The organism is Yersinia sp. 2540 StPb PI, from assembly GCF_052217165.1.
GTDB classification, from domain to species: domain Bacteria; phylum Pseudomonadota; class Gammaproteobacteria; order Enterobacterales; family Enterobacteriaceae; genus Yersinia; species Yersinia enterocolitica_E.
The window spans coordinates 3228970-3459655 of the sequence record NZ_JAZGQC010000001.1; the positions used below are offsets into that span (position 1 = coordinate 3228970).

A 230686-nucleotide genomic window follows, 5' to 3' on the forward strand; every position below is an offset into this window, starting at 1 on the left:
TGCCTCAAAATTCAAATCAGTTGCTTGCAGATGCAAGCGCCCGATATGCCGGAACCCAGTAAACTTTTAGTACAGCAAATGCGCGATGAACTTAACATCGCCTACCGCCAGCTACGTGAATTACTGACGACCTTCCGCCTGAAGCTAAATGAGGCAACATTACAAGCGGCACTCCAGACTTTGGTAAATGAATTCAGCGAGCGAGCCAGTTTACCCATTACCCTCGAGTTTAACTTGCCGTCAGGCTGTGTCCCCGACCATCAGGCCATTCATATGGTTAACATTGCCCGTGAAGCACTGAACAACATTTATAAGCATGCTCACGCCAGTATGGCCACTGTCAGGGTTACTGTTGAGCAAGGTGATGTCATCATGTCCATCCGTGATAACGGCTGTGGGATTGGACAGGCCAGCGAGCGGCCTAATCATTACGGTTTGATCATTATGCAGGATCGGGCAAATAGTCTGAACGGCCATTGCACTATCTGCCAGCGGGAAGATGGCGGAACAGAAGTTCAGGTACGATTTACGCCTGACAATGACTCTCTTGACTGATGCTTTCTGTCCAGATGGACTACCTATACCGCTTCGTGGCTAGATCTGGTAATCAATCACCACCTCATCCGCCGCCTCTGCCAACACTTTCTCTTTAATATCATGCAAAGAAAGTGTTGGATTACAGAGCTGTATAAAGAACCAAATAAAGTTACGTTGTAACTGACCTCGTTTTAGCCCTAGCCAAACAGTATTAGCATCAAACAAGTGTTCGGCATTTAGTCGTACTAACCCTTTATCACGATGTGCCTCGTAGGACATATCCGCCAGAATGCCGACCCCCATGCCGAGTTCAACATAGGTCTTAATTACATCAGAATCTTGTGCACTGAGTGCAATATCGGGTGTCAGTCCAGCATTTTTGAACGCATTGTCCAAACGTGAACGGCCAGTAATCCCCTGACGATAGGTAATCAATGGCAACGTACTCAGCGTTTCAAGGGTGATATTAGGATCTTGTGTTAGCGGGTGATTATCCGGCACGACGATAGCGTGGTGCCAGCGATAATAAGGAAACGTGACGACAGACTCGTCACTCATCAATAGCTCAGTAGCAATACCAATATCCGCTTCACCGGAATGCAGCATGGCTGCAATCTCTTGTGGGTTCCCCTGGCTAATAACTAACTTAACTTGCGGGTATAACAGGCGGAATTCTTTAATCACCCGAGGCAAACTGTAGCGGGCTTGAGTGTGTGTGGTAGCAATATGCAACTGTCCACTATCATTATTGCTGAATACATCAGCCAGACGGCGGATTTGATTAGCATCATTCAGCATGCGTTCGGCTACTGTCAGCAACTCCTTGCCCGGTTCAGTCATCCCGAGCAACCGCTTTCCTCGTCGAACGAAGATCTCAATACCCAATTCTTCTTCTAGTTCGCGAATATGCCGGCTAACACCCGATTGTGAGGTAAATAAAGTATTAGCCACTTCAGTCAGGTTATAGTTGCAACGGGCTGATTCCCGAATAATTTTAAGCTGCTGGAAATTCACATTTAGCCCCTTTTGATTTCACTCTATTTGGTAGATAGATTTACGGGGGAAAATGGCCAGCAACAAATACAAAAAAACCGTTGCTTATGTTTTTTTGTGCTAAGTAAAGCTTATGGCATACATAAATTACTATACTATGGTGGTAAAAATTGAAATAACCCAATTTATCAAAAAGATAGAGGGAATAGAGGGTCTTCTCATTTTGGGACAGAAATTAAAATCAGCTATATTTAATTACTTTTTAATATACCCAGAGCTATTGGTATTGCCGGCAGAGCGCCGACTCCCCTACTGATGCGTCAGTTACCCAGAGGATCGCACTTTGCCGTTAGACGCCCTTTTGGCTCGGTGCTAAAATCGCTTAATAAAATTCATCTGCCAAGACTTTATCTCCTTCATATTCATGCCAGGGAGTGAGTTGACATTGATGTTATTCAGCCTTTTTAATATATGTAAGGCTGTTCAGGAGTTACTCATGCCATTGGCTATTATCGCACTCACCATTGCTACCTTTGGCATTGGTACCAGCGAGTTTGTAATTATGGGGTTATTGCCGGAAGTTGCCCATGACTTGGGGGTCAGTATCCCTAAAACCGGGATGTTGGTTTCTGTTTATGCCATGGGTGTGGTAATCGGCGCACCTTTATTGGCTATGGCAACGGCGCGAATCCCGCGTAAATCCACACTTTTGGGTTTAATTGTCCTGTTTATTATTGGCAATGTCCTGTGTGCATTGGCACAAACCTATAACTTATTAATGGCTGCCCGTATTATTGCAGCGCTCTGCCATGGCACTTTCTTTGGTTTGGCATCGGTGGTCGCAACTGATTTGGTCCAACCCAACCGCCGGGCGCGGGCAATAGCATTAGTCTTTATGGGTGTCACATTGGCAAATGTACTTGGTGTGCCATTAGGTACAGCAGTTGGACAAGCTTTTGGTTGGCGAGCCGCTTTCTGGGGTGTCAGTGCTATTGGTATTGTAGCTATCATCGCGGTGATCGCCTGGTTACCGAATAATATTCCGATGAAGAGAATCAGTCCTAAGCTGGAATTCAAAACCCTGATGCAGAAAAAAGTGCAAACCGCCTTACTGCTATCAGTATTAACCAATGCCAGCCTGTTTACTGTTTTCACTTATATTGCACCATTATTGCGCGAGGTGACGCGAGTTTCTGAACATGGCGTTACTGTGGTGTTATTGATTCTTGGGATTGGATTGTCCATCGGCAGCGTGATGGGGGGTCGTTTAGGCGACAAAAACCTGGTGGGATCCATGACCCGGCTAATCGCCATACTGATAGCTATCCTGTTGGCACTGCATTACACCATTGGTTTCTATTTACCGGCACTACTGACATTGTTTATCTGGAGCATTGTGGCTTTTGCCTTGTGCCCAATGTTACAACTATTAGTGGTGGATCAGGCCCGTGACGCCCCTAATCTGGCATCAACCTTTAACCAAAGCGCGTTCAATTTAGGTAATGCATTGGGCGCCTGGTTCGGTGGCACCTTGCTAGCCTTTGGCCTGCAATTACAGCAACTTCCGCTGGCTGCAATGGTCGTGATGGCTATCGCACTGGTCACTATGTTGCGTTTAAGATTGCATTTCCGTCGAACGGCAATTGTAAACCCCATCAATTAAGCAATCAATTCATCTTGCCCTACATATCTGTGGGGCAAATGCGCCGTTGCAGCCTATCGCACTCTTTTTATGCAAATAATTATCATTAACATTGGTTGATGTTATAGTTTATCCCTTTATAAGCCACAACCTCTGCTGGCTGATGACCAAGAATAAAACATCATAGGATAAGAAGGATAAACTGTGACCACAGGATCAACCGCAGCAAAACCCGCATATCGCCCAGTTCCACCCCGTCTGGTTCAGGTGAAAAAGGTGGTGGATACCTCACCGCATTTACGTCGAATCACCTTCCATAGCCCGACATTGCAGAATTACCCGTCTGATTGCGCGGGCGCTCATTTGAAAATCTTCCTACCTTTGGCGAGCCAAACTCAGCCGCAACTGCCAGTACTTGGTGAAAAAGGTCCAATCTGGCCTGCCGCCGAGGTCCGTCCGATTGTTCGAACCTATTCTGTTCGTGCTTCTCGCCCAGAACTGGGTGAGCTGGATATTGAGTTTGCTATCCATGATCACCGTGGTCCGGCGGTCGATTTTGCCCGCAATGCCAAAGTCGGTGATTGGTTAGGGATTACTAATCCTGGTGGACCGGAAACTATGTTGCCAGCAGCGGCATACAGCTATCTGGTGGGTGACCCCTCCTCACTGCCCGCTATTGCCGCCTTACTGGAAACCCTGCCTGCAAATGCCGAAGGCCATGCCATCATCCGTGTAAATAGCCCGCAAGATGTATTGAATCTGATTAAACCTGCCGGGTTGGAACTAAGTTGGGTCATTGGGGGTACGGAAAAAACAGGTGATGTGATAACCCAATTCTGTGCGCTGAATCTGCTGATGGAAGAGTCAACATTCTGGCTGGCGGGAGAAGATAGCATGGTGGTGCAATTGCGCCGTTATCTGCGCCGAGAAAAAGGGTGTGAGCGGCAGCAACTTTATGCTGTACCCTACTGGCGCGAAGGGCTGAATGAAGAAGATTATCACCATAAGCGCCATGAAGTTATGGACAATATTGACGAGTAAGATTAATTAATATCTGTAAAATCAATGGACATTACCCTGTAGTGTCCGTTTTCATCGCTATTTTTTTCACCCTTTCCAGTTAAAACCTTGTAAATTTTCTGCGACAATTCCCTGTTATTTGTTAGTCTTAAAGCTACTTAGCCTACAATATGGCACTTAATTATCGTTAAATGGCTCTAATGCCCGTTTAATGCAGTAAAGTTATTAGGAGCGCTCTCGAAATGAAGTCGCAAAATGATCCTGGCCGATCTAAATCTCGCCATCACGAATACTCCCTCATCCTGCCGATCATTGCATTGGTCATTCTTAATATCTGGGGTGATACCAGCAATTTTGCTGCTGTTATTGTTATCAACCTGATCGCACTTGTGGGTATCCTAAGCAGTGCTTTTAGCGTAGTGCGCCATGCTGACGTATTAGCACACCGCCTGGGAGAACCCTATGGCTCGTTAATCCTCAGTCTGTCGGTTGTTGTGCTTGAGGTCAGTTTGATCTCAGCCATGATGGCAACAGGTGATGCCGCACCGGCCCTGATGCGCGATACGCTCTATTCAATCATCATGATTGTGATTGGTGGATTGGTCGGTGTTTCCTTGCTGCTCGGCGGTCGCAAATTTGCTACCCAGCATGTCAATCTGGTGGGTATTAAACAGTATCTGATGGCTATATTCCCGCTGGCTATCATTGTGTTGGTGCTACCGAGTACCCTGCCCGGCGGCAACTTTAGCGTGGCACAATCACTGGTTGTCGCAGCAATTTCAGCCGCGATGTACGGTGTTTTTCTGCTGATTCAAACCAAAACGCACCAAAGTCTGTTTGTGTATGAACATGAGGATGAAGGTGACGACCCGAGTGACCCTCACCATGGTAAGCCATCCTCACACAGCAGTTTGTGGCACACATTTTGGTTGTTAATTCATTTAATAGCAGTAATAGCCGTTACCAAATTTGATGCCAACCCATTAGAAGCGCTGCTTACTGAGTTAAATGCACCGGCTAAATTTACCGGTTTCCTGATTGCGCTGCTAATCCTCTCCCCTGAAGGATTAGGGGCGTTAAAAGCGGTGCTGGCTAATCAGGTACAGCGTGCGATGAACCTGTTCTTCGGCTCAGTGCTGGCAACCATTTCACTGACCGTTCCTGCGGTTACCTTGATTGCGGTAATCACCGGGCAAGAGTTGAACTTTGGTCTGGAAGCACCACATATCGTGGTGATGGTCAGCGTGTTGATTTTGTCGCAAATATCATTTTCCACCGGCAGAACCAACGTACTTAATGGTACCGCCCATCTGGCGCTATTTGCCGCTTATATGATGACTATCATGCTGTAACTTCATGCCCGCAAGGGGATAAGCAAAGGGCAAGCGTTTATCGCGCTTGCCCTTTTTTATCGGGTCATCCATTCATAACACTGAGTTATGAATAGGCATTTAGAGTGTGTTGGCAGAGTGCAGAGCGGACACAGTCCTGTTTATCAAAGCGGATGATACCAATCATTTCATCCTCAGCAAAACGCTCCAGCGCGTCACTGAGACCTGATTTCACACCACGCGGAAGGTCGCATTGGGTGATATCGCCATTAACGATGACCGTAACATTTTCACCGAGACGGGTTAGGAACATCTTCATTTGGCTGGCGGTTACATTTTGTGCCTCATCGAGGATCACTACCGCATTCTCAAAGGTACGCCCGCGCATATAGGCGAAAGGCGCAATTTCCACTTTGCCGATTTCTGGGCGCAGACAGTATTGCATGAAAGATGAGCCGAGCCGGCGCAGCAGAATGTCATACACCGGGCGGAAGTAAGGCGCGAATTTCTCAGAGATATCACCAGGTAAGAACCCCAGATCCTCATCAGCCTGTAGTACAGGTCGCGTCACAATTATCCGATCAACTTCTTTGTGAATCAGTGCTTCTGCGGCCTTGGCCGCGCTGATAAAGGTTTTACCACACCCAGCTTCGCCGGTCGCAAAGATGAGCAGTTTATTGTCTATGGCTGATAAGTAATGACCTTGAGCTTCCGTACGCGCCTGAATAACGGAGGTATCACGGCTATCCCGTGCCATACCTATTGATTCAACACCGCCCATTTGCACTAACGATGTCACGTTTTCTTCCTCACGTTGACGATGACTACGTGAATCACGTCTAATTACGCGTTTCGCTTCACGACGAGCTTTGATCACTGCTTTCTGTCTTCCCATAGTGGCACCTTACAGTTTGTTTCACCTACCGCAGCAGCGGTTGCCTGCGCGATTATATCCGTCATACTTCAAGCTGCATGTGTGTTGACTTCCTGCAACTCGAATTACTTTGGGTATATGTTTCACATACGGATGAGGTTTTTGGCTTCCTTCGCAGCCAATAATAGCCAATGAAAAATGCAAGTAGCGTCAACACCCAGGCCCCAAAATGACGTGGGTAAAAACAGGTCTGGGGTGAGAACGATATCGCAAGGGAGTTATTACGTGACATGAATACTTGAAACAATAACGCTGGAGACAAAAATATATCAGGGATAGATAATGACAGTACTGCTGGAAAATGAGAGTCGGAGGGGGAGCCCTCGTAACAACGAGTTGCTTGGGTAAAACAGTGGTCTTGTCTTAACAGCCCAATCATGGACTCTAGCATTAGCGATCCCCGCAGTGATAAACAACAGCCTAAGCTATGCACCGTGTGAAAAATACCGCCAGATGATTACAGTATAATGACACTCTTAAGTTTCGCGATCTCAAAATGTAAAAAAATATAATTTTTTTATTTGCTCATCTTTTGCTCTGATTATTTTTTGCATCGCGCTATACTATTAAGCCCTGTTTTACTCCGTGCATCAAACGAGCTTCGTAATTTCGCCTTTACCCTTTTTATTTGGGTTATAAGTAAAGACGAAAATAAAAAAAACATCATTAATACAATAGAATAAACTCAAATGTAATTAACCAGATCCTCTCTAACGGCTGATTCTTAAATCCTGTAAACGTGCTATTTGTCGGCCTTCACTATCAAAGTTCTCCAGAGCCAGCCAATCATTAAATGCCCGCTTAATTAATGGCCATTCACGATCAGTTATGGAATACCAATTGGTGTCTCTATTGCGCCCTTTAGTCACAATCGCCTGACGAAATTGGCCTTCATACTGAAAACCAAAACGAGACGCAGCAGAGTTTGAGGGTTCATTCAATGAATCGCATTTCCACTCACAGCGCCGATAGCCTAATTTATCGAAGACATAATGTAATAGTAAATATATTGCCTCCGTCCCTGCTGAGTTACGTTTTAAACGTGGCGACCAATTCACTGAACCTATCTCGATAACACCATTATTCTCATCAATTCGCTGTAAGCCAACCGTCCCCAATGCAAGGCCCGTTTGTGCATCAATAACCGTATAGTGGACAGCCCCCGGTGCATTGATCAGGGTTTGCAGATAGTGATGAAAATCAGCTTCATTTTCAGGTCGTTCACAATAAAAATAAGTCCAGTCATCTGCCTCTTTCGCCATGTGATACGCCTGATATAACGACGTTTCATGCTTGTCTGCATTCACTGGCGCGAGATAGCAAAAATGGCCGGGTAAAATCTCACGCTGAGGTTGCTGCGCTGATTGCCAATGCGGTAATTCAGTGCCGATAGTTTGCCCAAAATGGTTTTGCTTCACTGTATGCTCCTTTTAAACACAACTGGCAGAGGAATATCAATTATTACGATACTCAATGATTTCATACGCGGTAATCCCTGCCAAATCATAGCAATATATAAGGCAAGAATGGCAAAACAAAGTGACGTTTTTTGGCAGGGAATAGCTGAAATAATAGCAGGCAGGGTCTGAATACCCGATATAAGTACAGAATGACTTACTATCAGGTATTCAGAGATGATGGCCCATCACCCCCGGCGTAAATTAACTACCGGTGCAACGGTGGGAAGCTGTAGCCCTTCTTTGACGTCCAGCAATTGCCCATGTTCATCATTATATAACGTAAGGCAGGAACCCGCTTGAAGCTGAGCCACCATCTCCGCTGAAAGCTCCATACTGCTAGCCAACTCATCATCATTCAGATGGGGTCGATGCCCACGACGTTCTACCTGAAAACGCACCTGATTGTATTTAGCCCAGATGATGATTACCACGGCATTGAATGCCGCAATCGCCGCATACAATGCCAAGGTTGTCAGGCCACTAATAATATACATTCTGAACGGAATCGGCCCCATATTCGGCGCTCTGCCAATCATGTCGAGAAAACCTTTCACGAACAGAAAGATAAAACCTATCCAGGCCAATGCCGTGATAATAATGTCGATCCAGCGGGGTATCAGCCGCTGTTCAGTGTGAATAAGAGGTGCACTCATGGTTTAACCCTCCCGATCCCACGGTCAGGGCTAACCCAACGCGCACGTTTACGCTTGGTATTGAGCATGACTTTGGGGAACGAAACCACTGTGGTGAACAAGCTCAGCATCCAGTAGACCATGGGATACCAGATAATCCAAAACAGTGAACTACCCAGTTTAGGCTCATAGCGCCGTTCAATGACCAAGCTTATCGCAAACTGCATCAAGCAAGTCAACGCCAGTACCATCCCGGTAAAGGCCGGTGGGAAGACTGTTTGTACATGGATACCTGGCGGTAAAGTAATAACCAATCCCAGTAGGAACAGGATAATACTGAACAGGTAAGTGAACGCCCAGGTTATCGACAGTGAATATTCAAGAAACAGCAACCACATGCGGCGATTACGCCAGCGCCACAGCTTAAACATATTTTTCAGGAAAACTTCAGCCCCGCCCTGCGCCCAACGCAAACGTTGCTTCCACAGACCACGTAAGGTTTCCGGCATCAAAATCCAGCACAAACCACGAGGCTCAAAGAATACTGACCAGTGCCTGATTTGTAATTTCCAACTGATATCGATGTCTTCCGTGATCATGTCCGGGCTCCAGTAGCCCACATCCGCCAGTGCTCGGCGACGGAACGCAGCAACCACACCAGAGACGGTGAAAACTTGACCATAGACACGTTGTGTCCGTTTAATCAGACCGATGATAGAAGAGAACTCACCAACCTGCACACGGCCAACCAACGTTGAGCGCGTACGGATTCGCGGGTTACCGGTAACCGCACCCGTGCGTGGATTCGCAATCAGCGGCGCGACCAAATAAGGCACCGCTTTGCTGTCCAGTAAGGCATCACCATCGATACATACCAGATATTCACTACGTGCCGCTGCTGCTCCCATACGCAGAGCAATAGCTTTACCCTGATTATGAGCCAGATGAATAACACGTAATCGCGAGTCCTCAGCCAACAGGCCATCCAGCACTTGTGCAGTATCATCACTGGAGCCATCGTTAATGGCGATCACTTCAATATTGGTGTAAGTCTGTGCCAATGCCGCGTGAATGGTTTCCCGCGCATTCTCTCCCTCATTAAAACAAGGGATTAAAATAGACACTAACGGATTACCTTTTAGCTCCGGTGCGGGCACATCATCGCCCCACGGCCAGTGTCTTTCTCGGCGTAGCCAAAAATAGACACCACCGGTTATCCAAATACCGGACATAAAGAGCGGATAGAAGAAAACAAAATTCAGCAACACATCACCGGTAAAGAGCAGGATCATACCCGCAGGTATACTCAGTACCAGGCATAGGATGAGTAACGCAATAATTCTATCGATCATATAAAGGGTACCAGGCAGAAGATAGCACAGGGCGGACATCTTTTAGCGGTGGTTCGCCAGTGATAAAGTTATCCGGATAGTAACCAAAATTTTGCGCGCCATTTAACTGCAACTGGCGCATCCATCCCGCCAGTATCGGGCCGCTGATGGCATTGCTGCCCTCAGGCTTGGTCCAGTCCTTCGATTGCAGTTCAAATACGGTTTTATTCAGGGCCCCAGGGCGCTGTGCAACTTTATTAACTAATTGCGATAGCCACTCATTAGACTCTGATAACGGCACCTTCTCCATTAGCGGCATTGCCATCGGGGCAACCCAATCATAGTTAGCCAGGAAATCATCAAGATTCTGCGCAAACCATGCTTCACTTTCCGGTTCTAAGATCGGCATAGCAAATATATTACGGGCGGATTTTACTTGTGGACCACGGATATCACGCACCTGGCGTGTTAACTCATTAGTAAAATCAACCAGATATTTACTCTTATATCGCGTCCAGCGGGCCATGGTTTCCGGGTCTTGACGTATGGTAGCAATCGAACCTGGGAAACCGGCTTTCTCATACGCACGGATAGCATCCGGCGATGCATCTTCAAAATCAGACATTACCGCGTCGTCATGATAGAGAATCCCGTCAATCGGTGCGCTATAGGCCATATCGCGATAAATATCAATGATGCGCTGTCTGACTTCCGGGTTAAATGGCGATAGGCGACGATATTGATCCGGATCGATACTGGTTTTACCTGTTTTTGGGTCAATACGCTTAATCCGCGGTAACGACGGGTCCATCTCAAATGCCAACACCGGCATCCAGGCATAAACATCCACATCAGGGCGTGATGCTAGTTGCCAGGCAACGCGGTTAAACAGGTCCTGGCGCATCGGTATCCAACGGTTAGGGAAGTATACCTGACGAATATTGCCATCCCCTTTCGGATCAGAAAATGCTTGCAGGAACACCGTGGTAACGCGTAAATCAGAAATCCGTTGTACCAGTTTGTCGAGATTTTCCTTTTCCTGTACCGGGTCTGGATCGTAGAGATAATCCAGGTCAACATGCGCCACCCGCATGATGTCTTTTTCCTGCACAGAGGTAACCAACTGGGCAAAGTCTTTCAACGACGGATTATTACTGATCAAGATACGCGGTATATTCATCAGATCATTGACGTTACCAATACCGGGTTCCAGTGTCATAGCCATCTGGTAACCGTGTTGGCGTAAGATATTTAACACGGTTCCATTGGCTGCACCGTATGGCCAAACCCAGACTCTCGGTTGCTTGCCCGTTGCCTGAATAAGACGCTGAGTTATCAAGGTAACGTCTTTTTCCATCCGCTGCTTGAAAGCCGCTTCAGTTTCATATTTTTTCGTTTTAGGGTCATAAATCAAGTTGGCTGCTGCCGGTTCGGTATTCCCTTGCGGGTTTGCTATCACGCCGTAATGGGAAGCGTAAGTATGTGCACCTATTTCAATCAGTTTTGATTTAGCCATTTCACTGATCTGTTTCCAGGTAAGAAAACGATCGCGATCAGTACTTAAACCACCGAAATCCACCTTCTTATTCGGTGGCGTATCGATCCAAGTCCCCACTGGAGCCAGTACTGCACTCAATTTATTGGCTTCTAACAATGGGTAAACACGGTTATAAAAACTACTGTACCCATCGTCAAAGGTCAGTAAAATGGCTTTATTAGGCAGCGGTGCGCCACCATTACGGGCCGCTAAAATCTGATCAACAGACACCACGTTGTAACGATTGTCCTTTAGCCAGGCCAATTGTTCACTTAATGCGCTGCTTCTTACTGACAGATAGCGTTGGTCTGCGGATTCATCTTCAACGTCGTGATAAGCAATAACCACAAAGGTATTTTTTTGCCACGGCCTTTCACTTAGCGGCAATGCCCGCTCAGCGGGTGGAACGAATACCGGTTTCTCTGCATAACACACCGAGGCCAGCACCGTTATCATTCCTACTACAAGTATTCGTATAAAAAATAGTATCTTCGCCATGGCGCTGATCCCTTAGAAACGGTAATTCAAATCGAAAGCGAGCGAGAGATCGTGCTCACGGACACCATCATAGGGGCGCTTATCGTAGGTCACTGCTATCCCAGTATCCACGACATCATTCCATTGAATGCGTTGCCCATAACCTGCCGTGGTTACCAGACCATTACCGAAGTTTTTCTCCCAATAACCGCCAACACCGAGCTGAATTTGTTGGCTCCAGACGGTTTTATAGTGGCGATACATAATGTGGTTTAAGGTAATGGCAGGGACGTAAGTGAAATCACTTTTCGGGTTATAGTAAATCACGTCTTCTTTGGTGTTATGGCTCGACGCTAACCCTAAGCTAAGATCTGCCGTCAGGTAAGGGCCCGTCCAGACACGTTGGCGTCCGTTGAACTCATATTCCCAACGGTTGTTGCCGTCAGAGAAACGTGACGGTGTCACGCTAATTTCAGCGTCACGCCGATCATCGGCTTTCCAGAACACATACGCTGACGCACTGTTAGCGGATATATTATTTTTTAATGCGCGCAATGGGGTATCTTTGGCCAGTCTCTCAACCTGCCCACCAACTCGCCAGTGATCATTAAAATCGTACCAAGTCGATAACCGAGCACCGGTTTTGTTACCAAAACCGTAATTCTGATTATTCACTTCAGCCTCAACCCAATGGTCACGGGATGTCCACTCGCCCCCTAACCGCGTAGCACGATTAATGCCTTTTCCTTCTTCAAATTGCGCATTGTCGTAGCTGCCACCACCGAATACCCGCCAGTTTTCAGCTATCGGGGGGCTATACAGCAACGTTTCAATGCCAAAATCCTTGTTACCACTGATTGGGCTGTTGGAAGAAATAGTTCGATTCCCGGTTACACGCAATTCATACATGTTATGCACTTTGCGCTGACGATCGAGCTCCTGCGAGGGAACATCTTCAGGAGAACGGGTAATCACATCATCAGTGAGTAACTCCATCTGATGCCATTCCTGCAAATCCATCGCAGTTTCAGCTTGTGCACGTTCCAGAATAAGACTGCGTGGTGCCAATGACTCTACTGCTTTCAATTCTTGTTCAGATTTACGTGGTAAATCTTTTGCCAAATAGATACCGGCCAGAGCAATACGTAAATTCTGGTTAGCAGGAGCAGTACTGGATAGCGTTTCCAGTTTTTTCTGCGCCGCAGGCAGATCATTGAGTGCTACCAGGGATTGAACCAGCAGAGTCTGCCCTTCCATCCAGTCATCATTCGGCTCTTTACCTGGCAGACCATAAACGCCAACCTGATACGGCGTTTGTTCGCTATAGTTTTTAGCGAATTGATGTGCCTTATCCAATTGTTCACTTTCATTCAACGAATAATAGAGATCATCTGCATCAAGCAAATCATCGCTATTGCGGAATGTTTTGCCATCGGCGTAATACAAACTGGTCAAGATCGGTGCTGCTTTTTCTGGCATCCGGCGATCGATATAAGCAGATGCCGCCCAGCGACGTGCATAATCCGGCATTTTGTAGCCTTCGGCTTCCATGCTTTCATATTCTTTAATGAGTTGTTCGGTATTACGGCGAACCAATAACGCGCCTAATCTATCGATACGAGCACGTTGATAATCGGCCTGCGCTTCGGGATCTTTGCTCCAGCGGGCTAACAAATCCTGATAATCAGCCAACGCTTGATCAGCAATATAAAATCGCTCCGTCTCGCTGCGTGTTGGTAGTACCGCCATACGGACTTGTTCCGCTGCAGCATCTCGCTCAAGTTGCCGATATTGCTCTGCGGTCACTAATTTTGGATTCTCTTTGGCAAGCTGCAACGCAGGATCGGCAATACGGTTTCTTTGCAGAATCTCGAGGTGATTTTTTAATACTTCCTCAGATTCCGGTGCCAGTCGTACCGCCTCACTCGAGGCCTGCAAAGCATCGTAATTGCGGTTGGTTGCCCGATTAAGATAAGAGAGGGTCATATAGTTTTTTGCAGAAGGGTCACGCGCAGCCAGGTCTTTCGCCTGCTGTAAAGCTTCACCACCGCGCCCGGAATCCGCCTGAGTCATTATCATGCCAGTGATAAGATCTGGGTTGGTTGGGTCTTTCTTTAAACTGCTTTGCCACAATGCCAACGCCTGATCCCAACGTTTTTCATTGCGATATGCACGCGCTGCGGACGCTAAGCCCCGCGAAGAGAGATTCATTGAAGAGTGGTATCTTTCGTAAACGTCAATAACCTCTTGATCACGCCCTGCCCAACCGGCTATTTGTAGCCAGTCGTCTACCTGCCCACTATTGAGAGGGCCAGATTTGGATTCTTTTTGTAAGTAGTCAAGGACCGGCGCGGTATCTCCTGATCTGGCTTGGATGATTAACGAATCATACTGTGTATCTGCCAAAACTGGATTAACTGAAAGGCCGGAAATTAATAGCGCTAATAAAGTTATTCTGTGCCGGTGCAACGGGCGCAGTAGTGTTGTAAATGCGTTATACATTATATAACCCTTAAGCCAGCAACTTGTTTGATGATCAAGGAAAGCTACTTCACGAACATCCATTTTTCATTATGGAATTATGATGAAATGAAGTCCTTAGAATGTATTACAGCATGTTACATAGGATAGTTGAAAGAAAATACTGTTGTCGAATTATTATAGAATATTGTTATTCCAGCGATTAATAGAGGTGAAAATGTGTTATAGCGGTTAGTTTTAATGAAACTAAGATTAATCTTAGGATAAAATCCTTTAAAAAGGTAAAATTTAGCGACTAAATATTTTCACTAAGGGAATCCTGCGATACAGTCGTCTGCAAAAGGGTAGCACGATTTGATTTTCGGGCTGTTTTAGCCTGTTTTTTTTACTACTTTTAATTTTAATATCTAAAATATTATTTATCTTATAACTAGAAAATAAGTCCGCTATTATTAGCAATAGTAGATTATCACTTCCGTTATCATTAAAAATGAACTGATTGAAAACCAGATCTTACTGCCAGAATGCCAGTAACCAAACTATTAAAACACTTCTACAATTTAACTCATTATTTTATATGCATTATTTTTATAACTATTTGAATGTTTGTCATATACGATTTTGACCTAAGAAAAATAGGCTCAGCTAAAATGGCTAGAGTCTATTTTCCAAGATGAATTTAATTCACATAAAGTGAGATGTTCAGCGCAGATTAGTCACAACGTTGTAAGCCGCGATCAAGTTTAGTTAAAAACTCATAACCATTATCAGTAATGAGAATCATATCCTCTAACATAATCGAACCGACCCCAATACCGTAATAGGGTGTTTCAAGGCTTAACACCATCCCAGGCTGGAACGTTTCAGTCGCTAATGTACTGATGAAAGGTGCTTCTTCTAATCCCAAAAATACACCATCACCGTGCCCTAGATGACCACGATTATAATGTGGCAAGCCCGATTTTTTAATGACGTCCATGGTGGAATCAAAAACATCTTTTAATTTAACCCCCGGTGCCACCCTTGAGAGCATATGTTCATGACCGATTCTAATGGTGTCATATATTTGCTTTGCTAGTGGGTCCGGCTCCCCCAGAACAAAAGTTCGCGCCAGATCGGCCCCATAACCTGCAACATCAACACCGCAGTCAAACTTAATTAAGTCTCGCGGCTTAGCTGGGGTGTCATCCGCCAGCATTTTAGGCGAGAAGTTATCACCAACCGAAATAAGATTGAAACGGGAGAAGTTCGTTTCCGGAAACGTCATTACTGCGGCTTTGAATGCCGCCGTCAATTGTGCCGCAGTACAACCGACGCGAATTTCTTTCGCTGCACGGGCAATACCAAACTCGGTTATCTCAGCACTTTTACGCAGATGTTCAATCTCCCACGGGCTTTTGATCATCCTGATTTCATTAAATAATGGCGTTGAATCAACCAATTTCAGCCCTGGCGCTACTTTGTCCAGAACACCTTTTCCCCCGTTAGACATGGCATGTAATTCAATGGCAATGGTCTTACCCAGCACCCCGGCGTCCTCAAGCGCTGCTTTGACTAAACTAAAAACAGCTTCAACTGGCGGGCCAATCGGCCGCTCACGCTTGGTCTGATGATTAAGGGGATTGCGTGGGTCATCGACATCGACCCACACCGGAAAGGTTTTTAGCACCATATTCGGCATATCAAAGTGGGCACTGGCTGCCTCAAACTCATTCATGATGATTTGCGAAGGAATTGCTGCATCACGGAACATAATCGCCACCGCCGCACCGGTATGGCGGAAGGTATACATAAAGAAGCTGGCGAACCCAGTGAGATAGTAGAAATTATCACAAACGGTGACCACCAGAGCATCAAGCCCTTCTCGCTCCATTACCGTACGGGCTTTGCGACTTACCGCGTCTAAATGCGCAATCTTTTCTTTATTCACCAAACTTTCCTTCAAGGCTTATTTTATCTGTAATCTGAATAATATACCTAAAGTCATTGAAGTTGCAGGTGCAGAGCTAAGACAATTTGTTACCGACTAATCAATCGTGTAATTCACCGACATCACTCCTTTTTTCTCCGAAATGGACTGAACAATAACCTTTCCCACATCGCGCAGCGAACTAACATGGGTACCGCCACAGGCATACGCGGGCAATTCACCAAATCCGATTTCGCGAAAATCACCCTGGATCAACGTCTGTCGGGCTAAATCCTGATGAATAAACTGCTCTAAAGCTATCTGAACAATATTAATATCAATTGGATGCGGATTTTCAGTCGGTTTAAATGAGACTCGGCCCTCACCCGGCCAGTGATGTGCCTTTATTGGCAACCAGCCATAACTTTCGCCAATATTGCCAATGATATGCCCAGCGGAATGCATGCGTGCATTCAGAAAACGCCGGTCACTGTCGATACACGCAGGTTGTATCCCTAATGCAACGGGCAGCGCCACATAATGAACTAATTGATGTTGCACCACCACCACATATAATACCGGGCTGCCGCCAATCGTACCGGTATCGCAAGGTTGCCCACCACCTTGCGGATGGAAAATAGTAGCCTGCAATATTAAAGCAAATCGCTCACCATCAGGAGTACAACTCAGGACATTTACATCCGTAGCCAGCGTATCGTTATCAAAAAATAGACGAGTAGTCACAATCATTATCCTTTTATCATTTCCATTATGATTATATTAATGCCAGTCTATTGTGATAATCCGTCATAACCTCAAAGGACTGTTGCGCTGTGAGCACAAATACGCCTCTGACTCTGCTAAGCGAAATGGCTATTTTCGTTAAAGTGGTAGAAACCGGTAGTTTCTCGGCAGTTGCACGCCAGTTAGGCGTTTCACCTTCAGCGATCAGCCGTAGCGTCAGCCGACTCGAAAAAGCGCTGGCTACGCGCTTATTGCAACGAACTACGCGTAAATTGCGATTGAGCGAAAGTGGCGAAGAGGTTTTTAAACGCTGTCATGCGATGCTTAGTGCAGCCAATTCAGTGATGGAAGTCAGTGGCCAGTACAATCTGGAACCGGAAGGGCTTATTCGTATCAGTGTACCAAAAGCAGTTGGCCGTTTTGTCGTTCACCCGCATATCCCTGAATTCTTGCGCCGCCACAGTAAAATAGATGTACAACTGATCTTAGATGACCGCTACGTTGATTTAATTGATGAAAATATAGATTTGGCAATTCGTATTACTGACCAACCCCCTGCTGGAATGATTGGCCGGCAATTGATGGCTATCGAACATTTGTTGTGCGCCACACCCGAATATCTCGCCACCCATGAGGTTCCCCTGCATCCGCATGATTTAGTGCACCATAGCTGTATTTATCTCGGAGAGACGCCGGGAGACGCCCGCTGGAAATTCCGTCAAGGTAGCAAAGCGGTAACTGTCGCGGTACGGGGCCGCTACGCAGCTAACCATACCGGTGTCAGGCTAGATGCTGTCTTGCAGCATATAGGTATCGGCAGCCTACCTTATTTTACGGCCAGAACAGCATTGCAACAGGGACTGATAGTACCGGTATTACCAGAATGGCGCTTTATCAGTTCGTACAGCGGTGGCTTATGGTTACTCTACCCGCCAACCCGCTATTTACCCCCCAAGCTGCGCGTATTTATTGATTATATTGTCAGTTGTTTGCGTAAAGAATCCAACTTACCCCCCGCGGCGGTTAAATTACCCGCGATTTAATATGCTGTATTAAACCCAACTAAGTCGCAGGTTGGGTACCTGGGGTGCAATTACCGTTTTTTCGCCAATAATGTCGCAAAGCGCAGTTTTATCCGATTACCTTCGGCGTCGGTCTTATGTAATTGCCCAACATCTTCGTTGTACTTAATAATATCCCAATCTTTATAGTAATGGCTTAACTCACCCGACTTTAATGTAAAGGAGAACGGCACAGTACAAGGGAAGTCATCCGTAGACATGGCAGAGATAATCAAATTATAACCACCGGACAAGGTACACTCCTGCATATTATTAATAATAGAGGGAATTCTTTCCGGTTGTAGGAACATCAGGACCACAGTCGATAGAATAAAATCATAGCGGTTGTCCACACTGGCTTCATTAATATTGTAAGTGCTGGCGGTAATATTTTGCAGATTTTCCTGTACTATAATCTGCTGTAAATTATGGATACTATCGCTATTTTTGTCTACCGCCGTGACATCAAAACCCAATAAATTCAAATACAAAGAATTACGACCAGAACCACAGCCTAAATCTAATGCTTTACCCGGTTTAACCATTTTCACGGCTTCAATGACTTCAGAGTGCGTCGGGGTTAAATTGTATTTTTTATGATAAAAATCTTCTGCCGTGCAATAGAAACTGAGTTGGCATTGCAGGTCATCTGAACAAGCGGCAATACGGTGCCAGACTTGGGGTTCTATAAAGGGCGGCTGCTGCTCACAAGAGAAGCTATGCCTCGCCAAAGTATTCCCCGCTTCATCGAGGATCAGAAAATCCATCTCCCCGTTTAGAATGGTCAGTTTGGCCCAAGTGCCTGCCTTGGTATTGTGTTTTTCCCGGAACATCGCCGGTACAGCGGTACTATTCCAGACAGGTAACTCTTTATAACACAGCAGTGCTGATGTATTTTCCATACTGACATTCCTCAGATAACTTAAAGATGCATTTAATATGCAACATATAATACAGCATTAACATTATCAAATGAAGCCGTCGGAACAAACAAATTCGGCACGAGATTTGGTTTATTTAAATCAGTCAACAAATTGAAATAAAAGATAATATTGCATCAAGGCATTGTGCGTTTAATCGTTTTTAAGTTTTCGATATGGTCGGCCAGTTTTTGAATGTCGTCATCCGTCAGATGTGCTTTGGCCTTATTGCCCCGGCCAACAATCTTGCCATCGCGGCGAGCAGTTAGACCATCAACAATTTCATCACGCGATAACGATATCAGTGGCGGTGCTTTATCCAAGCCTTTGCGATCAGCCGAACGCCCATGGCAACTTGAACAGGTTTGTTTATAAATATGCTCACCGTCAGTGGCTGCCTGAGCCGTGACACTGAGCAGCAGGACACCCACGGTTAACAACAGCACTGCTTTCATTATGCACCCGCCGCCCATTGTTGGAACAACGTAACCAGCGCCTGCTCATTACGCGCGCCCTGATGCAATTGCGTCACTTTACCACTGCGGTCAATCAGAAAAGAAGTCGGGGTGCCAATAACCTGGTAGCGTTCTTGTGTGATACCTAATTGATCACGAATAACCGGATAACTAATATTCCGCTGTGCCAACACCGGATTGATATCCACCTGTTCAGGATCGGTGTTAATCGCCACAACCACGATATCATCCCGATATTCCTGACTCAGTTTATCCAGTGCCGCCATTTCAGCCAGACAACCGCCACAGCTAGCTGACCAGAAATTGAGGTACACCTGCTTACCTTTCCATTGATCAAGTGCCACCGGCTTGCCTTTTAGGTCATAAGCTGCCAATTGCGGGGCCGCTTCACCCACCACCAACTCTTCTTGTTTACACGCGCTAAGTAGCAATAACACACCACACATGCCGATAACTTTTAACCGATTACGCCACATGATGACGGCTCTCTTCATTAAGATATTTACCGTGCTGGAGCCGGATTATCCGATCAGCAACACACCCTAAATCTGGATTGTGGGTAACCATGACAATGGTTCTACCCTGACGATGAATATGGTTTAGCAGATCCAGCACCCGCTGTTCATTCTCTTCATCAAGATTACCGGTCGGTTCATCAGCAAAAATGATAGGAGGCTGATTAACAAGCGCACGTGCAATACACACTCGCTGTTGCTCACCACCAGAGAGTTGGCTAGGCAGATGCCCCATACGTGGTGTCATCCCGACCTGTTCTAAAACCTGCCGCGCGGCGTCTTCATCAACCACACTGTGATAATGCTGCGCTAACATAATGTTCTCTAACGCAGTCAGATAAGGAATCAGGTGAAATTGTTGAAAAACCAGCCCTATCTTGTCAGCCCGAAACTGCCGGCGGCCTTCTTCGTCTAAGCCTGCGGCATCAATACCGTCAAGTAACACCTGCCCTTCGCTAACGGTATCCAGACAGGTCAGGATATTCATTAATGTTGTTTTACCTGAGCCGGACGCCCCCATAATCGCGACAAACTCACCACGATTAATGCGAATATTAATGTCTTCCAGCGCTGTAACTTGACCAAAACGCTTATATAAATGTCGGGTTTCAATGACGGCATCCGCGGTGTATTCAGGTTTCACCCGTGTTAATGGCGATGTCATTTGCTACTCTCCTTTCAGGACTTTAGCGGGTTCGATATGAATAGCCCGACGGGTGGGAACAATGGCCGCCACGGCGGCGACTAACAATGACAATATCAGGGTCAATGGCAGTACTGGTGCTCGCAAAGCGATTGCCGCACTGAACACCGTCTGGCCCAATACTTGCGCCAACACATACCCAAGCAAAGCACCGCAGACTGCGGCAGCCAGCGATATGATCAGTGTTTCAGTCAGCATCTGACGAATAATATCGGCACCACTGGCACCCAATGCTTTTTGCAAGGCGAACTCTTTTGAACGCTCACCCACTATCGCCATTAAGGTGGTGTTAACGCACAGTGATGACAAAATGAGGATCACCACCGAGACCAGCCCCATCAGCCCTTTTATTTTATCAAGCACCTGCCCTTCAGAAGCCGAGACCTTACGGATTGGCCGAATTTCAAGATCGGGATATTGCTCACGCAGGCGGCTGGCAAATGTTTCAACCTGCCCCACATCATTACTGACGCTAAGGAGCGCATTGCTGATATGCCCCGGTTGATTGAGCCATTTTTGCGCCAGTTCAAGATTGACGATTAACATGTTATCCGTGGCGTCACCCGCTTCAACAATACCTTTGACCTGAAGACGCTGGCGAGTCGCTCCATTCACCAATGTAATGGTATCGCCTACTTTGACGTGCAAGCGTTCGGCAAGTTTGACACCAATCATGGCATTGCGATCATCAAAACTGACGCCGATCCAGTTGCCGGTGACTTGCCAGTAGGGAACGAGCTGTTGTAGGGATTCAAACCATACCCCCATCAGCACCACTTTTTCCAATTCGGTGCGGGCCATACCATAAATATAGGGGCTGGAAGCATTGATAAGCCCTTTTGGTGCCGCATCTATAATTGGCTGAAATCGCTGTTGTTCAAAAGAGTTACCATGCCCTGGGCCGATATAGAAATTGGCACCAAAGGTTCGTAACTCCTGACTCATCTTGGCATTAATATCGAAATAAACTGCTGACATTGCGGTGACAATCGCTGCACCAACAGTGAGTGCGGCAAATACCACACTGACCCGTTGCATCCGCAGGCGCAGTGCACGTAATACCAATCGCCAGAACATACTATTACTGCCTTTATGCTGAATTGCCCGATGATTAACGGCCATAAAGCACCTCCACCGGATAGAGACTGGCAATACGCCGGGCAGGGAACCAGGTACCTATGACGGCAATCAACACGGATATCACCAGCACACAGGGCACCACCATCCAGGCAAAACTGAGCGGAGCGCCAAACAACATCAGGCCAATGGTTTTTGCCAAGCCCCAGCCAGCCAAACAGCCTGCCAGACCACCAATCAAGCCACTGATTGCTGCTTCAAGATAAAACAGCATCAAAATTTGCCACTGACGCGCCCCCAATGCTTTCATCAAACCAATCTCTTTAGCGCGTTCCATAATCGTGCTGGTCATCAGCGATGCAATCCCCATTGCCGCAGCAATCAACGCCGCCAGTGTAACCACCGCCAACAGCAGTTGTATCTTTTCAATCACCACCCCTTCAGATGCAGCAACTTGCCAAATTGGCCGCACCACGGAGCCAGAAATAGCCTCTTCCAATTGGTGTGCAATTGAAGAAACATAGGCGGTGCAATACCACAGGTCATATTCTTCGGCATTGAGGGCTTCAAGGTTTTCGCGCGCTTTACGCGACAACTCATTTTCTGGCACAGTCAATGCTGAGACCCGCACTGCCTGGATTTTTCCTGGCAAGCCGAGGAGTGATTGCACTGCGCTTAGGGGTAACACCAGGCGGCTCTCTTCTTCACCACCACTACTCAGCACCCCACTTATCTTCACCGTTAGTGGGCCAGAAGCACCGTTGAGGTGCAACTCATCACCGACTTTCCAACCAGTTTGCTGTGCCAGTTGTTTACCTAACAATGCCTCAGCCGTTGTCGCATCGGCTTTAACTGGCTCCTGCGGCCAGTTACCACTAACCTGCCAATACGGGCTGATAATTTGCTGACCGGTGTGATAGTCCTCTTCATCGGGTACATCAACCGGCTGATTAAAATAGGTCCCCAGCAGCGGAATAATTTGACCCTTAACATCAGTTTCGCCGCTCAGTAATGGCGCAAAACCGACAATATTGTTACGCCAAAAAATATCTTTGATATTGGGTAACTCAGCTTGATCGAGGAAATCCTGCCCGGTAAGTGGGTTACTCTGCTCGCCGAACAATGAAGGCAGTGCCACCTGCCCAGCAGGTTCAATCAAAATATTGGCACCATAAGACTTCAACTCACGTGACATTTTATCGCCAATATCTATCGATACCGCCAACAATGACGAGATGAGTCCGGCAGCAAGGAAGACCGTAAATACCGCCAGGGATTTACGCCGGACATTCCTGAACCAAGACTGCTTGAGCATGCGCCATAACATAATTATGGATTCTCCTGCGTGTCACTGTCTTCACCACTGGCAACCGGCGTCACAAACTGCTCCGGGTGTTCACGGAAACGGTTGTAATTCGCCTCAGATGAGAAGAAATAGGTCTTCTCGCCATAACTGTACTTATATTCGGCCTTTTGATTGGTGAGGTGAGTTTTATCAACCGGATCAATTACATCAAGCGTTACTACCGTGGTGAAGTAATTGACACCCGCCTCCAAAGAGGCTTTGGGAATGACTAACTCTTTATCGTCACTTTTCCACCCCTCCAACGGTATCGGGTTACAGCCCCCTGCTTTACCGATCGACGGAATGAAAATATGCACGGCGCAGGCAACACAAATGACCTGATTGCCTTCCATGACATACCCTTGATCACCACACAACAAGCAGGCATCGAAAACCACACTCAGGCGCAGACGATCGGGATAACGGTTAATAATAAAGAAACGTACTGCTTTACCATCATCGGCGACCCAGACAAAACGATGCAACTTACCATCGCGTACCTGCTCTACTGGGATACGGACTAAACCATCAGCCGAGAGTGTCACGGGTAAGGCCTCGGACAACTGGGGCGGTTGAGAAGCGACTTTATCCCAGTAGAGTTGAGCACCTGCGACTATTACCCATGCCAGCAAGGAAAAAATAAAGATTCGGCGTACATTACGGTAATCAGCTAATGCTTTACGGTGAGCGATCGGGTCTGAATTTTCACCGACGATCCGGCGGGAATTACATAACGGTATCAAGTAACACAGCGTCGTAAATGCCAGAAGCAGCGCACAAATGTAACTCAACCAGGCATGCCCATTGGTAACTAAAGCGACATAACTGAGTAGTGATTTGGTCAGTGGCACAACCTGTAACTTCATCAATAACAGAATGCCGTCGCCACTGAGTGGCAAAATCAGTAATACCGTTATCAGTATCAATAGTGGCCAACGGCAACGAGGCAATTGCCTGACCATCATCAGCAATAATACGGCACTGAAAATCACCCAGCCAAATGCCACGACAATAGCCGCCAAATTGAGCAGTAAATCAGTGTTGATGACATGGGTATTGGTAAAGGCACCGAGATTCGGATTATTACCCCAATTGAATGCTGCGCCCAATACCAACAGGGCTTGCCAGACATAACCTAACGACTGGCGGAGCGTAAATTGACTTAACAAGAATAACAGCAGTGCGAGAAGTTGAACCCCCGCCAGAACTAACTGCAATTGCTGCGATTTTGGGTAATGGGTACCGGCCCAAATACCCACGATAGCCATGAGTATCGTTATCCATACCACCCGGTTCAATGCAGGAGCTGGCCTGAATGCCCAACTTAACCCCAATAACAACGCTACCGGTAAAAAGGCTTGTAGCACGGAAACAAAAAAATAACTCATTAGCACACACCTTGGGCAAGATAATCACAACACCTGCCAGTTATCACTGATCAGCTTTTACATCGCGCGGATAAAAACGCGCTGACCATCCAGCATTAAGAAAAAGCCGCGATAACTGTTTTAGTCATCGCGGCCATTGTTATCAATTCAAACCGGTATATTTAAAGTCATAACTCACATCAAACGGTTTCCACCAGCGGCCGACACCCGTTTCGCTATCAGTATGGCGATGTAACCCGGCTTTAGATGGCTCACTGATATGGTAAGTAACTTTATAGTTACCTACGCCCATCATTTTAATATTGGCACCGTAGTGTGGACCGTCACTGGCAACCATCGGCATGAATGTGCCTTCTTGTTTGGTACCAGTATCCGTATTCACCAAGGTATAAGCGATAGTCAGGTACGGCATCCATTCACCGGCACCAAATCCATTCTTATTGCCTTCGGTGGCATGGATATCCGCCTCCAGATGAATGTCAGCTTTCGCGGCAGGCAAACCCATGCCACGCGGTTCCATATCGATTGGCTGCAAGTAAACTGCAGCAATTTCCATATCGTTGATCTTGATAGGCTCGCCAGCCGGATACTCTTTAAAGGCGAAAGCAGCAGGCGCTGCAAAAATGCTGGCGATAATGCTGCTGGCAATAATCGTTTTCTTCATGGTCATGTAGCACACCCTCTGGTATCAAATGATAATTACATTGTCGTTATTCACACCGGCATCATGCCGGACCATTACGCTGAGACAGTACGACCACGCCGTTGCATTACCCAAAGAGCAACCAGCGCAGCAATCAGTAATATCCCTTGAGGAATCAATGTTTCCAGATATGGATAGATCCCCAACCAACTGATTTCAGGTACGCCCGGTAGCAATGTCGGCTCAAACAATTTACCTTCAATTAGTTCAAGAACACTCTTACCGGCAAATACAAACGCCATTAGGTACATAAAGCCACCGGTAAACATAAAGAAGGGTTTGAGTGGCAATTTGACTACGGTAAAGCGCATAACCAGATAAGCTGCCAGCAAGAATACACAGCCAACGCCAAAACCTGCCAGAATCGACAAGTGGCCGCTAGTGGTACTGGCATCGCCCATCAGGGCCAGATAGAACAGTACAGTTTCAGCACCTTCGCGATACACCGCCAGGAAGCTTGTCAGCCATAACCCGACCATCGATCCACTACTGAGTGACTTAGAAAATTTCCCTTCGAGATAAGCTTTCCATTGCCGTGCTTCAGTCTTCGACAATAACCAGTAACTCATTGAGAACAGCATCACCACGGCAATCATCATGGTGAAACCTTCTAATAACTCACGACTTTGCCCTGAATTAGCAAATAACCACTGGAAGACGAAAGCGGTTAGCACGCTGGCGATTAAGGCCACTACGACGGATTGGCGAATGAGCGGTAATTTATCCTGATGGTTGTTTTTCACCAGATAAGCCACTATCGCGGCAACAATCAGTAAAGCTTCCAGCCCTTCACGCACAATAATCAGCAGGCTGTAGATGAACAGACTCCAGTTGGTTTCATCCCCCCCACCCAGCATCTCTACAGCACTGGCCAAATCCTTTTGCAACGCAACTGCTTCGGCTTGTAGCTGTTCGACTGGCTGACCGGCTTTCATCAGACTGACTAAACGAGTGAAATGCCCCTCTAACGTCGATTTAAATGCAGCATCACGTGAACCAACTTTATTCTCCATGCCACTGGCTTCGAACAAATCAAAGTAGGTATCCTGTACAGCCATCATTGCCGGTGTAGTCTGCCCCTTTTGGTACTGACTGATAGCATCGCTGATGGCCTGATTTATCTTACTGGAAACCGCCGCCCAATCGGCATTAGCTTGTCCGTCAGAATTAGCAGCCGATGCCGAAGATTGCCCAACGTTGGCTTGATCTGCGGTGACTGGTTGCTGTTCACGCGTTGTGGGTAAGCCTGGCAGGGTGTCTTCGATAGTTTGCAGTAAACCGGTGACACGATAGGCAACTTCCGTTATTTGGTCTGGCTTGCGGGTGAGATCGATTAATGCGGTAAATTGTTGGTTAATTGCCGCCGCTGCTTGTGCGGAACGATTGCCCCGCACTGACATTTCCATTTCAGAGTTTTTAAAACCCTGATAATGAGCCTGTTGCACGCTTTCACTGGCCGCGGCGAACTTCCCTTCTTGATATTCGCTTATGGCTTGTGCCAGTAAGTCATCAATGATTTTGAAACTCTGCTGCCAGTACAGTGCAATTTCACTGTTTTCATAGGCTGCATGTTGCTGTTCTGCATTAAGTTTATGCCCATCGGTCAGTATAGGCAGTACCGCAGTGAGTTCACTTTTAAGCCAATTAATTTTATTATCAACTTCCGCTTGCGGTTTGCCCTCCCCAATCATGCGCCGGATTTCGCCAAAAGCGGCTTCCATCTGGTAACTCTTCTGGGCAGAGATATTGATACGAATCGGGCCTTCGAGGTTTTCGAAAACTTCAAAGTACGCCATCTGCACCGTAGTACGGGCTTCATCATTGTTCTGTTGTTGGTACAACTGAGACGTTTTATCGAGACGGGATTGGATATCATTAACCAACTGCGGGTAATCCGTCGCAGCCCAGGCTAATGAGGCTGATAGCCACCAACAGCAGCAAAGCAGAAAGAGTTTGTGCCAAGTTCGCATAATATGAGTAACGCACATGAAGTTGATAATGAGATTTATTAACATTAACACTAAACAAAGGAAATGTGTCTTGATCCGCATCAAAAAATATTTAGTTTATTGAATTTTTGTTTAAAAATGCGGCGCACTACGCAATTTCTTCTTAGGAAAGCGCAAAAAAATTCAAATAGCAGGTTTTTTATTCGCTGGTTCTGAGGGGACAAGAGTAGAAAACAACCTCGCCTGCTGCGGAAATACCACAGGCGTGCATAACCTAATTCCGCAGACAGGCATTTATTTAAGTGAAATTTAATCTGAGTAAAATATTAAATAACCAATTTAATTCATGTGGTCGCCAGTAATCTATTAGAAGAAATATTTAAATCTGGCACGGACACCATAGCGGTCATCGTTTTCAGCATTAACCACTTTATTATCAGGTGACACTTCCAATTTAGACCAGTAAGCACCAAGGTATAAATTAAAGTTATTCATATCCATGATATTGGCAATTTTATAGGAGGTGTGGATCGTGTGAACATCATATTTATCAGGCGAGGTTAATATCCCAGAGGTAACTACCCCTGCATTTGCACTGTTGAAATATTCGATATCATTGTGTGCGTAAATATAACCAATTTCAAAATTTCGCCATAAGATATTAGCCCCGGCACTGAAGTTCTTCTCATTGGTTGCATCCATATAAGCTGAGCTCAGATTAGCGACAATACCATTCTCAGGATCTTTATCCTGATTATTCCAAGTGAATGTTGCCCCATAGCCATTACGTTTCGATTGGTCCTGAAACTGGCCCTGATCATCACGATAACCATAGGCATTACTGATAACGTTACTTTCCATTGCTATAGCCGCAGAAAGGCTATCTTGTTTCCACGAAATCACCGGACGAACATATGCCACATTTTTTTCATTTTCCAGCGTATTACCATGATAAGTATTATTGGCAAATAACGTGGTTCCGTCTTTTAGAATGGTGTTAACTTCAAAATACCAGTTACCCAGAGTTTTACTGACCAGGAAGTTACCCCCATTGTTGCTGCGCCCACGGCCTTCTTTCATCATATAGATGTAACCATAGCCATCACTGTAAAGATCATTCGCGGTATTACCTGAGTGTTGGACAAACGTATCCTGATTCAGTGGGAACATATCATAGGCTTCAAAGCGACCGACTTTCACCTTCCAATCTTTCTCATGACCAAAGAAGAAGGCTGCATCATCGAGGTTCATATGACCACCAATATCAGCCAGTGGCTGTACAGTGAAACCCGCGAAATTGCCATTACTCATACGTCGATAACCATCCAGACCGATCAGTATTCTGCCATTAATATCCCATTGCTCTCTGCTCCCCGCTTTCCAGTCTTTATTTGCACTGGTGCGTAGAGAAGTGAGCTGCCCACTTTTACTGGCAGCATCCATATTAATCTCAACATCACCGTATAATTTCAGATTCCCTTGCGGGGTCTCCCAGGACACTTCAGCGAATACAGGCAATGATAAAAGACTGGTAAGTCCAACCAGTATAAACTTATTCATAATAACCATCTCTATTTAGGATAATGTGAAGTAAAGTATTAGGCTCTAAAAATAAAGGCGACACTCAGCCAACCCATTTTTAAAGAGTTAATGATTTATTTATTTTTATACCCAGAAGTATCTTTTTGGCAAATAACCAGCCATGGCTAAATATTCATATTTGACCTCAGTGCAATAGTTAATTTAAATATTTCTTTGAGTTACACAATGAATTTCATTTACCCAAGGCGACTTATCCTCGCTGATATAATAATACTAATTCATTGGTTAATTCACGGGCTAATAACGATGTCATTAAATGATCTTGAGCATGGACCATAATCAGTGTCATCGGTGTTTTGGCTTCCCCGGCATCTTGTTCGATAAGCTTGGTTTGCATCCGATGTGCGGCCTTGGTAAAGCCATCCGATTCCGATAACAGTGCATGCGCTTGAACAAAATCACCTTCACGGGCGGCTCGCAATGCCTCAAAACAAAGACTTCTGGCCTGACCGGCATTGACGATAATCTCCATTACGGCCTCTTCCAAATCAATCATTTCGCTCTACCTCATCAAAACCTTGATTATTTGCCGTTGCCGCAAACCATTCGCCACTTTTTTTCACGATACGTTGCTGCGTTTTCAAATCTAACTGAACAAAGCCATAACGATTTTTATAGGCATTACACCATGACCAGTTATCAATAAACGTCCACATATGATAGCCAAGGCAATGGCTCCCTTGCGCCAAAGCACGGTGAACCCATTTTAAATGCTCGGAAACAAACTCAATACGATAACTATCATCTATCTGACCGTTGTGGCTGAATCGCTGTTCATTTTCGACACCCATACCATTTTCTGAAATAAAACAGCGCGGGTTGCCGTAGTTTTTTCGCAAGTTGGTTAGGATATCGTAAATACCGGGTTCATAAATTTCCCAACCCCGGTGCGGGTTCATTTTGCAGCCCGGAATCTGATAATAATCGAACAACCATTCTGGCATAAAGGGGGCTTCTGGGTTAACCCGGCTATCGCGGCATTTAATTCTACGTGGCTGATAATAATTGATACCGAGTAAATCTACTTTACCCTCAACAATTAATTCACTGTCTCCAGGTTGGCAGGCAGGCAGTTGATCGTAATCTTTCAGTAATGCCGTCAGCTCAGCCGGATACTCGCCGCGTAATACTGGATCGAGGAAACTGCGATTAAAAAGTAAGTCGGCGATATTGGCCGCTTTTACATCCGCAGGATTTTCAGAACGCGGATACGACGGCGTGAGATTTAAAATAATGCCAATCTCACCACCTAACTCACGTTGGCGATATTTTTTCACCGCCAAAGCATGAGCCAGCACGGTGTGATAAGCCACTGTGGCCGCCCGTTTGAAATCCACTATATTCGGATAATGGAAATCGTAGAGATAGCCACCTTCGACTGGCACGATGGGTTCGTTGAAGGTAAACCAATGTTGTACCCGGTCACCAAATAAACGAAAACAGGTATCGGCATATTCAGCATAGGCGTCCACCACATAGCGGCTTTCCCACCCCCCCAGCTCTTGCATGACTGTTGGCATATCAAAATGAAACAGATTGATAAATGGGGTTATCCCCTGTGCCAGCAGTTCGTCAATGACACCATTGTAAAAATCCACTGCCTGCGGATTCACTTCACCTCGTCCGTTGGGGATCAGTCGCGCCCATGAGATGGAGGTACGGAAACTGTTGTGATTTAACTGTTTCAACAAAGCAATATCTTGCTGCCAATGTTGATAAAACGTTGATGTCTGTTGCGGCCCAATCTGCTGATGAAAACGCCCCGGTTGCTTGTCAAACCAAGTGTCCCAAACAGTGGCACTTTTACCACCACTCAAGCTTTCACCTTCGGTTTGCGGGGCTGAACTGGCACTGCCCCACCAAAAATCATGTGGAAATTGATACTTCATCATACTCTCCGTAAAGATTAATCTAATCACGACTTAGCGGGTTTCGGCTGACTCAGCAAAACTCAGTTGTTGCTCTTTTTCCTGGTCGGCTTTCAGCAAGCTGCGCTCATAAGCTTTGAGGAATGGGTAGTACATCACCGCCGAGAACACCATACATAACAGACACATAACTACCGGACTAAACGCCCAGTTGGCAGCCCAGGACGCACCAATTGGCGCAGGCGTCGTCCACGGGGTTAATGACACAACTTGCGCTATCCACCCTAATTTGGTCGCGATATAGGCCAATGTGGCGTTGATCATCGGAACGAATATAAAAGGCAGGAAGAAAACCGGGTTCATGATGATGGGGGCACCAAATAGAATCGGTTCATTAATATTAAAGAAGCTTGGAACTATCCCCATTTTGCCAATAGTGCGCAGATGAATGGCTTTACTGCGTAATAGCAGGAAGGCCAGCGGTAAAGTCGACCCCACACCACCGATCAATAGATAGTGATCCCAGAAACCTTGCAGATAGATATGAGGTAACGGCGCTCCGGCAGCTAAAGCCGCTTGATTCAGCGCTAAATTGGTCATCCAGAACGGGTTCATGATGCCGGTGACAATCAATGCGCCATGGATACCGGCGAACCACAAAATTTGGCATAACAGAACCGACAACAAAATGGCAGGCAGCGAATCTGAGGCAGAAACTAAAGGTGCCAACAGGTGCATAATCGCTTCTGGAATAATCATTCCTGTGGAGGATGCGATAAATAAATTCAGTGGATGCAATGTCGCAACCACTGCCACTACGGGGATCAGAATTTCAAAAGATCGTGCAACCCCGGTCGGCACTTCTTTCGGCAGGCGGATAGTAATATTGTGGCGTTTGAGGAATGCATACAACTCAGTGGAATACACCGCGGTAACGATGGCGGTGAAAATCCCTTGCCCTGAGAAATATTGGGTTGAAATGTGCCCATCAGCATAAGGTGCTGCTACCAGCAAAAAGGACATCAATGCCAGCAGACCGGTCATGATTGGGTCCAACTTATATTGCCGCCCAAGGCTGGCACCAATCCCCACCGAGATAAAGAAGGTCATCACCCCCATGCTGAGATTGAAAGGCAACATCAATTGCTCGCGATAGGTACTCGAGAAGTTTAACCAACCACGGGCAAAACCCCATGTGGTGTCCGCAGAAAACGGCGGGAAAATGAACACCAGCATAAATGAGCCAATAATCATAAACGGCAGTGCCGAAGTAAACCCGTCACGAATGGCGATTATGTATTTCTGTTGCCCCAGCCGCCCAGCCAGTGGCGTAATGGTTTGCTCTATCATTCCAACCATTGCTTGGTAAAGAGAACTCATTGCAGATACCTTTTATTTCACTGCATTAATAAGAGATAAGGCGAAGTCGAGCACCTTATCACCGCGTTGCATACCGTAATCCATCATGTCGATAGTCATCACCGGGATCCCTAACGGCTCAGCGATTGCCGCCAAATCACGTTGCATATATTTCACCTGTGGCCCCAATAGCACAACCTGATAGCGGCTGAACTGTTCATTGAATTCACTGGCACCGAAAGCATCAATCTGAACCTCAAGTCCGCGCGTTGCTGCCTCAGCCAACATTTTTTTCACTAACATGCTGGTAGACATCCCGGCGGAGCAGCACAACATTATCTTTTTCATTACGTATCGCCTCAGAGTGATTTGGTCATATTGAGCCTCATTGGAAACAAAATGGAAACCGGTTTCCATGCAAACGGAATGGATATGAGAGCGCGCTCAAATATTTAACCACTGAAAGATATGCAGTTGTGAAAGACGTCACAAAAAGCTAAGCACTGGGAACTGTTTTATTGGATACTCCTTGGTAACAACGGTTTCCGTTATGATGATCGCGGTATAGAATAGATGCAGTAAGACTGGAACCAAGGAAATAGGGAACTGACCAGGCCCTCTGGCCATTGATCAGATAAAGTGGAGTGAAGTTATGTCGACTATTAATGATGTATCGCGGTTAGCCAACGTATCTAAAGCTACAGTGTCCCGGGTGTTAAGCGGTTCACGCGGCGTCAAGGAAGAGAGCCGTCTGGCGGTGATGAAGGCCGTTGAGACTCTGAATTATAAACCGAATGTCATCGCCCAGTTTCTGACTGCACAGTCAACCGGGTGTGTCGGTGTGATTTGCGCTACTGAACACATTCAACAAACAACCAGTTATCTGTTTGCCTTGGAAAAACAGTTCAGCCAGCATCAAAAGCATTTATTACTGCGTTTTGCCGACAATAGCATCGGGGTAGCAAATGCCGTCGCTGAGCTCGCCAATGGTTTGTGCGATGCCATTATCATCATCGGGGCGCGCTTTGCGCTGCCATCTCATGATGAAAATATCATCATGATTGATTGTCTTGAGTCCTCTACCCCTAACAGTATTTTATTCGATCACTCATTCGCAGCAGAAACTGCCTGTCACTATTTGGTCAGTCAGGGCCGCCGACATATTGCGCTGTTAAATCATGCCTCTGGCACGGTGGCGGAACAGACGCTACTGGGTTATCAACGGGCGTTGGAGAATTACCTGATTCCCTATAACCGCAGTTTAGTGATGGGTAACGTTCACTCCTCTTCAGAGGCGTTGCAGACACTATTGAATAACGGTGCACAATTTAATGCGCTGTTGGTAATGGATGAAATCGAAGCGCAAAAGGCCATCTCGCTATTGCATGTCTTCAAGCGTACCGTTCCTGATAAAGTGATGGTTTTCAGCCTGGATGGTTCAGTGCAATTACCCGGTATCCCGGCAGTGCCAGCAATCGAGTATTCATTAGAAACATTGGCGAGAAAAGTGGTCGACTTAATTGATGCCCGCGCGGGTAAACATGTAAATCCGCAGGTTTTCCGGGGTAATTTGGTTGTTCCACATGGATTAATTGAGTAACGCTAGCCCTTTAGGTGGTAGATAATGCATAGCATTCAGACCGAATATGAAACTATCCGCGCATCTCTCAGTAATAGCGCGCAGGTCATCACCCTGCTGCATATTGGTCGTGATGCAAGCACGGTAATTACTGACCCGACGGGTGCTCAATGGCCACTTACCGTGGGTGATACCCATACAGCTCAGCGCTATTTTCGCCACAATCCGCCAACGGCTGATGAGATGGAAACCGCCATTATGGTGGTTGAAGATGAAGTTATCCGTATTAGCCCCGCGCTGAATAAAACCTCGCAATTAGTCACCACCGATAGCGAGATAGCCGAGATAGCCGAGATAGCTCAGCTCGCGGGTTTGCCTTTACAGAGCGAAATGCACTTATCGCTTGAGGCGGTAGAGCGGGTGTTTGACAGGCTGGCGGCGGTAATGATGGGTAGACCCGCAGCCTCTGAAGGGATACCGGCAGATAATGTGTTTGCCGCACGCTTGCTTATCCTGCGTGAGTTTATGCATCACTTGCAGTTCCCGGCGATTACGATATTAAAGTTGTAAAACGAGAGTCAGTCATCAGCGCCGCCACAAGGCGCACTGCCGATGAGATTATAGCTGATGGGGTTAAAGCGGGTTGAACACTGACAGTGGCTGTTTTCGCAGCACACTGCCAGGCTCGTTTTAGCGTTTTTCTTCTATCAATACAGCATGTTATTTGCGGGCTTTAGGATCCAGATTATCCGCAGGCAATTCTCCCGGTAAGTAATCAGGCAAGCGGCCTGCTGGGAAGATAGCCAGCAGTGATAGCAACGCCATAATCAGTAAGCCAAATTTCAGCGCTCGTAAACGTGCCTCTTCATTGACTCGCACCGCTTCGGCAACCTGTTCAGGTGTCGCCGTCGTCTGAGCTAACACACCTTGCAGGCGGTCATTGCTGACGAAGTTGATGCTGTCCATATTGATCTGAGCCTGAATTTCTGGCGTCAGAATTGGCGTTTCAGCCACACCACGCAGCACGTTAGCACTGAGCAAACCGACCAACAAAGCACCGGCAACCGCAGTACCGATGGCATTTGCCAGGTTGTTAGTCGTACCACGCAACGAACCAACATCGCCTGCCAACTCTTTCGGTGATGCACTGACTAATACGTTAAACAGCAAGGTCACCAATGCGCCCTGTGCCAGACCGAATACCACCAGGCCGAACAGTACCGCGAACTCACTCCAGTTATTGCGCACCACGAATGCCAACCACAACAGGGCGATGGTACAGGTGATAAAACCATAACGGCCGATTTTGCGTGGTGTCAATTTCTTGTAGAAACGGACTATCAGCATCGCGGAGAAGAACACTGACAAGTTAAATGGCATCATGGCAATCGCTGTTGCCATCGGGGTACTGCCCTGCACTATCTGGATATACAACGGAACTGAGAAGTTCAACATCGCTTCCAGTGCGACCACGGCAAACATAGCGAATACTGCCGCTTTTTCCGTAGATGAGGTAATCACTTCCAGTGCCAGTAACGGTGTTTTACCTTGTTCCTGACGGCGACGGGTCCAAACCACAAACGCCTGACCCAACACAATACCCAATACAATCATGAAGGGCGCGGGTGAGAAGCCTAACAAATCAAAGGGCGCACCATCACGCACCAGACCGAAGCCCCAGCGGTTCAGGTTATTAAAACCAAACGACAGCAGAATAATCGCCGATGCCGCCAGTACCACCCCAAACACATCGATGCCCACTTCAGGACGACCGTTATCAGATTTCAATCGGAAGCTCAGCACAAAGATCACGGCTGATAACACAATCAAAATACCGAACGCTGGACGCCAGCCGATATAGGTACCCAGGACACCACCGATCAGAAACGCCGCGACACCCGCACCGGCTCGAGCTGAGCCTAAAGCGCCGAGCGCCGTCGCCTGTTGTGTACCACGGTAGTTTTCAGCGATCAAAGCGACCAGTGCTGGCACCAAAGCCGCCCCCGCCAAGCCACTTAATGCTTGCGCACTGATCATTACAGTAACATTCGGGCTGAATGTCATCATGACCTGCGCGATACCAAACAGCAGTACTGTGCTGCGAAATACCACCAGCGGCCCAAAACGTTGGTTGAGTTTGGCACCCAACATCACGAAGCCCGCAACAGATAATGAGTACATAACAATCGCGGTGGCGATGGTGGTGGGTGGCACATTAAAACTTTTTACCATCCCACCCAACGCGACCGGTAGGGAGGCAACGTTGAATGACATCAGAATCTGGGCTAATGCGATGGTTATCATCGGCACCCAGGATTCTTTAACTTCCGCACCAGCGCGGTGAGTTGATTGATTCGCCATAAATTCTCTATCCTTTTGACATGTATTCTTGTTTTCGAGCCCTTTGGCTTGCGAGATAATTTCGTCTACCAAGTGCTCTCGTTCTTAAATCAACCTTGCACACGAAACAATATGACTGTCAGCGCAATGCTCAGATCGTGTAACTCAACTCTTTTCGGTGTAAGGCTCAGAAACAAACATGTCCATCCCAAGACTACGTGATAAGAACCGGGCAGCCAGTTGCCCTTTAACGCTGTTACCCGCACTGTCAAGTAGCGGTGCAAACGTCCCTAACCCCCCCTTTCCAGGTGACACTGTCACAATTCCACCACCAATACCGCTTTTGCCCGGCAGACCAATGTCATAAAGCCAGTCACCAGACGTTTCGTACAACCCTGCTGTTACCATTACCGCTAATGCGTAATGACATACATCGTTGTCCACCACCCGCTCGCGAGTCAGTGGGTTAACCCCACCATCAGCCAGTGTCGCGCCCATCACCGCAAGATCTTTGGCGCTGACATTCAGCGAACATTGGCGGGTATATAAGTCGGTAGCAATAAGAGGATCGCACCCCAAACGGCCATAACCATGCAGCACATTAGCGATACCACGGTTACGGAAGTTGGTTTCACAGGCAGATTGATACACTTCTTCGTTTAGTGTCAGCTTGCGTCCGGCAAAACGGCACAATCCGTCATAGATGAATTTCCACTGCTCATCACTGGTTGATCCAGGTACCAGACTGGTGGTGGCAATCGCACCGGAGTTCACCATCGGGTTAGTGCGGCCATCTGGCGTGCGTTCAATCGCAGTAACGGAGTTAAATGCCATACCGGTGCTGTTCACGCCCAGTTTTTCACGTGCGACTTTGGCTCCGATAGCCTGACAAACCAGTGCAAACACAAAGGGTTTGGAGACACTCATGATGGTAAACTCAACATCTACATCACCGGCAGAATGCACTTTACCGTTGGTGCCAACCATGCAGACGCCAAACAGATTCGGCGCAACGCGTTCCAATGCAGGATAAACGCTAGAAACTACACCTTCGGTATCTGCACCAAAACGTTTATGAGCTTCTTGCACCAATTTAACCACAGTGTCTGGGTCAGGTAGATGCCCGGTGGATACGTAGTCGATAATTCCATTCTTGCTATCATCTGTAGGCATATTCGCTATCTCCCGTTTACCTTTTGTTTATTTTTCTGTCTTTTTTTTTGCCTCTATCGCTTATTTTAGGCGACAGTAATACTTTCACATTTTAATTTATATAAAATGGTAATAATGAATCCTGACTTCTTTCACCTTTGGTTTTATCAATTAATCATGAAATTCTTAAGCTAAGATAGCTTAGGTTTAGAAAGCTGTATATCAGTTGTTTTCAATATATTGATTATTTTTGGTCAGACGAGAGAACAACGATACTATTGCAGTATCATGACATTAGCGATATGTGATAGGCGTAATGACGTAGGAATGATTTAATTAGCGGTAGTAGATTAGTAGGTAAGCTGACATTAAATTAGCATAATAGTGAGTGATTACTGGCAAAGTGTTGGGGAATAATCGCCACAGGGAAAGTGAATGTAATAAGAATCCGCCTGGCCTGCGGACTCTTATTATTAGTTTATTCCTATCGACTGCTGTTCTTTATACCAAGACCCATGCCAACCATACCAAAGCAAATCCGGTTAGCCCCATCAGCGTCGTCAATACTGTCCAGGTTTTTAATCCATCAGCGACGGAAAGCCCCAGATAACGTGTTACCACCCAAAATCCAGCATCATTAACATGGGATAACCCCAAGCCACCAAAACACGCCGAAAGGGTCACCAATACTAACTGCATGCTATCAAGCCCGGTAACCGCTTGGGTCAGCAAACCACTGGTAGTCAGGATTGCTACGGTAGCCGAGCCTTGAGAAGCACGTAACGCCAGCGAGAGCAGAAAAGCCGCGGGAATTAAAGGCAAGTGGATAGCTTCCAGTGAAACCGCCAATGCTTTGCCAACACCAGACTCAACCAGAACCTTACCAAAAGCGCCACCAGCGCCAGCAACCATAATGACCGCCGCCGACGTTGGAATAGCATCCCCCATAATCTGTTCTATTTTGTCCTTGCCCCAGCCACGGCGAATACCCAACAGATAGGTTGCTAACCCCAGAGCAATTAACAATGCAATGGCGGGCGTACCGATAAGCACGATAACTTCTCGCAGCAAGCTCTCTTCAGGCAACTCGGTGGCAGCCAACGAACCTAGCATGATCAAGGCGATGGGAATAATGATAAGTGAAGCAATTAACCCCGCCCCCGGGATTCGGTCGCGAATATCCTTTGCCGGTTCAGCAGCAATCCCGGTTTCAGGTTTTGCCAACTGCAACTGCTCCAATACGTCAATTGAAAGCGCATAGTTACGGCGATTCATACTCTTCGCGACCCAATACCCTATCAGCCCGACCGGAATAGAGATAAGGATGCCAATCATCATTAGCCGCCCCATATCCGCACCCAATAGCCCAGCCGCCGCAGCTGCTCCCGGATGAGTTGGCAAGGCCACATGTACTGTTAGCATGACCCCGGCCATAGGCAGGCCAAATTTAATGGGTGATACTTTAGCAACTTTAGCGAAACCATAAATAAGCGGGATAACAATGATAAAGCCAACTTCAAAAAATACCGGGATCCCCAAAATAAAGGCAGTCAGGGTTAATGCCATGACCGTGCGCTTGATCCCCAATGAGCCAGTAAATCGTTGAGCCAGAGATTCCGCACCACCGGAGGCTTCAATCAGCCCTCCCAGCATTGACCCAAGCACAATAATTATGGTTATCGAACCAAGCAATCCGCCCATACCGGACATAATCACTTTCATGATATTACTGACCGGAATACCTGTTGCTATTGCAACCAACAAACTGACAACCAATAGCGCAACAAAGGGATGGACCTTGGCTTTAATGACCAATATTAATAAAAGTAAAACGCTGGCAACAGCAATAGTCAGCAGTAGGGAGGTAGACATTATTTAAACCTCGATAACAAAAAATATTACATGGGTTGTTTGTTATGTGCTTATTGGCACTTTTCTATTAATTTTATTCTGAGCCACACCCGCCTAATGCGAGTAGCGAAGAAATAGCGCGCGGCCGCCAAACGACGTCACGATGTTTTCTCGACTCTGTAATTATTATTTCTGTGATTCAAACAACCCGGTGAAGTGTTCGATACCAGCAGCTATGATTGGTAAGGTTTTATCCAGCCTAAGCCTGCCATCGTATTAGCCCGTGGTTGATACTCGCAACCAACCCAGCCGCTATAGTTAATACTATCGAGTAGATCGAATAAGTACGGGTAGTTAATCTCCCCTTCATCTGGTTCATGACGATTCGGCACCGAGGCAATTTGAATATGGCCATAGCGCCCAGCTAAAGAGGTAATTAACTGACTGAGGTTGCCATCCACTATTTGCGCATGGAAGAGATCCAATTGGGTAAATACATTAGGGCGGTCGATAACATTAGCCAGTTCCAAGGTTTGATACTGGCTGGAAAAAAGATAATTAGGTTTTATTTTCGGGTTTAACGCCTCAATCATTACCTTAATATTATGTTCGGCAAAGCGGTCAGCCGCATAGCGAATATTTTCAACAAATGTCTGCTGATAAGCTGCACGATCGGCCCCCACCGGCACCACACCGGCCATCACATGGACTGACGGGCACCCCAGCACTAATGCATACTCCAACGCCAAATCAATATCGCGGCGCGCCTCTTGCTCCCGGCCGGGTAGTGCCGTCAGCCCCCATTCACCGCTACTGGTATTTCCAGGTGCGGTATTAAACAGCACTTGCTGCAAGCTGTTTTCTGCCAGTATCTGTGCAAGGAGTGCCGCCGGATAGTCGTAAGGGAATAGAAACTCCACCGCACTGAAACCGGCATCTTTGGCCGCCTTAAAGCGATCCAGGAAAGGAACCTCGGTAAACATCATTGATAAATTAGCCGCAAACTTAGGCATCTTTAACTCCTTAACTCTGCAATTTCGTCATCAGTCAAATAGCGAATAGGTCGGTCACCCAGCGTAAATATCAGACGAGCGGTTTCCTCTAGCTCCTCCATATTATCAGCGGCTTCCCGTAGGCTTTTACCCACCACAACCGGGCCATGATTTGCCAGCAGGAAAGCACGATAATGGGGTGCCAGCTTTGCCAACGCCTCACCCAACCGCGCATCACCTGGACGATAATATGGCACCACCGGGACATCGCCGACCCGCATCACCACATAAGGTGTAAAGGGCTTGATGGCATTACGGCTATCCAACCCTTGTAAGCAGGAAAGCGCTGTCAGATAGAGGCAATGGAGGTGAACAACTGCTTCACAAGCAGGGTTATTAAGATAGATTGCGCGATGAAAACTGACCTCTTTTGACGGTTTATCACCTGAGATCCATTCACCTTCCAAACTGACTTTTGATAACCGTTCCGCATGCAGTTCACCCAGACAGGAACCTGTTGGTGTGGCCAATAATGTGCCATCAGCCAGTTTCATTGACAGATTTCCCGCTGAGCCGGTGGCGTAGCCCCGTTGGAAAAAGGACGCGCCTAACTTAACCATCTCTTCCCGCGCTTGCTGCTCATTCATACTGCGAACTCCGTTTGTGCTCTGGCAAAAAAGTTTTCGTCACCAAAATTACCTGACTTCAACGCCAGTGAAACCGGATGATCTGTGGATTTTACCCAAGGTACTCCCGGTGAGATTGCCGGGCCGATATGGAAAGCTTGAATACCCAGTGACTGCGCAACAATCCCTGAGGTTTCGCCACCCGCCACGATAAAACGCTGGAAGCCAAGTTGTTGTAAACGGTGTGCAATGGTACCGAACAGCCGCTCTACCGCCTCACTACTGGCAGCCGCCCCCCACTGCTGCTGAATTTTTTGTAACACCTCGGGTTCAGCGGTGGCATACAGTAACGGTGCCAACGGACCGCCCGCATTTTCCATTACCCATGCGCATAACTCTTCAGCATAAGATTCAGGTTCATTTAGGCAACGGGCGATATCTATCGATTGGCTAGGCGCTTGTGGTGCATAACGAGCCACTTGACGGTTGGTCATCGCCGAGCATGACCCCGACAGCACTACACACAGTTTGCCTTGTGGTGCACCAGCAGATGTGGCTTGCGGCTGATGGGACTCATCACAAGCCCATTGCCGTGCCAGACCGATGGCCAAGCCGGATCCCCCGGTCACCAGTACCATGTCGCGTACTGCTTCACCCTGCGTGAGCAAGTGACTCTCGTTTAAGCTATCCAGCACCACATAACGTATGCCCTCTTCCTTCAGGCGAGTGAGCTGTGATCTCACGGCCTGAACCCCTTGGTCCATCACTGTACTGTTGATTAATCCACTGCGACCGCGCGCTTGTGCGTCCATCAGCCGCAAGAGATTGCTGTCTGTCATCGGCGTCACTGGGTGATTGCGCATCCCCGACTCCGCCAGCAGTTGCCCCATCACAAACAGGTAGCCCTGATATACCGTCCTTCCATTCACTGGTAGCGCCGGAGAGATGATGGTTTGTTGTTGACCCAGTGCATCCAGTAATGCATCAGTGACCGGGCCAATATTGCCTTGCGCGGTGCTGTCGAAGGTTGAGCAGTATTTGAAGTAGAATTGTTGGCAGCCCTGCGCTTGTAACCATGCCAGGGCCGCCAGTGAGTCCGCCACCGCAGTTGCCGTTGGGCAAGATCGTGATTTCAGGCTGACCACTGCCGCATCGGCATTCACATGATAATCGGCATCAGGCACACCATTGATTTGCACCGTCGACATGCCATTTTCCACCAGAAAACTGGCAATATCGGTCGCACCGGTAAAATCATCCGCAATTACACCGAGTCGCATTAGATATTCTCCTGTTTTTCCGGCAAGGTAATACCACTGAAAATCTTGATTACCGCGCTGTCATCCTGCTGACCAAAACCGGCATTACTGGCTGAAGTAAACATGTTGAAGGCGGTTGATGCCAATGGCAGAGGAAAGTGCAGCGCTTTGGCGGTATCGGTCACCAGCCCTAAATCTTTTACAAAAATATCTACCGCCGATTTGGGCGAATAATCACCATCCACGACATGGCGCATACGGTTTTCAAACATCCACGAGTTACCCGCGGCATGGGTGACAACTTCATACATCGTATCCAACGGGATCCCCGCGCGCGCGGCCAGTGCCATCGCTTCGGCACCGGCAGCAATATGGACCCCGGCTAACAACTGGTGGATAATTTTCACGGTTGCGCCCAGGCCAATTTCATCACCGATGCGATAAACCTGCCCGGCTACCGCGTCTAATACTGGCTGTAACTTTTCGAAGGCAGCACTGCTACCGGAGGCCATTACCGTCATTTCACCCGCAGCAGCTTTCACTGCGCCGCCCGATACTGGCGCATCCAACATAATGAGGTTATGTGCCAACAGCCCTTGCTCGATCAATTTGGCATCCTGGGCTGAGATAGTTGACGACACCATAACGGCAGTGCCGGGCCTTAATTTGGCCGCCAACCCCTGCTCGCCCAATAGAATCTGTTTTACTTGAGCAGCATTCACCACCAGCACCACAACGGCATCCAATTTATTGGCAAAATCATCCGCGCTGACTTGGGCGCTTATCGCGCCATTTTTTCGTAAGGTTTCCAGTGCCAGCGGATTAAGATCAACGCCGTAGGTCTGTAGCCCGGCTTTAATACAAGACTGTGCGGACCCCATTCCCATAGAGCCTAGCCCGATAACGCATACTGATAGTGTTTCTGCGTGAGTCATATTCTCTCCGTGTTAATTTTGGTGATAATTTGATTTCTTATGTTAAGCATAGCCGGAGGTAAAGGCTGTTATCGTGAGTTAAATCACAATAATTAACACAAAAAATCATTAAATCACATCATTTCACATTTGCCCATTCAGTAGCTCAACCCTGCATTCAGCAGCAAAATTAATCAATTAGCTATTTTTACCGCCTTTTTTTACCCGCAACATCACCCATCTCACCGCGGTGCGTAACATTTACGTTAAAAAATGAGAAAGAAATTTTCACTCTTGACGTATAATCACATTAATTACCATCCTATAGCCCGCAAGTGGGTGAATTTGGCGAGGAGTTAACGTGATACCGGTTGAACGTCACCAACAGATTCTGGCACTGGTTGCCGAACGTGGAGTGGTTAGCATTGCTGAACTGACTGATCGTTTAGGCGTATCACACATGACTATTCGCCGTGACGTGCAGAAGCTGGAAGAGCAAGGCGCGGTGTTATCAGTGTCAGGTGGGGTGCGCTCCACTGAGCGGCTGGCCGCAGAACCCTCGCATCTGGATAAGACACTGATGTATAGCAGCCAGAAAAATGCCATTGGCATGTCAGCCGCACTGCATATCCCACGTAATAGCTGTATTTATCTTGATGCGGGAACAACGACACTGGCACTGGCGCGCCAATTGGAAGCCAGGGATGATTTATTGGTGGTAACTAATGACTTCGTCATCGCCAACTTTCTGATTGAATCCTGCCAATGCAGAATGATTCACTCCGGCGGCACACTGTGTCGTGAAAACCGCTCATGTGTCGGTGAGGCAGCAGCCCGCGCCCTACGAAACTTGTCCATCGATATCGCTTTTATTTCCGCATCCTGCTGGGGATTGCGGGGTATCTCTACGCCAGACGAAGATAAGGTGGTGGTCAAACGAGCAGTCTGTGAAGTCAGCAGTAAGCGCGTGCTACTGGCTGATGCGTCAAAATACGGCAAAATAGCCACCTATCTGGCATTACCGTTAGCTGATTTTGATGTGGTTATCACTGATAGCAGTTTATCGGCAGCGGCCCATGACGAGTTGGCCGATAAAGAGATTGAATTGATCATCGCCTCCGCCCCCCGCCTGGCAAATTGATGATAAAACCGCTTGTAGCGGTTCCTTGCGCGGCAAATGGGACAACCGCCTGACAGCATTCAGTTTGAATAATTATATAAATCGTTATGTAGTTAAAGTAATTCTAAGTCTTAGCATCCTAATAAATAAACGGCGTAAACTATAGGGTAATTGAGTTTACCCGTTTATTTAGCTTACCGCTGATTCACCCACCCCCATTACCTCAATCTAGCGGTCGATGCATCACACTGGTCAGTGTCTCTGGAGCATGACATGAACAACGCAACAACGGCAGCAAAGCAAAAAGTGCCGTTACGGCTCAGCACCACGATTACCTTGATGGTTTCTGGGGTCATTGTCTCGGTGCTGTTGGTGGTTCACACCCTGTTCTTTATTCAGCTCAGTCAAATGGCACAGGATAGTTTGCAAGACAAGGCCGTTGCCGTAGCACGCACATTATCGTTCTCGCCCACGATTATTAACGGATTGAGTGACCCGGCTGCCGGACGGCAGATTCAGGCTTATGCCAGTGAAGTTCAGAAAGCCAATGGTCTGTTGTTCATCGTGGTTACCGATATGAAAGGCATCCGTTATTCACACCCTAATCCTGAAATGATCGGGCAACACTTTATCGGTAATGATCTGCAACCCGCGCTTGAGGGGAAAGAGAACAGTGCGATAAACCGTGGCGTCCTTGAGCGAGCATTACGTATTTTTATTCCGGTCTATGAGCCGCACGGCAAACAGCTAGGGGTGGTCGCTATTGGTATCTCACTGACCAGTATCGATTCGGTAGTGAGCGAAACTCGCTGGACCATTCCCTGGACCATATTATTCGGAGCTCTGATTGGCTCCTTGGGCACCTGGTTTTTAGTCAAAGCGCTTAAACGAATTATGCTAGGTTTCGAGCCGTATGAAATATCTAATTTATTCGAACAGCGTAACGCCATGTTGCAATCCATTAAGGAAGGCGTCATTGCGGTTGATGCCAACTCACGCATTACCGTCGTTAACCATGAAGCAAAGCGCTTATTTAAACAAAGTGGGCCGATGGAGAACTTATTATTAAGTAATGCCAGCAAATATTGGCCGGTGCGCTTGTACTTACAGCAAGTATTGGAAACGGGCATCGCTCGCCGTGATGAAGAGATAAACTTTAATGGCAGCATATTACTGACCAACACCGTTCCGGTAATAGTAAAAGGCGATATTATCGGTGCCATCGCCACCTTCCGAGATAAAACTGAAGTGAGCCAACTGATGCAACGCTTGACCGGTATGGTGCACTATGCCGACGCGTTGCGGGCGCAGTCACATGAATTTATGAATAAACTTCATGTCATTTTGGGTCTGTTGCATATGAAGTATTATCAGCAACTTGAAGATTACATCGTTAAAACCTCCAATAATTATCAGGCAGAAATTGGATCGCTGCTGCGTAAAGTAAAATCGCCGGTGATAGCCGGTTTCCTGTTGGGGAAAATTAACCGTGCGCGCGATTTGGGGATAACCTTATCCATCAGTGACGAGAGCCTGCTCCCCGATACCGATAATGAGCAAGTGACCACCACTTTGATTACGGTGTTGGGTAATCTAATCGAGAATGCCATGGACGCCATTGGTAGCCTGAGTCAACGGGAGATCAATGTCAGCTTCCACTATCAAAATGGCCGGATACATTGTGTTGTCAGCGATGATGGGCCGGGTATCGCATCAGAATTGCAAAGCCGTATTTTTGATAATGGATTTTCCACTAAAGGAAATGAGCACGGTATCGGTTTGAGCCTGGTGCGTCAGAGTTTAGAGAGTATTGGTGGCAATATAGAATTTGATTCTGAAGCGGGCGTTTTTACCCAGTTCTTTATCAGCCTTCCTTACGACATCACACCGAATGACATTCCTTCAAACAACATCAGCGCGGTAAATCATGATTAATGTATTGATAGTAGATGATGATGCAATGGTAGCTGAGCTGAACAAGTGCTATCTGAGCCAAGTGGCGGGCTTTAACTGCTGCGGTACGGTGTCCAGTTTACAGCAAGCCAGAGAGCATTTGATGACAACAGAACACCCCATTGACCTGGTGTTATTGGATGTTTTTATGCGCCAAGACAATGGCTTGGATTTGCTGCCAGTGTTGCGTGAATTCAGCGAACATACTGACGTGATTGTTATTTCATCTGCTACCGATGTGAATACCATCAAGAAAGCGCTGCAATACGGCGTAGTGGACTATTTAATTAAACCCTTCCAGTTTTCGCGTTTCGAAGAGGCACTCTCCACTTACCGGGAAAAACAGAGTTTGCTGGGACAACGTGAATATTGTGCTCAGGAAGATGTCGACTCATTACTGCGGCGTAGCAATGCGACGCCAGCTGAGCGCAAGAAACTACCCAAGGGGCTGACAGCACAAACACTGCGCACGGTGTGTGAATGGATTCAGGAAATGCAGGATGGGGAATTTTCAACCGAACAGATGGCCAACGCCATTGGTATTTCACGGGTTTCTTGTCGCAAATATTTGATTTACCTTTCTGATACCGAAGTTTTAAGCACTAAGGTACTTTACGGTGCGACCGGTCGGCCAGTTTATCTCTACAAGTTGCTACCCAGTCAGCAAGAAGTATTAAAGCAGTATTGCCAGTAATGAGCCGCACTGCCTCGAAGCTGTTTTTATCAATCAGCACGCACCAAAACTGTCCTGATAAAAAACCAGCGGCATCCGCTCAGGGATGCCGCTGATGACCTCAGTCTTATCGGGCTGTTATTTACATAATCCAACCCAACAGTAACGTAGCCCCAATGACGGTGGACGCACCGCCGATACGGGTTGCTATCTGGGCAAATGGCATCAGTGACATCCGGTTCGAGGCAGAGAGAATAGCAACATCACCGGTGCCACCTAGCCCGCTGTGGCAACTGGTGACGATCGACGCTTCAACCGGATACATATTCAGATAGGGCGCGATAATAAAACTGACCGCGGCCATCGACAACACCACCGCACCACACACCACCACATAACCGACAGAGAATACGGCGACGACACTTTCCAGTGGAACATACAGCATCCCCAATCCTATCATCAGCGGCCATACCAGTGTGGTGGAGACGAATTTATACCAACTGTGCGCACCTTGTTCCATTTTCGACGGAATAACCTGCGCATATTTACACATCACCGCAATCAAAATCATCAGCACCGGGCCGGGAATGTGGACAATCTTTTCAAATAAGCCCCCGACAATAAAGAAAGCACAGGTCATTAATAACCCACCGCCCATCAGTTGGAAATCGGCTTGCTTTGGCCCTTCCTGGGCGGTGAATACCGCATTATCTTGTGCCGAGCGAATTAACATCCCCTCGCCATTGAGATCCTTGCGACGCAGACCAATACGCGCCAGCACCCCGGCACAAATAATAGCGAAAATATTCCCCACCACCGCAGCCGGTGCCAGTTGAGCCACATACACATCAGGAGCCTGACCAAGGATAGCCGAGTAAGCCAACGATAATGGCAAGATGCCCTCGCCAATACCGCCACCGATGATAGGTACAATAATAAAGAAGAAGGTGTGATAGAGAGTAAAACCAAATAATTTACCCACCAGCAAACCCGTAACCACCGCCGTAATGGTTCCCACCACTAGCGGGACAAACATCCGGGTCATTCCCTGAATAAGCACCACGCGGTTCATCCCAAGAATACTGCCGACCACCAGACTGGCGATAACAAAATAGAGTAAGTTCGCCTCTTTCATCAGCAAATGGACAGTATCCAAGGTGTTGGTTTGGAAAATACCAAAATAAACCAAAACCGAGGGCACCATTAAACACAAAATTGCTGGCCCACCGATATCTTTCAACAGCGGTATGTGGCGGCCGATATGTGATAAAACAAAACCCATCGTCATGATTACAGCCAGCCCGCCAATCATATTTTTGGGTAAGTAACTGGCATAAGCCGAAATGAATACAATGGCTGAAATAGTCATAAATAATGCCATGGGCATAGTATTTATGTTCATCTGATTTATGTGTGCAATAACTCTCTTGATTGCAGATTTCCCCGACATGTCAATCTGTTCGACGGGGGTAAGCACGACATCCTGATTTATTTTTTTCATTTTAGACCTACTATTGGGTAGCACCTAAGGAACGGGAGGTAACGGATCTAATGCTTTAGCCGGTTATAGTGATTTGATATTTGTTTTGACAGATGTTTCTCAATGAGGCATCGACCAACCTGGCACTTAAAAATCATTATTGATGTTAAAAACAACACAAAAAAAATTCAAATGTGAATATAGAATGGCAAACTACCACTCTATTTAAAATAAAAAAACAGTTAAGGTGAGACGATGTATTGTATTTGCGAGGATATCGTCAAGTTTATTTTAATTAACTTAACTTGGTGTTTTGTAATTAAATAATCTGAAGGATGTGAGATTTGTCTGTTATACTTTTTTGTCGCTGACAGACAAACCCATACTGAAATACCACCGGTTGTTATTTGGTGCTACTCTTCATCTATTGACGAGCCTGCAATACGAACTAAATGAATGATTAAATACAACATTTCATCATTTGAGAGAGTAATACTGAGCAGATTTTTGATGTATTCACCGATTAACATACTGCAACGGTACTCACCAGGGTACTCGCGGATCATTTGTTCAAAAATAAAGTCATCTTTGGTTTCTATCTGGTTACTTTCAATCATACGCTGGATAAAAAATTGCATATGTGTCAAAAAGCGTTGGTAATTTAGCGAATCTTGATCAATTACAACATTAAAATGGTATTTAATAATATTAAATATGTCTTTCAACATCTTAACTGAGAGCAGTGTACTTTCCATACTCTGAATATCAGTTTGACCATTAACCAAGTGGAAAGCTATATTTCCCGCTTCCTCTTCAGGTAACTGAATATTGAGTTTCTCATTTAAGTATTTAACTGCTTGTTGCGCAATAGAAAATTCATGCGGATAAAATCTTTTTACTTCGTATAACAATCTATTTTGGATTGAAATCCCTTTGTGAAAACGTTCGATGGCAAAGGTAATATGGTCCGTTAGAGTAAAAAATAGCTGTTCACTAAGTTTTCCCTTCAGGCTGGCATTAGCGTCACTCATAATATTCTGCACCAAAGATATATACTCTTCTGGCGTATTTTCGATCAACCTAACATATTCTCTACTGGTTTGATTTTTTTGTACCACATAGACTTTTTCTATTTTCCCAGCATCAATCGCATCACCAATTTTGCTATTAAATCCAATACCTTTCCCCATAACAATAACTTCATTATTGTTGGCATCGACAGATAAGACCAGGCTGTTATTCAATACTTTAATGACATCCATTTTTCTAGCCACCTCTGTCTTTGCGCCGCAATGACTTTATATCATGATTAGCCCGGTCTACCGGGCTGTCTAGTATGCCAACTGTTCATCTGCCGTGGGCGGTTCTCTGCCGCCCAGAATATCAAACTACGGTCAAAGATACTGACCATTTGAGGCAATGACTTGTTGATACCAGGTAAAACTGGCTTTTTTTATACGCCTTAGGTCGAGTAAATCATGTTCATTCCGATTGACATAAATAAAGCCATAGCGCTTACCATAGCCCTGATGCGTGCTGACAACATCAATAACAGACCACGGGCAGTAGCCCATTAGCTCTACACCATCGCTGATAGCCAACTGCATTTGTTCTATATGTTTACGCAGAAAATCAATACGATAGTCATCGTTAATCTGATCGTCGCTTTGCAGCGAATCCGGTGCGCCAATACCATTTTCGCTAATCAGGATGGGCAGATGGTAGCGCTCATACGTCTTACGTAACGTGAGACGTAACCCAATGGGGTCGACCACCCAGCCATAGCGGGTTTTATCCACAAACGGATTTTCTGCTGCGCGATACACGCCCGGTTCACCCAACATGATCTGCTGATCTCCGGCACGGGCCGTGATATCTGAAGCATCGCCCCGACTGGCAGCAATAGTCGCCGTCGAATAATAGTTAATTGCGACAAAATCCGGCCGCCCTTGTGACAAGATTTCACTGTCACCACTTTCCACCGTGGGCACTAATCCACGATCCTGCAAATAACGCCACGCCAACGCATTGTAACGACCATACACCGCCACATCGAGAAAACTCCAGCAGCGTAATGTTTCCCAGTTATGGGCTGCGATAGCATCTTGTGGTGCACAGGTTTCCTGATACATCGATGTGGTATTTATCGCCGGACCAATTTTACCTTCCGGGCACATTTGATGACACAACGCCATCACCTGCGCCTGTGCCAACATCATATGGTGACTCTGCTGATATAAGGATTTTTTATCCGGTAATTGACCATCGGGCGGAGTACCAATTGCCCCAGGATGGAGGATCATGGTGTTCTGCTCATTAATCGTCAGCCAATATTTTACTTTGCTACCAAAATGGCTAAACAGCACTTTGGCGTATTCAACAAAGGCGTCAATCGTGGCGCGATGCCCCCACCCACCCTGCTGCTCCAGACAATAGGGCAAATCAAAATGGTAAAGTGTGACAACTGGCTCTATGCCGTAATGATTAAGTTCATCAATCAAATTCTGATAAAACGCGATCCCCGCAGGATTAACCGCCCCCGAACCATCAGGGATAATGCGGGTCCAGGCGACAGAAAATCGGTATGCCTTTAAGCCTAATTCGGCAAATAACTTAACGTCTTCTTTATAGTGATGGTAGTGGTCACTGGCGATTTTAAAATCTGCCGTCCCTGTTGGGTGCTGGCACATATCAATGATCGATGGACTTTTACCGTCTTCATCCCAGGCACCTTCAACCTGATAGGCAGAGGTGGAACCGCCCCAGAGGAATCCTGCTGGGAAGTTCTGTAATTGTTGATAAATCATAACCGCCCCCTAACCACGTGCACCCAGAGTAATAATCGGCTCACCAAACTGAGTTGGCCCGCTAGCTGCACTGCTAACCTGCGAATACGCATCACTGTTTACAATCAATACCGGTGTGACGATATCGTAGCCTGCCTGAGTAATGGCGCTGATATCAAAACTCACCAGCAGGTCGCCCACCATGACACGATCCCCCACTTGCAGCGTCGAACTGAAGTACTGACCATTTAAGTTGACGGTATCAATACCGATATGAATCAAAACCTCAGCCCCGTCGTCTGATTTAATTCCGACAGCATGTTTACTGGGTAAGAACGTCATAATTTCACCTGTTACTGGGGCGCGCATTTCCCCCACATCAGGGATAATAGCCACCCCCTGCCCCAACAATCCCAGAGAAAACACATCATCGTTAACCTGACCTAATGGGATTAATTTTCCGCTTAATGGGCTACTTATGACTGCCGCCTGAGCCGCTGTCCCCGGAGTTCTCGCCACGGAGGCAGGCAAGGGAACGTTATCACTTTCATCAACTTGCGCTTGTTCATCTACCGGGTCTTCAAAGCCCAATACCCAGGTCAGGGCGAAAGTGACCACAATAGCAATCACGCAGGTTATTAATGCGTGCACAATGTTCATTGGGTTTTCGCCAATAAACGCCGGTAATGCAGCCAGCCCTGGTGATACAAAGGCGTAACGCACCACACCACTTAACCCCGCATAAACACCGGCGCAGCCCCCACCGATCATTGCCGCCACCAGCGGGCGTTTCAGCTTCAGGGTCACGCCATATAATGACGGCTCGGTTATTCCCAAAAGTGCAGTGAAGCCTGCTGAAGATGCCAGTTGTTTCAAGTTCTTATTCTTCGTTTTGAAGGCGACACAGAGTGTCGCCGCCCCCTGAGCAATATTGGATGCCAACATACCGGGGCCATTGATCATCTCATAGCCTTGCTTAGTCAATTGCATGGTTGCAATCGGGGTCATGGCCCAAGCCGTGCCCGTAATAACCAAGAAGGGTTGCAGCGCCCCCATTAGCATGGGAATAAGCCAACTGGCTTTCGTGTTTATAATGGCAGCACCACTGCCCACCATATCATTAAGAAAGATACCAAATGGCCCGATCACGACTAATGCCAAAGGAGCAGTAATCAATAATATAATCATTGGCTTGGTAAAAAATTTAATCATCGAGGGCGAAATTCGCTCGGCAAAGCGCTCGACATAAGACATCAACCAAACGGTAAAGATAATCGGTAATACCGAACCGGCATAATCAGCCAATCTAACCTGAATACCGATAAAGCTAACTGCGTCACCTTTTACCAACATTTGTGCCACATTCGGGTGTAACAGTGCCCCGGCAATCGTCATTGCCAAAATAGGATTACATTCAAACTTAATCGCGGCACCATATGCCAGCAGAACCGGCAGGAAAAAGAATGCCGCATCCGCAATGGTATCGAGCAGCTGATAAGTGGTACTGCTAGCTGTAATCACACCGGTGAGTTTCAAAATTGCCAGCAACGCCTTAATCATCCCGGCTCCGGTAATAGCCGGAATGACAGGGGTAAAGGTGGTAGAAATCACACTGATTATCTGGCTGAAAATACCATTTTTGGTTTTATTTTTATTGCCCTGCTTCTCTGGTGTTGGCGCACTGCCAATTTCTTTCAATATCGTCCGATAGGTTTGCTGCACGTTGTTGCCGACAACTATTTGAAACTGGCCTCCTCGCTCGACCACACTGATCACACTGATCACACCCTCCAGTTTTTCAATCTGTTTAGCATCAACTTTAGTGTCATCGTTAAACTCAAAACGCAAGCGGGTGGCGCAATGTGTTAACTTACTGACATTATGCTTCCCCCCGATCAATGCTAAGATCTTCAATCCTAACTGCTGGTAATCCATCGCTATTCCCCTGAATTTATCACTTAAAAAAAAAACAAAAAAAAAGACCAAAACAAAAATGCACCCGCGGACGGGGGACACTTTTATTTTGGTCTTGCCTGCTTTACCAGTAACACGCCTCAATAAAATTATGGCAATAAATATAACTATTGCGCTATCAGTATCATCATTGAAGGTGAGAGAATGCAATATCATTCTCGGAAAACTGTGTGTTAGATCTCATATGGCATCTTACGCAGTACGCTTTATGCACAGCACTAAGTCGAGGCGATTCGAATAAGAGTTTCTGCAACTTACCTATTAGATTGAGTCACGTTAATACAACGATCTAATTGCTTAATAAATATCATCGTAAATATTAACTGCGCTACACAAAAATAAATTATAAATTTTAAAATTAACACTTAGAAAAACAATATATTATTTTTATCTATAATAAGATAAATTGCAATTTTATGTGAAGCAATAATCTTAATAAATACACTCAATATAAGAAGGGTTTATTTGTGAATAATATACAGCCAATCTATAACTCCGATCCGAAACAATTCTACTTTCATAAATGTAACAATGAGTTAAGAAATACTGATATTTCGCACCATAAGAATAAGTAATGCATTACCATCAAAACATTTCTCCTGTATATAATTTAACCTTTCATTTGCAATTACTGATTCCGGTAATAGAACAAAAAAAATAATTTATAAGTGAATATTTTTTTGCCACATCACGATAGAAACGATAGCATGCCCTCCCAGAATCCAGTGGCAGCAATAGAAACCATAATAATCGAAGGCGCTAAGACGCTATTTATGCATTAACCTTTAGCAATCAGTTGCTGTAATACATTCACGATGATTGCACGACAGACAGGAAAATAGGGAAAGCTATGATGTCAGGAAAACACACTGCAAAGACCCATCAGGCCGCCAAAAAACGCTGGCTAGACTCTCATGATACTGGCTACCACAAAAGTATGGGCCGACGTCATATACAGATGATCGCTATCGGTGGCTCTATTGGTACGGGGTTATTTTTAGGCACCGGTGCCCGCTTGCAAATGGCTGGCCCCGCACTGGCCTTAGTGTATCTGGTGTGTGGGATTTTCTCGTTTTTTATTCTCAGAGCACTTGGTGAATTAGTCATGCACCGCCCAACCAGTGGCAGCTTTGTTTCTTACGCCCGCGAATTCCTCGGTGAGAAAGCATCCTATGTTGCCGGATGGATGTATTTCCTTAATTGGGCCATGACCGGGATTGTCGATATCACTGCGGTGGCCCTTTATATGCACTATTGGGGGACATTCTCTGATGTTCCGCAGTGGCTATTTGCACTGGGTGCGCTCTCAATTGTTGCCACCATGAATATGATTGGCGTTAAATGGTTTGCTGAAATGGAATTTTGGTTTGCACTGATCAAAGTCGCAGCCATTGCTATCTTTCTGGTCGTGGGTGCTATCTTCCTCGGCACAGGGCAAAGTGTTGCCGGGCATCCCACCGGTATACACCTGATAACCGATAATGGCGGATTGTTCCCCCACGGGTTGTTACCCGCGTTGATATTGGTTCAAGGGGTGATATTCGCCTTTGCCGGTATTGAATTGATTGGTACGGCAGCCGGGGAATGTAAAGACCCGGAAAAGATGCTGCCAAAGGCAATTAATAGTGTGATTTGGCGGATTGCCCTATTTTACGTCGGTTCGGTGGTGCTACTGGTGTGTCTGCTGCCATGGAATGCCTATCAGGCCGGCCAAAGCCCTTTTGTCACCTTCTTTAGTAACTTAGGCGTCCCCTATATTGGGACCATCATGAATATCGTGGTACTTTCTGCCGCACTTTCCAGTTTGAACTCTGGCCTTTACTCGACAGGTCGCATTCTGCGCTCATTATCCATGGGTGGCTCAGCACCTAAATTCATGTCCAAAATGAGCCCACAATCTGTTCCCTACGCCGGCATATTGGTTACCGTGGGTATCTATGTCTTCGGCGTGCTACTTAACTATCTGGTACCATCACAGGTATTTGAAATCGTTCTTAATATTGCCTCTTTGGGTATTATCAGCTCATGGGCATTCATCATTATCTGTCAGATGAAATTACGTCAGGCAATAAAGCAGGGAACAGCAAAACCCGTATCCTTTAAAATGCCCGGCGCGCCGGTTACATCCTGGCTGACGCTGTTTTTCCTGGCAGGTGTTTTAGTGATGATGGCTTTCGACTATCCGAATGGGACCTGGACTATCGCCACATTGCCGGTGGTGGCCGTGTTATTGGTTGCCGGTTGGTTTAGTTTACGTAAGCGCGCCACTGAGGTCGCTGCCGCACCGGTAGATACAATGCCCAAACAGCGCCCGCGGGAAGATATAAACGCTTCAGAAGTGGCTCTGGCTAAGTTACACGAACAAAACTCCACCGTTTAAGCCCATCGTTAGCCCGTAGGTTGATAGAGAGACCTACGGGCTGAATCGACACGCTTAGTGGCGGTTACGCACCAGTTGATAACGGCGCGTTAAATATTCGATGGGTACGCTCCAGATATGTACCAAGCGTGAGAATGGGAATAAAACAAAAAGGGTCAATCCCAAGACAATATGCAACTTGAAAATCAAGGCTACATCTGTCAGATAGGCCGATGCTCCGGTGCGGAAAGTCGCAATTGACTGCGCCCAACCGACCAATTTCATCATCTCGCTACCATCCATATGTTGAGCAGAAAACGGAATACTCAGTAGCCCCAAGCTAACTTGTACCACCAGCAATATCAGAATCAGGATATCTACCCGGGTACTGGTTGCTCTGATCCTCGAGTTAGTCAAGCGGCGGTGTAGCAGCATGACACCACCGACTAACATCATCAGACCGCAGGCACCGCCAGCAATCATCGCCATTTTTTGTTTTATCTCTATCGGTAAGAACGATTCATACATCCAATGTGGCGTCAGCATACCCAACACATGGCCGAAGAATATCCCCAGAATACCGATGTGGAATAAGTTAGATGCCAGCCATACACCTTTCTTATCTAACATCTGACTGGAGCCTGCTCGCCAGCTATATTGCCCATAGTCGTAACGCAACCAACTACCCACAAAGAAAATCACCATTGCCATGTAAGGATAAATATCAAAAAAGAATTTATTCAAAAAGCTCATAAGATGGCTCCTTTACGGTCCGTCGCCACATGGGACTGAACGACTTTTTTGCCCTCTGAGGCGGACTGAATACTGAGATATTGTGGTAGTACGGCATCGGCAAGGTGTTTGGGGGGCATCCCCTGCTGAGCTGATGCACACCCCTGCGTGCCGAGGAATTTCACTTGCTCCTCTTCCCATACCGCATCCAGTGCTTTGGCGGTGTCATCCCGGCTTTCACCCGCCACTTTATCGCCCAGATTTTCACTGCGGATAGCACTGCCAGACAGCACTAACAGCAGATCAAACAACTGGGCATAGTCGCTATCCCGCTGATGTAAACGTGCCCCCAGCAGCGCCAAAATGGGTGCAATATCCTGCAAACCCAAGGTGATATCCTGCACGGGCTGGTTAGCCAGATACTCAAGATAAAGTGGCAGGAAATCAGGCAACTCTTTACAGTCAAGCACTAACCCCGCACGTTGATACTGTGCCATGAGGTCCACCATGGCCTGACCACGATCGCGCGACTCACCATGCACATGTTCAAATAGCAACAATGAGGTGGCTCGCCCCCGGTCAAATAAGCCGCAATAGCTAGCCTGACACTCAAGCAATTCGCTCTGACATAATGTATTGATAAATTGCCTGAGCCGATGAACCTGTTCCGTCGTGAGTTCGTCGGCGTTGTCGAGCGCCTCAACAACTTCTTGCCGGTTTTGCCACAGATCAATATCTGGGTATTCCAGCAAGCGTGAAATGATTCTCAAACTAATCATGAGTGGCCCCCCTGGTCAGTCTTACGTGTGACATCAACGGCATCAATGCGGCGGCTATTGAACAAATTGAAACGGCTGTCACTGCCATGGCAACCATCGCCGAAACTGAAGCCGCACCCCTTACTTTCCGGGAAAGCGTCGCGGGCTATTTCACGGTGGCTGGATGGAATGACAAAGCGATCTTCATAATTAGCAATCGCCAGATAGCGGTACATCTCTTGCGCTTGCGCCTCTGTTAGCCCCACCGCCTCCAGTGCACTGAGATCAGTTTTACCCTCAACGGTTTCAGCCCGTTTATAGTGGCGCATTGCCAGCATCCGTTTCAGTGCCATTAATACCGGTTGAGTATCACCGGCAGTCAGTAAGTTGGCTAAATACTGAACCGGGATACGCAGGCTTTCCACATCTGGTAGCACGCCGCTGTGGGGCAGCGCGCCAGAGTCTGCCGCGGACTGAATCGGTGACAACGGCGGGACATACCATACCATCGGCAAGGTCCGGTATTCGGGGTGCAACGGCAGTGCCAATTTCCATTCCACTGCCATTTTGTAAACCGGGGAGCGTTGGGCGGCCTCAATGACACTTAAGGGAATACCCTGTTTCTGCGCTTCGGCAATCACCAGCGGATCATGGGGATCGAGGAAAATATCCATTTGCCGTTGGTAGAGGTTTTTCTCATCAGTAGTAGCAGCGGCTTGTTCAATGCCATCCGCGTCATACAGTAATACCCCCAGATAACGAATGCGCCCCACACAGGTTTCTGAACAAACGGTCGGTTCACCGGACTCAATGCGTGGATAGCAGAAAATACACTTCTCCGACTTGCCGCTTTTCCAGTTGAAATAGATTTTTTTATACGGGCAACCGGTCAGACACATACGCCAGCCCCGGCATTTATCCTGATCAATCAGCACAATACCGTCTTCAGCCCGTTTATAAATTGCCCCACTGGGGCAAGTTGCGACACAGGCGGGGTTAAGGCAGTGTTCACATAAACGTGGCAAATACATCATGAAGGTATGTTCAAATTGCCCATACATCTCTTTCTGAATATGGGCGAAGTTCTGGTCTTTAGATCGCTTAGAAAACTCACCGCCCAGGATCTCTTCCCAGTTAGGGCCGTTCTCGATTTTCTCCATTCGTTGACCGGTAATCAGCGAACGTGGGCGAGCCACCGGCTGATGTTTTCCAGCCGGTGCGTTGTGCAAGTGCTGGTAATCAAAATCGAAGGGTTCGTAATAATCATCTAATGCTGGTACATCAGGGTTAGCAAATATCTTAGCGAGGACCCCAACTCGGCTCCCCATACGGGGAGTCAGTTTGCCATTAATCTTGCGGATCCAGCCCCCCTTCCATTTATCCTGATTCTCCCAATCGTGCGGATAACCCAGCCCCGGTTTGCTTTCAACGTTGTTAAACCAGGCATATTCCATACCCTCGCGGCTGGTCCAAACATTTTTGCAGGTTACTGAACAGGTATGGCAGCCAATGCATTTGTCCAGATTCAGAACCATGCCGACTTGTGAACGGATTTTCATAGTTTGCCCCCGGTTTTGCTCTGGTTTTGCTGTTCGTCATCCAGCCAATCAATCTTATTCATCTTGCGCACCACCACGAACTCATCGCGATTGGACCCTACCGTGCCGTAGTAGTTAAAGCCGTAGGCTAATTGCGCATATCCGCCAATCATATGGGTTGGTTTTGGACTGATACGGGTGACTGAGTTATGAATACCGCCACGTTGGCCGGTAATTTCAGAACCGGGGATATTAATAATGCGCTCCTGTGCGTGGTACATCATGGTCATGCCTGACGGAATTCGCTGGCTAACGACGGCACGAGCAGTTAATGCGCCATTACTGTTAAACGCCTCAATCCAGTCGTTATCTTCTATCAGCAGATCTTTGGCATCATCTTCACTCAGCCAAACGATAGGCCCCCCTCTCGACAGTGTCAGCATCAACAGGTTGTCACTGTAGGTTGAGTGAATGCCCCACTTCTGATGGGGGGTCAGGAAGTTAAGTGCTTTCTCTGGGTTACCGTTCGGCTTCTTATTAAGCAAAGGTTGGGCGGCACGGGTATCTATTGGCGGGCGATAGCACAGCAAACTCTCACCAAAAGCACGCATCCATTCATGATCCTGATAAAGTTGTTGCCGGCCTGAAAGGGTGCGCCACGGGATCAACTCATGAACGTTGGTGTAACAAGCATTATAGGAAACATGCTCATCTTCCAAGCCGGACCAGATTGGACTGGAAATGATTTTGCGTGGTTGCGCCTGAATATCGCGAAAACGAATTTTTTCATCTTCTTTATTCAGAGCTAAGTGAGCATGTTGGCGACCGGTAAGTTGTTCCAAAGCCTGCCAAGCTTTTACCGCCACCTGACCGTTGGTTTCAGGGGCCAAGGATAAAATTACCTCTGCGGCATCAATAGCAGTATCAATTCTTGGTCGTCCGGCGGCAGGGCCGTCAGGCTGGGTATGGTTAAGTTTTTTGAGGAAATCAATTTCAGTCTGGGTATTCCAGTTAATCCCTTTGCCGCCATTACCTAATTTATCCAATAGGGGACCCAAGGCAGTAAAGCGAGCATAGGTTGCTGGGTAATCGCGCTCGACCACCACAATGTGCGGCGCGGTTTGGCCTGGTATCAGTTCACATTCACCTTTTTTCCAGTCCTTTACACCATATGGCTGTGCCAGTTCGGCTGGCGAATCATGTTGGATGGGTAAGGTCACTACATCGGTTTCCTGACCTAAATGGCCGACGCAAACTCGAGAGAAGGTTTCGGCAATATCTTTGTAGATATCCCAGTCGCTTTTAGACTCCCAGGCAGGATCCACCGCCGCAGACAGCGGGTGAATAAACGGATGCATATCCGAGGTATTCATGTCGTCTTTTTCGTACCAGGTTGCGGTGGGTAAAATGATGTCTGAATAGAGACACGTACTAGACATGCGGAAATCCAATGTCACGACTAAATCCAGCTTGCCTTCGCCTCCCTGTTCCTGCCATTCAACCTCTTCCGGCATCACCCCACCTTGCTGGCCCAAATCTTTACCCTGAATACCATTTTCCGTACCCAACAAATACTTGAGCATATATTCATGCCCTTTGCCGGAAGAACCCAGTAGGTTGGAACGCCAGACAAACAAGTTTCGCGGAAAGTTTTGTGGATCATCTGGCTGTTCAGCGGCAAACCTCAGAGACCCGTTTTTAAGGCTATCGACGGTATATTCTACCGGTGTTTGACCGGCTTGTTGTGCGCTGGCGGCAAGGGTTAATGGATTGCAATTCAGCTGCGGGGCCGAAGGCAACCACCCCATACGTTCGGCGCGCACATTAAGGTCAATCAGACTTGGGCTAAAGCGCGAACTGTCGGCCAAGGGAGAGAGTAATTGGGTGGTGCTGACGGTCTCATAACGCCACTGACTGGAGTGATTATAGAAAAATGACGTACTGTTCATATGGCGCGGTGGACGTTGCCAATCGAGGCCAAATGCCAAAGGTAACCAGCCGGTTTGTGGTCGCAGTTTTTCCTGCCCCACATAGTGCGCCCAACCGCCGCCACTTTGCCCGACACAGCCGCAGAAAATCAGCATATTAATCAGTGCACGGTAGGTCATATCCATGTGATACCAGTGATTAATACCGGCCCCGACGATAATCATCGAACGGCCATGGGTTTTCTCGGCATTATCCGCAAATTCACGCGCAATACGGATAATATCCTGACGTGCAACGCCAGTAATTTTTTCAGCCCAGGCAGGGGTGTAAGCTTTTATATCGTCATAACTGCTGGCGCAGTTGTCATCAGCCAACCCCCGATCCAGGCCATAATTTGCCATCATCAGGTCATAAACACTGGTCACCAGTGCTTCACTGCCATCGGCTAATGGCAACCGTTTTACCGGCAACTTGTGTTGCAGTATTTCCTCTAGCGCAACACTTTGAAAATTCTCACTGATTTCGCCACCAAAGTAGGGGAATCCGACATTAACAATAGCATCATGTTGACCCAATAAACTGAGTTGTAATGAGACTTCCTGCTGCGTTTTGCCCTCGCGCTGCTCAAGGTTCCATTTACCCTTTTCACCCCAGCGATAACCGATAGACCCTTGCGGCGCTACCAACTGCCCGCTGTTACCGTCAATGGCAATGGTCTTCCATTCCGGGTTATTCTCCTCTCCCAGATTATCCACCAGATCGGCGGCGCGCAGTAACCGCCCGGCGGCATAATCGCCGCTATGACGAGGTTCAAGTAATACCAGCATCGGCATGTCAGTGTACTGACGCATGTATTCAACAAAGTAGCTGCTTTGTCGTTGTAGATGGAATTCATTGAGGATCACATGCCCCATTGCCATCGCCATGGCACTGTCTGTTCCTTGTTTCGGATTCAGCCATTGGTCACACAGTTTAGCAACCTCTGCATAATCCGGCGTCACCGCAACAGTCTTGGTCCCTTTGTAACGGACTTCGGTAAAGAAGTGGGCATCGGGTGTGCGGGTCTGCGGAACATTGGAACCCCAGGCAATAATATAGGATGAGTTGTACCAGTCAGCGGATTCTGGCACGTCAGTTTGCTCACCCCAGGTCATCGGTGATGCCGGAGGCAAATCGCAATACCAGTCATAGAAACTGAGGCAAACACCGCCGATCAATGAAAGATAGCGCGCGCCCGCCGCGTAGGAAACCATCGACATCGCTGGAATCGGTGAAAAACCGATAATCCGATCCGGCCCATACTGTTTGGCGGTATAGACGTTAGCGGCGGCAATCAGTTCATTCACTTCCTGCCAGGTCGAACGGACAAAGCCGCCCCGGCCACGAGCTTGCTTATAATCCTTTGATTGTACGCTGTCGCCAACAATTGAAGCCCATGCATCCACCGGATCACTGTGCAGCACTTTGGCAGCACGCCACAATTGCAACAGATTCTTGCGCATCATCGGGTACTTCAGCCGATTAGCACTGTACAAATACCAGGAATAGCTGGCCCCACGTGGGCAACCACGGGGTTCATGATTAGGTAAATCCGGGCGGGTACGCGGGTAGTCAGTTTGCTGGGTTTCCCAAGTGACCAACCCATTTTTGACATAAATCTTCCAGCTACATGAACCCGTACAATTCACACCATGAGTTGAACGTACCACTTTGTCATGCTGCCAGCGGCTACGATAGCCATCTTCCCAATCACGATTGGTGTCCAGTGTCTGGCCATGGCCTTGTGCAAAAGGCTCAGCAAGTTGTTTAAAATAACGAAATCGGTCAAGAAATTTGCTCATCGGGAGACCTCCTGATTGGGGACATAACGGCCCTATTTATTTTTATAAGTGGATTAACATTGCTCAATGTTGCTTATTTATTGGACCGTACCGGTCAACGTGGTTTTTTGGTCGCCATACCCGCGTTAAGCTTGCGCCCGTAGACAAACCAGGTGATCAATACGCAAACCACATAAAAAACCACGAATAGCTTCATCGCGCCGGCCGGTGAACCGGTCAGGGCCAGCGACGTACCAAAGGATTTAGGAATAAAGAAACCGCCGATAGCGCCAATGGCTGAGATGAAACCCAGTGCCGCCGCCGATTCTCTGACGGCATCGTGCTGTGCTTGTTCATCACTACCACCAGCGAGGGTCACCCGATCGACAGTTAACTTGCGAAAGATCACCGCAATCATCTGAAACGTTGATCCACTGCCCAGTCCCGCCGTCAGAAACAGCAGCATGAATACGCCAAAAAAGGCAAAGAAGGAGCCGTTAACATGGGTACCCGGTAAGGTGAGGAAGAGTAATGCCGCAAATATTGCCATCAGAATAAAATTGACGAAGGTGACGCGAATGCCGCCAAAGCGATCAGAGAGCGCACCGCCCATTGGACGAGCCAGTGCGCCCAATAGCGGGCCGAAGAAAGCGTAATGCAGGATGACAACATCAGGAAATTGTGTTTTTGCCAACATGGCAAATCCGGCTGAGAAACCAATAAATGAACCAAAAGTTGCCAGATATAACACCGCCAAAATCCACAAATGACCACGTTTCAGGACCGGTAATTGCTGGATAATCGACGCTTTTGCAGCAGACAAGTCATTCATACCAAACCAGGCCGCCACACTGAATATCAGCAAAAAGGGGATCCAGATATAGGCTGCGTTTTGTAACCAGAGCTGGCTACCATCCGCTTGTGGATAGCCACTGCCCATAAAGGCACTGAACACTCCAACCGAAATAGCCATAGGGGCGATAAGTTGCATCACACTGACGCCAAGATTCCCCAATCCCCCATTAAGGCCCAGCGCGCCCCCCTGCCTGGCTTTTGGGAAGAAGAAACTGATATTAGCCATGCTGGAGGCAAAGTTCGCACCGGCAAAACCACACAACAATGAAATCAATACAAATGTTCCATACTGGGTGGTGCTGTCCTGTACCGCGATACCTAACCAGAGGCAGGGGATAACCAGAAACAGTGTGCTAATAGCCGTCCAGCGACGACCACCAAAGACCGGTATGACAAACGAGTATGGAACACGTAACAGTGCCCCCGATACTGAGGGTAATGCTGTCAGCATGAACAGTTGATCGGTGGTAAAGTTAAAGCCCACTTTATTCAGATTCACTGCAACCGCACTAAACAGCATCCAGACACAGAAACTCAGTAACAATGCCGGTACTGAAATCCACAAATTTCGCCGGGCGACACTATGCCCTACCTGTTGCCAGAACTGTGGATCTTCCGGGTACCACTGCGGTATTGATTGGCCACCGGCTAATTTTGCCGGGATAGCGGAAGATGATGAGTTAGTTAATGGTGTCGGAGAGTGCGACATAAAAACCTCAGTCAGGGTGACCACAAACGGGAAGTAATACGTCACCCTAGGCACCAGAGGCTATTTCAAAGTTGATTTACATCAAGAGGATGTGAAGTTAACTTTTAGCTAACAATACCCATACATCATTTGTGGGTAGTGGGTTTTCTGGCAAAAAATAGCCTCTTTTCATTTAGTTGCCGATGTGAATGTTTTCTTGAAACCGAGTAATACACCCGCTGACTATTAGGGGGTACTCCCTATTGGTTATGGGGTAATAGTCAAGGATGAGGAAGAATATCGATCAACCCTTCCGTTCGAGGTATTTACCCTCTCAGCTACAGGAACTATTCATGAGTGAACAAGACGCCGCGACCATCCTGTTGATTGATGACCACCCGATGCTAAGGCACGGTATTAAGCAATTAATTAGCATGGCACCTGGGTTATCCATCGCAGGTGAGGCCAGCAACGGTGCTCAAGGTATTATTCTCGCCACCAATCTTGATCCTGATTTGATCATGCTGGATTTAAACATGCCGGGCATGAATGGATTGGAAACACTGGATAGATTGCGTCAGCAGCCACTATCCGGGCGAATTGTGGTGTTTACCGTTTCTGACCATCAGGATGATGTCATCAGTGCCTTAAAACGCGGGGCCGATGGTTATCTGCTAAAAGATATGGACCCTGAAGATTTGCTGGTCTCACTGTATGATGCAGCAGCAGGACAAATGGTTCTCAGCGACGCATTGATGTCGATACTGGCAATCAACCTCCGCGAGAATAGGTCTGATAATGAGCGCGATATTAACACCCTCACCCCACGTGAACGCGACATATTGAAGCTGATCGCTAAAGGGTTACCGAATAAAACCATTGCCCGGAAATTGCTGATTGCAGAGAGCACCGTTAAAGTTCATGTCAAACATCTGTTGAAAAAAATGAAGCTGAAATCGCGGGTTGAAGCCGCAGTATGGGTATTACAAGAGAAAATACTATAGCTTGCTAAGCAGAAAATCACGTAACACTACCGCCTGATTCTGTTGCGTGTCGCGACTGCCATACAGCAACGTAATTGGCTGTTGTTTCAGTACGTCCAGTAAAGGTTGCCAGGCCGTTGAGCTATCAAGCTGGGCCTGATAACGCACCACAAACTCTGGCCAATCTAAACATTGATGAAACCATTTTCGTAATGCATTTTCCGGTGCCACTTCTTTTAACCATACCACCCCTAACAGGCGGGTTTTGCTAATGCCTCGCGGCCACAGCCGATCAGTCAGAAAAGTATTGGCTTGATATGGCGGCTGAACATCGTAAACACGCGCTAAAGTGATGCGATTTTCCATTGTTGTACTCCTCCTTTGTGCGGTATATATGCCATGTTAAACGATATCAACGTGAGTTTGTCGCCCAACCACAGATTTTATTCATGAAGTTACGGCAGAAGCATCTAAATACTTCACCACTTCCCATACCGGAAATTTTAGCTGTATCTGGTCAGCATCCTGTAGGGGTAAAGGTATTAATAGCAAACGATCCGTCAGTAACGATTCCATCAAATAGTCCCTTTACAAGGCAGCCTCTAAAGCATCAATATCGTGAAACGCGAGAGTCACGAAAACAGAAAATACCACGGGTGGTTATAGCTCGACAACGGTACTCAGTTATAGCAAAGTTTAATCACCACAACCATATGGATAAATGCCATGATAATTATTTCTTCATAAATACGAACATGTTATATTCATTTCAATTAAATCATTGGTGAATAAAATGACCACTGTACCGCTTAATACCACCCGGCAGATGAAACAAAAAAATATCATGTTGGTTGCAAGCACATTAAAATCGCTGTCATCCGCAACCAAAGGAGATATATCTGCTCAAACTGGATTAAGCTTGGCAACATGTGGCACCATTTTGAATGAATTATGTTCAAAGGGCGAAATCATTGAAGAATCCATTGATGAATCACGTGGTGGCCGGCCAGCAAAGCGCTATATATATAACTCAAATTACTTTAGCATATTAAGTATTTATATTGAAGGGAGCGATACCTTCGGCGTTATATCGTCATCCCTAAGGTCTGCAGATGGCAAAATCATTGTTGAGTACGATAAAATATATTCTGATTTAACTGAAGATATGTTGCTCGCGCAAATTCAAGAATTTTCAGATAAATACAATAATATCAAAGCAATAGGGCTAGGATTGCCCGGTGTTATTGTGGATGGGAAAATACTTACTTGCGATATTACCCGCCTGGAGGGATTGGCAATCACTGAATTATTAAGTAACCGATTCGGTATTTTTGTTCAGGTGGGGAATGACATGAATTATACCGCATTTGGTTTTTATCGTAATCACTGCCGTAATATAAATGAACCTATCGCCTATATTTTTATGCCACCAAGACATTGTGCCGGCTGTGGCATTGTTATTTCAGGTAAAATGCTACGTGGTGCAAGTCAATTTGCAGGTGAAGTGTCGAAACTGCCATTTTATGACAATCTAGGGACTAATATAAATTCTCACCATGAACTGGTGCAACAACGACTTATTTATATTACTTCATCGTTGATCGCCATGATTAACCCTGTAACCATAGCCATCTCAGGAGAGCATATCAGTCAAAATTGTATTGCAGAATTATCTGCTCAATTACTCAAAAAATTTGATTGCAAACACATACCCCATTTTGTCTATCGCGACAACATTAAATACGATTATCACAATGGAATATCAGAATACACTCTTGATGCCTATAATAATTTTCGAGTATTTGAGATCTAGTATTCAGCGGTATCTATGATGAGAAAATTTTTCCAGAGTCCCCTCTCCCACCTTCAGGCTATCCTAACCGCCGTATGCCCTTTTCTCTAGTCGGTAAACCACCTTGATAGGCAAAAATGTTCTTGACAAGCCAGGTACCCACTGTATATTTCACAACTTAATACAAGTCTTTTATAAAGTGGCTTATACTTATTACTTGCTCGCTGCCACTTGCCAGAGAAAGGTGCTTAAATGTCTAGCTATGTCGTCGACTACCCTCTGGATACACCGGCTACACGCACATCTACGCGCTCTATCTTCTTTGTCGCTGGATTTGCTATGGGCCTTTGGGCATCGTTGGTGCCCTATGCACAGAATAGACTTCATTTTGATGCAGGCTCTTTGGGGATGTTATTACTTTGCTTGGGAACAGGCTCCCTACTGGCAATGCTATTCTCTGGCAAACTGATTGGCCGCTTCGGCTGTAGAAGCATAATACTATTAGGTATCGTGGTTAGCGCTGTTTTCCTGCCCACATTGGCAATTATTGATCAGTTCCCTTTGATGGCACTATGTCTGTTCTTTTTTGGCGCAGGCATTGGTTTAGTAGACGTTGCGGTTAATGTCCAAGGCTCTCTGGTTGAACAATCCTCGGATAAACCACTGATGTCAGGTTTCCACTGTTTATTCAGCATTGGTTCAATTGCGGGTGCTGGCGGCGGTGCAATATTATTTACTCTTGGCTTAATGCCCCTCCCCGTAACGCTGATTGCCGTCGTGATAATGGCTATAATTACCTCAGTCGTTTTCAAGGAATTAATCCCTTTTGGCGATCATAAGGAACCTAATCAACAGCCAAAAATAAAACCACGCCCAAACTTCAGGCTCATATTAATGGCACTTATGTGCATGATTTGTTTTATGGCGGAAGGTGCAGTATTAGATTGGAGTGGCGTATTTCTAACTAATGACCGTGGCCTTGACATAGCACATGCCGGTTGGGGGTTTGCTATTTTCGGTGGCACCATGTCTGTAATGCGTTTCACTGGTGATAAAGTTGTCAGTATTTTGGGGCGTAAGCATGTACTGGTTTTTAGCAGTATCATCGCCATGACCGGCTATGCCATTGCCGTCATAATACCTGACTGGAAATTTACGTTATTTGGCTTTGCATTGGTAGGAATAGGTGCAGCTAATATTGTTCCGGTACTTATCACGCTGGCTGGCCAGGAAAGTGTAATGCCCGTGAACATGTCGGTAGCCATGGTCGCAACGCTGGGTTATTTCGGTATTTTAGGGGGGCCGGCACTGATCGGTTTTATTGCACATATAACTGACCTCTACACTGCATTCACAGTGGTTGCTGTGACATTTATTGTCATAGCAGTTGGGGCATTCAAACTGAAATATTCCAGTGACTAAACATTTCTCTACCCATAAATAAAGCCGGTGGATAGTGGGTCAACCTGTTTTTTGAAGATAAAAGTGTGACTGAGTATGGTAATTTTACCTGCTAGCAAAATTATGCTAGCTTTTTTTTAGGTATACTATGCCGAGATATTCTCTATCAAACCAAGATATTAAAATGTTAAAGAGGGAAATTGTATGAGCATTAAAATCATTGCTGTTGATATGGATGGAACCTTTCTCAATGATCAGATGAGTTTTGATAGGGAACGGTTTAGTACACAATATTCACAACTAAAAGAAAATGGAATAAAATTTGTTGTTGCCAGTGGTAATCAATATTATCAGCTAATTTCATTCTTCCCTGAGATTGCCAATGAAATCGCTTTTGTTGCTGAAAATGGGGCTTATGTCAGTAACAAGAATACTGAAATTTTCTGCGGTTCAATCTCTGATGAAGATTGTAATAAAGTGCTAAAAACATTACTACCAATACCCTATCTTGATGTCATTGTTTGTGGCAAAAATGGCGCTTACATGTTGAGTTCTTCAGATAATTATTTCTACACTACAATGAGTAAATACTACCATCGCCTTAAAATTATCGATAACTTCGATCAAGTAACAGAGTCTGCATTCAAATTTGCGATAAGTTTACCCAATGAGAAACTGGTAGATTTTATGAAATTTATCGAGCGAGAACTCGCAGATATAGTGACCCCGGTATCAAGTGGACATGGTTCTGTAGACCTTATAATACCCGGCCTTCATAAAGCCAATGGCATTAAACTACTCCAAAAAATGTGGGATGTAACTGATCAACAAGTCGTCACTTTTGGCGATGGTGGCAATGATATTGAAATGTTACAGTACGCCGGCTTTGGTTATGCCATGGCAAATGCGCCAGACAACATTAAGAATGTAGCAAAGTATCAGGCCGAATCAAATAACGACTCTGGCGTATTAAATATAATTGATAAAATTCTAAAGAAAGAACATCCTTTCTCATAAGCCATATTTAATAACAAAAATGTATTGGCGGGAAAGACTCCCGCCTATTAATTAATTCTCTCTATTATTGCGGCTCTCGCCACTCTATTTGTAAGCTATTTTAGAATATTAACAATCTTCTCTCACCAAAGCAGCTAATGTCTGTAAACCAATATCAGCTTGTTCTTCTGTTGCATGACTGAAGTTAAGTCGTAACTGGCCACAGCCCTCTGACGGATATGGCAGGAACGATTCGCCCGGCATAAATGCAATATTTTTTTCGAGTGCTTTAGGCAATAGTTTACGAGTATCAATACAATGATTAAGTGTGAGCCAGAAGAATAACCCACCGGCAGGTTTCTCCCAAGTGGCAAGAGAACCAAAATGGCGTTGTAAAGAGATCTCAAATGCATCACGACGACTCTTATAATATGTGGCCAGTTGGTCCATATGTTCAGCATGATTGGCGGCACGTAGCTGTTGCAATACCAGCCATTGGCTGATTCGGCTACTGTGTAGATCAGCCGCCTGCTTTAGCCGTGTCAGATAAGGAATTAACTCTGACGAAGCAACCAGATAGCCTAACCGCAATGCCGGGGATAAACTTTTAGAAAAGGACCCCTGATAAATCCACGGTGCGTGCTGTAATAAGGCACATACCGGCTTTCGCTCACACGGATCATAGACCAGGTCATGATAGGGATCATCTTCAAACAGCGGCAACATAAGGTCATCACACGCCTTTGCTAATGTGGCCCGCTGTGTACTATCAAGACAGTGACCACTTGGATTCTGAAAAGTTGGGATGCTGTAGGCAAAAGCGGGCTTTTCTGTTTTGAGTTTATCAATATCAGGTTGTGCCGAATCATAAGCCACAAACTGTGCCCCGAAGAACCGAAATACCTGCAATGCTGCCAAATAAGTGGGCGACTCAACAGCGACAGGTGTTCCTGCATCAATAAATAATTTAGCGACCAGATCAATTCCTTGTTGCGAGCCTGAAATAATCAGGACCTGCTCCTCAGTGCAAGATAAACCGCGCCTACATAAATTCTGCGTAATATGCCTGCGCAATTCCGTTTCCCCTTCACTGGCCCCGTATTGCAACATCGATTGCGGCATTCCTTCCAGGTGCAAGTGCGGGAAACTTTCAACCGCAGGCAACCCGCCAGCAAATGAGATCATCCCAGGCCGTTCAATAACAGAGAGTATTTCCCGTATAGGCGAGGGGTGAAGATCGTGCAGCCGTGAGGAAAATCGATTATTCTGATCCACTACAGTCTTATTCATGGCAGTCCTTCCATAAAGGTCAACATATTTGACCTTTATGGACAGTAAAATGGACGGCTGATTACGTCAATAGTATTGACCTAATTATTTTTTAATTTGTGATAAAAATCCGATGGCAACCTCCAAAAACGTCCCGCAACAGGAAGACCAACGACTGCATCAAGCCATCGAACAGTTCTATTTTGGTTATCGGACATTTACTGAACTACCGGATAAATTACTGGCTCAGCGAGGATTAGGTCGGGTTCACCACCGCATCCTGTACTTTGTCGGACACAATCCTGATATCGCCATCAATGCCTTGTTGGGAATTCTGAAAATCAGCAAACAAGCGCTTAATGCACCATTAAAACAATTAGTTAAAATGGAGCTAATCACGGTTACCACCGCCGAATATGATCAAAGAGTGCGGCAGTTATCTCTCTCCCCCGCCGGTAAAAAGCTTGAATCTCAATTAACAGAGACACAAATGCAACTGTTACGACAGGTATTCCAACAACTGGGAAAAGAAACAGAAACAGCGTGGCTGCAAGTTATGCAATGTCTTAATAAGGATTGAGATTAGCATCAAATTATAAGATGTTCTGTGTGAGTTATACTCGAATGAGATTAATGGCTGGCATTTAATAGAAGGGATAAAGAGTGATAGACCATACGGGGATTAACGTTACTAATATATTAATAAGTAAAGATTTTTACAGTGCAGCGCTTGCACCTCTCAATTACGAGATACGTCTAAACCTTGGTGATGCCTGTGGTTTTGGTGTGAAAATTTCAGCCAATGGGGATGATCCCGGCGGTGACTTTTGGGTAATGGAAGGTAAACCTTATACCCCAAGAAGCCATATCGCTTTCCGTGCTGCAAGCAAAAATGAGGTCAATCAATTCTATAATGCTGCCATGGAAGCTGGTGCAATATCGAATGGAGAGCCTGGCTACCGTCCTCATTATCATGAAAACTATTATGCTGCATTTGTTCTTGATCCAGATGGTTACAATATTGAAGCTGTCTATCATGGCAAATAATTTATAAAATAAAGCTTTCTACTTAATCAGAATGGCTATCTACTGATGATATGCACTGTTTTCGTGCATTAATTTTGACACTCACCATCGCCACTAAGCAATACTCCTAATTGCTATGTAGCATATCGATTATGCTTTTAATATCTGCTAGCATCCCTGCCAGCGCTATCACATAACTTAATTGATCGGAGAAAGCGCTCAATCCAGCAATGTCGAGCGTCATACGCTATTTTATTAGTTACTCAACCGCGATGAGTATTAATAACACTTTGAATAAGGCAATTTTGGAATTGAAGATAACGTTGATAATAGCCGGTATTGTTGTGATCATCGCGGTAATAGTCTGGCTCATTCTTCGCTCGGCAGCTAAAGACGTTGAGGATGATTATTAAATGATGATCCTCTGATTTAACCTCCCCCAGCTTGAAGCGCTGAAGATAAGGTTGAAATCCTTCTATGCTCCCAAACAGCCATTAAGAAACCAACGTTAAAATAAGTATTCTGCATATATTACTTGCTTCCCCATACCTTGTGTGAGCCTCGTTATATAAATAAGTGGGTTAGCTAGCAAACTTGTCGTTATGTGATGCATGTCATTTCAAATCAATTGTAACTGATCACTTTTTGATCAATCATTTTAGTGCCAAATCCACAGCGCTTTCATGTCTGTCAACCTGTAAGCAAGCTATGAGACCCTGTAAAAGGTTATGGATTCGGTCTTGCTTCCGCCACGAAACATCATGTCAACAAGCAATCAGATGCTAGTGGCGGCCTTTTGTATTGGAAACCGGACAATCACCTCCTCTACCTTCTTCCACCGAGCAATCATCACATGTCAGGTAAATTACCGTGCCACTGGCCTTGATGTAACACTCTTCATTTTACCAATGCTCCACTAATCCCTTCAGTCCCCTCTTTATAAGGAAACATTAAATACTCCGTCTCACCATCGCCCAGTTTCTCTAATTTAGTGTTAAAGACCGCTTCATAGAATTTTTGTGCCCAAGACATGCCTGCAACACAAATCTCAAACTAGCCGCCGATATTTGCTTTGATCATATTCTCCAGTAGGTTTTTTCAGATAACGTCCTAACACTCATTCTTATAAGTGGTGTTTTTTTATGCAGCATTATCAATCAAGTTATCTGAAACTACTTCATTGACGAAATCTCAGAATATCGAGGGGTTATTTTTATCCATTATCAAGCTCTAGAAATGACAAAGCCCCAGCGATTAGCTGAGGCTTTAAATTTGGTGCTGTGATAGCTGACCCTGTAACCGTACCAATGATAATGCAATCCTTGCACCAAGGTAACTATCACAGCACTGTATAATTTACATTGTAATTATAAACAAACAGTAAACATGACCAACTTTATAGTGGGCATGACTCACAAAATGGCAAAGCCCCTACCGTTAAGCTAAGGGCTGAAATTTGGCCCGCCACCGAGGTCTCGAACCTCGCACCTACAACAACTATGGTTATCGGCTCTATCCAGCTGAGCTAGTGGCGGTTAGAGAGCGAATTCTAAGCATCAATTTATAAGCACACCATCAGCAAGGTTACTTTTCAGATTATTCAGCCCACCAATCCAAGTTCAAAAACGACAAAACCCCACTGAAGCGAGGTTTATTTGGCTGGCCAGGCACTTCTGCACAACCAACTCTTATCACACTAATGCACTTTTTGCGGCCGCACCGACACTTTTATCATAAATTTCTGACTTCAGCGTAAAGATGGCTATCGCCTCTTGGGTTCCCGCTCCTGCTCTGATGATCCGCTATTTGCCGTTGAAAACTACACCCGTTCCGCGCAAGTGTTGGCTGACACCATGGCTGAGGCCCATATATGGGCCAACGATAAGCCGCTCACACCCTTGCTGACAAAGACATTATTGAGGGCATCCGCGCCAAAATGCGCGAGATGAAATCATTGGGTTAGCCGCGGTCTTTCAGAATCTTCATGTAGTGCCGCAATCCTTCGCCTGAATTCTCGTAGTAATCGATGATATGAAGCTCTTCACCGATTTCACGTACGAACCAGATGGCCGTAGAGTCACCCACGCCGATATCCCAGAACGTATGAACCGGTAGATGTGAGTTGTCAGGTAATTTGCAGATTTGTTTATTGATATAAAGCCAGCGGAACTGTTTGGCGTAGTTCCAGGTCTTCTGGCGCTCGTTCAAATGAACGCCGTGTTTGGCTTCCATCTCTGCAAAGTAATCAACCAGGCGCTGAGGTAAAGCCTCAACCGGGTCGATTGAATACTGCGGATTCTTCCACCAAGAGAAGAAAAAGAACTTCCAATCAAGAGCGGATAATTTCTTGCCCTGCAACTGAGCTTTCTCAGCCGTCTGGCAGTAATCGAAGAAGTAACCGGCGCGACCTCTATCGCGGCAAAGCAACCGGTTGATACGGCTTCAAACGCACTTGTGACAATCTCACGTGCTTTGTCTGGGTACTTAGCGCATATCTTGCCGAACCCGGAAACGTACAGGTAGCACCTTCACTGATGTTGTGTTGTGTTGTGAGGTTATTTCACGCAGTGACATCAAGCCAGCTCGGTACGCCAATTCGATGGCCTCCCAATCTGGTTTGGTCATTTGTTTACTCCAATAAAAAACCGCCCGTAGGCGGTTTGATAATAATATTTAACACATAAAATGTGACTCCCAATATAGGGAATCTTCAACTATTTAATTATTAGTGCATCCGCCGTTAGCTTGACAGTGTCCATGTTCAGGAGTGCCAACATCTGGCCCCGTTGCAGGATCATTACAATACGGCCACCACTTGCTGGATGGATTACATTCTTCAGCCATAGCACCCGCAGATAGCGACATAACACTAACTAACAGTAAGCCTTTTAACATATCTTTCATCGTAACTTCCTCCATGATTAGCCGCCTAAAGTGACGGACGATGCGACGATTGCTTTTAGTAACCTGCAATAGCCACCCTAATCATTAATTCATCAAATCCACTAATCAATCAAATAAGTTGGTTTGTTTAACCACTGTTAATAATAATTTTTATTTTCATTAGTAAAGCATTAAATTAAGGAAGCTCTAATATATCCGCACCATCATCGATGGTACTCAATGAATGCCACCTGTAATGCTACTTTACTGAGGCAATTTCCAATTCTGAGCTGGCAGGCCAGCACATGTAGCCATCGTCACCGATTTGTCCAACCCTGCAGTTGTCAGGCACTTATTTGATGCTACATTTCGCACATCCGTACCAACACCTTGAAGAGCTTTCCATTGTTGTTTTGTGTTCTGATAATCACAGGTTGCCATGACCGGTATTGAGCCACCTTCATCTGACAAACACTGCCCACTTTTCAACACGATGTAATGGAAGATGTTTTTTTCTGAACTGGCCTGTGCCACGCTATCACAGGCTAACAAGGTAGGCTTACCTTGGGTATTCTCATCCAAACAGTTACGGCCATTTGCAATATTAAGATGGCCGGATATTGTTTCGGTAGTCACAGTGACAACCTTAGCTCCTTGGATATCTTCTTGTGAAGTTGCTGCAATCGAAGAGAACGATACAGTTAAAGCAACAATTAATGCAGATAAACGAACTACCATATAATCACTCCTTGTGAATTAATTATCTTTCTAATTATTAACGTATTGTACTTAACAATAAATTAATGATCTGTTTTTTTATACAGTTAAAAACTGACGCTATCAAGCCTTTATTTACAAGTTATTAACTCCATTTATATAACTTTAATATACGATCCTTTTTCATTGCTTCCGGGTGGCATTCTGCCGCCAGCTAATAACCTCATCGAGCCGCCCTTTACAAATCCGCAGCTCACGCTTCAAAGCCAACGCATACAGCCCACTATCGCCCCAAGTGGTACCAACGAATTCAGGTACCTCGCATTCAGTTAATGCGGATTCTGGGAGTCACAACTGGATTAATTCGGCTGACTTATGCGGTGGGCTACTCTTACAGGATGCTAATGTTGCTATCAAGTATCCTGCTATCAATACACGGATCCCCGACCAAGATATACAGCGGGCCTATTCTGAGACCGACAGAGCGATAGCCAAAGTGATACAGGGGCTATTGCCAGTATTCGGGAGAATGGAACCAGACAATATAAGACCTGAACATAGCAGGAAATATATGGATAAACGCGGGGTGACCAGCAGAACACAAGCAAACCGTGAGAAAACTTTCCTCTCGCGAGTTTATCGTTGGGGGTATGAGCGGGGATTTGTGAAAGGGAATCCATGTAAGGGGGTTAAGCAATTTAAAGAGGGATCCAGGGAACGCTATATTACAGATGAAGAATATAACGCTCTGTATAAAGCTGCGCCTGACATTGTGCGGGCAGCAATGGAGATAGCGTACTTGTGCCTCGCAAGACAGGCTGATGTGCTTTCATTACGCAAGGATCAATTCAGAGAGTCAGGAAAATAAAAATTGTTCCAGTGGTAGGTAATCAGAAGAAGTGATTTTTTATGCGTTAGTTGAATTTTATGTTCCTAAATCATCTTCCTAAGTGTGATTTCAGACACAAAAAAACCGCCTCTCGGCGGTTAACGACATACTCATACTACTTTGTTTTACTTAGAATATTTTCCATGGTGCCCGGGGCGGGACTTGAACCCGCACAGCCATAAGCCGAGGGATTTTAAATCCCTTGTGTCTACCGATTTCACCACCCGGGCTCTGGAAAACTGGAGGCGCGTCCCGGAGTCGAACCGAGGTAGACGGATTTGCAATCCGTAGCATGGCCACTCTGCCAACGCGCCTTATTCTTCTTTGCCTTTACAGCTGAGGTTCGCCTTAAGCCAACCTACTAATTTGGAGCGGGAAACGAGACTCGAACTCGCGACCCCGACCTTGGCAAGGTCGTGCTCTACCAACTGAGCTATTCCCGCAACATCAGAACTTACTGATTCTTTTGCTATCTTTCGACATTTCGTTGCTGCCGTCTGATGCGATGCATTCTACTTACCTGACGCAATGAGTCAATAAAATTATCTGACTAATGTGTTCGTTTGCTGCTTTTTGCGGCGCTTCGATCAAGGTTCGAGCAAATCATTCCAGGCAGCGTTTAAATATTGAAACATTGACCAGAATGTCAGTACCGCAGCAATGTAGAGAAGAACAAAGCTGGCGAGCTCAACGTTATGGTCTGGGCGCCAAAGTAAGCCAACCAGCGAACCCATTTGAGCCGTGGTTTTCACTTTACCAATCCATGACACCGCAACACTGCTGCGCTTACCGATTTCAGCCATCCACTCACGCAGGGAGGAAATGATGATTTCACGGGCAATCATAGTTGCCGCCGGTAGAGTGATCCACCAGACATGATAATGCTCAGCAACCAGCACTAATGCGATGGCAACCATAACTTTATCCGCCACAGGGTCAAGAAAAGCCCCAAAACGGGTAGTTTGTTTCCAGCGGCGCGCTAAAAAGCCATCAAACCAATCAGTTGCTGCTGCAAACACAAATATGATGGCACAAACCATCGGAGCCCAAACGAATGGCAGATAAAACGCCAGAACGAAGAATGGGATGAGTACAACACGAAACAGGGTAAGCCAAGTCGGTATATTCAATTGCATAATGCTACGATAACTATCTGGCTGGGGTGGATATTATGAGTATGGTGCAACATTAGCCTCAGTGTTTCAATGCATTGTAGATTTTTTCTGCCAATGCTTGTGAAATACTCGGCACTTTTGCAATTTCCTCGACGCTAGCATTCAGTAAAGGTTGCAGTCCCCCCATATACTTCAGCAAAATTTGCCGCCGTTTAGGGCCAACTCCCTCTATCGTTTCTAATGCACTGGTATTTTTTACTTTCGCACGACGCTGCCTATGTCCGGTGATTGCATGGTTATGCGAGTCATCTCGGATATGTTGAATCAAATGCAATGCTGGTGAATCTGGTGGCAACGAGAACCCCTCCCCTTGCGCCTCCAGGAACAATGTTTCCAGCCCCGCTTTTCGATCACTTCCCTTAGCAACGCCGACCAATAATGGTTTTTGCTTATCCCACTCAACGGTGAGAGAAGCAAACACGTCAAAAGCCTGAGACAGCTGGCCTTTCCCTCCGTCAATGAAAATAACATCAGGAATTTTTTTGTCATCTAATGCCTTACCATATCGACGTTTAAGCACTTGAGACATCGCCGCATAATCATCACCAGGCGTTATGCCACTAATATTGTAGCGTCTATATTCCGAACGTACAGGACCATTTGCATCAAATACGACACAAGACGCGACAGTCTGCTCTCCCAGCGTATGGCTGATATCAAAACATTCCATACGATTGATCTCATCAAGATTAAGAATCTTGGCTAACTCTTTCATTCGCTGATGTATTGTTGATTGCTGCGATAAACGAGTAATCAACGCAGTAGAGGCATTTGTGCGCGCAAGTTTAAGGTAACGCGCTCGATCCCCCCGAGGACGGCTTTGGATCTGAATTTTTCTTCCGGCCAACTCAGAAAGAGAGGAAGCCAGCAGATCCTTTTCCTCTAGAGTAAAGTCCAGCAAGATCTCACCTGGGAGTGTTCGCCCCTGGCTTCCTTGCAAATAAAACTGCCCAACAAAGGTCTGAACGACTTCACTGAGCTCAGTCCCGGCAGGAACTTTCGGGAAGTAACTCCGGCTTCCCAGCACTTTCCCTTGTCGAATAAATAGCACATGAACACAAGCTAATCCGGCATCAAACGCCACACCGATAACATCAAGATCTTCACTGTCGCCCGAAACGAACTGCTGTTCAGTAACTCGCCTTACTGCTTGTATTTGATCTCGAATACGTGCCGCATCTTCGAAATGCAACGATTGACTGGCTTCCTCCATCCGGGAAATCAGTTGTGTCAGTACCTGTTGGTCTTTGCCCGAGAGGAACAAACGCACATAATCAACCTGGCGTTGGTACTCATCATCACTCACAAGCCCTGCAACACAGGGGCCTGAACAACGGCCAATCTGATATTGCAGACAAGGCCGTGAACGATTGCGGTAGACACTGTTTTCACACTGTCTTACTGGAAAAAGTTTTTGCAATAATGCCAAGGTCTCGCGGACAGCATAAGAGTTTGGGAACGGGCCGAAATACTCACCCTTCTCATGCTTAGCACCGCGATGAATAGCTAAGCGCGGGTGAGTATCCGCACTCAAGAAAATAAGAGGATATGACTTATCATCACGCAACAGTACGTTGTAACGCGGCTGATAAAGCTTGATATAGTTATGCTCAAGCAGCAGTGCTTCCGTTTCTGTATGCGTCACGGTCACATCAATTTGAGCAATATTCTTAACCAAGGTCTCTGTTTTTCGACTGGCAACCTGAGCACGGAAATAACTCGTCAGACGTTTCTTGAGGTCTTTTGCTTTGCCGACATAAATAACTGTCCCCGTCTTATCATACATACGGTAAACACCAGGTTGGCTGGTGACAGTTTTCAAAAACTCTTTAGAATCGAAACAATCAGTCACTATTAGACAACGTCTCCGCGTTAAACAGACCGTGGCGAATGGCCAGATGGGTCAATTCAACGTCACCACTTATATTAAGCTTGCTAAACATCCGGTAGCGATAGCTGTTCACCGTTTTCGGACTCAGATGAAGTTGTTCCGAAATGTCGTTCACCTTTTGGCCTTTCGTTATCATGAGCATAATTTGTAACTCACGCTCTGACAAACAACTAAAAGGCGTTTCGGCTGGAGGCTCCAACTGACCCAAGGCCATCTGCTGCGCAATATCAGAAGCAATGTAGCGTTGCCCCGAATGAACCGCACGGATAGCCGTAACAACATCCTGAGGTGCCGCCCCCTTACTTAAATACCCACCGGCACCAGCCTGCATGACTTTTGCGGGCAGCGGGTTTTCAGTATGGATGGTTAGCATGATAACTTTAGTATCTGGAGAAAAACGCAAAATCTTACGAGTTGCTTCCAACCCGCCGATACCGGGCATATTCATATCCATCAAAACGATATCAACAACATGGCTACGGCACCATTTTACCGCATCTTCACCACACTGCATCTCGCCCGCTACTTTGATACCCTTGATATCTTCAAGAATGCGTCGAATCCCTGCGCGCACCAGTTCGTGGTCATCAACAAGAAGAACGCTAATCAAAGAAAATTCTCCAAAAATAAGGGAGTAACCTAATCACGCTTTGTTTACGACAATGATATTACTTGTTTTCGGCCAAAGAATGAATACAGAATAATTGCAAATTCATATCTATATTGTTTGACAGATATTATTTTTATCATCATTTCGACTATGTACATAAAATCGCTGACATATCAATTAACGACATGATAAAAAAGAAAAGTTTTTTTAAGAGTTTTCTTGGCATTACACTGCTATTCATGCAAACGGTAATTGCTGACATCCCGAAACTTATTTTTACCTGAAAAAGCACAACATATTGATACCACACAGGATCGGCTATTTCAGTTCTAATTTTGCGGCATAGGAATTATTCTTAGTTTTGTTTATTTATTGTTTATCTCTTATTCACGCTCAAAATGAGTGATTTTTGACACAAAATTACTCATTCAGAAATGATATGATTTTTATGAACAAAACTCACTTAATTAAGATAATACTTACATCGTCAGAGGAAGCATCATCCAGACATACCTATCCCCTGCCCGCCTTCGACCACATTTTGCGCCACGAACTAAAGATTAAGCACATGTTATCAAAGCTGACCATCAGTTTATGATATAATGCTATAACTGTTTAATAATGCCGCGAATGTTCACTGCGATACTGGGTTAACCCACATCACTTTGTTCACAGGTAAGCTATCACTTCAGGAAAAAAAATGAGTAATCCAGACTTTACCACTTCTGCTGACCCAGAAACTTTAGCGAATGAAGTTGCATGTTTGAAAGCAACATTGACTCTATTGCTAAAAGCGATCGGCCAAGCCGATGCTGGGAAAGTAATCTTAAATATCGAACGTTCCATTGCCGGTATCGAAGACACTGCTCAAGCTGAAGTTTTCACCAATACTCTGGCACAAATCAAGAACGGCTATCGTCAATAGCTTATCAAGATAGAGAGTCTTATTTTGCTCCGCTGCCATATATAGGAATTTCTTTGTTTTTCATTGAAATATATTCTATTGGCAGCTTTTTTAAATTTTTCGGGATAGCGATGGGACTGTTACTTAAAGCACTGATCGGCGCCATAGTTGTGGTATTGATTGGGCTATTATCGAAGACGCGCAATTACTATATTGCTGGTTTAATCCCGTTATTCCCTACTTTCGCCCTCATCGCACACTATATTGTCGGCCATGAGCGCAATATTGAAGCACTGCGCGTAACAATTATATTCGGTTTATGGGCTATCATTCCCTACTTTATCTATTTGATATCGCTTTATTTTTTAATTGACTATTTACGCCTACCACTCGCATTGACCGCGGCTGTTTTATGCTGGGCCATCGCTGCCTGGATACTTATAGCTGCCTGGAACCAATGGCATAGTTAACGAAAACCATACCATTATCAGCGCAATAGTAATAAAACAAGCGCATGAATAGCCAACAGCGCCACAGAGAAGGTGAGATTCAAATTACTGATAGACTTAGATCTGGCTTCATCAGAAGGTATATCACTTACTTGAATTTTTCTGACGCTGTAAACCCAGTACCCACCGAGCACCACAAAAAGCAAGGCCAGAGACACCGCCAAGAGTGGAGATCCCCAGACTAAGTACTCACTTAATCCTGCAATAGCAAACCAAAGAATGACAAAGACCATAATTAACCACCTAAAGTTTTGATAGTCCGAGCTTAGCACACTCCTTAAAAACCATTAAGACCCACTTACAAGAAAAAAAGGAATGCAGAAAACATAAAATATCAGTCTAAAAACATCATAAACAGCAGAATTGAAGTTAATAAATAGTTAATTTAAAAAAAGAACCGTATTGAACATCCACAATTAAATAGCATAAGATAAAGCGATAACTAAATTATAAGCCAAATCATCTTTGATTTTATCTAAAAAATGATAAATTCAGCTCAAAAAGCAACATTACCCTGTGTTTTGTACATTCAAATAAAATGCTTAAAAAATCAAATTAAGTAGTTTTATTACATCAAGAATTCATTTTATTTGCCGTTATACATTGCACCTTTATTTAATATACGTAATGTTCATGAAAAAGTTCTCCGACCTATCCATTTTGACAAAGTTACTCTCAGGCTTTTCGGTTGTTATTGTCATGATGTTATTGCTAGGTGCTGTGGCACTATCACAGTTAAGCAGTAATAACGCCAGGCTGGAAGCCTATCGCGACAGTTGGTTACCGGGTGTTCGCTATGCATTAGAGATGCGAGGCGTTTTAGCCGAATTGCGCCTGCAGCAGGTTCAGTATATCGCCTCATCGACAGAAAAAGAGCGCGAAGGACACCGTCTGGAGATATTACAGGCCGTAGACAACTTTCGTGCCGCGCAAGATAGATTTCTGAAATTACCCGAAGGTTACAATCACTCCGAACTATTCAAGAGAATAATGTCAGATTTTGACCACTTTTCTCAGGCAAACAGTTTCGTTATTGATGCAGTTAATAATAATCAATTAGCTGAGGCCACTAAAATTAGTGGTGATACATCAAGAAAATATCGCACACAGTTGATGAAAGACCTCGCTGAATTAGTCGTACTGGAAGTTCAAGGTGGAGAACAAGCTGCAACGGATGGTCAACAAAGTTTTAATACTGCCAAAAATGTACTTATCGCTTTATTGCTCTTTGCTGTTTTCATTTCTGCACTGCTTGCTGTCATGATTGCCCGCAACTTTTCTCGTTTATTGGGAGGGGAACCGGCCTACGCTGTGGCTATTATGGGCCATATCGCCGCCGGAAACTTATCCACTGAAATAAAACTTCGCCCAGGTGATAATAATAGCTTACTTGCTTCTCTGAATATCATGAACCGGCAGTTGAAGAAAACGATTAATGAGATCATGCATGGGAGTGAATCAATTTCTGTTGCGTCGAATCAGATTGCTCAGGGTAATGCTGACTTATCACAACGTACCGAGGAACAAGCATCCTCTCTGATTCAAACCTCAGCAAATATGCAGGAACTCACCCAAACCGTACGTCAGAATGCGGAGAATGCCCGGCAGGCAAGTGAGTTGGCGGTTAATACAGCAGCAACCGCCACAGAAGGCGGAATTATTGTTGATGAAATGCTACTTCGTATGCAAGAAATCACCAAAAGCTCGAGGAAGATCGTCGATATTATTGCTGTTATTGAAAGCATTGCCTTCCAAACCAATATATTAGCGTTAAATGCTGCAGTTGAGGCCGCCCGAGCGGGCACCGAAGGTAAGGGATTTGCCGTTGTCGCAAGCGAAGTACGCACTTTGGCACAGAAAAGTGCAAATGCAGCCAAAGAGATAAAGCAATTAATTGTTGGTACGGTTGAGAAAATTAATGCGGGTTCAGAACGCGCTGACCATGCCAGTCAAGCGATGGGCGAGATCGTCGACTCGGTGGGGAAAGTTGCTCATATCGTTGGCGAGATATCGACGGCATCACACGAGCAACACATTGGTATTCAAGAGATCGGTATCGCTGTAGAACAGATGGATCAAGTTACGCAACAAAATGCTGCATTGGTTGAACAAGCTGCCGCCGCCGCACAATCATTAACAGAACAAGGCGCGGAGTTGCGCCAGATTATCCGTTTCTTTCAAGTTAATCAGCCATCATTAAGCTAAGGAAATAATGACTAAGCGCTAAGTCGTGTAAATCATAGCAACTTAGCGCCTAGCTCAAGATAATATTGCATCTCTCTGAAGAACATATTCATTATACGGGTTACAGAAGTTCTTTCTGTACCCAAAGGCTAATACTCCCGCCATTAACAGGAAATGTCGCCCCACCATCTTCATCTGTAGTAATAATATCCTGACGATTACCTAAGTAATCAGCAAACTCTTTATTTTCAAAACCTCCACCAAGAACGATTGTTTTTTCACTTTCTGCGCCATTCGAAAGAATCACCACACAACCGGGTGCCTCCGCCGTGCCAGCACGAACAAAAGCAATACAGTTTTTATCATCAAAATAATCGGTTTGTGCGCCATGAGCGAAGCGTTGCCTGGCTTGAATTAGCCTCTCCAATTCAGCAACAACCGGCATCTCTATCTGATAAGTCCCCCCATCTTCACCGTTATCTTCATAATTGGCACCAAAAAGATCGGGGTAAAAAACACAGGGAATACCTTGTTCTCGTATTAAGATCAACGCGTAAGCCAAAGGTTTAAACCAAGGTTCTACCGGTGCTTCCAGAGCCTGAAGTGGCTGAGTATCGTGATTGGCCACCAACGTAATGGTATGTAACGGGTCAACTTCAATTAATGAGCCATTGAATATTTGCGTTAAGTCAAAATCTTCGCCCTGTTTCGATGCTTCGTGAAACTTGTGATGTAAAGCAACGTCGAACAACATTACATTGCCTTCTACCCGTGCCAGATATTGTTGTAATTTTTCGATATCAGGGGACCAATACTCCGCAATAATCAGTAAATCATGTTCTGTTTCATTTTGTATATATTCTATCCATGCTTTAAAAAACCATGCCGGGATATGTTTTACTGCATCCAATCTAAAACCATCAATTGATAGTGACTCCAGTAACCATTTTCCCCAATATTTTAACTCATCCATAACGGCAGGATTACGGAAATCAATATCCGCCCCCATCAGATAGTCGAAATTACCTAACTCATCATCAACCTCTGTATTCCATCCCTCATTGCTATAATCGTTTACTATCTTAAAAACCCCCTCATCTGAGGGTTCTTCAATATAATCAACACCGGTAAAACACTGTTTATCCCAAACAAAGGATGAATAAGTTTTATTGCGGCCAGGAAACGTAAAACGGGTATAGGCAAGGGCGTCGATAATATCATCGTCCATTTCAGTCCGGTTATCAGGATTAACTTTACGGACACTGACCTGTTCTTTTTCATCCGCCCCCATCTTGTGATTGAATACAACGTCAAAAAGAACTTTTATGCCATTCTCCTTCAATCGGTTAATCGCATTCTGTAATCCTTCTTTGTCGCCATATTTAGTCGACTGAGTCCCCTTCTGATCAAACTCCCCCAGATCAAACAAATCATAGGTGTCATATCCTACAGAATATCCTCCTGAGGCACCTTTATATGCGGGGGGAAGCCAAACGATATTAATTCCAAGTTGGCTAATATGTGCGGCTTGATCTGAGACCTCCTGCCATAATTTACCGCCATCAGGATAGTACCAATGGAAAAACTGGAAGATTGTGGGATTATTCATAGGCTTGATAACTCCATTTAACCGTACATCTCACAGTATGGCCCACTTTATAAAAGTTGGATTGGCAATAAGGTAATAGACTGTGTATTCGTTTTAATAGTGAGTTAATGTAAGGTCGGCCAGCATTAGAAAGAGGTAATTTAAATGAAAATAGTGGATATCCCCTTCGGTATCACCGATTGGTCAGAAATAGAAACAACTGAGCATAAGGGGGAACAAGGGGTTGCCTACTGGCGAACACAACTTTTTGGTCGTGTTAGAGTCCGTATGGTTGAGTACAGTGCTGGATACAAAGCTGACCATTGGTGTTCTAAAGGGCATATATTGCTGTGCCTTGAAGGTGAACTAAGCACTGAATTAGACGATGGGCGAAGCTTTATATTGAAGGCAGGTATGAGTTATCAGGTTGCCGATGGCGCCGAAGCACATCGTTCATCTACAATCTCAGGGGCCAGACTTTTTATTGTCGACTGATCACGTTTTTCGAAGATATCTATGAGTCCTTTATATTCAGCTAGCAGCCAGTCCTCGGCTGTTAGCTGAAATAAACGTTGTTACTGCCCTTCAGGTAATGAATCAACGGGGTTATCCGGGTATAAAACCCGAATACGTCGTCTGACAATCTCGACCTGAAATGCTGCCATGACTGCAATCATGATCAGGATTTCACCAAACCCGCCTTGTTCCGTTGGTTGATTATAAAGATATTGCAGTGTCCCTATAATCCATTTAGAACCAACCAATAGCAGAAATAAAGTTATCGTCAGTGGTGTTCCCTTGCAAAAAATACGTCCATCAGGTTCACGCCAAATCTCTATAAGGCGACCTTGCAAAACACCGACAACAATACTAAATAAAACTCCGCTACCTAAAACTACCCAGGAAGTCATCGTAGCGGGCATATATGTTCCACCGACTACCAGGCCGACCATCCCGTAAACCCAGGCCCATTTAAAACGGGCGGGGCCTAAAGACACCTCGTGGCTGACCGACTGGCGGTACAATGCAAAAAGTGTTAGCACCAGAATAATCAGTATTTGTACGGGAGTCATCGCTATCTCCTTCAAGAGAAGCATCTAATCAGGGATAAAGTGCCTTAATCTGGCATAGTGGCTACCTGCTCTCGCAGTATATTCACGCTTTATCAGTCTTTGGCAACACCAAACAGAAGGTGACCCTTCCCGAACGGTTAACGAAGTCCGTCAACACGTACTGTATAAAGTTTAGGCTATTTCTCAATAAATAACAGAATCCGCATAATATTAATTTATTCCGCACTCCATATTAAATAGTTTTAACTATCCGTTATTACATCTCAATTTCGCTTTAGCTAATCTCAGTCATTTGTATTTATAACAAAGGAATAACATTTGGCGGATCCTCTGATATATTCAATATCTTTTCATTAGTGCTAAACTGCCGATGCTTTTTATTCAGGAGTAAAAAGTTAATTTAAAGGAGAAGAGAAATGACTCAGAATATTTATGATAATCAGGCATTTTTTTCAGGGTATGCACAACTTCCCCGTTCAGTTGACGGATTGGCTGGCGCGCCAGAATGGGAAGCCATTCGCCAGATGCTGCCGTCGCTATCAGGAAGTAAAGTTGTAGATCTGGGTTGTGGCTATGGCTGGTTTTGTCGCTACGCATGCTCGCAAGGTGCCAGCGAAGTTTTAGGGTTGGATGTTTCAACGCGAATGTTAAACCGTGCTAAAGAGATGACCACTGACGAAAACATTATTTACCGTCAGGAAGACCTGGAACATTTGCATCTACCACCACAACTGTTCCAATTAGCCTATAGCTCACTCACATTGCATTATATAAAAGCACTGCCAGCACTGTTTGCCACGATTTATCAAGCACTAACTCCTGGGGGCAGTTTTGTTTTTTCCGCAGAACACCCTATCTTTACCGCAGCAAAGCAACCTGGTTGGTTAATTGCCGATAATGGGCAAAAATCCTGGCCGGTGAACAGTTATCAGGCGGAAGGGGAACGTATAACAAACTGGTTGGCAGAAGGCGTTATCAAGCAGCATCGGACATTAGGGACTTATATTAATTTTTTGATAAAACAAGGTTTTATAATTACACATATCGAAGAATGGGGACCAACAACACAGCAAATTATAGATTATCCTGCATTGGATGAAGAGAAAGAACGCCCTATGCTATTTTTACTTTCTGCGAAGAAACCTGAATAGAAATCGGGATGGTTTTTATTAAAAATTCCTGCATCAACTCGTGACTCTTGGGGAGGTTTACTCCCCCAGCGCCTGTTTGATATTGACTCGGCGAGCCTAAAAACCACTAACTCATTATAAAACCCCTTAATAGGGTTAAATGACCTATAGTATAAATTAAATGCAACGCTGTATGGGATCCATTATGTCTAATAAAAATCACGAAGAAACAACAGTTAATGAAGGTTTGGCTAAAATTCATGAAGCTTCAGAACAACTTACCGAAGAGCAAATTGAACAGTTGGCTGAAGAAGCCAAAGCCGCAGCCAGAGATAATGTACAAAAGCATACACACGACTAATCAACAAAATGGGGGATGTATATGAATACTGTGCCGCCAGATGGATTACCAATATACCGGCTGATTACCGGACCAGATGATTCATCATTTTGTCACCGAGTGTCTGATCAATTGAAGCTTGGCTATGTATTATACGGCTCACCGTCAATCGCTTATGACCCAGAGAAAAAGACGATAATTGCAGCACAAGCGATCATTTGGCCCGGGAATTGAGCCTGATGGTAATAAAAGCTACCCGAGCCACAGTTGGTAATTTGTGATACGGGTGAATAGATTCTTGGATTGAGTTTTACGTTTGTAAAATGTCATCTCACTGATGAGAAAATAATTAATTTTCAATGCGTTAAATTTATTTTTGATGTTGTTTTGTAGCCACACCCAGTAGTCCTTGATCACTACTGCTAATCTTTGTTAGCGACACTTCGCGCTAAGTGGATAAGACAAGTAACAGGAGACGATGAATATGCAAGCTCCCCCGATACCTCAAGATGAGGCTAAGAGAATTGCTACATTACGCTCTTATAATATTCTCGATACCTCTCCCGAAGAACGCTTTGATCGTATCACCCGCTTAGCTAAACGTTTATTTAATGTGCCAATCGCGCTTATATCTATCGTCGACGTAAACCGGCAATGGTTTAAATCACATCCCGGACTGGAAACCAGCGAAACCCCCAGGGATATATCTTTTTGTGGTCATGCGATTTTAGGTGACGATATCCTTTTGGTACCCAATGCCCTTAACGACCTTCGTTTTAGTGACAACCCACTTGTTACCGACGATCCTGGCATTCGTTTTTATGCGGGTTGTCCGCTGGTTGTTCCCAATGGCAGTAAACTTGGCACACTCTGTATTATCGATCTTAAACCGCGCTCTTTAGATGAATACGACCAACAACTTTTATGTGACTTAGCGAAAATGGCTGAGCAAGAAATTGCTGCCGTTCAATTAGCAACTATTGACGAACTAACACAGTTAACCAACCGTCGAGGCTTTGAAATTCTGGCTCAGCATGCATTGACATTTTGCTCGCATAATAATATTCCTGCCACCTTGATTTTCTTTGATCTAAATGATTTTAAAGAAATAAATGACAGTTATGGTCATGCTGAAGGTGATAAGGCATTAGTGACTTTCGCTGAGGAGTTGCAGCTTTTCTTTCGTGACACAGATGTTGTCGCCCGATTGGGGGGGGACGAATTTGTCACATTACTCACGGCATCAGGTTGTAGTGATATGCCAGCAATATTAAGCCGCTTTAAGAATGCATTAGAATTACGCAATAGCCAGGAATTGCGTGGTTATAATATTAATTTTAGCGTGGGGTACGCTAATTGCGATTTAGAGAAAGATACACCGATTAATGAACTACTCGCCGCCGCCGATTCATCCATGTACACGCATAAATTAGAGCTACGCACTAAAAAAATCCCTTTTTCTAAGAGTTAATGTCATGTGTTATTACACTTCTCAAAGCAGCAATAAGTCGTCGTGTTAATAATTAATCAAATCAAAACTAAATGCCTAAACAATAAATCTGCCAGGAGAGATATACCCGATATGCTCCTAAATGGTGCAAACTCCCTAAATAGGGGCGCTAACTTAGTTATCCATAATAAAAATAAACTATTTTTCAATAAGTTAGATATGGCGCAAATATTGCTTAATTAAAGACCATAACAGCAAGGAGGAAGAAATGAGAACAATGTCCGTGTACTACTTACAATATACTGTATTTCTGCTACTGGTTGCTGGAACCATCAATTTTATTTTTCAGTAACCGCTAAAAGAGTCTCGCTAATGCGCGGCTCTTTTGTTTTATCTCGGGTAAAAAGTACAATAAATTGTCGTGTTAATACGCAAAAAAATAATTGTTTGACTCACTGATCCTCACCCTACATGGCTGCCATACAGCCATCGCGTCTCGACATTTAGCCTAAAATCGAAAGAATACTCTCAGGAAAGGTACTATCAAACGTTTGAGCGATTTCCGCTTTCGACCACCATAGGTATTTACTGTTCACAGACCTCTCATATCACGGCCCCTGGATATTATGGAAAATTGAGATTTTTATTGTGCAATGTTAGTGAGTAAAGCATTACGATTATCACAACTACGGAGAAAATAAAACTATTCAGCGCAAGTCTATAATCATAATTGATGTTTATTCAACTTTATTTACTCAATTAACATTCGGGTTTTAACGTGTTTTACCCATATTCCTGGTTAAGATATACATAAAAAAGTCAATTATTTAAATCGAGACTCACTATTTATATATCATAAGAAATAGGCTGAAAGAGGATATTGAGATGCTAATAAGGTTTGTTCGTCGTTAACCCATCAATTTAATCCAGCATATGAAATAAACAGATGGAATATTAAATACTGCCGATACGAATATGGCACAAAAATATAAATAAGATATATGAAATGTAGTGTAACTTATTGATTTTGTTGGTGGGTCGTGCAGGGTTCGAACCTGCGACCAATTGATTAAGAGTCAACTGCTCTACCAACTGAGCTAACGACCCAACGGCGATAATTATTCTCCTGTTAGCCTTGGCTGTCAAACATTTCATCGGATTTTTCTGTTTATACTGTTTATATCCCTCTCTGGAGATTAATTATTCATCTGTTCTTTACGATTATTGTTAGTTATGTGACTTCATGTTGTAATTCCAGCTGCTGTGATGAACTTAACAAAATTCAGTGTGTGAAATATAAACACTGGAAAACGAGGCGTATTGTGCAATTATTGTTGCGAAGATATTAAATAATTCGCAAATTGTACTTAAAACATAGCAAAAAACAGACAGACAGACAGACAGACAGACAGGTTAAGACCAAAGAGCCAACATAGAGCTCAACAACTTCACAAATACAGGAAGAGGGAATGGGAAAGATGGTAGACCAATCCAAGATAGTGGCAGAACAGTTGCCGGAACCTGAAGAGCATCTTCAACGAAGCCTCTCCAACCGCCATATCCAGCTAATTGCTATTGGCGGGGCTATAGGTACCGGATTGTTTATGGGATCGGGTAAAACCATCAGCCTTGCCGGGCCGTCGATTATTTTCGTTTATATGATAATCGGTTTTATGCTGTTTTTCGTGATGCGGGCCATGGGTGAGCTGCTGCTATCGAATCTGAAATATAAATCATTTAGTGATTTCGCCGCCGACTTACTCGGTCCTTGGGCTGGTTTTTTCACCGGCTGGACCTACTGGTTTTGTTGGGTCATCACCGGGATCGCTGATGTGGTTGCCATCACGGCTTACGCCCAATTTTGGTTCCCCGGTTTCTCCCAGTGGGTTGCCTCACTGCTAGTGGTTTTACTGTTGCTATCACTGAATTTGGCCACGGTAAAAATGTTCGGGGAAATGGAGTTCTGGTTTGCCATGATTAAAATTGTGGCAATTGTGGCACTGATCTTTGCCGGCTTAACCATGGTGTTAATGAGTTATCAGTCCCCTTCGGGTACCACCGCATCATTTACCCATTTATGGAATGATGGTGGGATGTTCCCGAAAGGAATCAGTGGATTCTTTGCGGGCTTCCAGATAGCCGTTTTTGCTTTTGTCGGTATTGAGTTAGTTGGGACCACCGCTGCTGAAACCAAAGATCCTGAAGTGGTATTACCACGTGCTATTAACTCCATCCCTATCCGCATCATCATGTTCTATGTTTTCTCATTGATTATGATTATGTCAGTGACACCATGGAGTTCAGTAGTTGCCGATAAAAGCCCGTTTGTTGAGTTATTCGTTCTGGTCGGGTTACCTGCCGCAGCGAGTGTGATCAACTTTGTGGTCCTAACCTCGGCGGCTTCGTCAGCTAACAGTGGCGTGTTTTCCACCAGCCGTATGTTGTTCGGTTTGGCAAAAGAAGGTGATGCACCAAAGCAATTTGGTAAGCTGTCGCGCCGTTCCGTCCCCGCATCCGGCCTGACATTCTCTTGTATCTGTTTGCTAGGTGGTGTGGTTCTCATTTACCTAATCCCGAACGTAATGACGGTGTTTACACTGGTCACCACAGTTTCAGCGATTCTGTTTATGTTCGTCTGGACCATCATCCTTTGCTCTTACCTGGTGTATCGCAAAAGACGCCCGGCATTACATAAGAAATCCATCTATAAAATGCCCGCTGGTATTTTCATGTCGTGGGTATGTATGGCGTTCTTTGCCTTTGTCCTGGTGCTGTTAACCTTGGAAAGTGATACCCGCCAAGCCCTGATAGTGACGCCGCTGTGGTTTGTCATTCTGACCATTGGTTATCTCATCTTGAAGAAGCGCAGAAGCTACTTGTACGACAACCGTAATCAGTAAGGCGTCATCATCACCTATAGCGGTTGTTTTATTATCATCACCTTACTCCCCTGCACGGGAGTAAGGTTTTTATACAGATATACTTAGGCTGCCGTGATTGCTTCGCGTAATCGGCGTGGCGTTAAGCCAAAATGCCGCTGAAAACGTGAAGTAAAACGGGATGGTGAAATATAACCGTGCTGTGCAGCGATCTCGCCAATCGAAAGTGATGTGGTTTGTAATGCATTTAATGCACACCCCATACGAACCTCTTCCAGAATCACGCGAAAACTGCGATCTTCTTGCATCAGTTTGCGCCGCAAAGTTGAATCCCCAAGATGCAAAGAGTGGGCGACATCACTCACGCTCCAGTTGCGCGCCGGATCGAGCAGTAAAACTTGTTGTACCTGTTCCGCCCATTTATCTCGTCGGTCGATTAATAACGTCCCTGCCTGCCCAGCCAAGTGCAGCGCCAATAAAACCCCCATCGCCGCATGCTGTAAGAGCGCATCTGGCGCATGACACTTCACGTTGAGCAATAAGCTATCCCATGCAAGGCGGGTATGGCTATCCAGAGGAACACATAGCGATGCAGTTGCCACTGGCGTCACCGCCGAGGCACCGTACCAGTGGCGAAACTGGCGTAATAAACTTTGCGGCAGATAGACCATATCAGAACAATAATGCCCCCGGTCCGGGGTATTCGCGATACTGACTTCGATACCGGCAGGAAACAAAATAAGCGACGATTGCCCCGCACTGGCAGCCTGTGCCCCCCATTGCACCAATTTACTGCCCTGACGGACATGGCACAGTGCCGGTGAAAACACGGTGACCCGATGCAACGTATGTGCTTGGCGGGCAACAATTTCAGCGCTGGAGATAGCCATCTGGCTATGATTTATCTGCTGCATACTTCCTGCTCTTGGATTAATAATTAGCGGCCATAAGTGGCAACCAGTTGCGTTTTCGCAATCACATTACTGTTGAGCATAAAACCCACCAATGCACCACTGGCATCACTACTGAGGGGTAATTTATCTGTTTTCAATGCCCACACCGTGAACTGATAGCGATGAGGTTTATCTCCTGCTGGTGGGCAAGCCCCTCCGAATCCCGCATAGCCGAAGTCATTGCGCCCCTGAACAGCACCAACAGGTAAAGTGCTATTTTTGCTCTGCCCAGCATTAGTTGCCAATGAATGAACATCGGCGGGGATATTCACCACCGTCCAATGCCACCAGCCACTCCCCGTCGGGGCATCAGGATCATAAGCGGTAATGGCGAAGCTTTTGGTTCCTGCGGGCGCACCCTGCCATGAAAGCTGTGGCGATTGATTCCCGCCATCACAGCCAAATCCGTTAAAAACCTGCTGGGTTTGTAAGGGTCTACCTTCAGGCATATCGCTACTTTTGACGCTGAAGGTTTGTGCCTGAGCAGATAATGACATTGCGATAATCGCCAGAGACAGTGCTATTTTTTTCATGATGGTTCTCCTGTGAGGTAAGTTAGTAGCTTACGCAAACAGGCTTGTTTACATTGTGCCATAACGCTCTGTTAGTGTGCCAAAAAGCTCAATCAAGAGCGTTAAGGCGTTTTATGACCAAGACGTCACGCCATGTGCAGGATCATCGCGGTAAAATGCTCGCAACTGCGGTTAAATAAGTTGTGATAAGCGTGTCAGAAAGCTGTCGGGAACATGTCATGCTGCTGTCGTGGCAGTGACGAGGGCTTAAGCATAGGTTTGTTGATATCGCTTCAAACCCCATAGGAAAATCAGTATGAACATCTATCGTATTCGTGAATTGCGGTTGGCCCGGGCCTGGTCACAAGAACAGTTGGCTGAACTTTGCAGTCTGAGTGTGCGCACGATTCAACGCATAGAGAATGGTGAACAAGCCAGCCTGGAAACACTGAGTGCTATTGCGGCCGTCATGGATCTGAAAGTCAGTGAGCTGTATTGCCCAAATGTCTCTCAGGAACAGAGCACCCCGTCGCAAGCCGTTGACCAACGCGTCATTGATGCCCGCAAAGCGGTTGAGGATGAAATGTCTTTACTGCGTCAGTTACTGCGGGCGGTTATTCTGTGTGCAGTGCTGTTTGCTATCAATTGGTTTACGTCACCTGGCTATATGTGGGCCTGGTGGGTAGTGCTAGGGCTAAGTATCCCGCTGTGTCTGCGCGCAATAAATCTGTTATTGCTGGGTAATTGGGTCGAGCGCTGGCAGCAAAAACGCCTGCAAAAGAAGTTACGTAATCTGTAACAATATTGCGCTAATAAAACCAGCAGAAAGAGAAGGTTACCTCATATCCCGTTCACTTTCCGCACGACTAATAAGTTGCAGCCTGATTATATTGGCGTATGGTTAATAGGTGTCATTAGCAGCGACTATGATTACATCATCAGCATTATTCAATAAATTTGATTGGAGCATAGCGAGATGGCGAAAATTTTAGTGCTTTACTATTCCATGTATGGGCATATCGAAACACTTGCCGGTGCGATTGCCGAAGGTGCCCAAAAAGTCAGCGGTGTTGAAGTGACCATCAAGCGAGTCCCTGAAACCATGCCACCAGACGCCTTCGCCAATGCCGGCGGCAAAAACAACCAGCAAGCCCCGGTCGCAACGCCGCAAGAACTGGCCGATTACGATGGCATCATTTTTGGTACCCCAACCCGTTTCGGTAATATGGCAGGGCAAATGCGTACCTTCCTCGATCAAACCGGCGGGCTATGGGCTTCTGGTGCACTGTACGGCAAAGTTGCCAGTGTATTCTCCTCAACCGGTACTGGCGGCGGACAAGAGCACACCATCACCTCCACGTGGACCACATTAGCCCACCACGGTTTTATCATCGTGCCAATCGGCTATGGGGCCAAAGAGTTATTTGATGTTTCACAGACCCGTGGCGGTACCCCATATGGTGCAACAACCATTGCCGGTGGTGATGGCTCCCGTCAGCCAACTGCTGAAGAGCTTGCTATCGCCCGTTTCCAGGGCGAGCATGTGGCAAAAATTACCGCCAAACTGGTAAGCTAACGCCCTTCATAATACCTAATACCGCAGCGGGGTTAGTTTCGCTTAATATTCAGCCCATATCAGGGCTTGGCAAGTAGCGTTCAAATCAGCTTTAAGCATCAACCCTGCTGTCTGGCAATAAAAAAGCACCGCATGAAAGCGGTGCTCTTGCTTACTCATTAAACAGAGTTAGGCTTCAAGCAGCCCTTGTGCCAGATAGTGGTTAGCATCAACCACCCCAGGTAACACGAAGAAATATCCCCCACCGATCGGTTTGACATACTCTTCTAATGCCTCACCGTTCAACCGTTTTTGTACCGTCAGGAACGCCTTTTCCAAATCAGATTGGTAGCAGACAAACAGCAAGCCCATGTCCAGTTGCCCTGAATTTGACACTCCCAGCGAGTAACTGTAGCCACGGCGTAACATCAGGTTATTCTGAGTTTCTGCGGTACGTGGATTTGCCAGCCGGATATGTGCATCTAGCTTAATCACGTTGCCATCGGGATCTTTGGTGTAATCCGGCTCATCATGTTCATGTATGCTCCCCAAGGGTGCACCGCTATGTTTATCACGGCCAAAGATAGTCTGCTGTTCTTGTAACGGTGTGCGATCCCAGAATTCCACTTTAAAGCGAATAATCCGCGCCGCCTGATAGCTACCCCCGACTGCCCATGCGGGCTCACCGATATTGTCCTGAACCCATACTATTTGATTAATCAGCGGCTTATCACTGGTTTTGGGATTCGCAGTGCCATCTTTAAAACCCAACAAATTGATTGGCGTTTCTTTACCTTTGCTACGGGCCGCATGAGCAGAAATAAAACCTTCACGCTTCCACCGCACACTGAGTAAATCTGGCGTGTGCTTGATAATATCGCGCAGAGCGTGAATCACCGTTTCATTGGTATTAGCACAAATTTGCAGCAAGATATCACCATGACACAAACCCGCATCCAGTGAATCATTGGGGAAGCGCGTCATTCTTTGTAGCCGCAGTGGTTTCTGTCCCTGCAAACCAAACCGCTCATCAAACAAAGAATCCCCCACAGAAACCGTAATGGTCAGGTTATCCGGGTAAATTTCCGGCCCCATAATTCCAGAATCCAGCGGTGGCAATTTGGCATTAACCGAAGGTGCATGCCCACCGCGGGTCAGGAAGGCCAGCCGTTCAGTCAGCAGTTTGAATAATCGGGTCAAGGCCGCCTTATCAGTGGCCAATACATCAAATGCTACCAGCATCATGGCCGCTTGCTGTGGGGTTAATACCCCTGACTGATGCTGACCATAAAAGGGCTGCTTCTGCCAGCGTTCATCTTGCGCAAGTGCAGCCTCGGGTGCAGGGCAATCTGCCGCTCGGGCTATCTTTGCCCCGCCAAGCGCCAAGGCACCACTCATCATGCCCATACCCAGCAGTAAACGCCGACGGGACGGCAATGCCGCCCCGTTATCATGTTGATACGACCCGTGTTGCGGGCCGGTTTTCTTACTCATCTTAATGCCTCAATCCAAACCCAATACGCCACGAAGCTGAGCAAGGTCTTCCGCCAGTGCCGTAATCGGCCCTTTCATAGCATTACGATCGGCGTCAGTTAACTTCTCGTAAGACTCATAACCCTCTTTCGTGCGATATTTCGCCAATACGCTATCGACGGTTTTGAAGTTAGCATCGATTTTTTGCAGCAGCGGCTGGTCGGCTTTTTCCAGCAATGGCCGCAGCAGATTAACAATTTTCTGTGCTCCATCAACGTTGGCTTGGAAATCCCACAGATCAGTACGGCTGTAACGGTCTTCTTCACCACTGATTTTGCTGGCCGCAACCTCTTCGATTAAGCCCGCAGCACCACCAACCACTTTATTTGGCGCAAATGTCAGGCCGGTGATACGTTGTTGCAGTTCCAGGGTGTCCTTGTACAGTTGGTCGGCGAATTTATCCGCGCCTTTAGTGGTGTTGTCACCAAACAGGATTTTTTCTAACCGATGAAAACCGGTAAATTTCGGATCAGCGGCCTTCTGCTCAAAATCGTCCTCACGGGCATCGATACTGCCATCCAAATCTGAGAACAATTCAGCAATCGGCTCGATACGCTCATAATGCTGGCGGGTTGGCGCATACAACTTGCGCGCCAGAGCCAAATCGCCTTTCTTGATTGCATCAGTAAAGGCTTTAGTTTGCGTGACTAATTGGGCAACTTCTTGTGTTACATAGACTTTATATTCGGCAATTGGCCCGACCAATGCCATCGCGTCCGGTTTTACCGCAGCGTGATCACCGGCCGCCGTAACTGTCAATTTACCTTTCGGGTTGCTGAGTAAGCCACAGGTCATATCGTATTCACCCGGCTCCAGATTAGCCGTCATCTTCTGGGTAAAACCCGGGGCAATATTTTCGCGTTCCTCAACCACCATCACGCCTTTGAGGATCTCCCACTCCAACCCTTTCTGACTGGCATTATGGACAATAAATTGAGTTTTACCGGCAGGAATAGACAGCGCCATCGGCTCACACTGCTTATCGTTAACGGTAATTTTAATTTGTGGAATATCAGCTGCTTGTACGTTGATAGCCACAACAGGTAGTGCCAGTAACGCGGCGTGCAATGCAGTGCGACGGAAGAACCGGTTAGACATGTGAAAATTCCTGAATTATTGGTTAGTTTTCCGCGCAGCAGCGGCAATTGTGGCCGCCGTAGTGCGTGGTGGAAGGAAAAAGAGCATCAGTGCCGGAATCAGATAGATAAAGTAGACCGCAACTTCGCTAATTGTTGGTGCTTCCTGATAGCCAAACATCCCTTCAAGGAAGGTGCCGAGCAGTGAATGAGTGGAGAGCACATTCGTCAAATCGAACGCGATATCCTGAAAATGATTCCACAGACCGGCTTCATGGAAGGCTCTGATAGCTCCGGCGGCCAGGCCTGCGGCGACAAACAAGATAAACAGGCTGGTCCATTTGAAAAATTTAGCCAGATGCAACTTAACGCCGCCCCAGTAGATAGCCATCCCCACTAAAATGGCGCAGGTCAGGCCAAGTATTGCGCCAATTGGCGCGCCAATCCCGACATCCTGCTGGAAAGCCGCCAGTAAGAAGAATACCGATTCAAGCCCTTCGCGGGCCACGGCAAAAAAGACCATCGCCACCAATGCCCAGCCCTGACTGCGGCCTGAGTTGAGGGCATTATCAATTGCCCCTTCCAGATGGACTTTGACTGACTTGGATACCTTGCGCATCCAGAAAACCATATAGGTTAAAATGCAAACTGCGACCACCGCAATAATACCTTCAAACAGCTCTTGCTGTTTTTGCGGAAACTCACCCGTGGTTTCATTAATAAAGATGCCGATAGCAAGGCATAGCGCGGCTGCCGTTACTACTCCAATCCACACTGCCCCCATCCATTGACCGCGTTGAGTACGCTTAAGGTAACTGGCGATCAAGCTAACAATCAGCGCGGCTTCCAGCCCTTCACGAAACATAATTAGAAATGGGACAAACATGCTAAGCACCCCTGCGCTGGATATGGGTATAAATATGTAATTATGAGTAACGTCAATTTACGTAAAGAAAAGTAAAACTAAGAACGATAGTGATTATCATTCTGGCAAAAAGAAATTCAAGAGGCTAAATAAGAATATTGTTAAACAAACTGTGGCAAGTTGTTTCTGCCGGGTTAAATAACAAATAAATTCATTAAGATACGGTTTTTTTAGCTTGCACCGCCCTCTCAGCCTATTTATCGATATCTGGCGCAATTTTCAGCAAAAAAAAGCCTCCTGTGGTACAGGAGGCTATGTTAAGCAAAAGTAAATGCCATTAATAACAGCATGTGTGCGCTATTAAATGGTTTTAAACTCCGCTTCAGCATTACGGAAACGTTCAGTAATGGTATTACTTGGTGTATTGCCCAACAAGCTCACCACCACAATGGCGATACTGGCAAATAGGAAGCCTGGTATAATTTCATACAAGCCCAACCAGGCATATTGCTTCCAGACGATAACCGTAATAGCACCGAGCAACATCCCTGCCAGTGCACCATTGCGAGTCATTCGTGGCCAAATCACCGAGATAAGAACCACAGGACCAAATGCGGCGCCAAAACCGGCCCATGCATAGCTAACCAGACCAAGAACCCGATTATCCGGGTCCGCTGCCAGTGCGATAGCTATCAATGCCACCAGCAACACCATGGCACGGCCGACCCACACTAACTCTTTCTGACTGGCCTTTTTACGCAGGAATGCTTTGTACAGGTCTTCCGTCAACGCACTAGAACACACCAGTAACTGGCAGCTTAAGGTACTCATGACGGCTGCCAGAATAGCGGACAGTAAAATACCGGCAATCCATGGATTGAAGAGTAATTTAGCTAACTCAATGAAAACACGTTCGCCATTTTGGCTCACATTCCCGGCTTGTTCAGGATGGTTTTCAAAGTAAGCAATACCAAAGAAGCCCACCGCGATGGTCCCTGCCAGACAGAGGATCATCCAAGTCATACTGATGCGGCGTGCACTACGAATAGTACGGTGAGAGTCTGCCGCCATAAAACGCGCCAGAATATGTGGCTGACCAAAATAACCCAATCCCCAACCGAGTAGAGAGAGGATGGCAACCAGATTCAGCCCTTTAAACATGTCAATATTCGCCGGATTTTTCGCAGCAATGACCATCATGGAAGTGTCGATACCTCCCACCGCCAGAATAACAATAATCGGGGTCAGGATCAGAGCAAAAATCATCAGCGTTGCTTGTACTGTATCCGTCCAGCTTACTGCGAGGAAACCGCCAATAAAGGTATAGGCGATGGTAGCCGCAGCACCAGCCCATAATGCGGTGCCATAGCTCATATCAAACGTACTTTCGAATAAACGCGCACCGGCAACGATTCCTGAAGCGCAATAAATAGTGAAGAAAACCAAGATAACTACCGCTGATATCACCCGCAGCAATTTACTCTTATCTTCAAAACGGCTGGTGAAATAATCAGGCAATGTCAGTGCATTGTTATTGGCTTCGGTATGAACCCGCAAACGGCCTGCGACCAACTTCCAGTTAAGATAAGCACCAATCGTTAAACCAATGGCTATCCAGCTCTCGGAAATACCCGACAGGAATATCGCCCCCGGTAATCCCATTAATAACCAGCCACTCATATCGGAAGCACCGGCAGATAATGCAGTGACCACACTGCCTAAACTTCGCCCACCCAGAATATAATCATCAAAGTTATTGGTTGCCCGGTAGGCCATGAGGCCAATTAATATCATCCCAAAAATGTAAACTAAAAAAGTCACCAACATTGGCGTATTCATGGTCATGCAACGTCTCCATAGTGCGTATTATCGTTTTAATATATCCCGCTATTTTGAGTTCTTTCCGCTCAGTGCGGTGTCATGTTTTCACTCTGGAGAGCCGGAACGTGACACTCAGTTGCACCAGAGATGAATCTCGAACTCAAATAAACTACCAGCACAACTATTCGCTGGCGAACGGCCATCTCGCGGTGGCTATCCTAGTGGAGGAGTTTCCTTACCCACAACAAATTAAACAAATTTTTTACAAAAAATTCACCCTGCATCACATTACGCCATGTTAGAGGTTACACCTTCCATTGCAAAATGAGTCATACCTAAGGTTAATCCCTCACAAAGCCTACCATTGTTAGCATTAGCCTTAGTTAAACATAATATTCGATCCCTCCGACGCCCCGCTTGATTGTTAAAAACAAGACTGAATTCACACTTCATTCACGCCGTGATTTAACACGGTTGCACAAAGTTGCAACATGCCTGATATTATCAGGAATCAAATCATAACCCCCCTTATTAAAGGAGCCGGACAGCATGGGTAGCACCACAATGGGCGTGAAACTCGATGAAGCAACACGCGACCGTATCAAGGGCGCGGCACAGCGTATTGACCGCACGCCACACTGGCTGATCAAGCAGGCCATTTTTAACTATTTGGAACGACTGGAAAGTGGCAGTGAGCTACCCGAATTGCCAACACCCCATGTGACCCCTATCGCGGAAACGGACGATATTATGCCGCAAGTCACTGAAAGCGCACATCAACCATTTTTAGATTTTGCCGAGCAAGTGCTACCACAATCAGTAACTCGTGCGGCCATCACTGCGGCCTATCGTCGTCCCGAAACTGAAGCCATACCGATGTTATTGGAGCAAGCACGTTTACCGGCCGATTTAGCGCAAGAAACCCATAAGTTGGCCTATTCCATTGCTGAAAAATTGCGTAACCAGAAGAGTGCTAATGGTCGCGCGGGTATCGTGCAAAGCTTACTGCAAGAGTTCTCCCTCTCGTCACAAGAGGGTGTGGCATTGATGTGTCTTGCGGAAGCACTACTGCGTATTCCTGATAAGCCCACTCGTGATGCACTGATCCGCGATAAAATCAGTAACGGCAACTGGCACTCTCATTTGGGGCGCAGCCCGTCGATGTTTGTCAATGCGGCGACCTGGGGACTGCTCTTTACCGGCCATCTGGTCTCTACTCATAATGAGGCTAAGCTCTCCGGCTCCTTAAATCGTATTATCGGTAAAGGTGGTGAGCCATTGATCCGCAAAGGTGTGGATATGGCGATGCGGCTGATGGGCGAGCAATTTGTGACCGGCGAGACCATTGCCGAGGCATTGGCGAACGCCCGTAAACTGGAAGATAAAGGATTCCGTTACTCTTACGATATGTTGGGTGAGGCAGCACTGACAGAGGCAGATGCTCAGGCTTATCTGCTCTCCTATCAACAAGCAATCCATGCTATCGGCAAAGCCTCAAATGGCAGGGGAATTTATGAAGGGCCAGGTATCTCAATTAAGCTGTCCGCCCTGCACCCTCGCTATAGCCGTGCTCAATATGAACGAGTAATGGATGAGCTGTATCCACGGCTATTATCGTTGACCTTGCAAGCACGGCAGTATGATATTGGCATTAACATTGATGCAGAAGAGGCTGATCGTCTGGAAATCTCCCTCGATCTGCTGGAAAAACTCTGTTTCGAGCCAAAATTGGCAGGTTGGAACGGTATCGGCTTCGTCATTCAGGCATACCAAAAACGTTGCCCCGCTACTATTGATGCCGTGATAGATATGGCCCAGCGCAGCCGCCGCCGGCTGATGATTCGCTTAGTCAAAGGCGCATACTGGGACAGCGAGATTAAACGCGCTCAAGTTGATGGGTTAGAAGGTTATCCGGTTTATACCCGCAAGGTGTATACCGATGTTTCTTATCTGGCTTGCGCGCGTAAATTACTGGCCGTACCTAATCTGATTTATCCCCAATTTGCCACTCATAACGCGCATACCTTGTCCGCTATCTATCATCTTGCAGGGCAAAATTATTACCCCGGCCAGTATGAGTTCCAATGCCTGCATGGCATGGGGGAACCGCTATATGAACAAGTCGTCGGGAAAGTTGCCGAGGGTAAGCTTAATCGCCCATGTCGTATTTACGCTCCGGTCGGTACCCACGAAACCTTACTGGCGTATCTGGTACGCCGCCTGCTGGAAAACGGGGCCAACACATCGTTTGTCAATCGCATTGCCGATACCACTCTGCCACTGGATGAACTGGTCGCTGATCCTGTTAGTGCTGTAGAAGCCATCGCCGCCAGTGAAGGGCAACTTGGTTTGCCTCATCCACGAATCCCGTTACCACGCGACCTCTACGGTAAAGATAGAGCCAATTCCAGCGGATTAGATTTGGCCAACGAACACCGTTTGGCCTCGCTCTCCAGTGCCCTCCTCACCAGTGCCAGCCAGATATGGCGGGCAGAACCGATGATTGGCGCAGAAAGTGATAGCGGTATAGCACTTGATAACCTGGCCGTTATCAACCCAGCAGAACCCGCTGATATCGTCGGTTACGTTCGCGAAACAACGGATGCTGAAATCAGTCGTGCGCTAGATGCGGCTGGCCGCGCGGGGGCTATCTGGTTTGCAACGCCACCGGCCGAGCGTGCGGCTATTTTAGTGCGCGCCGCCGAACTGATGGAAAGTCAGATGCAAGCGTTGATGGGGATACTGGTACGAGAGGCGGGTAAAACCTTCAGTAATGCCATTGCCGAAGTGCGTGAGGCTGTTGATTTTCTACACTATTATGCTGGAATGGTCCGAGACAACTTCTCTAATGATAGCCATCGTCCTCTCGGCCCCGTGGTCTGTATCAGCCCATGGAACTTCCCGTTGGCAATATTTACCGGCCAGATTGCCGCAGCATTAGCTGCCGGTAACAGTGTATTAGCAAAACCGGCGGAACAAACGCCACTGATTGCTGCGCAAGCTGTACGTATCTTGCTAGAGGCCGGTATTCCTCACGGCGTGCTACAACTATTACCCGGCCGAGGCGACAACGTTGGGGCGACATTGGTCAATGACAACCGTGTGCGCGGCGTGATGTTTACCGGCTCAACCGAAGTCGCTGCTATTTTGCAACGCAGCATCGCAGGCCGCCTTGATCCTCAGGGCCGCCCAACGCCACTGATTGCCGAAACCGGTGGCCTCAATGCCATGATTGTTGATTCCTCTGCATTGACGGAACAGGTGGTGACCGATGTCGTCGCATCAGCCTTTGACAGCGCGGGCCAACGTTGTTCGGCCTTGCGTATTCTTTGCATTCAGGATGATGTTGCTGAGCACACGTTGCAAATGTTGCGTGGCGCGATGGCCGAGTGCCGGATGGGTAATCCAGAACGCCTGTCTACAGATATTGGGCCGGTGATTGATGCCGAGGCCAAAGCTGGGATTGAGCGCCATATTCAGGCCATGCGCGCCAAAGGGCGTAAAGTTTACCAGGCTGCCCGCACCAACAGTCAGGACGAAACCGAGTGGCAACGCGGTACCTTTATTAAGCCAACATTAATAGAGCTGGATAGCTTTGATGAGTTGAAAAAAGAGATCTTCGGGCCGGTACTGCATGTGGTACGTTTCCAGCGTCAGAACCTTGGCGCCTTAGTCGATCAAATCAACGCATCCGGCTATGGTTTAACCTTGGGCATTCACACCCGTATTGATGAAACTATCGCCCAAGTCACTGAAAAAGCTAAAGTAGGCAACCTCTACGTTAACCGCAATATGGTTGGGGCGGTGGTTGGCGTACAACCTTTTGGTGGTGAAGGGTTGTCAGGAACCGGCCCTAAAGCGGGTGGTCCACTGTATCTGTATCGTCTGTTGTGCAGCCGCCCAGAAGATGCGGTTCTTAAGACACTGGCACATCAAAATATTGAGCAACCACAGAATATGGCTGGTCGCGAAGCATTACAAATAGCCCATCGCGCTCTAATACAATGGGCTGACAAACAACAATATGCTGAATTAGTGCCTTTAGCGCAGCGCTATGGCGAACTGGCGCAAGGTGGCACCATACAGTTATTGCCTGGGCCAACCGGTGAGCGCAACAGTTATACCCTACTACCGCGTGAACGTGTTCTTTGTCTGGCGGATAATGACACTGATGCTCTAATACAACTGGCAGCCGTTCTGGCAATCGGCTGCGAGATCTTATGGCCAGAACAGGGGATACAAAAGGATCTGTTACGCCAGCTACCGGCGGTAGTGCAATCCCAAATTACCCTTACCCATGACTGGCAAACCGCCAACGTACCGTTTGATGCCGTTATCTATCACGGTGATGCTGATCAATTGCGCACCTTGTGTGAGCAGATAGCTCAAATTGAGGGGCCAATTGTCTCGGTACAGGGCTTCGCCCGTGGTGAAACAAATATACTGCTGGAACGCCTGCTGATTGAGCACTCACTGAGTGTGAATACCGCCGCAGCGGGAGGAAATGCCAGCCTGATGACCATCGGCTAGCTAACTAAGCCCACTCTTTTTCGCACTTAGAGTGCCTGCACCAATAAGGTCCTTCGGGACCTTATTCTTTACGTAGACTCCGGTCGCAACTGACGGGTTATTATTCGATATATGCCGCATTCCCTGATGTAAAACGGGTATGAAACTATTTTCCTCTGGCAGCCTCTCGCATATTTGACATCACTCTGTTGAGCCTTTCCTGGTAATTAACTCATTATAAATTCAGACAAATGACGGAACTGTATACGTCCCTAGCTTTCTTCTTAGTGAAGATCTTATGTACAACCCCTCTCAGGAGTGATAATAATATTCATGTCTGATAAAAAGATTGTCGATGAGACTCATCAAATTGCTAACCGGCGGGGTAATGGTCAATTACGCCGTGAAATATGGGCTGATCGGGTCGGTACTATCACCCGTTATAATTTAGCCTATATCAATCACCATTTATCACAGGGTGATAATGGTCGCGTAATAGGTTACGACAATGCGCATGGTTTTCACCATCGCCATTACTTAGGTGGCATTGAAGCAGTTGATTTTGTCAGCTTTGAACAGATAGAGGATTGCTTTCAGAAGGATTGGACTTCATTAAGGAGAAGTTAATGGACAAACTCGTCATCAAAACAGCAACGGAAGATGATTTTTTCAAACGAGGCAAACAACTCGCGGCTCTGGCAGATGCAGGGAAAGCCTTACCTGAAGAACACACTATTACCTTTGAAGACCCATTAGCGATGGTGCGGATATTAAGTGCTGCGCGCATTGTTCTGCTACGGGCGGTAAAAATGCACCCCGGCTCTATCACCTCCCTTTCAACCCGTTTAAAACGGGATCGCAGTGCCGTCACCCGTGATGTGGCTATTTTGAAAAAAGCGGGGTTGGTCACCGTCGAACAAAAAGTATTACCGGGTCATGGGCAGATGAAGGAAGTTAAAGCTACCGCGCTTCGCCTTAAGCTGGAAGCCTTTTTGTAGGATGATTTGATAAAACTGGGGGCCCAAAAGTGCCCCCTATTTCGCTGAGTCTGGCTATCAGCTTCGCAGTAAATGACTCAGTGATTGTTCAGGAACTTATCAAGGAATAACCGAGTACGCTCATGCTGCGGATGGGCAAATAACTCTTTTGCTGGACCTTGCTCAACAATCCGTCCGTGATCCATAAAAATAGCCCTGTCAGCCACATCGCGGGCAAAGCTCATTTCATGCGTCACAATCACCATGGTGCGTTTTTCCTCAGCCAGTGCGCGGATAGTGTTGAGAACCTCCCCCACCAGTTCAGGATCCAACGCTGACGTCGGTTCATCAAACAGAATAACCTGTGGTTGCATTGCTAATGCTCGTGCTATGGCAACCCGCTGCTGCTGACCACCGGATAAACGGCGTGGGTAAGCATCTTCTTTCCCACTTAGCCCTACTTTTGCCAGCAGTTCACGAGCACGTTTCTCCGCAGAGGCTCGCTTTTCGCCTTTAACAATAACCGGCCCTTCAATAATATTCTCCAGCACCGAACGGTGTGGAAACAAATTGAAGCTCTGAAACACAAACCCGACCTGTTGGCGCAGTGCGCGCACCTGACGTTGCTGCTTGCTGATAGGTATGCTGCCATCAATCTCAATATCACCGACACGAATAATCCCTGAATCAGGGACCTCCAGTAGATTAATACTGCGCAATAAAGTCGTTTTACCTGAGCCACTCGGCCCGATGATCGCCACCACTTCACCGCTATTTACTTCAAGTGAGATACCGTGCAGCACCTGCTGACCTTTAAACTGTTTGGTCAGTTGTTTAATGTCTATGGCACTCATGGCTACTCCTGATCCTGACGATTAACATGGGCTTCCAGCCGATTTTGTAATGCTGACAACAATGTCGCCATGACCCAATAAATCAACGAGGCCGCCAGATACATAGTGAAAACTTCCAATGTACGGGAAGTGACCAATTGCGCCTGACGGAAAAGTTCAGGAACCTGGATAGTCGCCGCCAAAGAGGTATCTTTTACCAGACCGATAAAACTGTTCCCTAGCGGAGGTAATGCGGTGCGCCCGGCTTGCGGCAATATCACCCGATAAAGTGTCTGCCAACGTGTCATACCGATACTGGCCGCCGCTTCCCACTGCCCTTTCTCAATTGACGAAATAGCAGCACGCAATGTCTCAGATGTATAAGCGGCGGTATTAAGTGATAGACCGATCAATGCAGCAGGCATCGGATCCAGTTCAATGCCGAACTGTGGCAGACCATAATAGATCATAAATAGCTGAGCTATTAATGGAGTACCACGGAAAATGGAGACATAGAAACGAGAAAGGAGTGATAACGGCAAGAAACGAGATAACCGCATCATGGCCAACATAAAACCTAATGCCAGACCAAAAAACATCCCCCCCAGACTGAGCTGGAGGGTAAACCAGGCACCTTTCAATAAAAATGGTGCTGAATCCAGCACCAATTGAATACTTTCTTGCATTATTTAGTTACGTCCGCACCAAAATATTTCTCAGAGATTTTGGCCAACGTGCCATCTTTTTGCATCTCAGTGATCGCCTGATTGATTGCCGCTAACAACTCTGGGTTGTTCTTACGCAATGCTACGCCAGACTCCTGACGAGCAAACGCCGGGCCTGCAACAGCAAGAGTACCATTGGTTTTCTTTACCAGATCCAATGCAGCTAAACGGTCAACCAAAATGGCGTCCGTACGGCCTACACGCAGATCCTGATATTTAGTTGGGTCATCATCATAGGTGCGAATATCAACACCTTTCAGGTTGTCACGTAACCATTGTTCGTAGTTACTACCCAAGCCAACACCGACTTTCTTGCCTTGCAAATCTTCAGGTTTAGTGAAGTTACCTTCGTTACCTTTCTTAGTCAGCACCTGAATACCAGAAATGGTATAAGGCGTTGAGAAATCATATTTTTTCTTACGTTCTTCAGAAATGGTGACTTGGTTAATCGCCACATCAATACGCTTGGACTCCAATGAAGCCAACATGCCATCCCATTTAGTCGGGGTGATTTTGGCCTTAACGCCCATGTGTTCTGCTAATGCATTAGCAAAATCCACTTCAAACCCAGTGAGTTTCCCATCTTCACCTTGGAAACTGAACGGCGGATAAGTGCCCTCCAGCCCAACAATCAGAGTTCCTCGATCTTTGACCTGACTCAGCAAATCACCTGCAGCATAAGACTTCACATTCAAGCCTGTTGCCAGTGCGACTGCCACCATGCCCAGAACTAACCGGCGACGAACAATTGAAAAACCCATAAATACCCCGACTGTCATGTTTATTTTTTGATATTCAGCACTTTATCAGTGCTGTTAATGGAATAAAGGAATATAAACTAATAACGATAGCTATAAACGGAATAAGCAATAACTAAAGGTTACACCCGTGGATGATAAGCAAACAATGCGGGTGCACCACCGGTGTGGATAAACAGAATTGGACCCTCATCGCGAAACTTTTTCTGCGCAAGACCATCCAGTAAACCCGCCATCGCCTTGCCGGTATACACCGGATCGAGCAGTACACCTTCAAGCCTTGCCAACAGCCCAATAGCTGCCAACCCTTCATCGTTCGGCATGCCATATTGCGGGGCGAAATAATCATCCCACAAGATAATTTCTGCCTGCTCCCCGGTAATCCCCAGGGACGCAGCTAACTCTTGCTGAATATGCGCCACTTTAGGGCGTTGCTCATCGGCTTTACGCGATACGGTCACCCCAATCAACTCGGCATCAGGCAATAATTGTTGCAACCCTACTGCCAGACCTGCGTGGGTGCCCGCACTGCCCGATGCCACAACCACCGAGCTAAAAGTGACATTCCCAGCCGACTGAGCCGCAATCTCTAATGCACATTGCACATAACCTAAAGCGCCTAAGGCATTAGAACCACCAACCGGCACCACATACGGCCGAAAGCCCTGAGCCTCCAGACGGGTTGCCAGCTCAGCCAATTGTTGGTTCGGGTCATGTAACCCGTCGCACATCACTACTTCTACGTTAAATAGACCCAATAGTAACCGATTGCCGTTGGTCAGATAATTTTCCTGTGCCGTGCCAATCGGATTCTCAAGCAATGCGACACAACGCAGCCCCAATTTCGCCGCAACTGCTGCTGTTTGGCGGACATGATTAGACTGAATAGCGCCCGCGGTAACCAGCGTATCCGCGCCCTGACTTAACGCATCTGCTGCCAAAAACTCTAACTTACGTAATTTGTTCCCCCCTAATGCCAGAGGTGTTACATCATCACGTTTGATATAAATTTCACGCCCCAGATAATCGGAGAGTCGAGATAGTTTTTCCAATGGCGTCGGATTGCCGACCAGATCTAGACGCGGAAATTGCGCCAGTTTGTGTTGAAACGTCACGGATCCCCCAGGGAATTAATAAGTCAACTGTTGCCCAACGAACTTGGCGTGTAGGTAGGTACGGATAAGTCAATGTAACTAACCCCTGCGGCTGCAAGTACCAAGAGGAAATATAGATTTATCAGATGTAACACCAATAATCACTTATTTTTATTATAGATGTCGTTGACGATAGCGCAGGGGAATAACGTAATATGCGGAATAAATAGACGATACTTAGCGATTTCAAGCTGTAGAGGGTGGCACTACTCAGCTTAATCAAGTCAGTCATTCGAGGGAACGAGGGTAGCTAACACCTCTACAGCGTACAGAATGAAGGGTATTAACCCGGCACGGGGAACCTTGCCGGGCGTAAAATAATGACTGAAGGGTTTCGCGTTATACTCGCGACGCTGTTAGCGAAAATACAGAGTTTTCTCAACTGCCTGAACGCACGTACCAGTCTCAGTAATTTTTTTGCCATTCCAGATACTGATCATATTTACGCAAGGCAATACGATAATTGTTATGCGCCGCATTAGGCAACTCATCAATAATGCGCTGATGCATGGTCTCACTGGCAAACTTTTCGGCCGGATAATTAGTGGCAACCAACATTTCATCCAGACGACGTAGGCGCACAACATATTCGCGAACAGTACTATGGCTCATCTCAGTTTGTTCAAATAAATATTGCTTGAACGCCATAATATCGAAATAACCGGGCGTGCTATTACAATATATTTCGCTGCAAAAACGACATAATGCAGTCAACTCATGCTGAAGCTTTGACCATACTTGATCGTCAATGGGCTGATCCATACCGGAGATAGCTTCTTTATTAATGATTTGTCCACGGAAAACCAACGCCATACGGTCAAGTTCTTTATGACAATGTGAACAATGAGTTTGGCCGTGTTTATAATCTTTTAAATAACGGCTCAGTGGCCGTTTTTTTAACTGAAGTCCTGGCATAAGAAGACCTGCATTAATAAAATAGAAACTGTGATATCACTGAGCGGAAGTGAATTAAGAGTCGTTATTCAGGCGGGCGCGTAAGCGTTTTATCGCCTGGCTATGAAGCTGGCTGACGCGGGACTCCCCGACCTCAAGCACCGCTCCGATTTCTTTCAGGTTCAGCTCTTCCTGGTAATACAACGTCAGCACCATCTTTTCGCGTTCCGGCAATGCCTCGATCGCTTCAATCACGCGTTGACGCAGATTTCCTTCCAACAAATGTTGCAATGGATTGGCATCCTCATGCCCTTCCAGCAGGGGTTCGACACTTTCACCATGCTCTTCCCGCCATTCGTCATAGGAGAAAAGTTGGCTATTGTTGGTATCCAATAAAATCTGACGGTACTCCGCCAAATTAATATCAAGAATTTGCGCTACTTCCTGCTCAGTTGCAGGGCGCCCCACCCGTTGTTCAACCTGTTGCATGGCACTGGCTACTTCACGTGCATTACGACGCACACTGCGTGGCGCCCAATCTCGGCTACGCAGTTCATCTAGCATGGCACCCCGTATACGCTGTACCGCATAAGTGGTAAACGCAGTCCCTTGCAAAGCGTCATAACGCTCGACAGCATTCAGCAGACCAATACCTCCAGCCTGCAACAAATCATCCAACTCCACGCTGGCCGGCAGGCGAACCTGCAAACGCAGTGCCTCATGGCGAACCAAAGGAACATAGCGTTGCCAGAGGGAATTTTTGTCCATCACGCCTTCGGCGGTATACAGATCGCTCACTAGACAGGCACCTAAGGGTAAGAGAGTCGTACCATTATCCTGTCAGGTCAGCCAGACAATCGCTGGAATAGGCCTATAAAAGGGCGGCTATTTGGCTTATGCCCGTTAATTTTACTGTTAACCTATTGCAGTCATTGAAAAAACAGAGCGAGAAATAGAGATGAAAACCGCTAAAAATAAGCCATTAGCGCCTGGTTTAAACTTATTCCCACTGGAAAAAGTGCTCTTTTCTCTTTCCAGTGAGTAATATAAAAACCCCGCCGCAGCGGGGTTGACATAATGTGGTCTTTCTGGCGAATTAACGCAGCAGAGACAGCACAGTTTGTGGTACTTGGTTTGCTTGTGCCAATACTGAAGTCCCTGCTTGTTGCAGGATTTGAGCACGGCTCATGTTAGAAACTTCAGTAGAGTAATCAGCATCCTGGATACGGCTACGAGCTGAAGTCAGGTTATTGATGGTGTTACCCAAGTTGGTGATAGCTGAGTCAAAACGGTTTTGTACCGCACCCAGACCACTACGCAGCGCATCAACTTGTGCCAGCGCTTTATCAACAGTCGCCAGTTGGTCTTCAGTTGATTTCTGAGATGCAGCAGCATCTTCATTGATCAGGGTGGTGTTGCCGTTAGCAGTACGTGACATGTACATTACTTTGCCACCCGCATTGGTGATTTCATCACCTTTGGCGTTAGCGGTGTATGCAGTACCGTTAACAGTCAAAGTACTGCCAGTTTTGGTAGCACCTTGTAAATCCAGATCAGCTAAGGTTGCAGCGCGGTTGGTTTCAGCAGCTTTTGTGGTTAAACCACCACCAACAACAGAGGTGAATAAAGCGCTAGAAGTTTTCACTTCAGCAGCGGTACCGGCAGGTGCAGTACTGGCTGAAGTTGTGAAATCAACACTTTTACCATCAACTGTAGCACTGAAAACACCGTTACCATTCGCGTCAGCCGCAGTCTTAACGGTAAATTCCATGCCTTGAGCAGTGAATTTATCACCTGTTGCTTTACCAACAGACGCGGCAGCGATAGAAGTAGCTTCTGCGCCAGCGGTTGCTGTAGTTGTGTAAGCAGTTGATGCTGTGTTAGCAGCGGTCGCAGTGCCGGAGAATGCACCGGTACCCGCATCAATATATTGTGCTACACCGGCTTTAGTCACTGCACCGCTGTTGATATCAGTTTTATATGCAACACCGCCAACATCAAAGTTGTTAGTCCCAGTGGCTTTGAACTGAGAAGTCAAATCATCAACAGAGGCTTGTTTTGCGCCATCAACGTTGAAGCCTTGCAGACCCAAACTTTTTGAGTCGATTTTTTCCAGATTGATGCTGATAGTTTCGCCATCGTTAGCGCCAACCTGAACTTTCATGCTACTGTTGCCAGCCAGAACTTTCACGCCGTTGAACTGAGTTTGGTCAGATACACGGTCGATTTCGTCCAGACGTTGTTTAATTTCGTCCTGGATTGATTTCAGGTCAGAAGATGAGTTAGAACCGGTAGCAGCCTGAACACTCAACTCACGCACACGTTGCAAGTTGTTGTTGATTTCGCCCAACGCACCTTCAGTGGTTTGTGCCAGAGAGATACCGTCGTTTGCGTTACGGGAAGCCTGAGTCAGGCCTTTGATGTTAGAAGTGAAACGGTTAGCGATTGCCTGACCCGCAGCATCGTCTTTCGCACTGTTGATACGTTGACCAGAGGACAAACGCTCAATGGCGGAACCTAAAGCTGACTGGGATTTGTTCATGTTGTTCTGAGTCGTCAGAGACAGAATGTTAGTGTTAATTACCGCCATAATGTTATTCCTTAAATGCTGTTGGGTTATGGTTTGGGCTTACTGCCCACGGCTTCATCACCGTCACAACTTGTATCGGCGCTCTTTAAGGAACCTTTAGCCATTCTGTGAAATAATTTTAAATTTAGGTAAAATTATTTTTTCTCTCTTCTTTAATTATCACTCTATTCAATAGGGCAAATAGCGCCCTGTTATCCCCCGTTATTCCAGCCATCATAAATTCCATTTTATGTGTAAACTTTTCAATTCTCTGGCCGATAACCCCTGTAACGACACTTGAATATTAAGGATTAGACATGGCAAGTATCAGTTCTCTGGGTATCGGTTCAAATTTGGAGCTAGGCACTTTACTGGATAAATTAAGTGCCGGGGAACAAACCCGCTTAACTCCGCTAACCAACCAGCAGACCAGTTATAAAGGCAAGCTTACTGCCTATGGCGTGTTACAAAGCGCTCTGGCTAAAGTCGAAACGGCATCTGCAGCACTAAAAAAAGCCGATACCCTAGCTACGACCTCTGTTAACAGCACCAATACCGCTTTTGCCGCCACTACCAGCAGTGGTGCGACAGCAGGTAATTACACGATTGAAGTGACTAATCTGGCTAAAGCGCAATCATTACTCTCTTCTGATGTGCCGAACGCCACAGATAAACTGGGTAATAGTAACGACAGCCGGACAATTACTATCACTCAACCCGGTCAAACAAAACCACTGGAAGTAAAACTGACCAGTGAGCAGACCTCGTTGACCGGTATTCGCGATGCGATTAATAAACAAGAAGGTAGTGTCAGCGCCAGTATCATGAAAGCGGATGATGATACTTACTATCTCGCATTAACCTCCAAGGAAACAGGGACGAAGTCAGAAATGACAGTCAGTGTTTCTGGTGATGACACTTTAAACAACTTTTTGAACTACACCCCAAGCACCACCGGTGGTAGTGGCGCTTTAACACAAAAAGTAAAAGCTGAAGATGCAACACTGACAGTAAATGGCGTATCCATTACCCGTCAAAGCAATACCATTACTGATGCACCACAAGGCGTTACACTCAGCCTGAAAGCCTTAACAAAAAAAGATGAACCTGAGCAACTGACAATTACACGTGACTCCACCGCGACCAAAGCTGCGATTCAAACATTTGTCGATGCGTATAATTCATTACAAACCACGTTTGCTTCTTTAACCAAATATACTGCGGTTGAAGCGGGTAAGGATCAATCAACCAGTAATGGCGCATTAGTTGGCGATGGCACATTGCGCAGCATCCAAACGCAATTGAAGAGCCAATTAGCCTCTGCCCAGGCCGGTGATGTGAAAACCCTGGCAGCGATGGGTATTACTCAAGATCTTGATGGAAAATTAGTCATTGATTCGAAGAAACTTGATAAAGCACTGACTGACCAGCCGAATAACGTAACAGCATTTTTTGTCGGCGATGGCAAAACCACCGGTTTCGCCACTCAGATGGATAACCTGCTAAATACCGCACTGGATTCCACCAAAGGCTCATTAAAGACAGCCACTGATGGTATTAACAAGACATTAAAATCATTAGAGAAACAGGTTACCTCAACCACTGATAGCATTAATGCCACCATTGAACGCTATAAGGCACAATTTACCCAGTTGGACAAATTGGTGAGTTCATTAACCAATACCGGTAATTTCTTAACTCAACAATTCTCTTCATAAAGGATAGAGCATGTACAGCCGATCAGGGGTTCAAGCTTACGCAAACGTAGGAGTCGAAAGTGGTGTAATGAGTGCCAGCCCTCATCAATTGATCGTGATGCTCTTCGACGGGGCGCAAAGCGCCCTGGTTCGTGCTCGCATCTTGATGAGTCAGGGAGATATTCCGGCCAAAGGTGCTGCACTGTCAAAAGCCATTAATATTATTGATAATGGGCTGAGTGCAGGACTGGATATGGAAAAAGGCGGTGAGCTGGCACAGAATTTGTCAGCTTTATATGACTATATGTCACGGCGCTTGCTGCATGCCAATTTGCATAATGACGAACAGGCAATTAATGAAGTGTCTGCTTTGCTCGAAAATATTGCAGACGCCTGGCGGCAGATCGGCCCCAATTATCAACCTGATTAGGACCCCATTTAATGGAACGTCACCAGCACCTTTTGTCCGAATATCAACAAATCCTGACACTCAGTGAGCAAATGCTTGCATTGGCAACTGAGGGGAATTGGGATGCGCTGGTTGATCTCGAAATGACTTACCTTAAAGCGGTAGAAAGCACGGCAAACGTCACTATATCCTCATGCTCATCTCAGGTGTTGCAAGAGCTGTTACGTGAGAAATTGAGAGCTATTTTGGAAAATGAAATAGAAATTAAACGTCTATTACAGTTACGCCTGGATGCACTCAGTGAATTAGTCGGGCAATCAACCCGACAGCAAGCTGTTAATAATACTTATGGTCAATTCCCTGATCATGCATTGCTGCTGGGTGAAACACAGTAGCGGTCAGTTACCGAAAACGATTACACCTTTTGTTGTAAAGAAATTACATGTCACTGCAATTATTAACATGCCAATTAATTTTTATTGTCATTGTTTTTAACATGGAATTATATTGACAGTAACAATCACTCATATCGAGCTGGCTATTATTCTCACCCTTAATATTTTTCGCTAAAATAGCCAGTTACTGTAAATTTTCTATTAAAATGAGTTGCTACTCTGCCACTCAAAGCGTAAAGATATTCTCAGGCTAAAATTGTGAAATGAATATCGATGGAACGTACAATTAATTTTTGCCCCGGTGTGGGTAGCTCGGCACATGTTATTCAACACACAGAGCTGCTACTCACCTCCGTCTATATTGAGCATCCATTGCTCATTATGGTTAACCGTGGGTACAAAATCATTCGCTGGGATAATCAGGAATGTATTATACAGGCCGGTGAAATAGTCGCGGTGAGTAGTGGCCAAACAGTTGATGTAATAAATGGCTTATCTGACGACGGACTATTTTTTAGCCACCAACTTCGCTGTGATCCCCGTTTGATTGCCACCTTTGCCAATCATCCAGCATCCGCTGGTCTTGGGTATGTTCCCGGCGTTATGCCGGTACGTAATTTAGCACCTGAATTCATCAATACATTCGGCAATACGTTTAAAGCAATATCTGACATTGGTGATATTCCGCCAACTATCGTCAGACACCGCATGCTTGAATTGTTACTTTGGTTGGCTCAGCGTGGCGTTAAATTTATATTAAATGAAAGTGATTCGTTAAGTGAGAGAGTGCGCCGTTGTTTGGCGACTGATCCATACAAAATATGGTCGGCATCACAAGTTGCAGACCATATGGCGATGAGCGAAGTTGTATTACGCCGAAAATTAGCTGCCGAAAAAATACTATTACGTGACTTAATGATTGATGTCCGCATGACCAGTGCATTGCGTTTATTGCAAGGTACTGATTGGCCAATATCATTAATAGCCAGCCAAGTGGGCTACGAGAGTGCATCACGTTTTGCTGAACGTTTTCGCAAACGTTTTGGTTTTGCACCCACCGCCATCCGTGGGCACCATCGCTTACATCCGACAGATAATGATCCACCCCCTGATAACTATCATCGCTATTTAGACCTGCATGCGTCTGATTTAGGGCCAATATGAACCTATTGAGATGATACTTTTAATAATTCCCGATATGGCCTGTTTAATGCCGGTCAGTAAATCCGCTGCATCCCATTCGACTCATCAAGTCCTTTTAACCGCCTAAAAATCGGGCTGCTAAATACTGCTTTTAGATATTCTGCACGTTAAAACATTTTTTTCTGACTGTGATTGGTTTTTTCATCCAACAATTCCAATGCAATATAAAACAAAGCTTTTACAATCATGTAATTACATACAACCTACTGAAAGATAGGGGAATATGCTGATTATGTCAGTACATTCTATGATTATAAGTAATTAAATAATAAACTTCCGGGATGGCTATGATGCTAAGTAATCTATTCGGGCTAAAAAACCGCTATCCTTTGCATATCCAGATAGCCGCTCTCTTCACCTTGTTGATCGTCTCAATAGGTACCGTCATTATTATTTTTGGTCATAGCCAACTGACTAAATTGACTGAAATCAGCACCAATCGGCAGTATCAAAAAACCGGAGAGGCGATTGCCGCTGAATTGGATGCTGTAACACGACCAATGATAATGTCGGTTAATATTCTTGCCAGTATGCAAATCACAGAACTATCGACCCTTGAACAACGAATGGCCTTTGTCGATAAATTTATTGAAATTCTGAAGCAGAATAGTTATGCCAGTGCCGTGTATAGCGCCTACGCTAATGGTGATTTTTTTATGCTGCGGCGTTTAACGGAAGCTAACCGTACATTATTCCATGCCCCTGAAGATGCCGAATGGATGGTTCAAAGTAATCGTTTTCTTGATAGTTTACCGGAGAAACGTTTTATTTATCTTAATAAGCAGCAGCGAGTGATTGCTGTTATGCCGCGTGAAAATGATAACTACGATCCACGGCGGCGGGATTGGTTTATTCTGGCCGCCGCAAGTCCTATGCTGATCACCTCTCCTATTTATATTTTTAAAGGCACCGGAGAAGTCGGTTTTACTTATAGCCGTCAGGCTGAGAATAAACAGACAATCATTGGATTGGACGTTTCCCTGGCTTCACTTTCGCAATTTTTAATAAAACAAAATCTGCCGCCAGGTAGCCAGGCCATTATTATTAATTCCCATGGTGAAGTTATCGCTAGCCTGCCAAAACCTAAAGATAAGGCGGCAGATAACACCAATGCAGACCGGCAAATCCCTGTATTGCAAGTTTTGCTCAATAGTCAAAAAAATAGTCAGACAGCTAGCAACTCACCGGTAAACAATGCTAATCGTAGTATCATGTTTGAGGCACAAAATCAGCGCTGGTTCGGCTCAGTTGTTGAGATTAATAGCAACGGCAATGCCTATCAGTTGATTATTGCGACACCCGCCAGCTATCTGACAGCCGATGCAAATTCTATTCGTAATCACTCAACCTTTATTGCATTTATTCTGTTAATGCTCAGCTTGCCGTTAGTTTGGTATTTCTCCAGAAAAATATCCAAACCCCTTATTCGTCTACGCCAGGACGCGGACTCCATCAGTAATCTCCATTTCGAAGAGCGCGAATTAGAACGCTCTGTGATTGAGGAAGTTGACGAGCTCCACAAATCAATGTCAAAAATGAAATCAACACTGAAGCAGTTTATTTCGATGGGAAATATGCTGACAGCAGAAAGTAATTTCTTCCGGCAGATGCAAGGGCTATTAAGTGAAACCACGGAAATTGCTGCCATGACCGGAGGGATTATTTTTCTGTCAGATAAAGATGAGGGAACCTTCACACCAACGGCATTTCGCTGGAATGGTGAAAATATCCCGGTAGCAGAAATGTCCTCATTACAAATTAAAGAAGACAATCTCACGACTTTCCTACCGGTACTCGAAGGGAAAACCATTGTAGGAACGCTCAATAAAGATAATATCTTTAGCCAATTACATGACTTCCTACAACCTTATTTGCCCCTACGCTTTGTTGCCGTACCGATGAAGACCCATGATAACCAATTGCTCGGATTCCTACTGTTATTTAACCCTTATGAGCTAAATGCTGAGCGTGAACGCTCAAAAATTCAATTAGTTAATGCCCTGGTGGGCAGTTTATCAGTTTCAGTAGAAACACAGCGATTATTGCAAGAGCAAAAAAACCTGCTCAACGCATTTATTGAGCTTATTGCCGGAGCTATCGATGCCAAAAGTGCCTATACCGGTGGGCATTGCCAGCGTGTGCCTGAAATAACTAAAATGCTCGCCCGTGCCGCAGTCAATATTAAACAGGGGCCTTTCGCCAACTTTACGTTATCAGAAAATGAGTGGGAAGAGCTACATACAGCCTGCTGGTTACATGACTGTGGCAAGATTACCACGCCGGAATTTGTAGTCGATAAATCAACAAAACTGGAGCTAATTTATGATCGCATCCATGAAATACGCATGCGGTTTGAAGTCTTAAAACGTGAGAAAGAAATCGCCTTCTTACGCCAATATGGTGCAATGAGCGCCAGTGAAGCCGATCAACAGTTGTTAGCTGAGGAATTACGCCAATTAGATGAAGATTTTTACTTTATTGCCAACTGCAATGTGGGTGGCGAGTATATGTCTGACGAAGCTATCGCGCGTATCCAGCAAATTGCCGCTTACCATTGGACTCGCACATTAGATGATAATGCAGGTATCGCCCAAGAAGAGCGAGTACGTAAAGCCAGACAACCCGCCGCTCCACTACCGGTACAGGAGCCAATGCTGGCGGATAAAGATGAACATATTATTTACCGTGATAATAAAAATAAGCGCCCGGAATATTTTGATTTCAAAGTACAGGAACCGAGGTTCCTCTATAACCGTGGCGAAATTTATAACCTCAGTATTCGCCGTGGCACCCTGACAGACGAGGATCGCTATAAAATAAACGAGCACATCATGCAGACCATCGTGATGTTAAATAAACTCCCCTTCCCACGAACCATGGCAAATGTCCCGGTGATTGCGGGTGGGCATCATGAACGCATGGACGGTAAAGGGTATCCTTATCAGCTCACCTATAAACAGATGAGTATTCCGGTGAGGATGATGGCCATAGCTGACGTATTTGAGGCTCTGACGGCTGCCGATCGACCTTATAAACCAGGGAAGTTGTTGTCCGAAGCCCTCAATATCATGGTCAACATGGTGAATGAGAATCATCTGGACCGGGAACTGTTTATTTTGTTCCTGCAATCGGGTATCTGGCACGAATATGCCGTTGCTTATCTACAAACAGATAAAATTGATCCAATTGATATTCCTGCATTATTGCAAAAAATTGGCCACCAGAATATCTCATTGGCAAAGACAGGATAACGACAAGGCGTGTTATTTTCCTGAGCGGTGAGTGTTATTTTTTAATCCATTCACCGCTCTCATTTTTACGATAGCTTTGTTTTACCGCACTCCAGGCGACTTTATGGGCAGTCGCTTCATGCGAGTCATCTCCGCGCCGTTCATCACTGTCCTGATATTGATCCCATGCACTGTTAAATGCCGCACGATATATATCTTGCGCATGGGCGGGGAGAACACTCCTCACTGGGTCTGGTAGTAATTCATTAGATTTATAAGGCATAACCCCTTCTTTTTCAGCTAATTACCAATACATAAACATATAGCTTACAGCGATAAATAAAATAATAATCCCGATTATATAACCTACCTTTGTCGGAAAAGCTTTCTCACCCGTTTTCGATGAGGGATCACTGGTTGTCTTTCTATTTTCTTCACTCATTATCTAATCCTCATTATGCTAATAGGTGATATGTACCTAAATGAAGCATTCTTTTTTAAATAGATGAATAATAAATATAGCAGTGATAGTGGTCAGATAATTCTCAATTGTAAAAAAACATCAGCAACAAACAGAGTGTGCAGCAGCTAGAATTAGCGCTATGATTTTTAACTTTCTACTTATATATTTTATTACGTCGATAACAGGAGGCTGTCAGGCATGTTCTATCGTTACGGTGAAACAGAAATTAACCATCTCAAACGGCGTGATAAAAAGATGGCCGCCGCCATCGAACGGCTGGGGATGATAACTCGCCCGCTATCCCCTGATTTATTTGCTGCATTGATCAGAAATATCGTTGACCAACAAATTTCGGTCAAGGCGGCACTAACGGTCAACGCACGGTTGGTCGCATTGCTCGGGGCCGTGACACCAATAACTGTCGCAACTGCAACGGTAGAGGCTATTCAAGGGTGTGGTATGACGATGAGGAAAGCGGGATACATTAAAGGTGCTGCGGATGCTGCACTTAATGGCACGCTGGATTTATCTGCTATTTCCCTGCTGCCCGATAACGACGTTATTGCGCAGCTATCAAGCCTCAACGGTGTCGGCATCTGGACCGCAGAAATGTTATTGATCTCCTCACTTGCACGACCCGATGTCGTCAGTTGGGGAGATTTAGCGATCCGGCGCGGCATGATGAATCTATATGGCCATAAAACGCTGCCACGAGAACGCTTTGAGCGTTACCGCCGCCGTTACACACCCTATGGAACAACGGCATCCCTCTATCTATGGGCACTGTCACATGAGACGGTATAAGTAGCCTCACACCCCCATATTCATTATGTGAAGTGGTTGTTTTTAAATTCGCGTAAGTTCATGTGAATTTCGTGGCTGGCAGTGACTTACCGCAAAGTGTCTCAACTGTGATTGGCATAGTTCGAGTTAGTTTGCGGCAATTTTTTGCCCCATTTTTGCCCCACCCCACCTCATAGGCATCCCTGCCAATCAAGAGACTAAACAGTAGTCCATACCCCGTGCCATACCATTTGAGCACCTATCGTGGTATCAAAGTAACTATCCCCATAAAGTGCGTTTATTGGTCGCTGAGCAGTTGTTCCGCTTTGTGGTGCTGGGCGTTCAAATCCAACTGATGAAACACCTGATTTTGAATATCTATTATCAGACAAAAGATAAGTGTTTGATTGATTTGATTGGAAGAATAAAGCGCCTATATCTCCACTTTTTAATACAATAGGCTTACTGATTGTAGTTGAGGTATTGTTTATGTTTACTGATGTTACTTTAGAATTAACAATCGTAATGTAGCTATTTAACGAATCATTAATAGCAGACCCGATGCTTATTTTATCTACAAAAATAGATCCAGAACCTTCAACCCTAATAAGATTGCCGTATGCACCTGATTCAGGTCTTGAGTTTATTCTCTTAAATGAATCAACGCAAAGCTCTACTCCACCCTTTGGGTTTGGCATGTAAATTGTCGTTGAATTTGAGCAGTTGTTTTCAGAGACAAGTCCAATCTTTAATAAAGTTTTTGCTCCAACGTATGTTATTGTTGGCCTATTTTGACCCTCAACATCACTCTGCTCTCTAAATATTTTACCAATTGTAATATCACTAAATAGAGCAGAATTATTGTTAGTGGTACTAATATGAACCATCCCAAATGTAGCTCCATCATAAGGTCTAGCATTAAACTTGCAGTTTATGGAGCCGATGTTTATATTTTCATAGTGAGAGCAAGCCCCTAATCCATAATCACCCGCAATAAGAGCGTATGCGGACACCTCACCGGATATACTATTTATAGTGACATTTTTAATTGATGAATTAGCGGAAAGAAATCTAACGCCATTCCGTGTAGATCCCTTTAAAATCAACTGGTCAACGAAAACATCACTTATTGGACCTTTGACATTATCAGGTGTAAACACCCCTCCAAAGTTTCCATCATCTGCATTTAACGCTAACGCGTCATCATCTGAGTTATTGGCAATAATTGAACCCGCCTTAAACCCTAATGTATACCCGTTAACATGCCAACCATCTTTGTTTGTTGATGGAATAGCTACATCATTTTCTATAATTGATTTCTCAATATCAACGTTTATACAATTACAAACTAATGCATTAAATCTACGGGAATTCCTAAACGTGGTAACACCTTGGAAATTTAATCCATTGACACCAACAAAAGTAATTCCGATTTGCCATTCTCCAGTTGATGTAGTGTCATCTTGATTAATGCCATTAAAATCAAATGTTCCACCGACTATTGTTATGTTCTTATCTATAGGTTCAGACCCAGCTAATACCCTATTTTTATTGGAAATCAATGGCACGTTTGAATTATCTTTAAGCTTAATAGTTACATTTGGCATTATGATCGTAGTGTTGCTGCCAACCTTAAGCCCTCCAACAGTTATTGATGGCGTTTTTATTACAAGAGGAATCCGGGATAAGCTTGCATAATCTAGTGCCTCCTGCAATATGGCAGTAGCACTTTCAGATGTCAGATCGCCGTAATCCTCTGCTTGAATAAAACAACTATTATATTCTGGGTTATCTCCAGTGCCAGCTATGGATGCGCCTATCATAGAATCTCCATTTTCATTAGTTTCCCCTAGTGACTTTCTATTAAATATCTCTCGACTTAATTGATTTATTTCTTTAGCGGAAGTGGGAAAAATAGCACTAGCACCAATAAAAGCAACTGATAGTTTTTTAATTAACTGCCTTCTATCCATGATAGACCCCTATTGAAAGTCATTATTTCAACACAGAATAGCATTTATTTATTTTAACTTTAAGGGGTAATCATTAAATTAATTAGACAATTAAAACATGATTAAATTATGCCAGATTCATTCAGAATACTCAGGCTCAGGATCAGGCATTCCATCACTGGCGTAACTCGGCAATGAATCATAGAATGCTCTGTATCGAGAGTCTGATGGATCGACTTCACCCAAAAAATCAAAACATTCTGATGATTGTGGTGAAGCAAACCATGTAATTATTTTTTCTTCTTTTTCATCAGAAAATTGCACATATAAGACCATATCAACACCTCTTAGAACGAATAACTAACAATATAAACAGTACCGATGCGAGATGTCATATCGGTATCAAATCTATAATAAACACCTTGAGGATCGGTTATGTCGAGGTTGAACGTCCCGCTACAATCGCTTCCATTTGGCGAATAAAGACCTAATCGCGCTTCCTGCTTCCCGCAACCAAGAACATCCGTTGCAACAGTCATCGATACGTAAGATGAGGCAGCGGCACTTGCACCACCTGCAGTAAGTCCACCTCGAACTGATAAGGCATTGAGCGGGGCTGCTGATGCTATTGATGTACGAATCAATGCAGGCATCGTCGCTGATGCAGATACAACTTGAATGTTTTGAAAAGATACATCCCTTCCGACTAAATAACTTGGCTTAAATTGGCTTGAGGAAATAGGTGAGACACTGACCAAAGCTGATGCTGTATATCCGGTCGGCATGTTAGCGCCTGTGTAAACTTCGGTGGCTCTCACTGATGTTGCATTAACAGCCAGCAATGCAGATACCTGGGTAGTTGGGTTATAAATAGCATACAGCGCCACAAAGCCCGTCGCTGGAACGGTACCGGTATCCATTCCGCCAGCGCCAGTTGTCGCAAGGTTAATTGTCTTGCTAAAACTACTCAGTTTGTACTGCAATCCACCTAAAGCAGTTTGCACGATTAATTCATCCGCGGTGAATGTTGCCGTTGCTGATGCGGCAGCAATACTCATTTTTGCATTGCGTGATGTGCCAACAACTCCTGTTAATTGCGATAACCCAATGCCGCCAAGGTTAGTGAGGGCTGTCTGCGGGCTGGCTAAATCTGATAGGTTATTTGCTGTCTTTAAATAACCAGTCGTAAGATTAAACCAGCCAGCTCCACCTGTATTTGGGTTGGAAGTGTTTGCATCAACTGTATTAAAATAGCGAGTGACAAGATCAGATCCTAATACCTCCGCTCCTTTTGGATACCCACCAATGGCAGTTGAGAATGTGGAGTCATAACTAGCAATGGCTCCGGTACTAAACCAGCGGGATAACGCTGATAGCTCAAACAGGATCTGGTTCATATCCTGACCTTTAGGGGGTAATCCTCCCGCAGCCTTTAAGATCATGGTAATCGGTGGGAAACCTAAATTATACGATGCTGAGTTGTCTCCTAGGGTTGTGTCTGGCTCAATAACTTCTCTCTGTCCATTAACGCCGAAAGGCACTGGTTGCTTTGCTGGTTCGTCAGATCTGTTCATTTAAATATCTCTGAAAAATGTTCCATCGTTGAAAGGATAGGCGTCTGGAGCGAAGCCAAAATAAGGAGATACAATTTGACGTAAATTTACCAACACTCCACTTGGGATTGGCAGAACTTCATAATTCTCTAATATTGATATCTCAAATGGCTCTAATTTGAACTCGCAAATTATCCCCATTTTCATATCTCCGTAATCGACGCAATAAGACCTCCCGCGCCCAAGGAATAGCATGGTGAGAAACTTGTTGATGTCTTTTATTGTGGCGATACTTATGTTCGAAAAAGCTTTGCAGAGAATGAGTGTTCGGTAAGCCTCGTTGCTTAGTCTTACTGTTTCCGTTTCTTGGATTCCTGCATAAAATGGGCTCTCACCGAATGGCGATGGGTAACCACCACCATCATCGGCTTCTGAAAATCCAAAGCAGTCATTATCTATTTCCGCTCTAATATATCGAGATACACCAACAACCTTGCCCCACATATCTAGCCCAAATGTTTCACAAGTGGTGATATCCCATACTTTTTCTATAAACTCATCAGTGAAGTCTGAAAGGCTTACGGCTTGATTGAATGTGTCGATGATGGAGAGGATTCTATTACTTGCTGAGTATTGCGTTAGGATTGTATCTTCTTGGCTCACACTAATATCACCTCAATGTCAGATTGTTGAATTGTGGGGATCTGGTCTATGCCCGGCGTTACAGATTGCGTAAATGCCAATCCATCAATAGATATCGATATCGATGAGATATTTACATAGTCGGGTGAAATTGAAATTATAGGGGCGTAATAAATTCCGGAATTAATTCTTGCACCAATCCTAGCTTTGGTTATCCCTTCATATTCTCCATTAAAAACACGTTCAACCATCGTCTTAACTTGGGATGAGATATCAGATGGGAGGTTCTCATTTGTTTCTATTTCTACTTTGTAATAAATCCGTACCGGCGCGACTTTTTCCCACTGCATATCGTAAACCGGATATGATGCACTATAGTTTTCTTTATCTTCAATGGAATAATGGGTATTCCCGTTTAGGTTAGCGCCGGGGTTTTTTCTGCTTAATATTGCATTTGCAACATCAGCATCTTCTCCGCCGTATACACCTATGTAGATAGAGTGGGAGGCAACAGGAAAGTTTGTTGTTCCTTTGTTAACCACTGCGTCTGTCCGGTTTGACCAGACATAAGCGTCAAGAACTCCATCAGTTTCAAGCAATACAGCAAGCAATGATGCGTCAGTATTACTACCATTTCTTGCCACAGACTGACGGCGGCGAGTCTCGAATGCTACGCGGGATTCAACATCAATACCCACCACACCAGGAGCATCATTCGTGATTGCATCCCAGCCTGAAACGGTCGCATATATTTGGTTTAACTCACCAGATCCGCAAGGTATTGGGCCGGTGGTTTGATTTTGGAATTGAATATCAATGGATCCTGTTGACCCTATGGTTGCAGCATTGATTGACTGGTAAATATATCCAGCCTCATCTTGCGCAGTGCTCCCAGTTGGAATCAACGTCCCTACTGCGCCATTGCATGTTGCTGTGACAACGGTCCCTTGAGCTGATATGCGTTCCTGAAAATAGATTCTCCCTATACCGTCCTGAAATCGACCGGTCGCATAGTCAGGATTCATCTGGTTGAACAGGCAAAGCAAAGCATCATAGTTTGTTGCGATGATCTCTGTATCTGACTGAGATATTTGGCCCTGTGGTGATGATAGTGACTGACTGGCACCGCCCCCCATGGCTGAATCAAAATCAGTAAGCCTGCCTGATAGGACGTCAGCAATATCAGGAACTAGCAAGCCAGTCTCTGTGATGGTTACGCCGGGAACCGCTGTTTTCAAAGTTGTCATAGAATTACCTGTGATTGGTTTCCGTCTCTATCAGTCACCAGAATGGCACCCCGAGCTCTACGTGTGCTTTTGTCAAAAAATACGTTGGCGATAGCCTGGCTAACAATGGGCAATTTCTTTGCCTCACCTTCCATCTTTTTGGCAATATAGCCAGCGGATGGCCGAGAGCCCAGCACCTCTTCTTTCCATGGGATCCCCAGAGTATTGTCGTAATAACACTCACCAGAAAACACCAGGCAGGCTGATGCGACATCCTGAGCGACAGCATAACCACCATCTGCAATGCCAATGTTCCCATTGCCATCCAACGTTAAGTCCCACGTATCGGGGTCTAGCAATAATGTTCTGTATGTCATGCTGGGCTGTCCGTTACATTAGAAGTTACCGTTGAGGTGCCAGTTTGCACGCCAGTAACTGGGTGCTTATGACCATCGTATTTATCACGTAACGTTTTCAGTGATGCGCTTTGCGAACTAGCATTATCAGTGATATTCCCATCAGCTTTGATATCACCAGAAAAGTGAGCCAGTGGAGTCGTGAATTCCACGCCATCAGGAGCGATCACAGTAGCCTTTGAGCAAGTTATGTTTACTGGATTTGGAGATGTGATATTTATCGCACCATCTGCAAACTCGATAAACTGTGTTGGCTGACCATTCAGCACGCCACCAAAGTAAATAGCATCTGATTGTGAGTGAGTTCTGAGGCTACCAGGAACAGATTCTTTCCGAGTTGCCCGCGCTACTGATATATCCACATCGCTCACTGCGATAAGCCCAATATCACCAACTACTGGATCCATAATTATTGCGCTACCACCACGCTGTAATCTCCAAACGGGAATGCTGTAGATCTGCGAACCCTGAATGATAGTTCTATCACTGCTACGGACATCTGCCACCAGTGGTAATACATCGACCACAAGATTAGGTGCTGCACCACGAACGGCAGTTACAGTAGCAAGTCTGATAAAGTAATTTGAGTTAAGTAGCTTATTGAATGATGAGGCGAATGCATCACTGTCATTGGATTGATTTTGAGATTGAGAATAAGGGTTATTCATTGGTTATTCTCCTGCATCATTCTTGAGGCTTGGCACACTGTGTGCCAACTGCCGCCTTCCGTCCATGAACTGAGGAAGTGCTCAACGACATTCAATAAATATCTTCCGCTGGCATTAGGCAGTGATGTAACAAGCTCAATTACTCTGCCTTGGGATAGCAATGTGGAAAATTGAGTTTGGAAAGTTATTCCGTTTTGCGAGAACACAGGATATCCAATCAATCCACTTTCTGAAGATACTAATGGAACAACATCATCTATTGCCGACCTCTCCGGCCATACTGTTACAACATTATCGAAAATCTGATATCTCAACCCATGGGCAAGGCATATGTCCCTTATTTGATCCATTGGACTACCGGCAAAATTAGGGCTTTGAGCAATGATTCCATCAAGGCCGTGAGCGTTTAATTTAAATCCAAATATATTGCAGATTGCACCAAGCATTGTGGATACAGGGACAGCGCCAGGCTGCGAGAATGCGCTAGATGATGAAGTCTTCAGGCTTAACCCAGCAACCGCATTCATAATTAGAGCGGTTTCTGGTTGACCATTCATGTTGGCGTAACTGGCGAAAATGCCACCTGAAAATATTTTATTTGCCCCAACGTAGACGCTAATGCTTGTGTCTTGTGCTGGCGTCCATACCCCAATACCTTTACCTGACAACATGGCTAAGCGATCTAAACTAAGCCCGAATATCATTATTTCTGATTGAACGCCGCCGTAACTTCCATACGAACCAACCCGAAATGAAGATTTAACGTTATCAATGCTTATTTTGTCATTTCCCTCTTTATCAAAAGATCCATTCGATAAAGCAAACTCATAACGTAGTTCTTTTTTGCTATACAAGTTCAGCCTCCGTTATGAAATAAAGAGGAAATCTATCCGCAAGCCCATCCCATTGAGGATCAGACTGACCTTCATTATCAAGAAAAAATAAATCACCTCTAAACCCAAGATATTTGTATCTGACAATCTTATTTGCATACAAGCATGGAACGCCTTGAAGTATGGGGTCGCCATTGACTGTGAGATCCATATATATAGAACTATCTCTTTGTATAATCCTTATTAAGCAACTTTGACCTTCAAGCGTTATAAATATTGATTGAGATTTTTTATTTTCCAGCGTGATTACATTCATGTTATCTCGCTTTTTATAGAGTTAACTAGATTGGTTGTTTTATCGACAGCCGATGTGGCAGCCTCAATCAGAGGTCCCTTAACTGTATCAATAGCAGAGGTGAACCCTGTTGATATTACCCCAGTTACATCATCTACCGTATCACCAACTGCTTTTTTCAAGTTAGTCCATGACTTTTGAAGTTCGTCAATTTTTGATGGTGACGAATCTCCGTTATTGGCACCCTCTCCAACTCCGGTATTACCGTTCTGAGTCCCGTCTTTTGTAGGGGTGCTTTTTGCTTGAGTACTTGATAGATGGACCTCCATTTGTTGCCTAATTTCTTCAAATATCAGACTAACAACCAGCAATGACACCCCACGCTTACTATTTACTGAATAGCTATAATCAACAAGGTCATAGCTTTCATAAACGTCTTTTGGCGTGTCGATATCATACGTTTCCGCAGCGGAGATCATGTTTTTTATTGTGGTAAGAGTATCTGACTGGCTGGTAAATGTTAGGTTGAATATATTTGGTATAGAACCAGTTAATCCAGTGAGTCCAGATATAACCACGTCACATACAACCCTACCAGGACGAACCACTTTATTGATAGATTGGTACTTGCCATTTTCAATAGGAGCAGTGACAACGCTAGCTCCTGCGCTAGGCTGGATTGATGCCATACCGCTGAATTCTAGTGCCGTGGTTGCCTGTCCATGATTTCGGATTGAGTATGATGGATGGATTACGCTATCAATAATAGATAACGGAGAACCACCACCAATAGCGTTGAATATGTCGCTGGTGTTAATATCGATAATGCTCATGGTTACCGCCAATAAAAAACCCACCTAAATGGGTTAATCCGATGAGGTTAAAAAATGCTTAAATATTTAATTCTTGCCATAGGAATCGCGTCTACTCAGACTTTTGCATCAAATTTTCAGGATGAATCAGAAATATCTAAGCAAGTTCCTGCTTTCATGTCTCAGGAAATTGTGGATGCGTATGAGGCAAACACAATTGCCGCAGACAGAAAATTCAAAGGGAAAATGATCGTTGTTGGTGGTGTAGTGGAAAGTGTCGCCACTAACTTTTCTGGTGATCCTTATGTCACGTTTACTGCAAAAAATAGATGGCATTCCCCGCGACTTTACTTCGAAAAAACAGAAAGAGAATTAGATAAGCTAGCGAATTTTAGTGTTGGTCAGAAAATTGTATCCATCTGTGTTGGCGGTGGTGACGTACAAAAATCCCCAATATTGAAAGAATGCACCATTGTGGATGGTAAGTAACCCCCGCTAGCAAAGGGGGTTAGCTTAGATTAAACCAACTTACCCGTTACCAGAAATAAATGATCCAGTCATGCTACTACGGCGAAGTTGATCTTCAATGGATTTCTGTATTGCATCAACAGACTGTGGATTAGAGTTAACATTCACGTTATTGATATGGGTTGCTTGAGATTGGCTGTTATCTACACTTTGTGGTTGAGAGGGCATTCCTGACATCGATGCATATTGACTCATTTTCTCATAATAACCGAGAACTTTACCTGGGTATTCTATTGTTTCTGGCTTAAGCGGTTTACCTTTGCCTGCAAGGTGGTTATCAACCCTACCCATCCCACCGTTGTATGCCATTAGAGCCAATTGCACGTTACCGTTATACCGATTAATTAACATGTTTAAATACTTCGTAGCACCTGCGCGGGATTTAACTGGGTCTTTCAATTCCTCCGGAGAAAGTCCTAGGTCACGGCCAGTGTCGGGCATTATTTGATATGCCCCCACCGCACCAGCTGGCGAAACTGCATTAGGTTTCCCCCTGCTTTCCACCATCATGACGGCGTTCATTAGCGCTTCTTTATGGAACTCGCCAGCATTGGCTTCTTGAGAATGTTGAGTGATGGTTTTTTTTGCTTTCTCTTTTTTCTGTTGTTCATAATTATACCAACCGCCAGCTTTCCAGCGCCCCTTCAATGACTCCCAGAATGATTCTGTACCATCCTGTTCTGTGACGGCTTCGCTTATCTCATTTGCCTTTCTTCCTGCATATACGCCCGCAGCTAAATATGGATTTTTTATAGCAAGAAGTAGGTTTAGTGCATTTGAGGTTCCACCGACAGCATCAGCCATTTTTTTGGCCCAATCAGCCCCCTCGCGAAAGAACCCAAGGATATTATCTTTGTTATTAACAACCCATGAATCAAACTCTTTCATGGCCTCAATAGCATCGCCGCCAAAGGCAATAACAATATCATTGCCGAGATTTTGAATTACCTGATCCAGCTCACCCATGACAGATTTCACTTCACGAGCTTTTTTCATCATCTCATCAGTAACGTTTGATGAGTTTTGAAATTTTCCTTGGTTTTTATCTAATGACCCGTCCAAAATTGAGGGTAGCAATGATGTGTCATATCCCAAGCGCTGTATCCATTGCTCTGCTTGAGCTTTTGGCACTTTGCGTAATGCATCTTCAGCTCTCTTGAACATCTCGCCTGGGTCTTTTGCGCCAATAATATCAACTCCAGTTTGCGACCCAAGTTGTAATATTGCTTGAGTAGAATCATCAGGAGCGCCCATTCCTGAAACTGACCAATTTTTTGCATTCTTCAACTTCATCATGGCGCTGGTTATTGATTCTGCGGTACTTCCCACTGATTCAGCAGATTTTTTCCATCCATCAAGGCTTCTGGCATTCATATCAAGAAAGCTTGACGCATTACCTAAATCAACAAGGCTATTGGTTGCCGAGGTAAACAAACGACGAGTCCCTTCAATGGACAGGGCCAAACCTAGGAACTTGGCAGTTCCGGTGACAACACTACCCAATGCTTCCTTGCCTTCTTTGCCAAACTCCTTGGCGCCCTTGGCAGCACCAAAGAATCCGCCACTGATAAAACCAAATGGGCGCTTGGTATCATCAGCAGTACGGCGCACTTGGTCACCGACTTTCTTGACTTCCGTGCCAATGCCTTTTGTGCTGGTTTCCGCCTCACCCAAGGCATCTGACACATTTTTGCCAAGGCTCTTAGCTCCCTCTTCGACCTTTTTCTTACCAGAGAGAAATTCCTCTGTTCTTACAGTAACTTTGTATGCCAGCTCTTCTATAATCACCGTGGTTTCTCCATATGCTGCCGCCAGGCAACGCTGTTGTGTGCTTCCACCGCGATAACTTCCAGCAGATTAAACATATCCCTCACAGACAGGTCGTTCTGCAATTCTGCATACGTGGCCTTCCCTAAGCATATAACTGCGTATATGTTCTTAGGGATGTTTACCGTTGCGGTGAGTTTTCGCGGTGGAGTTGGGGTTTCGAGGTAAGGAAACTTTACTTGGCGGCGAGTGATAAAAAACCAAAGTTCAGTTCAAAAACCTTATCCTTCAGTGTTCGAATGGTTGAAATTTCTTCGAAGTCGAGGGGCTTGATAGCTCGGTTAATATCTTTCCCTTCATTAGTTATCACAATCTCTACTGTCGATAGAATTCTATCGGAAATAGGTCGCGATACTGATGCAGGAGCGGCAGCAAGAACAGATACACCTACCGTAGCCAAACCTGCAACCCCCATCGACACAACGTCAGCCGGTAATGAGTTGAATTCACCATGACCCATGGCCCGGTAAATCTCTTCCGAAAGTTCTTCGGCATCCCACGCTGACATCTCAGTGATAATGAACTCCTTGCCCTTATCTCTGCCTTCATCTTCCACGATATACGTGATTTGTTTTCTGGACATTATGCGGCGCTCGGTGTGCAGGATTCAAAGTGGAATATCGCGGGCCGTGGTTGTAATACCCGCTTGCCCGGAGGTGCTGGTGTCCACGTATAGAGCACCCCATTCACAAAGTTATACTTAATATTAAGGGCTGGGATGGTCAGCACTGCGTTGCAAGCAAACTTAGCTACTGCGGTTCGCTCGGCTGCGTACCAATCCCCTATTAGCTGGGCAGCGTTAGACGTCGCCATTAGAGTGATAGTCAGCTCCGTTGGGTTGAAGATAAAGCCAGCATGGTATTTACCATCTGCTGACATCATATCCTCAGCGTTCTGCAATGCGCCGGTATCAAACATATCTTCAGCCGCGTAATCATCAACATCGAACCCACCAGGGTAAAACGATGGCACGATGATACGCAGCTTCGAGTTGGCACTTGTAATATCGATAGGCATTTTCAGTCCTTACAGGATATTTGTTGAGGTCATGTCGATGCTTTGAATCAACTGCCCGTCGACGTAATAGAAGATTGCACCGTCAAGGCTGCGCTCGGTTCGTGATGCACCTGTTTGCTGAGGGATGAAGAAGAACCAGCCCTGCGTATACAGCACGTTGGAAATGTCAGTTCCCACAGCATCATTAACGATGTTGATTTGCGCCTGATCCAACGTAACGCCAGCACGAATAGCGCCAAAGTTAATCGCATTGGTAGCCACATCAATCACAGCAGCAGATATGGAAGCGTAACCACCGGCATTGAACGCATATGAAGCGTTATTGGTGAACAGGTTAGCGAATGCGGCAACAAGATTGGCGTTGATCCATACTTGGCTGATGAAGCTATCAAGCCACAGGAATTTGCCTGTGATAGCACCATCCGACACGTAGTTAGCCAGTGTCTTGTTCTGACCGTATGCGCCATAGAAGTTATAGCCATTTGACTCTAGCGCGGCAGCAGTTGCGTTATCAGTTACGTTTGGCGCGATACCTGCGAATGCCCGGAATTTGTAAGATACTCGGCCATTGGTTCGGTTGAAATTAAGTGATGCAGAGTAAGCCAGCGCCAGCACTGCGTAGATATATGAACCATAAACAGGGAACACATTTTCATAGCCATTCAGAATGACCACACTTTGAACGAAGCACAAATCATTATTGGCAACTGTCGCATCTTCCGATGTGTCATACATCGAGTAGGCATAGCGGTTAGTTGATGCGCTTACCCATGCACACAGCTCTTCTTTTTCTTCGTCAGCGAGATCAACCAGGCTAGCGGTCATCACCCAATCCTGATTCTGATTTACAATCGCCGCCATTGTATCTGTAATGCTGGTTATATCAGATCCGGGAGAAGTTGTAGCCGCGGTGTCAGCGGTTAGTTTCAATGCAGTTGCAGTGGCGCTAACGGATGCTTGGGATACAGAACTGCTTGCCCCTGTAGAGGTTGAGCGAATAAAAAACCTGCTCTGAATAGGAAGCCAATTAACCGTAGCTCCTGCGCCTATCGAGGCAGCAATTAATGTAGCTGCTTCGGTAAAGCTTGTGGCTCCAGATAGATCAATAGCTGAGGTGGTTAATGGAACGCCATCCAATTCTAATGTGATTGTTCCAGAAACCTCTTGTAAGTCCGAAATTTTCACGCCTTTAAAGCTTCCAGACAAAAGCCATCCATAAGCAGGGGCGCGGACTAGCCGACCAAACAAGACTGCGCCAGGTCGAACAGTGGAATTGTCATACCCGGACATATATAGCGACGCGGCCAGGTATTCTTTGCTGGTTGTGCCAAGGGCGGCACCAACGTCTGCCGCGCTGGTAAACTCTGAAACCTTACCAACAGGCAGTAACTCGTTATCGGATAAAAGAAGACCGTAAACATCCAGCGCGGTACCGGCTGCGTTTACAGTAGATGGCGTGATCTTAAAGTCACGCGATAATGGAATTTTGCTCATTGAATCGCCTTTTCAGCTTGAACGTAAATTAGATAGCGGCTGGCGCAGCTATGACGGCGGCGCTGATTACAGAATTGGGTGTTGGTTCATCCACTTGTTCAATAGTGAAGTGAACTTTGTCAAAGTAGTCCTGCGGAACATCGATAGTAATGTGAACCTGTAGCGAGACGGTCACCATGTAACGCTCTTGCCACTGGTTTTCGCCATTAATCATTGGGGCCTGAATAGCCTCAGAGCTGTAAAGAGGTGCCACTCGCTCATCAATGGATTTAATGAGGTCATATGCATAGCCAGTGCGAAATAAGGTCTCCAGAGCAATAGCCCTATCCCCAGCGTTATCACCGTAGATATCAATCTGAATATCAGCCTGCCTAACCTCAGTAAAGCCAATGGCGCTTGTTGTTGGTGAGCCGGTATCTTTCTTGATTTCTCGGCTGGTTGAGTGACGCTTAAATCGCAATGGCGTCAGAATGCAAAACTGGCCCTTATCCATTGGAACCCGGTTAGCCTGTGCTTGCTCACACTTACCGATGAATTGTTCTGCAAAGTCAGCCAGCACATCAATCACGTTATCAATGGTCATATCATTCATGGCGTCACCTGCAACTGGACAAGCAATCGGCACCAATCTGGCCACAACTCAAGTGGGTCAATAACAAGCCATTCTTCACTGCCAATAATAAAAAGGTCACCGCCGAGCACTTTTTGACGGTTCACGCCGTAAAAATTCCCATCAACATGAATCGATTTGAGCAGTCCAGATATGTTTAGCCCGTCCACATGCCTCAAGTCGCCAGCGGATAGAGGCTGCAACTGAATAGTGACCGGCGCGTCAGGGAAATACTTGGGGACCTGTTTCCGGCCCTCACCATTAGTGAAACCATCAGACCGGCGAACAAGTGCAGAAATAAATGGGTTTACGCGGTTAATGGCAGGTTTAACTATCCGATGAAGGTTCAATTTCTCCCACCTCGTAATTGACATCTCCGATCATGACTTTAGTGTCAACCAAAGGCTTATCAGATTGGTTAGGGAGCACCTTTCTCGTTTTACGGATGTGAAGAGTTACATCAGAAAGTTTTGGCTCCATGAGGGTGGTTATAGATTCCTGTACATCTCCTTTGATTTGAGCGCCCACAACCTCAAGAACTTGCGTGGTATCAATTCCAGCGCGAATCCCCCTGGCTACCGTTTCGGCCCAATCTCCAGACTTTTCACTTATCGCGTTACGAAAGAATGGGCGAGGCGGTTGGTTATTGCTGGGGTTTCCGTACTCGTTAATTGCCGCAACCATTGCCACGCTAGTTCCGTCTGGATATGTAGAACCATCAACAAAGCCAACCTTTACTTGCTTGGATTCCAGAGATTTGCTGACCTGCTCCAGAAACTCGGTTATCTTCCCCGCCATAACTCACCCCGGATAGTATTTCGCCATGCGGTAGACTTTTGTTGCCTGCCAGAAATCCATGCCATATGGGCTCTGCGTGTACCACATGTAACGAAATTCCACCGCCCCAGCATCAAAGGAAGCTGATGCGCTTCCCTCAGATGCTGATGCCAGGCGACCAACAATTCCCGTACCACCGTTACCTTTATCATCACCAAATCGCATGTATGCCAAATGCGCCATAAGCATGTAGAGCAGACGCTCGCGCTTTATGACGTCATCGACTAATGAGAATTCAGAGTTTTTAAGGTAATCGGTGGCCTGTTCAAACAGGTAAGGGAGTTGTTCGTCGGTTACATTGGAGAACTCAGGGAACATAGCGCGGAATTTCGTGATATTTAACATCACGATTGCCATGCTTAATCCTCTTTTTGTGGTTCCACGCCGCCAGTTGTTTGCGATGCTTGCTCAAGTCCTGTCTTCACTTTCGCTCGTTCAAGGCTTGCATCTTTAGCTGATTCCTCATCAGAAACGGCAAAGATAATCCCGTTTTTAATGAACTTAGAGTCAGCGTGATTTTTTTCGAATGCTTCCCATGCTTCTGCAGGAACATCCTTCGTCATGCCAAAGCCATTCACCAGCACGGAGGTGTTAGCCCCCGCCAAGGTAATGACTTTATCATCATGCCGAAACGACAAGCCGCAAGGAAGTTTACAGCCGATAACATAGGTGGATTTTTTAGCTGCCATCTTAAACTCCGAGCATTTGAGCAAACAGGAACGGCTGAGTGATTACCGCGCCGTAAGTGGTGCCGGAGTGTTTCTGTTTCCAGCTTGATGTCATAGTGATGATTGGATGTGCGCGAAGCTTGTCGCTATATGCACAATAACCAGCCTGCTGACCTTGGGCGGTTTCAACGAACATCTGCACCAGCTCACCCGCATCCGTATCGTACTGCGGCGCAACTTCAATCCGGATGTTAGTGAAGGTGTCTTTAACCATCTTCTCTACGGTATTACCGAAGATTTCGTTAGCGCGTTTGAACCACACAGAAGCATTAGGACTCATCACCAGAACCAAAGGTGATGCCATATCCACACCGTCACCTACCGCACCATTAGTGCGAGCAATCAGATCTGCATACAGAGCGAGGACATCGTTGTAAATATCCACTACCTGCTTATCTTTCCACAGGGTTTTACCATCAACGGTGGCTGGAGTGATCGGCGTCGGTAGTGCTGGGTCATTCAGGATGCCGTAGTTGCGCAAACCTGACACGCCGTAGAAGTAGAACTTGTTCTGCGCCTGATTCAGCGTCCATGCAGCCGCACGCTGCTTCTCTGCCACATATGGCAACATAGTTAAACCATAACGTTCTTGCTCCAGCTCGCCATAAGTGACCATGGTCTGATAGCGATATACTTGTCGGTCTTCCCATCCAGGTGTAACTTGGTTACCACCTTGTTCGCTGTAATCGTCATACGCTACAACATGACCAGATTGTTCAACGCGCTGGATCATCAATGTATCTTGAGCCCACGCGCCTTTTTTCTTCTCGCCCAGAATATCGACGGCCTTTTGCTTGGCGAAGATAGTACGGACGATTTCAGGATCAATGAATGAAGAAACGATTGCCGGAATACCGCCGTTAGGTGGCATACCTGGCTGAACATCAGCATCCATTGCAAATTTAGTTACTGAGGATGGCAAGAAAATGCCACGCGATTCGGCTTCCGCTTTAAAGGCTGCGAAATCAGCCTGAGTCAATTGAGGCATTATGCTTTGCTCCATGTAGAGATAATCAGTAAATCACCAATAGCGGCAGGGCTGGCGACATACCAGTCTGTTTCTACTGCACCAGAGATTGTTGCACCAGCCGCGCCAGTTGCCAGCAGGCCCGTAGCAAGAACTGCAAACACCTTCTGACCGACTGTCGCTACAGTTGTAGAGATAGCCAAGAAGTCGCCGCCCACAATTACTGATGCTTCACGGCCTGCTGAAATAGTCATGCTGTTGCTTTGCAGATAATCGATAGTGGCATTGGCATTGTTTTGTACGAAACCAACGGGCTTTCCAGTGCCAGTGTTATCCAGTCGTAACGGGTTGGTGGCATTACGCCATGCGAACCGCGCCATGATTAAACCGCTAGTACCGGCTTGGAATGCACCGGGGCCACCGGCTGCGGCGATAATTGGAGATGTTGATGCTGGCTGTCCTGCCTGACCGACACCGGAGTAAAGTTCTACGTTTTGTTGGAATGACATATTATTTGCCCTCGAAGTAGTTTTTCACGGCAGTGCGCGAATCGTGGCTAATTGGCGCTGCGTCATTTGCCATCGCAGGGCGGGAGTAAGCTTTGAACACTGATTGAAGTGCGGCTGATGGTAATGTTGCGTGGTCCGTGCATCCCATTTGCTTCAGGGCTGTACGGTAAACCTCATCAGCGCTATCACAGGCCAGATCACCAACAACAGGTCGAACATCACGTTCAGCTTGGCGAAGGGCTGCAAATCGTTGCTCTACACCTTTAATTGCTGAGTCCATGGCTAATTTACTGTCGTTTGCCATTTTCTCTTTATCGGCCTTATCATCTTCGTCTTTGGCTAACTTGTCTTTCTCAGCCTGTTCTTCTTCATCCTTCGCGAGCTTTTCCTTTTCTTGTTCGGTCATCTCGTCCTTCGCTGTTTTTGGGTCTTTGTCATCATCTTTAATGATTTCTTCGACCTTTTTTTCAACTTCTTCTGGGTTGGCGTCATTAGCCAGGAAAGGCAAAATCTTCGCCATAAGTTCTTTTGCTTTTGACATCAGTTTGAGTCCTGTAGGTAGTGAGTCATATACAAATACATCCGGGCCAGCCCGGCCACTTGGCACGATTGCCACATGGTTACAAACGATGTCACGCATAACGCCATCGTATGGTTCGCCCTCGTACTCGCCCGGCGTCATGTCGAGCCGATAACGGTATGAGGATGAGATTTCACGCTGCTCTTTATTCTCAACGCCGATAATCGAATTGATGTCGTAAATGCCCATCGAATTCTTCAGATACGGAGCTTCGTACACTGCGTCGGTGCCAGTAGAACCAATAATGTGTTCTTTGGGCGGGTCAAGTACCGACACAGCGATGTGAGTGTCTAGAACTGGTTTATTGTTGAATGTTGGCGCGGATTTTCTGAGCTCTTCAGGGTCACGCAGCAGCCGATATGCCTTATCAGGATTAAGCCCTAGCGCTTCCCAGTCTGGGATCTCTTTGCCGTAGTAGACGCAGACGTTAGCCTTGCTGATAGGCGTCAGTTCAACGTGAAGCATCCCGTCAACGTCATAGCGGCGAACGCTCGCCTTATCGAAGGCAAAGACATTTTTATCTTTAGCCATCTGATTACCTTTATTGGCGTATTTCATTTTTACTGTCACTGGTTGCCCCGGTAATTTCCCAGGGTGAATGCTGACAACCTCTAATTCTGCATTGCGGGGGAGTAGTGTTTCACTTTCATGCTTGTTGCTTGATAGTTCGGTAACATTAAGCCCCTTGGCCCCTACTTCTGGATCAATCTCCAACATCACGCCGCCGACGCTAAACATTCCTGCTATCTTTTTCTCATTCGAAGTGGATAAAAATGCAGGGTCTGATACGGTCATGCCCTTCTTTATATTCCCATCGGGAAAAAGCTTTTTCGCATCATCCTTGCTCATTCCACGATAAAGAGTCTCGCCACTCAGTGTTCCCTTATCGACAGCGCTATCAATTCTTTTGACGTCTGGATCAGATGAGTCGCCTTTCCTAAGTTGATTGTTTATCTTGAGAAAGTTGTCGCCCGAATAACTGGAGATTGCGGATTTTTCATTGCTCGATAGTTTTGCTTTGGCTTCTTTCTTCTGGGATTGTTGATTGGGGGTAATTTTTCCTTCCGCACCCTCGACGACATCACCCTGACCGTTTACTTTTACGTGAGCTCCATTAATCGTGATCCACTTATCTTCATCCTCAGCGAGCAAATATGAGTTTATTTCGCTCATGTTCTTTCCTGTTTTTCAGGCAATAAAAAAGGCCGCCTCAGCGACCTTGTTGATTTTGTATTTGTCAGAATGGCAATACTGGTTTCCATACACACCCGCAATTCCACTCTTCTCCCGGCAACACATACTGCCCCTTGTCACCGATTGGTAACCCCTTATCGAGGTCGAACTCCTGCCCGTTAGCATGAACGTGCTTCTTGCGAGGTTCGCTACCGCCGCCACTGTGTAACCAGATGCCCCGCTTAATCCCTGCTGCTTGTTGCCTTGCGTTGGATAGTGCGCTGGTAGCCTTGCGTACTTGGTCGCGCGCAATGAACTCAGCACGCCTGCGAGTAATGCCATGACGCTTCCCGAAGTTAGCCTCAATCTCATCAGCTAAACCTTTGCGATCGCCGCCTTTGGCAACTGCTCGAAATACCATCCCTTCCACGTCAGTGAAATACTTCTCAGGTATTGAACGAATAAGAGAAACATTTTCAGAAATGATAGCCTCTCGCTTTTCGAGCATAGCCTCAGTCCACTGCATGTTAATTGTTACTGAGTCTTTACGGGCAGCAGCAAGTAATGAGCGGTCAACAGCCTCGCCAGTCTTGTTTGTCACTGATTCGGCAGTAGGTAGCGCCATTTTAATGAAGCGCTCCACCCACTTCTTAGATAGAGCACGCAAAGCACTACGCAACAATTGAACCGGGTTGGCATCCATCGCCAGTGGGTTATCTTCAAATATCGGGACGATTTGCTTCTTAACATCGTCATTCATTTCTCTGATAACAGCCAGTAACTCTCTGCGATACCAGATGATGTTACCGGCGTTATAGTTGACCGCCCGAAGGCTTTTACTCTTCTTCGGTTTCCGGTTCATAGTCGCCCTTCAGGTTTTCGAATCCTGCGCCTTCAATGCTTTTCAGTGCGTCTCGCGCCTCTTCAGAGTTAATCAGCATGCTATCAGCAGCAGCAACCACTGTTTCAACGCGAGTCTTGTTGGTGTTAGCTCGGTCATCATCACTGATTTCATCAAGCGGTTTAAACTCGAAGTAGATGTCGGGTTTCAGTTCGCCAAACTCTGAAAGCTGAATAATCTTGAATATGTTCTCAATTGCTCTGCGATAGTCCAATTCTTGCGAGCCGGATATCGTTTCGTGCCATGTCTCAATCTCAGCATCACCACTGGCATTCAAACCTGCTGGGGCATTGCCAAACATCTTCAGGTTGGTGGTGCGTGATGGTATGCAGAGCTGCTCTTGGTAGTTAGATAGGATGTTTGACAGTTCGCTAAGAGATGTCTGCTGATGGGTCAGTTCTTCACTTGTGTCATGCACCCAAAGCCCGAAGTTGTCTTGATACTTTATGAACAACTTAACGCGCTTATCGAACTCACCGGGCTCCTGTAGCCGAGCATCCATGTCGGTTTTCAATCCACGCATGCGCAATGTCTTGAGAATTTTAATAACGTTCTTTTTAGCATCACGCCAGTCAACAACGTAATCTTCCATCAGCTGCGTTAGAGACAGTCCACCAAAGTTATAGGATGGTTTAAGAATGTCAGGAACCGGACGGCTAACGATATCGATGAATCGAGACTCATGTACCGTGTCGCCCATTACGAACCATGCTTGAGGCTTGTAGAAATCAGGTCTCAATGGCTTGCTTGAGTTGTACATCGCCGGATAAACCCAGTTTGGGTCTATACACCGGAAGCCTTTCAGTGATCCTTTAGTTATCTTGCGCGGGTCAAGAAATAGCGGTTTTGCATTCTCTATATCGTCAGCGCCAACATCGATAAAGATGTGTGCCACGCCATATTCTGAGTCCTGCCTTACGGCTTCGTGAATCAAGCGCTTTATATCGTATTTGGTCAGCGCTAAATCCATCAGTTCGATATCAGGATCACCCTCTTCCGTGCTCTTCACCTCAATCCAGTTACGCGTCATCTCATCAGCCATGATGGTATGCATGTTCGCATACTCAACCTGCTGAGACATTGCCGCCAAAATCGGGTAGCCACGAAAGCCAGAATATTCACCACCAATCGACATGCTGTTGATGACATCGTAAGGCGTGGAGTCCATAGCTAGAGCAGATTCTTTTTTGCCCTCTGGAATCACACCAGGTAGCGGCTCGTAACGTTTAAACTGAGCAAATGGCTTCTCGTCATTCGCAGCAGATGCCGCTTCAAGATGCGTGCTTGTAATTTTCGCCAGTTCCCGCCGAGGTGCTTGCACGGCTTGAGCTGTTCGCACAGCCTTCTTTCTTGTCATGTCAAAATCTCGTCAGGAATGATGAATGGTTTATTTACCGGGGCAAACGCCATGATGAACGAATCAGCTATGTTTGGTGATTTTACGTCGCGCTTTGCTAAGTCCTTTTTTGACTCAACTTTCACCCGGCCAACGTTATCGAAATCCCTCATTGGGATAGAAAGTTCATATTTGAGTTTTTCGATATTAGGCATAGCCGAATCAATGCTTATCAGTTCATCAACCTTATATGGGGGAGGTTCTGCACCGTTCTTAATGGCTGTCACAACTTGATAAGTTAAGCGGAAGCGATCAGCAACAAGCCACCAAGCCTGAGCCTTCAGGTTGGCAAAGAAATCCTTATTCTTTATTTTTGGCTGATAGAACTTCTCAGGAAAATTGACAGACGCCCCAGCGTTGAATTTTTGATAAGAGTGATATCCGAGCTCTTTGAACTTGGCACCGGCTGCTGCACCCACGCCGATAGAGTCATATATGATTTCTGCGCCAAACTCCTTGGCAGTTATGTATGCTCTTGTGCAGCTTTTTAGAAGCTCATCTTCTTTCCCTGCCCACTCATCACACTGGTATGCAACTGATCCTTTGGCATAGGTTGTAGCACACAGGTCACTGCCGCTATCTGCAATATCAAAGCCAAGTCGCGGGCGTCCATTGTCAGAGAATCCGATAGTTTTGTGCGCGTCGATTGCGGCAATTATCCAGGATGATTTGATAACACTCTCATCGTCGTCACTTCTTGGCATCCCCAGATACACGTGGTCGAAAGTATCTGGGTTTTTAATCCTGTGGTTCTCGATCACATCAAGCATTGTCTGAGAAAGGAATTGGTTCTCATCGTAATTAATGTGCCTAACGAGAGTATTGGCAGGAGGGTCCACTACGAAGTGACGCCAAACGAAATCTGACACCAAGGACGGGTTGAACAGCAACCAGCACTCAGATCCTTCCTTTCGGATTGTGGGCTCTAAAACCTCCCACTGAGCCTCAGTTAATCCATGACTTTCTTCTGACCAAAGCACATCAATAGACTCGATAGATTTTATCTCGCCAATATGACGCCACAGTCCATAGAACATGAACTCACTGCCAGTGCGCCGATGAATGATCTTGTTATCCAGTATTTGGAATTCACCAAGCAGCCCGAATCGCTCTATCTGAATTTTCAGCAGCGCATAAACGGACTCTTCTATCTTATTCTGAATCTGACGAACGCAGAGGAAGCGGAGTTTGTAGCGCTGGGAAAGGAAGATAGCCATTCCGGCAGCATCCCAAGACTTAGAAGAGGCTCGTCCACCACATAGGATTTTATTACGCGCCCTCGTAGTCCAGAACGGTCTAAGCGCAGGGTTAAGAGTTGCCGCCATAGAAATCATCTAACCCCTTCGGTTCTAGAGAAAGTATTCCAGAAATTTCCGTTCTCTCTTTGAATGCTTGCACATCGACATGCTTACCTAGCAACTCAAGGTTCTTCACCTTGTCAGGCCACTTAATCTTTTTGAGAATACCGGCCATCTCGCGTGCACCTCCCTCGCCTGAGTTTTCGAACATTTCCGCGACATCAAACCCTGAAATATAGCGCCGCCATGTAGGAGGCCATTCACTAACAGGTTTAAGAGAGAGGTCATCCTTCACGATATCAAGGACATCCATTTGGTCGATTTCAACTAGGCGGCGCAATACGTAGGCGGCGTCAATACCCACCTCTTCGTTGCGCGCATCCTTTAATTCAATGATGCGTTCTGCAATGTCTGGTTTTGTGAGGTTTTCGCTGCCTATCTTCCGGGCGGTCTTTTCGCTGTAACCCGCCCTGATTGCTGCCTGTGTGGCATTGAGGTCTTTCAGGTACTCACGGGCAAACAGCTCTTGTTTGTCAGTGAGCTTTGCCATTTTCTACTCCGCGTAGGTTGCTACCACTCTGAACGCATCAATGTAATCTTTTTTGATTGCGCTAATTGATGGGGTGACCTTGTCTGTAAAACAATAAATAAAATCAACATCCATATCTGGAGTTTCCTGCCTCATATAACCAACTCGCACATATTGAGTGCTATGACATGGCCGAATCCATAACTCGAAACTTTCAATAACATTGATTGACATTTTTCAGCACATCCCACTTTCCACTCTCGGAGGATTTCTAACCCGACGAGATATTGTTCTTTAAACGATAATGCCAGCAGCACGTAATGACGTTAGCAACGCATTAAGTTGATTTCCTGCGCTTGTGCCATCTGCGGCTACCGTGCAATCGGCAACAGTTGCGGCTTTCTTTACACCACCTAACACTGTTGGTGTGGCGGCAGGCAATACATATGCATCGCCTGAAGTGGCGACTTTTACAGTCTTTCCAGATTGGTGAATTACATTAGTCGTCATGGGGATTCCTTTATGATGTTTTATGTCTGTAATGATTGAGAGCCGTTGTGAAAGTGGCTCTCAATCTGTAACCAATTGATTTATATTCAAAGTGTGATTTAACACTTTGGGATATCAGGCCGCCAACCGGTGTTGCTCTTCAATGAGCGGTGTTTTGTGGTTTCGCTCAAACATCCTGGTCAGCTCAGACTTACGCTTTTCAAAGTCCCAGCCCATATTGATGAATACCGTGTCTGCACGCTGAAGCTCAGTAATGGCCCGGATTTGCTCAGCGGTCAAATAGTCACGAATCGCCTCGGCCTTTCCGATTTCATTCTCTTTCCTGAACTTCGCAGAAGTTGCGCCAAGCACAATGCGGTTTATCAGGTTGGCTTCATTGCTGAAGTGATAATGTTCAGCCTCTTTCCCTTCCGCTTCTTTGCTGATCTTGATCGCATTGGTCATTGGTCGGTATTCAACCCTAGCTAAATCCCGCTCTGCTTGAATAGCCGCTTCACATTTAGCTTTTTCCCGGTAAGCAATAAAACTATCAACCAGACGAACCTGACCATCCCTTGCTTTCTCGCCGCCGATGAATGGCATTGCGATCAGAAAACCACGCTCAGTAAGTTCGTAGCATGGCTTTGCTCTGTTCATTTTATCTACGTATGAGGTCTCCTTGAAATCAAGGGCATCTAAATGTTCAGAATCAATCAAGGAGCGAATGTTTTGCATTACGTTATCGTGACGACGACCAAACTCTATTGCGATTACATCAGTGCTAACTACTGGAGTGCCTTTAATGATTTTAATCAGGTGTTTCATCGTATTTCCTTTTTGGGATATGAGTCAGTTCTCCAGATATGGACAGCCCAAGAGCGGCACGATGAAAGCCACCGTCCTATCCCTGCCTCATATCCCGAAAAAGACTCTTGGTTTTTATTGCGCGGAGAATGCGCGGTGATTTACTGCCAATAAAAAAGGCCCAGTCGTTAAACTGAGCCTTCATGTTCTTTGTTCGCGGCTTTGCTACTCCTCTCGGCGTTGCTACACCACTTCTCGTCTTTCCGAGCCGCCAAGATAGGCCCAGTGAAACAGGCGATCACCTCCATCTAGAGAAGCTATCTATTCCTTGTCGGGGGAATTCTACTTAGCCAGGCACACGTTAGTGATATACGCCTGCAAGCCGTTTATTTGGCTGGTTGCAATTCCGATTCGCTCTCTGAGACTGATATAATCCCGTTCAGCGGCGTTAGTAAGTCTGGCGCTGGCATCATCAGGGACGCTGGCGGGGCCGGTGGTTTTGGACACTGGCTTTGAACATGTTGCGTTGAGCTGCAACCGCTTAGTGCCATTAGCGATATCAGCACGAAGGCGCTCATTTTCAGATTTGGCATCTGCCAACTCCTTGGTGTGTTTGATATCGATAGCGGCTACGGTTTGACGCTGAGTTTCTATCTGGTCGAGAGTGGCTTGTTGCTGCTTGGCTGCTTTGTTTAACTCAGCTACATCACGATTGAGTGATTGCACTCTGTAGTGGTAGTAAGTTAGTCCAAATAGTGAAGCTACCAGCACAGCAATGAGTATTGCCGTTACGCGGTTCATGATAGAAACAGCGCCCTTTCTCGCTGACGTCGCGGTAACAATCTCTCTGGGTCATTACCGGCTTTCTTCCACATAAGGAATGCATCAGCAGCACCTTTGTAATCACCTGCGTTAAGGCGCTTCAGCACGGTAGAATTAGCGAATGCGGTCGGCCCGATGTTGAATATCAGACTACACAACGCATCGTACTGGTTCTGAGTAAGGGGGGATTTCACGTTAGTTGCGATGGACTTTTCAACCCAGGCCAAATCAGAGCACAGCAACTCAGATGATTTGTCTTTGCTGATAACCATGCCAACAGCAACCGGCTTACCATCAACCACGCCAGTATGCCCAACTCCAACAGTCGGGATGCCGCGAGTGTCTTTATAGCCGATGAGCTTTTCACCCTCTTCGACTTTAAGTTTGTTTATTCCGTTATTACTGATTTGCATCATCGCCCCCAACCTTTCGGCTAATTGCGCGAATAGCAATACCACGTAGCTTTTCGACACCAATGAAGCCAACCATCCCACCAATGAATGGCGAGGCGCTTATTGGAATGCCAACAACGTCTAGAGCACTTGAGATACACAAAGAAAGAGCGCCACATAAGACGCCCTCAATCCATTTATTCTTTCGGTCAGTTCCGTCATAAATCAAACGCCCATAGCAAATTAATGCTGCTAATCCAGCGCCTGATATTTGAGGCCATGAGGCTTTTACCCCGTTAAGAATCTCTGACCAAAACCCAGGGTCTTTTTCATTCATTTTACGATCCTGCATACTCTGGCCCCTACATCTACCCCACCAAGGGCATCTATATAGTTCCGGTCGTTTTCACACAGAACTCGTAACGCCCCGATTTGTGCCCCCCAAGAATCACGCTTCCATATTTCTACTGTTGATATCAGTTCATCATCAGTTTTTGAATTAGCCAATCCATAAGCAACCACTGCGCGAGGAAATGCATACGCAGCAGAGTTAATGCGTGAGTTAATTTCTGTTGCGACATACGAAGCTAGGATTATCGCCAGCAACCAAGGCGAAGAACTCACGAATCCCGTTTTTATAAAGTCAGGTAATTTCACAAGGATTCTCCTAGTCTTGTGTAGGTAATAGCTCACCGCCGTTTCCACTTTTCGCTAGAGGGTGTTTGCGGTTGATTGGTGTAGGCGGGAGCTAAATCTGGAAGGGAAGGCAATCGCAAATCCCTAAAATGCAAAAAGCCCCGACCGGTTAGAGTCAGGGCTTTAAATTGGGTTGGCGCTCGTTTAAGTCAGATACGGCACCTTACCCTCTAATAGTGGCTCATTGGCTCACTGATGTCAACACGTTCTATGCAACTTTCTTTATTTTACCGACACGTTTGCGACTGATGAAAGCATGTTGCATTGGTTGGTATAACATCCATACCGCCGCGTCCAATATTTCATCCACTTCACGGCGGCAAGTTATCAGTGACGGTTTTTTCATCCGATCCCCGCCTCTCGTTGACATCTTGCGGGGTTTTGCAGTCGCGAAGTAGTACGATGCAATTGCTCGCTTGGATGCCCCATGAGAGTAATAACTAATCAGAATGCCGAGGGCCTTTGTGTCAATGCGCATAACGGAATCTACGACCTGAGAAATCAACATTCCGTCATCGTCATTGCACATCGGCCTTGATGGGCTGCCCTGCGGTTCTACTGTCGCCATGTACTGAGCTATAATGCTGCTCATGCGCTTCTCTAATCTCCCTGAATAAACCCATGCGCCCCACAGTTCAAGCCATCCATTGACCCAATCATGCTGTTCTTTGGTTAGTTTTAACTGAGTTACATTCATGCTGACTCCAATTCAGTAATTGATATTGATAGCCGCCCACCCTTTTCAATCGGCTGCCGCCTAACCCTGAAATCATCTATCTGCTCGTCGTCCTGCATAAATCCAGCGTGTACCAGCGAATCAAAGACGGCCTTTTGCAGGTTGTCTAAGTCACGGCGGCGGCGGTCTGGTACGTGTGCTGATATTGATACTTTGAGTCGTGCGGAGGTGTGGATATCGAGGTTTAGCTGTTTGATGGTATCGATTACTGCTTGTCGGTATTTGGTGCCTTTCTCGCTGATGTAGTGCCTTCCCCTTGAGTGTCGCCAGTAGGTGTTAACACTGGGCGGCCAGGGTAGGTCTATGTGATATTCAGTCATATCTTCACCTTATTCTCCGACAGCAGAATTGCCTGTGTCCTAACCATTCCCTCCAGGTGAGCCAGGTGAGCACTCTCGATGTCCATGATGTGCGTACGCCGATCTATCTCGTCATGACACGCAGAACAGCACCATGCGCCGAAAAGGTCAGGTGGCTTGATTCCGGTACCGCATATTCCCGATAGCCGGTAGTGGGCCAGCACCACAGTTTCGTTGTTCCCGTTACAGATACCAGGCAGCCTAACTTGGCACTCTCGGCCTCTAGCCTCTTTGCGTAAGTTCGCCATCTCTTTTCTCCTTCGCTGCTTTATCAATGCATTTCTGATGAGCGTAAATAGAGCCGTCAGTCATTGGTTTGAAACAGAGCGCGCAGACGGAGCGCTGTAGTTCAAGCATTCTTTCTACTCCTGAGTCTTAGCCAGCGTTTAGCTAATAACGGATAGATAGCGTCATATGTGGGTATTTCGCTGGCGGGGATTGGGGGTTTAGGCTTGGTTCGAGATGTCTTGCGGAAGATAAGATTGTCTATGGCTATCTGGGTCGGGCTACGTTGTCGGCTCATTCATGCCGCCTTCCTGATTTGCGCAGGAAAATCCAATAGGGCCATGTGATACCAATGAAAAATGCCCTTGCATATCCAGTGACTGTTTCTTTACTGCCTTGAATGTCATGAGCCCATTCAGATACAACGCCAGCCATCCAGAAATAAGCTGCGACTAATATCAGAGTAATCATGCTGCCACCTCAGAAGTAGCTATAAAGTTGGTTGATAATGTTCTGGTCTGTCGTGCGCCCGAACAGGTGTTTTATTGCGGCGTTAACCATTGCGTTGTAGCAGCGTTCGAACTCGTCAGGCTCCATGTTCGCGTAAGCCAAGCTCTTTGCCTCCGTCCTGACATCACCGTTTAGCCTTACTGTTTGCTCATAGAATCCCGCCAGAATGGTTAAGTCCTTTCTGAATCGGTCAAATTGAGTTGATTCATCTGCGCTGGCCAGCGCCGTTTTATCAGCAGACCAGTGAGCAAAACAGAAATTGAAGAAGGAAAACATTTTTCGATGGAAGGCAGGATTTCGAGTTAGCTTAATGTCGGCGGTGTACATCTCACCGTTTTTGAACTTGGTTAACCTGGGTAAGTCATGATCGAACGCTGGAACAAAAACGCCACCGGCATTCTTGACCATATCGATTTGCATTGGTCACTTCCGAAACATCATGATGGTTAAGCCGTTTTTGGTTACTGCTTTTAGCGTGTCACTCTCAGTTAATTCACCAAGATTGAAAGCGTCGTACAGCTCGTTAATAGCCTTCTGCTTTCGCTCTTCTTTCTTGCGCTTATCCCATTGCTTCCAGATATTAATTCCAGCCCATCGGACTGATTTTGAAATGATGTAGAAATAACCTATCAAGGCCAGCCCAATATTCAGGCAAGTTAATATTTCATCGGCCATAGCGGCTTCTCCGGCGCGGCGGCTATCATGGCGCGATAAGCATTGCACATATTCACGTCGTCATCCTCGTGGCCGTTGGGCGCGCTATCCCATGCATCTCGCATAGCCTTGGTAATTTCAGTCGGCACCAGCTTGTATCCATCCGGTGTGTGATAGTGTGTGATAACAGTCGCCTCTGTCCCAGGAAAAGATGGGTCAAAGCCACTGGTATTTGGTGCAGTAGCTAGCATTAAGCGATAGATGCGGTGGTACTTTTCCGCCGATAATCGACCGTCAATTATCCTTGCGGCATCAGTCATTTCTTTAGTTACTACGTTGGGAACCAGCTTCCAACCTTCCGGCATCTCCGGAGAGTTCAACTGTGGGGTGGTGTAGAGCGGGGACACTGGTAGTCCAGAGCGCTTTGCATACGCCTCTACAGTGTGCGAGTTATACAGAGTCGCATCACCAACTACCCAAGCAACAGGCTCAGCCCTCTTTGCAGCTAACGCGATTCGGGCCAGTTCCATTTGCTCGCTTCGAGTTAATCCGCTTTCTAATGGATGACGAATAAACTCTTCCAGTCTCTCTACAGTGAAACTATCTAATTCTTTCATCAGCATTTTCTCTCATTCAGTATTCTGTCGTGATAAACAATGGCCTTGGCTTTAGTGGCAATCCGCATCCCTTCAATTTGCTGCTTAGCAACCTTTGACCAATGCTGGTTATCGTCAAAGTAATAGCTATGCGTGAAAAGAATCGAATCCATTACATCAAGTGCTCTCTTTATTCGGCTTGGGATTACTTTCATTCACTCTCTCCCTTGATTCGAATACCTGCAGTGCGGAGGGCTCTAGCGGACTGAATAATCCCATCGTTAAGCCCTTCGATGTAATCAGTGTCATTTTCGCCATCGCCGCATAGCTCAGGCAACTCCACCTCGATGCTTTCGCGCGACGCTTGCCATGCCGTCCGCATATCGAGCACTGATGCCTTGGCTAAGTTGGTTAACTCGTCATCGTCGCCACACTCAAATGCAAGACGATAAGTCGTTGGCATTTTCGATTTAAGCCAAGCTTCAAAGTCAGACTGCGATTTAGTTATGTCCATCAAATATCTCTCCCATATTTCCGGCCCTGTGGCGCTGCGGTTGATTTACCCTTGCAAATGTCGTGAGCACTTTCCTGATCTGTTGGCAGGAAGTGACCATTTTTGAAGAGTTGATAAACAGTTCCGAGGGTGCCGAATCGGTTTTTAGTTACGATGATTTCGCCATAAGGCGCGGCTGGGCTGTCTTCGTTGTAAACAGCTTCGCGATACAGCATCACGATAGTGTCAGCGTCTTGCTCAATACTGCCTGAATCACGCAGATCGGCATTCGTTGGTCGGCGCTGGCCAGCAGGTCGTTTTTCCACATCACGCGACAATTGACTCAGGCAGATGACAGGGGTTTTCAAATCCTTCGCCATTGCTTTGAGTGATCCGGTAATGTGGGCGATAGCTAAGTCGTTTCTCTCTGCCTTTGGCTTGGAAATAAGTCCAAGGTAATCAGCCAGGATGAGAGATAACGCTGGGTGCCGTTGCTTATGTCTTTCAGCAATGCTGCGCATCTGTTCAACGTTAAGCTTTGATGCATCAACAACCCAAACATCAAGCCCCTTGAGCATCCCAATGCCTTGAGAGATCCGCGCCCAATCTTCGTCACCCATTCGGCTTGGCTTTCTCAGGCTAGACACTGGCATGTTGGACGCTCCAGCAATTGACCTTTCGATAACCTGATGGGCGCTCATTTCCATTGAGAAGATCAACACACCACGACGCTCTACGATATCGCCGCGAGTAACGTATGAATCAGCAACCCCCTCGGCAATCTTTAGCGCCAACTCTGTCTTACCCATCCCCGGCCTGGCAGCAACAATCATCAGGTCTTCAGGGTTTAGGCCGCCGGTGATCTCGTCCAGTTCGTCAATGCCAGTTTTCAACGTGTCGGATGCTTCACCGTTTTTGAGTCGCCGCTCCAACACATCAGCGTAAGACTCTAAAAGCTCATCGATGTGGGTTGGAATTACTTCAGTGCTTGGCCTCCCCATGCTGTTAACTTTGGTCATGAACGCTTCAATTCCTGCAAGCGCCTGCTCATAGTTATTGGATTGAGTAATGCTGTCGTAATTAGTTTCCATCAGCTTGGAAAACTGGCGGATCAGGTGGTATTTACTCACTACCTGCGCATAGCCTTTTAGGTTGGCGGCGCTGGGGCAGCTCTTGGTGGTCATGATGATGTTGGAGAAATTACCCTCCCCCATAGCCTCGGCAACCATCAGGCTATCAATCAGACCGCGAGTGGAAGCTTGCCGCTTAATCTCTTTGAACGTCTCACGGTACAAAGAAACGGTGAAAGCATCCGGGTCTACTGTTGCCAATACTTCGTTTGCATCTGGCGTGTACCCGCTTATCAGCAGACCACCAATCACACTGGCTTCGATATCAATATTAATCACAGCTCACCCCTTCTCACTTTCCGTAGCGTTTCTGGTTTCATCAGGTATTCAAAGCTTGCCTTCCAGCCGATCCCGTCAGGACCGCCGAAATAGAAATCTCTGGCATCTTCGATAAACCCAGCAAAATAAGCCCTGAAGCCCTCGACATTTTTCTTTGCCAAGTGCTGAGCTAGTTCACGAATGGCTATCTCCCGATCCCTATCCAAATCAGCCTCTGGAAGTTTCCCGGCGGTAACCTCGTTGTAAGCATCAATAACGGCTTGGCAGTCAATATCAACGCTGCTTTGAAGCCATTTCTCAGCATCGGATAAATACCCATCGAACCGGGTTACGGCACAAAGGCTTTTTGGTTTAGGGCATGAGTTACCGCGACGCTTCCAGACCGTTAAGGCCCAGCGAGTGACTAAATTCAGGTCTTGCAGGGTGTAAGCTGATCGACTGGCTGTTGCTGTTAGCAGGGTGAGATATGGCTTGGCATCACGACAGGTGCTTTTTGATATCTCGTTGTAATATTCCAAAGCCTGTTTTGCCTGATTTAAAATCTCTTTCACCTCCTCCCCTTGGGGGACTATAGGGGGTATATCTTTTAAATTGTTTAAAACATTCTTGTTATGTTGGACAAATGGTTGGACAGAACCTTGGACAACAACACCCTCCGAGACCAGTAATGGCGAGGCTTTGGGTTGGACAAATGGTTGGACAGAACCTTGGACAGATTTTCCAGACTGATAACTGTCATAATTTATAATGGTAAACACCGTTCCGAATGGCGTTCCCCTCTTAGAAATCATCCCCTCATTCTCAAAAAATAACCAAAGCCGCTGAACTTCTTTTACCGGTAATGGCTCCCCTTTCTTATCGAGCAAGAGCAATGAAAATACCTTTGCTGTAGTAACTAATTGACCTCGCTCTAAAGGCCATTCTCTGTCGGCGAATTGCTGTATGCGAGCCTTATGACTAGCCCGGCCAATTAGCTGAACCCATGTAGCAAGCTTTATTGGATCACGCGCCCAGTCAGCAAATAAAGCGCTTCTGAATATAGCAACATGGCCTTGTTTCTGATTCTCCATGTGGGAACCCCTGCGCTGAACTTGCGCTGGAAATTGAATGAGATTTTCAGCGGTGTTACTCATTGGCTTTCCCCTGCATAGACTTAAGCTCCTTGAATTTCTCAACGAGCTTGTGACCGAATATTGGATTGTCCACGCAGACCATGACTAATTCGTCTGGCTTTGCAGAACGCTGCTGAGTAACATCGCTTCTATTGCTATTTCTTTGTTTCTTTCGCATAATTACTCCTGTTGTTTTGTCCAGTTAAAACGACATAGTTATTTGCTGTTCTGAAGCCTCTGTTCGCGCAGGGGCTTTTTGCTTTTGTGGGTTAATCAACAACCGCATCATTCGAAGTGTCGTTGCTATCTCCCTTGCCTCATTCCCAGCTATTGCCAGAATGTTTTCAGGCTTCTCAATCTCAGCAAACTCCAGCAACCGGCAGAACTTGCTCAACATGCTGTCCTTGCCTGATATCCAGCGGCTTATCTGGCACCGGTCAACACCTACGTGCCTAGCGGCTTCCAGTTGGCCCTTGCTGCTGATGCCATTCATAACCTGTACTTCCAATTCAATTGCGTTAGTGCGTTTCTGTGCACGTTCCATTGCGTACTCTTCCCTTGTTAGATGTTGTTACGTGACAAAGCTGTGAGCTTGTCACTTTTGTTGCCCCAGACTTTCCGGGGTGAGGCCAGTAGTGTTAAAGAGCGGTAGTGCTTAAGCTGCTTTCTTATTACTTGGGAACGGACGAACTTCCTCGCCTTTAACAGTCCCGTCTGGCATTACCGTCACCACAATGTGACGGCCCGCACGAATAGCTTTACTGATTGCGCACTGGATAACGCCGAAATCACTAGCGGCCTTTGCTTGCCCGTGAATCTCTGCGTAATCGGCCAAAGTCATTTTGTTCATAGACACACTCCATTTTTGTATCAAACAAAGAATACTACAGGTATTTATTATATTCAATACCTCAGATATTTCGTGTTAAATACTATCGCTATTAGAATGAGGTCATGGAAAAGAGAAAGGAATTGACGACAGAACAGCTAGAAGACGCTAAGCGACTGAAGGCTTTGTATGAGTCAAAGAAAAAAACTTTGGGTATTACGCAGTATACTATTGCTGATGATCTGGGCATCTCACAGGGTGCTGTTGGTCATTACCTGAATGGTAGGAATGCACTTAATGCCCCAATAGCCTCAGTGTTTGCAAAGGCTTTGCAGGTTTCCATCTCTGACTTTAGTCCATCAATTGCAAGAGAAGTATCCGGGTATGCAGCTTCAAATACTGAAGATCCACAACGTCCAGTGATTCTCGCTTATACATACCCGTTATTTTCAACTGTTCAGGCAGGGGCCTTTGCCGCTGTAGGGTCATATACAGAGAAAGATGCAAAAGACTGGATTAGCACCACCAAGAAAGCTAGCGACTCTGCGTTTTGGCTCGAGGTTTCAGGTCATTCAATGACTGCCCCGCAAGGTGTGAAGCCAAGTTTCCCTGAGGGCATGCTTATACTTGTTGATCCTCAAGAAAATGTTAAATATGGCGATTTCTGTGTTGCAGGGACTCATAACGATACAGAGGTCACTTTCAAGAAGTTTGTTTGGGATGATGGCTATCGCTGGCTTGAGCCACTAAATAATAATCCTCGATATCAAAGCATATTGTTTGATGATAACTGCCGGATCATCGGGAAGGTAGTTAAGGCTCAGTGGCCCGAAGAGACATTCAGCTAACCCACTGCTAGCCCATGGATATTTAGCAAATATAAATAAAGGTCTGGTTATGGAAAAAATATCATTTATTTACACCCACGAAATCAGAGAGGGTGATCCAGCCAGGGTGGTTAGGCAACCAGAACCTTGGATTAAAGTCTCAAATATTCCTGGAAGAATTAATCTTGGAATAATTTTTGGGTTATTCATAAGATCCTATAAAACATATAAAATTGTTGTAGATGTCCTCCATGAAGACATTAGTATTATGAATGACACCAAAGACAAGTTATCGGCTGAACCGTTAGTTGCCGCATCCCCTTCAGCTGACGATTATGTGAGCATAGAAAGCATGGCTCTTCTTGGATTGAATGTTAAAAATGAAGGCGCGCATAAGGTGGTTTGTTCCATATATTCCTCCCCAGACCAAATGGAAAATGAGAAAATATTGCATTCAGCTGAGTGTTATTTTTTTGTATCTAAAACGCAGGGAGCGCACTGATGGTTGAAGCTGTCAACATCATAACCAGAGCCCCTGTCATTGCAGATAATCAGGATATGGGCGATAATCGTCAACATGGTAGCGGAAATGGAGGAGGTGATGACATGCTTGAAAGAGTAAAAGATTTAGAAACCAAAGTCGCCACTCTCGTAACTGACGTGGCCATCATCAAAGATAAACTAGCTTCAAAAGAAGACATCCAATCAGTGAAAACTGAGTTACATAAAGAACTTAATAACCAAACTTGGAAAATTATTGGATCTCTTGTTGTAGCTGTTTTGATTGCAGTTTTGTCAAAATATTATATCAAGTAAAATGCTGTCGCTTAGAAACCCGGCCCCGCTGCCGGGTTTTTTGTGCCTGTAATCAGCCTTCTGGCGGTAATCTCAGAATATCAATAGCTAACTCGACGGCTAAAGTTACCTGCTCCTCCTGATACAGCACCTCTATCATCTCTGCTATCGAATCCTTCGAAACTTCCTCACTCTCTATTAGTAGCTGCATCACAGCAGTACCGATAACCTGCGCCACTTCCGGGCGCTGCTGCTCGAAAAACTCTTGTTCGCTATCCATATCTCACCCTTGACGAATAAATTTCACCCAATTTAGCACATTTTTCGCGCCTGATAGCCGGGATCGATATGCAAATATCACATCGGTAAAAATAAATTCCTTTTTAAATCAATACTAAGCATATTCTTTTTAATTTAAGAATACCTAAGGTATTTACATAATAAATATCAATGGTATTCTATACCCATCGAAACGAAACATCGATGCGGCAGTCAGGAACCACTCGCCGCGCCAGTCAGGACGACAGGCTGCTCATTAACAAAGCGGGGAACGAAAGCAGAGATGCTAATCAATCCTCGTGACGGATTTCTCCCGGATAGTCTGGGAGACCAAAGAGAAGTTGGCTTTGGTGGGAGTTAGCTCAGTGTTAACCGGTAGTCGACCATTCGCGATGGTGGTGACGGTTGCAAGAGTTGGCGGAATATTTCTCTGAGTGCGCACGATGGGAGATAGCACGTTAGCCAAGCTTAGAGCGTCACGCTAAGAGTGTGGAGGTCACCCATAGAGGGTATTCCCAACCAAAGCCAATCACCGGAGGTAATCATGGTAGCGATCACAATCAAACCAGCTAAAGAGAATTCAAAGACACGCAAATTTAAGCGTACAGGTGAATTCTTCGCGGCGAAGGATGACAACCGAGCGCTGGCAAGCCGTATTGAAGCAGCGTTCACAAAGCTCTCTGAGGGCTGCACATCGAGGGTATACAAAGCAACGATGCCTATTCAGATTCGCAGCAGTGAGCGACCAAGCGCGGACAATATATGTTTGCCTGAAGTAGCTAAGTTTGCAGCAGGCTTCCGTAAGTCAGAATCATTAACAGCGAGGTAGCAATGCTTAAATTCCTTAAGGTCGTATCACTTCACCCGCTAGCGCCTCGATGGTTTAAGGTCTTGGTACTGCGTTTTATTCTTCTTTATGTAGCTGTAAAGATTAAGAAAGTCATGCGTAACGTTCGCAAAGAAGCCCACCACATAGTTAAGGGGTAAGAGAATGAAAACTGAATTAGGCATAAAGGTCGATATTGATGTTAAGCGAATCAAGACGTGCATCAAAGTGAGAGATACATTTACCGCCGATGTGATTGATGCTGATGGGAAAGTTATTCGAACATTAGAAAGTGAATATGTCCCTGATTGCTTCCCTGGAAACCACTACGGCGATTATCTCGAGCTTGATATCGATATTGAAACGGGGCAAATACTGAACTGGAAGAAGCCTATGCAAGCTGAATTAAGTCAGTTGGTGGGTGAATATGAAGAAGATTAACGAGGTCGCATAACGCGGCCTTTTTTATTGGCGGGTAAATGAGGAATGAATGATGAGTTCACTTGATGAACAGCGAATTGACTCAATGCTGAGAATACTGCGTGAGATGAAAACTGACATGAAGCGTAGCAGCAAGATAGGCGCAATTGATTATCGTGACTCAACACCAAGGCAATGCCAGAAGCGAAAGGCTGATGCTGACTGGATTGGCATGGCGCAAATTAAGCGCCGTCATGAGTTACACGCCTTAGCAGTTGAGCTTGGATTTGCAGAGCGTCGCGAACACTACTCGACCTTTGAGCTTACAGACGGCTGGCACCGCTATAACCACACACCACGCGAGCCAAATTAGTGACCTTACCCCTGCCACTTAACCGGTGGCAGCAATAAGACCACTAGATGAGGTGATGTATGACAGATGAAATTAAAACAGGCGGCCCAGCGTTTCCGTTCGTTCCAGGAGAAGGTTCATCTCTCTACGAATCGGAGGGAATGACATTGCGAGATTACTTCGCAGCTAAAGCAATGGCGGCAATCATATCGGGTAGTTTAGCTCACGGTCAACCTTTCAGTAGTAACGGAGAGTCTGATCGGTTGGCTCAAGCTGCGGGTAGAGTGGCAGACGCAATGATTAAGGCGAGAGGGTGAGATATGGGTGAATACAAAATTACGCGCTCAATTATCCATAAGTGTTATGCATTATCGGTACCACAGTCAGCAGGAATGAAACTCGCTGGAGTAGCTGAAATAATCCCGCTTTATAGCCTACCGTACGAGCTAGCAGAAAAGCTTCGTGATGCGATTAATGGCGGAGATGTCAGCAAGGACTACTGGATTGACCGACTTAAAAATTACGAAGAATCATTTATTCCTCAGTTAACTAGGGAAATTAACGGATTATCTTCTAAAGAAAACACGAAGTAACCCTCCCCCCCCACCAATCCCCAGAGTAAATAACTGACAACTGTCGGTGTTTTGCTGTGGGCTAAACACAAGGAAATGAGCATGGCAGACGAAAACACCGGCTTGGTGGTAATCGACATTAAGCCTGAATCCTACCCGACACTGTACGTCACGAACGGCCTTGATAAATACCTTGACCAGATTCGGCAGGAAGTTAATGAAGTCCCTGATGTATCGACTGCAAAGGGCCGTGCACGGATAGCGTCACTTGCAGCCAGCGTATCACGCAGCAAGACAGCAATCGAAAAGCCGGGGCGTGAGTACCTTCGCCACCTAAAAGAGCAGCCGAAAATCATTGAGGCCGAACTTCGTCGATTTGTCATTGAATGCGATGAAATACGCGACGAAACGCGCCGCTCGCTGACTGAGTGGGAGGCTGAACAGGACCGGTTAAAGGAGGAAGCTGAAGCCAAGAAGAAAGCTGAACAGTTAGCGGCAGAAATTGAAGTGGCCCACGAGATGGCTCTGCTGATGAATGACGCTTTCGACCGTGACGCCAAAGCGAAAGCTGATGAAGTTGAACGCCTGCGGAAAGCCCATGAAGAATTCATAGCTCAACAGGCCGCAGAGAAAGCGAAGCGGGAAGTTGAAGAAAAAGCCAAGCATGACATTGAAGCAGCGGAACAACGTGAATGTGATGCAAAACTAGCTCAGGAACGAGCGGAACAGGCCGCCAAGGATGCCGCAGCCAAAGCTGAGCGTGATGCCAAGGAATTAGCTGAACGCGTCGAGCGCGAGAAGCAGGAAGCTATCGCAGCCGAGAAACTTAAAGCACAGCAGGAAGCTGAGCGAGTTCAACGTGAAGCCAAGCAGAAAGAAGATGCACGTTTAGCTGAAGAGAAGCGTGTTGCTGATGAAAATGCCAAGCGCGCGGCTGACGTAGAACACCGTCGCACCATCAACCGCCAAGCAGTTGCCGACTTAATTGCAAACGGATTGCCAGAAGATTGCGCACAGAAATGTGTAGCCGCTATCGCTAAGAACCTCATTTCCTCAGTTCGTATCACTTACTAATTAAACCGGAGTATCCCATGCATACCTTTTGTATAGCAGGGTGGCCTTGCGTGGGCTGCTCTGATGAACCGCCACGCAATCCACTTATAGAGCTTCTGCTCTGGATTGCCAAAACATTGAACCAGCGAGGTGAGCCATGAATATTGCCAGAGCGCTACAACTTATGGCTGCCCTCGCCATTGATAAGCACGATGACGATTTATTCGAAATGGTATTCAGCCTTTATTACCGGAGGTTGTTATGACCAAAAAAGAGCTCAAGTGGTGGCATAACCACTTGCTGAATTGCGCGAAGTCTTGCCGCAAAGCAGGTAGTAGGCGCTCGGCAGCTAATTACCTCACCTGCGCAGCCGCCAAGCGTCGTATTTACCAAATGGATGTATTGGTATCAATTGAGCTTCAGGAGGCGGCATGACGCAGGACGAGCGATTTTACGCAGCACTCGAATCAGTTGCATGGACGCGACTGATAGCCGATCTGCGATTCACGGATGAAATGGCACAGATAGAAGCCAATGCAGATCAGCGCACAAGTCAGCAGCAACAAAGAATTCAGGAGGCGCAACGTGGATTTGAATAAATTAGATGAGCCGTTCCCTGCCGCTGATATTGAGTGGCGAGTGCAGTCTTGCGGGATAACTAAAGATTCCAAACCATGGGCCATGGTGCTGGCTTACGTAACCAATAGGGCGATCATGAAGCGCCTTGATGATGTTTGTGGGAAAGCATTCTGGCGCAATGAGTTTCAGCCAGCTCCAGACAGCGGCGTTATGTGTGGGATATCCATCAAGGTTGAAGAAGAGTGGATCACTAAATGGGACGCAGCCGAGAACACGCAGGTTGAGGCGGTAAAAGGCGGTATGTCAGGGGCAATGAAGCGCGCTGCTGTCCAGTGGGGTATTGGTCGATACCTATATCAGCTTGAAGAGGGGTTCGCTGAGGTTAGCATCGAAAAGAAATCTGGTTGGAATCGGGCAAAAACAAAAGAACAAAAAATTATCTACTGGCGGCCTCCTGTTTTACCGGATTGGGCATTGCCACCAAAACAAGAACCACAGCAACAAAACAATACCCACACGCTACAGCAAAGAACGCCAGATCAGTACCTTGCAGATTTTACCGGCTGGGCTATCTCGTGCACTGACCAAATAGCTTTAAAGGATGCCTATGACGGGCTGTGTAAGCGACTAACACAACACCCTGAATTAGCTGACAAGGCCAACAAAGCATATCAAGACCAGCTCTCAGACTTAAACAAGGCGGCGTAATGGGACACACAATAACTATCAAGCTACAGAAACCGGCAAGGGAGTTTGCCACTGGTGATTCCATAGGATTTGGAATACGTGGAGGGGTTCGCTACTACGACAGGAAGTCGCAGAAAAACGAATTCACCAACTACCAGGCTGTGATTTTTGCCAAGGAAGGCAAGCAAGCGGAGTTTTACAGGGAGGTGCTCATGGAGGGCGCTATCGTTGAGGTGTTCGGGGAAAGCATCAAAGTCGATGTTTACGATGGTCAAAATGGACAGTCTATTACCCTTGAACTAAACAATGCCAGATTAGGATTTATCGAAGCTGGCAATAAGCAGGGAAAGCCGCAGCAGCAAGAATCAGGGAAGAGTTCAGCGCCGCAAAATCAGCAGCAATGGGGACAACAGCACGCACAGGGACAGCAGCAGGCGACGCACCAAAACAACGAACCACCAATGGACTTTGATGATGATATCCCCTTCTGACCAATAGCCCAAACAGGTAACCACCATGCAGCCAGAACAAATACTGGCCTGCCTCCGCGCCCATCCAGATGCATATATAACCTCATTCCACCGGTCAATTGGCAGCGTGGGGCGTGGGCGTTTGTCTGGTGGTGCAACTGGCGGGTGTACGTTGAATTATAAAGACTCATTCTACAAGGGATTGGGTGAGGGATTCGAGACGATATCGGTACACATTCCCCTGACGTATGTGCTTAACATGCGCCACTTGCTCACGGAAGAGCGATGGGAGGCCAAAGAGATTTCAGCTAAAGGAATTATATACCGACTCAAGCCAGAGCATATGCCAGCCAGCCCCACGCCGTTCTGCTCAACTAATGAAGAGCTGATAGCGCGACGCCAAGAATGCCTGCGACTGCTTTCGGCAGCCTAATCCCCCACCCCATTACCGGCAGTCAATCTGCTGAGGAAACAGTTATGTCTGAAATGAAGGAATTAAAGCGATTCATTTATTCCGCAACGGTCACCAGCGGCAGCGGATCGCAAAGCTTTTATATTGACGCAGAAAGCCGAGAAGAGGCAGACGCACGAGCGGCTAATAACGAATCAGATGGCATGTACGCTGACGATTCCGAAGTTACTGACCTTGACGCACTTGAGTATGAAGACGAGACAACGGTTGATGACTTTGGTGACTTTCCACTAATTAGCCGAGAGCAATCACTGATAGCCCAACTGGAAGCGGCACAGAAAAAAGTGAATGACCTTGAGCTTGCTGATTACAAGTTCTGGCATGGTGCGGCCTGTGATAATCATCAAAAGGTTCTCAAGTTGGAGGCAGCGTTATCAGCGGCAAACGAGAAACTACTCAAACCGGTCAAACTGCCAAAAACAAACGGTTATTGGGATGCTGAAGAACAGGCGTTTGAAAGAGGTATTCAATTAGCTCGTCAAGAAATTCGCATTGCCGGATTCCGTGTGGAAGGTGATGAATAATGACTATCTTCATGGAATTGCGTTGTGAAAAACGCGGCGAAGGTCGCAATGAGAATAACAATCGCTGTTGGTCGGATGACAATGACGGCCCTCATTCACATGGCTGGGATTCTAAAAAAGGTGCCGCTGATTGCTATTCCGAGATTGCAAAACAAGCAACAGATTCAGGATGGGTAAAGCTCAAGGAGGGCTGGGTATGTCCTAACTGTCTGAAGCATGAAGCCAGCTTGGTAGAGGGGAATGCAGATGCTGAGTGAAGCAGAATTAAATTTATCAACTGATGCGCTCACTGTAGAGCAAGCAATCGAACATGCGTTAGCTGTCTATGAGCAAAATGATTGCAACATGTGCGGTCGTCAGCATAAGCAATTAGCGACCTGGCTTACTGAACTGCTATCACTGCGTGAGCAACTTGCAGAGTTGAAAGCTTTGCCGCCGATAGGTCAGATTGTGTTGAGTGATTATGATTCTGACGGCACACGAACGGCACGAGTAGTTTGCCTACACGACCACGCTGACTGGGATAACTTTCAAGATGGTACCTTGTTATTCACAGAAGCCAAGCCCTCATAACACCGCTATACTCCTCCAAACGAATAGGAGGAATCCATGAGCTACAATCTCGCTGATATACCGCAAGACGACAAAGACAAGATGGCTGTGGACTTAGCCGCTTCAGGCGTTGCATTCAAAGAGCGCTACAACATGCCGGTTATCCCCGCTCAAATAGAGGACCAGCAGCCAGAGCATTTACGTGAGTATTTCCGTGAACGAGTAAAACACTACAGGGAAGTGGGTAGAACGATGGGTAAAATGGAATATACCCCGCCAGAGAGAAAGTAATTAAATGAGCCCTGGAGTAAAGGTTTTAATCATCCTTGGATACTTACTTGTTAGTTATATATTCATTGCTCCCTGGTTTTTGTCTTCATCAGAGGAGTTTTTAGTGTTTATTGGTATGTTGCTTGCCTCTCTAGGCATCCCCATCAGCGCATTTGTTCTGGCTAAGAAATTTTTTAATTTCATGTAAATAGTATCTATTGACCTCAATGAACCTCGCTAATGCGGGGTTTTTTATTGGGAGTAAATCATGAGCGACTCATTCGAAAAGTGGCTAGACGAGCCAATCGGGCCAAGCGGTGAACAACGCCGCTACGTCCTCAGTATACCCCGTCAACACTTCGCTAAAACCGTATGGACAGATTGCAAGAAAGCAATCAAAGGGAAACGGACTTCATCTAAATAACCTGGAGATTCCCTATGCACATCAAAATTGAAGGTTACGTCATCACGAGTAACGAGAATGAATTCGTCCTGAATGCAGTTAACGTTTTCGGCAAAGACAGTAAGAACGCTGGCGAAACCTACCTGAAAGTTATCGGGTATTACCCAATGCTGAATCAGCTTATCACTGCCTTAATCATGCGCAGTATTAAGCAGTCAGAAGTCGAATCCCTGCAAGCCATGCAGCAACACATTACTCGCGTCAGCCTTGCATGCGAGAAGGCGCTTAATGATTTCACATCAGAACCGGCAAATGATGAGGTGGCCTGATGGACGATATCAGCGAACTAATTCTGACTATTGGCCGCGCGCCGGATGACGGACGTGACCACAAAGAAGCGTATGTGTGGGATATGAAAATAAAGCAGCGGCTACGAACCGGCGATAAATCAAAGAGACCGGTACCGCGGCAAGTTGTCCCGCCAACGCCAGTTAAAACAGTGAAGTCAGTGAAAGCGAAAGTGAGAAAGATAATGGAGGCGGCATGAGTAGAGGAACGATTATTTGCCTGTGCGACCTGACAGGAATTATGGCAGGGCCGTGGGTAGCGGCTGGGTATGATGCAATTTTAATTGACCCACAGCACATTGAGAAAAGTAACCAAGCGGGAATGCGAAAGTGGCCAGACACAGTTCTGACAGCAGCCAGCGCATTGGGTAATGTTATCAGGAATGAGGACGTTGTGTTTGTTGCCGGCTTCCCACCGTGCACTGATGTTGCTGTAAGTGGTGCCGCTCACTTCGAAAAGAAACGCAATGCGGATACTCATTTTCAGGCTAAGGCCGCACTTGTTGCGGAACAATGCCGAATGATTGGTGAAATAACTGGAGCACCGTGGTTCTTCGAAAATCCAGTAAGTGTTTTCAGTGGCATATTTGGAAAGCCTAATTTCATTTTCAATCCAAGTGATTACGGCGGTTATCTGCCAGAACATGATGTTCACCCAACCTATCCAGACTACATCGCTCCACGCGATGCATATCCAAAGAAAACCTGTTTATGGGCAGGGGGGGGATTTGTGATGCCGGATAAGTTGCCAGTTCCAGTGCCTGAAGGTTATTCAACTCAGCATCTAAAGCTGGGCGGTAAGTCAGAGCGTGTGAAGAACATTCGAAGCGCCACACCTCGCGGTTTCGCTGAAGCAGTTTTCCAGGCTAATGCGCCGCATCTGAAAGCGTTAAGAGAGGCGGCATGAGTGAGATTAAGCATCCGGCAATACGTTACCACGGCGGAAAGTTCAGATTGGCACCCTGGGTTATCAGTCACTTCCCAGCCCATACGCATTATGTAGAACCGTTCGGAGGCGCGGCGTCTGTATTGCTGAGGAAAGAGCGAAGCTATGCAGAGGTCTATAACGATTTGGATGGCGACGTGGTTAATCTCTTTGTCGTTCTGCGCGATATGACATTGCGTGAATGCCTCATAGAGTCATTGATTCTTACCCCCTACTCTCGCAATGAATTTACCGATGCATACGGCGAAGCAGAAACGATGGTCGAGAAGGCGCGGAAATTAGTCATCAGGGCAACAATGGGATTTGGTTCTGCCGGCGCAACAAAGGGAACGACCGGTTTTCGCCTGGATACAAAACGCAGTTCGGCAACCGCACAGCACCTTTGGGCGAGGATGCCTGAAAACTTGGCAGCAGTTGGCCAGAGATTCGAAGGTGTCCTAGTAGAGAATCGTGATGCAGTCCAATGCATGTTAGACCACGACACAGTTTCAACGCTTCACTTTGTTGACCCGCCATATGTCCATGATACCCGCGTGATTTCATCCAGATATTACCGCCATGAAATGGACAATAACGCTCATTTAAACCTACTCGATACCGTCAACAAGCTTGAGGGGATGGTCGTGCTTAGCGGCTACAACACGGATATGTATAACGACATTCTTACCGGCTGGCAGAAGCAAGAGAAACAATCATCAGCAGCCGGACGGAAAGGCTCAGTTAAGCGTCTTGAGTGCCTGTGGCTGAGTCCTAATGTTTTATCTGGGAGTAAAGCAGCATGAAACGACTCAAATTATCAACAGAGATATTAGTGGTGATAATTCTCACCCTATTCTCTATGTGCATGATTATCTATGTGATTGGTGATGCTGTGAAGGGAGTTCACTGATGGATGACCTTAGCTTTGTAATGGCGTATCTGGATTGGATACTGCTTATCGTCGGCGGCGGTGTAGCGCTCTGGTTGCTGTGGGTAAAGGGATGGTGAGCGTATGGAGACAACCATTGAAAATGCTATTAGGTCAGTAGCGCGATGTTGTAGAGCAGAAATAATTTACGCCACGGACGGCAAACCAATCCAAGAGCACGACAAACTCATCACCGAAATCCTCGACCGCCACGCAAAAAAAATCACCGCTCTACCCCCTAACACTTTCCCGGCTAAGCGCTGGTTGAGTTATTACGTCCGACAGATTGATAAAGAGATAAGAGGCCAGCTATGACAAATGTTATTCAAATTGTGCCGAATAAGTGGGTAACAGAGGATCTGCTTATTACTTTAACCGGCCTTCGTCCTGGAACAATTAAGAGGGCCAGAGAGAAATCGTGGCTGCAAGGGAGGGAGTATTTACTGGTTTCTCCTGAAGATGATCCAAAACCCAATAGCGAGTGTATGTATAACAGGGAGGCTATTGATAACTGGGTCGAGCGTCAAAAAAGTATCCAGCCATCAACCGCAAAGCTAAAAAAAGCGGTATAACCTACAGTCCAATCAACCTCATAAGGGTCAATTATGAGCAAACAGCAATACCCTACCGGCGTAGAGCATCATGGAGGATATCTACGCATTTGGTTTATGTATCAGAAAAAGCGTTGCAGGGAATCCCTTGGGGTTCCTGATACGCCTAAGAACAGAAAAATAGCATCTGATTTGCGTCAGTCAATTGGGTACGCTATTAAGACCGGAACATTTGACTATGCAAAACAGTTTCCTGAGTCACCAAATGCATCACAATATACAACCACAGAAATCAGGAATATTACCGTTCAGGTGTTGTTCAACAAATGGCTTTCCCTGAAAGAGCCGGAGGTTTCGCTAAACACCCACGATAGATATACATCAACACTGAAAACGGCAGCTATTCTACTTGGTCCTGACCGGCAGGCTTCATCAATCAGAAATGAAGACATTTTGAAGTTGAGAAATGAGTTGCTTAATGGGATGCAATTACCTCGACGTCACCAGATTACGGCGGTTAGAGGGCGGTCGGTGCCGACTGTTAATTATTGCCTGGCATGTGTTAAATCAGCATTTATGTTTGCGGCGGGGAATGGGTACTCTAATTTAGATCCAACATCAAATTTGGTTCGACTTAGGAAAAGTAAGCCACAGCCAGATCCGCTAACAAGAGATGAGTTCTTTAGAATGCTCGATGGCTGCACCCATCAGCAAATTAAAAACTTATGGACACTCGCTGTATATACCGGCATGCGGCATGGGGAACTTTGTGCACTGGCTTGGGAGGATGTAGACCTCGAAGCGGGCACAATTATGGTAAGGAGAAATCTTACCCGAGTTAAGCAGTTTACTTTACCAAAAACCGACGCAGGAACCGATCGCATTATTCAGCTTACGGACAATGCAAAAGAAGCCCTGCGCAGTCAAATGCTATACACAAGGATGGGGCCGCAATATCAAATACTGGTCCATACAAGAGAAGCAAGAAAAACAAGGGAAGACGGTTGCACTTTCGTCTTCATACCCAGAGTTACATCATCAAACCAGCTTTGCGGTGATTATTACTCAACTGAATCACTAGGCCAGATATGGAACGGAGCTTTGAGGAGGTCGGGTGTCAGGTCAAGAAAGCCATATCAATCACGTCATACATTCGCATGCTGGCTGTTGTCGGCCGGTGCAAACCCATCATTCATCGCTTCACAGATGGGACACGCATCTGCGCAGATGGTTTTCTCTGTTTATGGGGAATGGATGCCAGAAAGCAACAATGAGCAAATTGCACTTTTGAATGCTAAATTTTCTCAAAATGCCCCACTCATGCCCCACAAGAAAATTGTATAGTGGGTTTTACTATATAATTCAATAGCATTACCCACTCACACCCCCATATTCATTACATCTTGATAAGCCGCAACTAGCTTATTACGAACTTGAATGCCCAGTTGCAAAGATACTGATGACTTTTGCATATCTACCATCACATCATTCAGGCCAACACCGGGCACACCCAATTCAAAATTCTGTGCCTGAGTGCGGGCATGCTGTTGGTTTTCACTGATTTTGCCGATGGCCGCTTTCAACTCACTGGCGAAGCCGGCCTCTACTGGCAACATCTTTGCCGAACCGGATGCCTGCAATGCAGTGACCTGCAACTGCTGTAAAACCCCTTCAATACCTTGAACAGACATGCTCATCCTCAAACGATGTAATGGGTCAAATAACAACATGGAAAATGAGTCCGTAAATGCGGTTATTCACCATTCGCCACGTGTCACTATTTTCAGGATGACACCCTAACACATCATTTTTGTACTAAAGCCGCTAATTAGACACAAAAATACCGGCTTATTGAGCCATCGAATTCATCACTTACAGCAAATAATGGCATGCCCATAAAAGGGGAGATCAGCTATTGATGCTTTATCGCTCACAGCACTTGGGAGTCTGTTTTGTTTCGACACACTAGTTACATAAAAAATACTAACTCAAACGTTGTTCAGCTTGGCCAAGGACGTGTATGAATGCCTCGATAACTGGCGGTGAAAATCGTGAGAATGTTTTTACGACGACACTGGCACGCCTACGCGCGAATCCAAAAATCCCACTGCTGATTGCTGCGGCTGCGGCCGTCGCTATTATTGTCGCGCTGATGTTATGGGCTAAAAGCCCGGATTATCGCGTCCTTTATAGCAACCTGAATGATCGTGACGGTGGTGATATCGTTACGCAACTGACACAACTGAATATCCCTTATCGCTTCGCTGATAATGGTGGCGCGTTGTTGGTCCCGGCAGATAAGGTACATGAAACCCGCCTGCGTCTGGCCCAACAAGGCTTGCCTAAAGGCGGTGCGGTAGGTTTTGAACTGCTGGATCAGGAAAAGTTTGGCATCAGCCAATTCAGTGAGCAAATTAACTATCAGCGCGCTTTGGAAGGTGAACTGGCGCGCACTATTGGCACCCTCGGGCCAGTGATGAATGTGCGTGTTCACTTGGCAATGCCAAAACCTTCTCTCTTTGTTCGGGAACAAAAGTCTCCAACCGCCTCTGTAACACTCGCATTGCAACCAGGTCGTGCCCTTGATGATGGCCAGATTAACGCCATCGTATATATGGTTTCCAGCAGCGTGGCCGGTTTACCGCCGGGTAACGTGACTGTCGTTGACCAAACCGGCCGTTTGTTAACGCAATCCGACAGTGCGGGCCGTGATTTAAACGCCGCACAACTCAAATTTACTAACGAAGTTGAAAATCGCTTCCAACGTCGCATTGAAACCATACTCGCCCCGATGGTCGGTAACGGTAATGTGCATGCGCAGGTCACGGCTCAAGTTGATTTTGCCAGCCGTGAACAGACCGATGAAGAGTACAAGCCTAATCAGGCCGCCGACAAAGGCGCGGTCCGCTCACAGCAAGTTAGCACCAGTGAACAGTTGGGGGGAACCAATGTCGGTGGTGTGCCGGGGGCATTATCCAATCAGCCATCTGCCACACCGGTCGCACCGATTGAAACCCCAGCAGCGACGCCTGCTGCCGGTGCAGCTGGTGCCACAGCGAACAATGCCAACGCGGCTAATCGTCCGGCCACTGCCGCTAAATCGACAGCGACGTCAAGCAACAGCCGCCACGACCAAACCACTAACTTTGAAGTTGACCGCACAATCCGTCATACCCAGCAACAAGCTGGCATGGTGCAGCGCCTCTCTGTTGCCGTTGTTGTTAATTACGGCAGTGATAAGGCGGGCAAGCCAGTTGCGCTGACCAAAGATCAATTGGCACAAGTGGAATCCCTGACACGCGAGGCGATGGGCTTCTCTACTGATCGTGGCGACACATTAAATGTGGTGAATACACCATTTAACGCCACCGATGATGCCAGCGGCAACACACTGCCCTTCTGGCAGCAACAATCGTTCTTTGATCAGATGTTAAATGCTGGTCGTTATCTGCTTATCTTGCTGGTGGCATGGATTTTATGGCGCAAATTAGTGCGCCCTATGGTCGCTAAGAAACAAGTTGCTGATAAGGCTGCGGCATCGGTCAATAACATTGTCCAGACTGCGGTAGCGTCTGAAAATGCCAAACAGAGTAAAGAAGAGCTGGCCTTACGTAAGAAAAATCAGCAGCGAGTGAGTGCTGAAGTTCAGGCCCAGCGTATACGCGAACTTGCGGATAAAGACCCACGTGTTGTCGCGCTGGTTATCCGTCAATGGATGAGTAATGACCAATGAGCCTGACCGGAACTGAAAAAAGCGCCATCATGCTGATGACTCTGGGTGAAGACCATGCCGCCGAGGTGTTTAAACACCTCTCCTCGCGCGAAGTGCAGCAACTCAGTACCACCATGGCCAGTATGCGTCAGGTTTCTCACCAGCAACTGATTGATGTATTGGCTGAATTTGAAGACGATGCCGAGCAATATGCCGCACTGAGCGTCAACGCCAGTGATTACCTGCGCAGTGTGCTGATAAAAGCCTTGGGGGAAGAGCGCGCATCCAGCTTGTTGGAAGATATTCTGGAATCGCGCGAAACCACCAGTGGCATGGAAACGCTCAACTTTATGGAACCGCAGATGGCGGCCGACCTGATCCGCGACGAACATCCGCAGATTATCGCCACCATCCTGGTCCATCTGAAACGCGCTCAGGCCGCCGACATACTGGCGCTGTTCGACGAGCGCCTGCGCAACGATGTGATGTTGCGTATCGCCACCTTTGGTGGTGTCCAGCCCGCCGCATTGGCTGAGTTGACCGAAGTATTGAACAACCTGCTCGATGGCCAGAACCTCAAACGCAGCAAAATGGGCGGTATCCGCACAGCGGCCGAGATTATCAACCTGATGAAAACACAACAGGAAGAGACGGTCATGGACGCAGTACGCGAATACGACGGCGAATTGGCTCAAAAAATTATCGACGAAATGTTCCTGTTCGAGAATTTGGTCAGTGTCGACGACCGCAGCATTCAGCGTTTACTGCAAGAGATAGACAACGAATCACTGTTGATCGCCCTGAAAGGTGCCGATCAAGCATTGCGCGAGCGTTTCCTCAGCAACATGTCATTGCGTGCAGCAGAAATCTTGCGCGACGATCTGGCAACCCGTGGACCGGTACGTATGTCACTGGTCGAAAACGAACAGAAAGCCATCTTGCTTATTGTCCGTCGTCTGGCGGAAAGCGGCGAGATAGTCATTGGTGGTGGCGAGGATATCTATGTCTGACAGGATAAATGCCCTGCCCTGGCAACCTTGGTCACTCAACGACTTTGCCACTACATCGGATACTACTCCGCCCGCGGCTGCGCCGGATATCAGTATGCTGTTTACTGATGAACCGGATACGGGTAGCGATAGCGAATCAACCGGGGTCAGTGAGCAGCAAGCACTGGTAAATCTGCAACTCGAAGCCGAGAAGCAGGGCCGCCAACAAGGGTTCGCTAAAGGGTTACAAGAAGGGTTGGATAAAGGTTACCAGACCGGTCTGGAGGAAGGTCATCAACAGGCACTGGCCGATGCTCAAAAGCAATTGGCCCCGATGACTGCCCACTGGCAACTGCTGGTGAACGACTTCCAAAGTACCCTTGATGCACTCGACAGCGTGATTGCCTCGCGGTTAATGCAAATGGCCCTGGCCGCCGCGAAACAAATTCTCGGGCAACCTGCAATCTGTGATGGCACGGCATTATTGGCCCAAATCCAACAACTGATTCAGCAAGAACCGATGTTCACCGGTAAGCCACAACTGCGGGTTAATCCTGATGATCTGGCTGTCGTCGAGCAACGCTTAGGCAGCACCTTAAGTCTGCATGGCTGGCGCTTGCTGGGTGATAGTCAAATTCATCCGGGTGGCTGCAAAGTCAGCGCCGAAGAAGGTGATCTCGATGCCAGTTTGGCGACCCGCTGGCATGAGTTGTGCCGCCTCGCCGCGCCGGGAGAATTATGATGACCGCGCGCCTTGGTCGTTGGCTCGCCTCTTTAGATAAATTCGAAGAGCGCATCAGCCAGTCAACCACTATCCGTCGCTACGGGCGGTTGACCCGCGCCACGGGTTTAGTCCTGGAGGCCACGGGATTACAGCTGCCATTGGGCGCAACTTGTCTGATTGAGCGCCACGATAACGGCGCAGTGCAGGAAGTTGAAAGTGAAGTGGTCGGTTTTAACGGCCATCGCCTGTTTCTGATGCCGCTGGAAGAAGTCGAAGGCATTGTACCCGGTGCCAGAGTCTATGCCCGGGTGACCACCGGCGGTGCTTCAGCCAGTAAACAACTGCCGCTCGGCCCGGAACTCCTGGGGCGGGTATTGGATGGCAGTGCCAAACCGCTTGATGGTCTACCTGCACCAGAAACCAGTTATCGCGCCCCACTGATCACCCCGCCAATCAATCCATTACAACGTACCGCGATTGTGCAGGTACTCGATGTCGGTGTGCGGACGATTAATGCCCTACTGACCGTTGGCCGTGGGCAACGTATGGGTCTGTTCGCCGGCTCTGGGGTAGGTAAAAGTGTGCTGCTCGGCATGATGGCGCGTTATACCCAAGCAGATGTCATTGTGGTGGGTCTGATTGGCGAACGTGGCCGTGAAGTAAAAGACTTTATCGAGAATATTTTAGGGCCGGAAGGCCGTGCTCGTTCGGTAGTGATAGCCGCGCCTGCCGACGTATCGCCATTACTGCGTATGCAAGGTGCCGCTTATGCAACTCGCATTGCAGAAGATTTCCGTGACCGTGGTCAGCACGTATTGCTGATTATGGACTCGCTGACTCGCTATGCCATGGCGCAACGTGAAATTGCGCTGGCCATCGGCGAACCACCGGCAACGAAAGGTTATCCACCCTCCGTATTCGCTAAATTACCGGCGCTGGTGGAACGTGCGGGTAACGGTGTCACCGGCGGTGGCTCGATTACTGCATTTTATACCGTATTAACCGAAGGCGATGACCAGCAAGACCCGATTGCCGACTCGGCACGCGCCATTCTCGACGGTCATGTGGTGTTATCACGCCGTCTGGCTGAATCTGGCCACTATCCGGCCATCGATATTGAAGCATCGATCAGTCGTGCCATGACATCACTGATCGATGAGAACCATTACAGTCAAGTTCGCCAGTTTAAACAACTACTTGCCAGTTATCAGCGTAACCGTGACTTGGTCAGTGTGGGTGCCTATGCCGCCGGTAGTGATCCGCTACTGGATAAGGCTATCGCCCTTTACCCGCAAATGGAAATCTTCTTACAGCAAGGCATGTTCGAACGCAGCAGTTACGACGATGCATGCCAGCATCTGAAGAGTCTGTTTCCGGGTTGATAGCCAGTGACTCAAGCCACCGCCCCTGGCGTATACCCAAAGAAATTGGCGTGGCAGGTAGGCGGCAAGTGAATGACAAATCGGTCGGGAACCGATTTGAACAGTATTTATGCTAGCCCGTAGGGTGAGCCTCATTAATCCCAATGAGCTGACACCGTCAAGCCATTTGGGTAAGTGAAGGTAGCCAACAACCCTGCGGCTTCAAGTACGGCGGGTATAAGGAATACGATGAAAAGTCAGTCACCTCTCATCACCCTGCGCGATCTGGCCCAGAAAGCCGTCGAACAGGCAAGCACGCAACTGGGTCAGGTTCGCCTGTCCTATCAGAATGCTGAGCAGCAACTCACGATGTTGCTGACTTATCAGGATGAATACCGGGTGCGGTTGAATGACACACTGAGTAACGGGATGGCCTCCTCCAGTTGGCAAAACTATCAGCAATTTATTCAGACGCTGGAGCAAGCCATTGACCAACATCGTAATCAGTTGGCTCAGTGGAATGTCAAAGTTGAGCAGGCAGTTAAGCATTGGCAAGAAAAGCAGCAACGGTTAAATGCATTTGAAACCTTGAATGAGCGGGCTGAAACCACCGCGCGCTTGCAAGAAAACCGTTTGGATCAAAAATTGATGGATGAGTTCGCACAGCGCGCCTCACAAAGGAGTCTTAATTCATGAATCTGTCCCTATTGCCTGCCACTGCAACTGCCAGTGAAACTGAGGGTGCATCTTCCTCTTCATCGATTGCTGCGCTGTTTACAGACGCGGGGCTACCGGCTGATTTTGCCAAATTATTGGGTGACCAACTGGGTAAAGAGCTGACGGCTATGGATGCCTCGACCCTGAAATCATCGCTGGCTGCAACCACTGATATCACTGCCAATGTGGACGGAGGAAAGTCAATCAGTGGTAACAGTAAATTGAATCAGTTATTGGCCGCCTTAGGTGATATTAGCGCCACGTTGCCTGTAGGCCTGACCCACGCAGGGCAGACTGGAGACGCGGCTAATGTGAAGAAAAACACATTAGATGATGACAGCACGCTGGATAAAACCACCGCGCTGGCCGAATCCAGTGCGTTGCAGTCGTTATTAGCCATGTTACCTCACCAGGTTGCTACCACGCTGGGCAGTGCCAACAATGGACAGAAAACGCCATTGACTGACGGCAATGGCCTGACCAGCGACAAAACCAGCGCCAGGCAGGACTTAGCTACTCTGACCAGTCTGACCTCACAAGATAAAGGTTTGGCGGCATTGATCGGCGGCACAATCGGCACTGCGAAAAGTGACAATGCCACCAACAACGCACTGCCAGCGGCCACCCCCGGTAAGGCTAAAACCACTACCGCCCAAGATAAGCTGGCACGTCTGACGACAGCACAGGATGCAGATAGCAGCCTTAGTGCCAAAGCCGCCCCCGTAGCCGTACCGACCGACAAAACCATTGCCACAGCCGCGGTGGATAAAATAGCCGTGAGTTCAGCCACGGTAACACCATCACTCCCTCCGGTTTCCAGCCCGGTTCTGCCAGCGACGGCCAGTGGTGCGGTTAGCGTGCCAGTCAGTGGTCATTTAAGCGCTCAGTTGGGTAGCCAGGAATGGCAACAATCGCTGGGGCAACAAGTGGTGATGTTTAGTCGTAACGGCCAACAAAATGCCGAACTGCGGCTACATCCGCAAGAGTTGGGGGCATTGCAAATCAGCCTGAAAATGGAAGATAACCAAGCTCAGTTGCACTTTGCTTCAGCTCACAGCCAGGTTCGGGCAGCTATTGAAGCGGCGATGCCAAGTTTACGCTCGGCATTGGCTGAAAGTGGTATCCAGTTGGGCCAAAGCAGTGTCGGCAGTGAAGGACAGTGGCAACAGGCACAACAACAGAGCCAACAAAATCAGCAGAGTTTCGCATCACACGGCCAACCCGCTTACGGTAGCAGCGCATCGGGTGATGTACCGAACAGCACACCGCTCGTGACACCTGCGGCGTTGCAATCACTGGCTAATGGTAATGGTGGTGTCGATATTTTCGCCTAAAACGGGTGTTAATTTCAGCAAAAGGTGACAAACGGACAAGTTAGGCCGTTTTTCGCCACCTATTCTGCCTATTGGCATTAAAGATACGCGGGATAATCATCAGTAATAATTCGGATAGCATGGGGTTATTTGTCGGTGGTCAGCGGTTTGTGCCATCCAGCAATGAGATACCCCAGGTTATTGTCGTGATTCACCGGTTTGATACCGAAACAGGAATTTGTCTTCTCCATGTCTGATAATACCTTCCCGGCCAAGCGTAAGAGTTCGATCTGGGTGATCCTGCTAGTGCTGATTGCTGTGGCAGCATCTGCAGGTGGCGGTTATAGCTGGTGGGTACTCCATAAGAGTAAACCTACCGCTGCGAAAGCCGTTCCTGTTATTCCGGTGTTTATGCCGCTGGATACCTTTACGGTCAATCTGATCACGCCAGATAACAATCTGGATCGCGTGCTTTATATCGGATTAACGTTAAGGCTACCCGACGATGCGACTCGCGCCAAACTCAATGACTATCTGCCGGAAGTTCGCAGCCGCTTGCTGTTGCTACTTTCTCGGCAGTCCGCCGATAGCCTGTCAAATGAAGAAGGCAAACAGCGTTTAGTCGGTGAAATTAAAAACGTACTTAGCCCGCCAATGGTTAAAGGCCAACCTAATCAGGTAGTCAGCGATGTGCTGTTTACCGCATTTATATTGCGATAATCATTATGGGCGATAGCATTCTTTCACAAGCAGAGATTGACGCACTGTTAAACGGTGACAGCGGTGGCGATGAGCCAGTTGCTGTCGTCGGTAATGAAACAGACGTTAAACCTTACGATCCGACGACCCAGCGACGTGTGGTGCGTGAACGCCTGCAAGCGTTGGAGATCATCAATGAACGTTTTGCTCGTCAGTTCCGTATGGGGCTGTTTAACCTGTTACGTCGCAGCCCGGATATCACCGTCGGCCCGATAAAAATTCAGCCATACCACGACTTTGCCCGTAATCTGCCGGTACCGACCAATCTCAACCTGATTCATCTCAAACCGCTACGTGGCACCGCGCTATTCGTTTTCGCCCCGAGCCTGGTCTTTATTGCGGTTGATAATCTGTTCGGTGGTGATGGTCGCTTCCCAACTAAAGTAGAAGGTCGCGAGTTTACCCACACTGAGCAACGTGTGATTAACCGCATGTTACGGCTAGCGCTGGATGCCTACCGTGATGCCTGGGCGCCTATCTATAAAATTGATGTGGAATATGTCCGTTCTGAAATACAGGTGAAATTCACCAATATCACCACCTCCCCCAACGATATCGTGGTCACCACCCCTTTCCATGTGGAGATCGGGGCGTTGAGTGGTGAGTTCAACATCTGTATTCCCTTCGCCATGATCGAGCCATTGCGTGAGCTGCTAACCAACCCACCGTTGGAAAATTCCCGACAGGAAGATAGCCACTGGCGCGAAACACTGGTGAAGCAAGTGCAGCACTCCGAGCTGGAGCTGGTGGCTAATTTTGTCGATATCCCGCTGAGACTATCGCAGATACTCAAGCTGCAACCAGGGGATGTATTACCCATAGATAAACCGGATCGACTGATTGCGCATGTCGACGGCGTACCGGTACTGACCAGTCAGTACGGGACATTAAACGGGCAATATGCCCTACGTGTTGAACATTTGATTAACCCTATTTTGAATGCTCTGAATGAGGAACAGCCCAATGAGTGACCCTAAGCTTCCGTCTGACGATGGAAAGGAATCCGTTGACTCCCTGTGGGCTGATGCGTTTAATGAGCAGCAGGCAGCGGATAAACCAGCGGCCACCACCGAGGGTGTATTTAAATCACTGGAAGCACCGGATGCCTTGGGTAACCTACAGGATATCGATTTAATTCTGGATATCCCGGTAAAGCTGACCGTTGAACTGGGTCGCACCAAAATGACCATCAAAGAGTTACTGCGCTTGTCTCAAGGCTCGGTCGTCTCCCTTGATGGCCTGGCCGGTGAGCCATTGGATATTTTGATTAACGGTTATCTGATTGCGCAGGGTGAAGTGGTGGTAGTCGCTGATAAATATGGCGTACGTATCACTGACATCATTACTCCGTCAGAACGTATGCGCCGTCTGAGCCGCTAATGACCGCAGCACAGGTTGATACTGCCGCATCCACGGTTACGACACCGGTTACTGGCTTTGCCGCCAGCCACCCTGGTACGGCGGTGCAACAGACGGCACCAGCGATACCTGCCGGCTCGGTGTTAACGCAGGTTGGCAGCGTGTTAGGCGGTATTTTACTGCTGATTTTATGTGGTGCCTGGCTGGTACGCCGTTTAGGTTTTGCCCCGCAGGCACGTAACAACAAATTATTGAATGTGAAGGCCAGTTGTCAGGTTGGTCAGCGCGAGCGGGTGGTCATTGTTGAAGTAGACAATACCTGGCTGGTGTTAGGCGTAACTGCACAGCAGGTGACACAACTCCACACTCTGACACGTCCTGCGATTGATGAAGCCACAGCGGCTTCGTCGCCCGACCGTGCGAAACCGGCCGATTTTCGCCAGCTACTGAACAACCATCTATTTAACAAGAAATCGAAACACCCGGAAAAATCGGCATGATGTCTCTTCGCCCCGTGCTTACCACAGCCAATAGCGTAACAACCGCAGCGGCCAACACTGATTTCACTTATCGGTTGCTGCTGCGCCGTCTTCTGGCTGCACTCATCAATAAAACCACCCTACTGCTATTGGGCTTACTCTGCTCTCCGGTGGTGCTGGCTCAACTGCCCGGTATCATCAGCCAGCCATTGGCTAATGGTGGGCAGAGCTGGTCTTTACCGGTGCAGACCTTGGTTTTCATCACCACCCTGAGTTTCCTGCCTGCCGCCTTACTGATGATGACCAGTTTTACCCGTATTATTATTGTGCTCGGGTTGCTGCGCAACGCATTGGGTACCCCCTCTGCCCCCCCCAATCAGGTGATGTTGGGTCTGGCGCTGTTTCTGACATTTTTTATTATGTCGCCGGTATTTGACAAGGTGTATCAGGACGCTTATCTGCCTTTCAGTCAGGACAAGATAAGCATGGAAGTGGCGATGGATAAAGGCTCACAACCTTTACGTGAATTTATGCTGCGCCAAACCCGCGAATCAGATCTGGCACTGTATGCCAGGCTGGCCAATCTGCCGCCATTGGAAGGTCCCGAAGTGGTACCGATGCGCATTCTGCTACCTGCTTATGTCACCAGCGAGCTGAAAACCGCCTTCCAAATCGGTTTTACCGTGTTTATTCCCTTCCTGATTATCGATCTGGTGGTAGCCAGTGTGCTGATGGCATTGGGGATGATGATGGTTCCCCCAGCCAGTATCTCACTGCCCTTCAAGCTGATGCTATTTGTCTTGGTTGATGGTTGGCAGCTACTACTGGGTTCCCTGGCACAGAGTTTTTATAGCTAAGGTAGACTCATCATGACACCTGAATCGGTAATGGCCCTCGGCGTTGAGGCAATGAAGATTGCACTTGCCCTGGCTGCGCCCTTGTTATTAGCCGCCCTGATAAGCGGCCTGATCGTGAGCCTGTTGCAGGCAGCAACGCAAATTAACGAAATGACATTGTCATTCATCCCAAAAATACTGGCCGTGTTCGCCACGATGGTGATCGCAGGCCCATGGATGCTGAACCTGATACTGGACTATATGCGTAATCTGTTCACCAGCCTGCCCACGTTGATTGGCTAACGGTGCTTTCCCTCGATACCACTCAACTTAGCCTCTGGGTCAGCCAGTATTTCTGGCCGTTAATTCGGGTGCTGGCGCTGATCACCACCGCGCCGGTGTTTAGTGAGAAACAGATAAACCGCAAAGTTAAAGTCGGTTTGGCGCTGTTAATTACCTTTCTGATTGCCCCTTCGCTACCCCCGGTCAATATTCCCTTAGTCTCAACCGGTGCAGTCTGGGTCGCCGCCCAACAAGTGTTGATTGGGGTAGCCATCGGCTTGACCATGCAATTTGCTTTTGCTGCCATCCGGCTGGCCGGTGAAGTGATTGGTTTACAGATGGGATTATCGTTCGCGACCTTCTTTGACCCCTCGGGGGGGCCGAATATGCCGGTTTTAGCCCGGTTACTTAACTTGCTGGCCCTGCTGTTATTCCTCACTTTTGATGGTCATTTATGGCTGATTTCATTGTTGGCCGACAGTTTTCATACCTTACCCATTCAGTTCGAACCGCTCAATGGTAATGGCTTTCTGGCATTGACGCAGGCCGGCTCATTAATCTTTATGAATGGACTGATGTTAGCATTGCCGCTGATCACGCTGTTGTTAACTCTGAATATGGCATTAGGCATGCTAAACCGAATGACACCTCAACTTTCGGTGTTCGTTATCGGTTTCCCGCTGACGTTGACCGTCGGTATCATCTCAATAGGGTTGATAATGCCATTATTGCCCCCCTTTGCTGAGCATCTGTTCGGGGAAGTTTTTGACCGATTAGCCGGCGTATTGAGCGGATTGGCAAACTGAGTCGCTGCAAAAAAATGGTATGTCACCCCAAACCTTAGTGGGAAAAGATGACACACCAAAAAGTGCACCCGGTTTAAGTACACTTAAGAGGGAACCTGTGGGGTAGACCCACAGGCAGAAGACGGATTACTTATTAAGCTGGAACAGAGATAAACCCTGCATATTGGTAAATGTGGTATATGAAGCCTGTAGCGCAGCCTGCTGCATCACATATGACGAGATAGCCGCGGTCCAATCCACATCCTGCAAATCACTCAAACGCTGTTTATTAATCAAACTACGGTCACTGCCTAAACTATCCAGGTTGTCTAGCTCTTGCAGTTGGGTACCGATTTCGGCTTGAACCGACAACACATTATTCAATGAGTTGGACATCCCACGGATACCTTTATCCATATCGGCATTAGCTTGATCTTTAACCGCATCAGTCGCCCCTTGTAACGGGACTTTCAGTGAGTTCAGCACGGTATCGATGGTATTGAAAATATTGCTTTCTGACGCAACCGGATTACCACCGGCATCATCAGGTTCAGGTTTCGCATTACTGGTCAATGCCATAAAGACACTGGAACCGGTATGTCCAACCGTAATCGAACGGTTAGCATCGACTTTCTGCTCAATAGCGACATCGCCGCCCTGATAAGTCACATCACCGGTAGCACTAACCGCAAACGGCGCTTTGTCACTTTTGAAGCCAGCAAAGATGTAACGACCGTTGCCATCAGTGGTGTTAGCCTGATTGACCAGTTGGTCTTTCAAACCCTGTAACTGAGTGGCATAAGAGGCACGGTCATCATCACTCAATATATCGCTCTTAGCGCTAATGACTAAGGTCTGAATTGATTGAATGGTACTGGTCGCCTGCGCCAAAACCGTGGTTTCCAGCGAAGAACTTTGGCGAGCGAAACTGCGCGCTAAAGTATATTGGCTATTTTCCGATTGGGCTTGCGACACCATCACCGCTTGAGATGCGGCCATCGGGTCATCGGAAGGGTTAACCACCCGCTTGCCGCTGGAGAGTTGTTGGCCCGACTGCATCCACAGTGATTGGGCGTTAGTCACGCCCTGCATATTTTGCTGATACAGCATGCTGGTACTTAAGCGCATGATGCCAGTTCCTTTTAGTAATCGTTCAGCCCGCTAACCCCGTCTCAACAATCAATCTGTCTTAACAGGGATACTGACTAACCGCTAAATAAGATAAGTAGCGACAGGGACTCTCTGCCGCTGACAAAAAATTAACCGCGCAGACTCAGCAACGCATTAAACAGCGTCGAAGCCGTCTGAATGACCTGGGCATTCGCCAGATAATATTGCTGGAAACGCTGTAAATCGCCGTACTCTTCATCCAGGTTCACGCCGGAAATAGACTGCTGCTCGGCGGTCAACTGTTTGACGATATTGGCTTGCGCCGTGCTGTTGGTTTTCGCGGTGCTGGTTTGGTTACCGACGTTACTGACCAAACCGGCATAAGCACCAGACAGCGTGGCTTTGCCATCAACCAGTTTTTTGGTTTGCAGATCTAACAATGCCTGGGCGTTAACGTTGTCACTCGCGCCACCATCAGCGGTACCGGCAGCAGCAATCTTACTTGAGTCGGTGATATCGACCTGTAAATTAGCAGCCACGTTAGAGACGGTTTTGACGATGAATTTATCTCTGGCTTGCGCGCCGGCAGTGCCGTTATCAACACTGACGGCGACACCATCAAAGCTCAGCCCGGTGGTGTTACCACTGCCGTCTTTCACCGGGTTAGCCGGCACTTTGGTGTTATCAGACAGCCGTGTCACCTGCCAGTCAGTTCCATCAAACTCCACACTATAATCACTGGCTTTGACTTTTGAAGTATCAGTGTAGGACACCGTCAAGCTGGCATCGCCCTGATTTCTCGCATTTTTCAACACATTCGGTTGTGCAAAGCTGAAGAAATCAACGCCCGGATCACCGCTGGTATCAAACCCGGCTTTATGCTGAGTATTGAAGCTGTCTGCCATGACCAGGGCCAATTGCCCCAGTTGGTTACGTGCACTGTCGAGTGCCTCACTGCGGAATTTCAGCGTACCACCCAGGCTACCGGTGGTCAGGCGGCTTTCGTCCACTTCAAGCACATCGCCACTACCATATTTGTAGCCAATGGTTAATCGGGTAGCATCACTGCTGGAAGGTATGGCTTCGACTTTATAAGAATCCGGTCCTTGCACCAATGGCAGACCGCTGGCAAAAGAAACGTTGTAAGCATCACCGTCTTGCTGGGTCACGGTCACGCCAACAATCTGGTTCAATTCTGTGACCAATTGGTCGCGCTGATCGAGTAACGCATTTGGCTCGCTGCCACTGCTGCCGCGCAAACGGGTAATTTGATCGTTTAACTTAGCAATTTGGTCAGCATAGTTATTGATTTGCGTAACGCTTTCGGTGATCTTCTGGTTTACGCCGGTATCCATATCACGCAGATATTTATCCGCATTCTGGAACTGGTTAACCAACCCTTCAGCCTTACCCAATACCGTTTTACGGGCCGCATCATCACCGGAATTACTCACCAGATTTTGCAGGTTACTGAAAAAGTCCTGCATGGTGCTGGAGAGGTTATTGGACGAATTAGAGAGCAAATTATCAATTTGTGAAATTTGCTGATAATAGGTAGTTAAGCCACTGCTTTGCGTTTGTGAAGAACGTAATTGGTTGGTAATAAACGAGTTATATTCACGGTTAACACCGGTTACTGCAACGCCATTACCAATAAAGCCGGCGGGACTTAAGGTTCCACCGTTTTGTGCAAAAATAGTATTCTGACGGTTATAGCCCGCCACCTGAAAATTAGTGATGTTATTACTGACGGTGCTCAGGGCATATTGCGCTGCGCTCAGACCACTCATCGCAGTATTCATTAAACTATTGGACATGAAGAAATCCTTTTACCACAGACGACGAGCATCGCAGCGCCTGCATTAATTAATATTGGGATACTGCCTGAGGAGACCTTAGCCTCCGCACAGCCTGTGATTATTATCGGCTCGACTTTGGAAAACTTGAGTCAAAATATGGGTGTAAATCTCGATCCTCACCAATCCAATAGGCGTTATTGTCGCAGACAGTTTGGGTGTGGCCAGCGCACAGGCAACGGAGCGTACACCATGACTTTGTAAGTTATGGCTACGTGACGCCGCCGAGCACTGTCCAATCCCAAAATGACAAATAAAATAGCCTATTTAGAACAACTGACTTAGGTCGCTGCTGTATGCCTTTACTGCTTGTTCGCCGCTATTTTTCATTTGCTGGATCACGCTGACTAATTTTTGCGCATATTGCGGGTCGGTGGCATAACCGGCTTGTTGCAGCGCATGTGCCCCCTGCTCAGGGCTTTGTGCTGCGGCAACATTGGCGTAGCGCGGGTTTTGTGTCAGTAATTTGACATAATCACTGACGGCCTCGACATAGGAGCCATATACCCGGAAGCGAGCTTTGGTTTTCTTCGCCACACCTTGCTCATATTCGGTAGTCGTAATTTCACTGACTGGACCATCCCAGTTGCTACCCGCTTTGATGCCAAATACGTTGTAACTGGTTTTGCCGTCGGCCGTCGGAATTTCGCGCTGACCCCAGCCCGACTCCAGTGCCGCCTGAGCCACAATCAGCTGATGAGGAATGCCACTTTGCTGACTGGCAATTTGTGCCGGAATAGACATCCGCGCCACGAAATTACCGGTGCCTTGTGGCAATGACGCTGAGTTGTTGGCTGGCGGTGTCGGCATGGCACGACGTACCATTTGTGCCAATGCCTGCGCTGGCAATGTTTGCAGCACTTCATTATCCAGCAGCATCGGCACCGTTCCTGCCGTTTCACTTGGCGAGGTAGAGCCTGAAAGCTGCTCCACCATCATATCGGCCAGGCCCAACCCCTTGACCGACATTTGCTGCGCGACTTGTTGGTCATACATCGAGGTATAAAGCCGGGTCTGATCACTGTTCATCACGCCATCTTGCGGCAAGGCAGAACGCATACTTTTCAGCATCATCTGCACAAACATCCCCTCTACCTGCTGGGCAACCTGCCTCAAGTTACCTTGTGGATCTCTTGCCGCATCACGTTTTAAGGTATTCAGTGATTGGGCGTCATACGCCGCCCCAGACATCGCCATCAAATCACTCATCAGATAATTTCCAATTTAGCCCGCAAGCAGCCAGCACTTTGCATTGCCTGCAAGATAGACATCAAATCGATCGGGGTTGCCCCCAGCGAGTTCAGGGCGCGGACCACATTATTCAGATTCGGGCTGGCATTGACGCGTTGCAATACCCCACCTTGTTGCTGAACGGAAATCTGAGTATTCGGGGTAACTACGGTCTGCCCACCACCAAATGGGGTATCAGGCTGGCTGACGGTATTTTGCTTATCAATCACCACCGATAGATTCCCTTGCGCCACAGCACAAGAATCCAGCATTACATTGCGGTTCATCACCACCGAGCCGGTACGAGAGTTGATAATCACCTTGGCATCACCCGCATCGACATTCACTGGGATATTTTGAATATCGGCCAGGAAACGCACTTGCGAGCTGCTGCCGCGCGGGACCAAAACCTGAATGGTGCGAGCATCAATCGCTGTGGCAGAACCAAAACCGCGCTGGCGGTTAATGGCATCACTCACCTGTTGTGCCATGGTGAAATCCTCGGTATTCAATTGAAGATTAATCACACCATCGGTACCAAAGGTCGTCGGCAGCTCACGTTCGATAGTGGCACCATTGCTGATTCGCCCACCGGTCAGTTGGTTGACCTGTACACTACTGCCACCCGATGCCGCACCCGCACCGCCGACCAGCACGTTACCTTGTGCCAGGGCATAAACCTGATTATCCACCCCTTTCAATGGGGTCATCAGCAGGGTGCCGCCGCGAATACTTTTGGCATTACCCATTGAAGAAACCACAATATCAATGGTTTGCCCGGCACGGGAGAATGCCGGTAACTTGGCCGTGACCATCACTGCTGCTACGTTTTTGAGCTGCATATTGGTACCTGGCGGTACGGTAATCCCCAACTGCGACAGCATGTTACTCAGGCTTTGCGTGGTAAACGGCGTTTGCATGGTCTGGTCACCGGAACCATCCAGGCCGACCACCAGGCCATAACCGATTAACGCGTTATCACGTACTCCCTGAACGGTCACCAAATCGCGGATACGCTCTGCGGTGGCAGGTAATGACACCAGTGTGAGCAGCGCAATAAGCTGTATAACAAATAGAGTGACAAGTGACTGTTTACGCATCGACGGCCTCTTAGTACGGTGAGATATTAAGGAAGAACCGCTGCAACCAGCCCATGGTCTGCGCTTCATTGATATAACCATTACCCACATACTCGATGCGCGCATCTGCAACCTGCGTTGAGGTCACGGTGTTGCTGCCGCTGATGGTGCGTGGGTTTACTACCCCAGAGAAGCGGATAAATTCAGTCCCCTGGTTGATTGCAATCTGTTTCTCACCGACCACATGCAAGTTGCCGTTAGCGAGCACGCGATCGACGGTAACGGTGATCGTGCCACTGAAGGTGTTGTTGGCATTCGCCCCGCCCTTACCGCCAAAGGTATTGTCACCCGAGATATCCATATCAGCCCGCGCATTGCCCAATAATCCTTCCAGATAACGCGGCGCGGTGGCGACACCAAATTTGCTTGAACCATTACGGCTGGCGTTGGCAGAGGAGCTTTTGCTGGCACTGACATTTTCCTGCAAGGTAATGGTCAGCGTGTCACCGACATTACGTGGGCGACGGTCTTCGAACAAAGGCTGATAACCATAGTTCATCGGCTGAGCAGCCTGGAAAATAGAGCCATTCGGCAACGGCGCACTGGCCGGTGCCGGTTGTGCCGAGGTGGTACCCTCCACCAGTGGTTTATGCGGAATATACGCGCAGCCATTGAGCAGCATCGCCGTCAACGGCATACAGACCCATTTCAATCCACCTGATTTGCGCAGCGGCTTTCTGTCCATCTCTGATTATCAGTCCTGTAACCGGTAAGAGGCCACGCGGTCGGCCTCATCTACTCATTATTCTGTTGCAGTCAGGGGGCTAAATTACCCCCTGAAAGCGGATTTACAATTGGGTCAGTTTTTGCAACATCTGGTCTGAAGTTGAAACCGCTTTACTGTTGATTTCATAGGCTCGTTGCGTCTGGATCATATTGACCAACTCTTCCGCCACATTGACGTTAGAGGTCTCAACATAGCCCTGATACAGCAAGCCCCCGCCATTCAGACCTGGCGTGGTTTCGTTTGGTGCACCGGAACTGGCGGTCTCCTGATACAGGTTTTCGCCAATACTTTCCAAGCCACTGTTATTGATAAATGTGGTCAATGTCAGTTGCCCGACTTGCTGCGTGGCAGTTTGCCCCTGCAAGGTGACACTGACTATCCCGTCGCGCCCCACCGTCATGCTCAGGGCATTGGCCGGAATGGTAATCGCCGGTTGTACCTGAAAACCGCCGGATGTTACTAACTGGCCGTTTTGGTCCACCTGAAAAGACCCATCGCGAGTATAAGCGTTGGTACCATCAGGCATTTGCACCTGAAAGAACCCTTCACCTTTAATGGCGATATCTTTGGTATTGTCGGTCTTGGACAGGTTGCCTTGACTGTGTAAACGCTCTGTCGCTACCGGGCGAACACCGGTACCAATCTGTAAACCCGATGGCAAGGTTGTCTGCTCGGAGGATTGCGCACCCGGCTGGCGCATGGTCTGGTAGAGCAAATCTTCAAATACCGCCCGCTGGCGCTTAAAGCCATTGGTGCTGACGTTCGCCAGGTTGTTGGCGATGACATCCATATTGGTCTGCTGTGCATCCAAACCGGTTTTGGCAATCCATAATGATCGGATCATCAGTTTATTCCTCTGCGCCTGCGCGCTTAGCCCATTGCTAACAGCTGATTAGCGCGCTGTTCATTTTCATCCACACTGTGAATGACTTTCATCTGCATTTCGAAACTGCGGGCATTGGCAATCATGTCTGTCATGGCTTCAACCGCTTTCACGTTGCTGCCCTCCAGTACACCCGGCATAATTTTAATCAGCGGGTCATTGGCCAACTGAGCACCACGCGCCTGTTGCGTCGCGGGAGTCAGATGGAACAAACCGTCATCACCGTGCATCACTTCACCCGCATTGGCCCTAACCCGTTTGATTTGGCCGAGCTGAGCAATCGTATTCGGTGAGTCACCGGCGTTCAGCGCCGAAATGGTGCCATCAGCCGCAATAGTCACTGCGGCCTGCGGTGGCACTTCAATCGGGCCGTTATCGCCCATCAGCGGGTAGCCCTGCACGGTCATTTGACCGTTAGCCGCAACCTGAATATTCCCGTTGCGAGTATAAGCCTCGGTGCCATCAGGCAGTTGCACCGCCAGATAACCATCTTGCTGTAAGGCAACATCCAATGGGCGGCCGCTATAATTCATCGTCCCCTGACTGATATCCACACCGGGGGTCGATGCCGTCACCATGGTACGGGTTGCCATGCTCGGCCCGTCGATAGGTACGGCACGCATCGCTGACAACTGCGCGCGGAAACCCGGCGTCGAGGCGTTAGCCAGATTGTTAGCCGTAACCGCTTGCTGCTCCAGCGACTGCCTGGCAGCCCCCATCGCGGTATATATTGCGTGATCCATGAGCTTATCCCGTCAGTTCGATTAACGCAGGTTAACCAGAGTTTGTAAGATCTGATCCTGAGTTTTGATGGTCTGCGCATTGGACTGATAGTTACGTTGCGCCACAATCATATTCACCAGTTCTTTACTCAAATCCACGTTAGAAGACTCCAACGCGCCACTGGTCAAAGTGCCGAAACCGCCACCACCGGCAGTACCGAGGATCGGGTTACCGGAAGACTTGGTTTCTTTCCAAACGTTATCGCCTTCAGGAGACAAACCTTCAGGGTTAGAGAAGTTAACCAGCACAATTTGGCCAAGCAGTTGGGTCTGCTGGTTTGAATAAGTGCCGACAACCGAGCCATCGTTGTTGATCTGGAAGCCGGTGAACTCACCTGCGGCATAGCCGGTTTGGTTCTGAGTCACAATACCGTCAGTACCGGTATTTTGCTGTTTGCTACCCCCAACATTCAGCGCGAAGGTTTGCGCCGGGGCACCATTCACCACCGCCATAGGGACAGTCAGGTTGAAGTCAGTGGTACTGGCAGCACCCGCACCATTTTTCACGCTTTTCAGTGCGCCATTGGTATCAAATACCATCGTTCCGCGCAGAGAGGCAGCGGCAGGGTCAGCAGGGTCAAAAGGTTTAGTCGCATCGGCCAATGTCCCGCTGCTGTCTTTGGTATAGACATTCCAGCTATTACCATTGATGGCATCTTCAGCGGTTTTCACATAATACACATTGATAACGTGGCGGTTACCCAGGCTATCGTAGGTGGTCATGTTATTCACAAAGCTATAAGTATCTGGCTTTTGCGGATCAAAGGTTGCGCTAATAACATCATGGGTTGAGGTCAGGTTAGCGACCATATTGCCCGAGGTGGTGGCTTTCGCGGCAATCATATCCTGAGGAATCGACAGGGGTACCGGGTTTGCCCCTTGCTGTATGGTAGGAGGAGTCCCTGTTGCCGGATAACCGGTCAGACTCAGCCCTTGCATGTTAACGATGTTGCGGTTTTCATCAAGTTTGAACTGGCCGTTACGGGCAAAGTACACACCGCCGCTGCTATCTTGCATGCGGAAGAAACCACTCTGGCTGATGGCTAAATCCAAACGGCGGTTGGTGGTGGTTGGCGTACCGTCGTTAAAGTCTTGAGTAATCCCGGCAACTTTAACCCCCATACCGGTCTGGGAACCTGCGAACATATCGGCAAAAGAAACTGAGCCGGCTTTAAAACCTGATGTCGCCGAGTTGGCGATATTGTTACCGATCACATCCAGATTGCTGGATGCTGCGTTCAAACCGCTGACTGCTTGAGAAAAGCCCATTTTCTTCTCCGTTAGATTCGGGGTCCGTTATAGACCTTGAGCATTGATGACATATCAAACGCTATTTAAAAAATTAAGATGAGTTTTTTCAATTAGTTAACTCACCGTGGTGTTTGTTTGGTTACTGCTTAAGACTGATCTCTGACCTACAAAATCTGACGGACTTTATCCATGGTGATAGTCCCCGCCAGGCCCAGATCCAGCTTGGAACCGTCACTGCCACGGGTCACACCATTAACAACCGCGTAGCTCAGCGGAGTAGCAACCAGTGACTCGCTACCACTGCTGGCGGCGATCGTCACGGTGTAAGCACCATCTGGCGCATTACCGCCCGCGTCCAGTGAACCATCCCAGGTAAAGGAGTGGACACCTGCTGACAGGCCACCGATTTCAATGGTGCGTACTGCCAGACCATTGCTGTCGCTGATGGTTGCCGTCACTTTGTCTGCTGAACGTTCTAACTCAACACCAAATGGCGTGGTAGTGACGGTGCCATCTTTGCTGCCTGCCAACACCGTGGTGCCGGGGATCATCACGCCGTGGCCAATCAGGCTACTGGCTTGCAGCGACTGGCTGCTATCAATCTGCCCGGAGATGGAGCCCAGTGTAGTATTCAACTTTTCAATGCCACTTACGGTGTTGATTTGCGCCAATTGCGTTGTCAACTCGTTGTTTTGCATTGGGTTAGTCGGGTCCTGATTCTTTAACTGGGCAACCAGCAACGTTAGGAAACTGTTCTGCAAATCCTGACTGGTGCTACCGCTACCGGTGGTGGAATTGGTCCCGGTGGTGTTGGTAATACCGTAATCGCTCTCAGTCAGAGAATTGGTAATGGCCATATAGACAAGCTCCTGTTATTGACCCAGTGTTAGCGTCTTGAGCATCAGAGATTTAGTGGTATTAAGCACTTCAACGTTGGCTTGATAGCTACGCGAGGCCGAAATGGTGTTAATCATTTCCCCTGTTACATCAACGTTGGGCATGCGGACATAACCCTTGGCATCAGCCAGCGGATTACCCGGCTGATACACCAAACGATCCGGTGCGGGATCGTCAACGATTTGTGATACACGTACCCCGCCGGTTTCCTGCCCTGGTTGAGCCGCTACCTGAAACACCACTTGCTTGGCACGATAAGGCTGACCATCCGGGCCGGTAACGCTATCGGCGTTGGCCATGTTACTGGCGCTGACGTTCAACCGTTGCGATTGGGCTGATAATGCCGAACCGGCAATATCAAAAATATTCAGTAAAGACATACGTCTTATCCTTGTTGTAACACTGACATCATCCCTTTGATCTGGCCGCCAAGAACGGTCAAATCGGTCTGATATTTCAGGCTGTTATCGGCAAAATTAGTACGTTCACGATCCATATCAACCGTGTTACCGTCCATCGCCGGCTGGTCTGGAACCCGGAATAAAAGGTCAAGGTCAGGTGGCGCAACGGTGCTTGCCGGGATATGACGGGCTGACGTTAAACTGAGCGACACCCCTGTACCTGTGGCACGGCCTTGCTCCATCACTTTTTTCAGTTGGCTGGAGAAATCAATATCACGTGCCTGAAAGCCGGGTGTATCCGCATTTGCAATATTGGACGACAGGATCTCCTGTCGTTGAGCACGCAAGTTAAGCGCCTCTTGTTGAAAACGCAGAGCACCGTCCAGTTTGTCGAGCATAGTCCCCCCGCAAGGTTAGAATTTGGAGTCGACAGCATAAACGCCGTATAGGAAAGCCTATCGCCAGAATAAGAGCAAAATGCGTCGCTATTTGTCCCCTTAACCTCATCGCGCTACAGGTACACTAGTGTGCAAAAGGGGTGTGCCCTGGTATTACCTGGTTACACAGGCAGAAAGGAGATTGATGACAATGAATAAAAATGGCGTCATAAAGTTGGCTTGGGGGGTGCTGTTGCTGAGTCAGACCGTCACTCATTCAGCGATGGCGGCAGATTTATTAACGCAGGTAAATCAATTCTTCCAACAGCAATACCCGGATAAAGAGAGTCAGGTTAAGGTGGTTATCAAAACGCCACAGAACCAATGGCCGCAATGCGAAGTGCCAGAAATCACGCTGCCTGCCAATGCGCGCCCGTGGGGCAATATCAGTTTGTCCGTACGCTGTGAGGGGGTTCGCCGTTTTATTCAGACACAAGTGCAGGTCAGTGGGCAATATGCTGTGGCTGGCCGCCAACTGGCAGCGGGTGAGAAAATTGCCGTGTCTGATATACAGATGAAACAAGGCCGGTTGGATACCCTCCCCCCCGGCGCCTTGCTGGATTCGCATTTTGCTCAAGGTGCCGTCAGCTTGCGGCAAATCAGTGCCGGCCAGCCGCTGACGCGCAATATGCTGCGTCGATTGTGGGTCATTAAAGCAGGGCAAGAGGTGCAAGTTTTGGCACAGGGAGAAGGATTTAATGTTAACAGTAATGGTAAAGCGATGAACAACGCCGCCATACAGGATAACGTTCGGGTGCGCATGGCATCCGGCCAAATCGTCAGTGGCACCGTAGCCGAAGATGGCACAATTCGGATTATGTTATAGTGATTAAAGTTTTTTTAACCTTTGCCGATAACTCTGGTATGCAGTTATTTGCGGGTAGCACTGTGACAATCCCGCCTTTCTTTTTGTTAAAAGATAAAAGTCTCGCGGGTCGATAAACGTCAATCCCGCTATAGAGGGAGCAACACAACATGAGTATTGATCGCACTCAACCGTTATTACCGGTATCGCAAGTGCAGCCACGGGAAACCAGTGACATTGCGCAGCAGATGCGTAAGCCTTCTGCCCAGACAAAAGCACAGGTGAGTGGTACTGAGGTTAAATTAAGTGATGCGCAGGCAAAACTGATGCAACCGGGCAGCCAGGACATCAACGTAGAACGTGTAGAAACCTTAAAACAGGCTATCCGCTCAGGTCAACTGACGATGGACACCGGTAAAATTGCCGATGCTCTGTTAAAGAATGTCGCGGATTTTCTGAGAAATAGCTAAACATAACAAAAGTCATTAACCCTAGAATAATCGTTAACCGCAAAACAGTCGTTAACCGTAAAAGGATACGTGGTGGTGGAAAGACTACAGACCAATTTGGACCAGCAACTGGAACTTCTCGAGTCACTGACGACTGTGGTAGCACAAGAGCAGCAATTACTCTGCTCCGGTCGGATTCAAGGTGTCGTGCTGCAAGGTGTGACGGAACAAAAAAGTTCAATACTGGCCACCTTGGCTTATCTGGATCAAACCCGGCTCACCACCGAAATTGCGGCCAATATACAGGCGCCTTATAGCGAGATTCAAGAGTTGGCAATTCGTTGGCAACGTATCTTGCAGCTGGCTGAGAACCTTCAGTACAGTAATTTGCACAATGGATTATTGCTACAACAGCATATTGAGCATAATACTCAGGCGCTGGCAGTATTGAATACCCGCCACGGCCAGTCACTATACGGGCCAGATGGTCATTCTAAAGGTGCCAGTCTACTGGGCCGCAAGATCGGTATTTAAAACCTCATCCCTACGGATATAAACCGCCGCTCAGCCGAGGCTTATATCCGTAGCGTTCCTCCGCGTTGATTGGCTCGTGCCCTCAATGCTTTCTACCTACTTAAAAAATGAGTTTTCCTGTTTTTCTCCGATGTTTTAGTCTGCTGAAACTGAGCAAATGTGCTTAGTGTCAAGGAGGAAATATGAAAAAAAGGTATGTAAGTCTGCTACTGGGGTGTTTTTTTTGCGGTGCGGCAGCACTGTCAATGAGTCAGGCAGTGCAGGCCGTTGAGACCAACAATCAGCTCGAACATCCGGTCTATTTCTGTACGACTTGCTATTACCCCTTCGTCTGGTTTTAGCGATAATTGACCAACACCTGATTGCTGATCACTTGCAACGGCGGGTTAACCCGGCCTTTACCGGCAATAAAGTAAACAAACCTCAGTTGAGTTGCTGCCGCCTCTCCCGCCAGTCCCCGGCTCTGTCCGCTGCCACCCTCAAGTGGCATACAACGGGTCGGGGTGCATAATTTAACCTGTAAACCCTCTGGCGCTGTCGACATTAATTGGTAGCGCCAACCAACCGACACGATGCGCGCATTTTCCTGCGCCAGCGCTACCGGTGGTTGCAGTACCGCCGACGAGGTAGCTACCCCGCGCAAACCCTGCGTAACCCCAATATCGTCCGCCACCCAAGTGCCTGAAGCGACAGCCTTCAACGGCAATACACATACCGGAAGTAGTGTAGCCAACATTAGGGAGAGACGAGTTAGCATCAAGCAGCTCCTATCGTTGATGTCATCCGGATCTGGCGATTATCGCCAATTTCCAGATTAGACAGCACCACCATCTGCGGCAAACTGCGGCGCAAGAAACGGGCTAAAAGTGCCCGTAGTGCATGGTTAACCAGTAACACCGGCGGTGCACCCAACATCTCCTGACGTTGCAGCGCTTGTTTAGATTGATCCAACAAACGGTCAGCCAGACCTGGCTCCAGACCACCCCCACCTTGCAGCGCCTGTAGTAACAAACGCTCTAATGCCGCATCCAGCCCGATGACCTGAATTTCGCCGGTTCCCGGGAACCATTGTTGCGCAATGGAGCGCCCTAACGCCACTCGAACTACCGCCGTTAATTCGTAAGGGTCGGTCTGGTTTGGCGCATGTTCAGCCAGTGTCTCGATAATGGTGCGCATATCGCGAATGGATACCCGCTCCATTAGCAGATTTTGCAGTACTTTATGCAGCGTGGTTAAGGTGACGACGCCGGGAATGAAGTCTTCCGTCAGCTTCGGCATCTCTTGCGCAACTCTGTCCAGCAATTGCTGGGTTTCCTGGCGGCCAAACAGTTCGCTGGCAAATTGGCTAATCAGATGGTTTAGATGGGTCGCCACAACGGTACTGGCCTCAACCACGGTAAAACCTTGAATCTGCGCCTGCTCACGTAATGCACTTTCAATCCAAACCGCCGCCAATCCGAAGGCGGGATCATGGGTGGCCTCACCGGGTAACGAACCGACTGCATTGCCGGGGTTAATGGCTAACCAACGGCCGGGATGAGCTTCGCCACTGCCAATCTCGACCCCTTTCATTAATATCCGATAGTTTGCTGGTGGCAGTTCCAGATTATCTCTGATATGCACCACCGGTGGCAGGTATCCCATCTCTTGAGCAAACTTTTTACGAATACTGCGAATCCGCCCCAACAGCTCACCATTTTGCTGGAAATCCACCATCGGAATCAGGCGATACCCCACCTCCATACCCAGCGGATCTTCCAGTTGAACATCTGACCAGGTCGCTTCAGTAGCTTGTTGCTGGTCTTGCACCACCGGTGATTCTGCCACCATGGGTTGCTGCATTTGTTTGCCACGTAAACGCCAGGCTAATGCCAACAGTGCGCTGGTGAATAGCAGGAAGACAAAGTTAGGCATGCCAGGCACCATCCCCAGTAACCCGAGGACACTGGCACTCAGCACCATCACGCGTGGGTTATTAAATAGCTGGGTGACCATTTGCTGGCCAACATCCTGGTCGGTACTGACGCGGGTCACGATAACACCCGCCGCCGTCGAGATAACCAATGCCGGGATTTGTGCTACCAGGCCGTCACCAATCGTCAACAAGGTATAGGTTTCTGCTGCATGGCCCACCGCCATGTCGTGCTGAAGCACCCCTACCAGTAAGCCACCGACCACGTTAATCACCATGATCAGTAACCCGGCAACCGCATCGCCACGAACAAACTTACTGGCCCCGTCCATTGAGCCGTAGAAGTCAGCTTCTTGCGTAACATCGGAACGGCGTTTTTTGGCTTCGTCTTCACCAATCAAGCCAGCATTTAAGTCGGCATCGATCGCCATCTGCTTACCGGGCATACCATCCAGAACAAAGCGCGCCCCCACTTCTGCAATACGCCCCGCCCCTTTGGTGATAACCATAAAGTTGATTATGACCAAAATAATAAAGACCACGATGCCGATGGCAAAGTTGCCACCAACCAGAAAGTGACCAAACGCTTCCACCACTCGGCCCGCAGCCGCCGCACCGGTATGCCCATCCATCAGAATGATACGGGTGGAGGCGACGTTTAGCGATAAACGCAACAGCGTTGAGAACAGCAGAATGGTTGGGAAGGCGGCAAAATCCAGCGTGCGTTGGGTAAACATGGCAACCAACAGCACCATAATGGACAGCGCGATATTAAAGGTAAACAGCAAATCAAGGATGAAGGGCGGCAGCGGCAGCACCATCATCGACAAGATCATCAGGATAAGAATTGGCCCGGCAAGGATTTGCCACTGCGTATCTTTAAAATTGCCCGGTAAACGTAGCAGGGCGGCCAAGTTAGCCATTAGTCAGTCTCACTCTCTGTTGCAAAATCCAGTGCTTCCGGCACTGGCAGATGTTCAGGTTTTTTCGGGATTAGCCCGCCTTCCCGTTTCCAACGCTTCAACTGGTATACCCAGGCAAGAACTTCTGCCACCGCGGCATAAAGGGTGGCTGGAATATGTTGACCTACCTCGCTGTGCCGAAACAGTGCCCTGGCCAGCGGTGGCGCTTCTAATAACGGAATACGATGCTCTGCACCTAACTCGCGGATACGCAGTGCCACTGCGCCAGCACCTTTCGCCAGCACCTTGGGTGCACTCATTTTTGCTTCGTTGTATTGCAAGGCAACAGCATAGTGGGTTGGGTTGGTCACTATTACATCAGCTTTAGGGACATCAGCCATCATTCGGCGGCGAGCCATAGCCCGTTGCTGCTGACGAATGCGCCCTTTCACATGTGGGTCACCTTCTTGATCCTTGAATTCATCACGTATCTCTTGTTTGGTCATACGTAATTTTTTAATGTGGCTGGTTATTTGGAAGAACACGTCGAATCCAACCATCGGGGTCAGGCCTAATACCACCACCAGTCCGCAGAAAATAATCAAGTGGACAGCATCACTTAAAGCCGCCACTGGCGGGGCTGCCATCAACCGCATCATATCTGGCCAGTTGTGCCAGAGGAATATTCCCGTGACCCAACCGACCAGCGTGGCCTTGAGGATGGCTTTCAGCAATTCGGCCAGAGCCTGAGAAGAAAACATACGCTTTAAGCCCGCAATCAGACTCATCCGCTGAAAATCGAACTTGATGGATTCTCCGCTGAACAGCACCCCACCTAACAGCATCGGTACTGCTAGCGCCACGATCACCAATCCGGCAAAGATTGGCAGTAATGCCATCATCGTTTGACTCAGCAGCATCCCTATTTGGCGCAACATCTGCTTATCATCGCTGATAATGCCATGGTCAAAATGCAGCCCTTGGGCAATCATCGCCGCCAGTTGGCGAGCCATCGATTCCCCAGATACCCACAGGATCGCCAAACCGGCCCCGAGCATCAGCATCGAGGTCAGTTCGCGCGAACGCGGTATTTGGCCTTTTTCGCGAGCCTTCTCCAGCTTGTGGGCTGTGGGTTCCTCGCTCTTTTCCGCGTCGCTATCTTCAGCCACAGCAGGTTTTCCTGTTCAGCGTAAGCGTTCCAATATCAGATAATTAGGAAATAAAAAATTGCTGTCTAGCATGACAAATATTCAGCAAGGTTATGGATGGAACAAAGCAGCAATTAGGGGGTTATTTCTCGGATGAGGACATCATGTCAGGCTCAGTCGTCTGTTAGGGGGCTGGTTGGCTAAACAACAAGCAGCCTTAAATGAAGTTATCGCGCAGATCAATACAGAGAGAAATAATGGCAGATGAGATATCCCCTCACCTGCCGATTATGGTCATCAGTCGGCTTAGAAGCCTAAACTGTCCAGCAGATCATCAACTTGATCCTGGTTGGCAATAACACCAGCACCATTCTTATCCAGTTGTGGCCCATTGAGTAGACTGTCAGCAGGTTTTTGCGGTTTAGATGGCATATCTGGGATATTTTCCATCAGTACCATTAATAGCTGCTTCTCAATCTCTTGCACCACATCCATCATGCGTTTGATAACCTGACCGGTAAGGTCCTGGAAATCTTGCGCCATCATGATTTCCAACAATTGTGCATTGGTAAATGAGGTATGTTGCGGCACGACTTCCAGATATTCACGGGTATCAGCGACCAGAGAGCGGGCATCTGACAGCTCGACAGGATTAGCAAACCATTCGTCCCAACGAACTTTAAGCGCCTTTGCCGATGACTCCAGCTCATTTTGGCGCGGCTGTGCTGCCTCAACACAATTCAGTGCTCTTTCTGCGGCCTGAGCCGTCATATGAACGACATAATCCAGTCGATCACGCGCATCTGGAATGGCTTCCGCAGCCTGTGCAATCGCCTGATCAAGACCTAATTCGCGCAGGCTATCGCGTAACATCCGCGTCAATTGGCCAATGCGGCTTATTATATCACTGGCCGATGCCGCATCTGTTGCGGGCATTTGATGGTTACTCATCTCGCCTCCTTACATACCCAACTTTTCAAAAATCTTATTGAGCTTCTCTTCCAAGGTAGCGGCAGTGAAAGGTTTCACTACATAACCACTGGCACCTGCTTGCGCTGCTGCGATGATATTCTCTTTTTTCGCTTCGGCGGTTACCATCAGAACCGGCAAAGTACTAAGAGCACCATCGGCACGGATAGTTTTCAACAGGTCCAGGCCATCCATATTCGGCATATTCCAATCAGAAACCACAAAATCAAAACCACCCGCACGTAATTTATTCAATGCGTCGACGCCATCTTCGGCCTCTTCCACATTGTTAAAACCCAGCTCTTTCAGCAGGTTTCTGACAATACGACGCATGGTCGAAAAATCGTCTACCACCAAAAATCTGAGATTCTTATCCGCCATACCAACTCCTAAGGTTTGTTGCTCACCGCTGAGCGATTAACTATCAACGCCCGATTTCCACCGGAAAATGTCTACTAGATTCGCAGGGCTTGACCACTGCTAATCTGCGCCAACATACGCTGGCTTATCTGGTTCAAATCCAGAACTTCATTAACGCCCCCCATACCAATCGCTTCACGCGGCATGCCGAAAACCACACAACTGGCCTCGTTTTGCGCGATGGTATAAGCACCGGCGCGATACATCTCCAACAACCCGGCCGCACCATCATTGCCCATCCCCGTCAGGATAACCCCCACGGCGTTACGCCCGGCATACTGCGCCACTGAGCGAAATAGGACATCAACCGAGGGACGATGGCGGTTAACCGCCGGCCCGTCATGAATGCGAACCTGATAGTTCGCCCCACTACGCGCCAGTTCCATATGCCGATCGCCGGGCGCAATATAGGCATGCCCCGGTAAGACCCGTTCACCGTCTTCTGCTTCTTTCACAGTGATTTGACACAGCTTATTGAGTCGCTCAGCAAATGAACGGGTAAAACCCGGCGGCATATGCTGAGTAATTAACAGTGCCGGGCTGGTCGGTGGCAACGGCTGTAATACCATACGGATAGCTTCTGTCCCCCCGGTAGAGGCACCAATTGCAATTAACTTTTCACTACTGAGCAGTGGTGTATGCGTCAGCATAACCGGCGCGTTCTCTGGGCCGCGCTGCGGCAGGCGAGCTTTAGCAGCCGTACGGATTTTCTCCGCAATCAACTCACTGTAAGCCAGCATTCCCTCTCTGATCCCAAGCTGAGGTTTGGTAACAAAATCAATCGCTCCCAACTCCAACGCACGCATAGTTATCTCGGAGTTCTTACCGGTTAATGATGAGACCATCACCACCGGCATCGGCCGCAACCGCATCAGCTTTTCAAGAAAATCCAAACCATCCATCCGCGGCATTTCGACATCGAGCGTCAAAACCTGCGGATTGAATTTTTTGATCAAATCACGGGCAACCAACGGATCGGGAGCCGTTGCAACCATTTCCATGTCCGGGTGACTATTAATAATCTCGGTCATTAGTTGGCGCATCAATGCAGAATCATCAACGCACAATACTCTGATTTTACTCATCACCTCTCCTTGGTCAGCCCATAAACGGTCTGCCCGCGCAAATAGAATTCCCGACTAATTTGACTGAAATTCTCCGAGTGGCCTGCAAACATCAGACCACCTGGTTTTAGCAAAGGGACAAAGCGACGCAGAATGCGCTCCTGCGTTTCTTTATCAAAATAAATCATCACATTACGACAAAAAATAGCATCAAACTGCCCGGGTAACGCCCACTCTGGTGCCAGCAGATTGAGTTGCTGGAAATGGATCATATTGGCCAATTCCGGGCGCACTCGCACCATGCCTTGATGTGGGCCGGTGCCACGCAAGAAATAGCGTTGCATCTGTTGTGCCGACAATGAACGCAATTCATCTTGCCGATATACACCACTGGTCGCTTTTTCCAGTACTTGCGTATCGATATCGCTGGCTAACACCTGACACGAACCCGCTCTATTTCCCAACACATCACACAGTGTCATCGCGATAGAGTACGGCTCTTCACCGGTCGATGCCGCCGTACTCCACACCGAATAGCTTCCCGGCCGCTGGCGGGCATGTTCAGCCAGAATCGGAAAATGGTGTGCCTCACGGAAAAATGCCGTCAAATTAGTGGTCAAGGCATTAACAAATGCCTGCCACTCTGCACTGTTCGGGTCGGTCTCCAGCAAAGCAAGGTATTGACCAAAATCGTTAATCCCCAGCAATCTCAGCCGCCTGACCAGGCGGTTATAGACCATTTCCCGTTTGTGATCGGCCAGTACTATCCCGGCTCGTTGATAAATAAGTTGGCAGATGCGCCGGAAGTGAACATCCGGCAACGGGAGCCGTTGAATCATCTGAGTCAGGATCGACCCAGACTCTTGGGGTGATGGCTGTTTCATCGATGATGGTTTCATCCGGCCTCACCCCACAACAAAGTCTTCGTTACGCCGTTTGACAATCTGGAATTTCCTTAACAGCCGGTTGTTTACCACTGCCGTCTGCCGCCTGCCCCTCCCCGCTGTCGCTATCCTGCTCCAAACGAAAAACAGACACTGCATCGGAGAGCATACTTGCCTGCTCTTCGAGTGCGTTAGCCGCAGCCGCAGCCTCTTCCACTAATGCGGCGTTTTGCTGAGTGACCTGATCCATCTGTGTTACTGCCAGTGAAACCTGCTCTATACCTCGGCTTTGCTCATCCGAGGCGGAAGCGATTTCACCCATAATGTCGGTAACCCGAGTCACTGAGCGAACAATCTCTTCCATGGTAGTACCCGCATTTTCAACCAGAGTGGAGCCCTGGCGAACACGGCTGACCGATTCATCGATCAACCCTTTAATCTCTTTTGCTGCTTGTGCACTGCGCTGGGCCAGATTACGAACTTCACCGGCGACGACAGCAAAACCGCGCCCCTGCTCACCGGCGCGAGCAGCCTCAACAGCAGCATTTAACGCCAGAATATTGGTCTGGAAGGCAATACCGTCAATAACACTGGTAATGGCACCAATCTTCTGTGAACTGGTGGCGATATCATGCATGGTTGTCACCACACTGCCCGTCAACTCACCCCCTTTGGCAGCGGTTGCTGATGCGTCTTTCGCCAGCAATGTTGCCTGACGAGCATTATCCGCATTCTGTTTGACCGTCGCGGTCAGTTGCTCCATGCTGGCCGCAGTTTGTTCCAGTGACGCCGCTTGCTGTTCGGTTCTTGCCGACAAATCATTGTTACCAGCAGAAATTTCCTGAATCCCCGTTAGCATTGCTTCAGTGCCATCTCGGACATGACTAACGGTGGTGATAAGCGACTGCTGCATGATGCGTAAACTGGCAAACATCTCGCTGATTTCATTACGCCCGGAGACATGAATCTGCGCCGATAAATCCCCCCGTGCGATGCGGTCAAAATGCGCGCGCATAATTTTCAGCGGCCTGACAAACATAGTGCGCAGCCAAACAAGCGACGAAATCGCCATGGCTATTACCATTACAATCGCCGCACCAAATATCCACATGGAGAGATGGTACGCCTGCTGGTTTTGGGTACCGGCCTCAGCAATCACTTCATTGGCATACTGCAAATACTGTAAAAAATCGGCTTCAAACAAATCTTGTGTTTTCTGGGTGGGTTGGTCCATAAAGCCTTGTAAATTACCGGCTTCCAGAAAATCGATTAGTTGTCGTAACGACGTCCGTAAGTTCTGATAACTGTTTTTAGTGGCATCCAACAATTCGCCACCGTTATCACTCTCATCAAGGCGTGGCACCGCAATAAATTGATTGAAGTAGAGGTCCGCTTTTTGTAATGAGCTGCGCGCACTGCCCATTAATGCGTTGACTTGCTCCTGAGGTACTTTGAGAGCCGAGCGCGTCCCCGCCCGGTTTAAGGTATTACGCGCCTGAAGCAAGGATACCCAACTGAGGCTTAATGCATCCCGTTGCTGGCTACTGAGATCCACCCGGTTCAAATTTTGGTAGTCTGAGCGAAAAGCAGTAAATGACAGACCACTTGAAATTAACTGTATCGAGCAAATTAATATCAGTAACAGGAAAAAGCTGGTAGAAATCCGAATTCGGCCAAACATCGTAACCTCTTCTCAGCCGGCTCATTGGTCGGCTTTATCTATTTTTGTCCACCCAAAATAATTGGAGTTGCAGGTAGGCAGCCAGCAAACGAATCCCGATGAGCTTACGCAGTCAAGTGATTCGGGTTCGTGAGCGCAGTTAACACCCCTGCAATTTCAAGTATGAAGGGTTGTAGGGGACTAGAAAGTTTCCCAATTGTCTTGCAGGCCACTTCCCAGTGTTTTTTTAGCTGTGATGCTCAAATCCTGTGTCGGCTGCTTTATTTTTCTAACATCTCTTGTAGTACTACCGTTATCCATACGCAGAATGAATACAGACATGGATTGGGTTAACATACTGGCTTGTTCTTCCAGTGCGGCGGCGGCAGAGGCTGACTCTTCCACCAAAGAGGCGTTTTGCTGGGTTACCCGGTCCATTTCAGTGACCGCCTGACCCACCTGATCGATACCGCGACTTTGCTCATCGGAAGCAGAAGCGATTTCACCCATGATGTCGGTGACGCGGGTTACCGCATTAACGATATCTCCCATGGTTTCACCCGCACTTTCAACCAGTACTGACCCCATATCGACACGGCTAACCGAGTCTTCAATAAGGCCTTTAATCTCTTTTGCAGCTTGCGCACTACGTTGTGCCAGGTTACGTACTTCACCGGCAACAACGGCAAAACCACGACCCTGCTCACCGGCACGGGCAGCTTCAACGGCGGCGTTCAGCGCCAGGATATTGGTCTGGAAAGCGATACCATCGATGACACTGGTAATATCTGCAATTTTCTGTGAACTACCGGCAATCTCATGCATGGTTTGCACCACATTCGCCACCACTTTGCCACCTTTCTGTGCCGTTTCCGATGCACTTAAGGCCAGTTGGCTAGCTTGACGGGCATTCTCAGCATTCTGTTTCACTGTGGCGGTTAACTGCTCCATACTGGCGGCGGTTTCTTCCAGTGAGGCGGCTTGTTGTTCTGTACGCGCTGACAGATCGTTGTTGCCGGCGGAAATTTCTGAGGCACCGCTATAGATAGCATCGGCACCTAAACGCACGTCACTGACGGTGGTAATCAATTCAGATTGCATGTGTTTCAGGCTGGCTGCCAATGTGCCCATTTCGTTGCGGCTATGCACTTCGATAGTCTGCGTTAAGTCACCGTTAGCGATATGTTTAATATGTTCTATCAAGTGTTTAAGCGGATTAATCAAGATGTGTTGCATGCCAAGCCAAACAACAATAATTACCGCGAATACCACAATCAGTACGGTAACAATCACCCCCATCGCGAAGCTAAATGACTGGTTGCTGTCTTCCACTGCAGAGGCATACAAGCGATCATTTTGTGTCAGGTAAGTGTTGTAATCCTGTTCAAAAGCATTTTGGAAGCTAGAGGTGGGTTGGTCGAAGAACTCATTGATCTTGCCAGCTTCCATCAATTGGATCAGTTCGGTCAACGCACCAAAGTATTGGTCATAAGTCTGTTTTAATTTTTTAGCTGATTCGGCATCTTGCTGGCTATCCAACGGGATCTGTTCGTAGCTTTTAAAACGCTCCGCCGCCACACCCAATGTCCCTTTGGCTGATGCCAACAGGTCATTCACCGTAGGGCCACTCCCGGTGTGATTCACATCCATCATGTAGCGGATGCCTGCGCGGTTCAGCGTATTACGGGTTTGCAGCAGATTTACCCAACTTTCATTCAACACCGACTGTTGCTGACGAATAACCTGTAAAACCGCAAAGTTCTCTTTGTCATTTTTCAGGGAATTGAAGAAAAGCCCGCCGGAAACGAACTGTAAGGCACCAAATAGCACTAACACCAACAGGAGGCTGGTGACCACTTTCATACGCTTAAACATGTTATCCCTTCATAAGTACGTCAAAACACAGGTACGCCAAAACATAGGACGTCTAATTAACTGTGTTATCGGCACTGGGAGGGGGAACTTTACCGGAGAGAGACATTATTTTAACGAGATGAGGATGAGTGTTAGCAGTTTGTTATTATCGAGGTGAAAACCGGCCTCATCAGGTTTTGGCCGGACAAAAACGGACCACGGTTTCGATGGAGACCGACGTGGTGATTGGTTCGGTTGACATGAGACAGGAGATCACCTGATCACTGAACGAATATCAACCGAAACCCGATAGGCAAATTAACCGAAACTTACCCTTTAATGACGGAGTCAATCAACGACATCTCTTCACTGCTCAACAGCTTTTCGATATCCACCAAAATCAGCATTCTTTCCCCGAGTGAACCTAAACCTGTTAGATACTCAGTTGCCAGAGTGACGGCAAATTCTGGAGCAGGACGTATTTGCTCATTGGTTAATGACAGCACATCAGACACACCATCAACGACAATACCCACCACGCGCTGATCAAAATTCAGTACGATCACTACGGTATTTTCGTTATAGCTCACGCCTTTTTGTGCAAACTTAACCCGTAAATCAATAATAGGAACAATGACGCCGCGTAAGTTAGTGACACCTTTAATGAACGTCGGGGTGTTAGCGATACGGGTCACCTGATCGTAGCCACGGATCTCTTGTACTTTCAGAATATCAATCCCGTACTCTTCATCGCCCAGCGTAAAAATCAGGAACTCTTGTCCTACCGTTTCGCCAGCCAGCTTCGTGACGGTTGCTAGTCCTGCCATGTTTTTACCCTTCAATCAATAGGTTGAATTTATGTTTGTTTTCAGGACCGGAACACTCCGTGCCCTATACCTGTTTTCATACGGGTTCCATACAGGCTTCAATTGGTCCACCTGTTAGGCTGCGACCACATCATCAGCCGTTACACGCTTTTCCCGGTTTAATGCCTGCAAAGCCGACACATCAACAATTAATGCCACGCTGCCATCACCCAATATGGTTGCGGCTGAAATACCTGGCACCTTGCGATAGTTACTCTCGAGGTTTTTCACCACCACCTGATGCTGACCAATCAACTGATCTACCAAGAGTGCATAACGACGCCCGGCACTTTGCAGAATCACAACGATGCCCTGAGTGGCTTCAGTTTTGGCGTTTTCAACATCAAATACCCGGTACAATTCAACCAAAGGTAAATACTCACCGCGCACTTGTAATACCCGTTCACCGCCGGCTAGCGGGTGTAAATCTTCAGCCAAAGGTTGCAGTGATTCCATTACCGCATTCAATGGCAAGATGAAGACTTCATCACTGACTTTTACTGACATTCCATCAAGAATAGCTAGCGTCAATGGCAATAGAATACGGATTGAAGTGCCAAGACCGGCCTGGAAACTGACTTGCACATGGCCGCCCATCTCCTGAATATTTCGCTTAACCACGTCCATACCGACACCGCGGCCAGAAACATCAGTGACTTGCTCTGCGGTGGAGAATCCGGGAGCAAAAATCAGCATCCCAACATCTTCATCACTCATATGCTCATTAATGGCCATTCCTTGAGACTGCGCTTTTGCCAGAATCTTCTGCCGGTTTAACCCTGCGCCATCATCCAAGACTTCAATACAGATATTACCGCCCTGATGCTCTGCGGACAGCGTCAGATTCCCCACCGGCGGTTTACCGGCAGCAATACGGGTTTCAGCATCTTCAATACCGTGGTCCAAACTGTTACGAACCAGATGGGTCAGGGGATCGATAATGCGTTCAATCAGGCTTTTATCCAGTTCGGTAGAACTGCCAAGCAGCGTCAGTTCGACTTGCTTATTGAGCTTACTGGCTAAATCGCGCACCAAACGAGGGAAGCGGCTGAACACATACTCCATCGGCATCATACGGATCGACATCACCGACTCTTGCAAGTCACGCGCATTGCGTTCCAACTGCCCCATACTATTGAGCAAATCACCGTTGATGACGGGATCCAGCGTGCTGGAGCGCTGTGCCAACATTGATTGAGTAATCACCAACTCGCCCACCAGATTAATCAACTGGTCAACTTTCTCAACCGCGACGCGAATACTGGTTGACTCACTGGCTTTCGCTTTTGGTTTTACATGTTCCGGGCTGGTCGGTGCGGCAATAACACCCGTTTTAGGGGAACTGTTGGTTTCAGCCACTGGGGCCACCGCCGTTGGCGGTAATTCTGCGATAACCGGCGCCACTACAGCCATTTCAGCTGTAGCTTCTGGTTGCAATTCAGCGGGTATAAAACTGATCTGTTCCGGTTCCAACACAAAACAGAGCACGGCGCTGATATCATCTTCACTGACAGACGTAATCAGGGTGGCTTCCAGGCTATCAGCACTTTGATGCGGATCTTTCACTTCACCCAGATTGCCTAGCTCTTCCAACATCAGTGGGATTTCTTGCTCTTTCAAGCCAGACAAGCGAATGCGCATTCCCCCCTGAACCAATGCCGGTGACTTACCCCCCACTTTGGTGTCAGTCATCACAACGCCATTCCCTTGTGCTACTGATGTGTTGGTTCCTGTGCTTTGTTGTTCTAAAGCCTCTAATGCCAGTTGGCGCAATGCGTGGCAGATATACTCAAAGCTTTCCGCATTAGGTTCCTGAGAGGTTTTATAGGCGTCCAACTGTTCCTGCATAATATCTTTCGTTTCCAAAAACAGGTTGATGATATCAGTGCTCAACCGCATTTCATCGCGACGAGCACCATCCAACAGGTTTTCCAACAGATGGGTTGTCTCTTGTAATACCGTAAAGCCAAACGTCGCTGCACCGCCTTTGATCGAATGAGCAGCACGGAAAATGGCATTGAGTTGTTCTTTATCTGGTGCCAGTGGGTCCAGCAATAACAAGTGCTGTTCCATATCTGCCAACAGTTCATCTGCTTCATCAAAGAAAGTCTGATAAAACGCGGTAATATCCATGCTCACGGTGTCACCTCTACTGTGCGTCGCGGCTTGTCGGAGAGACCGGTGCATTACTTGCAGGTGCCGCTGGCAACGATGTCGTTGGCCCAGTGGTCGCTGGAGTGATGCTCCCCGTGCTCGATTGTTGTGTTTGTGGTGCTGTTGCAGGCTGCGTTATCGTTTTCACAGGTGCTGCCGTTACCGGTACTGCCGCCGCCGATACTGTTACCGCCCCAGTCGCGGGTTGCCCGGTGGAGGTTGCCGTACCCGTTGGCGCTGTCGCAGCAGCAGGCGTCGCGGTTGGCACAGTCCCACTGGTCTCAAGCTGCTTTAAGCTCGCGGCTTTTTCTATATCCAGCGCTTTGTTATCTAAATTCTCATGCTCAATATCATGTTGCGTCTGTTTGTTCAGCACTAAAATACTGATTCGACGGTTAACCGGATCATCCGCTGCTTGCTCTTTTAAGCGCATCGTCGAGGCCATGCCCACCACCCGCAGCACTTTTCCCTCATCCAAACCACCGGCGAGCAATTCACGCCGTGAAGCATTAGCACGATCAGCCGACAACTCCCAGTTGCTGTAACCTCGTTCGCCATTGGCATACGGCAGATCATCGGTATGCCCAGACAGACTGATTTTGTTTGGTATGTCATTCAAGATAGGGGCTATAGCACGTAAAATATCACGCATATACGGCTCTACCTGCGCACTGCCCATCTTAAACATGGGCCGATTCTGGCTATCAATAATCTGAATTCTTAGCCCTTCTTCCATCATGTTAATCAACAGATGTGGCCGTAATGCTCTCAATCTCGGGTCGGATTCGATTAATTGATCCAGTTTTTCCCGCAACTTGTTCAGTCGATACTCTTCTTTGCGACTCTCTTCTGAATCGATGTGCTTGCGTACCTCGCCCACTTGCTGGGTGGGATCATCACCGCCCCCAGGAATCGGACTGGTACTGGCACTGCTCTTATCACCGCTGGTCAACGCTATTTTCAACGGTGTCCGAAAATACTCCGCAATTTGCGTCAGTTGCTGCGGGCTGGAAACCGATAGCAACCACATCACCAGAAAGAAGGCCATCATCGCTGTCATAAAGTCAGCGTAAGCAATTTTCCATGACCCGCCATGATGACCGCCACCATGCTTAGCTTTTCGCTTTCTAATCACAATAACGGGGTGGTTCTGATGCTTCATGCGTCCTCTTCTGTCGCTTGCGGTGCCGGCGCTTTCACTCTGCGTACATGCTCTTCCAGCTCAATGAACGATGGACGCTCAGTGGTGTAGAGCGTTTTACGACCAAACTCCACGGCAATTTGTGGCGCATATCCGTTCAGGCTGGAAAGCAGTGTCACCTTGATGCACTGCATCATTTTGGTGGTTTCTGCACTCTGTTGACGCAACAAGGTGGCCAAAGGTGAAATAAAGCCATATGCCAGCAAAATACCCAGAAACGTCCCCACCATCGCATGGGCAATTAGTGCCCCAAGTTCTGCGGCGGGTCGGTCGGCGGAAGCCAGGGCATGTACCACCCCCATAACCGCAGCAACAATACCGAACGCGGGTAACGAATCCCCCACCATCGCCAGGCTACCTGCGGGAACTTCACATTCTTGTTCGTGAGTTTCTATCTCTTCATCCATCAGTGCTTCGATTTCAAAAGCATTCATATTTCCGCTGACAATTAACCGTAAATAATCAGTAATAAATTCCACTAATAACTTATCGGCCAAGATCCGAGGATAATTAGAGAAAATTTCACTTTCCCGCGGACTTTCTATATCCCGTTCCAGTGACAGCATTCCCTGTTGACGGGATTTAGCTAATAAACGGTAAAGTAACGCCATTAAGTCCATATACAGGACTTTGTTATATTTAGAACGGCGCATCAATTTTGGCATGACCTTTATTGTCGCTTTTATCGCTTTGCCGTTGTTACCCACGATAAATGCACCGATACCTGCACCGCCGATAATTAAAAATTCGGCTGGCTGATACAGTGCGCCAAGGTTGCCACCAACAATCATGTAGCCACCGAAGACCGCACCTAAGACCACGATATAACCCAAAATAACTAACACGCGACATCCTTAGCAAAGTGTGTGGGTGGAAGGTGAGGCGTTAGCACCCTTTGAGTGCAATGAATTGTCATTAACTGGCTACAGGAACGGTATCCATACCGCAGCTGTAACCAAAAAACTCTGACAACTCAAAGAGACTCAAACTGCGCGTCTAACCTGCTCATCCAGCAGTTGTGAAGTAATATCGGCAGATGGCGGAGAAAGTTTACGTTTTTTTACTGCGCGGGAAGGTGGCTGGCAGAGACTGCAAACAAAGCTATTTCGTGGTTGATGCGCATGGGTGATAAAAGTCCCACCACAGCAACTGCAACCTGAGAGTTGCAACATACCACTGTCAACGAATCGAACCAGGGTCCAGGCACGAGTTAACGCCAGTAATGGCGGCACTCCAGACTGATCAGGACACTGTTCCAGATAAAGACGATAGGCCTTAATAACGGCCTCAACACCGGTGCATTGCCCGCTTTTTAGCAGGAAGCTATAAGCGTTATAAAACATCGATGAATGAATGTTTTGTTCCCAGGTCATAAACCAATCAGTCGAAAACGGCAGCATTCCTTTAGGTGGCGGACTCCCTCTCAGCTCTTTGTAGAGCTTAATTAATCGCCCCCGGCTGAGTTGCGTTTCGCTTTCAAGCATCTGCAAACGCGCACCTAAAGTGATCAACTCCATTGCCAAATGAATGTCTTTGGCTTCCTGGACAATACTTTTCACAACCATCAGTCATGCTCTTTTTTTAGGCGCACTACCGTCTTGTAACGATAGCTCGTGGAGTAAGTGACTCGACAATAGGATCCCTGTGTGGATTTGCTGCAAGTCATCGACACGAGATTCTTTCGTCAGATGATGAATAGTGTTGTGGTCACTGAAACGGAAATGACAGACTAATTGGTTAGTCTCAGCTAATTTAACCATTTGCGGTAAAGTTAACTGCGCTAATGCGTCGGCCATAGTATCTGTAATACCCAGACGAAACATCGCTGAGGCTTTTTCATCGTTAATTAACCGTTGTGCTAAAAGCAAGTAAGACAAATTAATATCATAAATATGTTTGAGTAATTCAGACGTACTCATTTTATACATCCCGACTGATTATGTTTTAAAACATAAGTTGGATGATAGAATTCTTCACCCAAGACCTGGGATCCTTCCCGCTATACAGTTAATTAAAACCCATAGAACTAAAAGTAATTAAAACCTACTGGTGTTACATTACAAAAATACCATTTTGGTATGAAATAACATGTCGTAAACTTGGCAGCTCGGTTTTGTGCTGCTCTGATAGTGCATTTTGCTATGCAATTTTTCTTACAAAATATTAGGATTATTCCTAAAGAGGCCCAACTCTACTCCCGAATCGTTAGCACATACAATGTGACTAGTGATTCATTTTAAATGCAATGTGATGCGGGTCACAAAAATAAAATATAAAGCTGTTTCTTACACCCATAATTGTTCATTTTTCACTCACACCAATGGTTAAAAAACACTCACAAGTCAGAAAAGAGCTAAAAAACTAGATATATAGGCCCAATTCTTAGTGTTTTTAGATCAGTTCGAACAAAAGCATTCCTAAAGCAAAATAGCAGAACATAAATCTGTTATAACCCAAAATTATCAGCAGTAAGGACTAAAGCAGAGGATTATAGTTCGGTTATCCTATAACTACCCTTCCGAAACTATTTTGTTTTAACGAATATTTATGCGATTTCACAAAACACCGCCTATCGACCATTTATTAACCCATTTACCTTTTAACGTTAAAAAACCCAACAACATGTATTAAAAAAGGCAACAGAGGTAACTGCATGTTTCAGTTCAACGCTATTGCACGCATTTCATTCTGCCGCAGTTTTAACTTTGGTTCATATCCGCGTTTTTACAAGGAATTTGTGAATACAATGTAATTGAAAGTAATTAATAATGTTTGAAACATAAGTTTCAAACATTGCTTATTAGCGACTATTTTAATTAACGCCCTATCACGGCTCGCATTATTGGCTGGTCGTAACCAAATGTGACTGACATCCCATTTATCAAAGGTGTATTCCCCTAACCTTTAATCTATAGCCGCGCTTATGGGAGCTTAATGATGGGATACAGAAATGTACTGGTCGCAGTTGCCCTTTCACCCGATAGCCAACAATTGGTTAATAAAGCCGTTTCTATCGTGCGGCCCTATAATGGCAGGGTTTCGTTAATCACCCTGACAACTGAGCCAGAAATGTACAGCAGTTATGCTGCCCCCATGCTGGGAGACTTGCGTTCTGTGTTGCAAGAAGAAGCGCAACTATTTATGGAGGAGTTAGCGATTAATGCAGATTATCCCATAGAGGATAGATCCATTGTGCACGGGCAATTCGCTGATAGCATGGCTTACGTTTGCCAACAGCAGCATATTGATTTAGTTATCTGCGGTAACCACAGTACAAGCCTGATGAATAAACTCTCCTGTTCTGCTGCCAAGCTGATTAATACCAGTAGTGTCGACGTGTTGATCGTCCCACTTTAATTAACCCGCAACTGCGCGTTGCGGCAACCGTTCTGTCAGAACCGTAATACCTTTCGCTGTGTTGCCGCACTATTAGCTGAAATCATCCCGCCGAGTTCTACTATTATTCTCAACACGCGTTATTTTAAATATTCGCTATGTTCACTACCGGCCTTTTTACTCCGTCCAAGTAAGGGAATTTGATGCCTCAAGATAAAACCAGTAACCGCCGTATTCTGCTGGCTTCACGCCCACATGGCACACCAACCAGCGAAAATTTCACCTTAGATATTCAACCTATTGCGCAACCCGCAGCAGGTCAGGTGCTACTTCGCACTCGCTATTTGTCGCTTGACCCCTATATGCGTGGCCGTATGAGCGACGCCCCCTCCTATGCCGCGCCGGTTGAAATTGGTGACGTCATGGTGGGCGGGGCCGTCTCACGCGTTGAAGCCTCTAATCACCCGGAGTTTCAAGTGGGTGATTGGGTTTTGGCCAACAGTGGCTGGCAAGACTATACGTTATCGGATGGTGCTGGTATCCGCAATTTGGGGCCACAACTCTCCCATCCTTCACGCTCTCTGGGCGTTTTGGGCATGCCTGGTTTCACGGCTTATATGGGACTATTGGATATTGGTCAGCCCAAAGCGGGCGAAACTCTGGTCGTTGCCGCAGCCAGTGGCGCGGTTGGCTCAGTTGTCGGGCAAGTCGGTAAACTAAAAGGATGCAAAGTTATCGGGATAGCTGGAGGATCGGAGAAATGCCGCTATGTGGTGGAAGAATTGGGCTTCGACGCCTGTATTGACCACCGGGCAACAGATTTTGCGCAACAATTGGAGAAAGCCTGTTCTGACGGCATTGATATTTATTATGAAAACGTAGGTGGTGCGGTATTTGACGCGGTATTGCCATTGCTGAACCCACGCGCCCGTATTCCAGTATGCGGGTTGATAGCACGCTATAACGATACGGAATTACCGGACGGCCCGGATCGTTTGCCACTGTTGCAAAGCATCATTTTGCGCAAACGGATTAGGATGCAAGGATTTATCATTTTTGATGACTATGGCCATCATTTTGGTGATTTCCTACAGCAAATGACCCAATGGGTTGATCAGGGCAAAATCAAGTTCCGTGAAGACTTGGTTGACGGACTAGAAAATGCGCCGCAAGCCTTTATCGGCCTATTGGAAGGCAAGAATTTTGGCAAGTTGGTGATTCGCGTCAGTAATGAATAGTCGACATAATTCCGGGGCCAACTCGCCCCGGAAACTGTTATATCAATGCCCTGATAGCAACAAATAGTCTTGCCGGATATAAAACCTAGCCATTAATCGAAGCAATTACAGCCACTCGCCGAAGCGGCGAATATAAAATTGCTTCATCATTTGCGCAACAACACAGTAGCTGACTAAGGTACCTGCCAACCAAGGGAAATATTGCCACGGTAATGGTTGCAATCCGACTAATGCTCCCAATGGTGAGAACGGAATATAGATACCTATTGCCATGATCAATCCGGTCGTCAATAGCACTGGCAAGGCGGCGGTACTTTGAATAAACGGTATTTTTTGTGTGCGCAACATATGGACAACCAACGTCTGCGACAACAGACCTTCAATAAACCAACCGGACTGGAACAAAGCCTGATGCTCAACACTGTTAGCCGCAAAAACAAACCACATCAGTGCATAAGTCGTAATATCAAAAATTGAGGAAGTTGGCCCAATCCATAGCATAAAGCGGCCAATATTCTTAGCATCCCACTTACGCGGTTTGCGTAAAAATTCTTTGTCCATTTTATCCCACGGCAGGGAAAGCTGGGAAATGTCATACATCAGGTTTTGTAACAGCAGGTGGATGGCAAGCATGGGTAAGAAAGGAATAAATGCACTGGCAACCAGCACTGAGAACACATTGCCGAAATTCGAGCTAGCCGTCATATTCAGATATTTGATGATATTACCGAAGGTTTCACGCCCTATAATAACCCCCTCCTCCAGCACCATCAGATTCTTTTCTAACAGAATAATATCTGCCGACTCTTTAGCGATATCAGTGCCAGTATCAACCGATATCCCCACGTCAGCATCGCGTAATGCCGGTGCATCATTGATGCCATCGCCAAGAAAACCAACGGTATGCCCATTGCTTTGCAGCATTTTTAGCACCCGTGATTTTTGCAAAGGGGTAAGTTTGGTAAACACTGTGCGCAACTCGACTTCACGCGCTAACGTTTCATCATCCATACCTTCAATATCACGGCCACTCAGCGGTTCCCCCGGCTCCAACCCGACATCGCGGCAGATTTTTGCCGTAATAATCGGGTTATCGCCCGTTAACACTTTTACTGCAACGCCATTTTCACGCAGTGCGGTGATAGCAGCCTCCGCGCTCTCTTTTGGCGGATCGAGGAAAGTCAGTAGCCCTTGAACAACCAAATCACGTTCATCATTAATATTTAACGGTAATTCACTGAGCTGAGTCCCTAACTCACGGGTTGCCAGTAACAAAACACGAAAACCGTCTTCATTATATTGCGTGGCTAACGCCAGTAATTTGGCTCTGCGGGCTTCATCCAGTGGGTATATCTTATCTCCCTCGCGAACTTGGGTGCAGATGCTCAGCATCTCTTCCACCGCACCTTTGCAAATTAAGCGCTGGTGCTGCTGCTCATCTTTTACCACAATTGACAGACGGCGACGGATAAAATCAAACGGTAATTCATCGACCTTGTTAAAGCCGCGCAAAGCATCTATTTCAGGTTTACCGCGGCTAAATTTTATGACCGCCTGATCCATCAGATTGCGCATACCACTTTGATGGAAACTATTAAGCCATGCTAATTGCAGCACTTTATTGTCATTGCTGCCATTGGCATCCAGGTGGTGTTCAAGAATGATGCGGTCCTGGGTTAATGTGCCGGTTTTATCTGTGCACAACACATCCATAGCACCAAAGTTCTGTATTGCATTCAATCGCTTAACCACAACTTTGCGCCGTGACATAGCAATTGCACCTTTCGCCAGGTTAGAACTGACAATCATTGGCAACATTTCAGGGGTTAACCCAACCGCAACTGCCAATGCAAATAGTGCCGCTTCAGTCCAATCACCTTTTGTAAAACCATTAATTAGCAATACAATCGGTACCATTACCAACATAAAACGAATCAATAACCAACTGACACTGTTGACGCCACGATCAAATGCCGTCTGCGCGCGTGTGCCAACAATCGACTTAGCAAGCGACCCGAAATAAGTATGCCCGCCGGTAGCCACAACCACAGCCATTGCCGTTCCACTGGCAACGTTAGTTCCCATCAGACAAATATTAGATAATTCAAGTAATTCACTCTCGCTATTGGCATCCGCATCTACTGATTTTGAGCTGATGGCCCCCATTGCGTCGTACTTTTCAATAGGGATAGCTTCTCCGGTCAGGATCGCCTGGCTGATAAACAAATCTCTGGATTTAATGAGCCGTAAATCTGCCGGAATCATATCTCCGGCGGATAACAGAATGATATCCCCCGGCACTAATTGCTTAATCGCAATTTCTTGTTTTGCCGGTTGGGCACTATGGCTACTACGGCGTAATACTGTGGCGGTGGTTCGCACCATCGATTTCAGGGCTTCAGCCGCTTTATTGGTGCGGTACTCCTGCCAGAAACGCAATAAACCACTGATCAATACCATCGTCACAATAATAGTGACACCTATCAGATCAGTCTCCTCACCCTGTTGTAATGGCAGCCAATAATCAGTAAAGAAACTGATTGCCGCCAATACCATCAAAACAAAAATAAAAGGATTATTAAATGCTGCCAATAACTGAAGCAACGCTGGGGGCGCTTTCTCATGTGCTACCTGATTAATGCCGTATAATTCCAGTCGCTCCCTGGCATCCTCTTCTGTCAGCCCATTTAAATTAGCATTCAACTTGGATAATGTTTGATCCAAACTATTCTTGGCTTCTTGCGCGATAGCAAAAGTTTTTTTATTACTGCTACGGCTGGTAACTGTTTTTTTGAATTGGGTCATAACGCTTCTCTTTTAATTCTAAACGCACAGGGTTTATCCGCTCAATTATTGAGAGATAAATGTGCTGAACTATTATTGCGCTGCCAACTTTGTATTTATATTTAATTAGCAGCGACTAATTTGGTTAACTCCGGGGTGATCGTCCATAACAACTCCTTACTACCACATGGGTCAGTATTTAATTATTTATTGCAAAAAATTGAGCAACTTATTAATGAGTAAATTACTTTATTATTAAGCAGGTAATTCAGATGCGATACGCCAATGGACGGCACTGACGCTCCGCTCCAGACTGACACGGCAAACAATACTTTCAATTTCTCTTTGCGCTGCGGGTGTCGCCATTATTTCTGCACACACTTCCAACTGACCGGGTTTGGCAATATCTGCACTGCAAAGTGACTGTAATCGTAATGCCACACCATTTAACGCCTGTAAAATAAGGGTTCGAACCAATATCTCATCTTCCGCACCACAAGTGACCTGAATCCGGTAACGAACTTCCAGGTCTATGGCTTGTTGCTGAGGCTGCATATTAATCCGTTGCGCCGCCTCCCGTAACAATATATTGGCACACAGAATAACGGCAGTGGCGGCCACTGCATTCCAATACAGTCCCAAGCCACAAAGCACACCAATACCCGCCGAGCACCAGAGTGTAGCTGCGGTGTTCAGGCCACGAATATTCATGCCTTCGCGCATAATGACGCCTGCACCCAAAAAACCGATGCCTGAAACAACTTGAGCGGCGATACGACCAGGGCTATCAGGGGATGTGGCATAAGAGCTGAGAATAAATACTGCAGCACCGGTCGCGACTAATGCATTAGTACGTAAGCCCGCCATACGCTGGCGCCATTGTCTTTCAGCGCCAATTAATGCGCCCAAACACATCGCCAGTAATAAATTTACGACAAAAGGAGTTAATGCCATGATTCTCTCCATGAATTAATCATTGGTAGAATAATCATGTGCTATTTAGCACACAGGTAATTGTGCTGAGATATATAACCCGAGGGTATAAATCAGCAATAGCCCGTGTTTCTGCCGGGAGGAAAAAGTGCGTGGTTGTTAAATACCATAATAAAAACCCGAATTATTACCCTCGATGATTAAACATCGAGTGAAATATTACACCCACACTCATTGGCGTTATAACCAGACAACGATTGAATGAATCTCGTTGCGCTGACTAAAACATGGGCTTCAAGTGAATAAACACCACCAGCGCCACGATAACGTCAAGTAATAAGGGTCTACTTGGGTATGCACAACTCAGGAAATAAGAGAGGGTGCTGCCCGCCATTTTCGGCAAGCAACAAATCTGTAGAGAGATAGGTTAGCTTGCCTTGCTTATTTGACTACTACTTTGCGTATCCATTATTTTCTCCACCGAAATTTTTCAAGAGTATAGTTGCGTGTGATAATTATGTAAAGTCTATATTTCTAAACAAAACCTAAACCAGCCCCAATGAATTAAACAATAAACTTAATATTTATAATATATCGATTAATTACATCATACTCTACTCAAGCCATTGAGCATGCGTCAGGGGCATATAAGAATAAAACAGAGATAAGAGAATCAACTCAAACACTCTTACCTGCCATTCCCCACGTCGGTGCCCATACTCAATCACCCTCGCTAAGACTCGCGCACAATGACACCTATACCCCCTCACTCAGCCAACTGAGTGCATCCCCCTGTCCTTACCATCAAGTCATTGACACAATTACAGAAATCTCATCAATCTTTAATCCAAATTGCGATCGTGATCCCATTTATAACCCTAACTATTTTAGCTCCGTTGCCGATAGGTTCTTAAAGGACTGTTGAGATTTTTTTAGATATAGGGGTGGATTAACTGTAAGTAGCGATGCCTGTACCCACCGTAAATCGGCGTTACAGCGAACCAGGCTATAGCTTCAAACATACCGGGTACATCAGGCAAGGACCTTTCCTCGAGCGACTATAGAAACGGAACTAACAATGAAACGTGGAAGTACGCATCAGCCATTGGATATAAAAATAGCGCCAGAACAGAATAAAAATACGAAAGTATTGTTTATTAATAATATGCGTCTGGTCACTTTGTTTATCGCCATCTTGGCGGGAATACTGCTTTTATTTGCAGCGGCGATTGGGACGTCAGGTTACTTCTTAAAACAGAGTAACCAATCACTGGAAGAGGCGACGCAAGAGCTAGATATCCGCCTGGGTCTGTCTAACAGTTCGAACCACCTGCGTACTGCACGCCTTATTCTGATTCAAGCAGCATCAGCGGCACGTATCGGTGATACCGAGGGTTATCAGCAGGGGCTAAAAAACGCTGAGAGCCGTATCGCTCAATCGCAGCAAATGTTTAATCTCTACTATAACCGTCCGGTTAAATCCGAAACGGATAGCGCATTAGATGCACCATTGAAAAAAGCCTATGAACAGTATCGCGACGAGGGGATGAAACTCATGCTCGACGCGACGAAAGAAGGTCATTTTGAAGAAGTTATTTCCCTCGAAGCTGAAAAACTTAATCAGTTGGATGATGCTTATAATGAACCACTGCTGAAAGCAGTTAAGTATCGCACCGAACGGGCTAACCAGATTAATCAGACCGCCCAACAACAAGCCCGTCTTGGTTATATGCTGATGGGAGGCGCTTTTATTCTGGCCATCTTACTGACATTAATTGCTTTTTTAGTGATCAGCAAAGTCATCATCAAGCCGATTAATTGGCTGGTAGCACGTATTCAGCGTATTGCTCAGGGGGATTTGACACAAAGTTCGGTCTCATTTGGCCGCAATGAAATTGGTGTGCTGGGTAACAATATCCAACAAATGCAGGATTCGTTATCCCTAACTGTGGAAGCTGTGCGCAGCAGTGCTGAATCTATTTACCAGGGATCGAGTGAAATTGCACTGGGTAATACCGACCTTTCGGCACGTACCGAGCAACAAGCCGCATCACTTGAACAGACCGCCGCCAGCATGGAGCAACTGACCGCAACCGTAAAACAAAATGCGGAGAATGCCCATCATGCGAGCCAGCTCGCAGCCAACGCCTCAGGTAAAGCTGCTCAGGGTGGCGATATCGTTAATGATGTTGTTAGCACGATGGATAAGATATCCCTCAGTTCAATGAAAATTGCTGAAATTACCAATGTAATTAATAGTATCGCGTTCCAAACGAATATTCTGGCTCTGAATGCTGCGGTTGAAGCTGCCCGGGCGGGCGAACAAGGCCGTGGTTTTGCTGTAGTGGCCAGTGAAGTCCGTAATCTGGCACAGCGCAGCGCCGATGCTGCCAAAGAGATAGAATCGTTGATTGAGGCCTCGGTTGACCTGATTGGTGATGGATCCATCCTGGTGTCCGATGCCGGTAAAGCGATGAATGAGATCGTGACAGCCGTTAGTCATGTGACTGATATTATGGGTGAAATTGCCTCTGCTTCTGATGAGCAGAGTCGTGGTATTAGTCAGGTTGCCCAGGCAGTTTCAGAAATGGACAATGTCACGCAACAGAATGCCTCTTTAGTTCAGGAAGCGTCAGCGGCGGCGGCCTCGTTGGAACAACAAGCTGAAATCTTGACTCAAGCCGTTGCAGTATTCCATTTAAAAGGCGGCAACCCTGCCCCGTCACTGAAAACTCCAGCACCTATGTCCACCAAACAGAAGAGCGCGGTCGGGAATAAGAAGTCCGGTGACGACTCACTAAACTGGGAAACGTTCTGAGTTAACACCGAAATCGTTCAACCAAACTATAGTGACGATATTTAGATAGCAAAACCGGAGGCAAGGTGTACTCACCTTCCTCCGGTTTTTTATTGCGCCGCTCGCAGCACAACAGACAGAACACCAATGTTACGGGTGAAGCGGCTCGACAAAGGTGCCATCATGGCTATCAATCTCGTTAAAGAACCAGACACCTGCGGGGTAATCTTCCAACGAAACCAGATACATAATGCCCTCACTAAACTGCTCAACCTCTAACACAACCCCCTCACGCCGTGGGCCGCCATCGGTTTTTACTGTCACCCGATCATTCACTTTCATGATATTACCTTCAATTAAATCAATGCTGCTAGTGTAGTACAGAATAAGGTGAGAATGATAAGGTTTACGTATACACAACGGTATGCTTTTGGTGAATATATTCGAGGGTAGAACAGTATTGGCTTACTGAGTAAGAGAAGCTGAGTTAATCAGAATCGAGGGGATAAAGCAGAGGATCTTGCCGGATGCCAGAAAGTAAAAAACCCGCCTTAGCGGGTTTTTTTATAATCAGCCAAAGGCCAATTAGATTGCAGTTACGTTTGCTGCAGACGGACCTTTAGCACCGTTCTCGATAGAGAACTGTACATTCTGGCCTTCAGCCAGGGTCTTGAAGCCTTGATCTTGGATTGCAGAGAAGTGAACGAACACGTCTTTGCTGCCATCAGCTGGAGTGATGAAACCGAAGCCTTTAGACTCGTTGAACCACTTTACTTGACCTTTCATCATGTTAGACATGTGTATTTCCTTTATTAAAAAAATTTGCCACCATGGGCGTGTTATAGCCGGTTATCAGTCGTTACTTATGGAGGCACTATGAAGGAAATTCGTCAGTGAAGAGCTATCAACGATAACGCTTTAAATATGAACCACTTTACTCAAGATGTCGTGCATAAATAGGTCTGTACCACAGGCCGAGACGCATTAACTCATGACCGGCTTTTAATAGCAACTCTTTTTAGCGGGCAAACTACAGATTCTTGTTTGCATGGCTAAAATAAAACCAAAAAAGCTATTAATTATACTCTTGATGCCCACTTTTACGCAGAATAATCATAAAATTTATTGTTACTAAACTACTGCTGCCCAAACGCTGGCGATAATAAAAAGAGCAAAATGTATTAAATGGGCTGTTTTACGTCATGTTTTCCGATGGGTACTGAAAGTTTATCTCATGAGTTTGCTATAATATGCAGCCACCTATCCCTGAGAAGAACGCATGAGGCCGAAGTCTGTCACCTTAGATGATGTTGCACGTCAGGCGGGAGTGTCATATCAAACCGTATCACGTGTTTTAAACCAGGCCCTTCATGTCTCGCCAAAAACCCGCAGCAAGGTCGAACAGGCCATGGCTGACTTAAACTATGTTCCTAACCGCGTAGCACAGCAATTAGCGGGGAAACATAGCCTTACGCTTGGGCTGGCAACGACAGATCTCGCGTTGCATGCCCCTTCTCAAATAGCTGCAGCGATAAAAAGCAAAGCCCGCGAGTTGGGATACGCAATAGTGATTGCCATGGTTGATGATCAAACTGGCCCAGCCTGCCAACAAGCCATAAATGAGCTATTAGCCCAACGGGTGGACGGGATCTTAGTGAATATTCCGCTGAAGCCCAAAGGCTGCGAGAAAATTGTCCAGCAGTGTGCTGATACTCCAGTGCTGTTCCTGGATGTTGATCCACAATCCACCGCCTTCAGTGTTCTGTTTGACGCCAAAGTCGGGGCTGTTCAGGGGGCTGAACACCTAATTAGCTTAGGCCACCAGCAGATTGCCCTTATCTGTGGGCCCAAAAATGCCATTTCAGCCCAGTTACGTTATCAGGGCTGGTTACAGGTACTCAATGATGCCTCGTTAACACCGCAGGCGGTCTATCACGGTGAGTGGAATGCCAAAAGCGGCTATCAGACCACACTGCAACTTATTACCAGCAACATCCCTTTTAGCGCCATTTTGGTCGCTAACGATCAAATGGCTCTTGGTGTATTACGCGCTCTGCATGAGCATAATATCAATGTCCCTGAGCACGTCTCGGTCATTGGTTACGATGACACCGCAGACAGTGCCTATTTCCAACCGCCACTGACGACTGTCAGACAGGACTTCAAGCAATTAGGGGCAGAGAGCGTTTCCCGCCTGATTGTCAGGCTGCATCACTCAATTGAGTTACCTTCTGCGTCTCTCTTGTTAGCCACTGAACTGACAATACGCCAAACAACAGCACGCTTTAAGCGCTCTATCCTTAAAAACGAATAAATGCGATCACTCTCGACTATTTATCCAACCACTATTTACTTTATCTGTCGTTGAATTCATCTTTATCCCAACACAATTGTGAGCGCATAACATTTTTACCCTTTGATCACTTACCAGCACAAAAAGTATCCACGCACATCGCAGAAATGAGGCTGATATCATGACGTCACAGCAGAAGGTTCAACAGCAGGTTCAACCGCCCCTATCGCAGATTTTGTCACGCAGAGATTGGGAGAACCCGCAGGTGACGCAGTATCACCGCCTTGAAGCACATCCTCCCTTTTACAGTTGGCGTGATAGCGACAGCGCAAAAAATGATACCCCTTCGCCACAACGGTGTTTACTCAACGGACAATGGTCATTCAGCTATTTTGACCAGCCAGAAAGAGTACCAGATGAGTGGGTTGAGCACGATTTATCGGGAGCGAGATTACTGCCAGTCCCCGCCAACTGGCAACGCCATGGTTACGACACCCCGATTTACACTAACGTCCAATACCCTATTCCGGTCAACCCGCCGCGAGTACCACAACAGAACCCGACCGGTTGTTATTCGCGTAATTTCGTTATAGAGCCAGATTGGCTCTCATCAGGCCAAACACGCATTATTTTTGATGGTGTCAGTTCCGCATTTTATCTGTGGTGTAACGGAAAATGGGTGGGTTATTCCCAAGACAGTCGCCTGCCTGCTGAGTTCGATCTCACTCCTTACTTACAGGCAGGTGATAACCGTATCGCCGTTCTGGTTTTACGTTGGAGTGATGGCAGTTATCTGGAAGATCAGGATATGTGGCGCATGAGCGGTATTTTCCGTGATGTCAGTTTGCTTCACAAACCAGCGATCCATTTGCGGGATATCCATATCGCCACACATTTGTCCCCGGAGTTCAGCTCTGCCAATTTAGAGGTAATGGCAGCGATAAATATTCCTCCACTCAGCATCAACGATCCACAGATAACTGGGGCTTACCAAGTCCGCGTACAATTGTGGCTGGCAGATAAGTTAATTAGCAGTTTGCAGCAACCGCTAGGTACCCAAGCCATTGATGAACGTGGGCAATACACTGATCGCACCCATCTTAAGCTGCGGGTGGAATCCCCCTCTTTATGGAGTGCAGAACAACCCACGCTGTATCGCGCCGTGATTTCGCTGCTCACGCAGCAGCAAGAATTGATTGAGTCGGAAGCCTATGATGTCGGTTTTCGACAAGTTGCCATCCACCAGGGTCTGCTTAAGGTTAATGGTAAAGCGGTATTGATTCGGGGGGTGAACCGTCATGAGCATCATCCGCAAACCGGTCAGACCATAGATGAAGAGAGCATGCGGCAAGACATCATTCTGATGAAACAGCATAACTTTAATGCCGTGCGCTGCTCACACTATCCAAACCATCCATTGTGGTACCGCCTGTGTGATCGCTATGGTCTGTATGTTGTGGACGAAGCCAATATTGAAACACACGGTATGCAACCGATGGGGCGTCTCGCGGACGATCCTCAGTGGTTCTCTGCTTTCAGCGAACGGGTTACGCGCATGGTTCAGCGTGACCGTAATCACCCCTGTATCATTATTTGGTCTTTGGGCAACGAATCTGGCCATGGCGCAACCCATGATGCCCTCTATCGCTGGATTAAAACCAATGACCCGACACGTCCGGTACAATACGAAGGCGGCGGCGCAAATACGCTCGCGACCGATATTGTATGCCCAATGTATGCTCGCGTGGATGAGGACCAACCTTTCCCAGCGGTGCCAAAATGGGCAATCAAGAAATGGATTGGTTTGCCTGATGAATCTCGCCCATTGATTCTGTGTGAATACGCTCATGCAATGGGTAATAGCTTTGGTGGGTTTGCCCGTTACTGGCAGGCATTCCGCCAATATCCTCGGTTACAGGGTGGTTTTATTTGGGATTGGGTAGATCAAAGCCTTGTCCGCGATGATGAGAATGGTGAACCTTACTGGGCTTATGGTGGTGATTTTGGTGATAGCCCCAATGACCGTCAATTTTGTATGAACGGGTTAGTTTTCCCTGACCGCAGCCCTCATCCCAGCTTGTACGAAGCACAATGCGCGCAGCAGTTTTTCCAATTTTCATTACTGAGCACCACGCCACTGGTGATAAGTGTCACCAGTGAATATCTGTTCAGACACAGTGATAATGAACAGCTCTATTGGCGAATTGAATTAGACGGCGAATTGATACAGGAAGGTGACTTTTCTCTTGATTTATCTCCTGAGGCTACGCAGCACTACAGGCTGGCAGAGCAATTACCCCTGACAGATAAACCCGGCCATTTATGGTTAAACGTCGACGTCAGGCTGAGAACAGAAACACCTTGGGCAGCCAGTAACCATCGCAGCGCCTGGCATCAATGGCGTTTACCTCGGGCGCTATCTATACCCCGCCGCTCTGTGCCAAATAGCACTGAGCTAAATAGTACCGAGCCAAGCGAGCTTCAGCTCATTCAAGATGCGCACTCGATTATGGTGACTCACCAGCAACAGCGTTGGCAGTTCAATCGTCAGACTGGCTTGCTGGAACAATGGTGGGTGGGTGAATTACCGGTGTTACTTAGCCCGCTGCGTGATCAATTTGTTCGTGCGCCACTGGATAACGATATCGGTATTAGCGAAGCAACCCGTATCGACCCCAACGCCTGGGTTGAACGCTGGAAAAAGGCGGGAATGTATCAGTTGGAACAACGTTGTCTATCATTACACGCTGATAGCCTCTCCCACTCAATACAAATCTGTGCCGACTACAGCTATGAGTTTGCCAATGAAGTGCTATTGCATTCACATTGGTTATACCGTTTTGATCAGCAAGGCCGTATGACCATTGATGTTCAGGTTGAAGTGGCAACATCACTTCCCCCTCCGGCCAGAATCGGTATGTGCTGCCAACTATCAGATCTCGCTCCATATGTTGACTGGCAAGGGTTAGGGCCACATGAAAACTATCCTGACCGACAGCTTTCAGCACAATATGGTCAGTGGTCACAGCCGCTTGAGCAGATGCACACACCCTACATTTTCCCGAGTGAAAATGGCTTACGCTGTAATACCCACTCTCTGCGTTACGGAAACTGGCAATTAACCGGTCGGTTCCATTTTGGTATCAGCCGTTACAGCACGCAGCAACTGATGACAACCAGCCACCAGCACTTACTAAAACCAGAGCAAGGTACCTGGTTGAATATCGATGGTTTTCATATGGGGGTCGGTGGTGACGACTCATGGAGCCCTAGTGTTCACGCTGATCACTTGCTGACGAATGAAAGCTATCACTATCAGGTCTGCTGGCACTATAAGGGTTAGGGTTAGGCTTAGCGCGGCGTACGGTGGCTATCTCGTCACCGCACGCCGCGGGTTATCCTGGTCCACAATTTCAGATTTATACCTATAGCGTAAGAAAAGTAATGTTCATACAATCAAAGCGTTCCAAACATCTCTTAGTCTTGATTGTAGCCCTGCAAGTAAGCCATACATGCACGACTCCTTTGCAAATTTGTGCGCCCACTCTGTTGGGCGCTTTTTTTGTTTTCTACTTCACTGATGTTTTCTGACGCTTATTTTTGTCATCACTTAAGCACATTCTCGTCATGAATTATTTCCATTACCAGACTAAGATAGTCTCGTAGTCACCGGCATAGCATCGGACTTACCACTTTTAGGCGACAAGAGGAATATTATGACATCGTTAACGCACCTCCCGGCGAATATGGTCGCAATTGAAATCACTCAGTCTGGTGGACCAGAAGTCTTAGCGGCCATACAGCGTCCAACACCGATGCCTGCTGCGGGCGAAATATTAGTTAAAGTTTCAGCCGCAGGTGTTAACCGCCCTGATGTGATGCAACGTCGTGGTCAGTATGCGCCGCCGCCGGGAGCCTCAGATATTCCTGGATTAGAAGTTGCCGGCGAAGTGGTCGCCATTGCGGCTGATGTTAGCCGTTTTAAGATCGGAGACAGAGTCTGTGGGCTGATAGCTGGTGGGGGTTATGCGCAATACTGTGTCATACATGAAACCAATGCCTTACCTATTCCCTCCCCCCTTACTGATATTGAAGCAGCGGCGTTACCTGAAACATTCTTTACCGTATGGACCAACCTATTCCAACGAGGCCATTTTAGCGCCGGTGAAACAGTCTTAATTCACGGCGGATCTTCGGGTATTGGGACCACCGCAATATTACTGAGCAAAGCATTTGGCGCACAGACAGTGATTGTCACTGTGGGTTCAGAGGAAAAACGTCAAGCGTGCCTGAAGTTAGGGGCAGATGTTGCTATTAACTACCACACCCAAGATTTTGTCACTGAAACTAAACGCGCTACTGCCGGCAAAGGGGCTGATGTTATTGTTGATTTAATTGCTGGAGAGTATGTCGGGCGCAATTATGAAGCTGCGGCCATGAATGGGCGTATTGTTCAAATTGGTACACAAAATGGTAATGCTAAAGATCTTAACCTGATGTTAATGTTGCTAAAACGCCTGACACACACCGGCTCCACATTGCGCTCTCGTAGCGTTGCAGAAAAAGCACTGATCGCCCAAGAACTGCAAAAGCAAGTCTGGCCTTTACTGGGTAAGGGCAATATGAAGCCGCAAATCTGCCAGACATTCCCACTGGAAGAAGCATCGAAAGCGCATGAGTTGATGGAAGGCAGTACACATATCGGGAAAATTGTTTTGACCGTTTAAAGCAATGCAAAACGATAAAAACCGCTATTATTTATACTCATCCGCAGAAATCGACACTCAAGGGTTGATTTCTGCGGATGAGTAAATAATATACATCACTATTATCCCTTATCAGCCTATAACAGTTTAGCTAACTAATTTATTGAACTGATATACTTTAGATTTGATCTTCTATGTTAATCTATAACAAACCATTATGGTTTAATTTTTATGAGTCATTAATCACAAGGTCATAATTATGGACATAATTAAAAAAATATTAATTGACGACATCGCAAGAATAAATCAAAAAGAAAAAAGAGATGGCCGGTTAAAATTTAACAGCGATTTTGTCTACAAACATCCCTACCTTTGCCTGGCAATGCTAGTGTCATATTTTTTCGTCTTAGTTTTGATGTACTTAACGCCATACTTTGGCACAGGCTACATGATTGCATTTACCGCTTTCTTTGTCCTGATGTCAGCCATCCTTATGATGGAAATCAAACCTGTATTTAAGTTTGAGGATATTGGCATTCTTGACTTACGCGTTTGCTACAACGGAGAGTGGTTCTTTAGTCGTGCGTTATCAACACAAGCAATTGATGAAATATTAAATAACAAGAATATCAGTGATGACTTTAAACTTCGCTTTAAGCATATTATTAATAATAAAGGCGAAATAGATTTTTATGATGTCTATGATTTGGCCTATTTACAAAAAAAGCCCTCACGGTTTAATGAACCAAACGTCACCTCCTCGTTAGCCAGTTCGTCAGTTATTGGGCAGTAAATACCCGTATTCAGAACACTTATGCCCCGTATGGGGCTTTAATCGTTATATCAAAGTAGCCTTTTTATCCAGCATACTTATTAGTTTTGTTAGGCAGATATCGTTAATACGCTAAAATGTTGCCTATAATAAGGTTAATGCTCCTAATAAAAAGAGGCTGATAGGTATGGATAAAATTGATGAACAACTGATTGCTATTTTAGCGGAAAATTCTCGTATATCTCTAAAAGATCTGTCACAACAAGTGGACCTCTCCTCTCCGAGTACATCCGAACGTCTGCGGCGTCTTGAAGAACGTAATATCATCCGCAGCTACACTCTAGACTTAGACCCGCGAGCTTTCGGTTATAACTTGCAAGCCATTGTCCGGGTCAAACCCTTGACGGGAATGCTGCATAGCGTTGCAAAGATGATCCAGGAGACACCAGAATGTGTTGAGTGTGACAAAGTAACCGGTGACGATTGCTTTATTAGCCGTCTATACCTTCAGTCATTGGAGCAATTAGATGCCATCACTGACCATTGGTCCGAACACGCCGAAATTCATACCTCAATCGTAAAATCATCCCCTATTATGCGGCGATTACCCCCATTAATGCAGCCAATCAGGGGCACAAAAATCTAAAATATATGCCTCCAGGCTCACTTTATTTATAATAAAGAGTTATGCTTCCTACCATTAGATAGATATCAAAAAAATGGATAGTTGATGAGCAGTGAAACCCTAAGTCAGGTGCCGGAGTCATTGATTCTAACACTCCCCAACAGCAGTTGGGATCAGAGTGAAACAGAAAGTGCCCGCGCTATTGAGGCTCTAGAACAAGGTAAAGTGCTATTTTTACCTCATCTGGCCTTTGCACTAAGTGAACAGGAGAAACAACTGCTCAACCCTACATTGGTTGATGTTAAGCGTAAGAATATCAGCTACAAGCCAGTGGAAGGCACGTTAACGGGTGTCACTGATGAAAGCAAAATTGCCTTAACCCGTCAGTTACTTGAACGCTATTACCAACGTTGCTTAAATTTAATTAATCAACTGTTGCCAGAGTATAAATCTGCCCTGCACAGCCCAACCAATAGTTTACGTTTACACCCGGTTACGGCCTGGCGTGATAACACATCATGGCGTAAAGACGATAGCCGCCTACATGTTGATGCATTCCCTTCACGCCCCAATTATGGCGAACGCATCATCCGTATCTTCACCAATATCAACCCTCAGGGTGAACCCCGGTCATGGCGTGTTGGCGAAAATTTCACCCAGTTGGCCAGCCGTTATTTACCGCAACTGGATGACTACTCCCCTATCAGTAGTTGGCTGCAAAATAAAGTGGGTATCACTAAACGCCGTCGCAGCCATTACGACCATCTGATGCTTCAGTTACACGACAAAATGAAGTCCGATTTGGATTATCAGAAGAATGGCCTACAACAAGCGATTGATTTCCCATCGGGCAGCAGTTGGATCTGTTTTTCTGATCAAACCCCCCATGCCGCAATGGGAGGGCAATATATGTTAGAACAAACTTTCCTATTGCCGGTTACCGGTATGAAACACCCTGAGCAATCCCCGCTAAAGATACTGGAATCATTGACACAGAAAACACTAATATAATCTATACAGATATTCCACTAATCCGCCAACACGGCGGATTACTGATTAAAGATATCATTGCCAAGCTGCACCGGTTATATCGCGAGTAAATTAGCAAAAAAAATCATTGTTAAGCTTGATCCTCGATAAAAAATAAATATAATTTCTCACGTTATGTAAGCCAACTCCGCAATAGTTTTACTTGAGGTAAATAGATTAGCCTCATTGAGCACAATCCATATAGGGTATATTATTGCTCTGTTTGTGATTTTAGATAGCAGTTTTATTATATAGCTTATAATCATGGAATCTGATCAGATAGCGATTGGAGGTTAATATGGTTAAGGTCTATGACAGAAACAGAAACCAAATTATCCCGGGAAAACGTGTAATGGTCGCACAAACCGGTGAGATTGACATAGCAAAAGCTATCCATGCCGACGGGCTGCCCCCAGTACAGGCCGAACGGGAAAGAGTAGTTGAATTGCAGCAAACAGGTGAACGTTACGTGCCTTTCGATTTAGTCAGATTAGGCTAATAGTCGTGAGTACATATAATGAATAGATTTAGACATACGATTTTCTTGGCGAAAATTGAAAAGCTAATTTATTAGCAGTGGCACTAATACGCTGGGGCACCTATATTAAAAAGGTCGCCCCATCATTTTTATATAACCTTGCTATTTATATGATTATGGCATTTGATAACGCAACTATTTGACAACGCAACTATAGTAGCCATCAACTATAACAGCAGAGAGTGGAATCCTAGCCAACACTGATTATCATCAACTGCCAATAATATATCCGGCGGGTGTTAATGACCACCCGTCGGATCAGCGTTATTTAAATATGACAAGCCGGTTCAATCGCCTGAGCCACTTTCTTTTGGAAGGTCTCAAGCTGACAAAGTTTGTCCTCTCCGCTGTTTTCACAACCTTCAATCGCAACAGGAACCCTACCTGCCGGATTGTTTTTCAAATCTAGTTTCTCAGCATTTCGTAATTGCTCCATGGTTTGATAGAACATTTTCACCGCGACATAGCGTTGATGATTATCTGGGTTCTGCCATAGCTCAAAGACTAACCCTCCACCGGGCGGTGTATTATCGGGTTGCTGTGGTAGTTGCCAATTGGCACCCAACATTCCGCCAATATTGGCAATATTCGTATCATGCCCACCAAGGAAAAGAACTTTGGTTTGTGGTGATAACGGCAGTGTTTGTCCCTGAGCATCGCGCTGAAGGACGAGTGCGGTCTCGATCTGTTGCAATAATGGAGTGCCCTTATGACGAGCGATATAAGGTGTTTTGGCCATTAAATCAAATTGCGCATTATGCAACGATAATAACGAGATCCAATTTTCTTCTCCCGTTAACCGATGCCAGGCAACATCAGGCATCGCTTGTGAATTCTGTAGCAGGAAGATCTCACCCAAGGTTGATGATAGCGCCAATGGTCCACTGAGCGAGACTTTTGTCCCACTATTATTCACCGTGATTTCATTCGCTGCAAATTGGGCAAAATCACAGATTTTTCCTTGTTTTTGCAGTAACTTACAGTAAGGCGATGCTGCAAAGTTCAATACCTCGCCCATCTGGGCAAAGGGTTTAGCATAGCGCTGGCTTAGTTCACTTAATGGCGCGCCTAGTCGCTCCTCAACAGCCTGATGGGTTTGTGTCGAATCTAACTTACACACCCCCGCGTCGACAGGGTGAAACAGCGGATCCACTTTTTTCAAATCAGCCTGATAATGTACTTTCAGGCCGCACCCCGGTGCTATTCCATCAAGAAATGCCTGCCCGGTTAAACGCGTTCGTTGATCAACATCGGCCTGCGCATAGATAGCCGTGTCAGTTGGGCACCCTGGCGCGAGTAACCCTTTGCTACGGAAGTAATCGCCATAGAATCCGCCCATCAATGTTACTAATTGTGCACCTCGGGGGGTTAAGTATCCTGCGGCGACCGGCCATTGCGGCCACTTGTCGGGGGTTACATCATTCATTAACTGTGTTTGTTTGGTTGGCGAGCGGACACCATGGCGGCTCAAAATAACCACGCGCTCCAATGTGTAACCGGTAGGCGGGATAGCAACCGGTGCGGCACTAATCGCGCTGCTACTTAGCATCAAAACCAGTGCGGATAATCGCAGACTATCTACTGTTACTGTCATAATTTTATATCCTTATTAAAACTACGAATATTTTTGCCTCAACGAGTATGGTCGACGATCGACGCCCCCACAATGTGCGAAAGCAATAAACAGTAGGAGTGCTAATAAGTGCTATAGAGCAAAAAATTATGTCAATTGGCGCTAAACTTGATTCGCTTCTCAGTGTTAGAACCATAATTAGCCGATTATGTCATTAACGATATTTATATTGAAAGGAGGGAGGGTACAAATCCGCTTTATCATTCCGGCCATTGTCCGAAAAGCATTAAGCGCATAAAAGCATTTGGCACATTAGGATTGGAGAATATAGCCCGTAATCCGGCAGCTATACATACACATCATAAGGAGTCTGACATGCGGAAAACAGGCGATATCGACAGAGTCATGTCGGCCAGACAACTTCCAAACAAAGCCGTAGCACTGATTCTTGCAGGAGGCCGTGGCTCACGCCTTAAAGATCTTACGTCCGTTCGCGCGAAACCCGCAGTTCACTTTGGCGGAAAATACCGCATTATCGACTTCGCACTCTCTAACTGCCTCAATTCAGGTATTCGCCGAATCGGCGTAATAACGCAGTATCAGTCTCATACCTTGGTGCAACATATTCAGCATGGTTGGTCGTTTCTCAGTGAAGAGATGAACGAGTTTGTTGATTTGTTACCTGCACAACAGCGCCAAGGACAAGAGCACTGGTATACCGGCACCGCTGATGCCGTCTTCCAGAACCTGGATATTATCCGCCGTTATCGTTCTGAATATGTCGTGATCCTCGCCGGGGACCATATATATAAAATGGACTACTCCCGCATGCTGTTGGATCACGTGGAAAGCGGCGCTGCCTGCACCGTAGCCTGTATTGAAGTGCCCAAAGAGGAAGCGAGTGCCTTCGGTGTAATGGAAGTGTCTGAAGATCTACAAGTAAAAATGTTTTGGGAAAAACCGGAGGATCCGCCAACGTTACCCGGCAAACCCGAGCGCAGCCTGGCCAGTATGGGAATTTATGTCTTTAATGCGGAGTTCCTGTTCAATTTACTGGAAAGCGATCACGCCGATAAAGGCAGTAGCCATGATTTTGGCAAAGATATCTTGCCGAAAATTACTGAACAAGGTCATGTCTGGGCGCATCCGTTCTCACTGTCTTGTGTCTCAACATCACCCGATGCCCCTGATTATTGGCGTGATGTAGGAACATTGGATGCCTACTGGCAGGCTAACCTTGATCAAGCAGCTATTACACCCGAGCTGGATATGTATGACCCTCATTGGCCAATACGTACCTATGCCGAGCCCTTACCACCGGCGAAATTTGTTCAGGATCGTTCTGGCAGTCACGGGATGACCATGAATACCTTAGTTTCCGGCGGCTGCTTTATCTCCGGTTCAGTGGTGGTCAACTCAGTGCTATTTTCCCGAGTGCGGGTCAACTCCTTCTGCAATATTGATTCTTGCGTATTGCTACCCGACGTCAATGTGGGCCGCTCTTGTCGTCTACACCGTTGTGTAATCGATCGTGCGAGTACTATCCCCGAGGGGATGGTGATTGGCGAAAATGCAGATGAAGATGCCCGTCGTTTCTATCGTTCAGAGAATGGCATTGTATTAGTCACCCGCGAGATGCTGGCAAAGCTGTAAGGCCAGAGGTGGCCTGACATGGACAAGTGAGGAATAATTTATATAATCAGACCAAACAAATCAAAAGGTCTGATTATGTCGTTTACTGAATGGGTCATATTGGGTGTGGTTATTGGTTGTGCCGTTGGCGCGTTACTGAGGATTTTTGGTAAGAAGAAAGACCGCTAACCTTTTCAGTTGTCAGAATATACCCTAAATAATTCAAGTTGCAGGAAGACGGCAAGCGAGATACAAATCGGTCGGGAGCAGGTTTGAACACTGCTTGCAGCGGCTTCGCACAGGCGAGGCCCAAGGATGGGCCGAGTGACGAGCGCAGCCAACACACATGCAGCTTGAAGTATGGCGGGTATTGATAGAGTAAGACGGCGCATTACTGTGCCGTCTTTTTTGTGATAACAATCTCATTATCGATCAGAAGGTGTAACGTAACCCTAAGCGGAAACGATATTGCTCGCTGTTGTATTCATTCCAACGATCCAACCATTGTAATTCAAAATAGGGCATCCAGTGAGTGTCAATTTTATAACTGAATTTATTGGTTATTTCCCAGTGAGAACTTTTGCCATTTTTACCGTGAAAATCATTGACGCGCACAAAGTAATGAGGTTCAAAAGTATATGACAACGCATCAGTCAGTTTGAAATTCCAATAAGTGGCAAACTCATGGGTGTCATTGTGAGCATAATGACCATTGAGATCTTTTGATTCATAGTTATTGTGGTTATAACGATAGCGCGCAGTCAAATTAAATACCGGTAAGAATTTGTAGTTAAAATCCATATAGGCGGAACCACCCGAACCTGAGCTATTGGAGTTCACTAAGCCGCCAGGGGA

At 46.8% G+C, this 230686-nt stretch carries 238 protein-coding genes, 5 tRNA genes and 5 pseudogenes (2 of these 248 running past the window's edge); 93 read left to right on the forward strand and 155 right to left on the reverse strand.

What is annotated here, in order from left to right:
• On the forward strand, positions 1-555 hold the 3' end of the coding sequence (gene narX / locus V1956_RS14755; RefSeq protein ID WP_372558855.1) for a nitrate/nitrite two-component system sensor histidine kinase NarX. The gene continues 1227 nt to the left of window position 1, outside the view; only the last 555 of its 1782 coding nucleotides appear in the window; the start codon falls outside the window, past its left edge; the stop codon is at positions 553-555.
• A gap of 39 nt (positions 556-594) precedes the next feature.
• On the opposite strand, the gene cbl is transcribed toward narX, so the two are convergent.
• Complete coding sequence (gene cbl, locus V1956_RS14760) at positions 595-1551, reverse strand: HTH-type transcriptional regulator Cbl (RefSeq protein ID WP_442825275.1); 957 nt, start codon at positions 1549-1551, stop codon at positions 595-597.
• Between the two features lie 475 nt (positions 1552-2026).
• On the opposite strand from cbl, the gene V1956_RS14765 reads away from it, so the two are divergent.
• The 3 genes from V1956_RS14765 (at position 2027) to chaA (ending at position 5544) form a co-directional block, all read left to right on the forward strand.
• Positions 2027-3193 (forward strand): MFS transporter, encoded by a 1167-nt coding sequence (locus V1956_RS14765; protein WP_420075385.1) that lies wholly within the window; start codon positions 2027-2029, stop codon positions 3191-3193.
• A gap of 183 nt (positions 3194-3376) precedes the next feature.
• Entirely contained in the window at positions 3377-4213 is an 837-nt protein-coding gene (locus V1956_RS14770; RefSeq protein WP_372558853.1) for a siderophore-interacting protein, read from the forward strand.
• 221 nt (positions 4214-4434) lie between these two features.
• Positions 4435-5544 carry a sodium-potassium/proton antiporter ChaA gene (gene chaA, locus V1956_RS14775; protein ID WP_083159060.1) on the forward strand — a complete coding sequence of 370 codons (1110 nt, stop codon included), beginning with the start codon at positions 4435-4437 and terminating at the stop codon, positions 5542-5544.
• A gap of 85 nt (positions 5545-5629) precedes the next feature.
• Here the strand turns inward: chaA and phoH are convergent, their stop codons facing one another.
• The 9 genes and pseudogenes from phoH to V1956_RS14820 all read right to left on the reverse strand — a co-directional run bounded on the left by phoH (position 5630) and on the right by V1956_RS14820 (position 17028).
• Positions 5630-6418 carry a phosphate starvation-inducible protein PhoH gene (gene phoH, locus V1956_RS14780; RefSeq protein WP_032906294.1) on the reverse strand — a complete coding sequence of 263 codons (789 nt, stop codon included), beginning with the start codon at positions 6416-6418 and terminating at the stop codon, positions 5630-5632.
• Positions 6419-6540: 122 nt separating this feature from the next.
• A pseudogene (locus tag V1956_RS14785) lies at positions 6541-6848 on the reverse strand (hypothetical protein).
• A 319-nt stretch (positions 6849-7167) separates the two neighbouring features.
• Positions 7168-7875 (reverse strand): GNAT family N-acetyltransferase, encoded by a 708-nt coding sequence (locus V1956_RS14790; RefSeq protein ID WP_442825276.1) that lies wholly within the window; start codon positions 7873-7875, stop codon positions 7168-7170.
• Positions 7876-8102: 227 nt separating this feature from the next.
• Positions 8103-8570, reverse strand: coding sequence for a poly-beta-1,6-N-acetyl-D-glucosamine biosynthesis protein PgaD (pgaD, locus tag V1956_RS14795; protein ID WP_372558851.1), 468 nt, complete (start codon positions 8568-8570; stop codon positions 8103-8105).
• Positions 8567-9901: a poly-beta-1,6-N-acetyl-D-glucosamine synthase gene (gene pgaC, locus V1956_RS14800; protein ID WP_083159063.1), complete on the reverse strand. Its 1335-nt coding sequence runs from the start codon at positions 9899-9901 to the stop codon at positions 8567-8569. The genes pgaD and pgaC overlap by 4 nt, the downstream gene beginning before the upstream one ends.
• Positions 9891-11915: a poly-beta-1,6-N-acetyl-D-glucosamine N-deacetylase PgaB gene (pgaB, locus tag V1956_RS14805; RefSeq protein ID WP_420072210.1), complete on the reverse strand. Its 2025-nt coding sequence runs from the start codon at positions 11913-11915 to the stop codon at positions 9891-9893. Before pgaB ends, pgaC begins: the two co-directional genes overlap by 11 nt.
• 12 nt (positions 11916-11927) lie before the next feature.
• Entirely contained in the window at positions 11928-14396 is a 2469-nt protein-coding gene (pgaA, locus tag V1956_RS14810) for a poly-beta-1,6 N-acetyl-D-glucosamine export porin PgaA (protein WP_372558849.1), read from the reverse strand.
• 691 nt (positions 14397-15087) lie between these two features.
• Positions 15088-16305, reverse strand: a complete 1218-nt coding sequence (locus tag V1956_RS14815) for a M24 family metallopeptidase (RefSeq protein ID WP_442825277.1) — start codon at positions 16303-16305, stop codon at positions 15088-15090.
• 96 nt (positions 16306-16401) lie between these two features.
• On the reverse strand, positions 16402-17028 hold the full coding sequence (locus tag V1956_RS14820; RefSeq protein ID WP_442825278.1) for an alanyl-tRNA editing protein: 627 nt from the start codon (positions 17026-17028) through the stop codon (positions 16402-16404).
• An 89-nt stretch (positions 17029-17117) separates the two neighbouring features.
• Here V1956_RS14820 and V1956_RS14825 point away from each other — a divergent pair, with 89 nt between their 5' ends.
• A complete protein-coding gene (locus tag V1956_RS14825) occupies positions 17118-18071 on the forward strand; it encodes a LysR substrate-binding domain-containing protein (RefSeq protein ID WP_442825279.1) in 954 nt (317 codons plus the stop codon).
• Positions 18072-18121: 50 nt separating this feature from the next.
• On the opposite strand, the gene tehB is transcribed toward V1956_RS14825, so the two are convergent.
• From tehB to V1956_RS14895, 14 genes are all read right to left on the reverse strand, one after another.
• Entirely contained in the window at positions 18122-18991 is an 870-nt protein-coding gene (gene tehB / locus V1956_RS14830) for an SAM-dependent methyltransferase TehB (RefSeq protein ID WP_372558845.1), read from the reverse strand.
• A 155-nt stretch (positions 18992-19146) separates the two neighbouring features.
• On the reverse strand, positions 19147-19464 hold the full coding sequence (locus tag V1956_RS14835; protein ID WP_372558844.1) for a c-type cytochrome: 318 nt from the start codon (positions 19462-19464) through the stop codon (positions 19147-19149).
• On the reverse strand, positions 19464-19931 hold the full coding sequence (locus V1956_RS14840; RefSeq protein WP_193784819.1) for a TlpA family protein disulfide reductase: 468 nt from the start codon (positions 19929-19931) through the stop codon (positions 19464-19466). The genes V1956_RS14835 and V1956_RS14840 overlap by 1 nt, the downstream gene beginning before the upstream one ends.
• Before the next feature lie 19 nt (positions 19932-19950).
• The gene (locus V1956_RS14845; RefSeq protein WP_083159071.1) at positions 19951-20664 is read right to left on the reverse strand and encodes an ABC transporter ATP-binding protein; all 714 of its coding nucleotides are present in this window, start codon (positions 20662-20664) and stop codon (positions 19951-19953) included.
• A 3-nt stretch (positions 20665-20667) separates the two neighbouring features.
• Entirely contained in the window at positions 20668-21780 is a 1113-nt protein-coding gene (locus V1956_RS14850; protein ID WP_193784820.1) for an ABC transporter permease, read from the reverse strand.
• A gap of 34 nt (positions 21781-21814) precedes the next feature.
• Positions 21815-23107, reverse strand: coding sequence for an ABC transporter permease (locus V1956_RS14855; RefSeq protein WP_083159073.1), 1293 nt, complete (start codon positions 23105-23107; stop codon positions 21815-21817).
• Positions 23108-23109: 2 nt separating this feature from the next.
• Positions 23110-24513, reverse strand: coding sequence for a Fe-S-containing protein (locus V1956_RS14860; protein WP_442825280.1), 1404 nt, complete (start codon positions 24511-24513; stop codon positions 23110-23112).
• 142 nt (positions 24514-24655) lie between these two features.
• Positions 24656-25183 carry an iron transporter gene (locus V1956_RS14865; RefSeq protein WP_083159075.1) on the reverse strand — a complete coding sequence of 176 codons (528 nt, stop codon included), beginning with the start codon at positions 25181-25183 and terminating at the stop codon, positions 24656-24658.
• A 68-nt stretch (positions 25184-25251) separates the two neighbouring features.
• Positions 25252-27186: an FTR1 family iron permease gene (locus V1956_RS14870; protein ID WP_372558841.1), complete on the reverse strand. Its 1935-nt coding sequence runs from the start codon at positions 27184-27186 to the stop codon at positions 25252-25254.
• Between the two features lie 345 nt (positions 27187-27531).
• Positions 27532-28734 carry a carbohydrate porin gene (locus V1956_RS14875; RefSeq protein WP_372558840.1) on the reverse strand — a complete coding sequence of 401 codons (1203 nt, stop codon included), beginning with the start codon at positions 28732-28734 and terminating at the stop codon, positions 27532-27534.
• A 223-nt stretch (positions 28735-28957) separates the two neighbouring features.
• A complete protein-coding gene (locus V1956_RS14880) occupies positions 28958-29263 on the reverse strand; it encodes a PTS lactose/cellobiose transporter subunit IIA (RefSeq protein ID WP_083159078.1) in 306 nt (101 codons plus the stop codon).
• Complete coding sequence (locus tag V1956_RS14885; protein ID WP_442825816.1) at positions 29256-30656, reverse strand: glycoside hydrolase family 1 protein; 1401 nt, start codon at positions 30654-30656, stop codon at positions 29256-29258. The genes V1956_RS14880 and V1956_RS14885 overlap by 8 nt, the downstream gene beginning before the upstream one ends.
• 33 nt (positions 30657-30689) lie before the next feature.
• Positions 30690-32015: a PTS sugar transporter subunit IIC gene (locus V1956_RS14890; protein WP_372558839.1), complete on the reverse strand. Its 1326-nt coding sequence runs from the start codon at positions 32013-32015 to the stop codon at positions 30690-30692.
• A 12-nt stretch (positions 32016-32027) separates the two neighbouring features.
• The gene (locus V1956_RS14895; protein ID WP_042569652.1) at positions 32028-32342 is read right to left on the reverse strand and encodes a PTS sugar transporter subunit IIB; all 315 of its coding nucleotides are present in this window, start codon (positions 32340-32342) and stop codon (positions 32028-32030) included.
• Between the two features lie 304 nt (positions 32343-32646).
• Between V1956_RS14895 and V1956_RS14900 the strand changes: the two genes are divergently transcribed.
• The gene (locus V1956_RS14900) at positions 32647-33594 is read left to right on the forward strand and encodes a LacI family DNA-binding transcriptional regulator (RefSeq protein ID WP_420074759.1); all 948 of its coding nucleotides are present in this window, start codon (positions 32647-32649) and stop codon (positions 33592-33594) included.
• Between the two features lie 24 nt (positions 33595-33618).
• Complete coding sequence (locus V1956_RS14905) at positions 33619-34143, forward strand: hypothetical protein (protein WP_442825281.1); 525 nt, start codon at positions 33619-33621, stop codon at positions 34141-34143.
• A gap of 150 nt (positions 34144-34293) precedes the next feature.
• On the opposite strand, the gene V1956_RS14910 is transcribed toward V1956_RS14905, so the two are convergent.
• The 7 genes from V1956_RS14910 to ltnD form a co-directional block, all read right to left on the reverse strand.
• A complete protein-coding gene (locus V1956_RS14910; RefSeq protein ID WP_083159083.1) occupies positions 34294-35934 on the reverse strand; it encodes an MFS transporter in 1641 nt (546 codons plus the stop codon).
• A 144-nt stretch (positions 35935-36078) separates the two neighbouring features.
• Complete coding sequence (glsA, locus tag V1956_RS14915; protein ID WP_372558836.1) at positions 36079-37086, reverse strand: glutaminase A; 1008 nt, start codon at positions 37084-37086, stop codon at positions 36079-36081.
• A 480-nt stretch (positions 37087-37566) separates the two neighbouring features.
• Positions 37567-38937, reverse strand: coding sequence for a GntP family transporter (locus tag V1956_RS14920; RefSeq protein ID WP_083159085.1), 1371 nt, complete (start codon positions 38935-38937; stop codon positions 37567-37569).
• Positions 38938-39149: 212 nt separating this feature from the next.
• A complete protein-coding gene (gene otnI / locus V1956_RS14925; RefSeq protein ID WP_372558834.1) occupies positions 39150-39929 on the reverse strand; it encodes a 2-oxo-tetronate isomerase in 780 nt (259 codons plus the stop codon).
• A gap of 2 nt (positions 39930-39931) precedes the next feature.
• Entirely contained in the window at positions 39932-40555 is a 624-nt protein-coding gene (gene otnC / locus V1956_RS14930; RefSeq protein ID WP_372558833.1) for a 3-oxo-tetronate 4-phosphate decarboxylase, read from the reverse strand.
• On the reverse strand, positions 40552-41814 hold the full coding sequence (gene otnK / locus V1956_RS14935; RefSeq protein WP_372558832.1) for a 3-oxo-tetronate kinase: 1263 nt from the start codon (positions 41812-41814) through the stop codon (positions 40552-40554). Before otnK ends, otnC begins: the two co-directional genes overlap by 4 nt.
• Positions 41814-42728, reverse strand: a complete 915-nt coding sequence (ltnD, locus tag V1956_RS14940; RefSeq protein ID WP_420074762.1) for an L-threonate dehydrogenase — start codon at positions 42726-42728, stop codon at positions 41814-41816. The genes otnK and ltnD overlap by 1 nt, the downstream gene beginning before the upstream one ends.
• Positions 42729-43068: 340 nt before the next feature.
• Between ltnD and ygbI the strand changes: the two genes are divergently transcribed.
• From ygbI to dcuR, 3 genes are all read left to right on the forward strand, one after another.
• Complete coding sequence (gene ygbI / locus V1956_RS14945; RefSeq protein WP_372558830.1) at positions 43069-43848, forward strand: DNA-binding transcriptional repressor YgbI; 780 nt, start codon at positions 43069-43071, stop codon at positions 43846-43848.
• A gap of 252 nt (positions 43849-44100) precedes the next feature.
• Positions 44101-45762, forward strand: coding sequence for a sensor histidine kinase (locus V1956_RS14950; protein ID WP_372558829.1), 1662 nt, complete (start codon positions 44101-44103; stop codon positions 45760-45762).
• Positions 45755-46474, forward strand: a complete 720-nt coding sequence (dcuR, locus tag V1956_RS14955) for a two-component system response regulator DcuR (RefSeq protein WP_372558828.1) — start codon at positions 45755-45757, stop codon at positions 46472-46474. Before V1956_RS14950 ends, dcuR begins: the two co-directional genes overlap by 8 nt.
• Positions 46475-46595: 121 nt before the next feature.
• Here dcuR and V1956_RS14960 read toward each other — a convergent pair whose 3' ends face one another.
• From V1956_RS14960 to V1956_RS14975, 4 genes are all read right to left on the reverse strand, one after another.
• On the reverse strand, positions 46596-47954 hold the full coding sequence (locus tag V1956_RS14960; protein WP_372558827.1) for a 2-hydroxycarboxylate transporter family protein: 1359 nt from the start codon (positions 47952-47954) through the stop codon (positions 46596-46598).
• Positions 47955-48346: 392 nt separating this feature from the next.
• Positions 48347-49195, reverse strand: coding sequence for a BglG family transcription antiterminator LicT (gene licT / locus V1956_RS14965; RefSeq protein ID WP_442825282.1), 849 nt, complete (start codon positions 49193-49195; stop codon positions 48347-48349).
• A 132-nt stretch (positions 49196-49327) separates the two neighbouring features.
• The gene (locus tag V1956_RS14970) at positions 49328-50740 is read right to left on the reverse strand and encodes a glycoside hydrolase family 1 protein (RefSeq protein ID WP_442825283.1); all 1413 of its coding nucleotides are present in this window, start codon (positions 50738-50740) and stop codon (positions 49328-49330) included.
• A gap of 9 nt (positions 50741-50749) precedes the next feature.
• Positions 50750-52654 carry a beta-glucoside-specific PTS transporter subunit IIABC gene (locus tag V1956_RS14975; RefSeq protein WP_442825284.1) on the reverse strand — a complete coding sequence of 635 codons (1905 nt, stop codon included), beginning with the start codon at positions 52652-52654 and terminating at the stop codon, positions 50750-50752.
• An 889-nt stretch (positions 52655-53543) separates the two neighbouring features.
• Here V1956_RS14975 and ansP point away from each other — a divergent pair.
• Positions 53544-55073: an L-asparagine permease gene (gene ansP / locus V1956_RS14980; RefSeq protein ID WP_442825285.1), complete on the forward strand. Its 1530-nt coding sequence runs from the start codon at positions 53544-53546 to the stop codon at positions 55071-55073.
• A gap of 54 nt (positions 55074-55127) precedes the next feature.
• Here the strand turns inward: ansP and narI are convergent, their stop codons facing one another.
• The 5 genes from narI to V1956_RS15005 form a co-directional block, all read right to left on the reverse strand.
• Positions 55128-55805, reverse strand: a complete 678-nt coding sequence (gene narI / locus V1956_RS14985) for a respiratory nitrate reductase subunit gamma (RefSeq protein ID WP_372558822.1) — start codon at positions 55803-55805, stop codon at positions 55128-55130.
• Positions 55802-56563 (reverse strand): nitrate reductase molybdenum cofactor assembly chaperone, encoded by a 762-nt coding sequence (narJ, locus tag V1956_RS14990; protein WP_372558821.1) that lies wholly within the window; start codon positions 56561-56563, stop codon positions 55802-55804. The genes narI and narJ overlap by 4 nt, the downstream gene beginning before the upstream one ends.
• Positions 56560-58101 (reverse strand): nitrate reductase subunit beta, encoded by a 1542-nt coding sequence (narH, locus tag V1956_RS14995; RefSeq protein ID WP_442825286.1) that lies wholly within the window; start codon positions 58099-58101, stop codon positions 56560-56562. The genes narJ and narH overlap by 4 nt, the downstream gene beginning before the upstream one ends.
• Entirely contained in the window at positions 58098-61850 is a 3753-nt protein-coding gene (locus tag V1956_RS15000) for a nitrate reductase subunit alpha (RefSeq protein ID WP_420075064.1), read from the reverse strand. Before V1956_RS15000 ends, narH begins: the two co-directional genes overlap by 4 nt.
• A 94-nt stretch (positions 61851-61944) precedes the next feature.
• Positions 61945-63393: a NarK family nitrate/nitrite MFS transporter gene (locus V1956_RS15005; RefSeq protein WP_420071855.1), complete on the reverse strand. Its 1449-nt coding sequence runs from the start codon at positions 63391-63393 to the stop codon at positions 61945-61947.
• Between the two features lie 332 nt (positions 63394-63725).
• Between V1956_RS15005 and narL the strand changes: the two genes are divergently transcribed.
• Positions 63726-64376 (forward strand): two-component system response regulator NarL, encoded by a 651-nt coding sequence (gene narL, locus V1956_RS15010; protein ID WP_042569642.1) that lies wholly within the window; start codon positions 63726-63728, stop codon positions 64374-64376.
• Here the strand turns inward: narL and V1956_RS15015 are convergent.
• Both V1956_RS15015 and V1956_RS15020 read right to left on the reverse strand, forming a co-directional pair.
• Positions 64371-64721, reverse strand: a complete 351-nt coding sequence (locus V1956_RS15015) for a DUF488 domain-containing protein (protein ID WP_372558818.1) — start codon at positions 64719-64721, stop codon at positions 64371-64373. The genes narL and V1956_RS15015 overlap by 6 nt on opposite strands.
• 81 nt (positions 64722-64802) lie before the next feature.
• A complete protein-coding gene (locus tag V1956_RS15020) occupies positions 64803-64931 on the reverse strand; it encodes a hypothetical protein (protein ID WP_420071853.1) in 129 nt (42 codons plus the stop codon).
• Positions 64932-65148: 217 nt separating this feature from the next.
• On the opposite strand from V1956_RS15020, the gene V1956_RS15025 reads away from it, so the two are divergent.
• The 3 genes from V1956_RS15025 (at position 65149) to V1956_RS15035 (ending at position 68565) form a co-directional block, all read left to right on the forward strand.
• Complete coding sequence (locus V1956_RS15025; RefSeq protein WP_420071852.1) at positions 65149-66168, forward strand: ROK family protein; 1020 nt, start codon at positions 65149-65151, stop codon at positions 66166-66168.
• A 231-nt stretch (positions 66169-66399) separates the two neighbouring features.
• Positions 66400-67569 carry an MFS transporter gene (locus V1956_RS15030; RefSeq protein WP_442825287.1) on the forward strand — a complete coding sequence of 390 codons (1170 nt, stop codon included), beginning with the start codon at positions 66400-66402 and terminating at the stop codon, positions 67567-67569.
• A gap of 183 nt (positions 67570-67752) precedes the next feature.
• Positions 67753-68565 carry a Cof-type HAD-IIB family hydrolase gene (locus V1956_RS15035; RefSeq protein WP_442825288.1) on the forward strand — a complete coding sequence of 271 codons (813 nt, stop codon included), beginning with the start codon at positions 67753-67755 and terminating at the stop codon, positions 68563-68565.
• 108 nt (positions 68566-68673) lie between these two features.
• Here the strand turns inward: V1956_RS15035 and V1956_RS15040 are convergent, their stop codons facing one another.
• A complete protein-coding gene (locus V1956_RS15040) occupies positions 68674-69834 on the reverse strand; it encodes an aminotransferase-like domain-containing protein (RefSeq protein ID WP_420075526.1) in 1161 nt (386 codons plus the stop codon).
• Between the two features lie 112 nt (positions 69835-69946).
• On the opposite strand from V1956_RS15040, the gene V1956_RS15045 reads away from it, so the two are divergent.
• Both V1956_RS15045 and V1956_RS15050 read left to right on the forward strand, forming a co-directional pair.
• On the forward strand, positions 69947-70393 hold the full coding sequence (locus V1956_RS15045) for a MarR family winged helix-turn-helix transcriptional regulator (protein ID WP_083159106.1): 447 nt from the start codon (positions 69947-69949) through the stop codon (positions 70391-70393).
• An 83-nt stretch (positions 70394-70476) separates the two neighbouring features.
• Positions 70477-70860: a VOC family protein gene (locus tag V1956_RS15050; RefSeq protein ID WP_372558813.1), complete on the forward strand. Its 384-nt coding sequence runs from the start codon at positions 70477-70479 to the stop codon at positions 70858-70860.
• Between the two features lie 1436 nt (positions 70861-72296).
• Here V1956_RS15050 and V1956_RS15055 read toward each other — a convergent pair.
• Positions 72297-72374: transfer RNA gene (locus V1956_RS15055), tRNA-OTHER, on the reverse strand.
• A gap of 210 nt (positions 72375-72584) precedes the next feature.
• On the opposite strand from V1956_RS15055, the pseudogene V1956_RS15060 reads away from it, so the two are divergent.
• Positions 72585-72799, forward strand: a pseudogene (locus V1956_RS15060) (phage tail sheath C-terminal domain-containing protein); the annotation flags it as partial.
• Positions 72800-72801: 2 nt separating this feature from the next.
• Here the strand turns inward: V1956_RS15060 and V1956_RS15065 are convergent.
• The 5 genes and pseudogenes from V1956_RS15065 to lysC all read right to left on the reverse strand — a co-directional run.
• Positions 72802-73361, reverse strand: a pseudogene (locus tag V1956_RS15065) (terminase); the annotation flags it as partial.
• The gene (locus V1956_RS15070; RefSeq protein ID WP_420075480.1) at positions 73324-73464 is read right to left on the reverse strand and encodes a hypothetical protein; all 141 of its coding nucleotides are present in this window, start codon (positions 73462-73464) and stop codon (positions 73324-73326) included. The gene V1956_RS15070 and the pseudogene V1956_RS15065, both read right to left, overlap by 38 nt.
• Positions 73465-73557: 93 nt before the next feature.
• Positions 73558-73743, reverse strand: coding sequence for a hypothetical protein (locus V1956_RS15075; RefSeq protein ID WP_372558812.1), 186 nt, complete (start codon positions 73741-73743; stop codon positions 73558-73560).
• Between the two features lie 243 nt (positions 73744-73986).
• Positions 73987-74460 carry a ricin-type beta-trefoil lectin domain protein gene (locus tag V1956_RS15080; RefSeq protein ID WP_420072371.1) on the reverse strand — a complete coding sequence of 158 codons (474 nt, stop codon included), beginning with the start codon at positions 74458-74460 and terminating at the stop codon, positions 73987-73989.
• 162 nt (positions 74461-74622) lie between these two features.
• Positions 74623-74772: pseudogene (lysC, locus tag V1956_RS15085) on the reverse strand (Rz1-like lysis system protein LysC); the annotation flags it as partial.
• A 175-nt stretch (positions 74773-74947) separates the two neighbouring features.
• Here lysC and V1956_RS15090 point away from each other — a divergent pair.
• Positions 74948-75301: pseudogene (locus V1956_RS15090) on the forward strand (integrase); the annotation flags it as partial.
• 171 nt (positions 75302-75472) lie between these two features.
• On the opposite strand, the gene V1956_RS15095 reads toward V1956_RS15090, so the two are convergent.
• The 6 genes from V1956_RS15095 to uvrY form a co-directional block, all read right to left on the reverse strand.
• Positions 75473-75558 (reverse strand) — tRNA-Leu (locus V1956_RS15095).
• A gap of 10 nt (positions 75559-75568) precedes the next feature.
• Positions 75569-75642, reverse strand: a tRNA-Cys gene (locus V1956_RS15100).
• Between the two features lie 53 nt (positions 75643-75695).
• Positions 75696-75771 (reverse strand) — tRNA-Gly (locus tag V1956_RS15105).
• Positions 75772-75915: 144 nt separating this feature from the next.
• Positions 75916-76464 (reverse strand): CDP-diacylglycerol--glycerol-3-phosphate 3-phosphatidyltransferase, encoded by a 549-nt coding sequence (pgsA, locus tag V1956_RS15110; RefSeq protein WP_083159111.1) that lies wholly within the window; start codon positions 76462-76464, stop codon positions 75916-75918.
• A 58-nt stretch (positions 76465-76522) separates the two neighbouring features.
• Positions 76523-78355: an excinuclease ABC subunit UvrC gene (gene uvrC / locus V1956_RS15115; RefSeq protein ID WP_420075407.1), complete on the reverse strand. Its 1833-nt coding sequence runs from the start codon at positions 78353-78355 to the stop codon at positions 76523-76525.
• Positions 78348-79004: a UvrY/SirA/GacA family response regulator transcription factor gene (gene uvrY, locus V1956_RS15120; RefSeq protein ID WP_083159113.1), complete on the reverse strand. Its 657-nt coding sequence runs from the start codon at positions 79002-79004 to the stop codon at positions 78348-78350. Before uvrY ends, uvrC begins: the two co-directional genes overlap by 8 nt.
• Positions 79005-79704: 700 nt before the next feature.
• Here uvrY and V1956_RS15125 point away from each other — a divergent pair.
• Together V1956_RS15125 and V1956_RS15130 are read left to right on the forward strand one after the other, a co-directional pair.
• A complete protein-coding gene (locus tag V1956_RS15125; protein ID WP_083159114.1) occupies positions 79705-79929 on the forward strand; it encodes a DUF2594 family protein in 225 nt (74 codons plus the stop codon).
• 110 nt (positions 79930-80039) lie between these two features.
• Positions 80040-80378, forward strand: a complete 339-nt coding sequence (locus tag V1956_RS15130) for a GlpM family protein (protein WP_372559885.1) — start codon at positions 80040-80042, stop codon at positions 80376-80378.
• 17 nt (positions 80379-80395) lie between these two features.
• Here V1956_RS15130 and V1956_RS15135 read toward each other — a convergent pair whose 3' ends face one another.
• A complete protein-coding gene (locus tag V1956_RS15135; RefSeq protein ID WP_372558765.1) occupies positions 80396-80650 on the reverse strand; it encodes a hypothetical protein in 255 nt (84 codons plus the stop codon).
• Between the two features lie 400 nt (positions 80651-81050).
• On the opposite strand from V1956_RS15135, the gene V1956_RS15140 reads away from it, so the two are divergent.
• Positions 81051-82622 carry a methyl-accepting chemotaxis protein gene (locus tag V1956_RS15140; protein ID WP_372558764.1) on the forward strand — a complete coding sequence of 524 codons (1572 nt, stop codon included), beginning with the start codon at positions 81051-81053 and terminating at the stop codon, positions 82620-82622.
• A gap of 100 nt (positions 82623-82722) precedes the next feature.
• Here V1956_RS15140 and amyA read toward each other — a convergent pair whose 3' ends face one another.
• On the reverse strand, positions 82723-84210 hold the full coding sequence (gene amyA / locus V1956_RS15145) for an alpha-amylase (RefSeq protein ID WP_420075293.1): 1488 nt from the start codon (positions 84208-84210) through the stop codon (positions 82723-82725).
• Positions 84211-84354: 144 nt separating this feature from the next.
• Here amyA and V1956_RS15150 point away from each other — a divergent pair, with 144 nt between their 5' ends.
• Positions 84355-84684 carry a DHCW motif cupin fold protein gene (locus V1956_RS15150; protein WP_083159118.1) on the forward strand — a complete coding sequence of 110 codons (330 nt, stop codon included), beginning with the start codon at positions 84355-84357 and terminating at the stop codon, positions 84682-84684.
• An 80-nt stretch (positions 84685-84764) separates the two neighbouring features.
• Here V1956_RS15150 and V1956_RS15155 read toward each other — a convergent pair whose 3' ends face one another.
• Entirely contained in the window at positions 84765-85262 is a 498-nt protein-coding gene (locus V1956_RS15155; RefSeq protein WP_083159119.1) for a hypothetical protein, read from the reverse strand.
• Positions 85263-85678: 416 nt separating this feature from the next.
• On the opposite strand from V1956_RS15155, the gene V1956_RS15160 reads away from it, so the two are divergent.
• The 4 genes from V1956_RS15160 (at position 85679) to V1956_RS15175 (ending at position 88203) form a co-directional block, all read left to right on the forward strand.
• Positions 85679-86413 (forward strand): class I SAM-dependent methyltransferase, encoded by a 735-nt coding sequence (locus V1956_RS15160; protein WP_372558762.1) that lies wholly within the window; start codon positions 85679-85681, stop codon positions 86411-86413.
• Positions 86414-86585: 172 nt separating this feature from the next.
• Positions 86586-86753 (forward strand): hypothetical protein, encoded by a 168-nt coding sequence (locus V1956_RS15165; RefSeq protein WP_372558761.1) that lies wholly within the window; start codon positions 86586-86588, stop codon positions 86751-86753.
• 21 nt (positions 86754-86774) lie between these two features.
• Complete coding sequence (locus V1956_RS15170; protein ID WP_442825289.1) at positions 86775-86966, forward strand: DUF1737 domain-containing protein; 192 nt, start codon at positions 86775-86777, stop codon at positions 86964-86966.
• 244 nt (positions 86967-87210) lie between these two features.
• Positions 87211-88203: a sensor domain-containing diguanylate cyclase gene (locus V1956_RS15175; RefSeq protein ID WP_420075291.1), complete on the forward strand. Its 993-nt coding sequence runs from the start codon at positions 87211-87213 to the stop codon at positions 88201-88203.
• A 1010-nt stretch (positions 88204-89213) separates the two neighbouring features.
• Here the strand turns inward: V1956_RS15175 and V1956_RS15180 are convergent.
• Positions 89214-89289: transfer RNA gene (locus V1956_RS15180), tRNA-Lys, on the reverse strand.
• A gap of 371 nt (positions 89290-89660) precedes the next feature.
• Here V1956_RS15180 and cycA point away from each other — a divergent pair.
• A complete protein-coding gene (cycA, locus tag V1956_RS15185; protein ID WP_193784822.1) occupies positions 89661-91082 on the forward strand; it encodes a D-serine/D-alanine/glycine transporter in 1422 nt (473 codons plus the stop codon).
• Positions 91083-91165: 83 nt separating this feature from the next.
• On the opposite strand, the gene V1956_RS15190 is transcribed toward cycA, so the two are convergent.
• Together V1956_RS15190 and V1956_RS15195 are read right to left on the reverse strand one after the other, a co-directional pair.
• A complete protein-coding gene (locus V1956_RS15190; RefSeq protein ID WP_372558758.1) occupies positions 91166-91975 on the reverse strand; it encodes a helix-turn-helix transcriptional regulator in 810 nt (269 codons plus the stop codon).
• 23 nt (positions 91976-91998) lie between these two features.
• Positions 91999-92547 (reverse strand): kinase inhibitor, encoded by a 549-nt coding sequence (locus V1956_RS15195; RefSeq protein WP_420074664.1) that lies wholly within the window; start codon positions 92545-92547, stop codon positions 91999-92001.
• A 295-nt stretch (positions 92548-92842) separates the two neighbouring features.
• On the opposite strand from V1956_RS15195, the gene V1956_RS15200 reads away from it, so the two are divergent.
• Positions 92843-93325 carry a helix-turn-helix domain-containing protein gene (locus tag V1956_RS15200; protein WP_372558756.1) on the forward strand — a complete coding sequence of 161 codons (483 nt, stop codon included), beginning with the start codon at positions 92843-92845 and terminating at the stop codon, positions 93323-93325.
• A gap of 177 nt (positions 93326-93502) precedes the next feature.
• Positions 93503-94102, forward strand: coding sequence for an NAD(P)H:quinone oxidoreductase (wrbA, locus tag V1956_RS15205; RefSeq protein ID WP_083159127.1), 600 nt, complete (start codon positions 93503-93505; stop codon positions 94100-94102).
• 168 nt (positions 94103-94270) lie between these two features.
• On the opposite strand, the gene efeB is transcribed toward wrbA, so the two are convergent.
• The 4 genes from efeB to putP all read right to left on the reverse strand — a co-directional run bounded on the left by efeB (position 94271) and on the right by putP (position 99400).
• On the reverse strand, positions 94271-95575 hold the full coding sequence (gene efeB, locus V1956_RS15210; protein ID WP_442825290.1) for an iron uptake transporter deferrochelatase/peroxidase subunit: 1305 nt from the start codon (positions 95573-95575) through the stop codon (positions 94271-94273).
• A 9-nt stretch (positions 95576-95584) separates the two neighbouring features.
• Positions 95585-96712, reverse strand: a complete 1128-nt coding sequence (gene efeO / locus V1956_RS15215) for an iron uptake system protein EfeO (protein ID WP_442825291.1) — start codon at positions 96710-96712, stop codon at positions 95585-95587.
• A gap of 15 nt (positions 96713-96727) precedes the next feature.
• Entirely contained in the window at positions 96728-97576 is an 849-nt protein-coding gene (gene efeU, locus V1956_RS15220; RefSeq protein ID WP_372558753.1) for an iron uptake transporter permease EfeU, read from the reverse strand.
• Positions 97577-97915: 339 nt separating this feature from the next.
• Positions 97916-99400, reverse strand: a complete 1485-nt coding sequence (gene putP / locus V1956_RS15225; RefSeq protein ID WP_083159131.1) for a sodium/proline symporter PutP — start codon at positions 99398-99400, stop codon at positions 97916-97918.
• A 525-nt stretch (positions 99401-99925) separates the two neighbouring features.
• Between putP and putA the strand changes: the two genes are divergently transcribed.
• The 3 genes from putA (at position 99926) to V1956_RS15240 (ending at position 104883) form a co-directional block, all read left to right on the forward strand.
• Complete coding sequence (putA, locus tag V1956_RS15230; protein WP_442825292.1) at positions 99926-103906, forward strand: trifunctional transcriptional regulator/proline dehydrogenase/L-glutamate gamma-semialdehyde dehydrogenase; 3981 nt, start codon at positions 99926-99928, stop codon at positions 103904-103906.
• Between the two features lie 312 nt (positions 103907-104218).
• Positions 104219-104512: a toxin-antitoxin system TumE family protein gene (locus V1956_RS15235; RefSeq protein WP_372558751.1), complete on the forward strand. Its 294-nt coding sequence runs from the start codon at positions 104219-104221 to the stop codon at positions 104510-104512.
• Complete coding sequence (locus V1956_RS15240) at positions 104512-104883, forward strand: HVO_A0114 family putative DNA-binding protein (RefSeq protein ID WP_372558750.1); 372 nt, start codon at positions 104512-104514, stop codon at positions 104881-104883. The genes V1956_RS15235 and V1956_RS15240 overlap by 1 nt, the downstream gene beginning before the upstream one ends.
• 77 nt (positions 104884-104960) lie before the next feature.
• On the opposite strand, the gene tcyN is transcribed toward V1956_RS15240, so the two are convergent.
• The 7 genes from tcyN to V1956_RS15275 all read right to left on the reverse strand — a co-directional run bounded on the left by tcyN (position 104961) and on the right by V1956_RS15275 (position 111819).
• A complete protein-coding gene (tcyN, locus tag V1956_RS15245; RefSeq protein ID WP_005189402.1) occupies positions 104961-105716 on the reverse strand; it encodes an L-cystine ABC transporter ATP-binding protein TcyN in 756 nt (251 codons plus the stop codon).
• A gap of 2 nt (positions 105717-105718) precedes the next feature.
• On the reverse strand, positions 105719-106381 hold the full coding sequence (gene tcyL / locus V1956_RS15250; protein ID WP_083159136.1) for a cystine ABC transporter permease: 663 nt from the start codon (positions 106379-106381) through the stop codon (positions 105719-105721).
• Positions 106381-107181 (reverse strand): cystine ABC transporter substrate-binding protein, encoded by an 801-nt coding sequence (gene tcyJ / locus V1956_RS15255; RefSeq protein ID WP_083159137.1) that lies wholly within the window; start codon positions 107179-107181, stop codon positions 106381-106383. Before tcyJ ends, tcyL begins: the two co-directional genes overlap by 1 nt.
• A 119-nt stretch (positions 107182-107300) precedes the next feature.
• The gene (locus tag V1956_RS15260; RefSeq protein WP_372558749.1) at positions 107301-108293 is read right to left on the reverse strand and encodes a D-cysteine desulfhydrase; all 993 of its coding nucleotides are present in this window, start codon (positions 108291-108293) and stop codon (positions 107301-107303) included.
• Positions 108294-108737: 444 nt separating this feature from the next.
• A complete protein-coding gene (gene fliZ / locus V1956_RS15265; RefSeq protein WP_005189397.1) occupies positions 108738-109247 on the reverse strand; it encodes a flagella biosynthesis regulatory protein FliZ in 510 nt (169 codons plus the stop codon).
• A gap of 54 nt (positions 109248-109301) precedes the next feature.
• Complete coding sequence (locus tag V1956_RS15270) at positions 109302-110024, reverse strand: RNA polymerase sigma factor FliA (protein WP_083159139.1); 723 nt, start codon at positions 110022-110024, stop codon at positions 109302-109304.
• A gap of 298 nt (positions 110025-110322) precedes the next feature.
• On the reverse strand, positions 110323-111819 hold the full coding sequence (locus V1956_RS15275) for a flagellin N-terminal helical domain-containing protein (RefSeq protein ID WP_420071447.1): 1497 nt from the start codon (positions 111817-111819) through the stop codon (positions 110323-110325).
• A gap of 293 nt (positions 111820-112112) precedes the next feature.
• On the opposite strand from V1956_RS15275, the gene fliD reads away from it, so the two are divergent.
• The 5 genes from fliD to V1956_RS15300 all read left to right on the forward strand — a co-directional run bounded on the left by fliD (position 112113) and on the right by V1956_RS15300 (position 118750).
• Positions 112113-113513 carry a flagellar filament capping protein FliD gene (fliD, locus tag V1956_RS15280; RefSeq protein WP_372558748.1) on the forward strand — a complete coding sequence of 467 codons (1401 nt, stop codon included), beginning with the start codon at positions 112113-112115 and terminating at the stop codon, positions 113511-113513.
• 10 nt (positions 113514-113523) lie between these two features.
• Complete coding sequence (gene fliS, locus V1956_RS15285; protein ID WP_050084339.1) at positions 113524-113922, forward strand: flagellar export chaperone FliS; 399 nt, start codon at positions 113524-113526, stop codon at positions 113920-113922.
• A gap of 11 nt (positions 113923-113933) precedes the next feature.
• Entirely contained in the window at positions 113934-114296 is a 363-nt protein-coding gene (fliT, locus tag V1956_RS15290; protein WP_050084340.1) for a flagella biosynthesis regulatory protein FliT, read from the forward strand.
• Positions 114297-114569: 273 nt separating this feature from the next.
• Entirely contained in the window at positions 114570-115460 is an 891-nt protein-coding gene (locus V1956_RS15295; RefSeq protein WP_372558747.1) for a helix-turn-helix transcriptional regulator, read from the forward strand.
• 329 nt (positions 115461-115789) lie between these two features.
• On the forward strand, positions 115790-118750 hold the full coding sequence (locus V1956_RS15300; RefSeq protein WP_442825817.1) for an HD domain-containing phosphohydrolase: 2961 nt from the start codon (positions 115790-115792) through the stop codon (positions 118748-118750).
• A 34-nt stretch (positions 118751-118784) separates the two neighbouring features.
• Here V1956_RS15300 and V1956_RS15305 read toward each other — a convergent pair whose 3' ends face one another.
• Positions 118785-119012 carry a ChaB family protein gene (locus V1956_RS15305; RefSeq protein ID WP_420072434.1) on the reverse strand — a complete coding sequence of 76 codons (228 nt, stop codon included), beginning with the start codon at positions 119010-119012 and terminating at the stop codon, positions 118785-118787.
• A 21-nt stretch (positions 119013-119033) separates the two neighbouring features.
• Positions 119034-119171 (reverse strand): hypothetical protein, encoded by a 138-nt coding sequence (locus V1956_RS15310; protein WP_372558745.1) that lies wholly within the window; start codon positions 119169-119171, stop codon positions 119034-119036.
• Positions 119172-119390: 219 nt separating this feature from the next.
• On the opposite strand from V1956_RS15310, the gene V1956_RS15315 reads away from it, so the two are divergent.
• Entirely contained in the window at positions 119391-119996 is a 606-nt protein-coding gene (locus tag V1956_RS15315) for a DNA-3-methyladenine glycosylase family protein (protein ID WP_372558744.1), read from the forward strand.
• 197 nt (positions 119997-120193) lie between these two features.
• On the opposite strand, the gene V1956_RS15320 is transcribed toward V1956_RS15315, so the two are convergent.
• The 10 genes from V1956_RS15320 to V1956_RS15365 all read right to left on the reverse strand — a co-directional run bounded on the left by V1956_RS15320 (position 120194) and on the right by V1956_RS15365 (position 128393).
• Positions 120194-121948: a hypothetical protein gene (locus V1956_RS15320; protein ID WP_442825293.1), complete on the reverse strand. Its 1755-nt coding sequence runs from the start codon at positions 121946-121948 to the stop codon at positions 120194-120196.
• A 117-nt stretch (positions 121949-122065) separates the two neighbouring features.
• On the reverse strand, positions 122066-122263 hold the full coding sequence (locus V1956_RS15325; protein ID WP_442825294.1) for a hypothetical protein: 198 nt from the start codon (positions 122261-122263) through the stop codon (positions 122066-122068).
• Positions 122264-122274: 11 nt separating this feature from the next.
• Positions 122275-123501 carry a hypothetical protein gene (locus tag V1956_RS15330; RefSeq protein WP_442825295.1) on the reverse strand — a complete coding sequence of 409 codons (1227 nt, stop codon included), beginning with the start codon at positions 123499-123501 and terminating at the stop codon, positions 122275-122277.
• Positions 123502-124143 carry a DUF2612 domain-containing protein gene (locus tag V1956_RS15335; protein ID WP_442825296.1) on the reverse strand — a complete coding sequence of 214 codons (642 nt, stop codon included), beginning with the start codon at positions 124141-124143 and terminating at the stop codon, positions 123502-123504.
• Positions 124140-125369, reverse strand: a complete 1230-nt coding sequence (locus tag V1956_RS15340; RefSeq protein ID WP_442825297.1) for a baseplate J/gp47 family protein — start codon at positions 125367-125369, stop codon at positions 124140-124142. The genes V1956_RS15335 and V1956_RS15340 overlap by 4 nt, the downstream gene beginning before the upstream one ends.
• Complete coding sequence (locus tag V1956_RS15345; RefSeq protein ID WP_372558739.1) at positions 125366-125725, reverse strand: hypothetical protein; 360 nt, start codon at positions 125723-125725, stop codon at positions 125366-125368. Before V1956_RS15345 ends, V1956_RS15340 begins: the two co-directional genes overlap by 4 nt.
• Positions 125722-126432: a phage baseplate protein gene (locus V1956_RS15350; RefSeq protein ID WP_372558738.1), complete on the reverse strand. Its 711-nt coding sequence runs from the start codon at positions 126430-126432 to the stop codon at positions 125722-125724. The genes V1956_RS15345 and V1956_RS15350 overlap by 4 nt, the downstream gene beginning before the upstream one ends.
• Positions 126429-127286 carry a hypothetical protein gene (locus V1956_RS15355; protein WP_442825298.1) on the reverse strand — a complete coding sequence of 286 codons (858 nt, stop codon included), beginning with the start codon at positions 127284-127286 and terminating at the stop codon, positions 126429-126431. The genes V1956_RS15350 and V1956_RS15355 overlap by 4 nt, the downstream gene beginning before the upstream one ends.
• Positions 127279-127581, reverse strand: coding sequence for a phage baseplate plug family protein (locus V1956_RS15360; protein WP_420071577.1), 303 nt, complete (start codon positions 127579-127581; stop codon positions 127279-127281). The genes V1956_RS15355 and V1956_RS15360 overlap by 8 nt, the downstream gene beginning before the upstream one ends.
• Positions 127578-128393 carry a hypothetical protein gene (locus tag V1956_RS15365; RefSeq protein WP_442825299.1) on the reverse strand — a complete coding sequence of 272 codons (816 nt, stop codon included), beginning with the start codon at positions 128391-128393 and terminating at the stop codon, positions 127578-127580. Before V1956_RS15365 ends, V1956_RS15360 begins: the two co-directional genes overlap by 4 nt.
• A gap of 54 nt (positions 128394-128447) precedes the next feature.
• Between V1956_RS15365 and V1956_RS15370 the strand changes: the two genes are divergently transcribed.
• Positions 128448-128861 (forward strand): OB-fold protein, encoded by a 414-nt coding sequence (locus V1956_RS15370; RefSeq protein WP_442825300.1) that lies wholly within the window; start codon positions 128448-128450, stop codon positions 128859-128861.
• A 39-nt stretch (positions 128862-128900) separates the two neighbouring features.
• On the opposite strand, the gene V1956_RS15375 is transcribed toward V1956_RS15370, so the two are convergent.
• The 37 genes from V1956_RS15375 to V1956_RS15555 form a co-directional block, all read right to left on the reverse strand.
• Positions 128901-130688 carry a lytic transglycosylase domain-containing protein gene (locus tag V1956_RS15375; RefSeq protein WP_442825301.1) on the reverse strand — a complete coding sequence of 596 codons (1788 nt, stop codon included), beginning with the start codon at positions 130686-130688 and terminating at the stop codon, positions 128901-128903.
• Positions 130689-130902: 214 nt separating this feature from the next.
• A complete protein-coding gene (locus V1956_RS15380; RefSeq protein ID WP_420071573.1) occupies positions 130903-131310 on the reverse strand; it encodes a hypothetical protein in 408 nt (135 codons plus the stop codon).
• The gene (locus V1956_RS15385) at positions 131310-131744 is read right to left on the reverse strand and encodes a phage tail fiber protein (protein ID WP_049525852.1); all 435 of its coding nucleotides are present in this window, start codon (positions 131742-131744) and stop codon (positions 131310-131312) included. Before V1956_RS15385 ends, V1956_RS15380 begins: the two co-directional genes overlap by 1 nt.
• A gap of 9 nt (positions 131745-131753) precedes the next feature.
• Positions 131754-133238 (reverse strand): DUF3383 domain-containing protein, encoded by a 1485-nt coding sequence (locus V1956_RS15390; RefSeq protein ID WP_420071572.1) that lies wholly within the window; start codon positions 133236-133238, stop codon positions 131754-131756.
• Between the two features lie 28 nt (positions 133239-133266).
• A complete protein-coding gene (locus V1956_RS15395; protein ID WP_442825302.1) occupies positions 133267-133830 on the reverse strand; it encodes a phage neck terminator protein in 564 nt (187 codons plus the stop codon).
• Complete coding sequence (locus V1956_RS15400) at positions 133827-134198, reverse strand: hypothetical protein (RefSeq protein WP_442825303.1); 372 nt, start codon at positions 134196-134198, stop codon at positions 133827-133829. The genes V1956_RS15395 and V1956_RS15400 overlap by 4 nt, the downstream gene beginning before the upstream one ends.
• On the reverse strand, positions 134176-134646 hold the full coding sequence (locus V1956_RS15405; protein ID WP_442825304.1) for a hypothetical protein: 471 nt from the start codon (positions 134644-134646) through the stop codon (positions 134176-134178). The genes V1956_RS15400 and V1956_RS15405 overlap by 23 nt, the downstream gene beginning before the upstream one ends.
• Positions 134647-134649: 3 nt before the next feature.
• Positions 134650-135042 carry a DUF4054 domain-containing protein gene (locus V1956_RS15410; RefSeq protein ID WP_442825305.1) on the reverse strand — a complete coding sequence of 131 codons (393 nt, stop codon included), beginning with the start codon at positions 135040-135042 and terminating at the stop codon, positions 134650-134652.
• A gap of 2 nt (positions 135043-135044) precedes the next feature.
• The gene (locus V1956_RS15415) at positions 135045-135374 is read right to left on the reverse strand and encodes a hypothetical protein (protein WP_072083847.1); all 330 of its coding nucleotides are present in this window, start codon (positions 135372-135374) and stop codon (positions 135045-135047) included.
• Between the two features lies 1 nt (position 135375).
• On the reverse strand, positions 135376-136401 hold the full coding sequence (locus V1956_RS15420) for a major capsid family protein (RefSeq protein ID WP_050875796.1): 1026 nt from the start codon (positions 136399-136401) through the stop codon (positions 135376-135378).
• Positions 136401-136889 (reverse strand): structural cement protein Gp24, encoded by a 489-nt coding sequence (locus V1956_RS15425; protein WP_442825306.1) that lies wholly within the window; start codon positions 136887-136889, stop codon positions 136401-136403. Before V1956_RS15425 ends, V1956_RS15420 begins: the two co-directional genes overlap by 1 nt.
• A 1-nt stretch (position 136890) precedes the next feature.
• Complete coding sequence (locus V1956_RS15430) at positions 136891-138642, reverse strand: DUF2213 domain-containing protein (RefSeq protein WP_442825307.1); 1752 nt, start codon at positions 138640-138642, stop codon at positions 136891-136893.
• Between the two features lie 64 nt (positions 138643-138706).
• A complete protein-coding gene (locus V1956_RS15435) occupies positions 138707-139504 on the reverse strand; it encodes a phage head morphogenesis protein (protein ID WP_442825308.1) in 798 nt (265 codons plus the stop codon).
• Positions 139479-140900: an anti-CBASS protein Acb1 family protein gene (locus V1956_RS15440; RefSeq protein WP_442825309.1), complete on the reverse strand. Its 1422-nt coding sequence runs from the start codon at positions 140898-140900 to the stop codon at positions 139479-139481. Before V1956_RS15440 ends, V1956_RS15435 begins: the two co-directional genes overlap by 26 nt.
• Entirely contained in the window at positions 140897-142264 is a 1368-nt protein-coding gene (locus tag V1956_RS15445; protein WP_442825818.1) for a PBSX family phage terminase large subunit, read from the reverse strand. Before V1956_RS15445 ends, V1956_RS15440 begins: the two co-directional genes overlap by 4 nt.
• Entirely contained in the window at positions 142248-142787 is a 540-nt protein-coding gene (locus V1956_RS15450) for a terminase small subunit (RefSeq protein WP_442825310.1), read from the reverse strand. The genes V1956_RS15445 and V1956_RS15450 overlap by 17 nt, the downstream gene beginning before the upstream one ends.
• A gap of 273 nt (positions 142788-143060) precedes the next feature.
• Complete coding sequence (locus V1956_RS15455; protein ID WP_050875803.1) at positions 143061-143276, reverse strand: head fiber protein; 216 nt, start codon at positions 143274-143276, stop codon at positions 143061-143063.
• A 114-nt stretch (positions 143277-143390) separates the two neighbouring features.
• Positions 143391-144080, reverse strand: a complete 690-nt coding sequence (locus V1956_RS15460) for a Rha family transcriptional regulator (protein ID WP_420072522.1) — start codon at positions 144078-144080, stop codon at positions 143391-143393.
• 321 nt (positions 144081-144401) lie between these two features.
• On the reverse strand, positions 144402-144863 hold the full coding sequence (locus V1956_RS15465) for a lysis protein (RefSeq protein ID WP_442825819.1): 462 nt from the start codon (positions 144861-144863) through the stop codon (positions 144402-144404).
• Positions 144857-145294 (reverse strand): lysozyme, encoded by a 438-nt coding sequence (locus V1956_RS15470; protein WP_442825820.1) that lies wholly within the window; start codon positions 145292-145294, stop codon positions 144857-144859. The genes V1956_RS15465 and V1956_RS15470 overlap by 7 nt, the downstream gene beginning before the upstream one ends.
• On the reverse strand, positions 145281-145610 hold the full coding sequence (locus V1956_RS15475; protein WP_042806439.1) for a phage holin, lambda family: 330 nt from the start codon (positions 145608-145610) through the stop codon (positions 145281-145283). Before V1956_RS15475 ends, V1956_RS15470 begins: the two co-directional genes overlap by 14 nt.
• A complete protein-coding gene (locus V1956_RS15480) occupies positions 145607-145930 on the reverse strand; it encodes a hypothetical protein (protein ID WP_442825311.1) in 324 nt (107 codons plus the stop codon). Before V1956_RS15480 ends, V1956_RS15475 begins: the two co-directional genes overlap by 4 nt.
• Positions 145931-146177: 247 nt before the next feature.
• A complete protein-coding gene (locus V1956_RS15485; protein ID WP_442825312.1) occupies positions 146178-146666 on the reverse strand; it encodes an antiterminator Q family protein in 489 nt (162 codons plus the stop codon).
• The gene (locus V1956_RS15490; protein ID WP_442825313.1) at positions 146663-147025 is read right to left on the reverse strand and encodes a RusA family crossover junction endodeoxyribonuclease; all 363 of its coding nucleotides are present in this window, start codon (positions 147023-147025) and stop codon (positions 146663-146665) included. The genes V1956_RS15485 and V1956_RS15490 overlap by 4 nt, the downstream gene beginning before the upstream one ends.
• On the reverse strand, positions 147022-147312 hold the full coding sequence (locus tag V1956_RS15495; protein WP_042562425.1) for a DUF1364 domain-containing protein: 291 nt from the start codon (positions 147310-147312) through the stop codon (positions 147022-147024). The genes V1956_RS15490 and V1956_RS15495 overlap by 4 nt, the downstream gene beginning before the upstream one ends.
• Positions 147313-147413: 101 nt before the next feature.
• Complete coding sequence (locus V1956_RS15500) at positions 147414-147587, reverse strand: NinE family protein (RefSeq protein WP_147658587.1); 174 nt, start codon at positions 147585-147587, stop codon at positions 147414-147416.
• The gene (locus V1956_RS15505) at positions 147584-147760 is read right to left on the reverse strand and encodes a hypothetical protein (protein WP_442825314.1); all 177 of its coding nucleotides are present in this window, start codon (positions 147758-147760) and stop codon (positions 147584-147586) included. Before V1956_RS15505 ends, V1956_RS15500 begins: the two co-directional genes overlap by 4 nt.
• Positions 147761-147769: 9 nt before the next feature.
• Positions 147770-148219, reverse strand: coding sequence for a DUF1367 family protein (locus tag V1956_RS15510; RefSeq protein WP_442825315.1), 450 nt, complete (start codon positions 148217-148219; stop codon positions 147770-147772).
• Between the two features lie 3 nt (positions 148220-148222).
• Entirely contained in the window at positions 148223-148474 is a 252-nt protein-coding gene (locus V1956_RS15515) for a DUF4752 family protein (RefSeq protein ID WP_442825316.1), read from the reverse strand.
• Entirely contained in the window at positions 148456-149070 is a 615-nt protein-coding gene (locus V1956_RS15520) for a hypothetical protein (RefSeq protein ID WP_442825317.1), read from the reverse strand. Before V1956_RS15520 ends, V1956_RS15515 begins: the two co-directional genes overlap by 19 nt.
• Positions 149070-149264: a hypothetical protein gene (locus V1956_RS15525; RefSeq protein WP_442825318.1), complete on the reverse strand. Its 195-nt coding sequence runs from the start codon at positions 149262-149264 to the stop codon at positions 149070-149072. Before V1956_RS15525 ends, V1956_RS15520 begins: the two co-directional genes overlap by 1 nt.
• Positions 149261-149563, reverse strand: a complete 303-nt coding sequence (locus V1956_RS15530; RefSeq protein ID WP_442825319.1) for a hypothetical protein — start codon at positions 149561-149563, stop codon at positions 149261-149263. The genes V1956_RS15525 and V1956_RS15530 overlap by 4 nt, the downstream gene beginning before the upstream one ends.
• On the reverse strand, positions 149563-150948 hold the full coding sequence (locus V1956_RS15535) for a replicative DNA helicase (RefSeq protein ID WP_126286904.1): 1386 nt from the start codon (positions 150946-150948) through the stop codon (positions 149563-149565). Before V1956_RS15535 ends, V1956_RS15530 begins: the two co-directional genes overlap by 1 nt.
• Positions 150948-152084, reverse strand: coding sequence for a hypothetical protein (locus V1956_RS15540; protein WP_442825320.1), 1137 nt, complete (start codon positions 152082-152084; stop codon positions 150948-150950). The genes V1956_RS15535 and V1956_RS15540 overlap by 1 nt, the downstream gene beginning before the upstream one ends.
• On the reverse strand, positions 152077-152241 hold the full coding sequence (locus V1956_RS15545; RefSeq protein WP_442825321.1) for a hypothetical protein: 165 nt from the start codon (positions 152239-152241) through the stop codon (positions 152077-152079). Before V1956_RS15545 ends, V1956_RS15540 begins: the two co-directional genes overlap by 8 nt.
• A gap of 24 nt (positions 152242-152265) precedes the next feature.
• Entirely contained in the window at positions 152266-152607 is a 342-nt protein-coding gene (locus tag V1956_RS15550) for a CII family transcriptional regulator (RefSeq protein ID WP_145580324.1), read from the reverse strand.
• Between the two features lie 111 nt (positions 152608-152718).
• Complete coding sequence (locus V1956_RS15555) at positions 152719-152913, reverse strand: Cro/CI family transcriptional regulator (protein WP_042562436.1); 195 nt, start codon at positions 152911-152913, stop codon at positions 152719-152721.
• 104 nt (positions 152914-153017) lie between these two features.
• Here V1956_RS15555 and V1956_RS15560 point away from each other — a divergent pair, with 104 nt between their 5' ends.
• The 3 genes from V1956_RS15560 to V1956_RS15570 are packed head-to-tail and all read left to right on the forward strand — an operon-like array spanning position 153018 to position 154535.
• Positions 153018-153740: a LexA family protein gene (locus tag V1956_RS15560; protein WP_012304433.1), complete on the forward strand. Its 723-nt coding sequence runs from the start codon at positions 153018-153020 to the stop codon at positions 153738-153740.
• 49 nt (positions 153741-153789) lie between these two features.
• The gene (locus V1956_RS15565) at positions 153790-154221 is read left to right on the forward strand and encodes a hypothetical protein (RefSeq protein ID WP_442825322.1); all 432 of its coding nucleotides are present in this window, start codon (positions 153790-153792) and stop codon (positions 154219-154221) included.
• Positions 154221-154535, forward strand: coding sequence for a hypothetical protein (locus tag V1956_RS15570; protein ID WP_240442743.1), 315 nt, complete (start codon positions 154221-154223; stop codon positions 154533-154535). The genes V1956_RS15565 and V1956_RS15570 overlap by 1 nt, the downstream gene beginning before the upstream one ends.
• A gap of 52 nt (positions 154536-154587) precedes the next feature.
• On the opposite strand, the gene V1956_RS15575 is transcribed toward V1956_RS15570, so the two are convergent.
• A complete protein-coding gene (locus tag V1956_RS15575; RefSeq protein WP_048901719.1) occupies positions 154588-154794 on the reverse strand; it encodes a hypothetical protein in 207 nt (68 codons plus the stop codon).
• 543 nt (positions 154795-155337) lie between these two features.
• Here V1956_RS15575 and V1956_RS15580 point away from each other — a divergent pair.
• The 22 genes from V1956_RS15580 to V1956_RS15685 all read left to right on the forward strand — a co-directional run bounded on the left by V1956_RS15580 (position 155338) and on the right by V1956_RS15685 (position 166068).
• Positions 155338-155622, forward strand: coding sequence for a transcriptional antitermination N peptide (locus V1956_RS15580; protein ID WP_442825323.1), 285 nt, complete (start codon positions 155338-155340; stop codon positions 155620-155622).
• Between the two features lie 162 nt (positions 155623-155784).
• Positions 155785-156060 carry a hypothetical protein gene (locus V1956_RS15585; protein ID WP_442825324.1) on the forward strand — a complete coding sequence of 92 codons (276 nt, stop codon included), beginning with the start codon at positions 155785-155787 and terminating at the stop codon, positions 156058-156060.
• Between the two features lie 49 nt (positions 156061-156109).
• Positions 156110-156412, forward strand: coding sequence for a regulator (locus V1956_RS15590; RefSeq protein WP_442825325.1), 303 nt, complete (start codon positions 156110-156112; stop codon positions 156410-156412).
• Positions 156413-156471: 59 nt separating this feature from the next.
• Positions 156472-156708: a hypothetical protein gene (locus tag V1956_RS15595; protein WP_442825326.1), complete on the forward strand. Its 237-nt coding sequence runs from the start codon at positions 156472-156474 to the stop codon at positions 156706-156708.
• Between the two features lie 3 nt (positions 156709-156711).
• Positions 156712-156984: a hypothetical protein gene (locus tag V1956_RS15600; protein ID WP_172986540.1), complete on the forward strand. Its 273-nt coding sequence runs from the start codon at positions 156712-156714 to the stop codon at positions 156982-156984.
• Between the two features lie 81 nt (positions 156985-157065).
• Positions 157066-158037, forward strand: a complete 972-nt coding sequence (locus tag V1956_RS15605) for a hypothetical protein (protein WP_420072460.1) — start codon at positions 157066-157068, stop codon at positions 158035-158037.
• Positions 158038-158277: 240 nt separating this feature from the next.
• On the forward strand, positions 158278-158451 hold the full coding sequence (locus tag V1956_RS15610; protein ID WP_420072459.1) for a hypothetical protein: 174 nt from the start codon (positions 158278-158280) through the stop codon (positions 158449-158451).
• Entirely contained in the window at positions 158448-158615 is a 168-nt protein-coding gene (locus V1956_RS15615; protein WP_420072458.1) for a hypothetical protein, read from the forward strand. The genes V1956_RS15610 and V1956_RS15615 overlap by 4 nt, the downstream gene beginning before the upstream one ends.
• Entirely contained in the window at positions 158602-159303 is a 702-nt protein-coding gene (locus V1956_RS15620; protein WP_420072457.1) for a Rad52/Rad22 family DNA repair protein, read from the forward strand. Before V1956_RS15615 ends, V1956_RS15620 begins: the two co-directional genes overlap by 14 nt.
• Positions 159303-159773 (forward strand): hypothetical protein, encoded by a 471-nt coding sequence (locus V1956_RS15625; protein ID WP_442825327.1) that lies wholly within the window; start codon positions 159303-159305, stop codon positions 159771-159773. The genes V1956_RS15620 and V1956_RS15625 overlap by 1 nt, the downstream gene beginning before the upstream one ends.
• Positions 159774-159798: 25 nt before the next feature.
• On the forward strand, positions 159799-160185 hold the full coding sequence (locus V1956_RS15630; protein ID WP_420072602.1) for a hypothetical protein: 387 nt from the start codon (positions 159799-159801) through the stop codon (positions 160183-160185).
• Positions 160186-160229: 44 nt separating this feature from the next.
• A complete protein-coding gene (locus tag V1956_RS15635) occupies positions 160230-160748 on the forward strand; it encodes a hypothetical protein (RefSeq protein WP_442825328.1) in 519 nt (172 codons plus the stop codon).
• Positions 160748-161005 carry a hypothetical protein gene (locus V1956_RS15640; RefSeq protein WP_420072610.1) on the forward strand — a complete coding sequence of 86 codons (258 nt, stop codon included), beginning with the start codon at positions 160748-160750 and terminating at the stop codon, positions 161003-161005. The genes V1956_RS15635 and V1956_RS15640 overlap by 1 nt, the downstream gene beginning before the upstream one ends.
• The gene (locus tag V1956_RS15645; protein ID WP_442825329.1) at positions 160995-161321 is read left to right on the forward strand and encodes a hypothetical protein; all 327 of its coding nucleotides are present in this window, start codon (positions 160995-160997) and stop codon (positions 161319-161321) included. Before V1956_RS15640 ends, V1956_RS15645 begins: the two co-directional genes overlap by 11 nt.
• A 36-nt stretch (positions 161322-161357) precedes the next feature.
• Positions 161358-161591 (forward strand): DNA polymerase III subunit theta, encoded by a 234-nt coding sequence (locus V1956_RS15650; protein ID WP_050879039.1) that lies wholly within the window; start codon positions 161358-161360, stop codon positions 161589-161591.
• A 247-nt stretch (positions 161592-161838) separates the two neighbouring features.
• Positions 161839-161994 carry a hypothetical protein gene (locus V1956_RS15655; protein ID WP_442825330.1) on the forward strand — a complete coding sequence of 52 codons (156 nt, stop codon included), beginning with the start codon at positions 161839-161841 and terminating at the stop codon, positions 161992-161994.
• A 14-nt stretch (positions 161995-162008) separates the two neighbouring features.
• The gene (locus V1956_RS15660; protein ID WP_420072620.1) at positions 162009-162302 is read left to right on the forward strand and encodes a DUF5405 family protein; all 294 of its coding nucleotides are present in this window, start codon (positions 162009-162011) and stop codon (positions 162300-162302) included.
• Entirely contained in the window at positions 162302-162520 is a 219-nt protein-coding gene (locus V1956_RS15665) for a hypothetical protein (protein ID WP_442825331.1), read from the forward strand. The genes V1956_RS15660 and V1956_RS15665 overlap by 1 nt, the downstream gene beginning before the upstream one ends.
• Positions 162517-163227 (forward strand): dcm methylase, encoded by a 711-nt coding sequence (locus V1956_RS15670; RefSeq protein ID WP_442825332.1) that lies wholly within the window; start codon positions 162517-162519, stop codon positions 163225-163227. The genes V1956_RS15665 and V1956_RS15670 overlap by 4 nt, the downstream gene beginning before the upstream one ends.
• Positions 163224-164048 (forward strand): DNA adenine methylase, encoded by an 825-nt coding sequence (locus V1956_RS15675; protein WP_442825333.1) that lies wholly within the window; start codon positions 163224-163226, stop codon positions 164046-164048. Before V1956_RS15670 ends, V1956_RS15675 begins: the two co-directional genes overlap by 4 nt.
• Before the next feature lie 436 nt (positions 164049-164484).
• Positions 164485-164745 (forward strand): excisionase family protein, encoded by a 261-nt coding sequence (locus V1956_RS15680; protein WP_145603526.1) that lies wholly within the window; start codon positions 164485-164487, stop codon positions 164743-164745.
• Positions 164746-164778: 33 nt separating this feature from the next.
• A complete protein-coding gene (locus tag V1956_RS15685) occupies positions 164779-166068 on the forward strand; it encodes an Arm DNA-binding domain-containing protein (protein ID WP_442825334.1) in 1290 nt (429 codons plus the stop codon).
• 35 nt (positions 166069-166103) lie between these two features.
• On the opposite strand, the gene fliE is transcribed toward V1956_RS15685, so the two are convergent.
• Positions 166104-166415 carry a flagellar hook-basal body complex protein FliE gene (fliE, locus tag V1956_RS15690; protein ID WP_372558683.1) on the reverse strand — a complete coding sequence of 104 codons (312 nt, stop codon included), beginning with the start codon at positions 166413-166415 and terminating at the stop codon, positions 166104-166106.
• Between the two features lie 329 nt (positions 166416-166744).
• Here fliE and fliF point away from each other — a divergent pair, with 329 nt between their 5' ends.
• The 13 genes from fliF to fliR all read left to right on the forward strand — a co-directional run bounded on the left by fliF (position 166745) and on the right by fliR (position 178061).
• Positions 166745-168457 (forward strand): flagellar basal-body MS-ring/collar protein FliF, encoded by a 1713-nt coding sequence (gene fliF / locus V1956_RS15695; protein WP_372558682.1) that lies wholly within the window; start codon positions 166745-166747, stop codon positions 168455-168457.
• Positions 168454-169446: a flagellar motor switch protein FliG gene (gene fliG / locus V1956_RS15700; RefSeq protein WP_083159147.1), complete on the forward strand. Its 993-nt coding sequence runs from the start codon at positions 168454-168456 to the stop codon at positions 169444-169446. The genes fliF and fliG overlap by 4 nt, the downstream gene beginning before the upstream one ends.
• Positions 169439-170167, forward strand: a complete 729-nt coding sequence (gene fliH / locus V1956_RS15705; RefSeq protein ID WP_372558681.1) for a flagellar assembly protein FliH — start codon at positions 169439-169441, stop codon at positions 170165-170167. Before fliG ends, fliH begins: the two co-directional genes overlap by 8 nt.
• Positions 170167-171531 carry a flagellar protein export ATPase FliI gene (fliI, locus tag V1956_RS15710; RefSeq protein ID WP_372559880.1) on the forward strand — a complete coding sequence of 455 codons (1365 nt, stop codon included), beginning with the start codon at positions 170167-170169 and terminating at the stop codon, positions 171529-171531. Before fliH ends, fliI begins: the two co-directional genes overlap by 1 nt.
• 228 nt (positions 171532-171759) lie before the next feature.
• Positions 171760-172206: a flagellar export protein FliJ gene (gene fliJ, locus V1956_RS15715; RefSeq protein WP_083159150.1), complete on the forward strand. Its 447-nt coding sequence runs from the start codon at positions 171760-171762 to the stop codon at positions 172204-172206.
• Positions 172203-173561: a flagellar hook-length control protein FliK gene (locus V1956_RS15720; RefSeq protein WP_442825335.1), complete on the forward strand. Its 1359-nt coding sequence runs from the start codon at positions 172203-172205 to the stop codon at positions 173559-173561. The genes fliJ and V1956_RS15720 overlap by 4 nt, the downstream gene beginning before the upstream one ends.
• 228 nt (positions 173562-173789) lie before the next feature.
• Positions 173790-174260: a flagellar basal body-associated protein FliL gene (gene fliL, locus V1956_RS15725; protein WP_442825336.1), complete on the forward strand. Its 471-nt coding sequence runs from the start codon at positions 173790-173792 to the stop codon at positions 174258-174260.
• A gap of 5 nt (positions 174261-174265) precedes the next feature.
• On the forward strand, positions 174266-175270 hold the full coding sequence (gene fliM / locus V1956_RS15730; protein ID WP_083159152.1) for a flagellar motor switch protein FliM: 1005 nt from the start codon (positions 174266-174268) through the stop codon (positions 175268-175270).
• Positions 175263-175679, forward strand: a complete 417-nt coding sequence (gene fliN, locus V1956_RS15735; protein ID WP_372558677.1) for a flagellar motor switch protein FliN — start codon at positions 175263-175265, stop codon at positions 175677-175679. The genes fliM and fliN overlap by 8 nt, the downstream gene beginning before the upstream one ends.
• Positions 175679-176158: a flagellar biosynthetic protein FliO gene (fliO, locus tag V1956_RS15740; protein ID WP_083159153.1), complete on the forward strand. Its 480-nt coding sequence runs from the start codon at positions 175679-175681 to the stop codon at positions 176156-176158. Before fliN ends, fliO begins: the two co-directional genes overlap by 1 nt.
• 80 nt (positions 176159-176238) lie before the next feature.
• On the forward strand, positions 176239-176994 hold the full coding sequence (gene fliP, locus V1956_RS15745; RefSeq protein WP_420070837.1) for a flagellar type III secretion system pore protein FliP: 756 nt from the start codon (positions 176239-176241) through the stop codon (positions 176992-176994).
• 12 nt (positions 176995-177006) lie between these two features.
• On the forward strand, positions 177007-177276 hold the full coding sequence (gene fliQ, locus V1956_RS15750) for a flagellar biosynthesis protein FliQ (RefSeq protein WP_083159154.1): 270 nt from the start codon (positions 177007-177009) through the stop codon (positions 177274-177276).
• A gap of 2 nt (positions 177277-177278) precedes the next feature.
• Positions 177279-178061, forward strand: a complete 783-nt coding sequence (fliR, locus tag V1956_RS15755) for a flagellar biosynthetic protein FliR (RefSeq protein ID WP_372558675.1) — start codon at positions 177279-177281, stop codon at positions 178059-178061.
• A gap of 126 nt (positions 178062-178187) precedes the next feature.
• On the opposite strand, the gene flgL is transcribed toward fliR, so the two are convergent.
• The 11 genes from flgL to flgB all read right to left on the reverse strand — a co-directional run bounded on the left by flgL (position 178188) and on the right by flgB (position 188714).
• A complete protein-coding gene (gene flgL, locus V1956_RS15760) occupies positions 178188-179168 on the reverse strand; it encodes a flagellar hook-associated protein FlgL (protein ID WP_372558674.1) in 981 nt (326 codons plus the stop codon).
• A gap of 131 nt (positions 179169-179299) precedes the next feature.
• Positions 179300-180967: a flagellar hook-associated protein FlgK gene (gene flgK, locus V1956_RS15765; RefSeq protein WP_372558673.1), complete on the reverse strand. Its 1668-nt coding sequence runs from the start codon at positions 180965-180967 to the stop codon at positions 179300-179302.
• A gap of 306 nt (positions 180968-181273) precedes the next feature.
• Entirely contained in the window at positions 181274-182215 is a 942-nt protein-coding gene (flgJ, locus tag V1956_RS15770) for a flagellar assembly peptidoglycan hydrolase FlgJ (RefSeq protein WP_102970432.1), read from the reverse strand.
• Positions 182215-183336 (reverse strand): flagellar basal body P-ring protein FlgI, encoded by a 1122-nt coding sequence (locus V1956_RS15775; RefSeq protein ID WP_372558672.1) that lies wholly within the window; start codon positions 183334-183336, stop codon positions 182215-182217. The genes flgJ and V1956_RS15775 overlap by 1 nt, the downstream gene beginning before the upstream one ends.
• A 10-nt stretch (positions 183337-183346) precedes the next feature.
• Positions 183347-184060, reverse strand: a complete 714-nt coding sequence (flgH, locus tag V1956_RS15780) for a flagellar basal body L-ring protein FlgH (protein ID WP_372558671.1) — start codon at positions 184058-184060, stop codon at positions 183347-183349.
• A gap of 103 nt (positions 184061-184163) precedes the next feature.
• Complete coding sequence (gene flgG, locus V1956_RS15785; protein ID WP_005189344.1) at positions 184164-184946, reverse strand: flagellar basal-body rod protein FlgG; 783 nt, start codon at positions 184944-184946, stop codon at positions 184164-184166.
• A 26-nt stretch (positions 184947-184972) separates the two neighbouring features.
• The gene (locus tag V1956_RS15790; protein ID WP_005189342.1) at positions 184973-185728 is read right to left on the reverse strand and encodes a flagellar basal body rod protein FlgF; all 756 of its coding nucleotides are present in this window, start codon (positions 185726-185728) and stop codon (positions 184973-184975) included.
• 21 nt (positions 185729-185749) lie between these two features.
• Positions 185750-187036 carry a flagellar hook protein FlgE gene (gene flgE / locus V1956_RS15795; RefSeq protein WP_420074266.1) on the reverse strand — a complete coding sequence of 429 codons (1287 nt, stop codon included), beginning with the start codon at positions 187034-187036 and terminating at the stop codon, positions 185750-185752.
• A 146-nt stretch (positions 187037-187182) separates the two neighbouring features.
• Positions 187183-187875 carry a flagellar hook assembly protein FlgD gene (gene flgD, locus V1956_RS15800; protein ID WP_420074267.1) on the reverse strand — a complete coding sequence of 231 codons (693 nt, stop codon included), beginning with the start codon at positions 187873-187875 and terminating at the stop codon, positions 187183-187185.
• 15 nt (positions 187876-187890) lie between these two features.
• Entirely contained in the window at positions 187891-188295 is a 405-nt protein-coding gene (flgC, locus tag V1956_RS15805) for a flagellar basal body rod protein FlgC (protein WP_005189321.1), read from the reverse strand.
• Between the two features lie 5 nt (positions 188296-188300).
• On the reverse strand, positions 188301-188714 hold the full coding sequence (gene flgB / locus V1956_RS15810) for a flagellar basal body rod protein FlgB (RefSeq protein WP_083159160.1): 414 nt from the start codon (positions 188712-188714) through the stop codon (positions 188301-188303).
• 184 nt (positions 188715-188898) lie between these two features.
• On the opposite strand from flgB, the gene flgA reads away from it, so the two are divergent.
• The 4 genes from flgA to V1956_RS15830 all read left to right on the forward strand — a co-directional run bounded on the left by flgA (position 188899) and on the right by V1956_RS15830 (position 190882).
• The gene (flgA, locus tag V1956_RS15815; RefSeq protein WP_420074268.1) at positions 188899-189579 is read left to right on the forward strand and encodes a flagellar basal body P-ring formation chaperone FlgA; all 681 of its coding nucleotides are present in this window, start codon (positions 188899-188901) and stop codon (positions 189577-189579) included.
• 149 nt (positions 189580-189728) lie between these two features.
• Positions 189729-190028, forward strand: coding sequence for a flagellar biosynthesis anti-sigma factor FlgM (gene flgM, locus V1956_RS15820; protein ID WP_372558669.1), 300 nt, complete (start codon positions 189729-189731; stop codon positions 190026-190028).
• 72 nt (positions 190029-190100) lie between these two features.
• Entirely contained in the window at positions 190101-190541 is a 441-nt protein-coding gene (locus V1956_RS15825) for a flagella synthesis protein FlgN (RefSeq protein WP_083159163.1), read from the forward strand.
• A 182-nt stretch (positions 190542-190723) separates the two neighbouring features.
• Positions 190724-190882 (forward strand): hypothetical protein, encoded by a 159-nt coding sequence (locus tag V1956_RS15830; RefSeq protein ID WP_420070830.1) that lies wholly within the window; start codon positions 190724-190726, stop codon positions 190880-190882.
• Here the strand turns inward: V1956_RS15830 and V1956_RS15835 are convergent.
• The 15 genes from V1956_RS15835 to flhD all read right to left on the reverse strand — a co-directional run bounded on the left by V1956_RS15835 (position 190879) and on the right by flhD (position 207494).
• On the reverse strand, positions 190879-191298 hold the full coding sequence (locus V1956_RS15835) for a flagellar protein FlhE (protein WP_420070831.1): 420 nt from the start codon (positions 191296-191298) through the stop codon (positions 190879-190881). The genes V1956_RS15830 and V1956_RS15835 overlap by 4 nt on opposite strands.
• Entirely contained in the window at positions 191298-193376 is a 2079-nt protein-coding gene (gene flhA, locus V1956_RS15840; RefSeq protein WP_372558667.1) for a flagellar biosynthesis protein FlhA, read from the reverse strand. Before flhA ends, V1956_RS15835 begins: the two co-directional genes overlap by 1 nt.
• On the reverse strand, positions 193376-194524 hold the full coding sequence (flhB, locus tag V1956_RS15845; RefSeq protein ID WP_372558666.1) for a flagellar biosynthesis protein FlhB: 1149 nt from the start codon (positions 194522-194524) through the stop codon (positions 193376-193378). The genes flhA and flhB overlap by 1 nt, the downstream gene beginning before the upstream one ends.
• Before the next feature lie 285 nt (positions 194525-194809).
• Positions 194810-195454 carry a protein phosphatase CheZ gene (cheZ, locus tag V1956_RS15850; protein WP_372558664.1) on the reverse strand — a complete coding sequence of 215 codons (645 nt, stop codon included), beginning with the start codon at positions 195452-195454 and terminating at the stop codon, positions 194810-194812.
• 9 nt (positions 195455-195463) lie between these two features.
• Positions 195464-195853, reverse strand: a complete 390-nt coding sequence (cheY, locus tag V1956_RS15855; RefSeq protein ID WP_372558663.1) for a chemotaxis response regulator CheY — start codon at positions 195851-195853, stop codon at positions 195464-195466.
• 74 nt (positions 195854-195927) lie between these two features.
• Entirely contained in the window at positions 195928-196977 is a 1050-nt protein-coding gene (locus V1956_RS15860) for a protein-glutamate methylesterase/protein-glutamine glutaminase (RefSeq protein WP_083159168.1), read from the reverse strand.
• The gene (cheR, locus tag V1956_RS15865) at positions 196977-197855 is read right to left on the reverse strand and encodes a protein-glutamate O-methyltransferase CheR (protein WP_372558662.1); all 879 of its coding nucleotides are present in this window, start codon (positions 197853-197855) and stop codon (positions 196977-196979) included. Before cheR ends, V1956_RS15860 begins: the two co-directional genes overlap by 1 nt.
• Positions 197856-197883: 28 nt before the next feature.
• Positions 197884-199521: a methyl-accepting chemotaxis protein gene (locus V1956_RS15870; protein ID WP_372558661.1), complete on the reverse strand. Its 1638-nt coding sequence runs from the start codon at positions 199519-199521 to the stop codon at positions 197884-197886.
• 180 nt (positions 199522-199701) lie between these two features.
• Positions 199702-201375 (reverse strand): methyl-accepting chemotaxis protein, encoded by a 1674-nt coding sequence (locus tag V1956_RS15875; protein ID WP_372558660.1) that lies wholly within the window; start codon positions 201373-201375, stop codon positions 199702-199704.
• A 308-nt stretch (positions 201376-201683) separates the two neighbouring features.
• Positions 201684-202181, reverse strand: coding sequence for a chemotaxis protein CheW (gene cheW, locus V1956_RS15880; protein WP_083159171.1), 498 nt, complete (start codon positions 202179-202181; stop codon positions 201684-201686).
• A 114-nt stretch (positions 202182-202295) separates the two neighbouring features.
• Positions 202296-204353 carry a chemotaxis protein CheA gene (gene cheA / locus V1956_RS15885; protein ID WP_372559878.1) on the reverse strand — a complete coding sequence of 686 codons (2058 nt, stop codon included), beginning with the start codon at positions 204351-204353 and terminating at the stop codon, positions 202296-202298.
• 16 nt (positions 204354-204369) lie between these two features.
• Positions 204370-205536, reverse strand: coding sequence for a flagellar motor protein MotB (gene motB / locus V1956_RS15890; RefSeq protein ID WP_083159173.1), 1167 nt, complete (start codon positions 205534-205536; stop codon positions 204370-204372).
• Positions 205533-206420, reverse strand: a complete 888-nt coding sequence (gene motA, locus V1956_RS15895; RefSeq protein WP_083159174.1) for a flagellar motor stator protein MotA — start codon at positions 206418-206420, stop codon at positions 205533-205535. Before motA ends, motB begins: the two co-directional genes overlap by 4 nt.
• Before the next feature lie 138 nt (positions 206421-206558).
• Positions 206559-207140 carry a flagellar transcriptional regulator FlhC gene (gene flhC / locus V1956_RS15900; RefSeq protein WP_083159175.1) on the reverse strand — a complete coding sequence of 194 codons (582 nt, stop codon included), beginning with the start codon at positions 207138-207140 and terminating at the stop codon, positions 206559-206561.
• Between the two features lie 3 nt (positions 207141-207143).
• Positions 207144-207494 carry a flagellar transcriptional regulator FlhD gene (gene flhD / locus V1956_RS15905; RefSeq protein WP_193784677.1) on the reverse strand — a complete coding sequence of 117 codons (351 nt, stop codon included), beginning with the start codon at positions 207492-207494 and terminating at the stop codon, positions 207144-207146.
• Positions 207495-208512: 1018 nt separating this feature from the next.
• Between flhD and uspC the strand changes: the two genes are divergently transcribed.
• The gene (uspC, locus tag V1956_RS15910; protein ID WP_083163715.1) at positions 208513-208932 is read left to right on the forward strand and encodes a universal stress protein UspC; all 420 of its coding nucleotides are present in this window, start codon (positions 208513-208515) and stop codon (positions 208930-208932) included.
• Between the two features lie 182 nt (positions 208933-209114).
• Positions 209115-210149, forward strand: coding sequence for an NADP-dependent oxidoreductase (locus V1956_RS15915; RefSeq protein ID WP_083159177.1), 1035 nt, complete (start codon positions 209115-209117; stop codon positions 210147-210149).
• A 105-nt stretch (positions 210150-210254) separates the two neighbouring features.
• Here the strand turns inward: V1956_RS15915 and mgtA are convergent, their stop codons facing one another.
• Positions 210255-212954, reverse strand: a complete 2700-nt coding sequence (gene mgtA / locus V1956_RS15920) for a magnesium-translocating P-type ATPase (protein ID WP_372558657.1) — start codon at positions 212952-212954, stop codon at positions 210255-210257.
• A 234-nt stretch (positions 212955-213188) separates the two neighbouring features.
• Positions 213189-213887 (reverse strand): MgtC family protein, encoded by a 699-nt coding sequence (locus tag V1956_RS15925; RefSeq protein WP_193784678.1) that lies wholly within the window; start codon positions 213885-213887, stop codon positions 213189-213191.
• Between the two features lie 1057 nt (positions 213888-214944).
• Here V1956_RS15925 and V1956_RS15930 point away from each other — a divergent pair.
• Positions 214945-216684, forward strand: a complete 1740-nt coding sequence (locus tag V1956_RS15930) for a methyl-accepting chemotaxis protein (protein ID WP_083159180.1) — start codon at positions 214945-214947, stop codon at positions 216682-216684.
• Between the two features lie 129 nt (positions 216685-216813).
• On the opposite strand, the gene dsrB is transcribed toward V1956_RS15930, so the two are convergent.
• Together dsrB and cspE are read right to left on the reverse strand one after the other, a co-directional pair.
• Positions 216814-217005 carry a protein DsrB gene (gene dsrB, locus V1956_RS15935; protein WP_372558655.1) on the reverse strand — a complete coding sequence of 64 codons (192 nt, stop codon included), beginning with the start codon at positions 217003-217005 and terminating at the stop codon, positions 216814-216816.
• A gap of 243 nt (positions 217006-217248) precedes the next feature.
• Complete coding sequence (gene cspE, locus V1956_RS15940; protein WP_002210893.1) at positions 217249-217461, reverse strand: transcription antiterminator/RNA stability regulator CspE; 213 nt, start codon at positions 217459-217461, stop codon at positions 217249-217251.
• 481 nt (positions 217462-217942) lie between these two features.
• Here cspE and V1956_RS15945 point away from each other — a divergent pair, with 481 nt between their 5' ends.
• The 7 genes from V1956_RS15945 (at position 217943) to ydfZ (ending at position 226587) form a co-directional block, all read left to right on the forward strand.
• Positions 217943-218977, forward strand: coding sequence for a LacI family DNA-binding transcriptional regulator (locus V1956_RS15945; protein WP_372558654.1), 1035 nt, complete (start codon positions 217943-217945; stop codon positions 218975-218977).
• 160 nt (positions 218978-219137) lie between these two features.
• Positions 219138-222299 (forward strand): beta-galactosidase, encoded by a 3162-nt coding sequence (locus tag V1956_RS15950; RefSeq protein ID WP_420075166.1) that lies wholly within the window; start codon positions 219138-219140, stop codon positions 222297-222299.
• 373 nt (positions 222300-222672) lie between these two features.
• Entirely contained in the window at positions 222673-223683 is a 1011-nt protein-coding gene (locus V1956_RS15955) for an NAD(P)H-quinone oxidoreductase (protein WP_420075167.1), read from the forward strand.
• Positions 223684-223921: 238 nt separating this feature from the next.
• Complete coding sequence (locus tag V1956_RS15960; protein ID WP_083159184.1) at positions 223922-224455, forward strand: YlaC family protein; 534 nt, start codon at positions 223922-223924, stop codon at positions 224453-224455.
• Between the two features lie 166 nt (positions 224456-224621).
• On the forward strand, positions 224622-225080 hold the full coding sequence (locus V1956_RS15965) for an Lrp/AsnC family transcriptional regulator (protein ID WP_083159185.1): 459 nt from the start codon (positions 224622-224624) through the stop codon (positions 225078-225080).
• Positions 225081-225164: 84 nt separating this feature from the next.
• The gene (locus V1956_RS15970; protein ID WP_420075294.1) at positions 225165-226070 is read left to right on the forward strand and encodes a Kdo hydroxylase family protein; all 906 of its coding nucleotides are present in this window, start codon (positions 225165-225167) and stop codon (positions 226068-226070) included.
• A 316-nt stretch (positions 226071-226386) separates the two neighbouring features.
• Positions 226387-226587, forward strand: coding sequence for a putative selenium delivery protein YdfZ (gene ydfZ, locus V1956_RS15975; RefSeq protein ID WP_372558650.1), 201 nt, complete (start codon positions 226387-226389; stop codon positions 226585-226587).
• A 307-nt stretch (positions 226588-226894) separates the two neighbouring features.
• Here ydfZ and V1956_RS15980 read toward each other — a convergent pair whose 3' ends face one another.
• Positions 226895-228220: an AppA family phytase/histidine-type acid phosphatase gene (locus V1956_RS15980; protein WP_372558649.1), complete on the reverse strand. Its 1326-nt coding sequence runs from the start codon at positions 228218-228220 to the stop codon at positions 226895-226897.
• Between the two features lie 354 nt (positions 228221-228574).
• Here V1956_RS15980 and glgC point away from each other — a divergent pair, with 354 nt between their 5' ends.
• The gene (glgC, locus tag V1956_RS15985) at positions 228575-229852 is read left to right on the forward strand and encodes a glucose-1-phosphate adenylyltransferase (RefSeq protein ID WP_420075296.1); all 1278 of its coding nucleotides are present in this window, start codon (positions 228575-228577) and stop codon (positions 229850-229852) included.
• Between the two features lie 411 nt (positions 229853-230263).
• On the opposite strand, the gene ompL is transcribed toward glgC, so the two are convergent.
• Positions 230264-230686, reverse strand: partial view of a porin OmpL gene (gene ompL, locus V1956_RS15990; protein ID WP_372558648.1) — the 3' portion only. The gene runs 273 nt beyond the window's last position; the window shows 423 of its 696 coding nt (coding positions 274-696); its start codon lies beyond the right edge, outside the window; it ends in the stop codon at positions 230264-230266.

Bases quoted from the DNA above. Each gene is read 5' to 3' on its own strand.
- V1956_RS15195 (WP_420074664.1), bottom strand. From the start codon at position 92,547: ATGAAAAAAATAGCACTGTCTCTGGCGATTATCGCAATGTCATTATCT.
- narH (WP_442825286.1), bottom strand. From the start codon at position 58,101: ATGAAAATCCGTTCACAAGTCGGCATGGTTCTGAATCTGGACAAATGC.
- fliE (WP_372558683.1), bottom strand. From the start codon at position 166,415: ATGTCTGTTCAAGGTATTGAAGGGGTTTTACAGCAGTTGCAGGTCACT.
- V1956_RS15530 (WP_442825319.1), bottom strand. From the start codon at position 149,563: ATGGACATAACTAAATCGCAGTCTGACTTTGAAGCTTGGCTTAAATCG.
- V1956_RS15635 (WP_442825328.1), top strand. From the start codon at position 160,230: ATGTCTGAAATGAAGGAATTAAAGCGATTCATTTATTCCGCAACGGTC.
- V1956_RS15875 (WP_372558660.1), bottom strand. From the start codon at position 201,375: ATGTTTAAGCGTATGAAAGTGGTCACCAGCCTCCTGTTGGTGTTAGTG.
- V1956_RS15150 (WP_083159118.1), top strand. From the start codon at position 84,355: ATGAAAATAGTGGATATCCCCTTCGGTATCACCGATTGGTCAGAAATA.
- V1956_RS14860 (WP_442825280.1), bottom strand. From the start codon at position 24,513: ATGAGTTATTTTTTTGTTTCCGTGCTACAAGCCTTTTTACCGGTAGCG.
- V1956_RS15490 (WP_442825313.1), bottom strand. From the start codon at position 147,025: ATGACTGAATATCACATAGACCTACCCTGGCCGCCCAGTGTTAACACC.
- V1956_RS15330 (WP_442825295.1), bottom strand. From the start codon at position 123,501: ATGAACAGATCTGACGAACCAGCAAAGCAACCAGTGCCTTTCGGCGTT.
- V1956_RS14890 (WP_372558839.1), bottom strand. From the start codon at position 32,015: ATGAGTTCTCTTTACCAAGCAATGGTTGGAATGATAGAGCAAACCATT.
- V1956_RS15040 (WP_420075526.1), bottom strand. From the start codon at position 69,834: ATGAATAAGACTGTAGTGGATCAGAATAATCGATTTTCCTCACGGCTG.
- efeO (WP_442825291.1), bottom strand. From the start codon at position 96,712: ATGTCTAACCGGTTCTTCCGTCGCACTGCATTGCACGCCGCGTTACTG.
- V1956_RS15775 (WP_372558672.1), bottom strand. From the start codon at position 183,336: ATGCGTAAACAGTCACTTGTCACTCTATTTGTTATACAGCTTATTGCG.
- V1956_RS15520 (WP_442825317.1), bottom strand. From the start codon at position 149,070: ATGAAAGAATTAGATAGTTTCACTGTAGAGAGACTGGAAGAGTTTATT.
- V1956_RS15575 (WP_048901719.1), bottom strand. From the start codon at position 154,794: ATGGATAGCGAACAAGAGTTTTTCGAGCAGCAGCGCCCGGAAGTGGCG.
- V1956_RS15370 (WP_442825300.1), top strand. From the start codon at position 128,448: ATGCTTAAATATTTAATTCTTGCCATAGGAATCGCGTCTACTCAGACT.
- V1956_RS15550 (WP_145580324.1), bottom strand. From the start codon at position 152,607: ATGGAACGTGCACAGAAACGCACTAACGCAATTGAATTGGAAGTACAG.
- V1956_RS15415 (WP_072083847.1), bottom strand. From the start codon at position 135,374: ATGGCAGCTAAAAAATCCACCTATGTTATCGGCTGTAAACTTCCTTGC.
- licT (WP_442825282.1), bottom strand. From the start codon at position 49,195: ATGGATGTCATTAAAGTATTGAATAACAGCCTGGTCTTATCTGTCGAT.
- V1956_RS14975 (WP_442825284.1), bottom strand. From the start codon at position 52,654: ATGGATTACCAGCAGTTAGGATTGAAGATCTTAGCATTGATCGGGGGG.
- V1956_RS15425 (WP_442825306.1), bottom strand. From the start codon at position 136,889: ATGTCATTCCAACAAAACGTAGAACTTTACTCCGGTGTCGGTCAGGCA.
- V1956_RS15595 (WP_442825326.1), top strand. From the start codon at position 156,472: ATGACAGATGAAATTAAAACAGGCGGCCCAGCGTTTCCGTTCGTTCCA.
- fliT (WP_050084340.1), top strand. From the start codon at position 113,934: ATGGAACGTCACCAGCACCTTTTGTCCGAATATCAACAAATCCTGACA.
- flgJ (WP_102970432.1), bottom strand. From the start codon at position 182,215: ATGAGTGATTTGATGGCGATGTCTGGGGCGGCGTATGACGCCCAATCA.
- V1956_RS15025 (WP_420071852.1), top strand. From the start codon at position 65,149: ATGACCACTGTACCGCTTAATACCACCCGGCAGATGAAACAAAAAAAT.
- phoH (WP_032906294.1), bottom strand. From the start codon at position 6,418: ATGGGAAGACAGAAAGCAGTGATCAAAGCTCGTCGTGAAGCGAAACGC.
- V1956_RS14835 (WP_372558844.1), bottom strand. From the start codon at position 19,464: ATGAAAGCAGTGCTGTTGTTAACCGTGGGTGTCCTGCTGCTCAGTGTC.
- V1956_RS14960 (WP_372558827.1), bottom strand. From the start codon at position 47,954: ATGAAAAAAATAAATCAGGATGTCGTGCTTACCCCCGTCGAACAGATT.
- pgsA (WP_083159111.1), bottom strand. From the start codon at position 76,464: ATGCAATTGAATATACCGACTTGGCTTACCCTGTTTCGTGTTGTACTC.
- V1956_RS15495 (WP_042562425.1), bottom strand. From the start codon at position 147,312: ATGGCGAACTTACGCAAAGAGGCTAGAGGCCGAGAGTGCCAAGTTAGG.
- V1956_RS15540 (WP_442825320.1), bottom strand. From the start codon at position 152,084: ATGAGTAACACCGCTGAAAATCTCATTCAATTTCCAGCGCAAGTTCAG.
- putP (WP_083159131.1), bottom strand. From the start codon at position 99,400: ATGACCATGAATACGCCAATGTTGGTGACTTTTTTAGTTTACATTTTT.
- V1956_RS15325 (WP_442825294.1), bottom strand. From the start codon at position 122,263: ATGGTCTTATATGTGCAATTTTCTGATGAAAAAGAAGAAAAAATAATT.
- V1956_RS15365 (WP_442825299.1), bottom strand. From the start codon at position 128,393: ATGAGCATTATCGATATTAACACCAGCGACATATTCAACGCTATTGGT.
- V1956_RS15315 (WP_372558744.1), top strand. From the start codon at position 119,391: ATGTTCTATCGTTACGGTGAAACAGAAATTAACCATCTCAAACGGCGT.
- V1956_RS15645 (WP_442825329.1), top strand. From the start codon at position 160,995: ATGCTGAGTGAAGCAGAATTAAATTTATCAACTGATGCGCTCACTGTA.
- V1956_RS15360 (WP_420071577.1), bottom strand. From the start codon at position 127,581: ATGAATGTAATCACGCTGGAAAATAAAAAATCTCAATCAATATTTATA.
- flgL (WP_372558674.1), bottom strand. From the start codon at position 179,168: ATGCGCTTAAGTACCAGCATGCTGTATCAGCAAAATATGCAGGGCGTG.
- flhD (WP_193784677.1), bottom strand. From the start codon at position 207,494: ATGAGTACGTCTGAATTACTCAAACATATTTATGATATTAATTTGTCT.
- pgaA (WP_372558849.1), bottom strand. From the start codon at position 14,396: ATGTATAACGCATTTACAACACTACTGCGCCCGTTGCACCGGCACAGA.
- V1956_RS15070 (WP_420075480.1), bottom strand. From the start codon at position 73,464: ATGACCAAACCAGATTGGGAGGCCATCGAATTGGCGTACCGAGCTGGC.
- V1956_RS15030 (WP_442825287.1), top strand. From the start codon at position 66,400: ATGTCTAGCTATGTCGTCGACTACCCTCTGGATACACCGGCTACACGC.
- V1956_RS15190 (WP_372558758.1), bottom strand. From the start codon at position 91,975: ATGCAGCAGATAAATCATAGCCAGATGGCTATCTCCAGCGCTGAAATT.
- V1956_RS15685 (WP_442825334.1), top strand. From the start codon at position 164,779: ATGAGCAAACAGCAATACCCTACCGGCGTAGAGCATCATGGAGGATAT.
- V1956_RS15925 (WP_193784678.1), bottom strand. From the start codon at position 213,887: ATGGCATTAACTCCTTTTGTCGTAAATTTATTACTGGCGATGTGTTTG.
- V1956_RS15720 (WP_442825335.1), top strand. From the start codon at position 172,203: ATGAATCTGTCCCTATTGCCTGCCACTGCAACTGCCAGTGAAACTGAG.
- glgC (WP_420075296.1), top strand. From the start codon at position 228,575: ATGCGGAAAACAGGCGATATCGACAGAGTCATGTCGGCCAGACAACTT.
- flgG (WP_005189344.1), bottom strand. From the start codon at position 184,946: ATGATCCGATCATTATGGATTGCCAAAACCGGTTTGGATGCACAGCAG.
- efeU (WP_372558753.1), bottom strand. From the start codon at position 97,576: ATGTTTGTCCCATTTCTAATTATGTTTCGTGAAGGGCTGGAAGCCGCG.
- V1956_RS15305 (WP_420072434.1), bottom strand. From the start codon at position 119,012: ATGCCTTATAAATCTAATGAATTACTACCAGACCCAGTGAGGAGTGTT.
- cycA (WP_193784822.1), top strand. From the start codon at position 89,661: ATGGTAGACCAATCCAAGATAGTGGCAGAACAGTTGCCGGAACCTGAA.
- V1956_RS15605 (WP_420072460.1), top strand. From the start codon at position 157,066: ATGGCAGACGAAAACACCGGCTTGGTGGTAATCGACATTAAGCCTGAA.
- putA (WP_442825292.1), top strand. From the start codon at position 99,926: ATGGGTAGCACCACAATGGGCGTGAAACTCGATGAAGCAACACGCGAC.
- flhC (WP_083159175.1), bottom strand. From the start codon at position 207,140: ATGGTTGTGAAAAGTATTGTCCAGGAAGCCAAAGACATTCATTTGGCA.
- V1956_RS15525 (WP_442825318.1), bottom strand. From the start codon at position 149,264: ATGAAAGTAATCCCAAGCCGAATAAAGAGAGCACTTGATGTAATGGAT.
- fliF (WP_372558682.1), top strand. From the start codon at position 166,745: ATGAATGCCTCGATAACTGGCGGTGAAAATCGTGAGAATGTTTTTACG.
- V1956_RS15320 (WP_442825293.1), bottom strand. From the start codon at position 121,948: ATGGATAGAAGGCAGTTAATTAAAAAACTATCAGTTGCTTTTATTGGT.
- V1956_RS15380 (WP_420071573.1), bottom strand. From the start codon at position 131,310: ATGTCCAGAAAACAAATCACGTATATCGTGGAAGATGAAGGCAGAGAT.
- V1956_RS15235 (WP_372558751.1), top strand. From the start codon at position 104,219: ATGTCTGATAAAAAGATTGTCGATGAGACTCATCAAATTGCTAACCGG.
- V1956_RS14880 (WP_083159078.1), bottom strand. From the start codon at position 29,263: ATGATTGATTTGGAAGAGGCCGTAATGGAGATTATCGTCAATGCCGGT.
- V1956_RS15240 (WP_372558750.1), top strand. From the start codon at position 104,512: ATGGACAAACTCGTCATCAAAACAGCAACGGAAGATGATTTTTTCAAA.
- fliS (WP_050084339.1), top strand. From the start codon at position 113,524: ATGTACAGCCGATCAGGGGTTCAAGCTTACGCAAACGTAGGAGTCGAA.
- V1956_RS15830 (WP_420070830.1), top strand. From the start codon at position 190,724: ATGAAAAAAAGGTATGTAAGTCTGCTACTGGGGTGTTTTTTTTGCGGT.
- V1956_RS15450 (WP_442825310.1), bottom strand. From the start codon at position 142,787: ATGGCAAAGCTCACTGACAAACAAGAGCTGTTTGCCCGTGAGTACCTG.
- V1956_RS15045 (WP_083159106.1), top strand. From the start codon at position 69,947: ATGGCAACCTCCAAAAACGTCCCGCAACAGGAAGACCAACGACTGCAT.
- V1956_RS15565 (WP_442825322.1), top strand. From the start codon at position 153,790: ATGGAAAAAATATCATTTATTTACACCCACGAAATCAGAGAGGGTGAT.
- flhA (WP_372558667.1), bottom strand. From the start codon at position 193,376: ATGGCTAACTTGGCCGCCCTGCTACGTTTACCGGGCAATTTTAAAGAT.
- V1956_RS15630 (WP_420072602.1), top strand. From the start codon at position 159,799: ATGCAGCCAGAACAAATACTGGCCTGCCTCCGCGCCCATCCAGATGCA.
- flgC (WP_005189321.1), bottom strand. From the start codon at position 188,295: ATGTCTTTACTGAATATTTTTGATATTGCCGGTTCGGCATTATCAGCC.
- otnC (WP_372558833.1), bottom strand. From the start codon at position 40,555: ATGAATGAGCAGCAAGCGCGGGAAGAGATGGTTAAGTTAGGCGCGTCC.
- V1956_RS14910 (WP_083159083.1), bottom strand. From the start codon at position 35,934: ATGGCGAATCAATCAACTCACCGCGCTGGTGCGGAAGTTAAAGAATCC.
- pgaC (WP_083159063.1), bottom strand. From the start codon at position 9,901: ATGATCGATAGAATTATTGCGTTACTCATCCTATGCCTGGTACTGAGT.
- V1956_RS14885 (WP_442825816.1), bottom strand. From the start codon at position 30,656: ATGAAGTATCAATTTCCACATGATTTTTGGTGGGGCAGTGCCAGTTCA.
- V1956_RS15200 (WP_372558756.1), top strand. From the start codon at position 92,843: ATGAACATCTATCGTATTCGTGAATTGCGGTTGGCCCGGGCCTGGTCA.
- tehB (WP_372558845.1), bottom strand. From the start codon at position 18,991: ATGGAAAATACATCAGCACTGCTGTGTTATAAAGAGTTACCTGTCTGG.
- V1956_RS15445 (WP_442825818.1), bottom strand. From the start codon at position 142,264: ATGGCGGCAACTCTTAACCCTGCGCTTAGACCGTTCTGGACTACGAGG.
- V1956_RS14895 (WP_042569652.1), bottom strand. From the start codon at position 32,342: ATGAAAAAGATAATGTTGTGCTGCTCCGCCGGGATGTCTACCAGCATG.
- ltnD (WP_420074762.1), bottom strand. From the start codon at position 42,728: ATGACTCACGCAGAAACACTATCAGTATGCGTTATCGGGCTAGGCTCT.
- V1956_RS15965 (WP_083159185.1), top strand. From the start codon at position 224,622: ATGGATAAAATTGATGAACAACTGATTGCTATTTTAGCGGAAAATTCT.
- V1956_RS15125 (WP_083159114.1), top strand. From the start codon at position 79,705: ATGAGTAATCCAGACTTTACCACTTCTGCTGACCCAGAAACTTTAGCG.
- uspC (WP_083163715.1), top strand. From the start codon at position 208,513: ATGGGATACAGAAATGTACTGGTCGCAGTTGCCCTTTCACCCGATAGC.
- flgE (WP_420074266.1), bottom strand. From the start codon at position 187,036: ATGGGCTTTTCTCAAGCAGTCAGCGGTTTGAACGCAGCATCCAGCAAT.
- V1956_RS15015 (WP_372558818.1), bottom strand. From the start codon at position 64,721: ATGGAAAATCGCATCACTTTAGCGCGTGTTTACGATGTTCAGCCGCCA.
- narI (WP_372558822.1), bottom strand. From the start codon at position 55,805: ATGAGCTTTTTGAATAAATTCTTTTTTGATATTTATCCTTACATGGCA.
- cheZ (WP_372558664.1), bottom strand. From the start codon at position 195,454: ATGAGTAACCATCAAATGCCCGCAACAGATGCGGCATCGGCCAGTGAT.
- V1956_RS14920 (WP_083159085.1), bottom strand. From the start codon at position 38,937: ATGTCTACCTCCCTACTGCTGACTATTGCTGTTGCCAGCGTTTTACTT.
- V1956_RS15600 (WP_172986540.1), top strand. From the start codon at position 156,712: ATGGGTGAATACAAAATTACGCGCTCAATTATCCATAAGTGTTATGCA.
- V1956_RS15345 (WP_372558739.1), bottom strand. From the start codon at position 125,725: ATGACATACAGAACATTATTGCTAGACCCCGATACGTGGGACTTAACG.
- V1956_RS15790 (WP_005189342.1), bottom strand. From the start codon at position 185,728: ATGGATCACGCAATATATACCGCGATGGGGGCTGCCAGGCAGTCGCTG.
- flgD (WP_420074267.1), bottom strand. From the start codon at position 187,875: ATGGCCATTACCAATTCTCTGACTGAGAGCGATTACGGTATTACCAAC.
- V1956_RS15970 (WP_420075294.1), top strand. From the start codon at position 225,165: ATGAGCAGTGAAACCCTAAGTCAGGTGCCGGAGTCATTGATTCTAACA.
- V1956_RS15505 (WP_442825314.1), bottom strand. From the start codon at position 147,760: ATGATTACTCTGATATTAGTCGCAGCTTATTTCTGGATGGCTGGCGTT.
- V1956_RS15980 (WP_372558649.1), bottom strand. From the start codon at position 228,220: ATGACAGTAACAGTAGATAGTCTGCGATTATCCGCACTGGTTTTGATG.
- V1956_RS15915 (WP_083159177.1), top strand. From the start codon at position 209,115: ATGCCTCAAGATAAAACCAGTAACCGCCGTATTCTGCTGGCTTCACGC.
- V1956_RS15640 (WP_420072610.1), top strand. From the start codon at position 160,748: ATGACTATCTTCATGGAATTGCGTTGTGAAAAACGCGGCGAAGGTCGC.
- pgaD (WP_372558851.1), bottom strand. From the start codon at position 8,570: ATGAGTGCACCTCTTATTCACACTGAACAGCGGCTGATACCCCGCTGG.
- V1956_RS14875 (WP_372558840.1), bottom strand. From the start codon at position 28,734: ATGGTTATTATGAATAAGTTTATACTGGTTGGACTTACCAGTCTTTTA.
- V1956_RS14765 (WP_420075385.1), top strand. From the start codon at position 2,027: ATGCCATTGGCTATTATCGCACTCACCATTGCTACCTTTGGCATTGGT.
- V1956_RS14970 (WP_442825283.1), bottom strand. From the start codon at position 50,740: ATGATTTATCAACAATTACAGAACTTCCCAGCAGGATTCCTCTGGGGC.
- fliQ (WP_083159154.1), top strand. From the start codon at position 177,007: ATGACACCTGAATCGGTAATGGCCCTCGGCGTTGAGGCAATGAAGATT.
- V1956_RS15610 (WP_420072459.1), top strand. From the start codon at position 158,278: ATGACCAAAAAAGAGCTCAAGTGGTGGCATAACCACTTGCTGAATTGC.
- fliG (WP_083159147.1), top strand. From the start codon at position 168,454: ATGAGCCTGACCGGAACTGAAAAAAGCGCCATCATGCTGATGACTCTG.
- V1956_RS15680 (WP_145603526.1), top strand. From the start codon at position 164,485: ATGACAAATGTTATTCAAATTGTGCCGAATAAGTGGGTAACAGAGGAT.
- V1956_RS15405 (WP_442825304.1), bottom strand. From the start codon at position 134,646: ATGGCGGGGAAGATAACCGAGTTTCTGGAGCAGGTCAGCAAATCTCTG.
- V1956_RS15500 (WP_147658587.1), bottom strand. From the start codon at position 147,587: ATGAGCCGACAACGTAGCCCGACCCAGATAGCCATAGACAATCTTATC.
- cheR (WP_372558662.1), bottom strand. From the start codon at position 197,855: ATGAAACCATCATCGATGAAACAGCCATCACCCCAAGAGTCTGGGTCG.
- V1956_RS15515 (WP_442825316.1), bottom strand. From the start codon at position 148,474: ATGGCCGATGAAATATTAACTTGCCTGAATATTGGGCTGGCCTTGATA.
- V1956_RS15675 (WP_442825333.1), top strand. From the start codon at position 163,224: ATGAGTGAGATTAAGCATCCGGCAATACGTTACCACGGCGGAAAGTTC.
- V1956_RS15950 (WP_420075166.1), top strand. From the start codon at position 219,138: ATGACGTCACAGCAGAAGGTTCAACAGCAGGTTCAACCGCCCCTATCG.
- V1956_RS15580 (WP_442825323.1), top strand. From the start codon at position 155,338: ATGGTAGCGATCACAATCAAACCAGCTAAAGAGAATTCAAAGACACGC.
- fliD (WP_372558748.1), top strand. From the start codon at position 112,113: ATGGCAAGTATCAGTTCTCTGGGTATCGGTTCAAATTTGGAGCTAGGC.
- V1956_RS15960 (WP_083159184.1), top strand. From the start codon at position 223,922: ATGGACATAATTAAAAAAATATTAATTGACGACATCGCAAGAATAAAT.
- dsrB (WP_372558655.1), bottom strand. From the start codon at position 217,005: ATGAAAGTGAATGATCGGGTGACAGTAAAAACCGATGGCGGCCCACGG.
- V1956_RS14845 (WP_083159071.1), bottom strand. From the start codon at position 20,664: ATGACATCGCCATTAACACGGGTGAAACCTGAATACACCGCGGATGCC.
- V1956_RS15625 (WP_442825327.1), top strand. From the start codon at position 159,303: ATGGGACACACAATAACTATCAAGCTACAGAAACCGGCAAGGGAGTTT.
- V1956_RS15545 (WP_442825321.1), bottom strand. From the start codon at position 152,241: ATGCGAAAGAAACAAAGAAATAGCAATAGAAGCGATGTTACTCAGCAG.
- V1956_RS14840 (WP_193784819.1), bottom strand. From the start codon at position 19,931: ATGTGTGGTGTGTTATTGCTACTTAGCGCGTGTAAACAAGAAGAGTTG.
- flgA (WP_420074268.1), top strand. From the start codon at position 188,899: ATGACAATGAATAAAAATGGCGTCATAAAGTTGGCTTGGGGGGTGCTG.
- V1956_RS15835 (WP_420070831.1), bottom strand. From the start codon at position 191,298: ATGCTAACTCGTCTCTCCCTAATGTTGGCTACACTACTTCCGGTATGT.
- V1956_RS14850 (WP_193784820.1), bottom strand. From the start codon at position 21,780: ATGTTCTGGCGATTGGTATTACGTGCACTGCGCCTGCGGATGCAACGG.
- V1956_RS15300 (WP_442825817.1), top strand. From the start codon at position 115,790: ATGCTAAGTAATCTATTCGGGCTAAAAAACCGCTATCCTTTGCATATC.
- fliZ (WP_005189397.1), bottom strand. From the start codon at position 109,247: ATGCCAGGACTTCAGTTAAAAAAACGGCCACTGAGCCGTTATTTAAAA.
- dcuR (WP_372558828.1), top strand. From the start codon at position 45,755: ATGATTAATGTATTGATAGTAGATGATGATGCAATGGTAGCTGAGCTG.
- V1956_RS15870 (WP_372558661.1), bottom strand. From the start codon at position 199,521: ATGTTTGGCCGAATTCGGATTTCTACCAGCTTTTTCCTGTTACTGATA.
- otnI (WP_372558834.1), bottom strand. From the start codon at position 39,929: ATGCCTAAGTTTGCGGCTAATTTATCAATGATGTTTACCGAGGTTCCT.
- cheW (WP_083159171.1), bottom strand. From the start codon at position 202,181: ATGGCAGGACTAGCAACCGTCACGAAGCTGGCTGGCGAAACGGTAGGA.
- V1956_RS15390 (WP_420071572.1), bottom strand. From the start codon at position 133,238: ATGAGCAAAATTCCATTATCGCGTGACTTTAAGATCACGCCATCTACT.
- V1956_RS15310 (WP_372558745.1), bottom strand. From the start codon at position 119,171: ATGAGTGAAGAAAATAGAAAGACAACCAGTGATCCCTCATCGAAAACG.
- motB (WP_083159173.1), bottom strand. From the start codon at position 205,536: ATGAAGCATCAGAACCACCCCGTTATTGTGATTAGAAAGCGAAAAGCT.
- V1956_RS15655 (WP_442825330.1), top strand. From the start codon at position 161,839: ATGAGCGACTCATTCGAAAAGTGGCTAGACGAGCCAATCGGGCCAAGC.
- fliM (WP_083159152.1), top strand. From the start codon at position 174,266: ATGGGCGATAGCATTCTTTCACAAGCAGAGATTGACGCACTGTTAAAC.
- V1956_RS15590 (WP_442825325.1), top strand. From the start codon at position 156,110: ATGATGAGTTCACTTGATGAACAGCGAATTGACTCAATGCTGAGAATA.
- V1956_RS15555 (WP_042562436.1), bottom strand. From the start codon at position 152,913: ATGAACAAAATGACTTTGGCCGATTACGCAGAGATTCACGGGCAAGCA.
- V1956_RS15130 (WP_372559885.1), top strand. From the start codon at position 80,040: ATGGGACTGTTACTTAAAGCACTGATCGGCGCCATAGTTGTGGTATTG.
- cheA (WP_372559878.1), bottom strand. From the start codon at position 204,353: ATGGATATTACCGCGTTTTATCAGACTTTCTTTGATGAAGCAGATGAA.
- V1956_RS15385 (WP_049525852.1), bottom strand. From the start codon at position 131,744: ATGCCTATCGATATTACAAGTGCCAACTCGAAGCTGCGTATCATCGTG.
- fliJ (WP_083159150.1), top strand. From the start codon at position 171,760: ATGAAAAGTCAGTCACCTCTCATCACCCTGCGCGATCTGGCCCAGAAA.
- V1956_RS15460 (WP_420072522.1), bottom strand. From the start codon at position 144,080: ATGAAACACCTGATTAAAATCATTAAAGGCACTCCAGTAGTTAGCACT.
- flgB (WP_083159160.1), bottom strand. From the start codon at position 188,714: ATGCTCGACAAACTGGACGGTGCTCTGCGTTTTCAACAAGAGGCGCTT.
- V1956_RS15455 (WP_050875803.1), bottom strand. From the start codon at position 143,276: ATGACGACTAATGTAATTCACCAATCTGGAAAGACTGTAAAAGTCGCC.
- V1956_RS14855 (WP_083159073.1), bottom strand. From the start codon at position 23,107: ATGTTATGGCGCATGCTCAAGCAGTCTTGGTTCAGGAATGTCCGGCGT.
- V1956_RS15080 (WP_420072371.1), bottom strand. From the start codon at position 74,460: ATGGTAGTTCGTTTATCTGCATTAATTGTTGCTTTAACTGTATCGTTC.
- fliN (WP_372558677.1), top strand. From the start codon at position 175,263: ATGAGTGACCCTAAGCTTCCGTCTGACGATGGAAAGGAATCCGTTGAC.
- V1956_RS15295 (WP_372558747.1), top strand. From the start codon at position 114,570: ATGGAACGTACAATTAATTTTTGCCCCGGTGTGGGTAGCTCGGCACAT.
- glsA (WP_372558836.1), bottom strand. From the start codon at position 37,086: ATGCCTACAGATGATAGCAAGAATGGAATTATCGACTACGTATCCACC.
- chaA (WP_083159060.1), top strand. From the start codon at position 4,435: ATGAAGTCGCAAAATGATCCTGGCCGATCTAAATCTCGCCATCACGAA.
- V1956_RS15410 (WP_442825305.1), bottom strand. From the start codon at position 135,042: ATGGCAATCGTGATGTTAAATATCACGAAATTCCGCGCTATGTTCCCT.
- V1956_RS15650 (WP_050879039.1), top strand. From the start codon at position 161,358: ATGAGCTACAATCTCGCTGATATACCGCAAGACGACAAAGACAAGATG.
- V1956_RS15860 (WP_083159168.1), bottom strand. From the start codon at position 196,977: ATGAGTAAAATCAGAGTATTGTGCGTTGATGATTCTGCATTGATGCGC.
- pgaB (WP_420072210.1), bottom strand. From the start codon at position 11,915: ATGGCGAAGATACTATTTTTTATACGAATACTTGTAGTAGGAATGATA.
- V1956_RS15340 (WP_442825297.1), bottom strand. From the start codon at position 125,369: ATGACAACTTTGAAAACAGCGGTTCCCGGCGTAACCATCACAGAGACT.
- V1956_RS14870 (WP_372558841.1), bottom strand. From the start codon at position 27,186: ATGCGAACTTGGCACAAACTCTTTCTGCTTTGCTGCTGTTGGTGGCTA.
- V1956_RS15165 (WP_372558761.1), top strand. From the start codon at position 86,586: ATGGGATCCATTATGTCTAATAAAAATCACGAAGAAACAACAGTTAAT.
- V1956_RS15485 (WP_442825312.1), bottom strand. From the start codon at position 146,666: ATGAATGTAACTCAGTTAAAACTAACCAAAGAACAGCATGATTGGGTC.
- fliO (WP_083159153.1), top strand. From the start codon at position 175,679: ATGACCGCAGCACAGGTTGATACTGCCGCATCCACGGTTACGACACCG.
- V1956_RS15585 (WP_442825324.1), top strand. From the start codon at position 155,785: ATGAAAACTGAATTAGGCATAAAGGTCGATATTGATGTTAAGCGAATC.
- V1956_RS15350 (WP_372558738.1), bottom strand. From the start codon at position 126,432: ATGAATAACCCTTATTCTCAATCTCAAAATCAATCCAATGACAGTGAT.
- V1956_RS14900 (WP_420074759.1), top strand. From the start codon at position 32,647: ATGTCGACTATTAATGATGTATCGCGGTTAGCCAACGTATCTAAAGCT.
- fliH (WP_372558681.1), top strand. From the start codon at position 169,439: ATGTCTGACAGGATAAATGCCCTGCCCTGGCAACCTTGGTCACTCAAC.
- V1956_RS15440 (WP_442825309.1), bottom strand. From the start codon at position 140,900: ATGACAAGAAAGAAGGCTGTGCGAACAGCTCAAGCCGTGCAAGCACCT.
- V1956_RS15570 (WP_240442743.1), top strand. From the start codon at position 154,221: ATGGTTGAAGCTGTCAACATCATAACCAGAGCCCCTGTCATTGCAGAT.
- V1956_RS15670 (WP_442825332.1), top strand. From the start codon at position 162,517: ATGAGTAGAGGAACGATTATTTGCCTGTGCGACCTGACAGGAATTATG.
- V1956_RS15430 (WP_442825307.1), bottom strand. From the start codon at position 138,642: ATGAGCGAAATAAACTCATATTTGCTCGCTGAGGATGAAGATAAGTGG.
- V1956_RS15435 (WP_442825308.1), bottom strand. From the start codon at position 139,504: ATGAACCGGAAACCGAAGAAGAGTAAAAGCCTTCGGGCGGTCAACTAT.
- narJ (WP_372558821.1), bottom strand. From the start codon at position 56,563: ATGATTAGTTTGAGAATCATTTCACGCTTGCTGGAATACCCAGATATT.
- fliL (WP_442825336.1), top strand. From the start codon at position 173,790: ATGTCTGATAATACCTTCCCGGCCAAGCGTAAGAGTTCGATCTGGGTG.
- ansP (WP_442825285.1), top strand. From the start codon at position 53,544: ATGATGTCAGGAAAACACACTGCAAAGACCCATCAGGCCGCCAAAAAA.
- V1956_RS14950 (WP_372558829.1), top strand. From the start codon at position 44,101: ATGAACAACGCAACAACGGCAGCAAAGCAAAAAGTGCCGTTACGGCTC.
- V1956_RS15020 (WP_420071853.1), bottom strand. From the start codon at position 64,931: ATGGAATCGTTACTGACGGATCGTTTGCTATTAATACCTTTACCCCTA.
- V1956_RS14905 (WP_442825281.1), top strand. From the start codon at position 33,619: ATGCATAGCATTCAGACCGAATATGAAACTATCCGCGCATCTCTCAGT.
- V1956_RS15955 (WP_420075167.1), top strand. From the start codon at position 222,673: ATGACATCGTTAACGCACCTCCCGGCGAATATGGTCGCAATTGAAATC.
- V1956_RS15155 (WP_083159119.1), bottom strand. From the start codon at position 85,262: ATGACTCCCGTACAAATACTGATTATTCTGGTGCTAACACTTTTTGCA.
- V1956_RS14865 (WP_083159075.1), bottom strand. From the start codon at position 25,183: ATGACCATGAAGAAAACGATTATTGCCAGCAGCATTATCGCCAGCATT.
- flgH (WP_372558671.1), bottom strand. From the start codon at position 184,060: ATGGACAGAAAGCCGCTGCGCAAATCAGGTGGATTGAAATGGGTCTGT.
- V1956_RS15075 (WP_372558812.1), bottom strand. From the start codon at position 73,743: ATGAAAGATATGTTAAAAGGCTTACTGTTAGTTAGTGTTATGTCGCTA.
- V1956_RS15510 (WP_442825315.1), bottom strand. From the start codon at position 148,219: ATGCAAATCGATATGGTCAAGAATGCCGGTGGCGTTTTTGTTCCAGCG.
- ydfZ (WP_372558650.1), top strand. From the start codon at position 226,387: ATGGTTAAGGTCTATGACAGAAACAGAAACCAAATTATCCCGGGAAAA.
- tcyN (WP_005189402.1), bottom strand. From the start codon at position 105,716: ATGAGTGCCATAGACATTAAACAACTGACCAAACAGTTTAAAGGTCAG.
- V1956_RS15615 (WP_420072458.1), top strand. From the start codon at position 158,448: ATGACGCAGGACGAGCGATTTTACGCAGCACTCGAATCAGTTGCATGG.
- V1956_RS15005 (WP_420071855.1), bottom strand. From the start codon at position 63,393: ATGTCGCACTCTCCGACACCATTAACTAACTCATCATCTTCCGCTATC.
- V1956_RS15470 (WP_442825820.1), bottom strand. From the start codon at position 145,294: ATGCAAATCAGTAATAACGGAATAAACAAACTTAAAGTCGAAGAGGGT.
- V1956_RS15035 (WP_442825288.1), top strand. From the start codon at position 67,753: ATGAGCATTAAAATCATTGCTGTTGATATGGATGGAACCTTTCTCAAT.
- otnK (WP_372558832.1), bottom strand. From the start codon at position 41,814: ATGCGACTCGGTGTAATTGCGGATGATTTTACCGGTGCGACCGATATT.
- V1956_RS15475 (WP_042806439.1), bottom strand. From the start codon at position 145,610: ATGAATGAAAAAGACCCTGGGTTTTGGTCAGAGATTCTTAACGGGGTA.
- narL (WP_042569642.1), top strand. From the start codon at position 63,726: ATGAGTGAACAAGACGCCGCGACCATCCTGTTGATTGATGACCACCCG.
- V1956_RS15000 (WP_420075064.1), bottom strand. From the start codon at position 61,850: ATGAGCAAATTTCTTGACCGATTTCGTTATTTTAAACAACTTGCTGAG.
- amyA (WP_420075293.1), bottom strand. From the start codon at position 84,210: ATGAATAATCCCACAATCTTCCAGTTTTTCCATTGGTACTATCCTGAT.
- V1956_RS15930 (WP_083159180.1), top strand. From the start codon at position 214,945: ATGAAACGTGGAAGTACGCATCAGCCATTGGATATAAAAATAGCGCCA.
- V1956_RS15560 (WP_012304433.1), top strand. From the start codon at position 153,018: ATGGAAAAGAGAAAGGAATTGACGACAGAACAGCTAGAAGACGCTAAG.
- cspE (WP_002210893.1), bottom strand. From the start codon at position 217,461: ATGTCTAACATGATGAAAGGTCAAGTAAAGTGGTTCAACGAGTCTAAA.
- flgM (WP_372558669.1), top strand. From the start codon at position 189,729: ATGAGTATTGATCGCACTCAACCGTTATTACCGGTATCGCAAGTGCAG.
- cheY (WP_372558663.1), bottom strand. From the start codon at position 195,853: ATGGCGGATAAGAATCTCAGATTTTTGGTGGTAGACGATTTTTCGACC.
- V1956_RS15945 (WP_372558654.1), top strand. From the start codon at position 217,943: ATGAGGCCGAAGTCTGTCACCTTAGATGATGTTGCACGTCAGGCGGGA.
- V1956_RS15160 (WP_372558762.1), top strand. From the start codon at position 85,679: ATGACTCAGAATATTTATGATAATCAGGCATTTTTTTCAGGGTATGCA.
- V1956_RS15395 (WP_442825302.1), bottom strand. From the start codon at position 133,830: ATGAATGATATGACCATTGATAACGTGATTGATGTGCTGGCTGACTTT.
- efeB (WP_442825290.1), bottom strand. From the start codon at position 95,575: ATGAGTAAGAAAACCGGCCCGCAACACGGGTCGTATCAACATGATAAC.
- V1956_RS15175 (WP_420075291.1), top strand. From the start codon at position 87,211: ATGAATATGCAAGCTCCCCCGATACCTCAAGATGAGGCTAAGAGAATT.
- V1956_RS15420 (WP_050875796.1), bottom strand. From the start codon at position 136,401: ATGCCTCAATTGACTCAGGCTGATTTCGCAGCCTTTAAAGCGGAAGCC.
- V1956_RS15140 (WP_372558764.1), top strand. From the start codon at position 81,051: ATGAAAAAGTTCTCCGACCTATCCATTTTGACAAAGTTACTCTCAGGC.
- V1956_RS15665 (WP_442825331.1), top strand. From the start codon at position 162,302: ATGGACGATATCAGCGAACTAATTCTGACTATTGGCCGCGCGCCGGAT.
- V1956_RS15660 (WP_420072620.1), top strand. From the start codon at position 162,009: ATGCACATCAAAATTGAAGGTTACGTCATCACGAGTAACGAGAATGAA.
- tcyJ (WP_083159137.1), bottom strand. From the start codon at position 107,181: ATGGGTTTTTCAATTGTTCGTCGCCGGTTAGTTCTGGGCATGGTGGCA.
- V1956_RS15170 (WP_442825289.1), top strand. From the start codon at position 86,775: ATGAATACTGTGCCGCCAGATGGATTACCAATATACCGGCTGATTACC.
- fliI (WP_372559880.1), top strand. From the start codon at position 170,167: ATGACCGCGCGCCTTGGTCGTTGGCTCGCCTCTTTAGATAAATTCGAA.
- flgK (WP_372558673.1), bottom strand. From the start codon at position 180,967: ATGTCCAATAGTTTAATGAATACTGCGATGAGTGGTCTGAGCGCAGCG.
- V1956_RS15135 (WP_372558765.1), bottom strand. From the start codon at position 80,650: ATGGTCTTTGTCATTCTTTGGTTTGCTATTGCAGGATTAAGTGAGTAC.
- mgtA (WP_372558657.1), bottom strand. From the start codon at position 212,954: ATGACCCAATTCAAAAAAACAGTTACCAGCCGTAGCAGTAATAAAAAA.
- tcyL (WP_083159136.1), bottom strand. From the start codon at position 106,381: ATGCAAGAAAGTATTCAATTGGTGCTGGATTCAGCACCATTTTTATTG.
- wrbA (WP_083159127.1), top strand. From the start codon at position 93,503: ATGGCGAAAATTTTAGTGCTTTACTATTCCATGTATGGGCATATCGAA.